The organism is Streptomyces violaceusniger Tu 4113, assembly GCF_000147815.2.
Lineage (GTDB): Bacteria > Actinomycetota > Actinomycetes > Streptomycetales > Streptomycetaceae > Streptomyces > Streptomyces violaceusniger_A.
On record NC_015952.1, the window covers coordinates 1 to 191,151 of the forward strand.

Consider the following 191,151-nt stretch of genomic DNA (forward strand, 5'->3'; position numbering starts at 1 on the left):
AGCATTCAGCGCGGCATTGAGCCCCACTGCTTAGGTCATTTAAGCAGGTGATGTGCTACAAGACGAGTTGCCAGAACCTGAACCTCGGATACGCCGTCCGCTCCAAATCACCATCGGCGCCCGTACGGCTCGGCACCCGCCCGAACCTCGGCCAGAGCCGCCAACACCGCACCGGCCTGCACCGCCACATCCATCCCCGCCCACGCCTCCTCACCCAGTGGCTCGCCCGTGGAATCCGCCGGGTCGAACACGCCCGGCTGCACCAACGCAAGCAGCACCCGGCCACGCCCGGCCGCCGCCTCCCACCCCGGGGTGACCGACGGCGGCTGACCGGCCAGAATGCGGGACCGGCCGGTATGCATCTGCGTGACGCACCCGCCGACCACCGTCACCGAACACCGCGACACCGGCCACAACCCCGCATGCCACTCGCGATCGTTGACCCGCTTCAGCCCCGCCGCCTTCAACCGCACGGCCAGCTCCGCGTGCACCGCCTCCTCATCCGGCTGCACTACCACCGAAGCCCACCGGTCACCGTCGCTCGCCTTCAGGACCCCCAGGCCCCACGTCGCAGAACTCATGACGCGACCCTCCCACGCCCCACCGGCAGCCACCGCCCGTTCCGCACCGGCCGCGCCCTGATCCCGTATACGTCACACCGGCCAGGGACCCCCCACCACCCCCGCCAACGACACCTGCGCGAACTCGATCCGCGCATACGCCCCTTAATCACCCCTACACGATGCCGATATGGGTGCCCGCGTAGGAGTGTGACGCCTCGTGCCTCCCGTCCGTGTGGACGGGAGGCACGAGGCGTTTCGGGTCTCACGCTCGGGGTCCCTTCGCACATACGAACGGAACTCGTTGGGGGTCACGACTCTCGTTGCTAACGAGAGTCGTGACCGCTAACGTATCTCGTGCCGACCACGGCTTCCGTGACCCCCAGGAAGGGACCCCGCATGCCCGAGACCGTTGGACCCGACGTCGACATGATCAAGAAGACCGACGACGACCGGGAAGAGACCGGCGGCCAGCCGGAAGCGAACGCGCCGCGCAAGTTCTCCTGGAAGGAGTTCTTGACCCCGGACTTCTCCTTCTTCCTCATCCTGCCCGCGGCGTTCGCCGCGGCCGACACGTACGAGTTCATCTGGTATCCCAAGGTCGAGATCGACGGCGGAGGCGCCGGGCCGAACGGCACCGAGGTCACCCAGCGGATCATCGACTTCCAGGGCTCCTGGTGGGAGCACGTCCTGCTCGGCCTGCCCTACCTGATCATGATGGCTGGCATGATCGTCGTCTCCCGGGCGCTGTTCCGCATCGAGACCAACATGACCCGGCACTCCAGGCCCTTCACCCGCCGGGACGGCAGGGTGCTGCGCTTGGCCGCGTTGGGTGTCGTGGCCGCCGACGTGGCGGCCTCCGTGGTCGGCCGTATCGTCCCGGGGATGCTGCCCTACACCGACGGATTCTCTGACCCCCACCTGGTCAACGAAGGTTCGCTCGGCGGATTCTGGGTGTTCACCCTGCTCCTGGTCCTGCTCCAGATGCACCGCATCCACACCACAGCGCGCCGGGCGTACGAGAAGCTGGAGGAAGTTGCGTGACCACCACTGAGCCCGCAGCCGAGCGCGAAGCGCCGGTGGCGGACGGGGAATCAGAGGACGGCGAGATCGTCGTCACGCTGGACGAGGTGCTGAAGCAGAGGGGCATGTCCCTCGGCGAGCTGTCGCGGCAGACCGGCATCACCGACAAGAACCTCGGCGAGCTGAAGAACGGCAAGAAGAAGGCCGTGTGGTGGTCGACGCTCGCCGCTGTGTGCAGGGTCCTGGACTGCCAGCCCGGCGACCTGATCGTCTACCGGCCGGTGGCGGCGAAGAGCGCGCCGGCGCAGGAGTCGGCATCTGAGGAGTAGCCCCACGGCAGGCGTGGGGATCGGCGACGACCACGGCATGAACCCGAAAGCGAGGCAGTTGGATGCCCAGTTCCTATCCGAAATCGTTCCAGGCCGACGGATTACTTGAAAAGGTGACGGATGCGATCACCCTTGCCGTTGACGCCTCGGTAGACAGCGAGATCCGTGGCGTCAGTTGCGGATACCTCTCCTCCAATGGTCTCTGGGGGGCTTTCGCGAACATTCGGCATTCGTCCCGTGACGAGTGTGGAGAACTCAAATCGGGGATCGGAGAACTGTACGCGCTGGCGCACGGCATGGCCAGGATCACGGACCACCGCCGGGCGTACGGGATGGCGCTCCCCGTTCGCATCCTGACCGACTGCGAGGCGACTTTCAGTACCGTCACGGAGTGGATGGAAGGCGATCGAGACCTCCCGGACACCTGGGAGAACTTCGTCGCGCATGGGAAGCTGCGTAAGATCCGGTTTCTTCAGCAAGTGGTCAGAAAATCGCCGGAGATCAGCATCAAGAAGATTTCCCGGAACTCGCATCCACTTCATGCAGGGGCTGACAAGCTCTCCGGGACCGCTCTCGATGTCATTCAGGGACGCATCAGCAAAGAGGGGGGTCCCGGAGCGTGCAGGCGTTCCGCCGTAATGTGGCTGGAGGATTTCCGGCTTCGCCATGGCGGGAAGTCCAGTCTGTACGAGGACTTGATGAAGCAGGCTGATGACCTGGAGGGATACGAGCTGATGGGCGTCATGGTGGCAGCCGCTCGCGCCGCCGGAAGTCCTGATGAGCACGATTCCGCCCTCCGTACGTTGCGGGACGTCGCGACTGTCCATCTCGTTGATGACGCCAACTAGCAGCGACCTGACGGGAAACTGGCCGAAGCCCCCGGAACTGGTCTGGGACGCAGGAGAGACCACAATCGAGGTGGTCTTCCGCTCTGGGACCGGCGGTTACCAGAGGCCAGGGACTCGGTGACGGTGGATCTCCCGCCTTACGAGTCTCCGGCTTCCTGAGCTGGCTGTCAGAGGAGCACCTTGAGGGGGACCGTACCGGGATGGTGCGGTCCCCCTCCGCCGTCTCTAGGTCAAACTGGTCACCGTACGCAAGACGGACCTTTCGACCAGAGGCGGAGAGAACCGACATGGCACTCAGCCGGTGCGCGCCACGCGTGGAGATCGCTCCCCCCACCCCCAGGCCGCGCCGGTACGGCCTGTTCTCCGCGGCCGAGGTCCGCGAGGTCGAGGACGGCACCTGGTCCCACGGCATCCAGTACCGCACCGAATCGTGCTCGGGCAGCGTCTACACCTGGCCCAAGCCCTGCCCGCCCGACTGCGACCCCACCAGCGCCGTCCCGCCATCCCGCATCATCGTGGAAGTCGTCTACGACACCGAAGAGATCAACTTCACCACGTACTCCCTGATCCGAGCCCGCGTCATCGAACCCGAAACCGCAGCGGACCTCCCGTACAGGGCCGTGATCACGGTCGACACCTCCTGCGGGCCCTCCGCGGACATCGCTCCTGGGAGCAGGGCCGAGGAGTGCACTACGATCGCACGCCGCGCACAGGAGGGGGGACCCAAGCCGATCACCGTCACCGTCCGCGAGTCCTTCAATGGCGAGGAGACGACCGTCCAACTCGCCCCCGGCGCAAGCACGCAGGTCATCCTGTGCGCCGACAAGGACGAACCACGGCGCAAGGTGCTCGACGGCCTCGGGCCGTGGATCGGCGCGGAACCCTTTCCTGTCTACACCAGCGTGCACTGCATGCCCGGCGGCGATTTCGCCAAGGAAGCCCGCAGGATCGCCCGGAACCGGCTGACGTGCCGCGAAGAGTGCGCGGTCGAGGAGTACCTGTGGACCCAACTCGCGGCCGACGGCGGCCAGTACATCGGCAACCCCAGCGCCCCGAAGAGCATCACGTGTGCCATGGCCGAGATCGAGGCCGCGCTGATGCAGGCCCGCGGCTGCACCGCCGGAGTCATCCACGTGCCGGCGCGACTGTCACTCCCGCTGTCCATGAACGGCTGCTGCCTCATCGAGGGGGAAGGCGCCAGCCTGCGCACCCGTATGGGGTCCGAGGTCGTCTTCGGCGCCTGCTACGACCCCCGCATGCGGCCGGACGGCATGCTCGCCGATCCCGACCTGACCGTCATCATCGGCACCGGCCCGGTCATCGTCCAGCGCGGACCCATCAGCACCTACGAGGGCCTGGACAAGCAGACCAACGACTACGCCGCGGTAGCCGAGCGCACCTACGCCGTCATCGCTGACTGCCCCCTGGTGTGGACGGTCGCCGACACCTGCGACTGCTGATCAGCCGACCCCGTCGACCATCATCCGCACCAGATCCTCCAGTGCCTCCGGCCCCGGCTCATTGCCCTCCACCAGGAGGTACAGCAGCCGAGCCGCACCGTGCCCGGTGAAGTTCAACTGGAGGTCATAGGAGTTCAGCGCGCTGACCTCCGCTTCGATTCCGCAGCCCGACAGAGCCGTCCCCAGGGCCTGGCACAGCCGCGCCGGGTCCCCGAAGGTGTCGCTGTCGCCGTACTTCAAGCGCCTGTCCCCTCTGTCGTGCCCAGAGCCGGTGGCGGTATTCGAACCCGCTGCTTCCCGCTTACGAGGCGGGCCCACCTCTCCAACGGTGGCGCACCGGCAAGGACGCCAGACTACGACGGCGCGCGGCCGACCACCTGTGACCAACGCGCCGCAACCGAGCGGTCCACGATCATCTCCAGCAGGTCCCGGCTGATGTGCTCCCACCGCTCGCCCGGGTCGTCCGTCGGCTCCACGCCGCTCAGGTTCGCGTACGGTGCCAGCACCCGGTACGGGTCGGGCCCGTACTCGCGCACCGCGAGCGCGGCCACCGGGTCGTACAGCATGCCGACGAGCGCGGCCAAGGGGTTGATCCGGCGTCTGCTCCACGCGGAGCGGTCCCGGTCGCACGTGGAGCACACCCGCCAGCCCCAGTTCCCGCGCTGCTCGGCACGGGCGACGCCGTGGGCGGGCTGGTTGGCCGGGCCGCCGCAGTCGCCGCAGGCGAGGGGACCGGCGTAGTTGATGACGGGGAGAAGCTGGCCGGACAGCGAACGCATACCCGGCAGCGTCTCAGAACTTCTCGCCCGTCAGGCGCAGGAACGCCGCTACGCTTTCGCAACGTGCTGTTCAAGCGCGCTGCACGGACGGAGCCTTGTGACCCCGCAGAGGGGAGCTGTACGGGACGGTGTACGAGGGAGTCCCGGCGGCGGTGGCCGTCCCCATCACGCTCCCCACCACCAAGAGCATGATGGCCGCGCTGGTCCTGGCCGGTTCGTCAAGGAGAAAGAGCTCGGGTTCAAGAATTTTTGGGCCAAGACTCCTAATTCTCTCGAATGGACAGCACTGCTCAAAGCGACAGAGAAAGAGGATGCACGCATGACCACCGAAGGATGCCATGACAAAAGGGGCCACGCGGCATTAGCTCAGTCCTTGCCGTTTCTCGCCAGCATCATCCACGAGCACTACGTGGAGAAGCGTTGCGAGGATATGAAGATCCACGCATCACACGACCACGGTGACAGTACGAAGAACGAATTCTTCCGTTGCCCCGGACTCACGAGCGGAGGAAAGTGGTGGCCGAGTAGGACATAAGAGCCAAAATGTCGTAGTTCCCGCATGTCCTGAGCAGGACTTTAAAAGGCTCACCTTCGAGCTGGAAGGCCGGTTCCCGATGTGCTCGCGCGAAGGCCACCGCCGCACGCACCGCCCGCCGCTCGGCCGCCGAGGAGGACACGGCGCCCGCCGAGCCAATCCCGCTCAACGGCAGACCGCAATGAATCTGATGAACCGACACGAGAGGGGAGCCGGGGGACGGATGTCCGCGTCAACCGGTAGGCTGTGTATGGCATCAGACGTCTACTCAGGTAGGTCTGGGGCCCACAACTGCAAAAGGATCGGCCCCACGTGGTTCCAGATGTTTGCCGCATCTGGCGCGAGGCCGGTTCGACACCAAACCCCTCTACGAGAAGGTGCCGACATGACTCAGAGTACCCGCGCACCCGCGCGTTACGACAGTTGCACCCGCAGCTCCGCCGCGAAGATCACACCGGCGTCGAGCACGGGCCCTGTCACCACTACCCACTCAGTCGAGTGACCGCCACGGTGGACCCCATCGAGGTCCACGACTACCAGGCCGAGTCGCTGCGCCACCGCGCCAACCCGCCCGCCGGTTACCACCCGGCAAAAGCCCAAGAGCCAAGCCGAGTACTCACCTTTGACGGCAGCGTTCTCTCCGGTACCCGCAACGGCGAGGGGCGGAGCAACTGGAACAGCCGGGGCGTGGTGCATATCGCAGTCACCGGCTCCGGCTACGCGTACGGACTCGCCGTAGCTGCATGCAACGGCGGCGTTGAACTCGGCGAGGAGAGCGACCTGTCGGACCTGGTACTCGCGGACAAGGTCGATACGCCTGGTCGCTGCCAGCGCCCCGCGTGCCGCAAGCTCTGGACGGAGCGCGAGCGATGAGCGGTGACGCGTCGCGGTCAGTGAGTTGCCAGTGCGGCGCCGAAGGCGTGCGCAACGCTAACGGGTGGGTCCACGTTCCGCAGGCCGACTTCTGCCCGACCTGCTGGCAGGACCAGCAGCGGATTATGGCCGAGAACCGTGAGCGTTCCGCGCCACCGAGAAGTGAGGACACCGACCATGAGTGAAGCACCCGAGTACCTGCCCGTGCCCGGCGGCTACGCCGAACGCGTTGCCGCACTGGAAGCCGAAGGGCACGCCACCGCCGAAGCGCACTGGATGGCCGCCTGCGAAGCTTCTGGCGCCGTCGCCCGCCGCGAGACCAACCACCAGGACCTGTTCTGGTTCGGCGACATGCCCGACCACGACCGAAAGGTCTGGGACCGTATCGCGGACCGCGAGGGCAAGCGGTTCTACTTCCACCAGAAGAAGGACACCCTGGTCGGCTACCTCGCCCACCGTCGGCACGAGGAGCGCATCAACGTCCATCTGGGGCACAAACGCATGGACCGATTGGTCGCTTTCATCAAGGAGCACGGCCTGTGGGACGAGTGGGTTGCCCAGAACAGGGCCATGAAGACTGAGACAGGCGGGCAGCCCAAGAAGTGACCCGCGCAGCGCGTTGCCCCGCCTGAAGCAAGCAGGCGGGGCAACGCACTTCCGCGAGGAACGCGAGCACAAGCTCGCCTGGCACGCCAAGTACGCCGAGCTGGCCGACTGCACCTCATGCGGAAAGAAAGACCTCCGCGTCCGCCTGCCCCGGACCGCTGACTACGTCGGCGACGGAACCGCCCGCATCACCTATTGGCACAAGTCCCCGGAGACCGGCAGGGACTGCCGATCCGAGGTCGAGGTGGAAGACGTACGGGTCGTCGAGCGCACCAGGCGTCGGCGAACACGCCAGAGGCAGACCCCACCCGCTCGGTAGAGGAAGGCCCTCTTTCGGGAGGAGCACGCCCGAGCCCGCCGACCGGCCGGGATACCGTGCTGCCACACGTTCAGGTGACGGCAAATCGGCTATGCACTTACATACCGCCCTCTGACAAGACCCCACTACTTTGCGGCTGGTGTCTGAGCTAGGGCACCAGGGCGGCTAAGTGCTGTCGAAGCGCGCCACGTAGCCCACGGAGAACTCCGCCTGTGGGTCGATGTTCACGCGCACGTTGGCCCCGCTGGCGTTCTTCACCGTGACCTGCTGCGAGGTGACGATCTCGATGCAGAAGCCGGTGCCGCACGGGAAGACCGGCCACTGGAACGAGGTGCCGCCCGGCCCGATGAGCGCGATGCGTTGAGTGGTCGTCACGAATCGCTGCCTGGGGTCTTTCTGGCGACAGCGGGAGTACGCCTTCTGGCTACGGCCGTCGATCTGAATGGACGCGTTCGAGGGAAGCCACGGGATGAACAGCTCGGCGCACGCCGAGCAGGGGTCGATGCGGTTCTGCGTGCAGTCCCGGCCCTGGAGGTTCTGGTAGAAGCGGAAGAGGGTGTTCTCCAGCGGCTGGCTGCCGGTCTCGATATTGATGTACGGCACGCCCTCGGCCTGCCTCGGGATGCCCAGCGGGGAGACGGTCTTGATCGTGCGCCAGGCGCCGTACGGGCGGGCCGGGTAGCAGCGGTCGACCGGCACGGGCACCTTCGGCACGGCGGCCGGGAAGGGGCAGTGCGGGTTGTCCTCACACTTGGGGCCCTCGCGCTGCTGCTGGGCGCAGTCCTCACGCTGCTTGTCCGGGTCGAACGTGGTGACCTTGGAGCCCTTGACGAACTTCGCCCAGTCCACGACGCGGATGGAGTCGGCGTACGCCCACGGCTTGCCGGCGACGATGCTGAACTCGATGCCGGTCGCCACCGCGGCGCCGCCGCGGGCGCCGCCGAAGCCCTGACATCCGGCGGTCGCGCCGCCGCTGATCTGGGTCACGGTGCCGGAGCCTGAGGTGCCCCCGGAGCCGCCCGCGGTCAGCGAGGAGTCGCCGCCGGAGCCGCCCGTCTGGCCACCGGTCAGGCTGATCTGGTTCGGCCCCTCCAGCAGGCCGACGTCCATGAAGTGCCGCATGTACCGCGAGCGCTGGCCGGGGGTGTCGCCGTTGTCGTCCTGTGGGCAGCACGCGTACAGACAGAAGGTGAGTCCGGAACACTCGTTGTTCTGGCAGGAGTTGCCGCGCAGCACGTGGGAGAGCCAGCCCAGGGCGTAGACCAGGGCGCAGTGATCGAGAGCGAGCACGGCCAGGGTGATGTGGATCTCGCGGTGCGCCATGCGCAGAGGCCCGATCACGGAGCCGTCGCCCACGGCCTCGGTCGGGTTGCGGACGCCGGTGCCGCCGAAGCCCACCATGTCCATCCCGAGGAAGCCGATAACGCGCTGGGACTCCGGGAAGTGCGGGTCATACCAGGGTGCGCGGTCGCCCTTGGGCGTGCTGTAGGAGGGCGAGCCGAGGGCGGGCAGCAGCCCGTCACACGGCTCGCACATCATCCCGAGCCCGGAGCGCTGGGAATAGGCGTAAGTCCTCGCCTCATTGAGGATTTCCACCCCGCCGTATTCGGCGAATCCAAGGTAAGGCATGGCTCTGGGCCTCCTAGAACGCGGGCGGGGTGCAGGGAAGGTTGATGGGGGTTCCGGTGGCCTGGACGCCGCCGGGGTTGTTCACGTCGGACACGCGCACGGTCCAGGTGTCGTCCTGGTCGTCCCCGGGTGGGTCGTAGGTGTGCAGGTGTTCCTTGGTGGGGTCGAGGTTCTGGTCGCTCTTGCCGCCGCCCCAGTCGACGGTGAGGGGGAAGTGGGCGCACGGGTCGGCGCGCAGGACCACGGTCCGGCCGCCCGGGTTGCTCGGCGGCGGTGCGCAGTCGATGTCCGGGGCGATGGTGCCGCAGGGCAGGCACATAGTGATCTCGGCGTACTTCGAGCTGTCTTGTACGTCCTGGACGCGGATGGTGTAAGAGCCGGGGGGGTACTGGCGGGGCGAGGTGACGGTGCCTTGGGTGGCCGTGTGGGTGGTCGGGTTGGGGTCCTGGGGAATCCAGTGGATGTGCACCCCGCGGCCGTTGGGGTTGTCGTAGTGGATCTGGACCTTGTTGCGGTCGGCCGGGCACTCCACGGCGGTCACGGTGGGGTTCTCGGTTGGCGGCACGGTGGCGCAGGGGATCTGGCTGACGCCAGTGGCGACGCCGGTTGCGCCGTCGGCGTCGCGGACGGTGATGCGGACCGGCTGTGCGGCGCGGTGTGCGGGGGTGGCGTAGAGGTTGGCCCGGCGGGAGCCGGTCTTGCCGGTGGCGAAGCCCCACGCCAGGCGCGGGCCCTGGTCGGTGGGCTGGATGAAGATCGACTCGGCTTCGCGGTAGACCAGGTCGGGGTACTGCTTGTTGTCGACGCGGGAGACGACGTTGCCGGTGGGGCCGGAGATGTCGGTGACGGTGAAGTAGGCGTTGTCCTCTTCGCCGGTGCCGTAGAAGTGGTAGACGAACTTGCCGTGGAGGGTCCAGCACTGGAAGGAGCCGGCGCCTGGCTGGGTTCCGTCGTTGACGGTGCTGTCGTAGAGCGGGCTGGCGTAGTTCTTGGCGAGGAAGTTGGTCAGCTTCCAGACGGTGATGTGGTACTTGCCGTCGGTGGTGCGGTGGCGTACGGCGATGTTGCCGTGCTCCAGGTCGAGGCAGGGGTTGAGGTGGTCGGAGTTCGGCCGCGGGTCGTAGCGGTCGATGCCGGAGCCGTTGGAGGGCAGCACCTTGTTGGCGGAGTAGGTGAAGCGGGCGATCTGGGTGGCGTAGGCGTTGTTCCCGGCGCCCGGGTCGGTGGGGTCGATGCCGGTGAACAGGCGGACGATGGAGCCGTCGCGCTGGACGGCGATGCCGGAGCCGTGGTCCCAGCCGCGGGCCGGGCCGGGGGTGTCGCCGATCAGGTACATGTTCGAGGCGAGCTTGCCGTTCACGATGCGGTTGATCGCGAGGTGGCCGTAGCGGGCCCGGTCGGCGCCGGAGATGGCCGCGGTCTCGCCGGTGAGCTTCCGGCCGCCGTTGATGATCTGCGTCAGGTACAGGTCGCCGCTGGTGTGGTCGACGTCGGCCTGCTGGTGCACGGTGGTCTGCGACAGCTCGATGGGTGTGCCCGGCAGGGCAGTTGCAGCGCGCTGTGGCTGGAGGGGGTCTGTGGTCTTCCAGTAGCGGTGGGAGACCGCCTGTCCGGCCTGGTAGGTCTGCACGGTGCCGTCGCTCCAGTCCACGGTGATGGGGTACCTGGTTGACGGGCCGGGCCGCAGGGTGACGTGGTGGTCGTCGGCAGGGTCACAGACGGCGGTGGCTTCGGGTCCGGGTTCGCACGGCACGGTGGCGGTGTCGCTGCCGGTGCGCTCGGGCTCGTCGGGGTCGGCGGCGGTGATGGTCTGCTGCCCTTCGGTGCCGCCGGGGTAGACGACGGTGGTGACGTCCTGGCCGTCGCCCGCGTTGTTGGGGTCCTCGATCTGGGCGCCGCCGGTCGCGGAGATGACGACGGTGCCGTGGCCGCGGTTGTCGGCGGTGACCTTGAGGGTGCGGCCGTTGGGGTCGTTGGGGTCGCAGACGGCGTGCACGGCCACGATGTCCGCTCCGCCGCCGGTGCACACGGGGGTCTGGACGGAGCGGCAGCCGCCATCGATCGCCTCGGAGCAGACCATGATCAGGAAGGACTGGCCGAGTCCCTGGGTGTAGGAGTGGGTGACGGCGCCCTCGCGGACGCCGGTCTGCTTGGCGGTGCCGTCGCCCCAGTCGATGCTGACCGTCCCGCGGCCGTTGTTGTCGACCTTGATGGTCGCGGTGCAGGTCTGGCCCCAGGAGACGAACGTGACGTCGGGCCGCAGTCCGCCGGCGACGAAGGTGCAGCGGGCGCAGAAGGTGTTCTGGTCGTTGCGGCACACCTTGATCGGGAAGCGGCCGTCGGCGGTGTAGGTGTGGCGCAGCGTGGCGTGGCAGTCGTCGCCGACGGCCACGTACTGGCGCTGGCTGCCTGCCTCGTCCTCGCCCCAGTCGACCTGGACGCCGTAGTAGCCGAGGGGGGACTCCCCGGGGCAGGCGCAGGCCACGGTGTCGGCGTCGGGCGGGCCGCACCATGACTGGGAGGGGAGGTCGACTTCGACGAGGACGGTGCGGCCGGTGGCGTCGGTGGGGTCCTGGGTGCAGCGGATGACCGGCTCGTCGGCCGCGAGGGGGACCGTCAGGGTGCGGGTGGTGCAGATCTGGGGGTACCGCACGTCGCAGACAGTCAGGGTGTAGCGCACGGGCTTCGCGCCCGGGTCGCCGCAGGATTCGCCGTAGCGGTGCTGGCCGATCTGTCCTTCGCGCAGCTCGGTCTCCGCGCCGTCGCCCCAGCGCACGCGTACGGGCCCGTAGCCGTGGTTGTCGGCGCGCACTTCCGCCATGCAGCCGGTGACGTTGGAGCCGCGCTTGATGAAGACCTCGGCGGGCTCGGGGATTCCGCCGTCGACCGTCTGCATGCCGCATCCGGCTTCCGGCGGGGGGAAGGTGGTGATGAACTCGACGAAGTCCGCGTTGGCGCGGACGGGGCACGGCAGCGGGGTGGGGCGGGTGCCGTCCATCAGCACGTTGTACGGGCCCTTGCCCCAGCCGGAGGAGCGGCGGGTGGTCCCGGAGAACTGGAAGGTGATGGGGCCGTTCTGGATCGTCCACTGGCCGATCTGGACGCCGGTGATGCAGGGGAAGAGCATGTAGCCGTAGCGGGAGCCGCCGCGGGACTGGGAGCATGCTGCGCCGGCGCCGGAGGAGACGTTCATCCAGACTTCCAGCGCGAAGCCGGAGGGGTCGCAGCCGCCGGAGGAGATGCCGGTGAAGCCGATGATCACGCCCGCGGAGTCGCGGATCGGGCACCATGACGGCTTCATGATCAAGACCAGCTCTGGGTCCAGTGCGCACAGTTCGAGGCTGATGCCGTAGTTCGTCGGCGGGGGGCAGGAGACGGTGGTGAAGCACACCTGCCCGTCGGCCTTGGTGACGGGGTTCTGCTCGGCCTGCTGGCCGCCTCCGTCCTCGCCGCTGGGTGAGACGACGACGTTGATGAAGGCGTCGGTGGTGACCTGGCCCGAGCCGCCGGGGTTGTCGGGGTCCTCGAAGACCGGCCGACAGCACCCGTCCAGCTTGGTGGCGCGCAGCACAGCGGCACCGCTGAAGCTGGGGCAGATGACCTGGGCCACGTCCAATTACTCCTTGATAGGCAGACTTCGGCCATTCTTTCCGCTTTCTCCCACATCGTCGCGTAGCGCGACCGGCGGGAGCGGCGCAGCAGCACGCTGACGGCCCAAGCGGCCACAATGAGACAAAGCTCGAATACCCCCACTGTGAGGGACCCGTGACGCAGGAACCCGAGACCCAGCAGGAGCGCGACGCCCAGGAGCAGCCCGACCCCCTGGACCTCCTGGCACAGGCCATCACCACGGCCCGCGGCAGCCTTGACGGCGCCGTACACCAGCTCGCCGTACGCTTCGCCGACACCGCCACCGCCCAGGAAGGCCGCGATGGGGCCCACACCGAGGCCCTGGAAGACATCCACCGCGCCGCCCAGGCCATCCACGACGCCTTCTCCACCGCAGCGGCCAAGGTCACCAGGGAACTCGCCCGCCTCAAGCAGCAGGCCGCCACCCATCACGAGGCCACCGGCAAGCGGATCGTCCAGAGCACCACGGCCCTGACCCAGCGCTTCGACGAGGCCGGCACAGCCCTGGAGGAGATCAGCGACTCCCAGGCCGAGCACTACCGGCTCACCGGAGCCGTCCTGGCGAAGGTCAGCCCCCTTCCGGAGGATCTGCACGACTACGCCGAGCGGACCCGCGAGCAGATCACCGGTCTAGCCGCGGCCGTCACCGAGCACCGGGCCCTCAGCGCCGAGACGCACGAGCAGGTCGGATCACTGCCTGAGGCCATCACCGGTGATGGGCAGGAGACCCGGGAACAGGTGGGAGCAGCCCTGGCGCTCCTGCGCAGCACACTGGACGCCATCACGGAGACCGGCGCGGACGTCCGCGGCGTGGAGAACGCACTCAGCATGGTGATCGGCGCCGCCCGGGACCAGATCCTCACCCCCCTGCGCGAGCACGCCGAACACGCCGCCTACCTCGGCGAGCAGCACACCGGCCGCCTGAACGGCCTGCACCACCTGCTGGAAGACGTGGTCAACCAGGAGTCGTCCCACGGCCTGGCCCTGGAAGCGATCTCCAAGGACACCCACCAGGTCGCGCAGGCCGTCCCCAACGCGCTCTCCGAGACGCTCGACGCGCTCGCAGCCTCCGGCGAGGAGACGCGCCGCACCGTGCTCGATATCGAGCAGCGCATCGCCGCCGCCCTGGCGCTCACCGGCGAGCACGCCGACCAGGCCCTGACCTCCATCGCAGGTGACCTGGGGCTCGTCGCGAACTCCTTCGACGGGTTCGCCGAGCAGGCCGCCACCGCCTCGTCCGTGGACTCCCTGCGCGGGGACGTCTCCGCGCTCTCCGAGCTGCTGGCCACCTCCACCGAGGACTTCACCGGCGCCGTACAGCAGGCCGTCAGCGACATGGCCGCGATGCGGGCCGCGTGGACTCAGGAGTCCGCCCAGGTACTCCAGGCCCTGGAGAATATGGGCCGTGTCTTCCTGGACAAGGCCAACGCCTCCGAGCACGCGAAGGACCAGGCCGTGATCGACCTCGGGCGCCGGGTGGCGCGGCTGGAGCTGAACCGGGCACCGGCCGCGGTCGGGTCCTGAACAGACGAAAGCCCCTCCTAGGAGGGGCAATCGACAGGCGACAGCTTCGACCACGGCAGTAGTTGAACCCTGGCGACCTGCTGCGAGTATGCCACGCGCCGGCATGAAGGCCGATGCCCCCGGTCTCAGCCGCCGAAGGAGTCGGGGTAGGTGTAGATGTCGCCGACGGTGGCCAGCTCACGCCAGAACACCTGTTCAGGGGCGTGGTGTGCGGCCAGGAGACCTTCCGCGGCCACCGTCTCGTAGACGTCTGTGATCTCTCCCACCTCCGGCAGCATCTTCACCGTGTACGGCTTGAGCACGGTCAGGCCGGAGTCGGTCCAGTACGGCAGGAGCTGCACCTTGGGCAGCGCCTGGATACGGCCGTCCTCCGACTCCATCGCCACCGGCCGGTCGCTCGTGTAGCGGACCAGTGCCATGGTGGCGCTCGCGCGGGCCTCGGCGTGCCGGGCGAAGAGGGGGCCGAGCGGCAGATCGGTGGACACCGACCCGTTGAGGACGAGGAAGGGCCGGGAGGGGTCGTCCAGGGCCTGGTGGGCGTAGCGGACAGCCCCGGCTGTCCCCAGGGGGTACGGGTCGACGGCGTGGCGCACGTTCAGGCCGTGGTAGCCGCCCCCGCCCACGAACTCGCTGATCTGGCGGTGCTGGTACCCGGAGGCGATCACCACGTGCTCGATGCCGTGCTGGCTGAGGTGCGTGAGCTGGCGTGTGATCAGGGGCAGGCCGCCGACGGGCATGAGGGCCTTGGGCATGGCGTCGCTGTAAGGCCGCATGCGCTCTGCGCGCCCGCCCGCAAGGATGATCGCTTGGGTGATGGTGGGCTCCATGGCACGCAGTTTTCACCACGATGCCCATTTCGCCAGGGATTGCCTGACTCGTCCTTGATTGTGGCGAAGGGCCCGCAGACATGCGACGGTTTCCCGGTGACGGATGCTGTGATGCGGAAGCAGATGAGAGACACCCGGAGCCTGATGGCGCAGGCCGCTCAGAGCCTTGAAGCATCCCGTGTCGCCCTGATGGGCCAGCCGGACCTGGACCTGGAGGAAGCGCAGCGCGCCACGATGGCGCTGCGGCTGATGGGGGCGGCGCTCACCGCGCTCGGCGCCGGGTCGCACGTGTACCTGTCGACCTCATGCGAGCACGAAACCCACGGCTACTGCTCGTCGCGGCGGGGCTCGAACGGCGAGACGGTCTGGGACAAGAAGCCCGCGGAGTGCAAGTTCTGCGACTCGCCGTGCGTCTGCTGGTGCCACTGGCCCCCGCACCGGGCGGACGCGGCACGGAGGTGACCTCGTCTCGCCCGGTGGAGGGTGCCAACCAGCGCGCCACCCGTGGTGCGTTCAGCTCCTAAAGGGAGTCACGGACGGCGCGCGGTCAGAGGGGTGTCAGCCGTTGTTGATCGGCAGAAGGTCGCCGTCCTCCTGCGGGGCGGCGTTCTCGTTGCCACCCTGGTACGGGCCGACCTTGCTGCCGATGATCGGCACGGCGACCTCGGCCGGGATGTTGGCGTTGTCCAGCACGCTGAGGTCACCGTTGATCAGGGAGGTGACCGGCGCGGTGGAGTGCGGTGCGCTGTCCCCGTTGCGGGGGGCGTCGGCCGCCGAGGCGATGCCGGCGGACGCGGCGACAGCGGCACCGGCGATGAGGGCGGTGGCAAGGATCTTCTTCATTCGGGTCTCCCGTGTTCAGAGGGTGAGTAGCGGACTGCAAGGGACGTACGGGCTGGCGCCCGTACTGGGGTCAGGACAAGGGGGGGATGGCTCCGCCGTTGACGATGGGCAGAAGGTCGCCGTCCGCCTGGGGGGCGGCGTTCTCGTTGGCTCCCTGGTGCGGGCCGACCTTGCTCACGACTGCCGGGACGGCCGCCTTGGCGGGCAGGCGCAGGTTGCCCACTGCCGAGGCATCACCGTTCAGGACGCCGGTGACGGCGTCCGTGGAGTGCGACGCGGTGTCGCCGACACGAGGGTCAGCGTGGGCCACTCCGGCTCCGGCCGCCAAGGCGGCGCCGATCGCAAGGGCCGTGGCGATGGTCTTCTTCATCGGGATCTCCAGAACTAGTTCTTGATGATGAGGGTCTTCGTCGCGGTGCGGTTGCTGTCGTCGGCGTCAGTCCGTGACAGTGATCGGAAAGAGGTCTCCATCCGCCTGGGGGGCGGCGTTCTCGTTGCCACCCTGGTAGGGGCCGACCTTGCTGCCGAGGATCGGCACGGCGATCTGGAGAGGGGCCGTCAGGTTGTCCAGCACGCTGACATCGCCGTTGATCAGGCTCGTCACTGGGGCCGTGGAGTGCGGGGCCGAGTCGCCGCTGCGCGGGACCGAGTCGCCGCTGCGCGGCACGCCGGCAGCGTTCGCCGTTCCCGCGGTGCTCAGCAGGGCAGCAGCAGCGACACCGGACATGGCCGCAATTGCGGTGATCTTCTTCAAGACCTGTCCTTCGTCCTTGGAACGGGCCGTACGGCCCTCTGTCACACCCCTTTAAACCCTGTGAGTTACCCAAAGACACGGATGCTCGCCCCAGAGGTTCCTTTTTCATACGAGATGGACGCCACCCGCGTGATTACGGATGGCGTCCATCGGCCTCACCCTCGCGGGTGGTTCAGCGGGCGACCGGCACCCAGCCGCAGTAGTGACCGTGCCAGGGGTGGAGCAGGTCCAGGTCGACGTGCAGGCCGAGCAGCCCGCCGAGGTCGACGGAGATGTCCGCGGGGTCCGCGCAGATCCACACGTGCGCGGGTCGCGGGTCAGAGGGCGGGGCCGGGGGCTCGGGGTCGGCGGCCATGGCCGGAGCCGCGGCCAGTGACAGGGCGATGACAGGAAGGGCCGCGAGGGCGGCGAGGCGTCGAAGCATCATTCCGTCATTGTCGGGCGAACCGACATAGAATGCACTTAATCAGACCGAATAGTTACATAACGGACAGCACGGTGAAGGAGGACGACCCCGCGTGCCCGCCTTCCTGCAAGTCGCCGGATTCGCCTGCCTCGCCTTCGCCTTCACCCTGCTCACCCGGCCCCGCGAACGACCGAGCCCAGCCGCCTACCTGTGGGCCATCGCCGTGGACGCCCTGTGCATCGTGTTCGTCCTCGGCGTGCTGATCGTCTGGCCCGCCTGGTGGCTGCTCATCCCGCTCACGATCTGGGGAAGCACCCTGGCCCTCCACGTCCTGCGACTGCGCGACGCGCGGGTGATGGTCCGGGTCCTGGAGGCGAACAGCCCTCCGAGCTGGGGGCCGGGGCGACGGGTGCAGCGCGACGGGAGCACGTACGGCTACGACGGCTGGCCGGACGACGCCACCCGGCCGGAGGACCACTACCCCCGGTACTGATCCGCCGGTGGCTGTGCCAGCCCGTCAGCCACACCAACAGCGCCACTGATCCTCCCGCTTCCCGCGGCGGCGGAACACGCGCAGCGGAGCGGAGACCAAATTCTTGCCCATCCCCACAGAGACGGCGGCGACCACACCGAGCAGGACCAGGACCAGGAGCCCGCCCAGTCCAAGGGCCTTCAAAGAACCGGCCAGGAGCACTGCGTGTTCGGAACCGGCAACGAGCATCATGAGCCTCCGTGGTGAGGACCGGCGATCCGGCCGCCGGTCAGTGCGTCGAACCAGATTTCGGTGTCTCCGTCCTCGGCGTCGGGGTCCTTGACCACCCAGTACGGGAGGTTGTCCAGCACCACGACCTGAAGCGGCGCCAGGGCGCCGTGCCGCTCCGAGCGGCGCGCCAGGGCCCGCAGGGAAGCCTCTTGGCTCGCCGCGGCCGGACGGACGTACGCCATCCCCGGCACTCCGCGGCTCATCAGGTGTGCTCCGGCGGCATCAGGCTCCGCGGCTGCCCCATGGCCCGGCCCTGGGCGTCCAACAGGTCGATGTTGACCTCGGCGAACCGCGCCTCGAACTCGGTGGAGTCCAGCTCTTCCTTCGCGATGAAGACGTATCCGCCGCGGAAGCGGCCCGCGTCCTGGCTGGTGGTGCTCACCTCGTACTGCGCCGCGCTCGGGCCGCCGTCGGTCCAGAAGGTGATGGTGCCCTCTCCGCCGGCGTTGCCCGGACGGACGTCGACCCGGAACTGCCAGAGCTGGTTGGCGGGGATCGCGCCGCCGGACTGCGTCTTGTCGGCGAGGTTCTTGTAGCCGGTGGTGGCGGCGCCGCTGTCCGGGGTGCGCATGCCGATGACCAGCTCGCGCGTGGTGCACCGGATGAAGCAGAAGTACCCCTGCGCGGCCTTGCCGGGGCCCTTGTTGCGGTAGGCGTTCTCGCCGGTGATGTTCCGGTCGTCCGGGGCGCCGAAGAACAGGCCGATCTTGTCGATCGGGCTGTTCGGAGTACCGGGCGGGTTACCGACGATCGACGGGTTGTCGGCGTAGCTGGACTCGTCGGCGTTGACCCATCCGGCAATCCAGTTGATGCGGTAGCCGGTCGGGTTGCTCAGGTACTCGTGGTTGGAGATGTCGCCCAGCAGCATGGCCGGGATCGAGTCGGTGTCCTCGGCCGCCGCGTTGTAGTCGCCCCAGTTCGACGGGAGGTGCCAGCAGGGCAGGTAGACGCCGTTGAACTGGTTGGTGGGGGCACCGGAGGTGCGGAAGTAGCCGCGGCGGGAGCGGAAGGAGGAGGGGTTCTCCGGCGGGAAGAGCTGACCGCTTCCCGCCGATCCGACGCCCCATGTGGTGCGGTCGTAGGGCACGAAGGAGTTCCGGCCCGGGTGCTGGATGAAGCCCGGCAGCGGGTTCAGGGCCTCCTCGTGGCGCTGGTAGATCATGTCGTCCGAGAGGAGGCCGACGAACCCGAGGTCGACGGCCCGGTGCGCGTCCACGCGGCGGAAGGTGTCGAAGCCGAGGGTCTTCAGGCCCGCGTCGGCGAAGGTGCGGAGCTGCTGGTCGGTCAGCCGCATGGAGACGGCCGCCCAGTCCGCGCCCGCGGCCTTGGCCTCCTGCGCCAACGTTGGCGTCCAGTTGCCCGACCATGGGCTCTCCGCGCTCGCCTCGCCGGGGAAGCACACGATGCCGGCGGGAATGCCCGCGCCTACGGCCTGGGGGAGGCGTTGGGGGTTCCAGTGGAAGAGGATGGTGCGGCGCTGCGCGCACCAGTACTGGATGGTGGAGATGACGCTGTTGTACGTCTCCGTCGCGATCAGGAACAGGGCGTTGATCAGCTTGCCGTGGGTGACGCCGTAGACCTGGGAGAGGAGACGGCCGCCGTCGGCGTCGCGGTTGTCCCAGCCGGAGTCGTAGAAGTGCTGGACGTCCTTGGTGAAGTTGAGCCACTGCGCGGGGTGGAGCTTGTAGTACCGGATGGAGTTGCAGTAGCCGCTGTTCGCGGAGGCGTAATCGTAGTGGGCGGACCACTGGGAGGAGCAGAACGTGGGGTAGGGGAAGATCGCGGCGCCGGAGCCCTTGAGCGAGGAGACCCACTGGACGTCGATGTCCGACTGGATCGCGAGGGCGGTGTCCACCGACCGCATGGTGCCCCAGGGGACGATGAGCCGTCCCCCCTGGTAGGTGCCCCACAGGAACTGCTTGGCGTTGATCTTCGCGTCCAGGTCGTCGACCGAGCGGACGCAGTTGTTCGGGTCGTCCAGGCAGTTCGGGCAGGAGGCGTACAGGCCGCCGTCCTGGCCGAAGCGCATCCCGTTGCCGCCGTCACCGGACAGGAACAGCTCGATGCCCTGCTGGGGGTTGCACCGGATGCCGGAGTTCCCGCTGATCTTGGCGCAGACGCACCCCATCGTCAGGTCGCAGTCGATCGTGCCGTCCGTGCTGATGACGTAGGGGTCATCGACGTTTCCGGTACCGGTGATCTCGATACCTTTGCCGCCGACGAGAACGCACGGGCACTCCGTCTGGCAGCCACACCGGCTGTACTGGGCCACGCCGCTTCCTCCCTACAAGTCCTGTTTCGTCAGGCTTCCACACGTCCAGGGACGATCAGCGCGCGGCGCGCTGCGCCATCTCCACCGCCTCCGCCGGCGGCGCGGGAAGCTCTCCGGACTCGAACCACGACGCGGCCCGCTCCTCGCCCGCGGCCCTCAACGAGCGCACGCCCGACGCCTTCTGGTCCCCGTCCGTGCCCGGCTCGTCCATCGGCGTCATGCCGACGGCGACCTTCTCTCCGGACGCGTCCCAGGTCACGGTGACGTCGGCGAGCACGAACGCCTGCTGGATCTTGCGGCACGCCCGGTCGAGGCGCAGGTCGATGCGGTAGCCGGGGACGAGCTGGTCGAAGCAGATGGGCGCCTCCGGGTGGAGGGCGGCGCCGTTGTCGACGGACACCCCGATCGGCACCGGGTAGCGGCCCTTCAGCTCGGCCTTGGCGATGTCCAGCAGCGCGGCCCGCTGGTCGGCCTCGCAGGCGGTCTTGCAGTCGTCCACGCAGTCGGCGATGCACTTCTTGCAGGCCGCCCGGGACTCGTTCTCGCACGACCAGGACTTGCGCTTCTTGGAATACTTGCACGGCCCGCAGAGGTTGTTCCCGCGGCACCGGCCGGTGCCCGGCTTGGTGCAGTTCTTCTCGTCGCACTCGCACTTGGGGACGTCGGTGGAGGAAATGAGCCAGTCCACCCGCCCGTACGGATTCGCGCAGCTCTTGCCGGTGGTGACGGTCTGCCGGTCCTCCTCCGAGGAGCTGTTCGTCGCCACGGCACGGGTCGCGAAGCTCTGCCCGTCGCGGACGATGGAGAAGTCCCCCATCAGGTCGTCGGTGGTCAGTTCGGCGACCGCCAGGTCACCCGGGCCCGGCTTGCCCTTGAGGATCAGGCGGCGGCCGACCGTCGTCCAGTACAGGCCAGACTTGACCAGCTCGCTCAGCAGGTCGACGACGTACTTCGTCTGGTCCTGCGGCTTGTACGCAGGCTTCGCGCCCACGTTGTACCGGGCGATGTACGGCGTCAGGCACGCGTGGTCGACCTTCTTGCCGCTCACCGTCCGCGTGCAGGCGTACGAGGAGGTCAGCAGGTTCCAGTCGATGTAGTACCGGGCGATCGACGACACGTCGGCCTCGCCGCGCTTGAACGCCTTGGTGGAGTAGTTGGTGGTGCGCGCGATCCACGCGGAGATGTCCCACGCCTCCACGGTGACGGTGGCCCGGGTCTCGGTGACCGTCATGACCGGCCCCTGCCAGACGAGTTCGGTGTCCCTGTAGATCGACAACTCGTGCAGCCAGGGCTCCAGGTTGTCCAGGCCCTCGCAGCACACGTCGTCCAAGCTGTCCTTGGTGATGGTGACGGTGGCCTTGGCGGTGTCGTTCAGGGTCCGCGAGAACGTCAGGCCGGTCATGTTCTCCACCGGCATGTAGACCTGCTCGCCGCACTTCCAGTGGAAGACCGCGTGGTACTGCGCCGGGCACCCGAGCGTGCACAGGGCCATGACCGCCGCCCCTCTACGCCGCGAGGGCAGCGGCCATGGCGCGCTGCATCCGGTGGATGATGATGTCGTTCGAGGTCGCCGCGGTGTGGATGTGCACGGAGACGTCGCGCGGCGCCGTCCCGCCGCCGGACGCGGCGCCGGCGCGGCCGAGGATGTTCATGAGTCCGGCGCGCTCGGCCAGCTCGGCGGCGCGCTGCGGCCGGGTCAGCGGCAGCACCAGCTCGGGACCGGCCTCGCCCACCAGGGCCTTCGTGGGGCCCATGATGATGCCGCCGGAGGCCAGGTGGACGCCGGGGATCTTGTTCAGCAGGCCCTTGCCGATGTCCGCCGCGGCGCTTCCGAGATCCTTCAGCTTCTTCCACGCCTTGCCCGCCCAGCTAACCAGGCTTTGGATGGTGGTGACGAGGCCCTGGACGGCGCCCTTGGCGAGGGTGATGGCCGAGCGGACGGCCGGGAGGTTCTTGAGCCAGCGCAGGAACTGCGCGACCGCCTTGACGACGGCCGCGGTCAGGCGGGCGATGCCGCTGGCCAGTTGGACGACGACCTTGATCACGCCGACGACGATGGCCAGCAGGGGCGGCAGGATGGCGACGGCCAGGCGGAGGATCAGCACGGCCAGCGGACCCAGAACCTCGAACAAGCTGCCGAAGAGGTCGGCGAGTTCCTGGAAGACGGGGGCCAGCTCCTTGCCCGCGTCGACCAGGGCCTGACCGATCTGTTCAGCCAGTTGTTCGAGAAGCGGCATCATGGGGGCCAGGGCATCCAAGATCACTTGGAACAGTTCGCCGATCGGCTCTAGGAGTGGAGCCAGTACCTCGAAGGCATCAGACAGGATCGTTCCGACGATTTCACCCAAAGCGGACAGAATCGGACTCAGCTTCTCGATGACCGGCGTCAGGACTTCACCGAGCTGAGTGACGAACTCGGTCAGACCTGGAGAAATCGCTGTAAAGGCATCACCAATAGCCTTCAGGATCACCCCCGCCAGGAGACCCAGCGGCTCCATAATCGGGGACAAAGCGGACAGGAGATCGCCCAGCCCCTGACCGAATTCACGCAGCCCAGGACCGGCGGCATCGAACATGCCCGCGAGCCCGGTCGTCAGGTCGTGGATGCCCGCGGCCATCGGGCCGAAGAGGTTGCCTCCGGCGCCGATGATCGACCCGAGCAGGTCGAAGACGTCGACCAGGCCCTGAATGCCGGTGCGGAATAGCTCCACGGCCTTGCCGGACTCGGCCATCCCGGTCAGCCAGGCGCCGAAGTTCTTTCCGCCCTCGCCGATCGCCTTGCCGACCTCTTCCCAGACCGGCACCGTGGCCTGGACGAAGTCAGTCAGCCCCTTCATCACGGGCTCGACAGCGTCGCTGATCCCCTGGAGGACAGGGATCAGCGTTTGCATCGACGCGGCCAGCAGGTCCGCGCCGTCCTTGCTGGCGAAGAACTTGTTGAACTCGTCGACGATGCCGACCATGGCGTCGCCGGCTTGATCGAAGAACGGCTTGACCGCGTCGGAGTTGAGCTGCTTCTTGATCGTGTCATTGAGGCCGGAGAGGGAGTCCTTCAGCCGGTCGACGTTCTCCCGGAAGACCAGGAAGCCCGCACCCGCAATGGCCATCACGCCGGGGATGCCTGCCAGGAGGCCGGTCAGCGGGGCGAGGATCGCCACCAGGGCGACGATGGCGACACCCAGCACTGCGGACTGGCGGCCGACGATGCCGCCGATGGAGGCGAAGGCGCCACTGACGCCGTTCAGGCTGTTGCGCAGGCTGCGCAGCCTGCGCAGGTCGCCGTTGCCGCCGTTGTTGCCGCGCCTGCCGCCCCCGCCGCCTCCACCTCCCCCGCCACCACGGGTGCCGCCGCAGGGGTTGCCGCCGATGCTGACGCAGCGGACCCGGACGGTCGCCGGGGGCATGTTCCGCGTGATCGCGAGAACCTGCGCCCGGAAGCCGGTCGAGAGTGGGCGCAGCCGGATGGGCGCCGACATCTCGCGGGTGAGCGCGTTGACCCTGGTGCGGAAGCCTGTGGCCGTGGGCCGCAGCCGGATGGGCGCCTCCATCTCGCGCGTGAGCGCGTTGACCTTCTGCCGGAAGCCGGTGGCGACCGGGTTCAGCCTGATCGGCGCTTCCATGCCGCGCGTGAGCGCGTTGACCTTGGTCTTGAAGCCGGTGGCGACCGGGTTCAGCCTGATCGGCGCTTCCATGCCGCGCGTGAGCGCGTTGACCTTGGTCTTGAAGCCGGTGGCGACCGGGTTCAGCCTGATCGGCGCTTCCATGCCGCGCGTGAGCACGTTGACCTTGGTCTTGAAGCCCGCCGAGAGGGGGTTGAGGCGGATGTTGGCCTCGAAGCCCTTGGTGACGGCGTTGACCTTCTGCCGGAACCCCGTAGACAGCGGGTTGAGGCGGATGTTCGCCGTCATCCCGCGCGTCATGTTGTTGACCGCGGTCCGGAAGCCGGTCATGTCGGGCTTGACGCGGACTTCCGCGTCGCCGACGGAGGCGATGGCGGTCTCCACTTCCTCCCGGAAGCGCGACGTGTCCGCGACGATGCGGACGTCCGCCTCGCCGATCGAACCCGCCGGAGTCGTCACGTGTGCCCCATTTCCCCGCTCTAGTGCATATCGGGGCTAATGGTAGATATCACCCTCTTTCATCTGTGGCTGGCTCACCCCGTGTCTCCGGCTCTGTCCGCCGACCCTGGACCCACTGACGGGCCTGAGCGGCGAACTGGTCCATGCTCAGGACGGGTTGGTCCGCCCACGGCAGGGCCTGCGGCTCCCCCTGGTCCTGGTCCTCGTTGTCCTCTGGCGCCTCCTTCGTGTCGCTGCTGGCCGGAGCCTCTTCGGCCGGCGTGGTCTGCTGGGTCTTGCCGATCCAGTGCGGGGCGTTGGTGTGGAAGGTCGACGCGTCCATGGCGGCGCCGTCCTCGTCCTCTTCGGGCAGGTGGATGACGTACTCGGGCGGTGCCTGGATCTCGACCTGGAGCTGCTGCCACTCCACGTCCTTCTCGCAGGAGGAGGCCAGCCACGTCATCAGCGCAGCCGTCAGCCGCCGCGGTGACACCCAGGGCGCGTCAGGATCGAAGCCGTGGCGGATGGACCACGCGTCGAAGGACATCCAGTTCAGCGCCCGTGTCCCGGCCAGCCGGGTCACCGACCACCACTCCATGCCGTAGATGTGGGGCGCCAGGCCATGCCAGATCCGCCACAGGGACCGGATGGTCAGCAGGTCCCGGGTGTCGTCGAACCGGCTCCACAGCCACTCGCGGCCGTCGCCGGTGACCGCTTCGGGGAACAGCAGGAGCCAGTTCCCCGAAGCGGCGACGTCATACGCCTCGGCCGCCGACAGGGCACGGATCTCCAGGTCGCGCCCGTCGATCCGGAAGGGAAGGGGCTTGATCACCGGCCCGTGCGCGCACCGGTCTGGCCCTTGGGCGTACGAGCGCCCTTGGTGCCGGTACGGCGGGTGGCGGAGCTTGCGGTCTTCTTCGCGGCCCGGCGCGTCTCGCGGTTGTGGCCGCCGGGCTGATCACCGGGCACCTCCATGCCCATGGCCCGGAAGTGCTCCTCGATGAGGGGCTGGAAGTGGTTGAGCACCCGGCCGAAGACGTACATCAGCTTCATCAGGCTGACTTCGTCGTCCTCCGGGTCGCGCATGCGCTCCAGGATTTCGCCCGCGTCGTCGTCGGTGAGGGAGGCTTTCAGGAATTCCACCATGGCCTCGGCGCCGCCGTCCGAGCCGTCCTGGAGCGGGGTGAACAGGTGCCACTTCTTGTCGGGCGGGCACGAGGCCGTGTAGAGGGTTCCTCCGATGCGGACCTTCACCGGCTCAGCCTGAACCGGGATGTAGCCGTCATCTGCGTCAATCACGAACTCTTCCGTCATAACGGACAAGCTACGTGGGGGTGATCACCGCGACGCCGCGGCGCTCCGAGACCGTCAGCAGTACGGCTGGGGCACCGGGCAACCGGCGGAATCGGTGGGCTGGCGCAGGTCGACCGTCAGGGCCATCACGCCACCGGCGCAAGCTCCCTGACGCGGCAGCGGCGACCACTGCGCCGCCTGCACCGGCAGCCCGCGCAGCGCCGGGCAGCAGCCGACGACCCACCGCATGACCTCCGCGTCCGCGAGCGCCACGAACGCATCCTGCTCGCGCGGCTCGCACGGCACCGGCCGCCCGTCCTTGGACGTGCCCTTCGCGCACCGCAGCACGCCGAAGTTGTAGGTGACCCGCCACAGACCGCCACCACCGCAGTTACCACCCCCCGCGGTGACCACCTGCTGACGGCCACCCTGGGGAATCCACTGCTGGGATGCGACGCGCACCCAGGCCATGCCCTGCCACGCCGGTTCCTTCTCGTCGACCTCCGCGGCCGGGGCCAGGCCCTCCATCTGCGGCAGGTGCTGCGCGAGATCCTTGGGATCGGCCTCCTTGCAGCACGGGGTCTTGCAGTCGCAGGCGCACCAGTCCGCGGTGGCGACCTCGCCCTCGTTGACCACGCAGCACCAGCACACCGGCCGGTCGCAGGCGTCCAGGCCGTTGCACAGGCAGTCCTTGAGCCCGACAGCGACCCTGGTGACCGGGTCGGGGCCGCACGGCGGCTGGGGCTCCCACTCGGGAACCTCCGGCTCGCAATACTCCACCAGCGCCACGCCGCGGATCGTCTCGGCGCGGCTCGCACGACGCTCACCAGCCATATGCGCCACCTCCATAGCCAGGGCGCCCCACCCGCCACGAGGGCGGGGCGGCGGGGAAGTCGGGAGAGAAGACGGCACTCGGCTGCTTGAGGCCGTGGGGGTTGACCAGGGCCACCCACTCGTCGACCTCGGGGATACCGGTCATCTCGCCGTCGCCGGGCGCCTGGAGCTGGTAGGTGATCCCCTCGCGGGTGACCTGGGTGGCGTTGAACGGCACCGGGCAGTCGGACGGGTCACCGCAGGACTCGGCGATCTTGCAGGCGAGCCGGGATGCCGCGAGCACGCCGCCGGGCGGCACGGGAAGGCCACGGTCGTAGAGCACGCTGAAGGTGCACGGCTCGCAGTCGGGCAGGTCCAGCCGCTGGCACTTGGGCCAGCACGGCTGGCAGGCGCAGCCCGAAGAGCCGCCGCAGTCGTCGCAGCCGCACCCGTTGGACATCCCGCGGCGCACCAGGCGGTTCGGAGGCAGCAGGGTGTAGGTGGAGGGGTCGACGATGACGCCGTTCCAGCGGACCTCGACCACGCACGCCACCGGGCCGGGGAGCAGGATCTCGCACAGCTCGATGCACGAGCAGTCCCCGCCGCGGCACGAGCCGCAGGACATGTTGATCCAGTTCCCGCCGCCCAGGTTCGCCGGCATGGGGCCGCCGCCGCCCGGGAAGCCGCTGAGCCAGGAGTTGCCCCACCGGCCGGACATGCCGCCCGGCGGGCCCTCCAGTCCCCAGGTGCCGGAGGAGGCGCGGTTCCAGCCCTCGCAGCCGCGGCGGCAGGGCCTCACCAGCTCGCGGCAGATGCCGAACCGGCCGCCGGTCGCCCGCCACAGCCGCTCAGAGGCGATGGACAGGGCGATCCAGTGCCGCGGCTCGAAGTCCTCCGGCTCGCAGGGGAAAAACGGGCAGCACGTCGTGTCGATCGGCCAGGGGGCGCACGGGCCCCCTTCAGGCTCCCAGTTGCGCGGCCACTGGCACGTCAGCGTTGAACCACGGCTCATCGACCACGCACCCCGCGTTCTCCCGCAGTCGTCCAGAGCGCGCAGGGGCCGCCCTCCGGCTCCCAGCCGGAGGGCCATGAGCACGAGAGCTGCCCCGCGCCCCGCATCGGCTATCCGCCGATGGTGAAGGCGTAGCCGTCGCCGATCTCGCAGCAGGAGGACGGGTAGCCGGAGCCGCCCTCGTCCTGGCAGCCGCGGGCGACGTAGGTGCCGGGCGCGAGCGGGCCGACCGGAGCGGTGTTGGCCGCGCCGGAGCCGGTCACCGGCGCCGACTTCGCCACCGGCGTGCCGTTCTGGTCGTAGACGACCACCACGGCGCGGGTGGACTCGAAGGAGAGCGTGGCCACGACCTGGTTGTTCTGCTCGCCGACAATCTGAATGGCGGTCACCAGCGGGCGTACGCACCCGGCCAGCACCGAGCGGGACGCCCCGTAGGAGGTGCCGCCGCAGGGGACCGAGACGCCGACCGTACGCGGGGCTCCGCCGTCGGTCGGGGTGACGGTGATCTGGTAGTTGGCGGTCTGGCCCGGAGCGGGCTCGGGAAACTGGTGGTCCTTGGACCCCTTGTCCCCGGTCCACTCCTCCTCCGGACTGCCGTCGCCCCAGTTGATCTTTACAGTGCGAGGCATGGCGAAACCCTCCCGCAGGTCGTGTCAAGGTTGAGGGTGACCGTCCGGCCGGTCGGGTCCCCGTAGAAGTTGCAGGCAGCAGTGGTGTTCAGGCAGCCCGACGCGCAGGTGGTGTCAAGTGCCAGGCTGATGGTGCGGCCCGAGGGGTCGGCGTAGGTGTCGCAGCTCGGGGTGATCTGGAGGCAGTCCGTGGGCGCGGCCGGGCACGGCGGCGGCCGGAGTGTTCCGGCGCACTGCTTGTTCTCGGCCTCGGAGCAGACGACGATGACCGGGCGCCTGCTGCGGAAGTTCTCGCCGTAGGTGAACTGGATGTCCTCGCCCGGCGTCACGTTGACCTGGCGGCCCTCCGGCGTGCCGGTGCCCCAGTCGATGCTGACGGTGCCCTTGTCCCAGTTGTCGACGCAGATGGCTGCGGTGCAGTTGTCGCGCCACTCCACGAAGCGGATGAGGGGGCGCAGGCCGCCGCCGGCGATGAAGGGTTCCTTCGCGCACCAGGTGTCGATGTCGTTGCGGCAGACCTTGACCTGGAAGGTGCCGTCGGTCTCGAACTCGTGGCGCAGCCGCACCCGGCAGTCGTCCTCGGTGGCGATCCACTGGACGCGGTCCGGTCCGGCGGAGTCTCCCCAGTCGACGGAGATGCCGTACCGGCCGATCTGGGACTCGCCAGGGCAGGCGCACCGGGTGGTGTCGGAGTCGGGGGCGCCGCACCACGCCTGCGGCGGGAGCTGGACTTCCACGATCGCTGTGCGGCCGGTGGTGTCGGTGGGGTCCTGGTAGACCGTCAGCGACGGCTCGTCTTCCGGCAGCGGGATCGTGATGGTCTTCTGGGTCTGGATCTGCGGCCACTGCGCGTCGCGGACGGTGATCGTCACCTCGCGGGACTGGCCGGGGAAGCAGCCCTGGTAGGTGTGCGTGCCGGTGCCGTACGAGCGAATCTTGGAAATCGTGGCGTCGCCCCAGTCGACCTCCACAGCGCCAAAGCCGTGGTTGTCGGGGCGCAGCTCGACCGTGCAGCGGTCCCGGCCCGGGACGCCCTGGATGTAAAGCTCCGCGGGCTCGGGGATTCCGCCGTCGACCGGCTGCTTGCCGCACTCGGCCTCCGGCGGCGGGAAGGTCGTCAGGAACTGCACGAAGTCGTCGTCGTCCGCGATCGGGCAGGGCAGCGGGGAGGGGCGGCCCTCGTCCATCAGCACGTTGTAGGGGCCGCGGCCCCAGTTGCTTCCGCGCTTCGTGGTGCCCGTGAAGCTGAACGTGATCGGGCCGTTCTGGACGGTGAATTCCCCGATCGACACGTTGGTGATGCAGGGGAAGAGCAGGTAGCCGTGCTGGGCTGCGCCACCGGCGCGGCAGGCGGCCGAGGCGCCGGAGAAGACGTTCATCCACAGCTCCAGCGCGAAGCCGGAGTCACAGTTGGCCTTGCCCTTGGCGGTGAAGCCGATGATGGTGCCGGCGGAGTCGCGGATCGCGCACCAGGTGGGCTTCATGATCAGGACCAGCTCGGGGTCCAGGGCGCAGAGCGTCAGGTTGAGGGTATACGCCTGGGGAGGGTTGCACTGGACGGTCTGCATACAGACCTGTCCGTTGGCCTTGGTGACGCTGTCGCCGTCACCGCCGCCTCCGCCACCACCGCCTCCCCCGCCGTTGTCGCCCTCGCCGGGGCTGACCTGCACCGACACGAAGGCGTCCGTGACTACTTGCCCCGAGTTTCCCGGGTTCTCCGGGTCCTCGTAGACGGGCGCGCAGCAGCCGTCGACTTTCGTGGCGCGCAGCACGGCGGCGCCGCTGTAGCTAGGGCAGATCACCGAGGCCATGGCCACCGACTCCGTTCACGACAAGTCTGATACGTCCCTACTGGACGTATTCTGTCCTTTTTCTTCGTTTTCGTCTGCTTGGTCGGGTTCAGTGTCGGTGCAAGCACCGCTCCTACGGTCCGGGCTCCGGCTGGCCCGGCTCGTCCTCGCCCTCGTCCTCATCCGGCTCCGGGGCCTGGCACCAGTCGTTCGGGCAGGCCGTGTAGAGGAGCGCACAGTCCGTGGTGAGCGCGTACGCCCGCTCCGCGATGGCCGCGTAGTTGTTCGTCAGCCGGTCGAAGCCGTCGTAGACGTTGACCGGGCCGCGCCGCACCGTCACCGGCCCCGTCCCGTACATCACGATCTGATCGGGCGTCACGCCCTGGTCGACCGGCCCCAACGTCGCGTCGTAGCCGGTGCCGAAGACCACGGGCGTGCCCAGCGGGGTGTACCAGCCGGACAGGTCCGTCCAGATCGACCCGAGCGAGGCCAGCCGCATCGCGACCACGGACGGGACGTGCAACACCCCCATCCCCCCGAGGGTCTGGGTCAGCGCCGTCTCCAGCCGCGACAGGCACACCTCCAGCCGGGCCGCGGGCCACGGCATCCGCCGGAAGCTCCCCGAGCACTCGCCGCCGACCGGGATGGGGTGGCTCTCCCGCATGGAGCGCCACAGCCACTCCTCCACCGCCCGCTGCTCGCCGGTCTCCATCCGGCGCCGCGCCATCGGCTCCGCGTCCTTGGTGAAGTCCGCCCCCGGCATGCACGCCGCCGAGGTGTAGATCCAGAACGGGTCGCCGCACACGTAGCCCGGCGGCCCGTCCAGTACCTTGCGGCGCTCGTTCAGCCACGCCTCGGGGTCGGGCGACAGGTCGAAGGTGACGGCCGCGCCGGTCAGGTCCGGACGGAAGTCGACGTACTTCTCCGCGCCCAGGCCCGCTTCGCGGATCAGGATGCGGCTGACGCAGTCCTTCGGGATCGCGGCCACCCAGTTGCCGGCGCCGTCTGCTTCCTCCTCGGCCGCGCCCTTCGGCCCGAGGATCGGGATGGTGACCAGGTGGCCGCCGTCGGCCTGCACCTGGATGCGGGTCGACGGCGGAAGCGCCCAGCACGGATCGGCCGACGCCACGGCGAACAGGGTGCGGTAGTCCCTGTGCTCCTCTGGCGGCGAGCACTCCAGCCGCGGCGTGCCGTCGTCGGGCGCCGCGGCGCCGACGAACAGCTCTACGCGGATGGTGACCGGCTGGACCGGCAGCGGCGGCGCGATGCACGGCCGCGGCCAGGAGTACACGTTGGCGTCGCATCCCTGTGACCGGTACTGAAGGCCCCACTCCCAGGTGCCGTCCTCGACCGTCTCGACCTCGGCCACGGAGAACAGGCCGAACCGCGCGGGACGAATCCGCGGTCCGGTGACCTCCACGCGAGGACCGGGACAGGTCGACACCATCGGCTGCTCAGGCTTCCTTCCGGATGATCATGGCGAAGCGGGGTGCAGCCTCGGCTCGTGCTCGGGGACACGAACCGAAGAGCTGCACCCCGCCTCCAGGCATCCGCGTGGGACCCGGTGCGGGCCCGGGAAGGCGGCGGAGGAACCCGTACGCCACCGCCTCCCCGGACCCCGTTCGGGTCCGTCCACGGCTGCCGCCTAGGGGCGGGCCGTGGACGGACTACTTCCGGCCGCCACGGACCCCCGCGCCGCCGGACGGGGGCGGCGTGGTGCCGCCGCCGGGCGACGGAGCGGGAGGCGTCGGGGTGCCTCCCGTGTCGCACGGACGGAAACCCAGCTCGGCCTTCTGCTTGTCCGCGAACGCCTTCTCGGCGTTCGTGAACGCCTGGTTGCAGTCGTTGCAGTCGGACGCGCCGTAGCCCGGGGTGCACCCGCTCGGCTTGCAGCCGGTGACGACCGGGCCACCGGACAGACCGTTCGGGCAGAGCGGGATGTCCAGGAGGTACGGGTCGTAGCAGCGCTTGCAGACCTGAGTGCCCTCCTCCGTGAAGAGGCTGGTGTACTTGTTCTCCATCAGCGACGCGTGGTCGTAGATGCCCTCAAGCGTGATCACGTCCTGCTGGAGCTTGAAGACGCTGCCCGCCGGGTACAGCAGGATCTTCACGTGCGTCGGCCAGTGCGTGGGCGGCAGGCCACCGAAGAGCGGGCCCGCGTTGGAGCCGCCGAAGGTGTCGCAGCCGAGCTGGAGCGGACGCAGGCACTTGAACTTCGCGTCGCAGCAGTCGCCGCCCTCGTACACGCCAGCGGCGCAGCAGGAGGAGGCGGGCAGCACGCGGCCCTCGTTGGCCGACCGGCGCGGCTTGCTGCCGCACGGGTTGTCCGGGTCCGGCTCGGTGCACTCGCAGCAGTCGTACACGCCCGGGGAGTGCGGGTACTTGGCCTTGCCCTGGGCGGCCTCGGCGTCGCCGCAGTCACCCGGGTTCGGCTGGAACGCCGCGGCGAAAGCGTCCTGCCAGTCGTAGACGAACTGAACGCGCACGCCGCGGGACTGGAGGAACTGGATGAGCTGCTGGTCCGTCACGTTCCAGCGGTTCAGGTTCCAGCCGGACTTCTTGGACAGGTCCGCGCGCAGGATCGGCAGCAGCCAGTACGGCATGACCGCTTCGAGCGTCGCGGCACGCGGCAGCCGGTACCGGTAGCGCTGGTACTCGACCATCATCTCCAGGATGCTCAGCACCGATTCGACCGCGCCGGGGCCGTGCAGACCCGCGACGTCGATGCCCGTGGCCGGAAGGTTGACCTGGGGCATGCTGATCTGCGTCGCCAGGGACTCGATCTTCGCGATCGTCCAGGCGTTCATCCGGCGGCGGTGGGCCTTCAGGACGCGGGCAGTGAAGTCCGAGGTCCACTCCGGCCATCCGCGCTCCATCAGGATGGAGTTGCGGATGCAGATGCCGTCCAGCTCAAGCAGACACTCGGTCCACTCCGGGCACGGGATCTCGATGCAGCACTTCTTCTGCCCGTCAGGGCCCTCTTCGCAGTCCGACCAGTGGAGCTGGTCCTTGCCGAAGTGGAAGCCGACGCCGCCGTACAGGGGGCTGAAGTCGAACGCCTGCGGGAAGCGGATGCCCGACCGGCGCGTGGTGACCGTGGGCAGGTCAAGGAAGCCGTCGTTGCCGGAGTCGTCGGGGCACAGGTCCCACAGGGTGTCCGGCGGGGCGCACCAGGCGCCGGCGGCGACCAGGTTGCCGCCCGGGAGGCTGAACTCGTCGGCAGCGGCCTTGATGGCGCCGTCAATGTCCATCTCCTGCGAGATGGAATACTTCGCCGCCACGTGGCGGGTGATGGTCGCGATGCCCGCGCGGCCCGAGGTCGCGGAGCGGACCATGGACTGCATGCGAGTGTTGACCACCGTGGCCAGGTGCGAGAGGTCGCCGATCTTCTGGCGAGCACTGATGCCCGGGACGTCGGCGCTGGTGACCGTGTAGCGCACCGAGCGGTCGTCGCCGGTGGCCATACGGCCGCTTCCGCGACCGGCCGGGACGGCGGACTTCGAGCGCAGGAAGTTCAGCGGCAGACGACGCTCCTGCTGGGTTGCGAGCGCGCGCGAGGTGGAGACGGAGGCCGTCTTCTTCGCGGGCTTCTTCTTGCCGCTGCTGGACGAGGTGTCGGAACCGCCGTCGTCGGCGGTCTCCTCGCCCTGGTCCTCGTCGGCGTCGTCATCGGAGGAGCTGTCGTCGGCGAAGGTGTTTTCCCCCTCGTCGGCGCCGTCCTCGGTCACCACGCGTCCGGCGAGCGAGGCGAGGCGGCGGTGCGCCTCCTCGGCGCGCTGCTGCGTGCCGACGTTGTACTCGCGCAGGTGCTCCACCACGTCCACGAGGAATTCGAGGGCGGTGAGCTGGTCGTCGTTGGGGGTGCTGTCTTCGGCCTCTTCGCGCAGCTCCCGGAAGCGGTCGACAGCCGCGGCCTCCAGGCCCGGCATGTCGGCGCCATTCTCGGCAGCCGCGCGTACGGCGTCGCGGATTGCCTCAACACGCTCGTCGTCAGTGGTGGTGGCGAGCACATTGAGGATGTCGTCAAGTTCCACCTGAGTGTCCTTTGATCGCATCGTCTTCGGGTGCTCCCGGCGCAATCACCAGTCAGAGCGAGCAGTGCGGAGGACCGGGCCCCCGGCGCAGACACCAGTCAGGCAGAAACGGTCAGAAAACTACATCTCACATTAAAAGGGACGGATGGTGCGGCGCGCCGCACAGCGCGGAACGAACTGCACCTCAAACGCACCCTGGACGCTGGCGTGCGGGCACGAAAAAGGCCGCCTTCCCGCTTGAGTGTGGATGGGTCACGCCCTGGGGGGGGAGTAGGGCGTTCTCCGCGGGAAGGCGGCACAACCAGGCCCAGGCAGACCGTGGGAGGGGCCTGGGCCGTTCGGACCGAGGGTCCGGTGATCAGTACCCTAGCCCTGTTGCCACCGAGTACCGCGCAACGTTCACTCTTCAGCGTGTAGTTTGCTCCCAGTAGCCTCCGTGCTGGGCCACAGAACGGTCCGCATCGTCCTTGATGTAGAAGTCGACGCGGGAGCCGTCGGGCCGGTAGTGCCGGAAGACGACCGTCTTTCCGGCCGGGGTCGTCGTCCGCCGCCCGCCGCAGGTCGAGCAGCCGAAAGCGCTCATGGCATTCTCCTGTTCTCTTTCAGTCCCCGCGGGAGTCCCGGCCGTTTCGCCGGTCGGTCACGCGCAGGTGTGTGGGGGGTGCCGCCAGGGGGTGCGGCGCCTGGGGAACGATGCCGCCGGCGAGCTGCATCAGCCGCTGATCGCGCAGGCGCGCGGCGTCCTGGTCGGGCTTGCGCTCGCTGACCTCGGGGACGTGCCACATGCGCTTGGCCGCGTCCTTGCGCAAGGCGAAGGTGACCTCTCCGGCCGGGGTGTCGATCACGACGCGCGTGTGGGTGCCGCCCTCGATGGGTGTCAGCGAGGACGGCCACATGCTGGCGAGCACGCCGAGGACCAGGGCCAAGTCCTCCTCGGTGCGGTCCAGGGCCTCGCGCAGCGCGTGGAACTCGGCGACCGTCGGCCGGTAGGTGCCGTCACCGGCCGACTTCTTGTTAGCGGCTATGACGCCACCCCCGCATCCGCCAGGGCTTCGGCGTCCTCGGTGCTCTTGGCCCGGGTCTCGGCGCGCTTGGCCTCCCAGTGCGCGACGTCGGCGCAGCCCTGGGCTCGGGTCTTGGGGGTGACGCGCTGGGTCTTGGGCCAGTTCAGGCCGTCGGCCGGGTTGCCGTTCGCGCCGCCGCGGCACCACTTCTTGACCACGTTGACCGCGGTGGCGATGGCGTGGGACTCGGTCATCCCCTTGGCCATCAGGTGGTCTGCCACGCGGCGGATGAAGGTCGGCAGATGACCGGTGGTGGTCTTCTCGATCCAGTTCTGGCCGTTGCCCCGGCGGAACTCCTCGGCCTGGAGGACGGAGGCGTACGACGCCGCCTCCTCCTCATCGGGCGTGCAGGAGTCGAGGATGCCGGGGTCCTGAAGGGCCTCGATGAGGAACGAGGCCAGCTCCTCGTGATACGGGCCGTCAGGATCGCCCTCCTGGTTGTCGCCGCCGTCGGCCGCCGCCAACGTGGCTGCGGCTGCGGACTCGCCGACCCGGGTGTACGCGTCTCCGATCTCGGCCATGCGCTTGGTCATGGACGCGATGCGCGAGCGGGTGATGCGGTTGGCCGCGAGCTGGACGCGCGCGGTACGTTCGGCGGCGAAGACCCGCTCGGCCCGCTCCTCACGCTTCTCGGCATCCTGGCCGACCGCGCCGCATCCGACCGCGGCGAACGGGGCGCCCTGGGCGCCGGCGCGGGCCCGGGTCTGGGGGAAGCCGGGCACGTTGACGGCGAGCGCGGCCACCAGCTCCATGCCGCCGCGCACCGCGCGCCAGTCGCCTGACAGGGCGGAGAGCTGGATGCGCAGGCGCTCTTCTTCGGTCAGGTGCGGCAGGAGAGAGCCCGCACACCAGATGCCGAACTCGTCCTCGCCGACGGCGACGACGGCCGCCATGGTGCCGGTGTTGTCGTAGTGGGCGGTCGCCGCGGCCGGGAGCGCTTCGAGGCTGGCGTGGCCGGTGTCCATGGTGATCAGGCCGACTTCGCGGATGCCGCCGCCCTTGGTCTCCAGCAGGCGCGTGGAGTAGTAGGCGTAGCCGGTCTGGGAGGGCGGAGCCATGATGCACCGCTTCTCCACCCCGATGTGGCAGACGTTCCACTGGGCGAGGTGGCCGAAGACCCGGTCTCCGGCGATGGTCCACGGGGTGCCCTCGGAGAACGGCGGCCGGTCGAACCAGGGCGCCGGGGGCTTCCAGTTGTCAGGGGCGAACTGGCCGACGGCCAGGGGCGTGGTCGACGAGCGGACCAGGGTGGCCGCGGTCTTGGCGGTGCCGGTCCACGGCGGCTTGATCTCGGGGTCGTTGAACGCCTTCGCGGCGCGGCTGTAGAGGGTCCCGATCTTGGACTTCAGGCCCGCGGTGGGAACGCTGGTGCCGCCCCGGCCGCCCTGGAGTACGGACGCCGCGGCGACGACTCCGGCGAAGACCGCCTTCAGCTCGCCGTCGATCACGTCGGCGAAGGGGAACTTGTAGGACGTGACGAGGGTGGCGTCGGCCTTCTCGTCTCGGTACAGGAAGCCCTGGGCGAGCTTGGAGAGGTCCAGCGTGCCGTCTTCCCGCTTGGCGCGGTCGATCATCCGCTTCTTCGCGCCGGCGCCGTCCCAGGACCGGCCGCGGTCGGCGAAGGGCAGGCCCGTGTTGCCGATCGCCGCCGCGGTGATGGCGGAGGTATCGGTCAGCGGCTCGCCCTCGACCTCGGCCGTGGAGGTGTAGGAGGACAGGAACGCCTCGGGGAAGGCGGGCTGGCTGACGAGGGTGGCGCCCATCAGCCGCCAGTCGCTGAAGACGATCCCCTGGTGCGAGGGCAGCTCTTCGGGATCGTCGCTGGCCGCGTACTGGTCGCAGCCGACCAGGGAGCGATTGTCGCCGATGCAGCCGATCTCGTGGGAGTCGTCGTCCAGGTCGACGGAGACGAACCTCAGCCAGTTCTGGTGGACCTTGCGGGCGACGTCGGCCGCCCGCTCGTCCTCCATGTCGAACCGGCCCTCGCCCATCAGCAGATCGCCCTCGATCCACGCGTGGTCGATCACGCCGACCGGCACACCGCCCTCGTGACCGGGGGCAAGGGCGTCCTGGTACAGCAGGGGCAGGGGCAGGGGCCGGGTGCGCGGTACGCCGTCGCCCGGACGGGCGAGCAGTCGCCGGTCACGGGAGGAGGCGAAGACGCCGAGCGGGGCGAGGACGCCCCTCCACGTGCCGGGGACGGGGGCCTCGTCAGCGCCCTCCGTCGTCGAATTGGGTGCGGTATCAGTGGTTACAGTCATCATCGCCTCACGAAGTGACGGTTTGTGGCGACTTTAACCTTTGATCACAGTAGAGCCCTTCGACCCATCCGGTACTGATGTGTCCGTTTCACTCGGTGTCGCGGACAGGTCAGCCCACTCCGGGCATCCGCGCTCCGCCATCACGGCCCGCAGCAGCACCGGATCGTGCGGACGCCCCTCGCTGATCAGCGCCCGCACGTAGACGTCCACCAACTCGTGCGTGCACGGGCACTCAGGCAGCACCAGGTGCAGATCCCGGTACGCACCGGCGAGCATCAGGTCTGTCTGCTCGGGGTTCGGCTCCAGGTGCACATGGATCTCGTGCTGCGGGACCTCCCGGTACTGCGCCCGCACCGGCCGCGGCTGACGGGACAGCAGCCAGCCGCCCGCCTTGTCCAGCGCCCGGACCGCCGCCAGCTCCACGGCCTTCTCCAGAGCCGCCGCTCCCGGCGCGCTCGGCCCGGCCGGAGCGCCCTTCTGCTTGGGCTGCGGCCGGTCCTTCGCACCCTCTTCCGCGGGGCGCCCGGACTTCTGCGGGGCCTTCTTGCCCCCGGCGCCCGACGTCGCACCACCGGCCGAGCTGGACTTGTTCTGCTGGCCCGGAGCCCCCTGCGGGCCCTGCTTGGGCGGGACCGGCGAGGACGAGGCGACCTGGTTGGCCGCGTACTCGCGCAGGTCCGGTGTGTCGATGCCCAGCAGCGGAAGCAGCAGCGGCGCAATGAGGCCCTGCGTGGCGACCACGGACTGAAGGACGTGCCGGTTGCGCTCCTCCTTGGTCGGCGCGTCCTCCTCGCCGAAGCCCAGCACGCTGCGCAGCGCGGCTTCCCCCAGCGCACCCTGCTGGTACGCCTGGAGGGCCTGTTGCGGGCGGTTGGCCTGCTGCACCAGGTCCGACACGTCGTACCAGAGCGCGTACTGCTCAACGTCCGCGACGCCCAGGGACTCCAGAGACGGCCGCAGGTACTGGTACGTCAGGGCATCGCAGATCAGCGCCAGCAACGGCTCAATGTGGATCTTGATGCTTGACTCTTCGAGCGCCCACACCGAGTTCCCGGTCCAGAAGACGGTGTCCTCATGCCGGGCCAGCCACGTCCGGTTGGGTGTGGTCGGGCACCAGATGGTCCCCGTGTAGTAGGTCTCGGTGACCTGGCCCTTCTGCGGGGTGAACCGGCCGCGGGCCTCCAGGGACAGCCCGGCGGCGCCGGTGTCGGTGTCGGTGATGATGTGGAAGTAGCCCAGCTCCGCGGACAGCAGTTCCTTGGAGGTCACCCACATCGGCACGCCGTGACGGGAGCGCACCGGCCAGCGGTGCGCATGCGTGGTCAGCGAGTGGTGGCCCTCGCCGTGGATCTCGACCATCGGCTCAGCCAGCACGTTCCAAGTGTTGATCTCCTCGCACGGGCCCCACTGCGGCAAGCCCGTCTGGTGATCGAGGGTCATCACCTCCTCGCCGCGCTTGAGCTGGTCGAACGTCTTCCAGCCGTCACGGGTGAGGATCTGCGTCGTCTCCGGCACGCACCAGTGGTTGATGTCCGCGATGCCCAGCAGGATCTCCGCGGGGATGTCCAGACCACTCGCGATGCGCTTGGTGGCCGCGTCGCGCAGGTCGGCCGCCGCGGCGTCCAGCGGGGTGGAGAAGGAGAAGTGCTTGATCCCGTTCCCGGCCTCCGCCGGGCCGCGGACCACGATCGGCACGACGGCTGAGGCGCTGCCGCGGTCCCTCAGCGGCGTCATCATCGCCTCGATGAGGGAGGCGGTGAAGGGATCGCTGTGGATGGGGTTGACGCCCTCGCCTGCGGCGGGCTGGGGGAACGTCAGCTCGTCGGGGAGGAAGAGCAGGCCCGCGCCGGCGAGACGCGACTCTGCGGAGGCGGAGATGTGCCCCGAGAGGTCCAGCAGCTCCTTGCACGCGCCGCGCAGGGAGATGACCGGCGAGTCCGGGTACCAGTTCCGGCGCGGGTGCGGGCGCCAGATCCGGATGAGGGCCGCGTTGTCGGTGTCGATCTCCACCGGGTCCGGCTCGTCGGGCGGGGTGATCTGCATGGTGCCCGCGGTGGAGTTCGCCACCTCCGCGGAGTTGACGACCTGCCAGATCCGCTCGTGGTCCTCGGGGTGGTCGTACCCGCAGATGTAGGTCTCGCCCACGAGGTTGATGTGCGTGGCCAGGCGGCGCAGCATCTCGCCCTGCCCGAGCTGGCCGCCGAACAGCTCGTAGTAGGGCTGGAGCACCTTGTCCATGCCCGGGTCGGAGTTCTCGATCGCCACCGGCGCGGCGGTGCCCTCGGGGTCGATGCGGCCGATGTAGAGCCGGGCCCGGGAGCAGGCGTTCGCGATCCAACCGATCCCGAAGCGCAGCTCGGGGACGGAGTCGTACAGCTCCCACGCGTCGATCTGCCAGTCCGCGGCCTGGGAGACCGGCCGTACGCGGTCGCGGGTGATCAGGGCCGCAGAGGCGATCGTGGCTGTGCCGATGGTCCGCGGGGGGTGGGGGTTGTCGTCGGGCAGCACGATCTGCCGGGTGTGGGTAACCGTGGACCGCCGGGTGACGCGAGGGAACATGGGCACTGCTCAGCTCACCTCGCGTCCAGGTGCTGAGCGGCGAGGCCGGTCAGCCAGGAGAGCGTGAGGAAGCCCGCCGACCACTGATAGGCGAGGGTGTCGCCGTACTCGATCGCGGCCGGGGTGACTCCGGCGGCCACCCAGATGGACATGCACCAGGGGCAGCCGATCAGCTCGTTGAGCCAGGGCCAGAAGCCCTTGGGCTCAGCGTCCTCGTCCGGCGGGGTCGCCTTCTTCGCAAGGCGGTCACGCAGGGGGAAGGTGATGCTGTCCCTGCCGATGAGGCGGGTGATGCGCGCGGTCGCGCCGAGGGCGGTGAGGGCAGTGATCGGGTCCACGGGGGCGAGGGTACTTAAAACCGGACATCGTGCCCGGTAGCACTCATACGTGGCGTAACTGAACTGTCGTCGCTAAGCGCCTCAGATGCGACCATTAGGGATGGGATGGATACAGCTCATCTCGCTCTTCTGCACCTGGACCTACGCCATCTGGCAACAGCCCCCCATCGGCTACACCAACCTTCCCTTCTACATCGGCATCCTCGGGACGATCATCGCCCTGTGGCTGGAGGAGGACACGACGCCATGGCCACACCACGACTCAACGCCGGCGCCATCAACCACCTGCTCAAGGGCCGCGGAGGGCTCGTCGACCGGCACTTCTCCCGGCACGCCGCCAACGTCGAACGCGCCTGCAAGGCCCTCGCACCGGCGGAGACCGGCCGCCTGAAGGCGTCCATCACCACCAAGCGCACGGTGGCCGGACCGCTGGTGATCTGGCACATCGGCTCCCCCCTCCGCTACGCCCCGTACCCCAACTGCGGCACCGGCGTCCACGTCGGCCGCGGGCCGATCGTCCCCAAGCGGGCCCCGAAGCTCGTGTTCTTCTGGCGGGGCCGCAAGTGGGTCGTCGACTCCGTCTCCGGCCAGCCGCCGCAGCGCTTCATGATCGAGGGCCTGCGCCGCGGACAGCCCTACCCCGTCACGCCGCTTCCCTGCTGACACGAAGAAGGGCCCCGTCTCCGCCGAGACGGGGCCCATGCGCGCATCGCGCCCTTGTGGGCAGCTACCCAGGCCATGCACATCTGGCGCCCCCGAATGCCCAGCGCTACCCGGGCCGGGCACGACAGCCCCCAACACCCCCCATTCTAGGATCATTCGTGCGAGACCGACCGCGCCCCTGCGGAGACCCGGCCTGCGGGGGCTGGTGCCGCTACGCCACGGTGGCCACGCTCTCGCGCTTTCTCGCCTTCGTGGCCATCGTTCTGCCCTTGAGCGAGCGGTTGCGGTAGCGGCATAGCTCCTTCCACTGCTGGCGCACCGACGCACCGCCCGGTTCGACCCAGCCGTACTGCTCGCCGAGGCGCACCACCTCGCCGATGTCGTAGCCCTCCAGATCGCCGATGAGCACGGCCGCCTGCGGCCCGTACCCGGCCGTCTTCATGCGCCCGATGATCTTGCGTTCGCGACCGAGAAGCCGGGCCGCCTCCGCAGCCGTCAGGTACCGCACGGGACGCTTGCGGTACCAGCGCGGCGGCTCCTCGTCGCGCCGCGGCCGACCCGCACGGTCGGCCCGCGCTGGGCGCCCGTGGACGTCGATACGCCCGGTCTCCTTCAGCCACCGCGTGGCCCTGCACGGCTTCCAGCCGGGCTGGAAGCCGATGTAGATGTCCGGCTGCGGGCACCAGGGCCCCGAAGAGAGCTTGTCGAACGTCGCCTTCTTGATGCCGGCGCGACGGTAGATGTCGAACCCGGCCTCATAGGAGACCGGAACGCTCATGCTGGTCTGGTTCATGGGTCCTCGCTTGTCGTGACCTCCAGCGGAGTTGCCACAAACAAGTACACATCGTACTTCGAACAGAGCAACGACGATCCTCTTCATGGTTGCTGCCGGCGCCCAAGAGGTGTGTCCTGTTAGTGGCATCCGTACTGGTCATACCGGTCTGGGGATTTCATGGGAAGCGGCACCGCCCGGCACACCATGGATCAGGCCAGGGGCCGGTGCTGGTGTCCGCTGCGCCACCGGCGCTCCGTCCGGCGCGGCGTGTCCGGGCCCCATGGCAGGGCCCCCGAGCACCGGAGGCACAACGCTATGGCAGATTCCCCGGATTGCCAGCAACAGTCACCATCGACCCCCGAGGCCCCCAAGGAGCCCACCCGGCTGGAGAGGCTGAAGCGTCTCCTGCCCTGGGGCCAGAGGAAGTCCAAGGTCAGCCCGCCTACCCAAGGCGCCCAGAAGGACGCCGGAGGAGAGACACCATGATCGTCATGGCAAAGGGCCGTGGTGGCAACGCCGCGAACCTCCGCAAGGGCAAGAAGTCCGGCAGCAAGAAGAAGAAGAGCACCAGCAAGGGCGGCCGTCCGTTCGCGGCGTCCGGCGGCGCCTTCTCCTACAGCCCGCGCGGCCGGTAGTAGATGGGCCTCCACGACATGTGGTCCCAGGGCTCCCGCCGAACCGGCGGGAGCCCTTCGGGGCGTGAACCCTCCTTCGCGCCGAAGCGGTGGCCGCTGAAGCCACGCGCGAAGGTGCCCGAGAAGGACCCGACCGACCCCCAGGACGAGGCCAACCCGGCGCTCGACAAGTCCGCCTCCGGCGGCGAGTCCTCCGGCTCGCACGGCACCGGCCGGGGCGAGGACGGGCGCGACAGCGGCTCCCCGTCCGAGCAGGACGTCACCGTGCGCCGCACCGAGCACCACTCCGACGACCACTCCGAGCCCCACGTCTCCGCCCGGCGGGACCTGGACGGCCGCCGCGGTGTACGAGGCATCCGCTCACGCCATCGGCGCGACCCGGGCAGTGACCGCGCGGAGATGGCCGCGGACGAGGAGCCCGATCCGGGGCCGACCGCATCCATCCACACCGCCACAGGGATCAGCATGGACAGCTTCCGACCCACCACCTTCGCCAGCGAGGACGGGCCGCAGCCGAACCTGCCCGGCACCCGTCCCCTTCGGTACGTCACCCCCTCCAAGCGCAGCCGGGCCGGGATCAGTACCGCGCGCTCCCGCCAGCTCCCCGGCTCCGCTCCGGTCACGAGCCCGCTCCCGTGCCCCGGCTGTCAGAGCGGATCGTCGTAGGAGCTCGGCCGGCGAACTTCGGCGTGGTGCGCCTCTATGACCGCTTTGACCGTCTTTCATCCGGTTCATGGCACCACGCCTTGGCTCCCTCTGCTCCGGATACGGCGGACTGGACATGGCCGTCCAGCACGTCTTCAACGCCCGAACCGTCTGGCACTGCGAAAACGCCGCCGCGCCCGCGGCTGTCCTCGCCCACCACTTCCCTGACGTGCCCAACCTGGGAAACCTGAAAGCCGTCGACTTCACCGGCGTCGAAGGCGTGGACATCCTCGCCGCAGGCTTCCCATGCCAGGACGTCTCGATCGCCGGTCCCCGTGACGGGATGCGCGAGGGCAACCGGTCCGGGCTGTGGCGAGACGTCGCGCGGGCCATCGAGATCCTGCAACCAACCTGGGTGGTGATCGAAAATGTCCGCGGCCTCCTCTCCCAACGGGCCCATGGCGTGCTGGAACCCTGCACGCGGTGTGTGGGACACGAAAGACCGCAAGACCGACTGCGGGCACTGGGCGCCGTACTCGGCGATCTGGCCCTGCTCGGGTTCGATGCGGAGTGGCTGTGCCTACGCGCATCGGACGCCGGCGCGCCGCACCGGCGCGACAGAACCTTCATCCTGGCCCGCCGCGCCTTTGCTGAAGACTCCGACCTCGAACATTGGCTCCAATGGCGGGACTCAGCACCCGGACAAGCGCAAGCGCGGCGGCCATGGCCCGACGCTGGCGGACGAGGTGGAGTGGGTGCTGCTGCCGACTCCGTCAGCCTCGAATCCGAACGAGGCCGAGCCCCTGGAGAGCTGGGAGGCGCGGCGTCAGCGGAATCTGGCGAAGAAGATCAACGGAAACGGTCAGGGACTTCCCCTGGGTGTGGCTGTCCGGATGCTGACGACCCCGGATGCGGGATCGTCTGGGGACGGTACGAGCAGGCGATCAGGCGCTGGGAAGAGCTGATCGGCCGACCGGCACCGTGCCCGATCGGCTGGGTGAAGACCGGCCGGAGGATCACGCCGGAGTTCGTGGAGTGGATGATGGGCCTCCCCCAGCACTGGGTGACCGGTGTCCCCGGCATCTCGCGGACCCGGCAGTTCACCGTGCTGGGCAACGGCGTCGTGCCGCAGCAGGCCGTGATGGCACTGACCATCCTGCGCGAGCGCTTCAGCAACGAGGAGCTGTGCGCGGAAGAGGCTGTGCAACTCCTGCTGGACCTGGACCCGGTCCGCTGACCTTAACGGGGGCCGCGAAAACTTCGCGGCCCCCGTTAGAAGCTGTACGAGAACCTGGGATTCGAAGGCGCCCCGGCGTCGCCCTGGGCGCTCATCGCCGCACGTCAGTGTGGTGATCAGCCCGGGTTCAGTACAGGCCGCGCTTGTCGTTCCACCGGCTGATCCACCAGGCGTAGACCACGTTGCCCATCCCGGCCGTGAAGATGGCCAGCCAGAAGTGCGCCCAGAAGGACTGGCGGCGCTTGCGCATCAGCGGCCCGTACCCGCCGACGGCCGCCGCGGCCGCCGAGGACGAGGCCGAGACCGACGGGGCCACGGTGTTGCTGATGACGATGTTCGGCGGCACGTAGCTGCTGGGCTGCTGCGGGATGTGCGGTCTGGGGGTGGTCATGGTCGTGCTCCTTCGTGAGCGTCTTCGGCAGACATGGTGATGCCCCGCTCTACGGTGGCAGAACGGGGGCATCAGGTAGGGCCTTCTCCAGGGTTCAGACGGGCTCGCCGATCGCGCGGCGGATCTTGAAGTGCGTGCTCAGCTCGGGCCAGTCCGCTCCCGGGGCGTCCGGGTAGCCGTAGTAGCGGCAGGCCGCGGACACGGAGGTGTCGGGGAGGTAGATCCGGGTGCCGCCGGTTGGCGCCGGTCGGCGCCTGCGAATCCAACGGACTATCGGGGTACGCATGGTGGGCCCTTTCTGGCCGGGATCACCGGCGGTCCGGATAGTGAGGGGGGAGTCTTCGGAAGAGAGTGGGCGGTTCGTCTTCGGCGCGCCCCGAACTGTCACGTACTGTACGGGACTGTGCGGCCTGCTCGTCAAGCCACGATACCGGGTAGACATCGGCCAGTTCGTTCAGGTACTCCTCCACCCCCGGGATGACCTGGGCCTCCGGAAGGGGCCCGTGAGGCAGATCACCCGCGCCGCGCGCCTTCGACGCCATCACCGATCCTCTCGCTGGCAGAAAGGGACACGGGGCCCATCCTTCGCGGGTGAAGCCCCGTGTCCCAGCACATCGCGTCGCGCGGCCCGTGCCGTCAGGCACGCGGGACGTCGCTCTTCTTCACGCCGGTCCTGTTGTCGCCGTTCACCTTCACCTGGCCGACCGTGACCCCGCGCGCCTCCAGGCCACGGCGGAAGTCCGGCTGCGTCGTCTCCGGCTCGACGAGCTTGGGCACCCCTTCCTTCTCCTTGGCCCGCTGAAGGAGGACGTCCAGGTGGATGCCGTTCTTCTTGCCGATCTGCTCCAGGACCCAGTCCCAGACGTACCGGTTGATGTCCTCCTGGGTCCACGCCCGCGGCTCCTCCTCGCCTTCCTCGGGCTCCGGATCGTCGTCGACCGGGTCCTTCTCCAGCGAGACCTTCTTCCCCTTCTGCTTCTCGTCCTTCGCCTTCATCAGCTCCGCGACGTCGCCGGGGCTGAGGTTGTACTTCTTGGCCAGCCGCTGAACCTGCGCCTGACTGCCCGCATTCGCCTTCTTCTTCCGCGCGAGCTTGCGCAACTTGGCGTCCATGCGGGCATCTTCGGCGACGAACCACGAGGCGATCACCCACGCGAGGATGCCGATGGGCAGGACGACTTCGCCGCCCGGCCGGAGCATCAGGAAGACGCCACCGGCCGGGGGGCCGACGACGACCAGGAGCCGAATGCCCATCTTCTTCCACGCGTCGTCGTCGGTGCGCGGATCGGGGTCAAACGCCCAGTCGAAGGCCAGACGGGGCAGGTACTTGGAGGAGACGATCATGTCTTCAACCGTCTCGATGACGAACTTGCGGAACTCCAGGACGCCGACGATCTCCCGCCACCCGTCCCGGAACCAGACCCACGCCCGCGCGAGCGCGCCGGGCTCACGCTCGCCGCCGGTCTCTCCTCCTTCGTCCTCCTCCGGGGCCTCCTCTTCCGCCGGCGCGGGCTCGTCCTCCGGCTCGTCGACCGGCCCGGCCGGATCGGGCACCGGCGCCGTCTTGAGCAGGAGGAGCCGCGGAGGCCCGGCGGGGACCTCCTCCCCGCCGGGAGCGGGGAGCGTCTTCTCAGGTTCGACGGTGCTCATCGTGGTTCCTCCTTCCTGTCCGTGTGGTGGGTCAGCCCGCGAACCGCTGGACCAGGTGGTCCACGAGGTCGCCGATGTTCTTGAAGAGGCTTCCGTCGGCCGCGGACCAGGTCACGTAGCCCATGAAGCCCCAGAAGATCCGGTGCATCGGCTTGAGCGGGAAGAGCCACAGGACCAGGGCGACGCAGACGCCGATGGCCGACGGAGTGGCCTCACCGAGTCCGAGATCGTTGATCATGTTCGTGAATTCCAGGGCCATGCCATTGAGGTCTTCCAGGAAGCCGCCCGCGTAGGCGAACGACCCGGCGATCATCAGGCCGAGGAGCACCAGAATCCACGGCTTCCCGTTGGCCTTGCCGGACGACACCAGGCCCTTGGTGAGCACCAGGAGCACCAGGGTCAGGCCGAAGGCGCCCAGGCGGCCGACGGCGCTGATGAATCCCCCGCTCCCCCCGGCGGCGAGAAGGGTCACAGCGTGCTCGTGGAGGAACAGGCTGGTTTCGGGAGACTGAATGCCCTTGTCGTGGACGAACATGGCAGCGGCAGCGATCGAGGTGCGCATGAGTAGGCCCTTTCACGGGTCTGAGTCTGAGCGGGGAGGGGGAGATTCAGGAGGTCGTGTAGAGGGCGGTCGTCAGACCGACGGTGCCCGTGAGAGTGCAGGTCGCCCAGTGGAAGACGTGGCCCGGAAGGTGCTGTGCGAACGCCTCGGTGCGCCGGTCGATGACGAACCAGAGCGCGCCGGTGGCGGCAAGGCCCACCATGTGCGGGGTCAGCGTGGTCGTGTCGATGCCCTTGGACTGGGCGTAGCCGACGGCGACGTATCCGAACGGGAAGGCGAAGTAGCCGCCGACGGCCGAGGCGATCACGCGGAACGGAACGTAGTGCGCGAAGATCGCGTTCCAGGTGTTCACGGTGAAGTCGACGAGCGGGCCGAGGACCGGAATCACGCTGAAGATGCGGCCGATGCCCGAGAAGAGCTGGCCGATCGAGCTGAAGACCGGCTGGAGGATTCCCTGCATCTTCCCCGTGAACGTCCACGCGCTGTACGCGCCGGCGGATGCGGCCAGCAGGCACACGGCAGTGCCCGGGTCCTGGTGCGCACGGACCAAGGCGTCGTGTGCCCACTGGTTGACGCCGAAGCCCCAGCCGATCACCACGCCGGTGGCGTACTTCGCGGCCAGCATGCGGCGGCGGGCGTACCGGTCGCCCTGGCGGAGGAGTGCGGCCCGCCGACGGACGCGGGCGACGATGCTGCGGTCGTCCTCCTGGCCCTCGGCGGCCGGGGCCGCAGGAGCGGGGGCGTCGGCCTTCCCGGCAGCGATCGTTTCCGGCCCTTCTCCTGCCGCCGTGTCGTCGTCCTCGGCATCGTCGCCGTCCGGATCGTCCTCGTCCTCGCCCTTCTTGAAGAGCTTGGCGGGCCTGCCTTCCGGGGCTTTCTCGGACGCCTTCTTGGTCGTGCCGGTGTCCGGTCCCGTGTCCGCCTTCGTGCCGCTCTCACCTGCGGTTTCCGGCTCGGGGGCGGTCTTCTTGACCGGCTTGGTGTCCGATTCGGTGTCCGCCGCGGCGGGCGGGGCGGTCGGAGCCGGAGGGACGCTCGGCTCGTCCGGCACGACGCTGTCGGCGGGCGGCTTCTCGTCGGGGTCGGGCAGGACCAGGAAAGGACCGTGCGGCCACCTGCCTGTACGCGGACGGATGTCATCCGTCATGATGTCTGCACTCCTTGCGTCATGGCTGGGAGAGAAAGCCCTCGGACGTACCGGCCAGGTGGACCGAGGGCTTTCGCATGTCTTGGGTGGGAGAGCCTATAAGGAACGGCTGTTCTAAATGCGCGAGTTGGGCGCGTACGAGCGTAGAGGTACCCGGGGTGTGTACTTCCGGGCACCTCTAAAAAGTATCACGGACTGTACGGTCCGCGTACTAGTTGCCGCCTACGACCTGGAACCGCTTCCCGCCGCGGCTGCGCTGGCGCTCCTGCTCCTCGTTCCATTCCTGGATGCACTTCTGACCCCAGCGCAGGCCCTTGCCGAACTGCTCGCCGAGCGCCTTGGGTTCCAGGGGATTGCCCGCGACCACCGAAGCGCCGTACGCGGCGCGGGCGTCGGCCCGATCCTTGCGGGAGCGCTGCCGGGGAGTCAGCTCGGCGCCGTCCTCGGGCTCCTTCTCCTCGTCGCCGCCTTCGTCGCCGGTCGGGCCGGGCTGCTCCTTTGGCTCTTCCTCCGGCTTCTCGCCGCCCTGGTCATGAGCTTCCCCGGCCGCGGGCCGCGGCTCGGGGACGCTTGCGCCGGCGGGGACGGTCTCCTTGACCGGCTCCGGCCGCGGGGCGGGAAGCGGGGTGTGCTCGGGGTGCGGGCGCGCGGCCTCGGCGGGAGGCACGGGAACCGGCTGCCGGTCGGGCTCCGGGTCGGGCTCCGGGTCGGGCTCCGGCTCCTCCGCCGCCGGGGCCTCCCCGGTGCCCTTGTCCTGCTGGTCGCCGGTCTTCTCGCTGCCCGGGAACTCCTCGCCCCCGCCCTTGCGGGGGTCGTCCAGGCCGGTATCTATCGACGCGAAGGCGATGCGCGGCGTACCGGCCGTCGCCTTGCGGTTCTTGCCCTTCAGCACCGCGGCCATCTCCTCCAGGGAGGGTTCCAGCGGCGGCAGACCGGCGAGCGGCGAGGACACCGTGTGCTTCGGGAGGGGGTAGAGCGGCTGGACCGGCGTGACGGCGCGCACCAGGCCCTGGCGGACCTGGTGGCGGGTCTGCATGGACAGGGCGTGCGCGTCGGGGGTCAGGATCTCGCTGGTGTCCCACGCCTCGGGCAGGTCCATGGTGGCAAGGTTGCGGGCCTGGCGCCGCTCGGCGAGACGGCGGGTCAGCATCTGGCGGCGCTTGGGGTCGCCGCCGCAGCCGCGCGAGGCGTGCTGGGACGCCTTGCTGTGCAGGCGGGCGATGGTGCGCTTCTTGAAGTAGCCCTTCTTCCCGTCATCCTCTTCCAGGATGGCGAGGACGGCGTACAGCTCGACCGCCAGGCCGAGGTGACGGTCCGCGATGATCTCCTCGGCGGTGCGGTTGCGCTGGGCCAGGCCCATGTAGGCGAAGATCCGGGTGCGCAGTTCGCGGGCGATCTGGGCAGTCATGGAGTTGTTCTGCGCGTCGGGCCGCTTGTGCTTCAGCTCGATGCCCAGCATCAGGTGCCACATGAACATCGCCATGATGGGGCCGAAGAACGCGCGGACGACGCCGATCCAGAAGCCGTTGGAGACCTCGAAGGCGGGGATGACCTGGACGCCGACGACGACCTTGACGAGCGTGCCGGGGATGCCGGGGGTCGCCTCGGGGCCGTTGAGGTTCTGACGGGCCATGAAGACCAGGGCCAGCACGCCGAGTTCGGCGACGCCGAACAGGATGCCGCGCTCCCACTTGTCGGCCATGCCCATCTTCCCGGCGAAGCGCCAGGAGGAGTCGGCGGAGAAGAGCGTGAAGCCGAGGGCGGCGCCGAAGCCTAGCGCGACGGCGACGGAGACCTTGCCGTGCAGGAAGGCGACCGCCTTCCTGCTGCCCAGGAAGGCGTAATAGCACAGGATGGCGGTGGTGGCGACGCCGAGTGCTGCAACGGTCGCCACCGTCGGGTCGGGGGGTGACTCGGGAAGGTGGTCGAGCGGGTTCATGCGGGTCGGGTCCTATTCGGTGGCGCCGAGTAGCCCGCCGGGTGGAGTCATCCTCCCGGGTTGGTGACGGCTACGGGGCAAAGAGCGAGCAGCGGGCAGGTAGCACAGATGGCCGCCGCATTCATCCGGTCCTCTGGGTCGGGCCGGAGGGACACAGTGAGGCGGCCGTAGAGATCGGCGTGAGCGATGCAGGCGGCGGTACCCCGATCGGTGGGGAGCGTCCGCGCGGCGTGGAGCATCTGGAGCTTGCGGACGGTCTCTGCCGATACCTTGGGTGGCCGCTGCGCCATGTGATGCTCCGTGTTCTCATGGGCAGTATCACACACTGTCCGGGACTGGCACGTCAACCGCATAGTGCGTAATACTGGCCCTATGAAGACTGTCCTGATCAGCCAAGCCCGGAGAGAATTGGGCAAACTCCTCAGAGAGGCCCAAGAGGACAAAGAGGTCCCATTCACTGTGACCTTGCGACACTCCCCCGCATGCGTCGGCGCGCCGCGTGAGTGGTTCAAGCGCGCCTGTCGCGGCCTCAACCCCGCCCCGACGATTAGGTCGGTAACCCTCGCCTTCCCAGAACAACCTGTCCACGACGCGCAACGCGGGCAACTTGCTCACATGGTGCAAGCGGTCGTCGAAGAAGGCGCGTTCTTCGAATTGAAGCGGGTGTGGGGCATGGCGTGCGTGCTCGTGCCGATCCCCTGGTACAACGAGCGGGTGAAGGCGATCGGCCCTCCCGCCGGCGAGACACCGGAAGAGGAGCAGGAGGCCGGTACCTGAAGGGGGCCGCAACCACTGGTTGCGGCCCCCTTCAGGTGTACGGCCCGTTCAGCGGCGCGGCCGGTGCCGGTTCCAGGAGTGCGAGGGGATGGGCGCTACGCCCTGGTCCGCCGGGTGCTCGCTGAACAGGCAGTCACAGTTCTGGCAGTGGTACCGGTGCCCCACGCCGCTCACCTGGCCGCGACAGTCAGGGCAGATGCTGCTGGTCATCTGCGGCGGGTGCGTCTCACCGGCGCCGCTCGGCGGCGCGGCCGTGACCATCACCGCAGAACGGCCAGCGCGATTCCTGCGAACAGGAAGACCGCGGCGACGGCTACGTCACGCACTTCCAGGGACGTCGGCCTCCATCGTTCGCGCGGGCCACGGGGGGAGAACCAGTGGATGCCGTACGGGCGCGACGGCTTGGCGCCCGTGGACTGCTCGTCCATGCTGAGGGGGTCCTTTACTCAGATAGCTGCTGGCTGCTGCGTACTCGTGGACTCTCTCGGCGCCCCTGCGAAGCTCCTGCGAAGGGTGCCGTCTACATGCACGATACCCCTCGAACCGGTATTGGTAACACCGGTATTGCGTGAATCCACTCTGTGTGCAAGCATTCGATTCATGCGAACCCACCAGCAGCGCAACGGGACCCTCACCGACGAGGAGCGCCACGACCCGGCAATCGTCGAAGTCGTGCACGTCGTGCGGGATGTCGACCTGCTTGAGACCATGTACCCGCTGGCCTACGCCCTGCGGGATGCCCTGTTCACCACCCTCGTCGAAAAGGTCGGCGTCCGCGGCCCCGGTCGTGGCCTGTCGGTCCGGCTCCGCAACGAGCTGAACCTGACCGAGTCCGCCACCAAGGCCATGAAGCTCAAGGCCCGTCGGCGCCGGACCCGCGGTGAAGAGGTCGACGAACGCCAGGCCAAGGCCGTTCTTGCGGCCATTCGCGCCGCCGCCGTCGCCTACCGCGAGGTAATGAACGAGGGGGAAAGCGAAGACGCGAACGCGGCCTGACACACCGGCGCGCCCGGCAAAGGGCGCGCACTGCGATCAGACGGGGCGAGTGTCACCATCATGGACACCATGCCCGTCTCGTCCCTCTTGCAGCGCAAAGCAAAGGCCCGACCGGTCACCACAACCGGCCGGGCCTGCTGCTCGGAGCCCCGGGCCCGCGACCTCCTCAGCGGACACCTACGCTGCCCCCGTGGACCGTGATTCCCAGGTCACGGACCACATGACTCGCGTTTCCGCGAGCCGATGCCCACTGTTCGCTCAGATCAGATAAGGCTCTTCGAAGGTACACCATCCCCCGACTGGCGGTACCGGAGAAGGCCCAGGAAGGCCAGAAGTGACCTCTGCCATGCCCCTTCGCCAGCCCCACGCCGACGACGACGGACCGCAGGTGAGCTTCACGGTTCAGTCCTGGCGCCGGATCGTCCGCACCCTGCTCGCGGAGCCGAATCTGTCCACGCTCCCTTGCCGGCGGGATCTGCTGCTGGTCGCCTACGACTTCGCCGCGCTGTGCGACGTCGGCGGACGGGGCGCGTACTCGGCCAAGGAGCGCACCGGCCGCGCCCGCGACGACCGGCCTGACCCGTCGCTGTGCGAGCTGACGGAGATGAGCAAGGTGCAGACGGGCCGGATGCTGAAGCTGCTGATCGCCCTGGGGTGCCTGCGCATGGTCAGGCAGGCCGCCATGGGCCGACAGGCCGTCTACCAGGCCACGATCCCCACCGGGAGCCCGGAGTCCATGGGCCGGTGTCTGGCGGCGGCGGCCGAGCTGGGCTTCAAGCCGCGCACCCGCCGCGACATGACGAAGCAGGCCGACGCCCGCCGCCTGATCAAGGCCCACGAGGAAGCTCTCCAGGTGCTCGCCGAGGTACCCCGGACGGCCGTGGAAAGCCCTGTGGATAACTCAGAGCTGGGGGTCATGCAGACGACCCCCTCTGGGGGTCATGCAGATGACCCCCCACGGGGTCATGCAGACGACCCCCAGCAGGGTCATGCGGACGACCCCCCTCTTCCTATAGGGGCTCTAGGTAGTAAGGGAACTATCTGTAGTCACCTAGGTACAGGTCCCTGGGTGGCCGGGACTGGCGCCCGAAAAGAAGATCATCGAGGGGGTGGAGGAGAGCACGGCCAACAGCCGGTCCCGACGTCCGTGGCCACGATCGACGGTGATCCTGCGGGCAACCGGTGGGGCAGCGCCGTCTCCCAGGAAGCCATCCGTCGGACCGGCCGTGACCGGATGCGCGCCGAGCTGGCCAAGGCCGACCGCTGTCAGGGCCTGCACGGCAAGGGTTGCCGGTTCACCCGGCCCGTCTCGCCCAGCAACGACAAGGGCCTGTGCATCCGCTGCTACGCGCTGATCGCCGAGCCGGACGACCGGCCGGAGGACCGGCCGGAGGACGGCTCACCCATTCCGCTATCGTTCGACACCCCCACGATGCCGCCGCCGACGTACGGCACCGAGGACGGAGACCGCCGCTCATGACTGCCCTGCACGACCACGGCCCGTACGACTGCGTGCCGATAGCCGACCTGGACCGGATCGCCCAGGTAGCCAGCGATCTGAAGATCCCCCTCCCGGTGGCCGCCTGCTGGTTGGCCATGTGCAAGGAACTGCGCCGGCAAGAGGCGCGGGGTGTGCTGCCCATCCCGTACGGGGCCGCGGTCGAGGTCGGTGTCGCCACCGCCTACCGCCGTGGCGAGCAGTGGGCGGCCGAGTTCTTCCGCTCGATGTACGCCCCGGTGCTCGGCGACCTGTGGGACGACTCGCTGCTTGATGTGCTCGCCACCGCGGCCGAGGTGAACGGCGACGGCGTCACCGCGGCCCAGGCCGCTCTCGGACTACTCGACGCCTGATTGTCCGTTTTAGGATCATTTCGGAACGTTTCGGACGTTGCGCCCCCTGTGGAAGTGGCGGCGTGAGATGATCTTTGAACCCACGCCGTCTCGTCGGCGCATTGCGCCGTCAGCGACGAAAGACGGCCGCACCGCCCGGTGCAGGCGAGCTGGGCGGCGGGCGCCCTCGCGGGGTCGAGGCCCACAGGGCGCCCGCCGGTCTTGACTCCCGGCCGATATTGCCGTGTACCGGTCAAGCGGCTTCGCCGGCAGACCCGGAATCGTATGCGGGGGGGAACCCTTCCGCGGGCGCGCGCGAGCGATTCGCACTCATCTGCGATGTCCTGCGGGTGACTGTCCCAGTCTGTGCCGGTGGTGCGTGATCATCCGTGATCGTTGCGGTTGCTGTTGGTCTGTCCCTGCATGCACCCCCTGCCCTACCCTCCCCCTGCCCTGCCCCCTACCCCCTCCCCCCTGCCCCCTGCCCTGCCTGCCTGCCTGCCCCCTGTGGGTGCCCCCTGTGGGTGCCCCTGTGGGTGCCCCCTGGGTGCCCCTGTGGGTGCCCCCGACGGGGGGGTGCGGGGGGGTGGGGGTCCCTGTGGGGGGGTGTCCGTTTGGTGTGGGTGTTGGTGGGGGTGTCCTGCCTCGCAGATAACGAATCTGTAACGAATGGGTGTCGAGAACACCCTCTTCGGGTTAGACGCCCCCCCGCGTAGGGGATGCTGTGGATACCGCTACAGACAGCACCCCAAGGGAGCACCGATGGCAGGCACCCGCACCACCACACCGACCCCGACCCCCGTACAGGCATGGTCGACGGTGGCCGGTTGGGTCGTGACCGTTGCTGTGTTCGTCGGGTGGGTGTGGCTCAAGGCTCCGGCCCGTGCGCTGTGGGCAGTCAAGGGTGTGCGGGTGGTGGCGTGGCTGTTCCTCGCACCGGTCGCATGGTGGCTCTTCCGTACGGCCGTCCGTTGCGGGTGGGTTGTGCTCCGGTGGCTGATCGTCCCTGTGGTGGCTGTTCTGTGGACGCGCGTTTCTGCCCGGCCAGATGTCCGGGACGCGGTCAAGGCCATGCGTAAGGGGCGCAAGCGTGGCCGGAAGAGCGGCAAGCGAATCGCCCGACAGATCTACGGCGTATCGGCCGTTGCCTAACCCCCTGCCTCCCCTGCCCCCCGCTCTTCCCGCTCGAACGGAGACACCTGCCATGTCTGCCACTTCCGTTGTGACGATGACCGTTGCTGATGCCCTTTTGGAGGGTGCCCCGAAGAACCTGGGGAAGTTGTCTGCCGTTGTGGTCGGTCGCGGGTGGGGGGTGCAGGTTGAGCGCTCCGGCGATGCGTGGGTTTTGGTGACGCTGCACCCGCACACGGGCGCGGAAACGGGCCGGTGGGGGTGGCAGGGTGCGCGTTGGGTTTCGGGGCAGAGGTTCGGTTTCAAGGCGCTGTGCGACTTCTACGCGGCCGATGCGGAGGCGGGGGCACCCGCGGGTCCGGGTGCCCCGGTCGCTCCGGTCGCTCCGGTCGCTCCGGCGGTGGCATGTGACGAGTGCTCCGACGGATCGTGCGTGGACTGTGTGGCGGAGCATGCCGACCAGGTGGAAGCGGAAGCGCTCCGAGTCAAGGCCACTAAGGCGCACGACCGGGTGTCCAAGGGTCGGAAGCGGGTCAAGGCAGCGTGCGAGCGTGGGAAGGCTGCGCGGGAGCGTGCGGAGGCTGCGCGGGAGCGTGCGCGGGTTGCTGCGGAGGCTGAGGGTGAGTGGCTGAGTGCGCGTGTGGCGCATGCTGACGCGTTGCTGTGGTCCATGCCGTTCGGCACCCGGGAGCGTGGCGCAGCGTTCGCCGAGTTGATCGCTGCGGGGTGGGATGCGTCGGACGGGGGGACCGGTGCGGGTGCGTATGCGGAGGTGGAGACCTACGCGGACCGGGTGGGCGCGTGTGCGTCGGAAGGCTGGGCGGACGATGCTCAGCAGGGGTATGCGGACGCTGCGGAGTGCGCGGAGCACGCCTATCGGGAAACCATGATCGAATTCGGGGTGTTTGAGCGCTCCGATGGTGAGGGCGGCGTGGTGCTGCCGTCCCGTTTCGACGCTGACACAGCATGGGAGATCATCCGGGGGCACTCCCTTGATGTGGCCGGATACGTCCGGTATGCGGAGGCGGCAGCGGGGAAGGCCGAAGCGTGGGCGGGGCAGGCCGAAGCGTGGGCGGACGCTGCGGAGGAATGGGAGTCGGGCACGTCTGCGGAGGCTGACGCGCTCTTCACACTGGGGACCCCGGACGCGCGTCAGATGGCGTTGTCCCGTGCCCACCACGGGGTGTCGGACCTGGTTGCGGAAGCGTGGCAGGCAGAGGTGCAGGCGCCTGCGGACGCTCCGGCGCCGGTTGCTCCGGATGCGGAGGTGACGAAGCGTCGCGCGGCATGGCAGGCAGGGGCGGAAGCGGTTCGGGCGCAACGGCGCGCGGATGCGGAGCGTCGTGCGGCTGGTGACGCGGTACGGGCAGGGTGGGATGCGCGGACCGGGGTGCAGTGTCCGGCCGTTCCGGGTGCCGTTGTGCGGGTGGTGCGTGAGGGTAGGGCTCCGGTTGACGTCCAGTGGGACGGGGGGACTGGTCGGCAGTGCGGGTCACACTGCCCGGATGAGTGCCCCGCTTCCTGGGGTGAGGCTGAGTGGTGCGTGTGTGAGCCGCGCCCGGTGATCACGATTGACGGTCCGTCTGAGCCTTACGCGTGGGAGGACTGCCCGGAGTGCGCGGCCGGAACCCTGGGCGTGTCGGTCGACGTCATGGCGGACGCTGCGCGCCGATCGGTGGCCGGTACGGGGGACGTCACGGACCTGGTGGCGGTTGGGGATGCGCTGTATGCGGAGGCGGCGGAGCGTGAGGCGAGCGCGCTGGAACTCCGGGCGACTGCGGACCGGAACGAGTCGGCAGACTTTTCGGGGGTAACGGCTGAATGGCGTGCCTCGGTGGCGGAGTACGTGGCGGAGTGGCGTGCGGAAGCGGTCGCGCTCATGGGTGACGCCGTGCGGTTGGCCGGTATGGCGGATGCGTTTCGTGCGGCCGGTCGTCGTGCGGCGGAGGCTCCGGCGGCGGAGGCGGGGGCGGGGGCGGAGCGGGAGCGCGCGGCCAAGGTGTACGACCCGTCGCGGAAGCTGGGAGCGTTGCGCGCGATCGATGCGGGCGCCGTTCGGTGGCTGATGGGTCGGAACGTCTACCGGGTGCGTGCGGGTGTGGACGCGTCGACCCGTGACGTTGAGTGGGCGTGCGGGTGGGGGTACGCAGGGCACGTTGAGCACGGGCGGGGGTACCGAGTTGAGCTGACGACGCTTGGGCACCGCTGGGTTGAGTTGCTGTCAGCACGTGTCGAATCGGAGGCGGCGGCGGACGCTCCGGAGGCTGCGGAGGCTCCGGCGCCGGTCGCTCCGGAGCCGGATGGACTCCCCGACTGTGAGGCTATCGCGCGCGGTATGGCGCTGGTGGACAAGGCCATTGCCAAGATCGACCGGGACCGGTACACGGACCGGGACGGTGACGGGTGGTACGTGGAGTACCCCATGCCGACGTCTCAGGGTTCCCCGTACGTGAACGGGGTGACGTGCCGGGTGCGGTTGTCGTACACCGATGACGGGATGGCATACGACCTTCGGGCGTACGACTACCGGACGGGGGCGGAGCTTGCCCGTGCGACGCGCAAGGGTCTGAAGTCGGCTCTTGCGCTCGGTAAGCGTATGGCGGAGGCAAAGCACGCTCCGCCCGCTCCGGAGGCTGCGCCCGCTCCGGCGCCCGTTCCGGCCGAGGTGCCCGCTCCGGAGGCTGCGCCCGCTCCGGCGGGGGCGGAGGCTCCGGCCGAGGCGGAGGCGGCTGGTCCGGCGGCGGATGCGGCGGCGGCGGCGGAGCGCGCTACGGCAGCCCTTGCCCGTGTGCCGGAGGGTGACTCTCGTCAGGCTCACGCGGTCTGGTGGGAGGACGCTGCCCGGGGATGTGCGCGGGACGCGGCGGAGTCCTCGACGCGCGGGGACCGTGCGGAGGCTGATTGGTACGCGGCGAACGCGCTGGACGCTGCAAAGGAAGTGGAGGGGGCGGCGTTCGAGTCGGAGCGTGAGGCGGAGATCAGGGCCAATGCCGCTCCGGCCGAGGTGCACGCTCCGGAGGCGGCCCCCGCTCCGGCGGCGGAGGCGGCGGAGGCTGCGCCCGGTCCGGAGGCGGACGCCGACACCGACGACGTTCCGGGCGCGGTGTGCCCGTTGCCGGACATGTTCGTCAAGGTCCGGGCGGCGGCACGTCGCCAGGGGTGGACGTTCACCGCAGTCGCGTCCGGCGACGAACTGAGCGTGACCCTGTGCGCGGATACGGTGATCGGTCGGTGGTCGTTCTCCCTCCAGTGGCGGAGGCGTGGTTACCGGGTGGGGTACGGGTACGGCTTCGATGGTTCGCATTCGTACGCTACGTGGGCCGACAGGCGTACCGGTCCGCGCGGGGGGTATATCCGGCCGACTCTTGGTGCCGTGCTGGACGTGGTGAACGGGCACCCGTCGGCGGCTCCGGAGGCTCCGGCGCCGGTCGACGCTCCCCCGGCCACGGCTCCGGCGGCGGCGCTCGCTCCGGACGCTCCGGCGCCGGTTGCTCCGGCGGCGGAGGCGGCGGAGGCGGCGGAGGCTGCGCCCGGTCCGGAGGCTGCGCCCGGTCCGGAGGCGGCGCCGGTCGCTCCGGTGGCGGTGCTGCCTGATGTGGTGTCGGACCCGGGCGGGGTGGACGCGTGGCAGACGGACGGTGGGGCGGCCGGTGCTGCCCACCTGGTGATCTGTGCCGGGCGTGGGGTGTTCCCCGTGGCGTTCCGCGGCCCGTACGCGGGAACGGTGCGGGTGTCGCGGACGTGGCTGATCGAGCGGGCGCGGCGTGAGCTGTCGCGTGCCCGGGTGTGGCAGTCGGAGGCGGAGGAGTACGCGCAGACGTGCTCCGGGTGGCTGCGGGACGCGCGCGATCTTCACCACGAAGTGCGCCGGTCGGCGGGTGTGCTCGGTGACTGTGTGTGGGTTCCGCTAGAGACGTCGGGGGCGTGGCTGGAGCGTGCCCGGAAGGTGTCGCACGCGGCGGACAGTCGGCGCAGGCAGGCGCGGGATCTGGTGCGCATGTATGAGCGGAATCTGTCAACGCTGGAATCGGAGGGGGAGGAACCGGCGCGGCACGCGGCGGCGGCGGGGGAGTTCCTGGCCCGTGGCGCGTCGGGCGACGTTCCGGCCGGTCGTGGGGCGTGGCTGTCCGCAGATGGCGGGTGTGCGGTCGCGTTCCCGATGGCGTGGGACTCGGCGGACAATCCGGCGGCGGAGACTGACGGCCTGTATGTGGGCATGCTGGCCGACGCGGTGGCTGCCAGGGATGAGGGCCGGACGCTCGCCGGGAAGGATGTTCCCTCACGTGCCAAGACCTGTCACGGGCCGGGGGCGGACTTCCGGGCGGCGGTCGTGCGCTCCGGTGGGCCGCTGCTCAAGGCTTGGAAGGCTCCGCGGATTCCGGCGGCCGGTAAGCCGCTCACGGATGACGACCTGATCGGGTACGACGCGGGTGACGTCATCGGTGAGACGGAAGCGGCCCCTGGAGTGTGGCTGCCGATGGCGGCGGTGCGCGTGGCCGAGCTTGCCGTGATGAACGGGTGGACGGTCGCCATGGAACGGCGTGACGGTGGCGCGGTGGTCATCGTCCGGGCATCAGGCACGGTGCAGCGTGGGGAGCGGGCGCCGGTGGTCGGTGAGTGCGTGGCCGTGTGGGAGCGGGGGGAGTTCGTACAGGCCCGGTCCGGCGCACTGGTTGCCGGTGAGTTCCGCGCGGCGGCGACGCTGCGCCAGGTGCTCGGGCAGGTGGGCAGGGTCGCGATCGTGGCGGGGACCCTGTCCCCGATGGTGCCCGACCCGGAGTCGGCACCGGCGCCGGTCGGGGTGTCCGACCCGGGCGGGGTGGACACGTGGGAGGGGGAGGGGGGAGCACCGGCGGGGCCCGGTTACGGAGAGCTCCCCCCGCCGGCAAATTGTGACGCCCCCGACGGGTGGGCGCCCGTGCTCCCCGGGGTGGTCCGTCCGACGCTCGCCCGTGGCCGGTGCCTGGCCCCGTCGATGGTGCGCTATCTCGACATGGCGGCGGCCGGTCGACTGTGGGTGAAGCCGGGCGGGTCGGTGTGGCTCGCGGCGGCGGAGCCGTCGGCGAACGGGTGGCGCGCCCTGGTGGGCAGGGTCGATGCGGAACCGGTCGCGGGTGGCAAGGTGGCGCACCTCCGGGTGTCCGGGGACCTGGTGGCCGTGCCGGTCGGGGACCTGGTGGCGCTGCGCCCCGCCGACCCGGAGGAGGACCGGGCCACGGTCCCGACCCCGACCCCGACCCCGGCCCCTGCCCCTGCCCCCGGACCGGTGGCGGAGCGGTGCCCGGCGTGCCGGTGCCGGGAGGTGCGCGCCGATCGCTGCGACGGATGCGGATGGACCCCCGACCCGGAACCGGCGGCGGTGGCCGTGGTGGTGGCGGAGGGGAAGCGGCACCCCGATGCCGACCCCGCCGACAGCGACGGCCGCGCCCCCTACGCGAACGGCTTCCGCCCGGCCGTTCTGGACGGCTACACCCCGCGCGACGGGGCCGACGGGTACGAGTGGTCGGGGTGGTGGTGCGACACCGACTGTGGGCACTGCGCCGCCGGTGCCGAGTGCGCCGACTGTGTGGCGTGCACTCAGTTCGCCGCCCCCTACCCGGCGCACTGGGCCCGGGACCGGCGGGAAGGCGAGCCCTACCGCGGGGTGGAGATCTTCGGCGGACCCGGTGGCATGTCCGCCGCCCGCGCGCTGGTCGACCCGGGCGGGGACTGGGTCTTGATCGAGTTCAACCGGGATGCGGCCGACACCGCCCGCGCGGCCGGTCACTTCGTGATCTGTGCCGACGTGCGCACCCTGGACCCCCGGCACCCGGTGCTTACCCGCGTGCTGCGCTTCCACGGCTCGCCGCCGTGCCAGACCTTGAGCGACGCTGGGCAGCGCTCCGCGTGGAACGCCGAGGAGATCAGCGAACTCCAGCGGATCATGTGGCAGGCGTCGGAGGCGTTCGGGTTCCTGCCCGTCGATGACCTGTGCTCCCTGTACGGCGGACCCCACGGGTACTACGGGGACCCGTTGGACGACTACGACGGACCCCACGACCCGGACGCGTACGGGCCCCTGTGCGGCGGCGGGTTCCTGCCCCCGAGCATGACCCCGGAGGCGTTCCGCGCGTGGTGCCGGGAAGTCGTGTCCGACGACCGTACGGCGCTCATGGCCGAAATGCTGATCTGGCCCCTGTGCATGGTGCAGAACGGCGCCCCCCTGGAGTCGGTGACCCTGGAACAGTCCCCGAACCTGCTGCGCCAGTCCCCCGCGCTCGCGGAAGCCATTCAGGCAGAGTTCACCAGCCCCGACGGCATGGGGTGGGCGTGGTGTTCCTGGCAGATCGCGGACGCGGCCGACACCGGCGCAGCGTCGCACCGTGAGCGTGCGTGGATGGTCGCCCGGCGCGACGACCGGCCCCGCTACGCCGTGAACGTGGACGACGGCACCCGGGCCCGGGAGATGTGGGGGCACGTCGTCAAGCGCACCGGCGCGCTTCCGGACTGGGCGCCGGACCTGTCCGCACAGCTCGACCCCTACCAGGGGCGCGCCCGGCTGCCGGTGGTGACTGTCGCTCAGGCGCTCGGGCTTCCCGCCGACTGGTGGGCCGACACCCGCGGTAAGCGCGGGGTCAACCGGCGCACCGGTAAGCCGTTGGGCGGCGGCTCGTTCCGGCTGGACGAGGTAGGCCAGTGCGTGACCGCCCCGTGGTACGGGGTGAAGTTCCGGCCCGCCGACGTCCCCCAGGGCGAGGGAACCCGGGTGATCACCCGGGAGGAGATGGCCGTACTCGTCGGCTTCAGCCGGTCGAAGGTGTGGGCCTACACCCCCACCCGGAAGGGTGCCAAAGGCACGCGGAACGTGGCGCAGATGATCGCTGACTCGGTGTCGGTGTTCATGGCGTGGGTTTCGTCCGCGGTCAACGGGGACGCGGCCGACTGGTACGAGCCGACGGCCGCCTATCAGGCCGACCTGTACCGACTCGACGGCCCCCCCGCCCGTGGAATCGAAGGACAGCCCGCGCCCCGGCGTCTTGCAATCGAAGCCGCCCCGGCCCGTCTCGCCTTGCAACCTGCGCCGTGCCGGGCAGCCGACGCCCCCCGCCCCGCCATCACCACCCCCTACCGGGCCCCAGCCCGCCGGTTCGCCATGGCCCCCGCACGCCCCGCACTCCCCGCCGCCCCCACCCGTACGGCGCTCCCCGCCCCCGCACCAGCCACCGGCCGCCCCTTCTGGGAACCACAGCAGCGCGTCACCCTGGACGGCCGCGCCGGAACCACCCGGCACAGCGCGATCGGTCGCGGCGTACGCGTGCTGTGGGACGACGCCCCCCAAGGGTGCGACTACGCAGACCCCCGCACCCTGTGGGCCGAGGGCACCGAACCCGCCCCCGCCCGGATCATCGCCCCGCCCTACCAGCCGCCCGCCCGCACGTTCGCCATGCCCCACCCGACCCCGGAGGCACCCGCCATGACCACCACCACCCCCGCCCCGGAGCCGGAGCGCGACCCCATCGCCGACACAGACGCGGTGGCCGCCGACGTCGACCGCATCGCGGAAGAATGCCGCGCCCTGCTGGCCAGCATCACCCCCGCCCCGGCCCCCGACCCCCAGCCCGAGCCCGCGCCCGAGCCCGCGCCGGTCGACCCCGGCCGCGACCTGGTGGCGGAAGCCGACGCGGTAGCCGCCGACGTCGACCGCATCACCGCCGACGTCGACCGCATCGCCGCCGCACTCGCCGCCGCACTCGGCACCCCCACCCCGGAGCCCGACCCCGCCGCCGACCCCGAGCCCGACCGGCCCACCACCGCCGCCCGGGTACGCGCGGTTGCCGGATGGTACGGCCCCGCCACACTCGCCCTGCTGCTCCTGGTGCTCCTCGGCACACCCGTCGCCGGAGGCATCGTGGGCGCAGCACTCGCCGTACTCCCCCGCATCCCCGTATGGGCCCACGCCCGCCGCCAGCGCCGGACCGGCGGAAGCGGCGGCCAGGCCGACCACGGCCTAGCCGCCTGACCCCGCCCCAACGGGCGCCCGCACCCGGCGGGCGCCCCAGCCACCACCGCCCCGACCACGGCACAGCACGAGAGGAACCCCCATGCCGCGCTCACCCATCGACATCACGACGGACCTTGCCCACTACCTAGCCATCACGAAGCCCGGCAGCATGCGCCCCACCCACGGGCACGCCCCCGCGCCGGTCCCGTACACCGACACCGACCGGGCCAAGACCGCCCCCAAGCTCCGGGCCGCCGCCGCCGAATGGCGCCAAGCCGACCCCGAGGGGTACGCCCAGTGGCGCGCCGCACAGAAGGACGACCCGGACGCGGAGCCGTGCCAGTTCTGCGCCACCTGCCGCACCGGCGGGCCGAAGTAGAACCCGGCCGGGCCGGACGTGCCCGAACTGATCACGCCCCGCCCGGCAGCAGTCACCACAGAACCCGAACCCCGTCGACCGATTGGCCGCCCACTCACATCGGAGAGCGCACATGTTCAAACCCATCACGGATCTCCACGCCCTCACGGCGGAAGACGCCCTGTATGTGGAATTCAGCATGAACGGAGCCCGAACCTGGGAGGAGTACCGATACGCCCCGAGTGCGCCGCCCACCATGTCCGGCACCGCCGCCCGCGACTTCCTCACCGGCGCGCAGCACAGCGGCGGCCGAGTCGAGTACGCCGACGGCGCGGCAATCATCCGGCGCGCCCTCCCCTCCGGGAAAGACAGTCTCCACGTCTGGCGACTGTCCCTCATCGCGTGGCCCGCCCTTGGCTGCACCGTCACCATGCGCCGCCACGGCGCGCCCGAACACCTAAGCGACACCACGGGTGCCGTGGTGTCGACACCGGCCCGGGGTGACACGCGTCTAACCGTCGATGGCACACCGTGGACCTTCAACATTCCCCGCGAGGAGTTCCCCCACCTCTACACGTGGGAGTACGCCGACGAGTCCGGCGCGCACTCCGGCCCACGGCGCTAGCAACACCCCGGCGGAGCGTGCTCCCGTGCGTGATCACGTTCCGCCGGCAACAGTCACAGAGAGTCACGCACATGATGTGCTAGGCATCCGAGAGACTGTGTCACGAACCATGCGGCACCGTGCGGAACTGTGCCGTAAGTGAAGCTCTGAGAGTTTCCGGACATTTTTTCTTCGGGCCCTCGGTGGCGCTCCTCGGTGATCTGAACCGGGGGCATGCGTCCACAGTGGCGCCCGACCTGGTGGGGCCGATGCGATCACCTGACCGGCGGCAGTCGGGACGTGTCGTTACCCCCCTGCCCTAGCACATTGTGTGCTAGGGTCAGCGAAGCAAGACCACGGCAGACACGAGAGGACCCCGGGAATGGCTATCTACATCAGCGCCACCAGCGCCCCCCGTCGCGGCCGGTGGGGCCTGGAGTCCCCCACGCTGCACCTGCACCCCGGGTGCCCCGGCGCCGGGTGCGACTCCCCCGACACCATCACGGTCAACCGCATCGGTGAGGCGTACGCGATCATGCGGGCGCTGAAGTCGGGTCTTCGGTACGACGGTGAGCGCTACGTGCGCAACCGCGTCCACACCTTCCGCCTGTCGGGAGACGTGGCGGAGGAGACCCTGACGCGTGAGGACGTGGCCGCGCTGCCGGTGTCCCGCTCGAACCCGGACCACCCGGAGTACGGCGAGTGGCGCGAGGCGGTCATCAGTAACGCGCCGGTCGGCCGGAAGGCGGTCACAGAGTGCGGGATGATCTCGCCCGCGTTCGCCCGCCGGATCGGGATCAAGGGCGTGTACCTGTGGGACACCGCCCCGCGGGAGGCGGGAGCGGCCCCGGAGCGGGTCAACGACACCACGACGGAAATGCTGACCGTCGGCGCGGACAACGCGGCCGGTGAGCCGGTGTACGTGCGCACCCTGCCGGAGCGCCACAGCGTGCACCGCGGGAAGACCACGGCGGACGTGTTCCGGCGTGAGGGCTACTGGTTCACGGTCCCCGGCGACTTCCCCGCGTCCCTGCCTGACTCCCTGCACCAGTCGCGGGAGACGTTCGCGGTGTTCCAGTCGCCGGACGTGGTCCCGGGCGTGTGGGTGTGGGTGGTGCGCGCCGAGGGGCCCAGCGGCCGGAACCTGGGCGCGTCCACGGAGTCCCGCCGGGTGGCTGTGCGTCTGGCCCTGGCGGCGCTCGCCCGTCTGCGCACGGAGACTGCGGCCGACATCATGGCCACCCGCCGGGCTATCGGTCTGGAAGAGGTCCCGCCGGTCCGTATCGCGGTCACCGACGGCACGTGGGTTCTGCACGTGCGGTGCGCGTGCGACATCCCGGAGGCGGACGCGGTGGGCGAGACGGCCACCGTAGGCGACGCGGGCGAGCTGTTCGCGGACGAGTGCGACCCGTGGAAGCTGTGTCAGGGCTCGCCGCGGGTGCTGTTCTTCGACGACCGCACGACCCGCGGCCGGATCGTGGCCCACGGCGCCCGTGGCCCGAAGGGTGAGCCGTCGGTGTTCGTCGACCCCCAGGGCGGCGGCCCCCGGTACGCGGTGCGGCTCACCGAAATCGGCGGCCGGAACATCTAGCGATCATTCGCGGCCCTGTGCGGCCGTGTACGGGCCCGGGAACGACTCCCGGGCCCGGAGGACACGAAACCCCCTGAGAGGACATCACAGCCATGGCCAAGCGCCGCCAGTACACCCGTGAGCTTCTGTCCGCCCGTGCCGAGTCGGTCACGGCGCACACCGAGGGGCGCGGCCCCCTGCTCCGCATCGTGGCCGGGTGGGGCGGGGAGTCCGGCGCCATGCCGGTGCAGTACGCGCCCCGGTCCAAGGGCGACCCGCGCCCGTGGGTGCAGTGGAACCAGCACGACGGAAGCGAGGGTTTCCGGTTCACCGGCCGGGACTGCTGGGCGCAGCCGGTCACCGACGACAACGCGGCCCCGGAGTTCTGGGCGGTTGAGCGCACGATCTTGACGCGTCTCGCGGCCCGCGGTATCGCGATGGTGCAGGAGCGCGGCCAGGACTGGTCTTACCTGTCGTACGTGTTCGCCGACGGCTCCGCGGTGGTGGTGTACGGCGGGGACGTCAACGGGCTGGCAGAGAACTCGGTGCGGCACACCGTGGGCGAACACGGGCGCCTGTCGTGGCACTGGATGAGCGCCAACGGCACCCGGGAGCGGGAAGGCGAGATTCCCGAGGGTGAGCAGGGCGCCGACTTCGGGCGCGACTCGGTGGCGCTCATCATGGCCGTGACCACACTCGCGGCCCGGCACGGCCGGGCGTGGCAGCAGGACGCGCGGGATGATCTGAACGCGGCGGCCCACCAGTGGGCGCAGGAGAACGGCGCAGAGCTTCCGTTCCCGCCCGCCGCCGATGACGGCCCCGCCCCGGTGCCCGTGGCGGAGGCGGAGCCCGCCCCGGAGGCGGACAAGTGCGGGGCGGAGTTCGTTCACGGCGGCCGGTCGTACGCGTGCACCCGTTCCCCGCAGCACGCCCCGCCGTGCAGCCACGCGGCGCCGGTCCCGGTGCCCGTGCGCGCGTAGGTTGCGCGTCCCCGGCGGGGGTTCACGCTGCGCCGGCAACGGCTACACAGAGTCACGCACATAATGTGCTAGGCCCTGTGTGGCCGTCACCCGGCACCCCCGGGCACGGCGCGTCCGCACTTCCCCCCCTCCTCTAGCACATCACGTGCTAGAGTCTGAGACTCAAGACCACGGCAGAAAGGCCCCACCATGAGCACCCCGACCCGCAATCATGACGGCCGGTACACCATCGGAAAGCGTCAGCCGAACGGCCGCTGTCCCGTGTTCGTGGACGGCGCCACAGAGCCGACCGGCTACGTGTGGACGACCGGCCACGGCGCGCGGCCCTGGGCCACCGAGGGGAGCGACAGCCACCCGGCGACGTACCCCGACATGAACGCGCGCCGGTGGCAGGCGGCCGAACGCGTCGTAGACCTGGTGGACGCGCGGAAGCTGTCCGCCACGGAGGCCGAGCAGCGCCGGGAGCGCGCGGGCCGGGCCCCGGAGGGGTGGCGGTTCGCGTCGTGGGAGGAGATCACCCGCGAGGGGTTCCGGCGCGTGCGGCTGGTGGCTCAGTCCGCGTACGTCGACCCCGCCAACGACGGCCAGCCGGACGCGGGCGAACGCTACGCGGTCAGCTTCCGTGCAAAGCCGGTCCGCCTCCACAGCGTCTCCCGTCACGGCCGGGTGCCCCAGCTCCAGGCCCTGTACGGCGATTTCCTGCACGTCACCTATGAGGGCGGGCCGCTCTACGCGGCGTGCGGTAACAACGGAATCGCGTTGGGGGCCCTGGTGCCGGTGGACACGCCGCGCCGTACCGTCTCCGCGGTGCCGTGCCCGGAGTGCGGCAGCCATGACGCGCTGTACGCGTTCGGGGCCCGCACAGGGTGCGGGGCGTGCGTGTGCCGCGCCCTCAAGTGGGTGCCGGATGACCTGCCGTTCCCCATCGCGGACGATGACCCGGTTTTCAACCCGGGCGACAGGGTGGCCCTGGACGTCGTGGGCACGGACGGGATCACCGACAGCCATTACGGCACCGTGTGCGAGTGGACCGCCTACCTTGACGGCTGGTCGGCGCACCCGGCCGGAGGCGTGTTCCGCAACGTGCGCGTGTCCTTGCCCTACGGCTCCGGACAGTCCAACTGCGTGCCCGCCAAGCTGCGCAAGGTGGACCAGGTGGAGGACTTCCCCGCGGAAACGGTGGAGGGGTGGCGGGCCGGTGCTGAGGCGGTCCGGTTCGACTACAACGCCGATGGCGTGGCGTTCGAGCGCCGCGGGTGGGTGGTCGGGTTCAGCGACGGCCCCGACGGCGCCCGGATGCTGCGGTTCACCTCTTCCCCGACCCTCCCGGCCACGCCGTACCCGGTGGCGGAGGTCTTCCGCATCGGGTCACACGCCGCGTGGTGCGCGGCCCGGTCGCGCAAGCGCGCGGCCTGACCCTCCCCTGAGCTTGACCCCCGCCGGTCGCAACGGCCGACCGGCGGGGCCCCTGAACCGACCACGGCAGATACAAGGAAGGACCCCCGATCATGGGTGTTTCGCTCGCTAAGACCGCTCCCGCCTCCGCCCCCGTCTCCCGCTCCGTGTCCCTGGAGAAGTTCACCCCCGGCCGTCTGGCACTCGCCGAAGCGGTGGCCGAGCACGGCGCCGGGGTGAAGTTCGTCGCGGTCCGCCACGTGGTCGGCTGGTCATGCCTGGACGTGTCGGCAGAGGTTCTGTACGGCGGCGCCGGTCTGCTCATCACCGGCGGTCTCAGCGGGGCGCAGTACGCGAACGCGTGGGCCGTCATCGACGGCATGATGTCGCGCGGAATCGGGCACTTCGCGGTCGTCACACAGTCCCCGTCCGACGCGCTCACCATCGTTCGGTACGTGGTGCGTGAGGGCCGGGTGTACTCGGCGGCCGACTGGGTGGAAGAGCAGTACGGCCCGGCCGAGGGCGAGACCCTGACCGGCGCCGGTCTCCAGGCGTACGAAGCGGCATCGCTGGACCGGTGGGAGAAGGACAGCGCCCACCTTCACCACGTGGCGAAAATCCTTGAGGACCGGCGCGAGGAGCGGCGCCAGATGAGGGAGCGGGCCGCCGCGCGGCTCGCCTCCGCCACTCAGGCCCCCCCGGCCTAGACCCTGGCCGTTACGCAGAGCTCCCCCCGCCGGCAACGCGTCACCGGCGGGGGCGCTCCCCGTTGCCGACACAGTGAAGGGGGCCCGCATGGCGCGGCCGGTCGATGTCTCCGAGGTGCAGGCGTGCGCGCTGGTGCCCGAAGTGCTCGCGGCGGCCGACGCCGCGTGTCTGGCCGCCTTCGGCCGGTCCGCCTACCCGCCCGGCACGGTCGTTTCCACGGCGCCGAACGGGGAGCGGGGAACGGTGCTGGGCCCGTGGCGGGCCGCGCCGGGGGTCATGCTCGCGGTGGACTTCGGGACCGAGTCCTACCGGTGCCAGTGGCCCGGGGAGGTGGAACCGGTGCCGGGCGCGAGGGCGGACCGGCCGCGCCTGTACCCGTCGACCGGCGGCGGGTACTTCTGGCACGGCGGCTTTGAGTGGCTGGTGTGGCGGCACGCCAAGGGCGCCCACTCCTGGGACGTGGCGCGGAAGATGCCCGGGGGTACGCGGGTGGATGAGCGGTGTTACGTGGTGCGGGCGGTGCGCGGCCGACCGGCCGACGCGTGGACGGCCGCCCTGGCGGCGCTGGACGCCGCGCGGCTGGTGGTGCCGGACCCGTACACCGCGGACGCGATGACCGGCTAGACATGCCGGGGAAGTGTGACGCGCAACACACCCCCAGCTCTAGCACATCACATGCTAGAGTCGGAGACGTCACAACGACCACGGCGAAAGCCCGAAGGAGACACCCATGTCCGACGTGTTCGCGAACTTCCCCGCCCCGTACCTGGGCGGCCCGCTCACCGGTAAGACCGAGGGGGCGGCGGGCAAGCGCAACGCCGACGGCGCCGCCCGCGCGTTCGACAACTTCCGCGCCTACGGGTACATCCCGGCGACCGCCCCTGCCGTCGGCTCCGTGATCGTCGTGGACGAGGAGACCAAGACGGTCAAGGCCGACGCGGACGGCCGCGCATACGTGGACGTCCTGAGCCGCAAGGGCGAGACGATCGCGGGATGGTTCGGCTACCCGGGGTCGGAGCACCTGACGGTCGCGTACTGCGTGATCTGCAAGCAGTACGCGACCGTCTACAACTCCCACGTACGGCGCGGTTCCTCGCACGCCGGGTGCACCGCCCGCGGCAGGGCCGCCCGAGTCGCCGCCGTCGAAATCATGACCGGCGAGAAGATCACCGCCCCCGGCCCGCAGGAGCAGCCCAACGGAGCCACCCGGGCGCCGGAGGCCCCCGAAGCGACCGAAGCGACCGAATCCGCCGCAACGGTCCGCGCCCAGGCCGCGGAGAAGTCGGCCGACTCCCGGCCCGCCCCCGCCCCCGCCACTCAGCCCCCGAAGCCCGCCGCGGTTCGCCCCCTGGGGTCGAACCAGTGGCGCGCCCTGGACGGGATGCTCAACACCTCCCCGCGGTTCGCCGGACTGGCGGCCGGGGAGTGGGACAGCGCCCGCCCTGGGTGGCAACTGGCCACCCTGTCGGGGACCGAGCGCGTCATGGAATCTCTGACGCGCTCCGGCCACGTGGCCAAGACCGGCACCCGCTACACGATCACCGGCAAGGGCCGGGCGGAGCACGCGGCCGACCCGCGTACCAAGTCCACTGACGACGGGCCGCAGGAAGGCGCCGCCCGCGCTGACCTGGTGACCGCGCCCAAGCCGTCCGCGCCCCGCACCGCGGCCAAGGGCGCTCCGGCGGAGCCGACCGGCATGGACATGAGCTGAACCTCCCGGGGCCCCCGGCGACCGGCCGGGGGCCCCGCCCCCACGGGCACGACCACGGCAGCACACGACGATGGAGGAACCGGGCACATGACCACCACCACGCAGACCCCGGAGGGCGCCGACCCGTTCGCCGAGTTCTTCGGGTTCCTTGACGACCCGACCGGCGACGAGCACGACCCGGCCCACGACGGCACCGACCCGCACGAGCCCGCGCCGGTCGCGGTGCTGCCCGGCTGCACCGGCCGTCTCGGACAGGCGCGCCCCGCGTTCGCCGTCCCGTCCGCCCCCCTGGTGGCCGGGTGCTGCTCGTGCGGCGAGGGCATCGAACGGCCGTTGAACGGGCCCCGCCCCGCGTGCACGCACAACGGCACCAGGTACCCGGATGGGTCGGTTGTCGTCGGCGGGTGCCGGGTCAAGCCCAACGGGCGCGGCCGGTGCTTCAACGACCGGCACGACGTGGACGGGGTGGCCCTGTTCTCCGCAGGAAACTACGTGCCCCAGTGCGCGGGGTGCGTGGCACAGCGTCTCGGCGTCGACCTGGACGCGCTCCCGGCGGGCGAGCACTTCGCCCCGCCGCGGGTGGCCCGGTTCGACGGCGGGGCGTTCTTCGCCGCACAGGGCAACGTCTACACGCTGCGCCGTGCCGACGGGGGCGGGTGGGAAGCGGTGGCCCTGTCCGGGGGTCTGGCCGGTCCGGTGCACGGCCGCACTCAGGCCGACGCCATCGCGGGCGTGTGGCAGGCCACGGGGTCGCAGTGGGACGTTTCGGCGCCGGTCGTGGTCCGGCGGGAGGGGCGCGACCCGTACGGGCTGCCGCAGGCCCGCGCGGACGTGCTGTGTGAGGGTCAGGGCCTGTACCTGATGAAGAACCCGCACGCCGGGCGGGACCCGTGGGCGGAGCCGTGCCCCCGGTGCGGCGGCCGGGGCTACCTGGAGGCGTATAAGCACGTCAAGGGCGGTATGTGCTTCGAATGCGACGGGGACCGTATCCGGATGTCGTACACGCTCGCCGAGGCGTCGGCGGTCGTGCGGCGCATGGCCCGGGAGGAGCGCACCGCGCGCGACCGGCGGGCCCTGGACGCGGAGCGCAAGCGGCGCCGGTGGGACCGGTTCGCCCAGGCGCACCCGGAGGCGGCCGGGTGGATCGCGGAGGCCGGGCGGGGCGGGAACGACTTTGCCGGCGAAATGCTCGGCCGGGTGCACGCGGGGCACGACCTGACCGCGGGACAGGTGGAGGCGTGCGAGCGGGCCGCCGTCCGCGAGGCGGAGAAGAAGCGCGAGCGGGACACCGCGGAGGCGGCGCGCGTCGCCCGGGTGACGCGCTCGCGTGCGGCCGGTGCCAAGGGCGAGACGGTGACCGTCGCGGGCACGGTGGCCCGGGTGTGGCGGTACAGCACGGGCCCGGTCTGGCGGCCGGTGCGTAAGTGCGGGGTGATCGTGGAGGACGGCGCCGGGGTGTCGGTCGTCATGTTCACCAGCGCGCGGGCCGCGTTCGACCTGGAGAAGGGCGACGCGGTGACGGTGACCGGTGAGATCAAGGACCCGGACAACCGCAACCGGGACACCGGCGAGATTCAGGCGCTCATCCGGGCGCCGAAGTTCAGCGACCACGGCAGCAGGAACGAGACGGCGGAGGCATGAGCATGAGCGAGCAACTGACGTACACGGTGCGCGAGGGCGGCCGGGCGGTCACGGCCACGGAGGACCAGGCGCGGGCGGCTCTGGCGCACGCGGCCGGGTGCCTTGGGTGCTGTGAGCTGGGGGCGTTCCACCGCAGCGACATCTACGGACAGCCGGGGCTCACCCCGCCGGAGGTCTTCCCGCTGAACCTGCCGACGGGCGCCGTGCTGTACCCGTCCAGCCTGCCCACGCGGCCGGTGGCTGAGCGTGTGGCGGCCGCCCTGGCGGTGCTGGCCAAGGTGCGCAACACGGGCACGCGGGCCATGCGTGAGGCCGTGGATGCCCGCATTGCCCGCCTGGAGGCGTACCGGCCGGAGTGACCGCCTGAGCACGTACCGCCGGGAGTGACCGGCGGCCGCGGGAGGGGGCGGGGCGGAGAAGTCTTCCGCTCCGCCCCCTTTCCCACACCCCCAAAGGGGTGTTAGCGATACCCTATCTTCACAGATTCGACCACGGCAGACAGAGAGAGGACCCCCCGACCATGACGACCCCCGTTCAGCTCCCGATGTGCGACGTCGGCGAGGAGCGCAGCGCCCGCGCGTGGCTGCGCCGGTACCTGGCGGCACAGCCCGACCTGTTCGACCTCCGCGGCGAACTCGCCCGGTGGGACGCGGCGGCCGAGGAGGGGCGCGGCGCGCTCCGGCTGATGAGCGCCGACACCCTGACGGACTTCGTCGCGGACCGCGTGGACACGGTGAAGGTGTCCAGCTCCGGCACCTCCCGGTCCGTGCTGCTGCCCTCCCGGCTCGCTAAGGCCCTGCTGCGCACGGCCGGTGCGGGCTTCCGCGAGTGCACGGGCGTCGTGCGGTGGCCCATCGTCCGCCCTGACGGCACGATCGCCGCGAACCGCGGCTACGACCCCGCCACGCGCCTTGTGGTGGCCCCTGTGGAGGACGTCAAGCCGGTGCCGGACCGGCCGACCGGCGACGACGTGAGTGCCGCCCTGGCGGCCCTGGGGCGGCTGTTCGGCGCCTTCCCGTACGCCGCCCCCTCCGACTACGCGGCCACCCTCGGCATGTACCTGGGGCCCCTGCTGCGCCACTTCCTCCCCGCCAAAACCCGCTCCCCGCTCCACCTGGTCACCGCGACCGGCCCGGGGTCGGGTAAGTCGTACCTGTCCGCCGAGGGCCTGGAAGTCCTCTACGGCGCCCGCCGCCTGTCGGCCGACCAGTCCACGCGGGAACTCGGCAAGACGATCATTGCCGCGCTGGAGAAGAAGGCCGACACGGGCGTGATCGCGTTCGACAACTTCGCCACCGGCGGCCGGATCACCGGCGCCCAGTGGGCGCGGTGGATCACTGAGCCGGTGATCTCCGGACGGGTCATCGGCACCGGCCGCACCCCCGAGATTCCCAACGACTACGTGTGGACGGTGAACGGGAATCAGATCAGGGTCGGGGAGGACATGGCCCGCCGTACGGTCGTGATCTCGCTCGCCTCCGACGCCGACGACCCGTCACAGGTGGCGCACTCCTTCGACTTCCTGGAAGAGCTGAACGGGCGCCGCGGTGAGGTGCTGTGGTCGTTGCTGGTGCTGGTGCGGAACTGGACGGCCGCGCCGGCGGAGTCGCGCACGGTGCGCGCGGTGCAGCTCGGGCAGTTCTCCGCGTGGATGACCGCCGTGGCGTCGATCCTGGACGCGGCCGGGGTGGAGGGCTTCAACGAGGACCGCGCGGAGCGCATGGCGCAGATGGACGAACAGGCGGCCGACTACAGCCGGTTCTACGCGACGGTCCGGGATCTCCTCGGCGGCGGGTGGCTGAGGGCAGCGCAGATCACGCGCGTTCCGGTCCTTCAGGACCTGATCCCGCGGGTCGAGGGCAGCGAAGATGCGCGGATCGGTCACCGGGCATTGGGTCGGCGGGTGCTGCGCCCGCAGGTGGGCCGGGTGTACGGCGGAATGAAGATCGAAGAGCGCTGGGACAACCATTCGAAATCGTGGGTCTATCGCGTGGTTCTGATCGCGGCGCGGCGGATCGCGAATGCGGCCCGGCGGGTGGCGGACCGGGTGGGCGTGGTGACGGCGGCCGTGCGGATGCGGGCGGCGGCGCGACCGGAGCGACCGGCGCGGACGTGGCCCCAGGTGCGCGGCGACGCCGAGCGGCGGCGGCAGGCGGCGCGGGGTGTGCGGGTAGAGGGCGACCAGTTCGCGCGGGCGGCGGCGGCGCTGGACGGCTTGGGGCCGTCGACTGCATGAACAGACCACAGAGGCGGAGGGCTTGAGATGACGACACCGAACGATCCGAAGCGCTGGGAGCTGCGTCAACGACTGTGGGAGGAGACCCCGCCGGACATCGAGCACACCCGCGCGGCCGGGTGGCTGACGCTGCACGCGGAACCGAGGGACCCGGGGGACGGTTGCCGACTGATCCACGCCTTGACGACCGACGGCGGGGTGTACGTCGGCATGGTCTTCTTTGGGCCGCACCCGGCATGGGCGGGGCGGCTGGAGGGGGCGCCGGAGGTGCACCCGGACTACCGGCGGCGCGGCATCTGCCGCGCGCTGTACGACTGGGCGGCCGAACTCGGGGGCGCGCCGATGGCGCCAGCGGATACACACAGCGATGATGCGGCGGCATTCTGGGCGCGCTACGGACGGCCGGAGGCGGCCGGGTGAGCGGGCGGGAGTCGGTCAGGTACGGCACGACGCCGGGCGGGAAGGTGCGCCACATGCTGTGGGGGGAGCAGACGGGCAAGTGCGGCCGTCCGGCCCCGGGGCCGGACAACCCCGCATTACAGACGTGTCAGCGCTGCCGCGAGTCGTACGCGGCCCTGGCTGCGCGCGAACAGCGCCGCGCCCGTTGGCGCTGAGAGCCGGTCGACGACGAGCACCAGGAGCAGGGCGCCCCGCCACGGGCGCCCCTTCCGGCATGCCCAGAACGAACCCTGTCCGCTTTCGCGCGAATCGCGGAGAATGAGGCGTTGTGTCGCGAACCGCGGTCACCCAAATTTGGGTGACTTCCCGGCCCGGGGCCCCGTCCGCGTCACGCAGCGGGCGGAGTCTCCGTGTCGACCGGCGGCGGGGTCTGCTGGGTGAACCGGTACGTCCCGGACCGCGTTTCGTAGGCGTCGATCCGCCGGCGCAGAGCTTCCGTCTCCGCGCGTGCGGCCTCCAGCTCGCGGAGTAGGTGTTCGTCCGAGCGGAGCCGTGCGGCCTCTTCCTGGAGCGTCAGTTTCTCCATGAGTGCCGGTTGCGGTTCCCCGCCCTCCATGGCCCGCAGCAGCAGGACACCGCGGGCGACGGACCCGCCGACGGCCGCCCGTACCCGGCCCGCGTGAGGGGACACGGGGACCGTGCCCGCGGTCGAGTACCTGAGCGTAGAGGACGGGGAGAGGTGGCCTACGGCGTCGGCAACGTCGGTGAGGTGGAAAACCGCGAGGCCATGCCTGATCCATGCCTGACGGAACGTCCGGGGGCTGATCGTCTCGGGGTCGGAGAGACCGGCGCGTACCGCGATGCGGTCGACGAGTCTTTCCAGGCGGCGGGCGTTGAGGGGTGAGGGGGGGTCGAACCGCTGGTGCGGGACCATCAGCAACGGGTCGGACAGGCGGCGCGGGGTGCTGGGGTTGGTGTACCTCAGCCAGTCCTCATATTCGTGCCAGGTGTGCACGGTGATGGGGCCTAGTTCGCGGTCGGAGACGGCGCCGCGGCCCTGACCGCCGAGTCGGATAATCGGGGGGCGGTTGGTGGGGTGGATGGAGGAGCGGCGGGCGGCCTCCATCTCCCATGTGCGGGGGCCGAGGTCGCACAGCATGCGCGCGGTGAAGTACGCCGGCGTGTTCATCCGGCGGGCGGCTTCAAGGAACGCGTGGATCTCCTCCGGGGTGAGCGTGCGCGGGGATGCCTTACGGCGCGTCTTGTCTTTCTCGACTCTCAAATTGGCCAGGGGGTAGCCGCGGGATGCTCCGGCTTTGACGAGGTGGCGGCTGTAGGCGTTGAGGGCTTTTCGCCGGTTGCGGCGTACGGCGACGGACGGGCGGGGGCGGGTGCCGTCGGGGCCGGTGGTGTGCCAGACGTTGACGAAGTGGGCGACGTCGTGGTCTGAGGGGTTCAGCAGGTCGACGCCCTGTTTGCGGGCGTAGTCGATCCAGTGGCGTACGTCCTGGGAGTACGACCGGACGGTTTCGGGGCGGTATGAGGCGCATTCCATGAAGGCCGCGAGGGATTCGGGCTGGGTGGTGGCCTTGATGCTGCGCCGGATCTCTGCCAGGGAGGGCGGGCGGCCGGGCCCGCGGCGGGGTCCTGGTGTGCGCGTCGCGTCGGTCTCGTCCATGGTCACCCCTCCTAACTCCGCATTCTTGGGCGAATCGGACGTTAAGGGTATGAAACCGGCGCTGTGTTGATCTTGGCCAGCACCGGCGCCGCCGAACGGGTGAAGGCGGCCGGTGCGGGGGTGGTGGCGCCGGCGAGCTCTGGCGACGCTGCGGGGCGCTGCCGGACGGGGTGTCAGCGCTCCCACTGCTGGCGGACCCATGGCGGCGGTGCGTCCCGGCCGGGTTTGAGGTGTTCAGGCACAGACAACTTGAGCGGGGTCGACTCAAGGGGGGTGTCCGTGAGGGCGGGGAACGCGTCGGCGAGCACGGCCGCCGCACCGGCGCGCTGCTCGGCGGGGAGTTCGAGGAGTGCGGCGCGCAGGGAGGCGGCGACCTCGTACAAGCCGGGGTGCGTGCCGCCGTCGCCGTGGTCCTGGTGCTCGTCGTCGGCCGGTCGGCCGGGGGCCTTCTTCGGTCGGCCGGGGGGTGCGAGGACGCCCGCGATGCGCAAGCGCAGTTCCAGGAGCTTGGACAGTTCGGCGTGCGCGGCCAGGGCGCGGGAGGGTTTGGCGCTCTCGGCGGCGCTCTCGGCGATGCGGCGTGCGCGCTCGCTGGCGGCGATGATCTGCCGGTTCAGGGCGGTGGGGGTGTCGACCGGCGGGGGCGGGGGGGCGGCGTCGCACATGAGGGCCACGGTACGGGCGGCGTGGCGGTTCCGGACTGGACAGCGCTAGCACACCATGTGCTAGAGTCGGAGACGTCAGCAGGACACCGCAGACGAAAGGGGGTCCGATGACGCGTGAACGCCTCACGGACCTGAGCAGTACCAACCGGCCGCGGCCGGGGTCGGCGATCTCCCCCGGCGACGTCGTCCGCTTCTCCTACGTCCACGCCCTCCGCGGCACGGTCGAGGCGGAGGGGACCGTTCAGCCGGTCGACGCCCCGCGCACCGACTGGGCCATGCGCCCGGTCTTCAAGGTGACCGACGCCGAGGGACTGACCCGGTGGCCGCTCCAGTCGGGGTGTTTCCGCGTCGACCCGCCGCCGGAGCCCGAAGACGACAGCCCGGCCCGCCCGTTCGACGACCGCAAGGGGTACTGAGCAGATGAACCACACGACCACGGCACCCATGATCCGCGAAGCTCTCGCCGATGAGGGCCTGAGCGCCGAGGAGCGCGCCCCCCACCTGCGGGTGCCGTGCGGCCTGGCAACCGAAATCCTGATCACGGCGGGCGAGAAGTCCGGCCGGGCGCACTTCGACCTCCCGGTGTCCGGGGCCTACGGGTTCCAGGCGTCGGAGTTCGAGACCGGCGAGGGCCAGGACGGCGCGGCCTACGTCTACGCGACCGGCATGCAGCCGACCAAGCCCCTGGAGCAGGAGGCGCGCGCCATGGCGGCGGCCGTGAACCGCTCGGTCCGCGGCGCGACCGGCGCGCCCGCCGCCGTGCTCCTGGCGGCCCCACTGGTCTCCTACCTGGACTGCGCGGGCATGGAGCGGGTGCCCGAGGAGCACCAGGAGCGCGTACGCGCGATCATCGCGGGCGGTGAGACCCGCGCCGACGAGTCCGGGCGCGTGCTGCTGCGGGAGTGCGCCGACGCCTCCATGGACCTGTACGCGCTCAAGACCGCGCTTGACGGCCTGTGGAGGGCGTACGCGGACACCGGCGCCCTGCGGGATGACGAGCTGGAGTGGCATGACGTGCGGCCGTACATGATCCGGGCGGCCCGCAGCGCGGTGCGCGACCGGTGGAATAACCCGCGGTCGTGGTCCGGCATGCGGGCCGGGGCCTGACGGAAACGCCGGTGGGGTGGGGTGCGGCCCGCAACGGGCCGCACCCCACCCCACGGGAAGGGAGGTGACGACGTGGCAGGCGTGAAGCTGAGCCGGGCTGAAGAGCTGGAGTACGGCACGGGGTGGCGGGTTAAGGGTGTGGTCGACGACACCGACCAGTGCGAGCACTGCGGGCGCCGCGGGCTCAAGCGGGTTGTTGCGATGGTGCCGCTGGACGCGGACGGCAACGAGGACGGCGACGCGGCGTATTTCGGCACCGGGTGCGCGGTGGGGTACATCAAGCGGGGCACGCTCCGCGGCCGGGTGACCGGCGCCGCGGTGTGGACGGCCGCCCTGGTGGCCGAGCGCGAACGCGTGGAGCGGCGCCGGTGGGCCGGGGAGATCCTGGCCAAGTACGGGCACGTGACCGGCTTTCACCCGATCCAGAAGGCCGCGGTGTTCTTCGTCTACAACCCGCACACGGCCGACCGGGGCCACGCGTGGGGGGCGGCTGAGGTCGACTGGTTCGTCTCGGAGGCGGACAAGGCGATGGAAGGCGTCCCGGCGGAGACGCGGGCGCAGTACATCGAGCTGGGCCGTAAGGCTCTGGGCCTGCCGGAGCGGCAGACCGCGTGACGCCTCGCAGGGCGCCCCCGCCATGGGGGCGCCCGGGTGGGCTGCCCGTTCGAGCCGGGCCGGTCGCACTCCCACACCCGACGACTAGCACATTATGTGCTAGAGTTCGGGTGTCGGCACGACCACGGCAGACGAGGAAGGACCAGCACATGACGGACCAGTCCCACGGGCTGAAGATCACCCGCGAGCCCCAGCACAAGGGGTTCGAAACGCTCGGCGACGCCGCGAACTGTGGCGAGGATTTTTACCTTCTGGTGGACGGCTCGCGCATCGGCGGTTCGTACTGGTGCGGCGCCGAGTCCGTCAAGGACGGGGAGCGGTGGGCGTCGTGGGGACCGGCGGGGCTGTCCATGGGGCACCGCACCCGCGAGGACGCCGAACAGGCCCAGGTCACCGCGCACGTCGCATCCGGTGCGCCCGGTGTCGTGAAGGACGCGTTCCACGTCCTGGCCGAGGAGATCACGGCCGAGATGGGCGAGGGGTGGGCGCTCGCCCCGCGGGTCAGCGCGCGCCGGTCGCTGCGCATGGTCCACCGCGACGGCCGGGCCGTCGACCTGTGGAACAGCGACGACGGGCGGGTGACCGCCTCCGGCTGCTTCCCTGTCACGGATACCAGCGTCAAGCACCAGGAGACCTCCGCGGCCGTCAGCCGGGGCGCCGTGGCCATCGCGCGGCAGATCAACGGCCCGCGGTTCATGGCCGCCTACGCCCCCGAGTACGCCCGGGTGAGCGCGCACAACGAGCGCCAGGAGCGCCGGGAGGCCGCGCGCCGGGAGGTGCGCGAGCTGCTGACGCAGTACATCCCCGAGGACAAGGGCCGGGGGACCACGTGGCGCCCGTCGATCAGCACCCGGCAGGCGCACGAGAACACCGGTGCGGACAACCACAGCGGGTGGGAGTACACGGATCGGGTCGTTGTCGATCTGGAGTTCCGCGACCTGACGCCGGAGGAGGCCCGCATGATCATGCGCGCGTACTCCATCACCTTCGGCCACACCCCGGGCTTTCTGCGCCCCGCGGCCTGAGCCGCACACGACGTGCGCCCCGCCGGTCGGCGGGGCGCTCCACCTGGAGAGAGGAACCCCAACCACCATGACGACCACCAGGCCCAGCGCGGTTGAGCGGTACGCGGTCCAGTTCGACACGGCGCGGCCGGACGACGAGCCGACCGACGCCAACCTGAAAGGCGCGCTGAGCGGCGGGACGCTGCCGATCCCGCATCGGCTGTTGGACCCGGTCCGTAAGGCGGTGACCGCCTACCGGGCCACGCCGGAGCGGGCCCGGCGACTGGAGGAGGAGAAGAACGGGACCGCTTCCGCCGGCGCCGGTGAGGCGCCGCGCGGGCGGGCGCCGAAGTTCAGCGCGGACACCATCCGGGCCGGGAACCGGACGGATGCGGAGCTGCGGGGCCGGGTGCGGGCGTACCGGGAGGGCGACGCGTACCGGGAGGGCGACCGGGTGGTGACCGGCGGGGCTGCCTCCTACACGCCGGGGCAGTCGCGCGGCCGGGTGCTGGGGGCTGACCCGCAGACGGCGCACGAGGTGCGCAACCGCTACCCGCAACAGTTCGTGATCGAGCTGGATGAGATGTTGCCGCACGGGCGCAAGGTGGTCTCCCTGCCGGTGACGCGGTTCACCCGGCAGACGTGCGGCTGATCGTCCGCCGCTCCGCCCACCCCCGCTCTAGCACATTGTGTGCTAGGGTGGGGGTGTTGCGCGACCACGGCAGACACGAGGAAGGACCCAGCCCATGACGATGGAACGACCGGCGGACGAGATCGGGCCCGGCGACGTGATCGAGTACGCCCCGGGCGGGCTGATGCTCGTCACGATCCCCGGTGAGGCGGAGTCGATCCGGTTCGTGGGGCGCCGGGTGGGGCACCACGGCGTGACCCTCACCGTGCCCGAGGGCGTCACATCGGACGTGTACGCGGTGGGCAAGGCGATGTCCACCCTGCACACCCCGCGAGGGAAAGTCACCGTGCACGAGCGGCGCGCGTTCGCCGCGGGCGACCGGTGCCCGTGCGACCACCACCGCAAGCGCCGCGGCGAGTCCGCGCCCATGGTGCTGCCGCCGGTCGTCGCCGCGGTGGCCGAGCTGCCCGCGGCCGGTGCGGCGCCGGTGACGGACGCGCCGGTGACCGGCTCGGCGGCGGTGACGTCCTCCGCGCCGGTGCGCCGCCGCCGCGGCGGCCCGCTCCAGCGCCCGGCCGGATGCCCCGCCCCCGCCCCCGCCCCGTCGGCGCGGCCGGAGCTGCCCGCGGCCGCCGAGCCGGTGAGCACCCCCACCGGCGCGGCGGGGGTCGCTCACGGCCTGGCGGTGCGCGCCGCGGTGCGGCTGGGCGAGGGGTGGAGCGCGCAGGGCCCGCGGTACGACGGCGAGAAAGCCGGTTACCTGGTGCACACCGACGGGCGGCGGCTGAAGATCGCGCCGGACAACCGGCCCGCGCAGTGGGAGACGCACGTACGGGTGACGGTGGAGTACCCGCGCGACGCGCCGGTGAAGGTGTGGCCCGTGCACTTCCCGGAGACCCGTTTCAAGCACGACCGGCCGGTGTCGGATCTGGTGTCGGCGATCCGGTCCAAGATCCTGCCGACGTATGACGCGAAGTACCCGGAGATCAAGCAATTGACCGAGGAGTACCGCCGGTCAATTGCCGCCGAGGAGTCGTTCGCGGCGCGGATCGCATGCCTGGTGCCGTCGGGGACGCTGGACGAACACGACTCCTCGCGGGTGGAGGCGCGCCCGTTCCCGAGGCACATCGAGCAGATGACGGCCAACGTGTCGACGAGTGACCACCTGCACCGGGTGGAGTTCCGTTACATCGACTCCGAGACGCTGGAGGCGCTGGCGCAGACGTACGGGGCGATGGTGCGGGCGAAGCAGGAGCGGGCGGCGCAGGACCGGCGGGGCCGGTCGGTGGAGGTACGTTAGGCGCGTACCGTCACGTGCAGGCCGCGCCCCCGGTCCCGGGTTCTCCCGGGACCGGGGGCGCGGTCGTTTCGGTCGGTGTGTTGGGGTGTTGCCGGTACCCTCTCTAGCACATGATGTGCTAGAGTCGGAGACGTCAGAGAGACCACGGCACAGACCCGGAGGCATACCCCCATGACCGACTCCACCAAGAACACCACCGACAACACCGGCGCCGACACCGCCCGCGGACTGGTGATGCCGTCGGTGCCCTCCCCGCAGTCGACGGCGGAGGAGATCACCGCCCTGGACGCCTTGCACTTCGGGTGGAACCACAGGGTCATGCGCGAGATCGACCGTCAGCTCTCGTTCATGGGCGGCCTGCCGTACGAGCCGGACGCCCGGCAGCGCGCGGCGCTGCGGGCGTGGGTGACGGCGACGGATGAGCGGATCGCGGACGCGGTCTACTGCACCGAGCAGGACCCCCAGGGCTTCGCGTTCGTCGCCCGCGAGGTGACCGCCCTGGACGACCGGGAGCTGTTGGCCCGGTACGAGGAGCGCAAGCGCGAGACGGCGACCGCGCGCTACCAGGTGCGGGCCGTGGACCAGGTCCCGGCGGCCGAGCGTGAGTGGCTGCGTACGGGCTTCGAGGGCGCGGCCGAGCGGTACGCGGACTCGGACAGCGAGCGGCCCGCCCTGTACCGCGCCGCGGCCGAGGGTTTCCGCGACGTGCGCGGGTTCGTGATCTGGGACCGGTTCAACCACCGGTACGTGGCGACCCAGTGGGGCCGCACGGCCGAGGAGACCGCGCCCGAGTGCGACCGGCTGAACCAGTACCACGAACGCCACTTCGCCGCCGATCTGTGGCGCTGACCGGCTGCTGACGCCCTGCCTGATGCCCCCGCCGCCCCTCCGGCGGGGGCTCGCTTCGCTCTCCCCTTCCCGCCTCTCGTTGAAAGCGAGCCCCGCATGCCCCCCTCCGAGCGCCTGTCGCCCGTGGTCTACCGCGTCACCGAAACCGATTTTGACGGCGCGTCGTTCTGCCACGTCCGCGGCTGGGACGCCATGGCGGCCGGTCACATGGTCAACCGCATGATCCGCCTTGCTGACGAGCAGATCGCCCGCGGCAACGAGCCGGGATTGCTCGTCGACCCGGCGACCGACGCGACCGGCCGCCTGGTGCTGCGCCGCCGTCACCTGTCGTTCGGCAAGAGTGAGGGCCAGGTGTGCGAGCGGTGGCGGACGTGGGAGCTGGAGCCCGTCACGCGGCCGAAGCTGAGCGAGCAGCAGGCCGAATGCCTGGAAGCGGTCGCGAAGTCCCGGCACTGGCCGGGCGAGGACTTCAGCAGGCCGCAGGTGCGCGGCGGGACGCTGCGCACGGTGCAGGCCAGGGCGACCACGGAGATGCGGGTGTTGTGCTCGGGGATGTACTCGATTCCGCCGGCGTCGTGGCGGCGGCTGGTCGAGAAGGGGTGGATTCACCTGCTGTCGGGCGAGGTCAAGCCGATGGAGCCGGTCCGGCTGACGGTGGCCGGGACGGTGGCCCTGGCGCTGCGCGAGCACCAGACCAGTACGTCGTCGCCGGTGGGGTACGTCAGGCGTGCGGGCGGCCGGATGTATGACGGGTCCTCCGCGGTGGTGTGCTCGGCGGGGTGCTTCCGCGGGCGGTTCCTGGACCGGCGGAACCTGGCGGCGGCGGAGGCCCGCGCGCACCGGGCGGAAGCGGTGTTGCTGGCGCTGGGGGCATCGAAGGAGCAGGCCCAGCGGGCGGCGCGCCGGGCGCAGTCGACGCCGGGCGGGGCGGTGGCGGCGTAGCCTGGTGGCTCTTCTCTAGGTCTCGATGGGACCGACCAGCGAAGGGGGGCCCGCCGGTCTTGGACCGGTGGGCCTCCCTTTCGTGTGTCCCCCACCACTGCCTAGCACATTGTGTGCTAGAGTGTGGGTGTCACGACGACCACGGCAGAGACAAAGGAGAACCCGGCACATGGCGACGATCGCCCGCAACCACACCCGCCGCATCCAGGCAGTGAAGGACGCCGCGAAGTTCTGCGAGGTCTACGACCGCAACAGCGGCGAGATGAAGCCCGCAGAGATCGACTCGGCGTTCAGGGACCTGGAGGACTTCCGAAAGGCCCGGCTGACCGAGGACACGCCCGGCGAGAAGTGGACAGTCAACGTTCACCCGAACTGCTGGTACACCCTCACCGTTGAGGACCCGGATATTCTCCGGGCCCGGCAGCTCGCCGAGCGCGAGGAGCGCGAGAAGCGCGAGCGTGCCCGGCGGGAGCGCGAGGAGGCCGCGCGCCTGGCGGCGGCCGGAGCCGGGGAAGAGACCGGCGACCAGGCGGCCGGGGAGGGCGGCGGCTGCTGGTGCGAGGCCGAGCCGTGCCCGATGCCCGCCCAGCACGCCAGCGCCAAGGCCGCGTGCGAGGCGATGGAGGCCAACCAGCGCGCCCGCTGGATCGCGTCCGTGCCCGGGTTCGACGCCTCCACCCGCGCCGCCCTGGAGGCGATCATCAATCGGCACCGTAAGGCCGGGATGACCGGCCCGGCCAGCTCGGCCAGCTCGGCCAGCGCGCGGGCGCTGGTGGCCCGCACGGTCAAGGCGATGCGCGTTCAGGGCAAGACGCACCCGGAGATCCGGGCGCACTTCACGGCCGTACTGAGCGAGGCCCGCGAGGCGGGCGACCTCGGCCGCATCGCGGCGGCCGAAACGTCTCTCGCGGTGCACGCCGGGATGCTGGCCGACATGGCGCGCCTGTCGGCCGGTGCGGGCGCCGGTGCGGCGAAGGTGGAGAAGGAGGCGCCGGTGGCCGCGCTGGCGGCGGCGCCGGTCGGCGTGGAGGAGAAGCAGGACCAGGACCAGGAGGAGGCGGCGCCGGTGAGCGCACAGGGAGGCGGGTTCCGACCGGCGGCGTGGTGGGAGAAGCCGGAGAACGCCGTACACCAGGTTCCGCCGGCGGAGGGTGCGGCGGCGCTGGAGCTTCCGCCGCATGAGGAGGGCTACACGCCGGAGGCGGGGGCGAAGCCGTACCCGATCCGCAGGGTTCGTGCGGCGCTGGAGGCGGCCGGTATCCCGGTGGGGAACACGGACGGTGAGTTCACGGTGTTCGTTGACGGCAAGGACGACCAGAGCGCGCACATGAGGCTGATGCACTTCCGCGGCAAGGGCGCCAAGCCGTCCAAGGGCGCGGGCCGGGACCGGTGGGAGCGGCGGCGCGCTGAGATCCTGATTGCCCTTGTCGACGCGGGGATGGAAGACGTGGAGCTGTCCAACGCCGGCCTGTGGGTGCGGGTGCCGCGCCCGAAGGGTGCGGCGACGGTGGTGCAGCTCGGAGAGAAGGACTACGGGGAGAACTTCGACGCCCCGTACATCGACCAGCCGGTGAGCTTCCCGCAGTACCCGCAGATCACGGGATGGGTGATGCGGCGCAAGTGGGGTCAGGGGTACATCGGTCCCATGTCTCCGTGGATGCACCACACGGGCACGGGTGAGGTGGTGGGGGCGGGTGCGAGGGATGAGCAGCGGGCGGCGTCGGCGCTGGCGGCGCACTACGGGCTGATGGTGCCGGTGCGGGTCTGGCACGGCTGACGGCCGAGAATGCGACCGGCCGCCTGGGGGCAGGGTTCCCCGGGTGGCCGGTTGGGCGTGGAAGAGGGGGCGCCGGTCAGGGCAGGGCCCGTTCCACGTTGGCCGCCTGGGGGCCCTTCTGTCCCTGCTGGACCTCGAACGTCACGCGCTCGCCCTCGTTGAGTTCGCGGAATCCGCGGCTGTTGATGGCCGAGTAGTGAACGAAGACGTCCGGGCCGCCCTCGCTCTGTGCGATGAAGCCGAAGCCCTTTTCGGCGTTGAACCATTTCACGGTGCCAGTAGCCATGCACGGAGCGTAACTGGCCGTGACGGATTGTGGGAGCGTCCGGGTATCGTACGGCTGCTGAGGGTGCGCGGTACGGTCTGCGGCGGCCTCCTGGCGGGGGGTCAGGAAGGTATCAGGGCCACCGCGCGGCCCAGGAAGCGTGTCAGCGGCTTTCGGGGGGCGGTTCGGGGTCGGGGGTGGGCAGAGTGGCGTCTGTCCAGCAGTAGCCGCCGCCGGGTAGCTCGACCCGCCGACCGGCGACGGCGACCCGATCGATTCCGTGGAAGCCGGGGACCGTCTCCGGGCCCGGTGCGGTGTCCATGCCGGGTCTATCGATGTGAGGGCTGATCAGGTAACCGGGCAAGACGCGGGCTGGCTGGTTCCGGCCGTGGGTTGGCCGGTTTCGGGTGCCGGTACTGGACAGGGCTAGCACATCATGTGCTAGAGTCGGAGACGTCAGAGAGACCACGGCAGACAGGGACCACGGATGCGCACCACCCACCAGGGCCGCGAGATCGAGATCATCGCCCCCAAGAACGCTTACGCCGCCTGCGCCTTCACCATCAACGGCCAGGGCCCCCGCGAGGGCGAGCGCTTCACCGGCCCCCTCGGCGCGTCCGCCGCCGACGTCCTGGCCGACCTCACGCGCCAGATCGACGAACTGGACGCCAAGGGACCCGAGGGCATCACCGGCACGCCCGGATGGACGTTCATGCTGCGCCCCGGATCGTGGGAGGTCTGCACCGCCCCCGGCCTGAACCGCCACATCAAGCCGACCCACGCCCCCTGCAACGAGACCGCGTGCCGCCGCGAGGCCGCCAAGGAAGCACAGAAGAAGGCGTTCGCCGCCGAAGGGCACCCCGCCGCGGGCCCCCTCTCCCAGCAGCTCCAGCGCGCCGGGTTCGAGAAGGCCGACAGCCGCGGCCGGGACACCGAGGGATTCCGCGTCCTGCGCGGCGACCTCGGCGAGGGCCGCAAGAACCCCCGCCGCGGCGTTCGGGTCGTCTGGTACGCAAAGGGCTGCCTGATGCCGCTTGACGGCAAGCCGGGCCGCCTCCAGGAGATCGCCGACTTTCTGACCGGCAAAGACCGGTACGCCGTCCACTACAGCGGCGGGTGCCGTATTGAGGTGCTGTCCAAGACGCACGGGGTGCCCTCACCGAAGTAGCCCCCGCTCCGCAGGGGACCGGCCGCGCGCCGGTCCCCGGGCGGGCGGCCCGTTCGAGCCGGGCCCCGGGCACCGGGACACCGCCGACCGGCGGCTGTCCCCCGACCACGGCAGGAAGGAAGGTCATCACCCATGACGGATGACCGTACGTACGTGTTGCAGCGGGCGAAGGCGGCGGAGGCCCGCACGCGGCCGGTCACGGCGGAGCTGACCGTGAAGGACGGCGCCGCGGTGCTGCGGCTGCTGGACCGCGACGGGAACGTCGGCGCCGACCGCTACCGGATCACGCTCCCCGGCTCGGTCGACTACCTGTCCGGCCCCACCCTCACCCTCGCCGGCGAGTTCATCGCGGCGGCCGGGTTCCGGCTGGACGGCGGATGGAACGACCCCACCGAGTGGGACACCCCCGACGGGCAGAAGGCCCGGACCGCGATCGACGTCACGCCGGAGTACCTGGCGTACGTCGGCCGCAAGTTCGGCCCCATGCCCTCCCTGGGAGAGCGTCCGGAGGGGATGAGCGCGCACCACAACGGGTGGGGCTCCTGGCAGCTCTGCTATCAGAACCGGCGCTTCTTCGACCTGAAGTGGGCTCCGCGCCTGACCGGCCCGGAATGGACGCTGTGCAGCCTCATGAACGGCAACGGCGCCACCGAGCACCAGGACCCGCAGGAGGCCATGGCCGCGGCCGTGGACCGCGTGGCCGCCTCCGACGCCCGCCGGGACGCGCGGGGGCAGCAGTGAACAGCGACGTCCAGCCGTGGGCGACCACGGAAGAACTCGCCGCGCACTACATCGCCCGCGCGCACCAGCTCGCCCACGAAATGCGGTTCGCGAACCTGCGCGTGGCCCGCGGCTCGTTGCAGTCCGAGCGTTCCTGGCGGGCGGCGGTCGACGAGCGCAAGGAGTCCCAGCGCGCCGAGATCGAGACCCTGCGGGCGCTCGCCCGGGACCTGGTCCCGTCCGCCGAGCGCTACGCCGAGGTGGCGCAGGAGGCCATCCGGCGGGCCGAGGACGTGACGTGCTCGCAGTGCTACGGCCGGGTGTTCGTCCCGGGCGACGCCGACGGCAGCGCGCCGCGGTGCGCCTTCGGGGGCTCGGTGCGGGGCTTGGACGGTGAGCGGTACTGGCGGTGCAGCGCCTCTCACACCGTGGCCCGGGGCGCCGTCCCGCCGTTGCACTGACCGGCGCGGGGCCGGGCCGTCGTCGGCGGCGGCCCGGCCCCCAGCTCAGTTCATCAGATCACGAAGAGAGAGGAACTCACAGGTGGGAAGCACGACGGTTGACGAGACCTACCCCGGCGAGCTGGCGGCGCTGCGCGGCCTTCTCGGGCAGGTGCGCACGATTGCCCGGCACGGCACGATCGAGGCCCTGCGGGACACGGTGGACGAGCACGACGAGACCGAGCGGGCCGCCCTGGAGGCCCTGCCGTGGGCCCCGGAGGTGGGGGCGCTGTACCTGCTGCCGGGCGTGAACGGTGCGCCGGACCGGGTGGCGCGGGTCATCTCCGAGAGGCTGTGGCGCAAGCGCCTGACCCCGGTGGGCGGGGGGACGGACGTGGTGCGCACCTTCAGCCGGTCGTCGCTGCGGTTCGAGGACGAGGACACCGACCGGCGCGGGCGCCGGGCCGGGTACTCCCGGGCCGGTCGGCTGGTGCTGCTGACGACCGGCGGTCAGGTCATGGGGCACCCGGCCGAGATCAAGGCCCTGCGCACGTTCGAGCTGCCGGAGATCCCGACGTCGGACAACGCAGCCACGCGAGCCCTGGTCAGCATCCGCGACGCGGCGAAGACGGCCGGTCTGCTCATGGACGTTGTGCAGGCTAGCGATTTGAAGCAGATGCCGGGGGAGATCCCCGAGTGAGCCTGTCCCCCGAAACCCGTGACTCCGTGATCGTCGGGGTGTCGATGGCGGTCCTGTTCCTGGTCGCCAACTACACCATCAGCACCCTCGCCCGGTGCGCGGAAGGAGTGCTCTTACAGCGGCATCGGGAGGAGCGGGAACGCCTCGCGGCGTCCGAATCCCCCGCGGTGGAAGCGGAACCGGAAGGCACCGGCGACGACCCCGGCGAAGACCCCTCTTCGCCGTCGCCCGGCACCGCCACCGGGACCCCTCTTGAGGGGTCGGAAAACCCCCGCTCCACCACCCCCCGGAAGGGGTCCGCCGGACCCCCTCCCGCCGGCGAGTGAGACCCCCCGCGCGGGCCCTGATCGAGGGCCCGCGCGGGGTGTTTTCCGGCCCCGCCGCGGGGTGGATTCCCACCCCTGCGCCGGCGGGATTCAGGGGTGTTTCCGGGGTGGTCTCCGGCGCTTCTCCCCTGGCTTCCGCCGGCGAGGTAGACCTGCCCCCGGGTATTGCGGTCTACCTGCCCTCTGACCTGCGGTTTTGTAGATCACTCTACCCGGGCGGTAGACCTCGGTAGGTCATACCAAAACGGACATAAAGCGTCCACGAGGGGGGTTGGGTGCATCACGCACCTACCCTGGCCGGGGGGCGGAGAGCAGCAGCCGACGAGCACCATGGAACCCGACAGGAAGGACGTCTGACACGATGAGCAGGCAGAGGCCACGGGCCCTGATCGAGACCGACAACGAGAGCGGGGACGTGCGCGTGACCGTGCGCGGGAGGGACCTTGCGGGACCGGCTCCGCGGATGACGCTGGACGGGTACACCGGCAGTCGGCACCCGGATGACCCGCCGCTGACCGATGACCAGTGGGACCACCTCAAGCGGGCTTGCCAGGAGCGAAGCGGAACGCCGGTGTTTGGACCGGCAGAAGTCCGCGGGCGGGCCCTGGACAGCCGCGAGTCGGCCGCCCTGGCGCTCGCCCACCACGGCTACGCGACCATGTGGCGGGTGCGGATCGAAGGCGACTGCGCGGCGTGGGCGATCGTGCCCACTGAGTCCGGCCGTGCGGCGCTGCGCGACCACTTAGTGGCCGGTTCGGGTGATGCTGCCGGGCAGGAGCCCACCGCCTGAGTGCCCGACCCCGAGGCGCCCCCGTCCCCTCCCCCGGGGGCGGGGGCGCCGTCGTTTCCGCTGCCCACCCGAGGAGTAGCCGTGTTCACCTCCCGCCCGCGCAACCTGCGCACGTTCCTGCATGACGCGTCGATCAAGGCCCTGAAGTGCGCCAACGAGGCGCGGACGGGGGCGAGCGGGGACCCGGTGGCGGCCGGGTCGGCGCGGGTGATGTCGGCGGCGCTGGCGGAGGTGCGCGATGCACTGGATCTGCGGGCGCCGTGGCTGACGGACTACCCGCAGGTGGCCCATGTGCTGATGGAGACGGAGCGGGTGGCGGCCCCGGCGGGGTTCCGGCTGGCGATGTCGGCGGAGGAGCTGGCCCGGCTGATCGTGGACGAGGTCACCGAGGCCCGCGCGGCGGCGGCGGCCGAGGCCGAGGCCGAGGGTGAGGCCGAGGCCGAGGGTGAGGGTGAGGCCGAGGCCGAGGGTGAGGGTGAGGCCGAGGCCGAGGGTGAGGGTGAGGAGGGGGCGGGCGCGCAGTAGGGCGCTGGCCGCCGCCCCTGGGGCGTGCTCGTGTCCGTCTCGCCGGCGGATGCGGGGGCGCCCTTTTTGCTGCCGTTTCGTCAGGCGCATTCCGTGACGTAGGGCACAGATGTGTAGGAATGGGGCCGGGGTGCGCTACGGTGACCACGTCGCGTATACCGGGTAGACATTACGGCCTGGCGAACGTCGGCGTACCCGGCCGTTAACCGGGCACGAAAAAGGCTCTGACCAGCACCGTTAATGCCGGTCAGAGCCGCGCACCGCCCCCGAGAGAAACCGCTACAGAACCCCTTGGAGGGACACAGCCATGCAGCTTACCCATGCATTGAGCTGGACCGAAGAGCAGTTGGCCGGTCAGAAGAGGCTGCAAGACCGCCTCCAGGAAGCCCGTCGAGCGCCGGTGGAGGGCAACCCCGTCCCCGAGGAAGCGCAGCGGGCCGGGACGCTCGACGACTGACCGGGCGTCCGGGGTCGTCCTCGCCTCGTCCTTCCTCCTTCGGGGCGAGGGCGGCCCCGGCCGACCGGCCAGCCCGCCCCCGTGCGGGTGTTCCCCCAGCTCAGAACGGGACTCCATCGTGAAAGCACGTCTTGCCGCCGCCGTTTCCGCTGCCACCGCGAGCGCGGCCCTGATCACCTTGGCCACGGCGACCGGCGCGAACGCCGACAGCTCCGGGTCGCAGGTGACGACCTACCCGAACGCCTTCTACGGGACCGCCAAGGGCGGCACCGGCGGCCTGATCCTGCGGGACCGGGCCGGGAACCCGACCGCCAGCGGGATCGGCGAGGGCACCCGCTTCAAGATCGAAGCGACCTGCTTCCGGGCCGACGGGGTGGAGCTGCTGAAGGTGGTGCAGACCGAGCCCGGGGGGTGGGGAAAACTCTACGAGGGGTACGTGCGGCGGGCCTTCGCCAACGTGCCGCCGTCGCTCCCCTGCTGATCTGCGAGTTCCGCCCCGTGCCCCGCGCCGCTTCCGACCGGCGCGGGGCACGGGCGTTTCCCCTCCCCCGACTAGCACATGATGTGCTAGAGTTAGGTGTTCCACCGACCACGGCAGAGAACCGAGAGGACCCGCACATGCCCCGAGCAGCAACGAAGAAGCGGCCCACCAGCCGCATCGAGGCTCTACAGGCCATCATCGACACCCCGTGCACCGACCCGAAGTGCCAGGCCGCGGGCGTCTGCGGCCACGCGGGCGAGAAGGAGGCCGCGCGCACCCAGCTCGCCCGCATCCTGGGCAACGTCAAGGCGCGCCAGGACCAGGCCGGGGAGAGCGGCGGCGACGCCGAGCCGGGCCTGTTCGGCTCCGAGGAGTACCGCGCGGCCTGGGCGAAGATCATGGAGCGCGGCTATGACGACCACGGCAACCAATGGTGGGTCGGCGCCAAGCACCGCCAGGCGTCGCACGCGGGCCCGGTGACGTACGCGCAGGCCATCCGCCAGGACATCAAGATGGCCCGCCGCGCGGGCCGCTTCCCCCTGGTCGACCCGGCCGACGGCGCCGCGGCGCTCTCCGTGCAGGCCGTGGAGCTTTTCCGCTTCGACCCGATCGGCCAGGCCCCCGCCGAAATCAAGATCAGTGTCCGCAAGGACGGCGGCGGGGTCCACATCACCGTGAAGGACATCCCCCTCGCCTGGGGCTGGATCACGGAGGAACACGCAGGTCAGGGCGGCAAGAAGTACACCAACTACCGGGTGACGGCCGAGCTGGAGGAGCTGGGGCGCGAGCTGCGCCGCGTGGCCAACGCGTACAACGCCTCCTACGGCTCCAACCTCATGACCGACTGCTACGCCTCCGCCTTCACCGCCAGCGTCCTCGCGGTGAACCCGGACGGCTGGCACGTCTCCATCTGACCTGCTGCGATAAGGAGCCTGACGTGACTGTCTTCCTGCAATTCACCCCGGCCGCGTCCACCCCGGAGCACCCGGTGGCGGCCGGACCGCTGGAGTTCTTCCCCTCGATCGAGGCCGCCCTGCGCGAGGTGACCGCCCGCGGCCGGGACAGGACCGGCCGCCGGGCCGAAGCCGCGGCCACCGACAAGCACACCTCGCCCGAGCACGAGCGGGTGCGCGAAGCGGTGGACTTCCCCGAGGCCCGCGAGGGTGAGGGCGGCTGGGTGGCGCTGGTGTGGTGGCGCCGCTCCGGCGAGAAGCCCCCGCAGCCGGGCGAGCCGACCGGCGAGGTCTGGCTCTCCGCCGGCGGCGGCAAGGTGGACCGCAAGCGTACGGATTCCGCCGCCTGGGACACCGGCCGGGCGGGCAACGGCGCCAACGCCGCCCGCCGGAAGGCGTCCGCATGAGCCGCCCGCCCCTCACGTACTCGGGCCTGGACCTGAAAGGCTCGTACGCCTACCGGCTGCGCTTCACCGCCCAGGAATGGGCCTGCATCGCCGAGCTGCTGGCCGATGCGCCGTACGACGTGAACGACCGGGCGCGCGAGGCTCTGAAGGAGTGGGCCGAGGACATCGGCAAGGCGTACGACATCGAGCCCCGGCGGCTGGTCCTCTTCGAGGCCCCGCAGGACTGGGCCGATTTCCTCTGGTACGTCCTCACGCTGCCGTCGGCCTCCGAGCTGGAAGACCTCGCCCGGTCGATGCGCTCCCAGGTCATGCGGATCAACCGCGAGACCAGGCGCCGCAACCGTGACCGGTACTGGGATTCCCTCCGTGCCGACGCCCGCCGCCGCAAGCGCTGATCACCCTCTGTACGGCCCTGTGTGGGCCGCTGACGCCCTCCCGGGCGCTCGGCGGCCCACTGGCTTGCCCCGATGCCCCTACGGCCCTTCTGGAGCCTTCCGTGCCCCTGACGATCCCCTTCCCGCGCCCCCGCCGGTGGCGGCGGGACCCCGAAACCGAGCGCATCGTGCGCGGCCTGCACCGCCGCATCCGCGCCGGCGAGTACCGGCCCGGCACCCCGCTCCCCTCGCTGGACTGCATCGAAGCGACCTGTCGCCCTGTCTGGTCTACCTCGGCCACCTCGGCGATAGAAGTGCTGGTCAAGCAAGGTGTGGCCCGCTTCCCGCTGGAGGGCGGCGGCCGGTACTGGGTGGCCTTCACGCCCACCCGCCGGTCCCTGATGCTGGAGCGCGCCGTACCGGTCGACGAGCCCGCGCTGTGGCACCTGTACCGGCCTGAGCGCTCCCCGTTCGGGGTGCTGGAGCCGCCGGAGGCCCGGAGCCTGTGCGGCATCTCCATGAGCCTGTACGACGGTTCCATGCGCACCCTGGACCCGGCCCGCGCAACGTGCGCGGCGTGCTGCCGCCGCTACGCCGACGGGGCCATACAGACTGAGCCGCACACCCCGGCGGCCCGCGTCTCCTGACCGGCGCCGCGCACGTTTCCACCCACGACCCCCGTTTGCTGCACGGTTTGCGACCGTGACGAACGGGGGTCGTTCGCGTTCGTTCGCGAACGAAGTGACCGGTGCACAGAGGTCCATATGACGACGACGCGACGCGGCGAACGGTTCAAGATTTGACGAACGCTTCGCCCGCCCCGCGCACGGTTGCGCGCCCGCCGACGGCGCGCACGGTTGCGGATTCGTGCACGTCGGAACCGTTCGTCAAATCTTGAACTTTTCGCGCACGGATGGCCTCGCGCACGGTTGCGGGAGGGCCGCCGCCCCGCAAGCGTTCGCGAACCGTTCGCGAATGAATGGCATTTCTCCAGATCAGACGTGGTGGCGCAGAGTTCGCAGTCCACGAAAGCGTTCGTCGGGAGGCCCGGCCGATCCGTGCACGGTCGTGGAAGCGTGCACGAGGAGACTCCCGCGGCCGCCCAAGTCCGTTCGCGAAAAGTTCAACGTTGAACCTTTCGCGAACGGACTTGGGGAGGCCGGGAAAGCCTGCGCGCGGCATCGCGAACCGTTCGTCGACCCGGGAACCGTGCACGAAAGGTTTACTGTTGAACTTTTCGCGTGGGGGTCCGGTGAGGGTCGGCGCATGGTTTGCGTACGGGATTCGTGCGCGTCCTCGCGCATGGTTCGTGGCACCGGACGACCGGCCGGAGGCGAACCGTTCGCGAGCCGCCGCGATGCCCCGAACCGTGCACCGCGTCTACCCGGTTGCCATCACTAGCATGTCATGTGCTAGAGTCCTGGGGACCGATCACCACGGCAGCGAGAGGAACCTGTATGTCTGCCAGCACGAACGGGCGTGAGCGCCCGTGGTACCTGAAGCACCCCGACGGCGGATGGATCACCGACTATGAGGGCCGCAGCCTGCGGGCGGTACGGCGGCCGTTTACGGAGGACCCGAACGCCAAGTGGGCCGTGTACGAGGTGACGGGGAACTCGCCGGAGACGGTGAAGGAGTTGTTCCTGGCCGAGGGGCCCAAGTGTGATACGGCCGTGTTCAAGGCGATGGACAAGCTCGACAAGAACGACCCGCGCAAGCCGCTGCGGGACGAGGAGATGGCCGCGTGGTGCATCAAGGTGTCGACGATGGCGTATCCCGACGCCGTGAACTTCGAACCGGTGCGTACGGGTGACAGCCTGACCGGCGAAGTCGTCGGCTGGACCTTCCACGTGGACAAGGGGTCGGTGCGGCGCTTCGGCTGGGTGGCCGTCGACCGGCGCAAGGCGACGGCCCTGGAGGACTACCGCGAGGACGCCGTGGTGGCGCTGGTGGCCACGGTGAGCACCTCGCCCGCGGAGCACCTGGCGCTTCCGGCGCGGGCCGCTGCGACGTCGCGGGCCGTCATGGCTCTGCCGGTCGAGCGCGGCACCTGCCCGCGGTATGTCGCGGACCCGGTGGTGAACGCGGCGCTGGAGGCGCTGGGCAAGAACCTGCCGCACTACCACCCCATGCGGCTGCCGCTGGCGGAGGTGACCGACCGGTACGAGATCCGGGAGCGGGAAACCTACCCGGCGGCGGCCCGGGGTGCGCTGGTGCTGCCCGAGGAGGGGCCGGTCGTGCACGGGGCGCGGGTGTTCGGGTACTGGCTGGAGGGCGGGGAGTGGTTCCGGCCGCGCGACATTGCCGCCTCGGTGCCGCTCCAGGTCATCGCCGAGCGGCTGTCGAAGGCAGGATTCTCGATCGAGTCCGTCCGTGACGGGCGGGTGAGCGCTCTGTACCACGCGCCCGAGCCGGAGGGCGGGGATGCGGCCACCGAGTACGGCGACGTGTGGTCGCTGTCGAACGGGAGCGGGTTCGAGATTGCCGTGATCGAGGGCGGGTCCGACGACACGATGATGGACCTGGCCCGCTGCCTGCCGCACGTGCGCGTCACGATCGAGAACGAGGGCGGCGTCGTGCGCCGGCGGTTGTCGCGGTGGGAGATCGAGCGGCGCCGTGCGGCCGGGGACGACCCGGCGGACCTGGCCATCCACCACTGCGAGGAGCGCGGTCACCAGGAGTGCGGCTCGGGGACGCGACTGGTCGAGCTGGACCCGCAGGGTCACGGCAGGATCACCCCGGCGCCGGTCCGGGAGGTGGAGGCCGCGGACGGGGGCACGGTGCCGGAGCGGCAGTTGCCCACGTACGTGAAGGGGACATGGCTGCTGGGGATCGACGGCAAGCGCCACCAGGTGTGGGAGACGGTCTGGCGCGAGTGGGACGGCGCGGCAGTGGAGACGGTGCTCACCACCACGGGCGAGGAGCACCCGGCGGCGCGGCTGGTGGAGTTCGAGGGCGGGCAGCGGCGGGTGGAGACGGACGCGCACAAGGGCGACACCGCCGCCGAGCGGTCGCCGATCCTGAGCCGTTCGCCGCTGGCTGACATCTGCCCGCCCGGTCACCCGCACGTGACGGCGGCGGCCGAGGCGCTGGAGGCGTTCCGTACGGGGCCGGTGGAGGACCGGGAGAAGTGGGAGAAGGCGGCGGAGGAAGCGGCCTTGTGGGCGGCGGCCTGGTTCTTCCAGGGCACGGGTGAGCTGACGGTGGGGATGTGGCGCACGGTGGTGCGGTGCGCTGTCGAGCTGTACGCGCGGCGGTTCACCATCAGCCGCCCGCACGCGTTGGACCCGGAGCCGGAGCGCAACAGCTTCTTCGGGGCCGGGCGCCGGTCGCTTGAGGACCGCAGCCCGGAGGGGTACCAGCAGGTTCTGTCGGCGGCCCGGCACTGGGTGCGCTCGCTGAACAGCCCGTGGGACGCCCAGGAGCGGGAGAGTGCGGACCGGGCGATGTGGAAGGCGGCCGAGGCGTTCGCGGCGGAGTTCGGGACCGAGGACGCCAACGAGTGGGTTGCGCCGGTGCGGTACCTGGCGGAGGTGCACGCGATGACGCTCGTGGACGAGGGCATCGCCAAGTGGTCGCGCGGGGAGCGCTGACGGCTCGTTGGACATGACGGCCGGGGCCTGTGTGCCTGCCGAGGGCCAGGCCCCGGCCGTCCTATCACTCACTACGGAGGAAGTTGATCATGGCACTTGATCTGTCGCGGTTTCACGCGACGCCCCGGGAGATCCACGCGGCGCTGACGGAGGCCCTGGCCGAGGACGTGTATCTGCGGTTTCAGCAGATGATCGGTGCGGCGGCCGTGCGGGAGGCGGCCGAGGGCCTGCGGGAGCAGGCCGGGCAGGACCGGGCGCGGGCGGCGGAGGCCGGGGAGCTGGGCCGGGCGGCCGAGGAGGGCGCCCAGGCGGTGACCGGTGCGGCTGACGCGGTGGACCCGGACTGTGACGGCGGGCCGTGGCCGAGCGTGCTCGTGAGGCATTTCGGGCGCGCTGATGAGGCGCCCGAAGCGCCGGTGGGCGCGGGCGGTGCGCTGCGGGCGCACGGCCGGTGCCAGGAGCGGGCGCCGCGGGGTTCGCGGGTGGGGGTGTGTGACCGGCCGCTGGATTCGCTGGGCCGGTGCGCTCGCGCCGGCGAGCACGTCCAGGCGCCGGAGGACGCTCCGAAGGAGGCCGGGGAATACCTGTTCTGCGGGGCCGATCTGGGGCGCGGGGAGCCGCCGTTCACCTGCAACCGGCGGGTGGCCCACAAGGGCCGGTGCTCGCCGCGGATGGACACCGGCGAGCGGCGCGGGGCGGGGGTGTCGGCATGACCTGGAGTCTGGGCAGCCCTCTGCCGGAGGGCTGGAGCATGGAGGGCAGCGGCGGGTACTTCCCGGCGCAGAAGAGCCTGCACCATGCGCCGTGCGGGTGGACGTCGTTCCGGACGTACGACTTCGCGTTGGAGTCGTCGGCGGTGTGGCAGGCGATCGGTGAGCACGAGTGCCTGGGGGGGCCGGTGGGTTCTTCGGGTTGAAGGACTCCGCGCTGCGCGAGGTGTGGTGGAAGCAGGCCGCAGCGCTCTTCGAGGAGCACCACCCCGCTCACTGACCGGCCGCCGTTCCGGCATGCTGTCACCACCGACCGAGAGGACCGCCCGCCGTGAAGGCCGAGGACATCCGCCTGAGCTACACCAACCCCGTCACCGGGGAGAGGGCGTCGCGTGACGCGGGCCGCCAGTACGTCGAAATCGACGGTGTGCTCCTCGTCGTGACGCACATCTACCGCAGCCGCGGTTTCCCAGACTGGTCCGCTAAGGCGTTCACCGGTCACCTGGAGAGCAGTGCTCACCTGGAATGGGCGAAGGCCGGGAACGCGTTCGGCTTCGCGCACCTCCGCCGCCGGGATCTGCTGGCACAGATCGCAGCAGATGTTGGGACCGAGGAGTGGAAGCAGAAGCGGAACGCGTGGCTGGCCGTGCCACGCGACCGGTGGGCACCACGCCGATACACCATCGAGCGGCGGGGTGTGGGGGACTGGTGGGCGGTCCCCAGGTACCCGCAGAGGGACCGGGAGCGCGGCCCGTACCTGAGCGAGGAGACGGCGCGCGCCGACCTCGGAGACGCTGCTCGCTGAGACAGCGAGCACAGCCGCGTGACGCCCAAGGGCCCCAGTTCCTCGAACCGGGGCCCTTCGCGTTTCGGGTGCGCCCCGCCTCACCGCCGTGGGGGCAGGGCGCACCCGTGAGTCGGCTAGCACATGATGTGCTAGAGTGGTGCCAGTGCACGACCATGGCAGACAGGAGAGCCCGGCATGACCATTCCCACGGCGGACGCGGAGGCGGAGCGCATTGACTTCGACCTGGCCCGTCTGATCGCCCGCTCGCTCAACGAGAAGCAGGCCCACCAGCTCCGCAACATCTACGAGCGCGACCTTCACAGCGGCGGCTGGAGCGACCACCGCGTGAACCAGGCGCTGCACCGGCGCGGCCTGGTGCGCTACATCGTCAGCGACATCAGCTACCACCGCGGCGGCGGGGTGTGGAAGACGCGCATCCGGGTCACCGACGTCAAGCCCACCTTCGCCGGTGTCCAGGTGCTGGAGGAGTGGGAAATCCTCCACGCCCCCGGCGGCTACGGCGGCCCCGAGCTGGGCAGCGTGCAGCGGTACGCGCTGGAGTGCCTGGTCGACAAGAACAGCGGCCGGTGGTGGCCCGGGTGCGGCTGGTCAATGACGTCCGCCTTCCAGACCACCCGGATTCTGGACACCCTCGTCGCCCGCGGGCTCGCCGAGCGCGGCGCCACGGAGGCCGGGGACCCGATGTTCACCGTGACCCCCATGGGCCGCGCGGAGGCCCGCCCGCACTGGCGCAAGCTGCTGGACGTGCGCAACCTGCGGGAGACCCGCTTGGGCAAGGACGCCGCCCAGTCCCTCGGCCCGCGCCGGGCCAAGGCCGCCGAGAAGGCGAAGCCCGCGGGGAGTGCCGGAGGCCACGGCTACCGGTGGCGGGACGTACGCGAAGTCGAGGCGATGGGCAACCTGGACGTGAACGACGTCTTCGTCAAGCCCGGCACCGGCACCGCGTACACCGCCTACGGCGACGGGTCGGTAACCCCCCGCGGCCTCGCGTGGGGAACCGAGCTGGACGGCATCGCGTGGACGGTGAAGGGCCGCATCGGCGAGACCTTCATCTGCGAGTCCCACACCGGCAGGCACACCAACGAGATCCTGCGCGCCGGCGTCCGCGTACTCAAGGTCGTCACCTCGCAGAACGGGGGCGGCAAGTGACCGGGGAACGGATCGAAGAGGGCATGAAATTCCAGTACTACCGCGAGCGCCTGGACGACCTGAACCTGTTGGACCGGGCGGTCCCGGTTCCCCTGTCCGGGGACGGCTTCGACCTCGCGGTGCCGGTCGGCGGCCGTCGCCGGTCGGGGGTCTGCGACGCGGACCCCGTCCGGGCCGCCCACGCCATCGTCTCCATGCTCGCGCAGCCGGAGGAGTTCCCCGATCTGCGGTGGGCCGATGACGAGCAGCGGCTGAGGTGGGGCGTGGACCCCGAGGACGCGATCCCGCAGCAGCAGTGGGAGACCGAGCCGCGCGTGCCCGAGCTGAGCGAGGAGGCGTACATGCGGGTGATGGGCATCCTGTACGGCTACAGCGACGAAGCGATCCAGAAGTTCATCCGGCACCACGGGTTCGCGGAGGACGGCCAGTGAGCATTTCAGCGGAGGGCATCGAGCGGGAGACGCTGGAGGCGCGCATCCAGCGCCGCACCGGCGCCGCCGGTCTCGCCCAGGCGGCGGAGTCGGTGCTGAGCGACTTGGAGGAGGTGCTGTCGACGCTGGCGGCCGAGGAGCGGGTGGCGTACTCCGATGTCTGTGCGTTCCGTGCCTCCGCGGCCCGGCTGATCGGCGTCCTGCGGGCGCGTGCCGAGAACGAGGAGCAGGCCGGGGAGGTGGAGGTCTGATGGCGCCGGTCCGCTACCGCCTGAACGGCCCGTGCGGGGACTGCCCGTGGCGCACCGACGTCGAGCCGGGCCAGTTCGAGGCGTACCGGTTCGACTCGCTGAAGACCACCAGCACGCAGCCGGAGGTCACGTCCGCGGCCGACGTCCTGGGGCAGCCGATGTTCGCCTGCCACCAGACCCAGGAGGGCCGCGAGCAGGCGTGCGCGGGCTGGCTGGTGGTCGCCGCGGCGCAGGGCAACCTGCGTATCCGGCTGGCGCTGGCGACCGGCGACCTGCCGCCCGAGGCGGTGGAGCCGGGCCCCGGCTGGCCGCCGCTGTTCGAGTCTTACGACGCGATGGCCGACCGGCAGGGGCGCCCGGACGACGGGCACGGGGAGATCAAGCCGCCCCGCCAGGGACGCCGGGGAGGGCAGGCATGACCATGCAGGGGGACGCGGCGGCCGAGACCGCGCGCCGGGTCGCCGAGGCGGCCCGCTCCGACCTGATGAGCGCGATTGGCATGATGGAGGCGCCGCAGGTGCGCGAGGCGTTCGCCGAGCACCTGCCGGTCCTGGAGCAGGTGGCCCGCCGCCTCGCGGAGGACTTCCGGTGAGCGCCGCGGCCCGGCCCTGGCGGCTGCCCGGCTTCACGAAGTGGGGCACCGGCCTGTGGTGCTTCAGCTACCGCTACGCCCTGTACTTCGTGTCCAAGGACGCTGAGGGCCGGTGGCAGGTGGTGGCCCAGGGCAAGGAGTCCGTGCTGATCGGTCCGGGCGGCCGGACGAGGGCTGCGGCCGTACGGGCGGCACTGGAGGCAATCGACGCCGTCCACCAGGACCAGGAGCAGGAGAAGGGAGCACGATGACCACGCAGCAGGAGCAGCAGTGTCCGGGGTGGCACCACTGGCGCTACGAGCAGGCGACCGGCAGGACGTACTGCCGGGAGGACGGGCGTGAGGTGCCCGCGGCCGAGCGGGATGCGCCGTACCGGCCGGTGCGGGTGTAGCTGAGGGTGCGCGTCCGCGGCCGGTCCCCGGGATGACGACCGATACGGCTCGGGGGCCGGTCGCGGGCGCGCGTGCATGAACCGGCCCTGCCCCCTGCCGGGGGTGGGGCGCCGGTGTGCGGGGTGAGGGTACCTCCGTTCGTCGGCATGCATTTCTCTAGCACTTCACATGCTAGAGTTTTGGGCTGTTGGACTACCGAATGCGAAGGAAACGAACCCACGATGAGCAGCGAGAACGAGACCACCGAGAGCGCCGAGGGCGCCGGGAGCAAGGCAGCCGCCTCCAGCGGCACCAACAAGCGCCAGAGCCCATGGGTCCGCAAGGACACCTGGTACGGCGCCAAGGCCCGCGCCGACGAGGCCGGGGCCGACTTTGCCGCCGACATGCGCGACCTGGTCACGGCCTACGCCGACGGCCAGTTCGACATCGACCCGCGCGAGATCCCGGAGAAGGACCCCAGTCGCGCCGGCCGGGCGCTCTTCCCCACCGAGGACGGCTGGAAGCGCGCCAAGGCCCGCGCCTACCGCGAACACGGCGCCTCCGGCTCCGTCCTGGCCGAGTGCATCGCCCTGCGGTACATGAAGGGCCAGGTCAAGGTGCAGCGCACCGTCACCGTCACCGAGGCTCAGCCCGTGCGCCGCAACCTCCTCAACCAGGACGGCGGCGACGGCAAGGGCTCCGGCTCGCCGAAGAAGGCGTGATGCGGTTATTCGCCCGATGGAGGTACACCACGTGCACGGCATGCAGTAACTTCCGCAAGGGGTGCCGCCGCGGCGTCTGCCGCCTGTGTGTCTCGCGTGCCGTCACCGGCGCGCCGGGACGGACGCCACGCCCCGGAGGACCGGCCAGGGTCTCCGGAGCGTCCGGCCGCTCCGACTTCCGCCGTGAGGTGACCTACGGCCTCGCCGGCGATTCAGCGGAGGGCATTCTCGCCCGCCTGCTCCGCGGCGCCGTCTCCTTCTTCGACTGACCCGCCCAGAGATCAGGAAGACCGCGAGAAGGGCCCCCAGGGCTCCCGTACGGCCGTCACACCGGCCGGGAGACCCCTCGGGGCCCTTCCTGCGTTCCAAGGGCCCTGGGCACGGCTGAACGCCCCCGTCAGGACGCTGTATACACAGCCGCGCCCAGGAAGCGACACCATAGCCGCCCGGCGGCCGGGCGTCGGATCAGATGAGGAGTCCCCACCCGCGACCGGTTTGACGCGGGGTTCGTTGACGGGGCATGAGTCAGTCGATGCGGCTTTCCGGCGTCCTGGTCCCGGGGACCGGACGGCACCGCCGCACCAGGAAAGCCCAGGAGCCCGCCATGCCTGATGACCCGGTGGTCCGGCCGCCGTCCGTGTTCGACGCTGAAGACCTGGTCGACGCCGTCACCGACCTGTGCTCGCGGGTCGGCGCGCACAGTGTCGAGATCGGCTACAGCCTGCGCTCGGGCCAGGAGTCCGGACCGGCTGACTGGTACGCATACGCCGCCTACTACGGCGGGGCGATCAGCGAGCGGGGCCACCCGTCACCGGCCGCCGCCTGCTACGCGCTCGCCTGCCGCCTGGTCGCCGGGGTGCACTGCGCCTGCCGTCTTCCTGTCGCGCTCGACCCGGGCCGTACGCCGGGGCTGACGCGGCCGTGGGCGGCCGGGGAGCAGTGGGGCATCAGCGAGGCGCGCGAGGCTGGTTGGTGCCTGTGGGAGCCGTACATGAAGCGGTGGCGGGCGGGGTGCGGGATGCTGCCGTTCGAGGTGCCCGGGTCGGCCGTCGCCGAGCTGCCAGCGGCGGCCGGTGATGCGTCTGAGGGGGGCACTCCGGCGCTTCTGCTTCGAGGTGCCCGGGTCGGCCGTCGCCGAGCTGCCAGCGGCGGCCGGTGATGCGTCTGAGGGGGGCACTCCGGCGCTTCTGCTTCGAGGTGCCCGGGTCGGCCGTCGCCGAGCTGCCAGCGGCGGCCGGTGATGCGTCTGAGGGGGGCACTCCGGCGCTTCTGCCATGACGACCGCCTCCCCGGCGTGCATGCTGGGTCACTCAGATCACGGATCATCCGAAAGTAGGAGACCCATGGCCAGCGAGCTGACCGGCGAGGAGTGGCCGCGGCCATCGCGTCGCCGTGGCGAGACGGGGCGTCAGGAAAAGGCGGACATCGGCCGCCGCCTGAAGAAGCGGTACGACAACGGGATGAGCCTGCGTCAGCTTGCCGACCTGACCGGCTACAGCTACGGCTACGTCCACACGTGCCTGGCCCATGCCGGGGTGACAATGCGGGACCGGGGCTCGAACAAGTTTCCTGGACGCGTCCTGTCCATGTAGGGGCCCGGGGGCCTGCGTTGGAGAACCGACACGCCAAGCAGAAGCCCGGCCCCCTTTCGGGGACCGGGCTCTGTTCGCCCGATCAGGTGACTCTTCGAATTGGTAATCGATCGCCTGATCCATTGCCTAAGCTAATTGCGGGCGGGAGAACACGTCCCTGCCCGCAATATGTGTGATTTGTGACCCGCGTCTCTGAATGAAAGTCAGAGGCATGGCCACGATCGCAGTGATCGCCGGTATAAACTCACCGAACCGCAAGCAGAAACCCGGCCCCCTTTCGGGGGCCGGGCTCTGTCCACCGGGTCAGACGCTCTTCTTCTTGGCAGTCGGAGCACGCCTGACCCTCTACCTAAGCGAACCGCGGATCGCGGGGCTGGCAGGCCCCTTGCCGCATCGGGCTCCCCTTCCGCCTTCAACGGATGGGCTTGCTTCCCGCACTGCACGCTGTGGGCACTACTCTACCGTGCCCCCGCGTGCCGGCGTGAGTCCGAAGCGACATTGGTCCCTGGTTCGCAGGAGTACGAACCATTGGATACCAGGAAAAATCGGGCAACAAACGCAGTTGAAGAACTGCCCGGGGCACGTGGCATTCGTCACACGAGTAGCCGAATCGGCTTTCTCGCCGCCCTTCCCCCCCTGAGCCCTCGCATTCAGCGCCTCCTCATCGAGGGCGATACCGAAGGGGCCTACCCCTCGGATACCACGCAGCGCGGAGGAACCACCAGTAACACGGCCGCCCACGCCTGGCGAATCACTCGTGCGGTTGCCGCCGACGCCGCACGGGCCGGGTGGCGCCGGGACCAGTTCGTGGACGCCATGCTCCTCATCGGCTCCCACAAGGCCGGGGACCACGCCCGGCGCATGGACGCCCGCCGACCGCACGAAGGCCGCGAATGGCTCACCCGGGCCTTCAACGGCGCCTCCGAGTACGTGGCCACCGGCGAGCGCATCGCCACCCGGCAGGACTTCTACGTCTCCCTGGCAGCCCTCCGCGGCCGGGTCGAGGTCGCTCCCTGGAAGGGCACCGCGGGCAAGACCGACTTGAAGAACATGCTCGCCCGCCTGGCCATCTGCGAGCAGTCCGGCGACTGGGACCACACCGTCAGCGAACGCGACCTCGCCGAGCGCATGGGGTGCAGCCGGGAAGCGGTACGCCGGTCCAACTCCCGCCTCAAGGACGCCGGGCGCATCCGGCAACTGGACCGGGGAGACCACCGCAACGGGGCCCGCTGGATGCTCATTCTCCACGTCTCACGGGTCTCACAGGCGGTCTCACCTACGGTCTCATCTGGGGAGTCTCACGACGAGACCACTCCCCAAGGGCCTCTGGCTGGGGGGGCCATGAGTGGCCTCACGGTGAGACTCCCCCGGCAGGAGCCCAACATCGACGCCCGCACCGCCACCCGCCTCATGTCCGAAGACGCCTTCGCTCACCTGGGACTCGGCGGCTCCGGCCTCGCGGTCGTCTCCGCCCTCGCCGAACGCAACGGGCAGAGCGCCGCCGAACTGGTCGGCACCGCCTCCATCTCCCGCCCCACGGCCTTCCGCCAGCTCAAGAAGCTCGCAGAACTCGGCCTGGTGCAGAAGACGGCCGAGCTGTACTACCTCACCGAGAAGGCCACCGAAGGCGCAGGTCAGATCACCGAGGAGTGCACCGAGCCCGTTCAGGACTGGGAGCAGGCCGCTCAACGCCTGGGCACCGCGGGCAGCGGCCAGCGCCGCCGCGACCGGCACGACCGCGAGCGCAGGCACTGGGAGACCACCCAGGAACGCCTGGCCGAACGCCGCCGCCCCGCGACCCCCGCGCCCAACCCCCGGCTCGTCCCGCAGGAGTTGGTCCGGCCCGACGGAACCGTGATCGACTCCCGCACCGGCGAGATCACCGAATGGCGCGTGGCCAGCGACGGCGAACTCATCCTGCCCGACCCCTGGGGCCCGGAGTGGGGCCCGGCGTGACGTCAGCCCCCGGCAGACGGTTATCCCTGGCATGGACACCGCCCGCCGGAAAACCGGCCCCATAACCCGTTCCAGCGGACCGTGAAACACCGTCCGAGCCGCCCGTACAGGGCGCTACGCTGCTCCGACCGGCCGCTCACTCTCTGCGAAGGACTCGTCACCCGACATGCTGCTCTCCGCCGGCAACACGCCCGCCAACGACATAGCACTCCTGCCCTGGTGGGCTCAGCTCCTGATCGGCGTCGCCCTGATCGTCGTCGCCGCCGCCATGCACCACTTCGGGAAGAAGATCGAATCCGACATCATGGACATGGCCTCCTTTCTGCTCGGCTGCGGCGGCCTGTACGCCCTCGTCACCGCCCTGTTCTGAACCCCGAGGAGACCAGCCATGACGCCTGCTCAGCCCCCCAAAAGTCCCCTTGAGGCGTCCCAGGACGCCAAACGAACACGCGGCCTCCACACCGAAACCGCCGCCCTCACCGACAAAACCCGCAAACTGACCTCCGCCCGCTGGTACCCGTCCTGGCCCGGCGACCGCCCCACCGCCCACGTCCAGTGTCCGGGCCCCGAGGAAGACTGGGCCCACATGGAGGCCCTGTGCGCGCACCGCGCCTCCCTGCACGCCATGCAGGTCATCACCGGCTCCGTTACCCGGGCCCTGGACGGCCGTGAACCCCTCACCGCGCTCGTCGCGCTGAACCTGCTCCACGTGCCGGTGACCTCCAACGCCCAGGCGGCCCGCGACGCCGAGACGCTGGGAGCCCTCTTCGTGGAGCCCACATGATCGACAGCCCCCTGTGCGACGTCTACACCACCTACCTCGCCGCCCTCATCGCCGCCGAGCACCTGCTGATCTTCTGCCGGGCCCTGCTGCCGCTCCTGTGCGCAGCACTGCTCCTGAACAGGAAACTCGCGTGATCGAAGCCACTCCCATCTGCCCGCAGTACAGATTCACCGTCCCCGTCGCCCAGCTCAACCACGTCACCGCCTGCCACCGGTCCCTGCTGATGGAGGACGGGGTCCGGCCGGACACCCTGCCCCTGCCCCTGCCCGTTGTGCTCGCCCCGCCCGGCCAGCCCGTCCCGCGCATCCCCTTCGGCGTGATCGAAGACGTCGCGATCGGCTCGGGCCGGTTGTGGGCCTCCGGCGTCCTGCACAGCCAGGACGACATCGCCCTCCGGGACTGGGTGGGCGCCCTGCGCCTGGGCTCGGCTGCCTTCGCCCTGGACCTGGACCAGACCGAGAGCCAGACCATCAACGCCGGTGACCGGCAGATCCGCGTCTTCACTCACTGGCGCCTGACCGGCCTGACCGTCCGCCTCGGCGCCCCGATCTGGACCGCGCCCGGCGACATCGACATCAAGCCCATGACCAGCATGGAACGCCGCACCTGGCACCCCAAGACCCGTGAAACGGAGCCCCGGTGACCACCGACACCACCACCCCCGGCACGCGCGAGGACCCCGCGCCGCGCGTCCTGCGGGCCGTCCCCGATCAGCCGCTGACCGGACGCCGCTGGCTCTCCTGGGACGCGTGGGTCCGACAGAACGAGCAGACCGCGGACTGCCCGGCCATGAACACCCCCGTCGAGACGATGATCTCCTCCAACGGCTACGGGCCTCGCGTGAGCGGCCGCCGCCGCGCCGGGTGATCAGCGGACACGAAAACGGCCCGCGCTCCTGGGAGGAGCGCGGGCCGTCGACCGGCCGCCATGACGGCCGGGAGGTCACGGCGGCGGTCTGAAGGGTGAGCAACAGGGCGCGACCGTGACACACACCATAGCCACCACCGAGGACGGTGCGGAATGTTCTTCCTGCGGATGCCGGACGGCTTCATCCCCAAGGATTACGGCTGGGAACGTCAGGATGACATCAGCGGCCCCCACCAGCAGCACCCCGGCTTCGGGGTCTGGCGCCGCAAGCGGCCCCCGTACGACGGGTTCGAGGCCCTGACGATCTGCGCCTTCGACGAGCCCACCGGCGCCCTCGGCGGGTGGTTCCACCCCCTGCCGATGCCCGAGCAGGAACCACTGGGGGAGTTGTGGCGCCGTCTGCGTGACGACCCCCGGACCGCAGGCATGTCTACCGGATAGTCACCGGCGTTCTGGAACAATCGCCGGCATGAGCGAACCTGCCTACATACTGCCGCCGCCACCCGTGCTGAAGGTCCCCAAAGACGCCAAGCTCCTGTCCGCCGTCCCCGACGACGCGGACCCGCGCCTGCTCAGGATTCAGGCCCTGGAGAACTGGGCGCGCCTCTACGAGGCCGAGGCCACCCGGCTTCTGGAGGAGCTGTGGCGCGAAGGCCGCTTCAGCGAAGACCAGCTCCGCGCCGCGACCGGCATGTCCCGCATGGGCAGCCGCAAGCGCGCCGATCCCGTGTACCGCGAGCGGGTCAACCAGCAGCGCCGCCGACGCAGGAAGAACCCGCCACCCGACCCCGGAGACAGCACGTGAGCACCGAAGCCGCGGCTGTCGACGTACCCGGCCAGGACGTCGACAGCCTGATCACCACCGCGGACCAGCTCCGCGAATACCTCCACACCCATCCCACCCGTCACGCACCGGCCCAGGACGGCCAGTGCGCGTGCGGGTGGCCCCACGTGCCGCCCGCCCTCCTCGGCGCCTTCCAGGAGAACAGCAGCTTCCCCACCCAGGACCAGCACGCCGCGGCCGTCCTCGTCGGAGCCCTAGGGGACCTGCTTCCCTCCGACACCTCCGCACACGACGACACCGGCGCCCTGGTGCCCGTGCCGTGGCGCCCACTGGTCAGCCACCTGCGCGACGAGATCGACTTCCGCGACCGCAGCATCGACCCCCGCTTCGTCACCCTGATGAAGTGGTGCCTGGCCCAGGGCCACGCGGACGTGCACACCCTCGCCCAGGTCACCGTGATGCACCCCGAGTACCTGTCCCGGCTCCTGGGCGCGCCCGCACCGGCCGCCGCCATCGAGGACGAACCGGAACCCGAGGGCGGGGACGAGACACCGGGCTCCGCCCCGTGAGCCCTGACCGCGCGTTCCGCTCCCTGTCCATGGTGATGTCCGCCGCCGTCGCCGTCCTGCTCTACGGGGTGGTGATGGTCGTCGTCGGCCTCATCACCGGCGGACGGCCACTGCCCTCCTCCTACCTGGTCGCCGCAGCCGTCGGCGCAGGAGTCGGCTACTGGAAGTCCGCCCGTATCCTCGCCCGCCGCCGCCCGACGAGGCCCGCACCGCAGGAGGAACCCCGCACGTGACCCACCGCCACCACACGCCCAGCGACGAGGAGCGGCACAGGCTGCGGGCCGCCGTCACCGCGGCCCCGCTGCTCGAACTCACCGAGATCACCGGCGTCGCCGGGGGCCGCGTCCTGCCGGTGATGTCCGTCGGCATCCTGGACGAGCCCCACGTCCCTTACGTGCGCCTGACCAGCCAGGCCCTCTACCGGGTGCCGGAGCTGCTGCGGCCGTGGGCCGAGTCGTTCATCCGGGTGCACCTGAACAGCGAGAACCCTCCTGAGCTGCCCTGCTGGGTGGAGTTCGGCGTGAGCGACGGGCAGGCCGTGGCCGCGATGAGAGGCAGTACCCGTATCCTTCCGGCGAACTGAAGTCCGCCGAACGGGATATCGTGCTTGAGCGGCCCCGGATCGGCACCAGGTCGGCCGCGGAACAACCCTGTGAGGGCGTCTCCCACCTGCGGAGGCGCCATCTTCACGACTCCCCCACGACTGACCGAAACTCCCCACGTCAGGACCCACGATGAGCGCTCAAGCGATCAACTTCCTGTCCGACTCCATCAACGACAATCTCGCCGCCGCCCAGCTCCTCACCGACGACGTTGTTCCCACCGCCATGCGCCTGGTCTCCGAGCACGCCAAGGGCCTCGCCCTCACCGGCGACGCCATCCCGGATGCCTGTATGAGCGGCGCCGCCGACATCTACGAGCACTCCACCCGGAGCCTGTGCGTCCTCAAGGGCAGCGTGAACAGCTCCTCCTACGGCGCTTACTCCCGCCTCATCCTCATGCGCATCGCCGTGGCCGACAGCCTCACCCACCGCGCCGGACACAACTTCACCATCGCCAGCGCCCTCGGCCACTGCGCCTACCCCATCGGCGACGAACCGGCCCTGCGTGACCACGTCGCCCGGAACCAGGATCTCTACGACCGGATGGGTCACCTCGCCAACGAGGCCGCCACCGCCGCGAAGTGAGGGACGGCCCCGCGATGGGTTGTCCCGCCTCCACCGTCCTCACCGAAACCGACTCCGCCCGGTACGCGGCCCTGCCGAACTCCGTGTACGAAACCAGCGAAGAGCAGTGGTGCGCGCTGTCCCCGGGCCACGACGGGGAACACGCCGCCGAAGTCCAGTCCGCCGTGTTCTCCGACCGCTCCTACTGGATGTTCTGGAACGACGGCGAACCGGGCTACCGCATCCTCCTGCTGCCCAACTGCCCGGTCACCTGCCGCCGCGCCGACCACACCACCGCTCTGTGCCTGCTGTACGCCGGTCACGGGGGCGCACACGACTGGATCGACCAGAAGGGCTGACCACCCGCCGAAGACGGCTCAGGGCCGACGCCGGCGACGGCAGCAGCCCTGCCGGACCCCCTACTACCCAAAACGGCCTGCCCCCGATGGGGGCAGGCCGTTTTGCCGTCAGAAGATCACACGGCGGCGGTGCGGGCCGCGTCCTGCCGGTGATGTGCGTCGGCATCCCGGACGGGGCCAACGTCCTGGTGCTCTTTCATCCGCTGGGGCACACCGCTCATCCAGCGGTTCGTGCGCGGAAACAACCGAGGAGCCTTCCTGCGGAGCCGACCTCGCGCCGCCGCCATCATGCCTGCTGGGCGACGTCGAGTGCGGCCAAAGCAGACTGCTGGTTCCGCGCGGATCGTGTCGTGGTGGCCACCCCCACGGCCTGAGTGGCGTACGCGATGGCGATGTCGCGGGCCCCCCGGGCGGCGTGCACGCGGGCGCTCGACGTCAGCACTTCAGCCGCACCCCGGACGCTCGTAGCTGGCCACGTCGCCCTCGCCGCGTCGAGTGCAGTCTGACCAGCGTCCAGGTAAGCGGGGTTCCGTCGCCCCAGGCGCCACATGACGTGACCCTGCCACTTGTTGATCTCGGACTCGCTCAAATATCCGATATATGTGGGGACCTCACCGTCTTGGACGTCTTCGAGGATGCGCCACGCCGTGCGCAGGTCGGTGCGCGCCTCGGGAGCCGCATCGAGCCCGGCATGGTGATGTGCACGCACTGCATGCAACCAGCACCGCACTGCCGGGTGCGCTTGCGTACCAGCGATGCTCAGAGCCCGGTCGACGAGGTTCCGAGCCCCGGCGTAGTCGCCGTGATCCGCCAGCACTCGGCTCGCCTGCCCCACCAGATTCGCGCAGCACGAGATGTCGTTCGCCTGCCGAGCGTGCTGCGCCGCCTCTCGATACGACGTGAAGGCCGCATCCGCCAGGCCAAGGTCAGCCTGGAGAAATCCGATGAATCCGCCCGTATCAGCCGCAAGGGCCTGCACGTGCCTTCTCTCGGCCGCCGACCTGGTCGCCATGAGCCAGGTCATGATCTCCTGGTGGTGAGCTACCGCCGGGCTGTAGATCGTCGCGGCGCCGGACAGGTTGTCCAGCCGTCCGTGGGCTGCCCTAAGCGCCCGATGGGCCTCCAGTTTTTCGCGGCCCCCGATCCCGGTGGCCGCGCTAACACCGGCAGCAGCGACACCGGCTCCGGCCGCCCCCTTGAGGAAAGATCGGCGCCACATATCGTCCTCCAGTAAGTCATCGAACTCGGCACGCGCCTTTTCGGTCGTAGGAGCCGCCTCCAGCATTTCGCCGGCATCCAGGGTGATGGGATGGACGAAGTGAGTCACGGCCTTCTGTGCTGGCCTCCCTGCGCCACGCGTCAGTACAAGGAAATCATCGACATCCAGTTCGAGTACCGCGGCGACGTCCTCCAGGTACACATCCGGCGTTCTGATCTCTTTTTCCCACCGGTAGACGTCGTTCGCAGTGACCGAGTCCACCCCGCAACGGGCGTTCACCTGGTCCGCGACTTTCTTCTGCGACCACCCTCTGGATACCCGCGCCTCCCGAAGCACAGCCCCGAATCCGCGCAGCGTTGATGGGTCGAGCGAAGGAGGCATGCGCCAACTCCCTTGTCAATCAGCCTCGTCTGGCTGACAGCGTGGCAGATACCGGGGCAGATCCGTAAGCCCACGTACGGGCGTTGACTTGTCAGCAGCTCCTCCGGGGGCCGCCTCCTCCTCGTCAGGTAGCCCCCGCCGGAGCGCTGAAGCGCAGTAGCCCGTCTCCACCCCCGTTGGGGGCGGGCTACTGCCCCTAACGGCGCAAGGGAGCACCCCCGTGACTGCTCAGACCACCCAAGCTGCGTCCCCACCTCGCACGGCCACCGCCCCGGCCCGGCCCATGTCCGTCGAGGCCCGCGCGTTCATGCATGCCCGCATCAACAGCGGCCTTCCGCCCTCCAAGTGGGGCACTTACACGTGGAAGGTGTTCTTCTCCCTGGGCGGCATCACGTGACCGGCGAGACGATCCCGGCCGTGGTCTACGTCTGCGCGCCCACCGCGAAGCGCGAGGCGGAAGCCGCCGCAGCGGGACGGGCCTTCGCCGCAGCACACGGCTACCGGGTTGTGGAGACCATCACCGACACCTTCGGCGAGACCGACCCCGCCAACCGGCCGGGCTGGAAGCATCTGCTGCAACTCGCCGGTACCGAGGCGGTCACCCGCCTCGTCACCCATCTCCCCGGCTACATCTCCACCGATGTGGACCGGCGGCACGAGGCCACTCGCGGCCTCGCCGATCTCGGCGTGCGGTCCCTGTATTCCTGGCCGGTTCAGGGACCGCACGCCGAGGGGGAGGAGACCGCCCGGTGACCTCTCCTCAGCACGCACGCAAGCGCGACCCCATCACCTTCTCCGGCGTCGGCTTCGTCGGCAAGGCACTCAGCTTCTGGCTGGTGCCGTCCGCTGCGGTCTTCACCGCCGTCAACTACGCCGAGCGCGGCGACCAGGCCCCCTCCCTCTCCCAGCCCGACCGGCCGCCTCTCGACGAGGCGGCACCCCTGGACGGCTGGTGAGCCGTCACCGCCGAAGGAAGCGGTACCAGCTCCCCACCCTCACGGAATGGGGCGTCGGCGGTGCCGCGATCGGCCTCGTGCTCTGCCTCTTCACCTCGCTGGCAGAGCACTCCGTATAGACCACCCGGCGGCGGCTTGTAGAGCACAGACGCAGCCCGTCGCCGGGCCTCAATTCTTATGCATACGCACACCACAGGACCCAGCCATGACACAGCAGTACGCCACGCGATCCCGGCTCAGCGTGCGCGCCAGGGAAGCCGTCCGCCAGCTCCCGTTAATCGCCGGCGAGCCGGGCGGCGGCTTCTGCCCGGAGTACTACTCGCCCGTCGATACGGTCAACGGGCGCTATCACTGCCACAACTGTGGGCACAGCGGTGGCGCTCCCTGACCGCCGACCCCTACCGGCGCCTGATCCTCGAAATGGTCGCCTCCGTCGCCTCCGTCGGAGCGCTGACAGGGAGTCTGGTCTTCGCGGTCTGGCGCAGTTGACCGGTGTCCTGTGCAGGGTGCACAGCAGCCCCCGCCTCAAGGTACGAGGCGGGGGCTGCTGTGTCCCTTGTCCCGAGGACGTTGCACTACACGCCGGGGCCCGGGACCGAGTCGACGTCGGGCAGCTTCAGCAGGTCGGCGCCGGTGCGGTACCACGAGCACTCGCACAGCGTGCCCCTGGCCGGGTGGTAGGGGCACCCGCGGGTGTGGCGGCCCACGGCCGCCCGCAGGCTGGGGTGCGTGTCCTCGGCCAGGGCGAAGGTCTGGAAGTCGGTCCCGCCCCAGGAGCTGGTCACCGTGGCCCCGAGCGCGGCCAGGGCGGCGGCCACCTCAGCCCCCTCGCCCTCGGCCAGGGGGTTGAGGACGTCCAGGGTGTCCATGTCGTGCTCCACCTTGTGGACGTGCACGGAGACCATCGTCGTCCCGCCGCCGGGGCCCTGCGGCTTGAAGTCGTAGAAGCGGCGGCCCTGCGCGTGCACCACGACGCCGTTGGCGAAGCACAGCGCCTGGGGTTCGGGCTGTTCGGTGCGCAGCAGCCATTGGAGGCCCGCGGCGAGCGCTACGTCGCGGCTGGGCTTGTCGGCCTCGTCGCGCAGCCAGCACGAGGAGGCGACCTCGGGACGGCGCCGGAGGGTTTCAAGTTCATCAGGGGACACGCCGTAGGTACTTTCTCTTGAGAATGTCTACCGGGTAGCAATAGGATGCTGCCTATACCCGAAACGAGCAGGCCCCCGGGTGACGTGTGACGGCCGGACGTCGGAAGCCAAGACCGTCACACCCCCAGGGGCCTGCGCCCGGCACGGAACCGGAGAACCCAGTATGGCCCACGGCATCACCCTCGAACGCCGTCTCAAGCTGCTCACCCGAGCGGCCGCCGACATGCGCCCCGTCCTGATCGGCTACAACGCCGAGAACCCGTGCCCCCGCTCCACCGGCGGCGATCAGATCATCGAGATCCACAACGTCCAGTCCTCCAAGGCTGGAGACATCGTCCTGGACGCCTGGTGCCGCATGTGCGGCCACGTGGAGCGTTTCCGCCTGGACCGCATCACCCGCCACCGCACCCTGCGCGTCAAGCTCCAGGGCCCGGTACCGCCGTGCACCCCATACTTCACCGCCCGCGGGCCGGTCGGCGTCGCCCAGCTCACCCGCCCCATCTCCGCCAAGCCCACCAGCGGCGGACTGCTCTCCCGCGCCAGGAGCCGTATGGACGACGCAGCCCGCTTCCAAGAGCTGTTCGGCCCGACCGAGACCTACCCCCGCCGCAAGATCGCCCTCACTACCGGTGAACTCCTCGCCGACGTCCGCGGCCTGATCCGCCACGCCGGTCAGAACACCCCCGAGGCCGACGACTCCCGCTTCCGCGCCGTCTTCGGCTCCCCCCTCGCCTACCCCGAACGCCACCCCAGCGCCACCACCGCCGACGATCACATCCGCGAGATGCACCAGAACATGAAGCGCTGGAAAGCCCTCCACGCCTCGGTCGCCTGGGTCGAGCGCTTCCGCTCCCTGAGCGACGAGTTGGACAAGAACGGCGGCATCGACTCCCCGGCCTACCAGACCCGCTACCGCGCCCGCATCACCGCCCTGCTCGCCGAAAGCCCAAAGAACAGGGGCCTCCTCGTATGACCTGGCAGATCGTCCCCCTGCTGAAGGCCGTACGCGGCCCCCAGCCCGACGGCGTCCCCGACCGCCCCGCCGTGCCCTACGAGGCCAGCCCCACCGTCACCCGCCGGAGCTGGAGCCGCGACGTCCGCGACATCAGCGCCGCCTTCCGCACAGCCCGAAGCGCCCGCGACTGCATGGACCACCAGAGGGGACACAGCGCATGAGCACCACATCGGACCGCTACCAGGCCGACCGCGCCACCCGCGCCCGCACGGTGGCCGCCGTGTGCACCGCGAACCTCCTTGCCCACCTGGTCCCGCTCGGCGAGAACCGGCGCCTCAAGCTCTCCGGGCTCGCCAGGGCCGCCGACATCAGAGCCCACGGCATCAGCGCCGGGTTCGCGCCCGTGATCCCGCCGTGCCCCCACTGCGCCCGCCACACCCGCAGGCCCGAGGGCCACCGGCCCGGCTGCCTCACCCGCACCGCCGCCGAGCCCGAGCCGTGCGACCACTGCGGACGCCGCACCCGCAAGATCCTCGGCCACACCCGAGACTGCATCGTCCGCCAGGGATACGGCGAATGAGCCACCACCCCCGGCGGCCGATGTTCTGTGACGGCCTCGACTGCACCCCCACACCCGGGGGTGCACCCGGGGAATGGCAGCACGTCCATCCGTGCCTCCGCGGTATCGCCGAAGAGGCCGTCACCCGCACCACACCCACCGAACCACCGACCGAAAGGCCCCCCATGGACCTCGACCAGCGCCGCGACCAGGTGAAGACAGCCCTGCTCAAGGACCCCGACTTCATCGCCGTCTCCGAGATCGACGAGAACAGCGCCGATCAGCGCGTCCTCGGCGCGGAGACGGAGAACGGCGACCTGTTCTTCATCACCATCCAGCGCCCCTGACCACCCCCTTGACCGCCCGGGTGCCGCCGCGTCTCCCAGCGCGGCGGCACCCCCGGGAGGACCCTTTCCGACCATGAACCTTGACGACCTCGTCATCCCCGGCGAAGACAGCCCCCTCGCCCAGCGGGCCGCCGAGCGCGAGCACCCCGGAGCGAAAGCCGTCTACGACCGCATGGAGAACTGCGCCCGCCTCCTGGCGCTGTCCTTCCTGGCCTACCGCGCCGGCGCGGACGAGAACCTGACCCACCGGCACGCCTTCCGCGGCGAACTCGCCCGAGCCGAGTTCGACCACATCAAGATCACCCCCGGCGACGGCATCGCCACCCGGATGATCACCGAGCACGACCGCAACCTGATCCGGCGCCGCGCCCTTGCCATCGCCAACGCCACCACCGCTTCCCAGGAGCAACACCAGTGACCACCGCTGCCCGTCGCCCGCGCCGCACCCCCCTGCGCACCCACACCCCCCGCACCACCCTGCGCGGCCGGACCGCCGCCGCACGCCCGGCCGCCGCGTCCGCGCCCCGCGCCGACCGCACCCCGCCACAGATCCCGCTCCACGAGGCCATCCGCCGCGTCATGCGCGACATGCCGCCGGTGCCCAAGCAGGGCTACAACGAGGAGGACGGCTACTACTACAAGCGCCTCGAAGACGTGATCCTCAAGCTCCGCGAGGTCTGCATCGTCCACGGCCTTACCGTCCTGCCGGTGCAGGTCGCTACCAACCGCACCGGTCACGGCCCGCTCGTCGCCGTCGAAGTCCGTGTCACCTACGACATCACCGGCCCCGACGGCAAGTCCAAGGCCGTCCAGTACGCCGGTGAGGCCCGCTCGGAGACCGACAAGGGCACCCAGATCGCCATGTCGCAGTGCTGGAAGTACCTGATGACCCAGGTCTTCATGATCCCCTCCGAAGAGGACGCCGAGGGCGACGCGCGCTCCCCGCGCATCCCCAACGTCCGGGACATCCGCAGCCGCGCCGACCAGCGGGACGCCGACCGGGCCGCCTCCCAGCGCCGCCACCCGGCCGGACGCCAGCGCCCCCAGGGCCAGCAGCAGGACAACGGCCAGGGCGCCCCGCCTGCCCCGGTCATCGCCGCCCCCAACGCCAAGGCCATCGCCGACCGGCTCGTACGCGCCGCCAGCGCCCCGAACGCCGACGCCGTGATCCCGATCCTGGAAGAGGCCACGAAGGCAGGCGCGCCGGAACCGGAGATCCAGACGATCCGCGAGATCGGACGCACCAAGCGTGCCGCCGAGCGCGAGGCCGCCGCCAAGACCGCGCGCTCTGCCGGGCACACCGGCCGTGGTGACGAGCACCAGGACCACCACGGCCAGGGCGACGAGCACGGCGCCCACGACCACGGCCAGGGCGACGGTGAGGAGCACGGCGACGCCGGCGCGAGCGAACCGCCTGCCATCCGTCTCGTTCCCCCCGTGGACGTCCCCGAGCAGTCCCCGGAGGCCGCAGCCCGCGTGAAGGCTGTGGAGTTCTTCAACGAGTGCGCCGAGACGGCCGGTTACGAGCACCCTGCCGAAGCGGCCCGCATGTTCAAGGCCCGGTACGGCAGGACCCTGGAAGAGGCCGAAGTCTACGAGATCGAAGCCTTCGCGGCCGGGATGATCCCCGACGGAGCGCCGAGCGTGGAGGATGGACACGGAAGCGAAACGGATGAGTGAAGCGGTGGATGACCTGGTGCGTGTGATCGACCTTCTGATCCCCGGGGCATGCCCCCCGATGCCCACCGGCCCGGTCTCCCTCTTCAAGGGAGAGCAGCGCGTCTACGTTGCCAAGTACGGCGCGCTGCCCCCGCACTGGAGCGACGAACGCTGCCTGGAGTGGGAGTGCGCCCGCGAGGACGCCGTCATGATCCGCTGGCGCCGCGGCAGCACCCGGAACCAGCGGGACGCCGCCTACCGGTGGCTGCTCCGCCACAGCCTGGACGACATGGGCCGCCCCAAGGTCTGGGACACCCCCGCCGAGCCCGCCCCGGAAACAACCGTCGCCCGCACGGTACCGGCATTCGCTCTCGCCGGTTAACGTCCTGTACGCGACAGATCACAGTCCGCGACCCAAGGAACCACGTGCCCACACTCGTCAAGGAAGACCACCTGAGGGCCTTCCTCATCTCCCTCGGCCTGGCCCCGGAATCGCTCGCCGAGCTGGACCACGAAGCCCTCCTCGGCTTCACCTCGGCCGTCCTGGACTACGAGGCCCGCGCCGCCTACAACTCCGACACCGGCCAGATCTACGGCCACGACGGCTACATGGGCGCCTGCAAATCCCTCCCCCCCGGCGACGCAGCCGAGAGTGACAGCGTGGGCTGCGCAACCCTCTCCGTACGCCTGGCGGAACACAACATCGCCCGCCTGATCAACCAGATCGGCGAACTCGAAACCGCCGACCCGGACACCCCCCGCCTGATCCGGCCCGCGATGTCCATGCTGCTGGGCGCCGGTCTGCTGATGAACATGCTCAACAGCACCCTGGAACACAGCGACTACCGCGCCGCCGTCAAGTCGGTGCAGGAGTGCATCGTCCGCTCCCGCAGCGGCCTGGAAGACGTCAAGCGCTCCATGCGCTCCCAGGGGATCGACCTCTGATGGCCCGCCGCTCAGACCAGGACGCCGCCCTGGACGCCGTCTACGACCAGATCCCCGACGTCGGCTGCAAGGGCCTGTGCAAGGCGTCCTGCGGCCCCATCGAGATGTCCTACCGCGAGCGGTCCCGCATCCGCGAGCGCACCGGCATCACCGTCGAGTCGGCCGCGCAGTCCCTGAAGAAGAACAACCTCACCTGCTCGGCCCTCACCGACGAGGGCCGGTGCGGCGCCTACGAGTACCGACCGGCCATCTGCCGGTTGTGGGGCGCCTCCGAAGACATGCCGTGCCGCTGGGGCTGCCGCCCCACCGACGGCCAGCCGCCCCTGAGCGCCCGGGAGTCCTATCGGCTCCTGGGCGCCGCCAACGACGCCGGAGGAGGCTCCACCTCCTCCTTGCACAACTTCACCGAAGCCGACGTCCTCAACGCCTACGACCAGCGCGGCGAGGAAGCCATCGGCCCGGCATCGGCCCGCCGGGAGAACATCCGCCAGGGCGAGGAGAGCGACTACTTCCGCGAGGCCAGCCAGGACATCCCGGCCGCGTTCGTCTCGCCCCAGGTGATCGGCCGCTACACCACCGCCCTGCGGGTCCTCAACGAACGCCAGCAGCGCCCGTACGCCTGATGGGGATGTGCAGCGCCCAGCCGTCGACCGGCGCCGGACACCCCATCAGCCGGCGCGGCGGGCCGCGTTCGCGTCGCATCGGTCCGGCCTGCCCATCCGGCCGGACCGATGCGTGCAGCAAATCGCCGGACCAACAGATCGGTTCGGCGCACACTACGATCACCGACACGAAAGACCCCATGACTCACCACAGTCACCAGGAGCCGACCGACGCCGACGAGCGTCGTGACGACGAGGAACCCCACCGATGACCCACTCCGAACCCGACTCCTCCTTGCCCGGCGACGAGAGCACCCCCGGCCTGGAGTTCTTCACCCGCGTCACCGGTGTCACCGGTACCGTCTCCGTCGCCCTGTCCGTGCATGGAGAAACCTTCCGCGGTGTGGCCAAGGCCGACCTGGACCCCGACGACATCGGCTCCGGATTCGCCCGGCTGACCGGCACCGCCGCCCGGATGCTCAACTCCTCCGCGGGCGGACAGTTCGAAGAACTCTTCGCGGGACTGGAAGAGGAACTGAGAGAGGCGGCGGCCAAGGCGGAGAACCCGGGAAACGAAAACGAATAGGAGCCTGCCGTGGCAGCAACACGCCGTAAAGGCTCGGACCGCTACAACACCATCTACAAAGCGGCCGTACAGCTCCCGCTCGGATATCTCCGGTGCCGAATCCGCGGCCACAAATGGTCGGATGAGGAAACCGTCGACCCGCTGACCCTCAACGAGAGCCGCGTGTGGGTCGAGTGCGAACGCTGCGAGGCAGAGCGCTACCAGGACTGGACCGTACGCGGCCAGCAGAAAGCCTCCGGCATCCTCTACCCCAGGGGATACCTGATCTCGGACCTGGGCATCCTGGAGACCGCAGACCGCAACATCCTGCGCGCCGTCTACCTCGACATCGTCAGAGCAAACAGCAAGTAAGCCGAAGAACCGCCGCTCACTAAAAAGGGGACCCTCATGGGCCGCAAAATCCTCGTCTACTGCGACGCGCATTCCAGTGACGGAAAGGAGGTCGAAGCGCAAATCGTCGACATCGCCGTCCGTATCGCCGACCCCAACGAACCCTCATCGGTACGCGTCGTCACGGGGTCGCTGGAAATCTGCTCCGACCACCAGACGCCCATCACCGACATCGCTTCTATGCTGGAAGAGCACGGAAGGAAGCTGAACGAAGAAGCCCAGCAGCACCTGGTCAATGCAGTACGGCTCAGCCTCGCCAAGACCGCGGAGAGCGACCAGTTTCTATGCATGGACTGCTCGCCGCCGAAGCTGCTGAAGAAGGGCAGCCTCTACAGCCACAGTGACAAGATCCACGGGAAGAAGAGGCTTTCCGACACGAACTACAAGCCCTACTTCCCCAACGAGCACGCCGATATGGCCGCCGTTCAGTAGCCCCTCCAGCACGGACACACACGAGGCCCCCTTCACCCGCGTCAGGTGAAGGGGGCCTCGTGCTGCGTAAGAAAACAACTGCTCGCGTCGCTGATCCAGAAGGCTCCGCGAGGAAGACTGTAGCGAACGATCAGCGCTTGGACGCGGAAGCGCCCACCGGCTTGGACTGGCGTGTCACGCCGCCGGTCGACCGGATCACCCGGGCCCGACACACCATCAGCAGCTTCGCTGACGCGGCCGGAACGCCCTTGCGCTGCTGCGCGGCCTTCTCCTGGCCGCGGCGCTGGGCATGGGTCGGCCGCGTCTTGTGCTTCACCACCACCTTGCCCTGTCCGAGCTTCTTGGCCCGCGACTGCGCCGACTCCATCTTCTTGCGCACGGCCGACTTCCCCAGGCCGTGACCGCCCTTGCGCGGCCGTCGGCACCCCACGCTCGTCGCCATGCACCCTCCCGTGCTCACTAGACCGGCGACCGGTCACCTGACCCATGAAGACGCCCGGCCGCCGGCGTGCGCGAGGCCGCTCAAAGCCCACGCTATGGACAGGATGATGCATATACGTCCCTTTGTGCCACCGTATGCCCGGTTCTTTGAGGGGAGTCGGCACTGTCGCACCCGCCCCAAACGCCCCCCAAACACGCCGAAGCCCGTCCCCGGAAGGACCGGGGACGGGCACCGCGGGCGCAGGCAGCATCGGCATCCACCTGATTACGCGGTCAACGTACGCGAAGAGGGCGTGTCCACCCCCTAGCGGACACGCCCTCTACCTGCCGAAGGGCCGCTCAAACCCTCTCGCCCGCACCCTAACGCCACCCCCCAGCACGGCCAGTAGCAACACACCCGCCCACCCCCTCAAGATCCATCACGCTCCGCGACGAACCGCCTGCACCGCCCCCGCGAAACGCTCCAGGCACTCCCCGCACGGCTGCGTCAGGTCACTGTCCGTCAGCGGACGCCCGCAGTCCCGGCACTCGCACCCGATCCGCGTCCGACCCGCCGAGAGCGGCCAGCCCGGGGCCACCCGAGCACACGGGTCCGACACCCGCAGCTCCTCCTGCCAGCTCTCCGCCCGCCGGCGCGCCTCGTCCTCCTGCATCACGTGCAGAACCGCGGGCTCCTCGTCCAGCACGTCGATCATCATGAGCTTGCGCAGCACGGCCAGCGTCGTCACCGCATCCGCGTACGCCGTGTGCGCCCGAGGGTTGGTCACCCCGAACCGCGCCGAGAGCGCCGCCAGGGAGTGACGCCCCTCCACCTTCGCGACCTTGGCCAGCATCACCGGGTCCAGCACCGGCGCGACCGGCCGCCGCTCGGCCAGCGGAACCACCGAGTGCCGCTGCGCCTCCGCATCCAGCAGCGCCAGGTCGTACGGGGCGTTCTGGATCACCAGCGCGCACCCGGCCCTCAGCGCCTTCTCCAGCAGGCCCGTGATCTGCTCGATCGCCTCCGCCGGGTCCTGGCCGTCCTCCATCGCCCGGTCGCTGGTGATGCCGTGGATCTTCGTGGCCTCCCGCGGGATGAGGATGCCAGGGTTGATCAGCCACTCCTCCCGAAACACCTCCCGCCCCGACCGGTCCTGACCGACCAGCGCCGCCTGGACGATCCGGTCCTTGAAAACGTCCAGACCGGTGGTCTCTGTGTCGAATCCGAGCAGAACGGGCGGAATGTCATGTTCCTCAAAGCTCATGTGCGGCACTCTGTCACCAGCCACCGACAATCAGTGACTGACGCACCACGGGACACGGCATGCCCTCACCCCTGCGCACCACCCGGAGACGGCCCCCGTGGCAGACCCGACCACCCCACCGCCGGAACAGGAACCGCCCCGCGGCAACTGCCCCTGCGGCACCACCGAGGACACCCCCGCCGGCTGGTGCGGCCTCATGCACCACGGCCTCGGCTGCCACCACACCGACACCGTCCTGGTCGACGTCCCCCGCCGCCGCGCAAGCCCCTCCACCGTCGCCGTCTGCCTGCGCTGCGCCGTCCGCGCCCGCTGGTGGCTGGACACCCCGGCCCAACGGGAGGAGACGTACGAAGCAGAAATCCTCGGCCGCGTCCTGCTGATGGAGGACGGCACCCGCAACCCCCTCGGCCACAAGCCCCCGCACGTGCCCTTCTGACCGAACCCCAGGAACCCGAATGCTCGACCTTGGAACCGACCTGACCGAGAAGCAGCAGATCGACCTCGAACCCCTGCGGTACGTCTGCTGGACCGGCGAGGGACTGCACCCCGCGGACGTCCTCCACCTCGGCGACCACGTCAACCGCATCGCCGCCGAAGACCCCCGGCCCGAACACCTCCTGATCAACGCCATCGCCCACTACATCGACGCCACCCCCCTCAAGGTGCGCCTGTGCACCCAGATCGCGTCCTTCCTGGACACGGCCCGGATGCGCGCCGCCGTCACCGGCGAGGTCTTCGTCTGCTTCACCGTCCTGCGCGCCCTCGCCTGCAACCACGAACGCTCCCCGCTGACCGAGCGTCAGCGCTGGCGCACCCTGGAACGCCTGATGAAGGCCCCCGCCGCCCGCACCTCGGGCCGCGTCACCTCCACCGCGTACCGCAAAGCCATCCACGGCTACCCCATCCCCAACTCCACCCACACCATCACCCCCGCCCACGTCTACCGGCTGATCAGCCGGTCCGAGGACTTCCGCCAGGCCGCGATGGACGCGCTGAACTCCCGGCCGGAGTGGGTGCGCGCCCAGGCCGCACGCCGCCGACGAACCCTCACCACAACGGGACAAAATGGGAGATAATTACCGCATGAACCCCGGACGCGGCCAGTTCGTCTTCGAGAACGTCGCCCTGGCCGCCTCCTAGGAGCCCATCTGGCGCGGAACCCCCTACGGCGAAGTCCTCTACCTCGCCTGCACCACCGGCTGGCCAGCCCCTTCCCGCGGCCCGCATCCCACGACTCCGGGGTGCGGGCCGCACCCCCGCCAAGGCCCTGCCACGAACACCTTGTGACCAGCAGTCACCAAGCCGCCACCCAGAGCCCGCAGACGCGATACCGTCATCGGACCACGACCACGGCAAGCAGGAAGTCAACCGGTGAGCATCGAAGACGACGACGAAATGATCATTCCCGCCCCCGGCACCCCCGCCTACTGGGACCTGGTCTACGTCCACTCGGAGGTCTACGCAGACGGCCACATCACCGTCAACCTCCCAGCCGTTCTGCACGCCGTGCAGAACATCGGCGGCCTCTACCACAGCCGCGGCATCGGCGACCTCTCGGCCATGTTCCTAGCCCGCGTCCGGCTGATCGACAACACCACCCCGGGCAGAGACCTGGTCGAACAGGCCCGCGAACGCGTGGCCATCTTCCGATGCGATGGGGACGAGGAAGCGGTGAACATCACCAGCAAGCCCTACCAGATCGCCGCCCTCGACCAGGTGGCCCCCGTCATGGCCGAAGCCCTCGACCAGGATCACTGCGACGCCCGCAGCATCGCCCTCCACCTGCGCAAGAAGATGGACGGCAGCCCCGAAGTCCACTACACCGCCCTCGTCAGCCTCGCCGGCGGACTGCTCACCCGCACCCGCATGAACGCCTTGGACGCCGCGGAGAAGGACAGCAGCGACAGCTAGGCACCACCCCACCACAGGCTCCGCGACGGCACACCGGCCGCGCGGAGCCCGCGTAGGCGGCAGGCAACCGGGGCGGGCCATCGGCCGCGCTGCTGCTTGCTACCCGCTCTCCACAGCCCGTGAGGTACGGGACCGTCACCGTGTGTACGAAGATGCGGGGCGAGGCCGTAGCGGTTCGATGTGCCCATGGACACTGCCTCTGCCCGGCACCTCGCTGGAACTGGAATGCTCTTCGTCCCGTCCGACTGCTTGAACCGGGCGGTTCCCGACCGGTCAAAGGTCTACCGCGAGATGTGCGAAGCCCTCGGTGCGAGCGCCAGCCAGGTCCCCGTTCCTACCGTCGTCGTCGCACCGTCGACCATGTTCGATGCCGTCTGGCAGGCGATCGTCCACAACAACTGGTCCGCGGAATTGCGGGAAGGCTGGATCGCCCTGCATTCGGAAGGCCGCATCGACTTCGTCCCCAGGAATTGAGGCGGTCACCGCCTAGGGCCTCGGGGCGCCGCCAGGACGCCCACGGGCAAGGAACGGACGTTGCCCGCGCCGTTCACCGACCGCAACGGCGGCCGGACGGCCCATACCCGGTGGGGTGTGGGCCGAGTTGTTTACTGCGCGTACTCGGCCTCCTGATTTGGGGCCTGGTTGTCTGGTGCGTCGGAGTGTCCAGATCGCCACGCGGTGACAGCCCGCGTGGTGGTGTACTTCGTGGCAGCAGCCAGGATCTCCACCTGCTCCGACGTTGCGGCGCCCATGTCTCCGACTGCCCTCACGTCTTCCTGGAGGGCCTTGACGAGAGCGTTGAGGTGGTCAAGGCGTCCTTCCACCGCCGACACGCGGTCAGACAGCGCACTGTGTTGGGCGGCCGACTCGTTCGCGGCCTCACGGGCTGTCTCGGCCCCTTCCGCGGCCGAGCGCTCCACAGTGAGGCGGATACGTTCCAGGTAGGCCAACAACGCCATGTTGAAGTAGTTACTGGGGTCCACGAGGTCGCCGAGCCTCGCCAAAGCCGCTTCGAAATCTGGGCCGGGCACCCGCGCCGCTGCCCTGATGGCATCCCCGGCCCAGTCCGCCCCGGGGGTCTGCACGGGGGTGTCGTCAGGTGCCTCTGCCTGGACTGGCACATTGCTCTCTGGGGTCACTCGACCGATTATTGCCCGTTCGTTTCCAGATGATCCGCAGGCACACGCCGAGGCGAGAGGAGGCGCACCCCAGGGCACACCCCCGTACGGGCCCGTGACAAGGCACCTGGCCGTCCAGCCGCGCCACGGGACCCGCACCCCCCTTCCGGGCTCTACAAGGACGCTGGGGCGCTGCTGAGCCGATGGCTCGTCTCCCAGGCCCGCCGCATCTCCTCCGTGCTCACGCCGAACACCCTCGCCGTCTTCGACCAGGCCCCCGCCGTCGACATGTCCTTCGGAAGCGGCTCACCGGCCTCGAACCCCTTGTACGCCGCATACGTCCAGCCGCGCTCGGCCGCCGCGTCGTTCATCGACCACCCGCGGAAGTGCCGCAGATGGCAGACCGTCACCTCCTCCTCGGTGATCGCGTACAGGTCGCGCGGAAGCACCTTCACGAAGGCCGCCAGATCCGGCAGCATTTTCGCCCCCGGACACTCCAGATCCCCGCGCCGGAGCGACGTCACGTACCCCCAGTGCAGGCCCGCGGCCACCGCGTCGACCGACCGCAGCCCCAGTTCCGTGACGCGCCGGTCCAGCAGGCCATGGTTGAACCCGCGTGGCGTCGGCCTCGATCCGCGCGCCATCAGACCGCCTCCGCCGCGAGCTGTTCGGCGAACCCCAGCTTCGGCATGGGCGAGTTCTCACCGAAGGTGAACCGGGCCTTGCCCGCCTCCTTCGCCATCACTGCCGTGATCAACAGCCCCAGCTCGTACGGAGCCCGGTTGTGGTCCGCCTTGCGCCCGCGGTGCTTCGCCTCCCGCGACAGCCGCGTCCGCGCCTGCGCCAGGATGTCCCGCACGTCCGGCGTCCCCCCGGCCAGCCCGTACGCCGTCTCCGCCAGCCGCTCCGCGCCGCCCTCACGCCGCATCAGGTACGCGAACGCCGCCGCCGCCGACGGGCAGCAGTTGGTCCCCGACTCGATCTGCCGCCCCGCCTCCACCGTGTCGACCACGCCCGAATACCGCTGATCGAACAGGTCGCCGATCTTCGGCGCGGTGAACCTCGTGCGGTTCCACAGCGACCAGTGCACATCCCGCTGCGTGTCGTACAGCATGAGCAGCCGCACAGCCGCACCCAGCGCCGTACGGTACGAGCCGACCCCGCGCCCGGCGAGCGCATCCGCCGGCGTCCGCTTGAGACCGATGTCGGCGTACCGGATCACCTCCACCGGCACGTCCCGGCCCACCCAGCCCGTCAGCGGCTGCCTGGCTTCCACGGCCGCGAGGCACCGGTGCCGACCGTTGGAGATCCCGCCGTGCGTGCACAGGCATACGATGTCCGGGATACCCGACTGCCAGTCCCCGGCGGTCATCGCGGTCGCGATGCCCGACGCGTGTCCGCGCCTGCTGCCGCGCGGGTTGCAGCCGCACTCTGTCCCAATTTCGAGGGCGGACTCAAGTTCGGCGAGGCTCAGCGTCTCCCACGACACCTGATACGGCGGACCCTCCACCTGGTGCGTTGAGGTGTCGCCCGTAGGGGTCATCCCGTCGACACTCGCCCTATCCGGCTTTTCTGTCTGGCTCTTACTTGACATGGTGGAACTGCCTCCATGCGAGGGATGGGTGGGCCCCCTGCTCTCGTCCGGCAAGACCTCAAGCGGGGGGCCCCTTCATAGGAGACGCTAATGCCACTCCCCGGGCGATACATGCCCAGAAAACGCTGATCACGCCAACGCACCCGGAACGGACGAAGCCTGAGAGTGGTCGGAACCCAGATCACGTGAGGAAAGATCACACATCTGGATAGACTGCCCAGATTGCCAGAAGGGGCCCTCCGCACGATCCCAGGTAAAAGATCGGAAAGGCGCCCCCCCGTGGCCAGCACAGACACGACAGAGCGCGGGAAGCTGGCTAGAACATCACTGCGGGGACTTGACGGGGACCAGGGCAGCGCTCCCGCCCGGAGCGGCGAACCTCAGCAGACGCGTACCAGAAAAGGCCGCCTCGACAGCCCAGACGGTGTACTCGTCCTCTCCGTAGTTCTTCCCACCCAGCGTCTCCACTTGCCACTTGTGTGCTCATGCCCGCTAGAGCAGCGGGAGCCGGACCCGTCCGGTCCGGGTTGACTGTGTGGTCGCAGATGAGCAGGACCCCGCCCGGCGGAGGCGCCTTGAAGCACGTGCCGATCAGCGCTCGGTTGCGGTCCTCGTCCGCCACCCCTAACCGAGCAGCCCCGAGACCTGCACCAGAGGCTGGACGCGCCGGACGCCCGGCAACCCGTAGATCCCCGACGTCCTGGTGCCCTTCGCGACGTCCCGGTAGCGCGTCTCACGCCGGAAGACCGGCGCGTCCACGTACGCATCCTCCACACCCACCCCGGGCACCAGGGCCTTGAACCCCGCCCGCTGAGTGGGCGTCACGTGCCCGTACAGCGCATCCAGGGACCGGTTCGGCCAGTACCGCACGTACGCCGGTTCCTCGACCTGCGTGAACCAGTACCCCTGCTGCACGTACCAGGAAATCAGCTTCGCCGGCGACCGCTCCGCGATCACCATGGCCACCCGGTACCCCGCCGCCCGGTACCGCTCCTCACAGTCAGCGACCAACCGCCGCGCGAGCCCCTGCCTGCGGTACCGGGGCATCACCGCAATCATCTCGATCTCGACCAGCGCCGCGGCGATCCGCTTGACGAACCCGAACGAAGGGGCCCCGGCGTCCTGAGTGATCCAGTGCATCGGGGGACAGCAGTAGGAGAACCCCACCACCTCGCCGTCCCCGCGATCCATCACCCGCACCGACGCCAGAAGCTCAAGCGTCCCCTTGTTGGTGCGCAGCTCCCTCAGATCGTCGTCGTGGCGCTCCGCCTGCCGGGCCAGCCCCTTGACGAACTCCACGGCGCCCATGCTGTGCAGCGCCATCTCCGCCAGCTCGACCAGCCGCGGACCATCACCCATGCGCGGGGACCGGATGAACGGGACATCGGACATAGTGGGGCACTCCTGAGCCGCGGACCAGCAAGAGATCGCCGATCGTAGCGGACCTTCCGGAAGAACCGTTTCACCGTCAGGAAGGCCACCGGCCACCGATGTTGCCGCCGAACCCGCCGGTCACCGTGCCGCTGATCTTCTGCCCGATACCGCCCTCCACGTACGCCTCCGGCACCGCGATCGTCGGATGCCCCACAAACGACGTCGGCGACCGCCGCGGGTCCTCCAGCCGGGCATGCGCACGATCCCCGCGCGGCGCGTACAACGACGCCTCACCCAGCGTCGTGTGCGCCGCGGCAATCGCCGTAATGATCCCCTCGTGCTCCACAGCGTTCCACTTGTCCGTCCCGTCCTCCACAATCGCGTTCGTCGGGTCGTAGTTCTTCAGCGCCCTCAGCACGCTCTCCGCCATCGCAACCGACCTCGGCACCATCACCGTCCGCAACTCCAGCGCCACCGACAACGCCGAAACCCGCTCCGACAGGGAGACCTTGCGCCCGACCTCCTTCACCGCCCCCCGCACATGCGCCGCGTACGTCTCCCACGTCACCTCCCGCGGCGGCACCGCAGCCCGCAGGCCCTCGAACACCGCGGGCATGATGATCTTCCGGGCGAACGCCTTGCCGTCCAGCGTCACCCCACACATCACGTGCACCGGCACCATCGGGTCCATGGCCTCCACCAGTTCCGCGATACGAGCACCCATCGCCCGCCCCGGCAAGTCCCCGGGCGGCTCCTCCAGATGGAAGACACCCAGACGCCGGATGTCCTCCCCAGGCTCGTTGTAGACCGCGGCCACCACCAGACCCGTCAGCCGCCGCGGGTCCCCGCGGTCGACGACCAGCACGTACCGGTGCACCAGCGTCCCGCCCACGTTCACCCCGCACCACCCAGCCCGAACAGATCCAGCGGCAGCCCCATCCGCTCCGCGATCTGCTCCGCCACCCGGCGCGCCCGCTGCCGCTGCTGCGGCGTCGGACACACCGGCTCCGCCGCGTTGAACAGCACCTGCACCCGATACTGCGCAGCATCCTCCCAACCGGCCACCTCCAGAACCTCGCGAAGTTCCCGGGTTGCCCACTCCTCAAAGTCGGCGATCGTCTCGCAGCACTGCACCCTTGGCATGATCAATCCCTCTCCCTGGCTCATCCACCAGCACCACTCAGACAGCAGCTCTGGAAGGAGCTGGAAAGCGCCCTCGCGGTCACCCCACGTCACGGCCCGGAATCCGTCCCCGAGAGATAGACCACCAGTGGGAAGCGGCGAAAACTCCGAGTTGAGCTGCACTGACTGTGTCGTCGTGGTCGCGCTCGTGCTCAGCCTCGAACGCCACATACCCCACCCCACCCCGCCCGCCCGGCTTCAGCTTCGCCACGTACGCCTTGAGCTGCCCCTTCAGCACCTCCGCGGCCGGAAGCGTCGTCGTCACCGTCAGCGCCTGGCGCCGCATCACCTCGTCCAGCCCGGACACCAGCAGCGTCTTCGGCACCCCCAGGTCGGGCCACTGGCCGGTCACCTGCTTGCCGGCGTGACTGGTGACGGCCAGGATCTCCGCGTTGCCCGGGTCGGCCCGCAGATCCTCCACGACCGCCGCCCCGATGCCCGTGGCGTCGACCGCCGCGAGCACCGGCCAGCCGCCCGAGGAGAACGCCCGCGACAGCTCCCGGGTGCGCGCCGCCACCGCGGCGTACGGCGTGCCCAGCGGCGCCTGTTCGCAGACCACCACCGCCCACACCGGCAGCTCGGCCGTGCCCAGACGCTTCGGCACCAGGCCGACCCACGCCGCACGGTCGCGCCTCTTTCCGACATCTAGGCCCAGAAATACTGGAATCGGGTCCATACCGGCGATTGTGGATCAAGTCCACCCAGGACTACCACTGTCTACCCGGTTGCAATAGGGTGTCACCAGCACCCGAAACGGTGCGCTCAACGACCACGGCACCCCTCCGGAAGGACCCCATGACCACCAACGACCAACCCGCCCCCGACATCGAGCAACGCACCGAAGAAGCCGAAGCCGCCGGACAGGCAGGAGACCCCCGCGCCGCCGCCCGCCTCTACCAGACCCTGGGCGACGACCTGAAAGCCTTCTACGGCCCCTTCGACTCCCGCGTCCTGGACGCCTACGAAGGCATGGCCCGCTGGTGCGCCGGAGGACGCCGAAGAAGTTAAGCAGCCCACGGCGCAGCCGGGAGTTCCGGAGCCTGGAACGGAACCTCATCCCTGAACATCGAGTCGATGAGATCAGGATTCCATAGACCGCCGCCGGATTCTTCGAAGCTGCACAGCATTTCGGCGGCCCAGACCTGCCTACTGACCGAGGCGCGGTATTGCTGGGCGTACTCCGGCGTGATGCGCTTGACGTCGGTGTATGGGACTTTCCATCTGCTGTATACGTCTCCTCCATTCGCAAACCAGTCGAAAAACCAGCCTCGCTGGCCCGCGGGCGTAGTGGCGCTGACCAGGCAACCTCCGCCTGGAACGGCCGCCAGCATCGGAAGAACAGAACCTTGCATGACCGCAGTAGGCACCCAGGCAATATGGCGCCCTCGTCGATGATGCACATTCCGGCTGTCATTCCGCGAATGTGTCCTGTTGCGGCGAGGGCGATAATCCTCCCTCCGGAGCAGGCCAACTGAATTTTGGTAGCCGAGTCAGAAGAGAGTTTCAGGCCGAGCTGATCCACAACGTAACGACATTTGAATACCAATTCCACGGCTTGTCGAAGCGTTGGCGCGATGATGAGGCAGTCATACTTGGGGCGGCACATTGCCCACCACACCGCCAGGGACGAAAGGCTCGTCGACTTCCCCGCCTGCCTGCTGCTCACGACAAGCCCGCGGATACCGGGCGTCGGCGCTTTCCGCAGAAGATCCGACTGCCAGGGGTCCGGAGGCGTCCCCGCACACTCCATGACGTACGCCGGGTCGATCGCCAGCCGCATCATCTGCTGGGGAGTCAGCGACTCCTCCGCTTTAAGCGCCACTGTCACCTCCCATCGGGATTTCGGCCAGGGCCTCGGCCATGACGGCGCGGGCCTCGGGGTGCGCGGCGAGCCGGTCGTTGAGCGCGCCGACGATGGACTGCCACTCCGGGCCGCCGATGGCGAGGGCCTGGGCGCCGTCGCCTTCGGCGATGGCGAGGTTCACGCCGGGTGCGGCGATGGCGCCGGTGGCGCGGGCTCGCAGGTCGAGGAGTTTGGTCAGTTCTGCAATTGCGCGGATGGCCTGTCCGGGCCGGTCGGTGGAGCGGTCGACGATGTCCCGGAGGGCCTGGCAGGTGGCGATCACGAGGCGCATGACGGCTTCGGGGGAGTCGATGGGCTCTTCGGGGTCCTCCTCCATGACGTGGGCTCCGCATTCGGTGACGTGGCGTCGTACGTCGCGTACGGGGAGGCTGTAGGCGGCGGCGGCGCCGGCGACGGTGTAGAGGCCGGTGGCGAGATCGGATTCGATCTCGTACCGGTCCCGGCTGATGCAGGTCAGGCATCCGTTGGTGCGTGCTTCGGCCACGGTCACTTCTGGCGGCGCCCTACCGGCAGCACGGTGAACAGGACGGTCAGCAGTGCGATGACGAGGGCCAGGAGTACGGCGCCGACGGCGAAGGTCACCAGGTTCATGGCGAACTGGACGAGGTCGAGAAGGCTCTGAATCAGCTTCAGAGGGTCGGCGATCTGGGTGGGGTCGGGCAGCTTGGGCGCGTCGGGCAGTCCGGGGATCGGGATGGGTGGTTCGGGGAGCTTGGTAGGGAGCTTGTCCGTGGGGACCGGCACGGGGAGCTTGTCCGTGGGCAGGGGCACGGGAGGGGTCGGCAAAGCCTCAAAACGGTACATACCTCATATCATGGACTCGGTGCGTACCAGTCGTACAGCCGCGCAATGACGACGAACCGGCAAAAACCCCCATACAATCCACGGTCGTGACGACGCATGAGCCTGACCTGCAAGAACTCGCCAACCTGCACTTCGCCTACACCGCCATCAAAGCGCGCCGGGACGAGGCCATCCGCCGCATCGCCGCCCGAGGGCGCCGCGGGGACCAGAAGGCCATGAGCGACATCACCGGTTACCACCGCGAGACCATCTGCAACATCGCCGCAGGCCAGGCCGCGCGAGGGTGAACACCCGCCGCGCACGCGGGGCGGCGGCCGTGACCGTCGCTCTCGCCGCCTCCCTGATCCCCGCCGTCACAACCCATGCCGCCGAGCCGCGTGGAGGGGTGAGACCGGCGTGCGGTGCCTGACCGTACGCGGCACCGCACCCGAATCCTCCCCTCTCCCTTCCGCGGCCCCGCCCGCTAACGTGATCTCATGGAACCCAACCCCGGACGCACTCAGACCCCCTGGGCGCGTGTACGTGCCGTAGATCCGGCGGTCACCCCAAGGAAGTCCTGCAACCGCTGCGGATCGGACGCGATTCTCCACTTCAAGGCGGACTTCGACCGTACGAGCTTCGCCCTGCCGCGGGAGGAGGAGGACCCCACCGGGGACGCCGAGCCCATCGAGGTCAGGCAGAGGGTCGAGAACGACATCTTCTCCTGCCTCGGGCACGCCGGCGATCTGGCCTTCGCCGCGGCGTACACGGTCATGGCCGGACCCGCCGGAGCTGTGTAGCGTCAGGGGCTGCGGCCCGGCCGAACCCGGGCCGCAACTCCCCACCCTCGGCCCCCGCACGCCACAGACGCATTCCGTGATCACCCGGTTACGCTGTCTGTGTGAGCCTGACTGCCGAACTCTCCAACCCGCGCTCGCCCGTCTCCCGCTTCCTGAGCGAACACCTGCCCGGCGCCGACCTGCACACCGCCTACCAGCACGCCGTACGCGGACTGCGCACCACCATCCGGCCGCCCGAATCCCTCGGCAACACCCCCTGGACGATGCTGGGAACCGCCATCGACCTGCGCATCCGCACGTGGCTGGGAGAAACGGATCACATGGGCGTCCGCGAGGGCATCGCCTACCTTCGCAACGCCCACCCCGGCGCGCCGCCGGGCCTGCCGGTCACCGATCAGCAGCGGTGCCTCCTGAACGCCGCGGCGGCCGGGGATCTGCTGCTCCAGCGCCTGGCCTCCTGTGCCGTCGCCTCCCAGCCGCTGACGGCCGACCAGGAGGACGCCGCGGCTCGCGCCGCCATCGTCGCTGCCCGCTACGACGCCATCTTCCGCACCATCCCCATCAACGGCGCATCCCGGGCCGTCGGCCACTTCACCCGGCTGCCCCTGCCCGACGATCCGGACGCGGCCCTGCTCAGCCTGACGGCCGAGATCCCCACCCGGGCCGCCGAGGACATCCGCCGCCAGTTCGCCGCGGCCGCCACCGCCCTCGCCGGCATCAAGGGAAGACCCCTCACCTGCTCGCCCACCTTCGCAGGCTCCCCCCACGTCGGCCACGCCGAAGGCGACTTCATCGCCGGGAAGACCCTCATCGACGTCAAGTCGACCATCACCCCGGACCTGCGCCCGGCCAAGGCCCGCAAGTGGTTCCACCAGCTCGCCGGGTACCTGCTGCTCGACTACGACGACGCCCACGAGATCACCGCCGTCGGCATCTACCTCGCCCGTCAGGCCACACTCCTGACCTGGCCCGTACGGGACTTCCTGCGCCTGATGGGCGCCCGCACGCCCCTGGACGTTCTGCGCGCCCGGATGAAGAACACCCTGGCCCCTCAACCCGTCGCATAGGACTGAACGTGACCGACTCCACGCCCCCGACCGCCCGAGAGATCCGCGACCTGATGGGGGTGATCGCCAAGGGCGTCGCCGCTGACGTGGATGCGGCCGCTCTCGGCCGCCTGGTCGTCGCCTCCCTGGACTCCGCCGACCCCTGCCCGTTCGGCCCGATGCCGGACGACCCCAGCCACGAACACCGCCTGCGCACCCAGGCCACGCGCGTGCTCGGTGAACTCCTCTACACCGCATCCCTGCTGTCCATGAGCCTGCGGCCCGACACCGACGAGTCCAGCGCGATCTCCTACATCCACTCCGGCCTGGACCGCCTGGTGCGCTCTCCCGTTCTGCGCCACCTCGCCGAGTGTCCCGGCGAACCCGCGGCCCACCACGGCCAGGAGGAGACGGAGGAGGACCGGTGACCGTCTTCGTGACGGCCGTCCTGTGGACGGTGCTGTTCGTCTGCGTCGGCCTCGGGCTCCTCGGCGCCAGCGTACGCAGAGCCCTCTACAACCGTCACGACCTGCTGATGCAGGCGTGGGCGGACATGCGTCAGCGCAACGAGATGCTGTGCGACCGCCCGGGTCCGATCGAGCTGGAGGACTTCCCCGGCGTGCGGGAGAGCTGGAACGACATCGATACCTTCGGGCGGTTCTGGATGGTCCTGACGGCCTTCACCTGCGTCGTCGGGATGATGCTGTCCTTCGTGATCAGCATGGGCGGCCGGTAGGCGGCACAGCAAGACGGCCCCCGGACCATGAGAGTCGCTAAGACCATGGTGCGAGGGCCGTTCCAGGTGCTGGACTGACGCTCCGTCCGGGGCTGGCTCCCGTGGGGGAATGGGGGTCAGGCCATCAGGAGCAGTCACTCCGAGCGGGGCTGGATGCACCCCGCAAAGTTGGACTGACGCTCCGTCCGGGACTGGTTCCCAGGGGGGAATGGGGCCAGGCCATCAGGGAGCAGTCACTCCGAGCGGGGCTGGACGCACCCCGCAAAGAGGAGACTACCGGCCCCCTGATGGAAGGGCGCTCATTTCGGGGAAGTTTCGCCGTACGGAACCGTGTTCGTCAGCCCGTACGCCACAAGTACCCCCTATGGCCCCTCCTGCCCCCCGGGCGCCGCGAGGATCACCTTGAGCTGATCGTCGGGGCACGCCGCCGCGAGCTGCTTCAGCATCCCGTGCTCGCCCGGGTCGGCGCTCAGGCCCCAGCGGAGCTTGACCGCGGTCCACTCACTGACGTACCGGCAGCGCGCCCCCTCGGCGGCGGGCAGCCACTCCGCGGGGTCCTTGCCGCCCTTGGACCGGTTCTGCTGCGCCGAGACGGCCACCAGAGCCCTGGAGTCCCCCAGGTCGTTGGCGTACCGCTCGCGCCGGTCGGCCGACCACGACCAGGCGCCGGAGCCCCACGATTCGAGAAGGGGCACCAGGTGGTCGATGTCGAGCTTCCGGACGTCGCTGATCTCCTGGCCGTCGTAGTACGACAGCCACCGGCCGCCGGTCACCTTGCAGCCCGGCCCGGTCGTCACTGCGGCGAGAGATTCCTCCTGGAGCACTTCCGACCTTGTCGGGCAGCCGTCCTTGTCCTCGTCCGTCCAGTGCTTGAAGGAGGACCGCTTGTAGCCGTCGTTGTGCTCCTGGTCGACCGGCAGCGACGCAACGGCCCGGTGCAGCGTGGTCACGTACCCTCCGCCCTCGTCGGCCGCGGCGCTTGTGCCGGGCGTGACGAAGCCCGTGGCCAGCAGCAGCGCGGCCACGGTCAGCAGGGTGGATCTCCTCTTGGCGTGTCTCATCGGTGGACTGGCTTCCTCTCGGATAGGCGGGACTTCAGCCGGGCCTTCCCCTCCGGGCCCAGGCCGGGGATGCGGAACGAGTCGGCGTTCGCGAGCGCGGTGGCCTCTTCCAGGCTCAGGCCCATGCGCGCGAGGATGTTGGTCACCCGGTGGCCGATCGCGTCGTGCCCGAGCAGGTGGCAGGGCGACCCGGGCGGGCAGGACCGTCCCGGGACCAGCCGGGCGGGCAGCGACTTGCACGGGGCGCAGTCCGGGCACAGGTCGAGTGTCTGTCCGCCGGCGGCGCGTGTTCCCCAGCCGTCTTGGGTGGCCAGCTCGCGGGCGAAGCTGACGATGCAGGTGTTGTAGACGGTCGTCGTCCCGCGGCAGCGGCGGCCGTCGGTGACGGTGTCACAGGTGATCACGGTGTGGGCGCTCATGAGGAACCTAGCTGAGCAGGGTCCAGGCGTGAGGCGCGGCATCGCGCGCAGGCCGAGACCGGGGCGGACAGGTAGCGCCCCGGTGACAGCGGCGAGCGTAGCCATCCGGCGTATGCCAGGGCTTCCACGCCTGCGCAGTACACGCAGGCCACGCCGTTGAGCTGAGGGCGGGTCAGGTCAGTGAGGGGGAGGTTTCCGATCAGGTACGGCACTGCTTCGATCAGCGACATGGCAGGCTGCGATTCGTCGGGAGTGGACGGCTGTTGTGGTCAACGACTCCGGGCTTTCAGGGGTGTTCACGAGGCGAGGCGCTTGTTGATCCGGGACCGCAGCGTGTCCATGCTGAATCCCTTCGGGTCTACCTTCCCTTTCTGCCACTCTTTGTGACCTATCACACGGTTCGCCCCCCACTCTTTACTCCGGCAGATCGCCGCCGACACGCGCACGATCGCGTCCATCTGCGCCTTGGGCCACGGGTCCTTTCCCGTACCGACGTTCACGCATTCGAATCCGAAGAAGTAGCGGTTGCCGTCCGTGTCCCACTTCCTCGGCGCCGGCATCTTGCGGTTCGCCTTCACGGCCCCCAGGACCGCGCTGTCCCCGAGCCCCGCGTGATTGGCCCTGCCGTATCCGATCAGGTAGACCGTTCCGTCTTTGGCGATCACCCCGTGACAGAGCGGGCCGGGAAGGTCGCTTCGCCCGTACCGGCACAGCGACACCGAGCCGTCGGTGCCCCGGGAGGCGGTGTGATGGATCATCACGCCCGTGTCGCCGTACCACGGGCCCTTGTGATCGCGGTTGTGACGCGACCAGTCGCCGACCTCCACCACGGACACGCCCTCGTCGCGCAGGGCGTTGATGAACCACCTCGCCCGGCCGGTGACCACCGGCCGACGGGGCTGTGAGGCATGGGCAAGGGAGTCGGGGAGTAGAAAGCCAGCCGCCGTCAGGGCGCCTGCTGCTTGGAGGAGAGTGCGCCTGTCCATGCTTCATGATCGTCGTAAAAACTGGACGAAGCAACACAAAACAGACACCGTGTCGGGTACTTGACGGGCCCCCAGACATGCGCCCTACCTGCCGAAGCCCGCGGCCACCCGGTCAGCCACCGTCCACCGGCGAAACAGCCGCCGCCGCTCGGCGTCCGTCATCCGCACCGCCCGCTCCACCACGGCCACCACCTCGGCCGCCTCGCACTTCCACGTCGCGAAACGGTCCTCGTCGCTCACCTCCACCAGGCCCACCGGCCGCACCCGGTACAAGTCACCAAGGACCCACTTAGAGGCGTAGTGACGGGCGTAGAGCGCATCGGAGCACACATACACGCGGTCCTGGTGCTGCGTCAGGGGAGAGATCGCGGTCGCCTCACCGCGCCGGTTCGCCTCGCAGTCCGGGCAGCCGTCGAGATACTTCGGCTCGTGAGGGAGGATCAACTGACCGGCTTCCAGGCCCGCCACACCGCCGTGGAACAGACGCTCCGGCAGGTCCCCGACGCCGGCGGACGCGATGGCTCCCATGACCACTCCCATGACGGCTCCCATGACCGCCCATGATCGTGCAGCGCGATCCCGGCCGGGCCGGTCCGCCGCCCGCGCCACGCCGCTTCCACCTCAAAGCGTGATCAGCGCCCTCGACCGAGGACGATCCCGGGATGATCCCGGCCGGGTTCGAGCACATCCCTGTCGAGGTCCGTTCGGCAAACGGGCATGGCAAACCCACCTCCCAGGCATCCCTGAGTTGACCTGCTGTTTCGGTGTTCGGAAACAGGCGCTGAGGCGAGTACGGCTCCCCTGGTGCCCCCGGTGGCCAGGACCGCGGACCCTTCTGCCCGGCCTCACGCTCCGGGGCGGTATGGCGGGATTCCCTACTCGCTCACCGGCCCGTGCTCGCCGACCAGGACGCGCCAGCGGATGAACGGGGTCTGACCGTCGATGCCCCACCGGGTACCGCGCTCGGTGCGCTTCCACACCCGGCCGCGTGCGTCGGTGACCTCGCGTACTTCCACCGGCGCCAGGAAGGACCCGGGGCCGTCCGCCCGCCAGGTGCGCGGCTCGGTCAGTACCAGGTCTCGAAGGTGCCGCGGCGGGCCTTCACCGGCCGCTGGTCGATCTTCTCCCGGCCCACCCAACGGCTTCCCGCTCACTCCTGCGCCGCCGGGTGCTGGTGGGCGATGGCCTCGGCCGCCAGCCGCACCAGCGGCAGCAGAAGCCGCGGGTCGGCGCCCAGGTACTCGGCCAGGGCGGCGTTCGCCCGCAGTGTGTAGACCTCGGCCGCCGCCAGCCGCTCGTTGACCTGCGGCCCCATCGCCCTGTGCGCTCCACGCAACTCGGCCGCGGCGCCCTCCAGCAGCTCGGCGGTATCCGGGTGCACGGCGTGGAAGTCGTGGGGGTCGGTGAACAAGTTCTGGGCGCCCCTGTTCGTCGTCACGTGTCGCCTCCGGTCGGCAGGACTCTGCTCAGGCAGTCGGTGAGAGCGTCCAGGTAGCGGTCATCGAGCGCGTCCAGGGCCTCTTCCCCCACCGCCTCGTCCACGTTGAGCCGCAGCGAGCAGTAGAGGTCCGTCATGCCGGCGAGGTACGCGGCCACCTCCGAAGAAGCCACCACGCGCGGCTCCCCGGCCGCCGTCGTGAACGCGTAGCCCTCCTCCGTGGAGTACAACTCGAAGGTGATCAGACCGGTGCGCTCCAGGTCCTGGAGGGCGCGCACACGCCGTATGTGCATGGCTCTGCCCATGCCGGGCCCGGGATTGTAGAGGGTCACGGGGTGAGGTCTTTCCGCTTCGGGGAACCTCCGCACGGGGGCACGGAGGGGGCGCTACGCGCGCAGTCTAGGCCCGGCCGACCGCGCAGGCGGCCGACGCATGCGCACGGCGACGTGCAGTGTGCACCGCACTCCAAGAGCAGTTCGAACAGCGTTTTCCGTGGTGATCGTCCAGCTACACGCGTCAACTGTGGTCCCTGCGTCCGGTACCGCTAGGCGGTACCGGGGCGGTTGACTGCGCACGAAATCAGGTGAATCCCCGACGCGAACACACGCTGACAAGCGAGCTATGCCCCAAATAGCGGTCATGTCCGTTTAGGGTCGTGATCGTGAGCACGAACCTGACTGGGGACGAAACGAACACGTTGTCCCGCCTGGTGTCTTCCGGCACCGCGAGAACCATCCGCGAACGCGCCGGATTCACGGCCAGCGACTTCGCCAGCCGCGTCGGCGTCGCATCCCGCACCCTGCGCGCCTGGGAAGAAGGCAAATCCACTCCCCGCCAGCCCTACGCAGCCCGCAAGTACCTCTCCGAGCTACGCCAAGCCAGCCTGAGCATCGTCAACCGCGTCGAGCAGAACCGCGCCAGCCGCCCCGGAACCGGACACCTGTGATGCGCGCAGCCTGGCGCTCCTACACGCCCTACCTGCACCTGTACCGCGCCCTGAAGCTCTCCCACGACGCCCAGGCCCTCTCCGACGTCCTGACCCACCTCGTCCGCGCCACCTCCATGGACCGCGAAGAGGCCACCAAGACCGCGATCCTCGCCGCCCTGACCGGCGACCTCGGCCTCACCTGCACCCTCATGGACGCCCACACCACCCACGACACCCCCCTGCACGAACTCCCCGACGTCGCCGCCAGCAGATCCGGCCCGCTGCACGTCGAACGCACCTCCGAGGCCCTGCGCCACTACAGCGCCATGGCCAAGTCCGCCGGCGGCTTCGTCACCCTCATCGCCGAACAGCTCACCGGCGACCCCGAAGACGACTTCCACTCCGCCGTCCATCTCTTCGCCTCCGTACCCGGCTCCTCCGACCGCAAGGGCCGCACCATCGCCCGCCTGCTGTCCACCTGCGCCGGATGGGACTTCGACTGCAACGGCCACGGCGCCCTCGGCAAGTCCCTGCCCTCTGTCGCACACGCCGGACTCGCCCTCCTGGCCCCCGCCCATCCCGCCCAGGACCCGGCCCTCCTCTTCACGCACCTGGTCACCGACACCGCCCAATCCCTCGGCTATCCCCTCGGCGAGGGCCTGGACCCCCACGGCATCACCGAAGCTCTCGCCAGCCTCCAGCGCCTGTCCGTGGCCACCTACTACGTCGGCCTGCGCATCGACCAAATGCAGGCCGACCTCATCCGCGCCCCGCACACCCCGCTGGCCGCCCAGGCATGGGCCTCGCGCACCGCCGTCCTGCCCCACCGCTACCTGGGGGAGCGGAACGGCTGGTACGGACCCACCCCCGACCGCAAGTCGGTCTTCCGCGACACCGGCCACATCGCCGTACGCCGCGCCCCCGCCTGACTCGGCGCCGGAGATGGCCGCGGTCTCGCCGGTGAGCTTCCGGCCGCCGTTGATGATCTGCGTCAGGTACAGGTCGCCGATACAGTTCTGCCCATGGGACGCAACAAACGCCACAAGCCCCGCACCGGCCAGCCCAGCCGTACGGCAGGAAGCGGGCAGGGCCCGCGTCCCCCCGTCACGCTGCAAGGCTTCGGCCCGGAGGACTACGACAACGTCATCCAGGCGACCGCCGACCTGTGCGAGCGGGCAGGCGCCCGCGGGTTCGAGATCGGCTTCCTGCACGACGACGTCCCCGCCGAGGATGCCGCCTGGTTCGCCGCCGCCCAGTTCCGCGGCGCCCGCAAGATCGCCGAGAACCACCGCGGCCCCGCGGACGCCGCCTTCGCCCTGGCCGCCGACATCCTCACCGGCGGCAAGTGCCGCTGCGGCAAACTCGTCAGCCTGACCGAAGGCGGAGCCATCGCCTACGGCAAGTCCCACCTGGCCCACGGCCTCGGAGAGTGGACAGCCCAACAGGCCCAGGCCGCCGGGCAATGCCGGTGGCGCCTGGTCAAAAACCGCTGGCAGTCCTCCTGCAACGCCCCCTCCCTCACCCTCCCCGGCAGCCGGTGATCAGCCCCCAGCCGCCAACACCACAGCTACTCCGGAGCCTTGCCGCCCGGCTCCTCGTCCGTACTGCGCTGCCGCAGATGCGCCAAAGTCTCCGCCACCTCCTCAGCCGCATCCGCCAGGCGTACCCCGCACCTGGCCCCCGCTGCCTTCGCACCCGCACCGCCCGCCGCCGGACACCCGGCCGCCTTCGCGGCCTGAGCCGCCTGCGACAGCCCCCACACCGCGCCAGCGGCGAACACAATCAGCGTGCCCAGCACGCACCGGCCCCTCACGGCGCCGCCCCCTCATCACCCGACCCGGCCTCCGGCACGGTGAACACCGACGACTCCTCGTCCGTCTCCGGCCAGTGCCACGTCCCCGGAAGCCGCCCCGTCCCGTCGTACGGAACACCCCCCAACGCCAAGGAGTGGAAGAACAGCCCGGCCGGATTCATCACCATCAGCCCCACGACGTCGGCCGAACCGACCTCCGTGACCACCGCGGCACGCATCGCCGGCTCGAACGCCTGAGACCCGTCCTGGCGCGGCGGTGTGCCGTGCGAGACGTAGCGGACCCTACAGCCCACCGTCAGCTTGCGAGAATTCATGGACCCGATGGTCCCGCCCCGCCCGCACCACCGGCCTCCGGCACGCCGACCACCACCTCCAAACGGTGCGCGTGCGTCCGGCAGAACACCGCGAACGACCCCCCAGCCCCCAACGTGTAAATCACCGCCCGCGCCCCCACCAGCGTCCCGAAAGACCCCGGCAGCAACCGCGCCTCCTCCTCGAACCGCACCACCGACGACTCCAGCGCAGGGTGAAGCAGCAACTCATACCCCGCCACAGACGGATGAGACACCGACGCCGCCAGGAGCGCCCGGTGGCAACTCGCTATCAACTCCTCTCCCATGATCCAACCGTAGGCCCATCAGACCTGATCAGGCCGTCTCCCCCACACCCCCGGTGGCTCCGGCCGGACACCGATCGGCACCGGCACACCCCGCGTCATCGTCAAGTCGCCCGAAGCCACCACCGGTGCAACGCCGTCCACCAGGCCCGAATGCCCCTACCCGCTGCCCCGCACCACCGCGCCACCACGCCAAGGACAGGACGGCGAAAGACCCCTCCAGCCACGCCGGAGAAGCCCTTCACCTTCTGCTCAGCCGGTGAAGGAGCCCACAGCTCGGGCCCGTCCTCCTCCACCGGGGCACCCTTCATCGTGATACCCACCTCATGGCCACACGACCACCGCAGCACGCGGTAGGCCCGCTCCAGGCGCCGCCCCCGCACCGCGATCTCGGCCGGTCCCGCCGCCGTACACCGCGGGCAGACCCGCTCCTGCACCTCACGCGCCTCCTCCTCGACCAGGGGCATGATGCGCATGGCTCCTGCGACCGGCGGGGCCGGGGCCCACACATTCTCGTCGCTGAAGCCGATGGGCTGGACCACCCACCGTTCCCCGCTCAGGTCGACCCGTGCACCATCCTGCCGCGGATATGTCGTCATGCCACGGGTCTACCACCTCACCGCCCGCCACGCCTTGCCTGTGCGCGATCCTCCCGGCATGCACGGCGACCAGGCACCGGATCATCGCGCGCTCGGCGCCGCTCAGCCAAGCGCACGCGGCCCTCACGTGCGGGGCCCCCAGCGAGGAGGCGTCCAGGAGGTCGTCGAACTGCCGCATCTCGTCCATACCCGGGCTGTAGGCACCGGGCCGGGAACCCCCCCGGCCCGGCACCGACTTCTTCACGCCGTGGCGGACAGCCTCTCGCCGACCAGGCCGAGCGCCGCGGCCACCGTTCCCTCCAGCGTCGTGCACACCGGCACGTTGTGCCGCCGCGCCACGTAGATCAGGTAGCGGTTGCGCTCCGGATTGGGGCAGTCCGGCGGGCAACCGAGCACCACGCGGCCCGTCGCCACGTCCAACCCGAACTCCACGTTGGTGGTCATCGCCGGAAGAGTGCGCAGGTCACGCGGCACCCAGAATAAGACCACGGTGGCCGCCGTGCGGGCGGCCGTCTCCCAGTCGACCTGGGTCTCGTAGCGGTCGGCGCGCTGCCCGTTGCGGGACTCGGGGCTCAGCACGCTCAGCGGCCGGTCGCCGTCCCACCGGGCGGCCAGGGCGCGGACGGCATCGGGCCGCCAGGAGGGGACGGGCGCGCTCTTGTCCGGGGTGGGACCGGCCAGGAAGACGGACGGGCCCACCGGCAGCGCTTCACGGGCCGTGACCAGGTCGACGGCGCTCACGCGGCAACTCCGCTCACCGCAGCGCCGGATTCTTCCTGCTGAGGGGTCCAGGGCAGCGGCAGGCCGTCCCCCGCCTCCCGGGACAGGACATGAACATGCAGGTGGAAGACCGACTGAGTGGCCGCTTCGCCCTTGCTCGTGATGATGTTCGCGGCCGGGCGCTCGGCCATCAGCTCGGCGGCACGCCGCATCACCAGGGCGGCCACGTCCGGGTCCTCGCCGGCGTCTTCGACGTGCACGCGCGGCATGACGAGGACGTGGCTCGCGTTGACCCCGCCACTGCGGGGACGCACCGCGAGGGCATCGGGCCACTCGCGCACGATGACGGCCGGGGACGTCCCGGCGGCGATGGCACAGAAGACACAGTTCTCCGCCTCGGTCTGCATCAGGGCAGGGGAGGGCTGGGACTTTCCGTCGTGGGGAGTCATGAGCCCAGATTCACCGCCCGGCCGGGAAAAGTGAAGCACCTACGGGAAGTTGCCCGTTGCCTCTTCGACCACACCGTCTTCCGGGCTGCTGCTACCGTCGCCGGGTGACAGATCACGAAAGCCTGGACAACCTCCTGGGGCCCGAGTACGCCCGCGTGGCACGCGCCCGCAAGGCACTGGAGGAAGCCGTCGCAGGCACAGCGAGGATGGCGGCCGACGTCGCGGACTTCGCCCCGATGGGCACCGCCGAGCTGCCCGCGGCCGTCGCCGCGCTCGCCGCCTCCACGACGCTGGACGAGGACGAGGACGCCGCCCGCTGGGTCTCCCGCGCCTTCACCGCCCACCCCGCCGACCTGCTCAAGACCGGCATGGACGGAACCGCCTTCGGCGGCTCGGTGATGATGCTGCGCGGCGCGCTGGCCGAGCTGGACCAGGCACTCACCCAGCTCGACCCCGGCTGAACCACACACCCCGACGTACCCCTTCGACCACGGCAGCAGCACCCCACCGGGAAGGAACCCACCCGCATGCCCGCGCACGCCCAGACCTCCGCCGACGAGTCCGACACCGCCCACCTGCGCGAGGGGGCCAGCATCACCCTCGAAGAGGCCGCCCTGCACCTGTCCGCGGCGAAGGTGCTGCTGCTCCAGGTCGCCCGCGCCCTGGAGACCCCCGCGACCGCGGTGGAGCTGGCCGACGAGATCGACGCCCTGCGACGCCAGGCCACCGACCTCTCCGGCCGTTCGGAGACCTTCATGCGCCTGGCCGCGATCGTGGACGGGGACGTGAAGGTCTCCGCCACCTTCCCCAACGGCGACCCCTGGGGTACAGCAGCCCGCGGCAGCGACCGGGAGGACTTCGGCGGCCCCGCCGTCATCCCCACCACCCGCCAGCTCCTGTGGCTCGCGGACGTTGCCGCCCAGGCCGGATGCGACCAAGAGGGAGTGCGCCTGCTGCCCGGCGGATACGAGGGCGGGTCGACGACGTACCCGCAAGCCATGGCCGGGATCAACCACCGCATGTGGGAGTCCAGGGCCGCCCAGATTCGCCGGCGCCGGGAGCGGGACGCGGCCGTGGCCGTGGAAGTCCTGCGCATCACCTGCGAGCGGTGCACGGCGGGCGACGGCGAACACTGCCGTACCAACACCGGCCGTATCAGCGAGAAGGTGCACAAGTCGCGCCAGAGCGCTGCCGAGGCCAACGTGGACGCGCGCCTGGGCTACCTCGGCGATACCCCGCTGGCCGTGGACGCCTGACCTCCCGCCATCGCCCTCCCCCTTCTACTTCTTGGGCGGCTTGATGCCGAGGGTCTTCCAGTAGTTCTCGAACCGGGCCTTGGCGATGACCGACCGGTCCGGGGTGCGCAAGACGATGCCTTCGCTCTGGCCCTTTGCTCCGTCGTCCAGGGCGACCCCAGTGCAGGGAAGGGCCCGCTCCAGCCACTGGTTCATGCCCTCGATGTCCTTCGGAAGCGAGGAGCCGTCCACAGTTCCCAGTCGCGGCACGATGGGGATGTTGTCCTGGCCCGCCAGGGCGAGCAGGGTGTTTTCGTCGGCGAAGGTCTGGCCGCCCCCTTCCCGCCAGGATGCCGCTTCCGCCTTGGTCGCGTTCAGCATGTCCTGGGGGATTTCGGCGACGTCGAATAGCCGAATTCCGATCTGTCCGCCTGCGGTGTACTGCTTGTTCGCGGCCCCGATGTTCGACCCGTATACCTCCAGGTAGTACACGCGGATTCCGCTGGCGTGGCGTACACGCATGCCGGTAGCTGGTGGGCTGGTCAGCTCCTCGGCGAGGGTGTGCAGCGCGTCCACGATGTCCTTTCCCGGGGGAACGGACGGCGCGACGCGGTCACCTCGGGCGTGCAGCAGATGTTCGCGGCTGCCGATGATGTAGTCGCCGTCCGCGCTGAGGATGATCCGTGTACCGGCTCCGTCGACCTGCTCGGTCAGGGTGACGGGGCCGGTGAACGGTGTCGCCTCGTCGGCGAGGCGTCCACGCTCGCCGAGGGCGTGGTAGGTGGGGATCGATGGGTACTTGGTGAGACTGTTGATGACTTCGAGTCGGTCGAGCATGGCGCCTTCTCCTTTTCCAGGTACGCGAAAGCCCCCTTCTCCGTATCAGGAAAATGGGGCGCGTCTGGTGTGTGGGCGGGGTGTCCGGCCAACAAGGTTGACGTCGGACTTGTGACCGAGGCTCTACCGTTGAGCTACATGCCTTTTTACCAGCCCGACAGGATTCGAACCCGTAACATCGGTTTTCCTGTGAAGTAACCGGCGCCTTCGCGCCGCGGAACGCTCCTGCCGCACGCGCCGCACACCAGCATCGCCGCGGCCACCGCGTCCATGCGGTTTGCCGCCGCGGTGCTGGCTCGCGTCGCGGGGTTTCCGCCCGAACAGGCCCCCGAGACCCGCGGCCCCGTCGCCCTGTTCGGCTGGGACCCCGACAGCGAGTGGGACAGCACCCGGCCCCTCACCACCGCCGAGCACGACGTCATCACGCAGGCGCTGGCAGAGGCCGGGTGCACCACTGCCTGACCCCGGGGCGGGAGGCCGGTCCCTGCTCCGGCAAGGCCCGGCCTCCCGCGCACCCCGTCCGGGACAGACGCCCCGGACCTGCGAACCACCCGGCACAAGATCCAAACCAGATATCAAAACAGGTGGGAACGGACCTTCCTTGCCCAGGGAGCGCCCGCGCGGTGCCGCCCTGTCTCGGGCCCGCACTGGACGTACAAGGGTCCCCACAGACCGGCTCAACGAGAGGAAAGACTTCCGTTCCCACCTGATTTAGTGGTATGGGTCACTGCATGAACGCTGCTCTTCCCGACCCGTGGGCCATCCGCAACGCGTGGCTGTCAGGCACCTGGACCCGCCCCGACGGCTCCCTCGTCACCGGCCGCCTGTGGGACGCCGACACCATCTACCGGTGGGAGCGCTACACCGACCACTGGATCAGCCAGCGCCTGGACGCCGGAGACCTCTGGCAGCCCACCGGCGAGACGATCCGCGAGTGGGTCAACCGCCTCATCCGCTGGGACACCGGCCAACGCCTCGGCCCCCGCTCCCGCGCCCGCGCCGTCAGCATCATCCTGAGCTTCTACGAGCACTGCGAACAGGCCCACGGCCTCGGCCCCTTCCGCCTGCCCAAGAGATGGAAGATCGTCGGCGTCGTGGAGGAAAAGCATCCCACGGTCTACCAGCCCTGGGTCACCGACGCACTACGCACCGCAGCCGACCAGTTCCAGGGCCTCCCCTCCTCCCCCGGCCGCGGACCCCACATGCAACACCCCTCCCGCCACCGCCTCGCCTGCTACCTCCTCCTGTGCGGCCTGCGCCCCAAACAGGCCATCCTCCTCGCCCTGGAAAACCTCCAGCCCGACCCCACCGCCAAAATCCTCCGCGCCAAGATCCCCCTCAAACACCACGCCGACGACCAAGCCACCCACAAGGGCACCCTCCCCTGGCCCCTCTGGCGCGCCATCGAAGACTTCCTCAGCATCCGCCAGCACCAGCTCCCCGCCACCGGACCCCACTTCGGCCCCGTCCTCACCACCCGCAGCGGCGCCCCCTACAAACGCGAAAACTTCCGCGAGCTGATCCGCCCCGTCGTCGCCTCCCACCCCGACCTCGCCGACATCCAGCCCCCCGTACGCCCCGCCTGGATCTCCCGCAGCCCGTCCCCCTGGACCCACCATCGCGACGACGACCAGGACGACGACACCGGACCCCGCACCACAGACCCCGGACACTGACCCGCGGATCTGGACGGCCGCCGGTAGCCCCGTGCCCCGGCGGCCGCAAGCGGAACCCCCGGCACGCCCGCTCCAGAGCGCCCGGACCCCGCGCTTCTAGAGCGTCACCCAGCCGCCCAAATCAGTCCCTGCCTGCCCGGTGCAGCGCCGCTGCGACCACTGGAGATCGGCTTCCTCTATCTCCAGGTCCGCCAGGGCGAACAGGTCTTCCCACTGCTGCTGCTCGCGCGTCAGCACGGGTCGCGCAGGCGATTCTGCCCGGCCCGGTACGGGTCGGGGGGTACGTCCTGGAGTAGGTGTCAACTGCATGCTGCGGCTCCTCTCACGGCCAGGCGGAACCGGAGAGTATCCGGGGCCGTACATGCCTGAACATCCCCCGGACGAACCCGGTGCGGGACCGGGGCCTCCCCGACAGGCCACTGGCCGCTGCTCCGCTGCATCTGTGTGCAATTGCACGACTCCCCAAACCCGCCCCAACCCCTCCGGCCTGCCCCTACCTTGACCGCATGACCCACGATGGCGACGTGCTAGCCCGGCACGCGATTCCCGGTACCTTTCGCGCCCACAAGATCCGCTCAACCGACCTGCCCGACTGGTTCAAGGAGAAGATCGAAGCCACCGAGGAGACCCGGCCCACGGACTTCTGCCTCCACCTGTACTCCGGCCCCCAAACCATCGTGCGGCGCGTCGAGAGCCCCCAGGAGGCGATGTGTACCGGCTGCCACGGGGACACCCCCGCGACACGGGCCTGCGCGCTGTGCAGGACAAAGATGGCAGCCGACCTGTCGGAGTGGGACATCAACGACCGCGAGATTCCTCTTGCCGGCGGCGGCCTGCTGATGCGGTTCTCCGCCGCCCGCTGCCCAGCGTGCTCGATCCCCTGATCGGAGCTGGTGTACGCATCGAGGGCCTGTATACGGCCGTACGGTTGCGTGTGCAGCAACGCGAGGAAGACGAGGAGCAGGCCAGTGAGCGACGGCGCGATCTTCCGGCACCGGGACCCGGCCGACCCGTACTGCTACGACGAGCTGTATATCGCCGAGGTGAACACTTGCCGGGTTGAAGTCGCCCACGAGGGAGCTGTGATGACCACGCCCGCCATCCGCACCGGCCTCATCGACGGAGGCGCCCAGTGAGCGGCGTGCCCCGGGAAGAGAGCCATCCGTACTTCGTCTGCCCGTCGTGCGGGATCGTCGGCGAGCCGGACTCCGTCGAGTACGCCCTCAGCCCGGACAGAGAACACGTCGACTGGACCGCGGCCATGAAGGTGAGCTGTGGCTCCTGCCGCAGCTACACCGAGATCACCCAGACCGACGCCGTAGCCCGCGACTCGGAGCACCGCTGCCTGCGCTGCGGTCACACCACCGCCTGCCCGGTCCGCGCGGACCGGGTCAACTGCTGGGGCTGCGGCCTCAACCAGCCCGGCCCCGCCTCCGCCGGCGCCCGCGCCGATTACCTGCGCGACGTCGAGCGCGCTGCCGACCAGTGGGCCGCCGCCCGGGTCCGGGTCGCCAAAGACGACGCCCGCGAGCGCGGAACCCTGCCCTGGTGGACCTCATGAGCGCACCCACGGCGACGGTGGAGGCCCACCGGGTGAACGAGCAGTTCCCCGACCTCGGCCTCAGGGGTGGCGTCCGGCTGACGCAGGACGAGGTCGGTCACGGACGCCACTCCTCGCGGTAGTCCGGGTGGCCGTCGTACACGGCGGCGAGTACTCGCACGGTGAAGTGCAGGACCGAATGTCTCGGATTGTTCGGCCCGCAGCGCTCGAACTCGTCTACCAGCACCCGCTTGGCCTCGACCTCGGCGAGGACGCGGGCCGGGTCGTGGCGAATGATGTGGGCCCGCTCTCGCGGCCACGCGTACTTCACCCGAGGCACGCCGTTCGTGTCCCAGACCCCAGTATCACTCTTAGGGCTGGGAACCCAGCGCGGTGCAGACTCCCCATGCCGGATGGCGGCCACGACGCTGACTCCGAGCACCAGTCGCACCGCTGCGAAGTCCTCGTCCAGCCGAGCACGCATGAACATCAACAGGTCTTGAGGCATGGCGAATTGTACCGTTTCGCCCGCGATATACGCGGGCGGGGACAGCCACCTGGCGGCGCAGATGTGGCGGGAGGCCGGGCTGCCGGAGCGCGGGATGATTCCGGTCACCGATCTGGAGCCGGTACGGCAGACCGTCCGCGAGCGTGCTGCAACTCGCTGACCTCGCCGTAGGTTTCGGCATGCGGGCAGCGGGATTTCGCTGGGACGCGCCGAGGCTCCCGTCCCGGCGTTGCGGGGCAGGAGCCTCGGATTGTACGGGCGCCGGACGGTGGCGGTTCAGTCTGCTGGGCAGTGGCCCAGATCAGGTCGATACCGTTTTGGCGCGGTCGAGGAGGTCACGTACAGCCGGTACACGTCGGTAGGGACGGAGTTGTTTGACGGCGTCCCGAACGTGGTCGCTGCTTCGGCCGGAGTGAACGCTGGTGGCCAGGTCGAGGGCCTGGCTGGTTGACATGCAGGCGGCCTCCACGTCGTGCTGCTGGAGCTGGGCGGTAGCCATACGCGAGAGGTACAGCACGTGGGTGCGGACGTATTCGGGCCCGTAGGCGGCGTCCGCCTGACTGAAGTGGCGCTGTGCGTCGGCTGGCCGGCCGAGGTCGAGCATGCAACTGCCCGTGAGCATGTCCACCTCCGGCCACTGCACCCAGTAGGCCCATGAAGGGTCGGCGTCGTGAGGACCCTGATCGAGGAAGTCGCGGGCGCGGTTGAGAGCGTGGAAACAGGCGCGCGCGTCTCCTAATTTGGCCAGTGCGCGGGCTTGGCGGGTGGCCAGCATGGCGTTGACGGTGGGGGTGGATCGGCCGCGGACGGCGGTCTGGGCGGTGCGGATCATGTTGTCGGCGTCTGCCGGGTTGCCCACGCTGTAGTGCTGGATGGCGGCGAACGCCAGGACGTTGGCGCCGAGGAGGACGTCGCCGCTGGTGTGTGCGGCGCGTAATGCCGTGGTGAAGTGGCGCTGGGCGGCCGAGTGCTGACCGTTGTCGAACCTCATCCAGCCCGCCATGCGGCCCAGGTCGGCCGCCTGGCCATACAGCCGTGCGCTCTGGGTGCTATCAGGGGAGTTCTTGCTCAGATAGTGGTGGACCAGTGACAGCAGGGCCTCGACTTCGAAAATCAAATCTCCGCCCCCGTGGGTGTCGTCATCGCGCTGAAGCTCCGTGATCCGGCCTGCGATGCGGTTGACCATGCAGGCGGACATGCGGCGGCCCTCTCCGGTGGCGGCGTGGGCCATGTCGGGTTGGGTGGTGAGCCAGTCGTGCAAGACCTTGGTCAAGGTCACGCCGGACAGGATGACGAATTGCCTACGGTCCATGCGGCCGCTCCTCAGCACGGTGTCCAGAGCAGCCACGGTACCGGCGGGTGTCCACGGCTCATACAGCTCCGGAAGTTCGGGGCCGGGGAGCCACAGCGGCCATGGCATCCCCGCCCGCTGGTCGTCGGACACCTTGAAAACGATGGCAAGCAGCCTCTGGGCGGTCTCGTCAGGCTCCCGGCCGCGCTCCCATTCCGAGACCGTCTTCTTGGTGGTGCCGACGTTGACCCGGCACTGCTGGCCGACACCCCGGACGAGGGCGGCCAGTTCCTCCTGAGAGCAGTCGAGCACCATCCGCCGGGCGTAGACGAGCTGATGGCGAAACACAGCGTCGGGTAACACGAATACCCCCCGGAAATCCCGATAAATGTGTGCGCATAGTAGTCCCTGACCACCCGGTGGGGAGCGGATCGGGCAGGACGGCCGGAATCGTCTCCTGGTGAGGAGAGAAGGGGACCGGCGGGGACTTGACATCCCCGCCCGGTACAGCGGCGGGGGCTTCCCGGCGGGCGGGCCGCGCGGCGATCGTTGCTCCGCCGGGGCCGACGGCCGGCGGGACCAGCACGCGCGGTAGCTCCCCGGCGGCCGAGCAGCGGCCCATTCCCCCCGCCGCCGGGTTTCAACTTCTCGCGAGGAGGACGCACCGATGGAACGGCTTCGCATAGCCCTCGGCTCCGACCGTGCAGGCCACGACTACAAGACCCTCTTGGCGGAGGACTTGCAGGCCAGCGATGCCGTGATCAAAGTCATCGACGTCGGCGTGCACGGGCAGGACAAGATCCCTTACCCGAAGATCGCGGTGACTGCCGCCCAGCTCATCGCCTCGGGCTGTGCGGACCGTGCGCTTCTCATCTGCCACACGGGCCTGGGCATGGCCATTGCCGCAAACAAGGTCCCGGGCATCCGTGCCGTCACCGCCCATGACCCCTACTCGGTGCGCTGCTCGATCGTCTCGAACAACGCCCAGGTGCTGACCTTCGGGCAGGGCGTTGTGGGCCTGTCTGTCGCGCGCCGGCTCGCCGCGAAGTGGCTGACCTACCGCTTCGACCCCAACTCTTCGGCTGCCGTGAAGGTCGAAGCCATCCACGCCTTCGAGACATCTCGCAACTCAAGCTGACGCGGAGGGAATCTGCGCATGCCCACGAACCCCGCCACCGTCCCGCATACGACGCATTCGTTGCGCTGGCCGGTGGAACCTGCCCAGGGGGGCTGGTACACCAATGCCGAACATGAAGCCGCGCAAAAGGCGCTGACCTCCTCTGACGACTGGCGTACTGGCTGGAAGAACACCACCACGACGGCTGCGTTCGAGGACGCTTTCACCTCCTACACCGGAGCCGCCTTCGCTTTAACGTTCAACTCCGGTGGCACCGCGCTGGAAATGCTGCTGCGCTACCTGCGTCTGGAGCGCGGAGACGAGGTCGTGTCCTGCGCGATCAACTTCGTCGGCCCGCACCTCGCCGTGATCAATCAGGGCGGGCGTCTGATCCTCGCTGAACCGGACCCGGTCACCCTCAACCTGGACCCTGTCGACACCGAGCGTGTGATGAGCCCGCGCACGCGGGCGATCCTGCTCACCCACTGGAACGGGGCCACGGCTGACCTAAGGCCCTTCCTCGACCTTGCCAACCGACATCCGCACCCGGTGCACGGGCCGCCAGTGGTCATCGTGGACGCAGCGCGGGCCTGCGGCGGCCGTACCCCTTCCGGCATGGTGGTCGGCGCAGAGGGGTGGGCCACCGTCTTCAGCTTCGAGTCGAAAAAGCTCATGACAACGTTCGGGCAGGGCGGCATGGTCACCACCAACGACCCCGCGCTTGCCGAGCGGCTGCGCTGGATGCGGACCTACGGCGGCCGGGAGCACTGGGGCACCAACCAGATGCTGAGCAAGATCCAGGCCGCCGTGGGACTGGTGCAGCTTGGCCGCCTGGACGAGATGAACGCCGCCCGCATCCACCGCGCCCACCAGCGCACGAAGGTGTTGACCGGCATCACCGAGCTGGCCCTTCCTCCAGCCCTGGACGACCGCACGCACGTGTACTACCGGCACAACCTGCTCGTCCCCACCGCGTGGGCAGGCGCCGGCCGGGATGCCCTGATGGAGATGCTGGCCGCCAGACACGGGGTGGGCAGCATCGTCAGCGATCCTCCGACCTACCTCGGCCACCAGCTCATCCGCGCCCACACCGCCGGGCAGGACTGCCCGCGCGCCGAACGCCTCGCCGCGCGGCTGCTTTGCCCCTGCCTGCACCCGCTCATGAGCGAGACGGACGAGGCCACGGTGTGCGACGCCATCCGCGCCACGACCGCGCAGGTAGCCCGCACCTTCCACGCCTGACGACCGAGAGGACCCCCGCATGTCGCAGATCGAGAACGAAATCAGAGGCATCCTCGCGCGGGAGACCCGGCTCGCACCCGAGTACGAGCCCAAGGACCCCACCGGGCTGCTGCGCATGGTGTTTCTCTTCCCCTACGGGCACGCCTACAGCCTGATGTGCAACGGGCCGATGAGCCTTCACCACCTCATCAACTCCAGCCCCGGTATTCCCGCCGTCGCCGAGCGTGCCCTTCAGTTCGACTGCCTCACCCGCGATGGGAACCGGCTCACCACCCCCGACGGAGAGCCCTACCGCAGCATCGAGTCACCGGCCCCGGTGAGCCAGGCCGATATCGTCGGCGTCTCCGTAATCAACTCCGGCGACCTGCACAGCGTGCTGCGGCTGCTGGACCTCGCCGGTATCCCGCGCCGCACCGCCGACCGTGTCCCCGGCGTTCACCCGCTCGTGGTCGGCGGAAACCAAGGGCTGGCCGACCCCGAACCACTCGCCGACTACCTTGACGTGGTGGCCATCGGCGATGCCGAAGACTCCCTCGCCGAGCTGATCCGCACAGTCCACGCCCACCGCCACAACCCAGACGCTGGCACGCCATCACTGCACGAACAGCTCGCCCGCATCCCCGGACTGTACGTGCCGTCCATGTACGTGTGCGACTTCGCACCCGGCGGCGGCGTACACCAGATCAGCCCGAAGACCCTGACTGTGCCCGACACGGTTACCGCCCAGTACCTCCAGCTCACCGAACAGCACCCGGCCCACTTCACCTACCCGATCACCGACGGCACCGCCGCCGGTCTGCACCCGGTGCGCGGCTGCCTGCACACCTGCCACTTCTGCAACCTCGGCGTCCCTCCGTTCCGCCAGGCCCCCTTGGACGTGCTCACGGCCTACGTCGACCAGCTCGAACAGCTCAAGATCCGCAAGATCATCATCAGCGCACCGACCTTCACCCAGTACCGGCACCGCCGCGAACTCCTCGACCACATCCTCGCCTACGCCAAGCGGGCCGAGGCCGAAGGCGAGAAGGTCACCACGATCATCGGCTCCGTCCGGGCGGACGAGATCACCCAGGACTACCTCGAAGCCATCACCGAACTCGGCGACTTCGGCCACCTGTTCACCGAACTCCACCTCACCCAGGCCCGCGGCATCATCACCATCGCCCCCGAATGGGCCTCACACGACCTCGTCGCCCTCTACGGCAAGACCCAGAAACGGGAACGGGTGAACAAGGCCCTGGACCTGTGCCGCCAGACCGGGCACGTCAACACAGTCATGCTGTACTTCATCGTCGGCGCCCCCGGCGAGCTGGAAGCCGACCGGCTTGCGATCGCCGACTACGCCCAAGAGGTCCGCGCCCGCCTCGGCGACGGCGACGCGAACGTCATCATCAAGCTCCACCAGTTCATGCCCAAGCCTGGTACACCCACCCAGCGCCTGAAGATGGCTGACCCGGACCTGGTTCAGGAGTACGGGGCACGAATCGCTGACCGGCTGCGCTCCCTGGTCGGGCAGAAAATCGTCAGCGAGCACTACCGGGTGGAGCAGTTCGCAGCGAGCCGCATGCACCTGGAGGCCGTCTGTTCACGCGGAGACCGCCGCATCGGGCATGTCCTCGAAGACCTCTACGACACGGGGGTTGACCTCGCGGCCGTCACCAAAGACCAGCTCGTAGAGGCGATGGCCAAGCGCGATCTGGACTACGTCCGGCACCTTCGGCACATGGACGATCCCGTTCTTCCCTGGCACATCCTCAACCACGTCAATCGGGCCGCTGAGCAGCAGCTTTCCGACGCCCTCACCGCCCGGGAGGAGCGCCCGTGACCGAGGCCCCGTTCCCGCTCTATCCCGGAAAGCACGACCTCCCCTCCGTCCCCGACCCGGCCGAACACGCCGCCTACGTCCGCGCCCGCTACCCGGCCGCGACCCTTGGCCACTGCGCCGGCGCCGTCCTGGTCTATCAGCCCCGCCTGATGAACCACATCCGCAGTCGCTACCGGCCACTCCAGCGTCAGGGATGGATTCGCGGAGACCTACGCATCCTCAACCGCACCGGCCGCAAGATCGCCGTCTGCGGAGACTTCGGCCTCGGCGCCCCCGCCGCCGCCCTGGTCCTGGAACAGCTCATCGCCCTCGGCGTCCGCCGGATCGTCACCGTGGGCACCGCGGCATCGCTTCAGCCGCACCTGAACCCCGGCGATCTCGTGGTGTGCGACAGCGCCTTGCGGGACGAAGGCGTCTCCCGCCACTACCTCCCGCCAAGCCCATCCATCACGCCACCCGGCGAACTCACAGCACGCCTCACCAAGGCCCTCCGCGACCAGGACCACGTCATGGTCCACCAGGGCCCGGGGTGGACCACCGACGCCCCCTACCGCGAGACCAGAGCCGAAATCGAGCAGTACGCCGCCACCGGCGTGATGACCGCCGACATGGAGGCAGCCGCCGTCTTCGCCGTCACCGCACACCGCCGGGTCGAAGCCGCAGCGCTCTTTGCCGTCGCGGACTCCCTCACCCGCCGTACCCCGCGACGAGACCAGGCCAGCGTCCGCGCAGCCGCCCGAACCGGTCTGGAAACTGCCCTGGACCTCCTTGCCGGTGCCGTAGCGTAGGCGGACCACAGCACAACGAAGGGCATCGTCGAAGTGAAAACAGGCGTAACGCAGCCCTCGGTCGGCGCCGTCGTCCTGACCATGAATGACCGGCCGGACGAGTTCCCCCGCGCGATGTCCTCACTCCTCGCACAGGAAGGCATCGAACTGGACGTAATCGTGGTGGGCAATGGATGTGTCCCCGAGCAGACCCCTCCGGAGGTGCGCACCGTCGCCCTCCCGGAGAACCTGGGCATCCCCGAGGGCCGCAACATCGGCGCCGCGAACGTCAAGGGCGACTACCTGTTCTTCTTCGACAATGACGCCCACCTGCCTGACCGCGGCGCCCTGGCGAACCTCGCCGCCACACTCGACCAGGCGCCCGACCTCGCGTACGTGCAGCCCCGCATCACCGACCCCGACACCGGCGCGACACTGCGCCGGTGGGTACCCCGCCTCCGCACCTCCGATCCCGCGCGTCCCGGCACCGTGACGGTCATGGCTGAAGGCGTCGTGATGATCCGCCGGGACGCCTACGACGCCGCCGGAGGTTTCCCCGGTCGCTTTTTCCTTTATCATGAGGGAGTGGATCTTGCCTGGCGCCTGTGGGACCACGGATACACCGGCACCTACGCGCCCAGCGTGATCGTCCACCACCCGGCGACCGACCCGGCCCGTCACGGCACCTTCTACCGGCTGAACGCCCGCAACCGAGTGTGGCTGGCCCGCCGCCGCCTCCCCGCCGCCCTGATTCCGGCCAACCTCGCCACATGGGCCGTACTCGCCCTCTGGCGAACCCGTGGGCGGGAGGCGTTACGTGCCTCGCTCGCGGGCCTCAAGGAGGGACTGCGTGACGACTGCGGGGCGCGGGAGCCGATGAGCTGGCGCACGGTCGCACGCCTGACTCGCGCCGGCAGACCGCCTATCCTCTGACAACCATAGGTTCACCTTGGGCTACGTTCCGGTGGTACTGCCGGAGTGGGACCTGGAGGCCGAACATTGATCATCTCCGCGACCCGCATCCGAACCTCAGCGAAAGCCGTCATCATCCACGAGGGCGCGGTATTGCTGACCCGCAACCTTTGGCGAGGGCAAGAGCGCCACTTCCTTCCCGGCGGCGGCCAGAATCCCGGGGAACCACTCCCAGAGACCGTGCGGCGTGAAGTCCTCGAAGAGACCGGCGTGACTGTCGCGGCCGGGCACGTCCTCGGGACGTACGAGTGGACGAGCAGGCCAGAGGATTTCCCCGACGAGACAGAGCGCGTACACCAGGTGGAGATCATCTTCCGGTGCACCCTCACCGGACGCCCAGACCTGGGCGGCGGCCACGAGCATGACCACGACCAGATCGGAGCTGAATGGGTCCCTCTCGACATGATCCCGATCCTGGGCACACTCATGCCCGCCTACCGGGGTCTGTTTGCGGGCATGTCCGGCGACAGGTTCCCAGGAAGCGTCTACCTCGGGTATGACGCCTGACTGGTACGTCGGCACCGACCCCCGACTTTGGTTCGGGCGAACCGAAATCGGGTGCCAGTAGGGAATGTGCCCACGGTCTTGGCGGCGTTACCCCTAGCATGGCCTCCTGTTGCCGGCGTGTCTCCGCGCTGGGGAGGCAAGGGGGTCGAATGGAATACGGGGAGAATCCCATTGCTCACTCTATTGACATCAGCGCCCCGAGTATCGCCCGTATGCGCGACTGGCTCCTGGGGGGTACGGACAATTTTCCGTCCGACCGCAGGGCCTGCCGGGCTCTGTTAGATATCGCGCCCAGCACTCGCGCGCTGGTGCGGAACAACAGGTTGTTCCTGCAACGCGTGGTGCGTGTCCTGGCTCAGGACTACGGGGTGCGTCAGTTCCTGGATTACGGCTTCGGACTGCCGGTGGGGCGCACCAACGTCCACCAGGTCGCCCAGAGCGTTGACCGCAGCTCGCGCGTCGTCTACATCGACGACGATCCGATCGTTCTCGCGCATGGCCGGACCCTGCTCGACGAGAACGACGAGACAGCCATCATGCGGGCAACGATGACGGACATCGACGGCACGCTCGACCACCTCAAGGGCACCGGTCCGATCAACCTCGATGCTCCTGTGGCCGCCCTGTTCGTCTCGGGGCTGCACCGCATCCCCGACTCCCCTGGGGCCCAGAGCGTGATCCAACGGCTTGCCGGTCGGCTGGTCGCGGGGAGTTTCCTGGTGTTCTGCCAGCTCGTCAGCGACAGCGCGGCAATGCGACAGGCGGCTACGGAGTTCATGCTTCAGACCACCGGCCACAACTGGGGCCGGGTCCGGGACAAGAGCGAGGTGCATGCCTGGGTCAGCGGCATGCAGATGCTCGACCCTGGTCTGGTCGAGGTCTCCGCCTGGCGGCCGGACTCCGACGTCACGCCGCGGCAGCGCACCTTCGAGTGGGAAGAGTACGGCGGAGTCATCTGTCTGTCCTGACGCCCAGGCGGCTGGGGCCGTTGGTCGATACCGCATCAGCGGCAGCCCATCGGGTTCGGGGCGCGCTTCACGCGGCAGCGCGCGGCCAGCGGAAGCCGCGGCCAACACCGCATCACCCGGCAAGGCCACGCCCCGAACCGATAGCGTCAGCCCGGTGAACACCGACACGATCACCGCCCCCACGGAAGACGCCGAAAGCCTCCGCAACACCCTGGTCGACCAGCTTCGCAAGGACGGACACGCGCGCACGCCCGCCGTCGAGACCGCGTTGCGCACCGTGCCCCGCCACGTGTTCGTGCCCGACGCGACGCTTGAGGACGCCTACGCCAACGCGCCAGTGAACATCAAGTACGACACCGACGGCGCGTCGATCTCCTGCGCCTCCCAGCCCGGTGTCGTCGCGCTCATGCTCGACCAGCTCGAAGCCCAGCCCGGCGGGCGCATCCTCGAACTCGGCGCCGGCACCGGCTACAACGCTGCTCTCCTCGCCCACCTCGCCGGGGAAGCCGGTCACGTGACCACGCTCGACGTCGATGACGATCTGGTGGAGGGCGCCCGTGCTCACCTCGCCGCCGCCGGGATCACCAACGTCACAGCGGTGACCCGCGACGGAGCCCTCGGCTACGCCGAAGGAGCGCCGTACGACCGGATCATCGCCACCGTGGGCGCGCACGGCGTGCCGCACGCCTGGCTCAAGCAGCTCGCCCCCGGCGGCCGTCTCCTCGTCCCCCAGCGTCTCAAGGGCAGCGTCGCGCGCTCCATCGCCTACGAGCGGCGCGACGGCCGGTGGGTATCCCTCGGCAGCGCGATGAACACCTTCATGCCGCTGCGGCGGGGCATCGCCGACGACGACCGCCGCGCCATCCCCCTCAGCACGGACGGCACCGTACGACTCCAGGCCCCCGCCGGTCAGAACATCGACGCCGACGCCCTTGCCGGTGTCCTGGACCAGCCGCGCACCGAAGAGTGGACCGGCGTGACGGTCCACGGCCAGGAGACGCCGGATTTGATGGAGCTATTCGTGTCCTGCTCCCTTCCCTCCGGCCTGATCCGGATGCTGTTCCCCCAGAGCGCCAAGGGCACCGTGCTCACCGAGGACCCCTACCCCTCGTCGACCGCGGCTGTCGACAAGGGCGCCGTCACCTACCTCGCCCGGCGCCTGTCAGAGAAGAAGACCCCCGAGGGCGGCAAGCTCTGGGAGTTCGGAGTCATCGGCCACGGCCCCGGCAGCGACGAGCTGGCCGCGAGGGTCGCCGACGCCATCCGTACGTGGGACCGCGAGTTCCGCGGCCGTGAGGTCACGTTCGAGATTCAGCCCCTGGACGCCCCCGCCGCCGAGCAGAGGCCGGGCCTCTTCGCCCTGGACACCCCGCTGAACCGCGTCGTCGTCGACTGGAAGTGACGGCCCACGCTTGACTTCCGCTCCCCGCCCTAAAGGGCGGGGATTCCTAGGCGGCTTGTCGGCCGGTGCGCTGCTGCTCGGTGGGTTCGGTGTACGGGTGCGGGCGCAGCACGCCGTAGTCGTTCTTGTGCCCGTCGGCGATCTGATGGCAGTGGCGGCAGGCGTCCGGTTGGAGGGGGGCGTAGCGAGCTTTGCCGCCGGTGAGGTCGTCGATGACACACAGGGTGCACAGACAGATGCCGCCGGGCTGGGTGGCATGGTGGTTGGGGTTGATGTCGACGGTGCCGGGCTCGTACCAGTGTGGTCCGGTGTACTGGCTGGGGATGAGCATGGCGACCATGCCAGCCCCGCCGGAGTTCTCGATCTTGTCGATGATTTGCTGGAACCACTCGATGGCTTGCTGCTCGGTGCCCTGCCAGGCGTGGCTGACGGGCTTGTCGTTGATGAAGGTACGGACGTGACCGGGCTTGCCTCGCGCGGCGAGGATCTTGATGACGCGGCCCCGGTAGGTGGTCCTGGTCAAAGGGTGCTCCTGGTCTGTTCAGTGATTCAGACGGCCGGTTGCGGCCGGGCCCGGGTAGGGAGTCAGGCCCGTTCGGCATTTCGGGTACAGGCGGCACCCTATTGCTACCCGGTAGACTTTCTCAAGAGAAAGTACCTACGGCGTGTCCTCTGATGAACTTGAAACCCTCCGGCACCGTCCCGAGGTCGCCTCCTCGTGCTGGGGTACGCGGTCCGCTCGATAACCCCACGAAGGGACCCCCACGGTGGGTACTGTCCTCCCTGACGGTCCGTGACCACATTCCGGGGGTCGCCGTGTCCTTCCCGCCGTCACCAGCCGAGATTCCGTTGCGCAAATGGCTTCGCTGGGCGGGCGTTCACGCGTACCGGGCGGGCCCCGGCGGCCCCACATTCCCCCTTTGGAGGCGTACGTGAATACCTCTGCTCTGCGTGCGACAACAGCCGGCGTTCCTGATCGCGGTGACGTTTTCGCCTTTGCGGACGATGAGATAGAGCGGGCCGCTACCGAGCTGTGGCCGCGTGCGGTCATCGAGGCGGGCGTCCATGTGCCCAGCGTCACGTCCTACGTCCGCCGTCTGAGCGTCGATGGCGTGGAGCTGTACGCGAAGTACTCGCTGCTCGGTGTGTCACTGGTGTCTGTGCTGCATGGCGCCTGCGGTGGCTGGGACCAGGTCCGCCGAGATCAGGCGAAGTACGTCCGGCGGCAGGACGCACTGGCAGAGCGGGAAGCCGCGCAGTTGCGATTCCTGGCAATGCTGGGCCGACCCAAGGCATGCCGGGTCCGCGGCACATGGAGGGGCGTGTTGTTCACCGAGCCCGTACGGGGCCCGAGTCTGGCCAAGCTGCTGCTGCACCGGCCCCAGGACTCGGAGAAACTGCTGGCCGCGCCCGTGCGCGAGCTGCACCGACTCCACCTTCCAGCCGCAGAGTACGGCGCTCACGCCCCGGCCCCGATCAGGGAGTGCAGCATCGCCGACACTTTCAGGCGGAAGTTCCGCGGCCCCGGCGGACAGGCGTTCCTGGACCGGCTCGGCGAACAGCAGTGCGCCCCCGAAGAGCGAGACCGCCTGGTCGAACTGCTGAGGCAGACCGTCGCCCGGCTGGCCCGATTCCGTTCCCGCCCTGCGCGCTTGAACCAAGTGGTGACGTTCGGCGACCTCAAGCCCGAGCATGTCATCTTCCCCAACAGCGGGCGGCCGGTGTTCATCGACCCCGGTCTTCAGCCCGGGAGAGCCTGTGTGGACACCGCCAAGCTGGTCAGCCGCACCGCTTTGCTGCTGATCGGTGCCCGGCCCGGCGACAGGGCCGGGCGGCAGATCACCGGCGGCATCGACGCTGTCCTCCTCGCCCAGCTTGCCCACCTCTCCGGCCGGGCGCGGGATGCCGGTCTGCGGGAACTGCTGGTGCTGTGGCTGATGGACACCGTCAACATCCTCACGAGCTATCTCTCCGCCCCCGCCGCCCTTCCTCTCCCCCCCCAAGCCGATGCGGTCCTCCATCGCGCGGCTGTGGTCTGCACCTTTCTCGACCGGCTCACCGACAGCCTGGCCCGCGGCCTTGAGACCGAGGCCGTGTTGGAGGACGGGCTGACGCTGATCAGGGCAGCGGCGTCATAAGTAGGAGTCCGGCTTGGATCTTCGTCTGAGGTTGGCGCCGACGCATCCATCCAATACGGGACCTTCGATCCCGGAACGGGAAAAATCTCACAGGTGACTGACGAGATCGCCGTAGGTGACGAACAGGAAGACGACGCACCGTCCCTCGCGTCGCCCTTCTCCGATGAAGCAGTTTCGGCTTGGCTGCTGCGCAGGGGGGCAACGGCGGACGAGGTGAAGGCATACCTGGAGCGTCGCGAAGCGCACCTCCAGACCGTGGTTGCCGAGAGAGAGGAACGGGAAAAAGCCTTCTGGTCCCTCTGCGAGCACGTGAAGCTCATCGGCGACATGGTCTTGGACTCCTCGAACCGGCTTGAGCGCATCGAGCGCACCCTGGAAACCTTGAGCACCACGGTCGACGGCATCGTCAACGGGGCCACCATTGCCCGTAGCACCTGGTCGCAGCACCGATAAGAACGGCCGAACGATCCCGCGCGCCCGCGACGCCTGGACCCAGAGCAGACGGAAACAGGCAGGTCAGGTGGCGATTAGCCGCCCGGCCCGCTCGGACAGCTCGCGGGCGGTGGGATCACCCGGGTACCGGGCCAGGCGCACTCGCATGTCCTCCGCGGCGTCGCGGACCTTTATGGACTGGACGCCTTCGGCACAGTCCAGGAACTCGACCCAGACCATCAGGGCGCCGTCCAGGTCGCCTTGGCGCAGGTGGATCTCGCCGAGGTTCCCCAGGACGCTGGCCCGGGTGCGGCGCCGGTCGAGGCCGTAGGACTCCAGTGCCTGGTGCAGGTGCTGTTGGGCGGCGGTGAGGTCGCCCATCTTCGCCAGGATCATGCCGGAGGCGTAGGCCCACCGTCCGATGGAGAAGTGGGACGCCCACGACTCGCCGGGCGGGGTGCTGGCGGTGCGCTCGATGTAGGTCTGGGAGGAGGACAGGGCCTTGGTGGCGGCCCTGTGGTCGCCGTCCAGGGCCGCGGCCTCGGCGAAGGTGCACTCGTAGTAGGCGCGGGCCCGCGAATCGTCCAGGTGGCTCGCGTAGTTCATCGTCTGCTCGGCGAGCGCGAAGGCTTCCGCACGGTGCCGCGGACCCAGACCGATGGACTGGACCGCGAGGCCGCGCAGAGCAGTCGCGGCAAGCTCGGCCTCACCCGCTTCGTCGGCGAGCCGCCAGGCGTGCACGTAGTAGTGGCGAGCGAGCTGCTGGTGGCCCTTGTCGTCGCCCTCGTCCTGGGACATCCACCCGAGGAGGTGGGTGAGCTGACTCGTGGCCGCGTACAGGGCGTGGCCGGTGGCCTCGGTGTAGCGGCCGTTCAGCCACGGCCCGACGTTCTCGATGAGGTAGCTGCGGGCGATCTTGCGGACGTGGCCGCCGCCGTACTCCGCGGCGCTGTCGCCGAGCGTCTTGACCATGGTCTTGATCGCCTGCACTTCGCCCTGGCCGACCCGGACGGCGGAGGCGGGGGTCTCGCGGACTCGCCGGGTGATCGCGTCGGGGTCGGGCACGCCGAGGAACGACAGCGCGCCACCGCTTGAGGCGGACAGGAAACTCCGACGGTCCACGTCACTCCTCCCCAGGGCCAGTACAGAGGCCACGGTATCCACGGCCGGAACCGCTTGCCCGGCGGGATCGACCTCCGGAGGTGCGAGCCCCAGGACGACCGTCACCGCCGGCAACCACAGATCGCCCGGTGTCCTCTCTCCAGCCAGCAGCTTGCGCGCGTACTGGCGCGTCATGCCCATTGGTCCCCGACCAGCGGCGATGCCGAGTTCCCGGGCGAGCTTGGAGGGGCCCCAGCCGCGTTCCTCGCACGCCTGGCGAATCAGGTACCCCACCGGTACCGGCTCCATGACCACCCGTGACCCCCTCTCAGGGTTACCAAGGACTACGCGGGGTTACATGGTGGGTCCTATTTCCTTCTCCGGCCAGGCAGTTCACTCGAATTCACGCCCCCGAGGTAAGCCGTACATGGCTCCCCCATCTCGCCGGCGCATAAGGAGGCGGGTCCCGGGCGGTCATCGTCCTGCACTGCTTGGGGCCCGCCTCCTTCCCCCCACTGTCTGCGTGACCTGGGAAGGAGAGGGAAACCTTGGAGTCCCCGGAAAGAACAGAGCCACCGGCCAACGCATCGTCGGCCGTGCTGTACGTCTGCATTCAGCCCGGCCAGCGCATCCGCAAGCTGCCCGAACAGCGGGCCGTTGACGAGGGCCACGCCTGCGCCGACAAGAACGGGATGCGGTTCGTCGCCGAGGTCACCGACCCCTATGGCGAGCCGGTCCCGCAGGAGCGCGAAGGGTGGCTCCGCGTCCGGGAGATGGCAGAGCGCGGCGAGATGACGTCGGTGATCACCCGGTGGCCCAACGCCATCAGCCCTTACCGCGAGCTTCGTCACCCGGAAATCTCCTGGCTCCGCGAGCGCGGTGTGCGGGTTCTGTTCTCCTGGCCTCCGCTCTCGGTTCTGGGAAGCGGGGAAAGTTGACCGGGCGTCACGCAGCGGAGTCCATCGAGCGCATCGAGCGCACCCTAGAAGCCTTGAGCACAGAGCGTTACTCGCTGCCGTCCACGTAGTCGCCGTGGTGGGCGGAGCCGTGCCCGCTGTGGTGGCCGTCGCTGTGGTGTTCGGTGCGGGGCGGGGGCTGGGTGAGGCCGCGCAGGCGCTGGCGCAGGGTCCGCGGCCGGGTGGACCGTACGGCCTCGCGGATGGAGGCTGTGGTGCGGTTCAGGGCGCGGGTGATCACTCCGGCAATGAGCAGTGGCGTCAGGGCGGAGATCCACGCCGGGACACTTCCGTAGTCGACCGAGGCCAGTGTCGTCACGTGCCTCACCTCCCACCCACCAAAATACGGTAAAAAGGGACAAAGAGGTTCATAATCAGCTCATGAACGACAGCCTCTTCACCAACCCCATCAAGGACAGCACCTGGACCGTCGCGTGCGGCGGAGGCAAGTGCTGCATCGAGATCGCCGAGGTCGAAGGCGGGGGCTACGCCCTGCGCAACACCCAGGCGCCCGGCAGCGTCATCCGCTGTACCACCGAGGAACTGCGCACCTTCCACGCCCTGATCCCCGGCATCATCGACGAGGCGTGATTCACGCCTCCGGCACCGGCGGGGCGTACACCGGCGAGGCCATGCGCCGGATGTGATGCCCCGCCGGGACCGCCGCGGCAATCGCCACGGACGCCTCTTCCCGGCCCGCCCCGTACGTCACCGCCACATCCACGTCCGGCAGCAGCGGCAGCACCTCCGTGTGGCAGTAGACCGGCTGACCGGCCTTCATCCGCTCCACGTCCTCTTCGGTGAGCGAGAGTACGAGCACGGGCTTTCCGCCCGAATCGGTGACCTGTCCCATCAGCATCGCGCGAGCCTACCCCAGCAGCAGATCCGCGCCGGCGCAGAGCGAGACCCCGGACGCCGCCGCCAGGGCCGCGATCAACAGGGGGCTGTCCGGCCCCCGCAGGGCCTCCTGGACCGCCGCGTGGACGTCTCCGAGCGCGTGCAGGCGCATTGCCTCCCTCCGGCTCCGATCCGCGGAGTCCTCCAGCTCGGCCCTCACGGCGAGGGAACATCCGATCCCGAAGGACAATAGGGCAATCCCGTACAGGGCGGTCACTGACCATCGCCTTTCGCTACTGGTACAAAAGCGGTCATGCACATCAAGCGCCTCATCCCCGCCGTCCTCACCGCAACCGCCCTGGCCATCAGCGGCTGCTCTGCCGCCCCTGACGACGTATCCGACCACATCAACACCAGCAGGCTGAACAGCCATCAGAAGTCCGTGATCAGCGTCTGGTACGACGTGGTGGACGCCCAGGAGAAGAAGCGCCTGGAGGCGCTGAGCGGACACGAAGTTCTCTCCTCGGTGAACGCCTTCACCCTGCTGTGCGCGGTCGACGAGGACCGTATCGCCGCCGAGCTGGTCAAGTACTTCCACGGGGTCAGCAAGAACGGCGCGGCCCGGCTCGCCGACGCCATCGACGATCACCTGTGCGAGAAGCCCAAGACGAAGACGACGAAGAAGCCCTCCGCGTCGGCGACGGCGAGCACCCCTACCACGCCCAAGACCCCGGCGGCCCCCAGCGTCGACACCAATCCCACCCACGACCTGACCAAGCCCACCTCCCGCCACGACCGCGAGGAGATGACGCTGCGCGCCCCGGCCAACCGCGAGCCCGCCAAGACCCATCAGCACCCGGCCCCCGAGCACCGGCCGCAGGCCCCCAAGCCCGCCCCGGCCGCTAAGGCACCCGCCAAGAGCATGGCCAAAAGCGGACGTTGATCGGACGAACCGGCCGGAACCAGTACGGCACAGCCCACAAGCCCCCGCGTAGAGTGACTGGCCATGTGGTGGTCGTACGTACTCGCCCTGGGGGGCGCCGGCGGGTTCTTCATGATGCGCCGCGGCATGTGGCAGGGCTTCGCCACCTCCACCTGCATGCAGGCCCTGTGGACCGTCTACACCGTCGTCAGCGGCCAGTGGGGCTTCCTGTTCGGCGTCGCCCTGTACGGGCCGATGAGCATCTGGGGCTGGTACTCCTGGAAGCGCCGCGGAGTCCCCTCCCCGGCTGCCGCCTGCACCTGTCCGTGCGCCTGCGGCTCACGCGCGCCTGTCGCCCCGGCTGCCTGACGCCAGCGGCTGCGGAGCCAGCGACTCCACCGCCTTCACCCACTGCCACAACTCGTTCGTCGGGTCCAGAGACTGGCTGCGCGCCTGCGCCGCGGCCGACGCCTGCTGCCACACCAGCGGATCGCGCACCAGGCCCCGCAGCGTGGTCGCCCATTCCTGCATGCTCTCCCGGTCGGCATAGACCCCAGCCGGTCCCAGGGCCTCGCGCAGACCAAGCGTCGGGTTCGCGATGACCGGGATGCCCGACGCCATCGCCTCCACCGCCGCCATGCCGTAGGACTCGTAGATCGAGGGCATCAGCAGAACCCGCGTACGCGACCACACCTGACGGCGCATGTCCGACGTCGGCCCGATGACCTCCACGTTCGGCGGCAACCCGGCCGTGACCTGCTCCCCGTACGCCCCCACCACCCCCAGGAAGGGCACGTCGGGGAAGAGCATGGCCAGGTGCCCGAAGATGTGCACCCCCTTGGCCGCGTTCAGGTTCACCAGCGTCACCGCGCCGCCCGGCCGCGTGGCGTGCTCGTGCGGCCACACCGGCGGATGCAGCACCATCCACCGCGCCCCGTCCAGCATCGAGTGCCACGAACGCGCGATCCACTCCGTGTTGAACACGGTCAAATCCGGCTTCATCGCCAGCACAACCCGGTGTTCGTCGAACGTGTTGTGCTGGACCAGCACCGACGGGATGCCGAAATCCCGGGCCGTCTGCACCCCCAGCGCGGCGTGCGTGTGGTGGGTGACGATCACGTCCGGCTCCAGCGAACGCGTCAGCGGCACAGCGTGGCCCTGCCGACGCTCGGAGAAGGCACGGATGCCCTCGTACGTCCACTGCTCGGGAGCCTGCGGCATGTCCGTGGTGACGGCCCACACCTCATGCCCGGCCTGCTGGAGGGACTGGAGCATCGTGTGCAGCATCGTCTCGGACCCGGCCAGCTTGTAGGGCGGGTAGAAGTGCACCAGGGCGACCACGCGCATGCCCGTGCAACCTTTCTTCGTACGGTCGGTGTCAGCTTCTCAGGACAGCAGCTCGCCCATCGCGTCCCGGACCGCGGCATGGAACGCCTCGTTCCGCGCGAGGGCATGGGCGCGGCCGAGCCTGCCGCGGGCCGCCCGGTCCTTCGCCGGCAGAGCGGCGGCCTCCTTCACGGCCACGGCGACGTCCTCGGGGTCGACGCGCTTGCAGCGCACCCGCCCCGACATCTCCTCGTCGGCCGCCGGAAGGAGCCAGCCGAACTCCGGCCGTACGTGGGCGTTCATCGGGTCGGCGTCGGTGGTGACCACCTGGGCGCCGCACAGCAGCCCCTCCACGATGCCGTGCCCCCAGCCCTCCGCCCGGGAGGGAAGCAGGTGGATCGCGTAGGTGTTCAGCAGGTTCGCCACCTCCCCGCGGTCGACGTGCCCCAGGTGCTCGGCGTTCTGCGGCAGTGTCAGGCCGAGGAAGGACAGATCCCAGTCCGCGGTGATCGCCAGCGGCGGCAGCTCGGCGCCGTGCCGGTGCCACGCCTCCACCACGGCCGCGGTGTTCTTCGCCGTGGAGCGCCCGGCCATGTGCAGCACGGTGTGCTTGCGGCGCTTCTTGGGCCGGGAGCGGTCGGGGGTGGCGAAGCCGGTCAGCACCAGGTGCCGCACGGGCAGCTCGGCGGCGATCCGGTGCATCGTCTGCGACTTCGCCCACACGTGGTCGAACCGGTCGATCAGCTTGATCTCGTCGTCGTCCAGACAGTCCGGGTTCGGCACGAACACGGTGCGCCGAGCGAAGGACAGCAGGGCCTCGCTGGGGGTCTCCAGGAAGATGGCCGCGTCGCACTCACGCATCCCGGCGTCGCGGAAGTCGGCCCACACCACGTCGTGGCCGAGCCTCTTCAGGGCCTCGGTCATCACCTTCAGGTCGACGCTCAGCCCGGAGTCGTTGTCCTTGGAGACGAGGTTCACGCGCGCCATGGTCAGCCCTTCACTTCCTGGATCATGACGTCCCGGCCGCCCCACGACGCCTCGCGCCGGTCGATCCGGAACGCCACGCCGCTGTCCTTCAGGTACGGGATCAGCTTCAGGCCCTTGCGCACCCACACGTCGTCCTGGTCCACGTCGTCTGCCAGGATCAGCCCCCCGGGCCGGATCAGCTTCAGCGCGAACTCATACTCGGACATCACCAAGTCCGGGTCATTGTCGGAGTCCAGGAAGATCACGTCGAACGACGCGCCCTCGTCGACCAGGCGCGGCAACACCTCCAGGCTGGAACCGGTGACCAGCTCCACCTTCTCGGCCACGCCATGGCGTTGGAGCACCAGCCGGGCCGCGCTGACGTCCAGGTCGACGCCCACGACCCGGCCGCCGTGCTCGGCCACGTGCTCGGCGAAGAACAGTGTCGACCAGCCGTCGGCCGGGCGCGCACCTTCGGCGGTCTCCCGGATCGTCCCGACTTCCAGGACATCGAGGGCCTTCTTGCCAGAGCGTTCCCGGAGACCGGCCAGCTCGCGCTGAAGGATCACCTCAAGAGTCTTCATGGCGCCATGATCTGGCATGCGCGCGTCCCACAGGCGTACCGGCGATGCGTGTTGCGGCCGACCTGCCGCCGGCGGACAGCCGCGGTCGTACAGCAAAGCGTCCGGCCGCCCCGAGGAAGGGCGGCCGGACGCTGCACAGGCCCGGCCCACCGGCCGCAGGCGCCTTCAGTCGGGCAGGCGGCCGAACCGACCGGCGGCGGAAGTCAAGCTCTTCCCTCCCACATCGCGCATGCCGCGTTTAGGCGCTCGTACTTCTGCTGTGTGGTGTGCCCGTCCCAGGCCCATGTGTCGACCCGGCGGACGTGCTTGAACAGGTCCATGTCCTCCTGCGGGATGTGCCAGGAGAGCTGACCGGCCGGGGAGACCAGGTACACGATCCAGAAGCCCGGGTAGTCGGGCGCCTCGGTGATCACCGACGGCCAGTGGCGGGTGTACCCGGCGACGAGCCGGTTGCGCTCGCGGTAGGCCCGGTTGAGCAGGGGGTCATCTCCTGCGGCGGCGTCCTTGGGCAAGGTGCGCCAGGCCCGCGCGTCGCTGAGGTGATCGGGGCCGGGGACGTACAGGGTCTCGCCGTGGACGTCGTAGCCGACCTTCTGACCGGGCTTCAGGTGCGGGTTGCCCTCGGAGAGCCCGTTGGGGCAGCTCCCGCAGGGGTCCACCACGTGGCGGCCGTGGCGGCACCGGTCCAGGGACTGCACGATGACGGCGAGGGAGCGGGTCACCCCGTCGGGGTCGACCGTTGCGAGGTTCATGCCGCATCACCGTAGGGTGCGGCGGCCCCGGGGCGGCCGAGCGCCGCCGGGGACATCAAGCAGAGAGCGGGCAAGGGGGTGCTGCCTTCCGTGAGGCGTGATCGGCCGTGTGCCCTACCAGAATGGCACCGGCCGCCCACACTGCGGGCCGTTAAGGGCCCGTGAGCCTCCCCTTTCTGCTTCCGTGCGCCCCCCTACCTCAGCAGGGAGACGATCGTCGCGAACAGCAGCAGGCCGGGGATGAACCACCACTCCAGGCGCGCGGCCGTGGGGCCGCTCTTGGACTGCTCTGCGGTCTCGTTGCGGACCACGACCACGATGCGCTGCTCGCCCTGCGAATCGCCCTGCTGCGCACCCATGCGCGTCCCCTCCAGAAGCCCGACGTTGGAGACCAGAATGCACCCGTTCAGCGTCCCAGTCATCCCACAAACAGCACTGTCACGGACTATGCGGGACTATGCGGTAGTTGACTGTCCGCTCATCACACCAGTGTCAACCGGGCTATTCACCCGTCCCGGTCAGTGACCACCCATCAGCCGTGCCCCGATCACCTGCTACCGGGTTGCACCGGGCATGAAGACGACCGCTCGCATCCTGTGCACCGCAGCCATCGCCGTCACGGCCCTCCCGCTCGCCGCCGGAGCGGCCGCCGCCGCCAGCACGCTCCCAAGCATCGGCGCCGAAACCCCCGCCAACGCCATCGGAGACCTCACCTCCGGCACCCTCGTCGGCAAGACCGCCCAGACCGCCGGAACCCTCGACCCGGCCTCCGGCATCACCGCCCCCCTGGACAGCCTGACCGGAAGCCTGCCCCTGTCCCGCTAGACCATCCGCCAAGGGCCGCTCACAGCGCGGGCTCCGTCCCTCCGGACGGGGCCCGCGCGCCCGTTACCGCCTCCAGGATCGCCTTCCACCGGTGCGCGTACGTGTGGTTGTCCCGTACGTGCTCGAACCCCGCCCGCCGGATCGCCTCCCGCTCCTCGCCGTGAGTCAGGTAGTGCTCGATCAGCTCCCGCAGCTCGCCGAAGTCGCCGTAGGTGTAGAACTTCAGGTGACGGCCGTCGGTGAACTGCTCCTCCAGCCCCGGAATGTAGGGGTGGATCATGAAGCCGCCGCGGCCGATCGTCTCGTAGATCCGGTCTGACCAGTACCCGGCGTAGTCGAAGCCGGGGCACAGGGTGTCTCCCACCACGATCTTCGTGTTCGCGTAGAGCTGGTTCAGCGCCGCCCCGTATACCTCGGCGGTGCCGTCCACGCCGAAGTGCGTGAACCGCTCGCCGTACGTCCCCTCCAGCCAGTCCACCAGCTCGCCGCGGTAGGGCCACTGGGGCGGGTAGTTGTACCGGCCACCCACAAACACCACCTCGTGGGGGAAGCCGCCGCCGTCGACCGGCGTGCGCTCGACCATCCGGCAGTCCCCGCCGTACACACCCGCGGGCAGGTAGTGCCCCTTGACCTGCGTCTGACGGCCGAACCAGTCCACCAGGCCCGGGTCCACGCTGAAGAAGTGCTCAATGTGCCGGTAGATCAGGTCCCGGCCGACCTGCTCCGCGCGTGGCAGGGGGGCCCAGAGGTCGAGATGGTAGGAGACCGTCGGGATCTCAGCGGCGCGCAGCTCGGCAAGAACCTGCTCCATGCCCAGGGCGCCCGGCGTCCGGCCGCCCGGGGTGTGCACCCACACCAGCAGATCGGCCGCCCGGCCACGGGCAAGGATCTCCTCGGCCGACGCCTGCGTGACCTGAAGCCGCGTCACCTCGTGGCCGAGGTCTTCCAGCGAATGCGCCCAGTAGGTCTCGCTCGACCAGTGCACCGCGAAGTTGCCGAGAAAGACGATGCGCACCACGCGCCCCTTCCGCTCCGGGCCGGGACCCGTGCACCCGGCCCACCGTCGACATACCATAAAACGGCAAAAGCTCACATATGGGTACGAAGGAGTCGAAATGGCTGGCTGTGGTACCTCCTGCCGGCGTCTCCGCGGCGAGAACGGCGTCAAGGTCGAACCGGACTGCTGCGGCGGATGCGTCGTCTCCATCGACCCGGCCTCCCTGCCGTCCGGCGACGGCATCACCGAGGCGAAGGCCAAGGAGATCGCCGACGCCGCGGCGAAGGCGGCCGTGGACGCCTACGCGGCCAAGGACACCAACGGCGGCATCACCGAGGCGAAGGCCAAGGAGATCGCCGACGCCGCGGCGAAGGCCGCGATCGACGAGTACGCCAAGAACAACCCTGGCGGCGGCATCACCGAGGCGAAGGCCAAGGAGATCGCCGACGCCGCGGCGAAGGCCGCGATCGACGAGTACGCCAAGAACAACCCCGGCGGCGGCGAGACCCCGGAAGGCGCGCAGGCCAAGGCCGACAAGGCACTCACCGACGCCAAGGCGTACACCGACCAGGCCAAGGCCGCGGCCGAGAAGTGCTGCGAGAAGAACACCGGCGACATCAAGACCCTGAACGACACCTACACCACGCACCTGGCGAACTGTCACACCCGCAAGACGATCACCGACGGCGTGACCCCAGAAAAGGGCTGGGAGATCGAAAAGGTCGAGCTGAACATCGTCAACGGTGTCCACAGCGCCTTCATCCGCTTCAACCGGTCCGGCGACAACATCGAGTCCAAGGGCGCCGACTTCGTAGACGAGAAGGGCATCCACAACCAGGGCAACATCGTCCCCGACCTGCTGATCGCCAAGGTCGGCGAGGAGTGGCAGCCCACAGAAACCTTCCTGGAGAACGCCTCCACCGCCTACGGCTCCGGCTCCGTCCGCATCCACGGCCCCGGCGCCCAAGCCGGGGAGGTCTACCTTGTCGACTGGACCTTCAACGCGCCGCTCCAGACCGGCCACGCACTCCGCTTCGACTGGACGTTCGTCAAGGACCCCAAGTGCGCAGCCGGAGGAGGCGACAACCCCGGACCGGGGCCGACGCCGGGCGGCGTCACCGAAGACCAGGTGAAGGACATCGTCCAGAAGGCGATCAACGACCGCATCGCGCTGTACCCGAGCGGGTACGCCGACAACTTCGACAACACCGAACTCCGCTCCCGGGACTGGATCAGCCTCGCGCCCGAGGTGGCCGTCAAGCTCAAGGTCCCGCCGAGCCGCAAGGTACTCGTCACCACCTGCATGACCTCCCGGAACACCGCGATCCGCGAGCAGACCTACCAGTCCGTAGAGATCAAGGCACCGGACGGGACCGTCGTACTGGAGCCCGGCGACTCCCGATCGGTGACGATCTCCTCGGACCAGACCGAAGAAGCCCAGTCGGCCTGCTACGCCCTCCGGGTGGACTTCACCAAGATCGCGGACGGCAAGGTCAAGGCCGGAGACGAGGTCACCTTCACGGTCCAGAACCGCAAGGCACTGGACGCCACCCAGAACGGCGGTGGTGACGGAGTGTCTACAGTGCTGGACCGCAACATCACCGTCGTGTCGATCGTCGAAGCCGACGCTTCGTAGCACGGCACCTCTCGGGGCGCCTCCGGGCCACCCGATGAACACGGGGCATAACGGGACCCGCAACGGGACCGATCAGGGGGAACTGGGTGCCAGCTCGCTGAAGGACAAGGACGGAAACACCGTCGCTCTCGACAAGACGGCGACGGCCGCCTCTATCGGCTCTCACGTCTCCGGCTCGAAGTACTCCTACACCCTCGTCTACGAATACGCGAAGCCGAACGGACTCACCGGAAAGGTGACCTCCAACGCCAAGGACATCGACGTAGACGACCCCGACTGCCCCAAACCGTGAGATCCACTCCTCGGGGAAAGTGCCGCCACTGACTTCCTCCCCCTCCTGAGCTTTAGGAGGGGGATTCCCCTATGAGGGGGTTAGGAGTCAGTGATCCGGGGCCGGTCGCAGGGCCAGGACGGCGTTGTGGCCGCCGAAGCCGAGGGAGGTGGAGACGGCCAGCCGTACGAGCTGAGGGTGCGGTCGGCCGCGGATGATGCGGATGTCTTCGCAGCCTTGGGCGGGTTTGTGGTGGTTGGCGGTGGGGGGGATGGTCTGGTGGCGGATCGCCAGGGCGGTGAGAGCTGCTTCGATCGCTCCGGCCGCGCCCATGGTGTGGCCGAGGGCGCCCTTGTTGGAGGTGACGGTGAAGTCGGAGGTCAGGGTACGGGCGAGCATGGCGGCTTCGGTGGCGTCCCCCAGCGGGGTGGAGGTGCCGTGGGCGTTGACGTGGTCGACGTCGGCTTCGGTGGCGCCTGCGGTGCGCAGGGCCTCGCGTAGGGCGTATTCGGACCCGACTCCGCCGGGCTGTGGCGCGGTGGGGTGGTGGGCGTCGGCGCATTCTCCGTAGCCGTCGATGACGGCGGTGATGGGCGCGCCGCGGGCTCGGGCGTCGGTGAGGCGTTCGAGGATGAGGATGGCGGCGCCTTCGGCGAGGACGAATCCGTCGTGGTCGGCGTCGAAGGGGCGGGAGGCGCCGTCCGGGTCGTGGTTGCGGGTGGATAGGGCGCCCAGTTGACCGAAGCCTGCGGCGCACAGGGGGGTGACCATGGCGTCGGTTCCTCCGGCGATGGCGATGTCGCAGTCCTGCTGGGCGAGGAGTCGGGCGGCGTGGCCGATCGCGGTTGAGCCGGAGGCGCAGGCGGATGACACGGTCATGACGGGGCCTTGCGCGCCGATCGCCATGGAGAGGTGGCCTGCGGCCATGTTGGGCAGGAAGGCGGGCAGCGCGGAGGGCGGGACGTGGTGGGCGCCCTTGGTGTTCAGGACGTGGTGGGAGTGCTCGACGGTGGAGATGCCGGCGGCTGCGGTGCCGAGGACGATCGCGACCCGGCGCGCGTTCCAGCGCTGCGGGTCGAGCTGGGCGTGGGTGAGGGCTTCGCGGGCGGCGATGATGGCGTAGCGGGCACTGGGGTCGGTGCGGCGTACGAGCAGAGCGCCGAGGGCGGCCTTGAAGTCGTGGGGTGGCAGGCGGCAGGAGATAGTCGTCTTCAGGCGCTTCAGGAGGGGGTCTGAGGTGGCGTAGGAGCGGCCGGTGAGGATGCCTGCCCAGGTATCGGCGGTGGTCAACCCCGCGGGGGTGACCATGCCGATTCCGGTGATGGCGATGTTGAGGGCCAAGGTGGTCAGTCCTTCTGCCGTACGAGCGCGGTGACCTTCTCCGCGATCAGGGTGAGGGGGATCTTGTCGGAGTCGCTGTCGCCGAGGGGGACGTCGTAGTACTCGCCGAGGGCCACGTTGAACTCGACGACGGCGAGGGAGTCGAGGTCGAGGTCGGCGAGGGTGGCCGTGGGTTCGATGGCGGCGCGCTCGACCTCGAAGGATTCGGCGAGCAGGTGGATGATGTGGTTGATGACGTCGTCGTTGCTCATCTCATCGACTCCTTGTGGGCTGGTCAGGCGGGCTTGCGGGTGGCGGGAACCGGGTGCCGGCGGGCGAGTTCGTGGCGGTGGTAGTGGGCGAAGAACTGGTTGAGCAGGTCGTCGTCCATCGGGTACTGGGTGCGCGCGGGTTGCAGGAGCGCGGCGTGGGCGTGGTCGCGGCGGAAGCGGTGCTCGTGGTTGAGGTAGTCGGCGTAGAACTCGCGGAAGAGTTCGGCAAGGTGCAGGTCGGCCGGGTGAAGGAGAGCCGGATCGTCCACGAGTTCCCAGGCGGCGATGCCCAGTTGCGTGAAGATGGCCCGCAGGGTGGCCCCGACAGTGGGCGGGGTCGGGTTGCTCAGGTGGAAGACGCGGTGCGGCGTGCTGGCGTGAGCGATCTCCACCAGCTCGCGGGCGACATGATCGACGGGCACGAGGTTGAGGGGCAGATCACCGCGGGCCAGAAGCCGGATGGGGTGACGGCCGCCGTCCAGGCGGTGGCGCAGGCTCTGGTGGAGGGCGATGCGCCGCATCAGCCCGTAGACGCCGGTGTAGGGGCCGCCGCAGGCGTAGGTGGCGTGGTGGCCGATGATCGCGGTGGGCCGGTAGATGCGGGTGGGCAGCGGCGCGTTCCACACGATCCGCTCCGCGGCGATCTTGCTGGCCTCGTAGAACTCGCGCGGGACCGCATCGGTGATGGGCTGCTCGGGTATCTCCCCGGTTCGGCTGCCAGCGACGTAGGCGGTGGAGACGTAATGGAGGGCTTCGGCCTTCATCTGTGTGGCCAGGTCGACGATGCGGCGGGTCCCGGCGGTGTTGGTGGCGAACAGTCGGCGCCGATTAGCGTGGCCGAAGCCGATCAGCGCGCCCACGTGCCAGAACCAGGTGGGGTAGGGGCTGGCCACCTGGATGGAGTCGAGGCCGAGTCCGGGCAGAGTGAGGTCGGCGCTGACGGCCTTGGCCTTGCGCAGGGCCCGCTGGGTGGTGAGGGCATCCGTGCGGTACGCCTTGGCCGCTTCGCTCAGCGCGGCCGTCAGGCGCTTTTGAGGGTCGCTGTCGGCCGGCCGTACCAGGCAGATCAGGTCGTCGGCGCTGGTGCGGGCGGCGAGCTGGAGGACGAGGGCGGCGCCGAGCAGGCCGGTGGCGCCGGTGATCACGTGGGTTCGTTTCATGGAAGTGGCCTCGTGGGGTGGGCGGGGCGGAAGGCCAGGGCGGCGTTGTGGCCGCCGAAGCCCAGGGAGGTGGTGATGGCCAGCTTGATGTGCTGTTTGCGCGGCTGGCCGGTGACGAAGTGCCGGTGCCGTGGGCGTTGACGTGGTCGACGTCGCCGGGTGCGGCGTCGGCCTGGTCGGGGACGCGGCAGGCGAAGTCCACGGGCAGGCCGGACAGCAGGGAAACGTACGCCGCCATGGGGACGGCGGTGCACACGCGCTCCCAGGTGGCCTTGACGCCGATCCCGGCCGGGGTGACCAGGCCGAGACCGGTGACGAGGATCGGTGTGGCGGCCATGGTCAGCTCACGAACGGAGAGGGCGGCTTGGGGATACCGGCCAGGCCGCCTTCGGAGATGGTCAGTCCGCCGTCCAGGGCCATGGCGTGGCCGGTCATGAAGCTGCTGGCTGGGCTGGCGAGGTAGAGGGCGGCGTACGCGCATTCCTGGGGGGTGGCCCACCGGCCGAGGGGCACGTGGGCCATGAGCCAGTCGCTGATGGCGGAGACGTTCTTGACCGCGGCGGTCATGTCGGTTGCGACCCAGCCGGGGCACAGGGCGTTGACGCGGATGCCGGTGCGGGCCCATCCGACGGCCAGGGACCGGGTCAGGGCGAGTTGCGCGGCCTTGGTGGCGGCGTAGGCGTCCATGCCGGGGCATCCGGACACGGCCGCGGCGGAGGACATGATGACCAAGCTGGCGTTGTCGGAGCGCTCCAGGTGCGGATGGGCGGCGCGGGCGAGGGCGGCCGTGGCGTTGAGGTTGACCGACACCACGTGTTCGAAGTCCCGCTGCCGGGTCTTGTGCAGGGGGGCGAGGATGGGGTTTCCGTCGTCGTCCTGCGGCAGGGTGCCGGCGTTGTGGACGATGATGTCGAGGCCGCCGAGGGCGGCGGCGGCTTCGTTGACGGTCTGTTCGGCCGCCCCTCGATCGGCGAGGTCGGCCCCGATCAGGACCCGCTTGGGGTTGTGGCCGTTCAACAGGTCGCTGGTGGGCTTGAGGGCCTGGGTGGTGCGGGCGGACAGGGCCAACTCTGCTCCGGCTTCGGCGAAGGTGGCGGCGATGGCTTGTCCGATGCCGCGGGACGCACCGGTGATCAGCGCGCGTAGACCATCGAGGCGGAAAGGGGCGGGCAGGTCGGTCACAGGCATGGGGAGGTCTCCTTGAAAGTCCATCCGGTGAGGCGTTCGGCGTAGTCGGGGTAGGTGATGGGAGCCGCGGTCCGGGCCGCGGGCACGGTGAAGGAAGCGATGAGGACGGGCAAGTGGGCGGCGACCGCGTTGAGGGCGCCGATGTGCCTCTCGGGCAACACCTTGGCCTCGCTGGAGGGGATGAGGCGGTGCGCGAGCAGGAAGCCCAGGTGACGGGTGAGATACGTGGTCTCGGCCAGGTGAGCGACAGCCTGTACCGCTGCGGCAAGGTCCGTATCGAGCGGGAGGGAAGCCTGTACGGCCTGATCGACCGCGGCCAGCATCAGGCAGTCCGCGCGGGCTTCGGCCAGCTCGACCAGCGCAGGCAGGTGCGGGTTGTAGACGGCGAAGGCCGCGGGCTTCTCGGAGCTGATATTCCTGGCCCCCACTGCACGTCGGACGGCACGGCGCAGGAGGTGTTCGCGGGCTCGGGCCCGGCCGAGGGTGCCAGTGCCGTCGGGGAAGCTGTCGGAGGCCAGGAGGTCTTTCCCGGCTTCCAGGAGGATGGACACCTTGTCGCCGGTGGCCGCTTCCACCACCTGGGCCATGCCCTCGTAGGCGGTGAGCTGGTTGGTGGCCAGCGTGCCGTGCGCACCCAGGCGTGGGCGCAGGCGGGCGACGGCGGCTTCGGCAAGGTCGCGGGCGCGGGCCTTGAGCAGGGCCAGGTCGCGGTGCGCGGCGACCCAGGGTGCCCAGGTGACGGCCGCCGGGACGGCACTGTCATGTGGTTGGGCGTGCAGGGTGCGGGCGCGGCGGGCGAGCAGGCCCGCGGTGATCGTGTCCAGCACGCTGGCGGCCAGGGCGTGCTGCTGGAGGGAGTAGTCGGCGACGGTGGCCCCGGGGTGGGGCATGCCCTGGGTGGGGCGGTGGGCCATGGCGTGGTGGGTGATGGTGCAGGCGGCGCGGGCGGCGGCGGCGAGCGCTTCCGTGGTGCCGGCGGCGATCGTCAGGGCTGACCGCCAGGAGCGCACCAGGCGGGCTCCGGGATCGTGGGCGTCATGGAAGCTGCCGTCGCGGTCAATGCGCGCTCCCCCGGCCAGCCATGCCCCGTAGGGGATGGTGTGCTGCTCGAAGCGGACGGTGGCGTAGTCCAGCGGCAGAAGGGTGACGTCGCCGACGGTCCGGATGTGCAGGGTCGGCGGGGTGTGGTGCTCTTCGCGGACGCGGATCGCGAAAGGGTAGACGCCGCGGGGCTGGCCGTCCACGATGAGCTGGGCGTAGACCACGGCGGCGCTGGCCTGCCCCGGCAGCGCGACGTTACCCATGATCTTGACGTGGTCCGGGTGCGGGGTGTGGAGGGTGAACGTCCGCTCGGCCTGGTTGTAGCGGGCCTCGGTGCCCGGGTTGATGTGGCTGCACCCGTGCCCGAGTTCGGTCGTCAGCACCGCGCCGTGGCGGCGGCCGGAGTCGATCTCGCCGATCAGCTCCTGGAGGTAGTCGCTCGGCTCCCCCAGGTCGAGCATCGGGCCCATGCACGCGATGGCCGTGGTCAACAGGGCGATATACAGGGGCGGGTCGACCTGCGCCGCCCAGCCCATCGCGGTCAGCAGCGTGGGCGCATCCGCGTTGAGCGCGCTCGGGCCGCCCAGCTCCTGAAGGAGCAGCCGCAGGCGAGCGTAGGTGCGGTGGTGATGGTCGACGGCGCCGGTGTGCGGCTGGAAGACGTCCTTGGCCAGCAGGGCGTCCAGACGCTCCAGCGTGCTGTCCGATGTGGTCCCCGCAACGGCGGCCAGGTCGCGCTCTGCCGTCATGCCGACTCCCCCGGGATGCCGCTGGCGTCTGCCAGCGTGGCGAGGGCCTGGGAGTGCTCAACGGCGAAGATGCAGGTCCGGTCGAAGGCGTGCAGGCGCAGCCCCAGGCGCGAGCAGACGCGGCCGTTTTGCGTGACGGTGACCGTCGAGCGCAGCGGGATGCGCTCCTTTTGGGGCTCTCCGTCGATCTCCAGGGTGCCGGTGAGGGTGGCGGGCAGCGGGAAGACGAACCGGCGGAAGTCGAAGTCGCAGGCGTGCATGACCGCGTACCGGGGCGGCTGGCCGGGCAGGGGCTCGGTGAGCTGGGCCGCGGCCCAGGTGACGATCTGGGTGGCGGCCTCGATCAGCAGCAGGCCGGGAACGTGCTGCTGATCGGCCGAGTGGTCGCGCAGCATCTCCGTGTCGTTGGGCACCACGAGCTGCGCACGGAAGGCGTTTCCGTCCACCGCGGCGTCGCCGATGACGACATTGTCCACGCAGTGCTTGAGGACGTGCCGTCGGGGCACCGCAAGGGGCGGCTCGCCCTCGAAGGTGACGTCGATCTCCTTGCCCAGGATCATGCGCAGGTCATGCCACGAGACGGGGTCGATGCCGAGGCCGGGGCGCACGATCAGGGGGACGGGCGGCTGCTCGGTGCGCAGGCGCGTCAGGAGCTGGTCTTGTGTGACGAACTGCGGGTGGACGGTCGCCCGGTGGAAGGACTCTCCGATGAGCCAGAGGGATTGCGGGTCGCTCGGCATAGGGGTGGTGGCCTTTCAGTGGGTGCGGACGGCGGAAGAGGAGCCCCAGGTCAAAAGGGCGTGACCCCAGGTGAAGCCAGCGCCGAAGCTGGCGATGAGGATGCGGTCCCCGCACGAGAAGCGGCCCTCACTCGCGTACTTGGACAGGGCGTAGGGGATGCAGGCCGCGCCGATGTTGCCGATGTCCTCGCCCACGACGACCAGCCGTCTCGGCTCGATGCCGAACTCTCCGGCCACCTGCCGCAGCAGAAGCGGGTTGGGCTGGGCACCTTGGGCCAGGTCGGATGCCGCCTCGTGTGGTGCGGCGATGCGGCGGGACTTCACGCCGGTGCGGCTGTGAATCCACTCGGCACTGACTCCGGCATCGCGGGAAACCTGCTCGTTGCTGCGCCGTTCGGCGGGCAGGTACGAGCCGCACCCGAGCACGCCGATAGGAGCCTTGTGCTCCACGTTTCCTCCCTTGAGGAGCCCTGTGAGCAGGGGTTTTCAGAGCATGCAGACGGCGGAAGAGGTGTTCCAGGTCAGGAGGGTGCTGCCCCAGGTGAAGCCGGCGCCGAAGCCTGCGATGAGGACGAGATCGCCCTGCGCAAAGCGGCCCTGGCTGGCGCCCTGGGTCAGGGCATAGGGGATGCAAGCGGCGCCGATGTTGCCGACGTCCTCGCCGATGACGACCAGGCGCGTCGCGGGGATGCCGACCTTCTCGGCGACCTGCCGCAGCAGCAGAGGGTTGGGCTGGTGCGTGACAAAGTGGTCGACGTCGCCCATGGTGATGCGGTGCTGCTTGAGCGCGTCGTCGATGATTCCGGGAAGGTTGTTGACGACGAAGTCCCGGACGATCCGGCCCTTCATGTGGATGGTGTGGTCACCGTCGGGCTGGCGGGACCCTCCGCCGGGGATGCCGACGACGTCGGCGAGCCCACCGTCAGAGCCCAGCGTGAACGGGCCGAAGCCGTAGGGGGCGGGCACCGGGCCCAGGATCGTTGCTGCTGCCCCGTCCCCGAACAGAGACGCGGTCGCGCGGTCGGCCGGGTTGATGAACTTGGAGTACGCCTCCACGCCGATCACCGCGGCGTAGCCGATGCTGGGGTCTTGGCGTAGCCAGTCGTGGGCGACACGGGCAGCGAACAGCCAGCCGGAGCAGGCGGCGGCGACGTCCAGCGCGACCGCGCGGGTGGCTTTGATGGCGTGCTGGACCCGGCACGCGGTGGAGGGTCCCAGGTCATCCGGGGTGGAGGTGGCCAAGATGATCAACCCGAGTTGGTCGGCTTCGATCTCGGCGGCGGCGAGTGCGGAGCGCAGCGCGCCCAACGCGAGATCGGAGGCGGCCTCGTCCTCGGCGGCGGCCCAGCGGGACTTCACGCCGGTGTGGCTGTGAATCCACTCGGCGCTGACTCCGGCTTGGCGGGCGACCTGCTCGTTGCTGCGTCGTTCAGCCGGTAAGTACGAGCCGCACCCGAGCACGCCGATAGGAGCCTTGCGCTCCATGTCGCCTCCCCTTATCGAGGGCCCCCGCGCAGCGGCGTGCGGGACCCTCTCCCCGCATCACGCAACGCCGCGCAGTGGCCCTGGAATTGTCGATTCCGTGTGGTGCGGCGATACGCCGCATCAGAAGGCCGTATGAAGCACGGCCGGGCAGCCACTAAGGCAAGCGGTTGCGACCACGAACGGGGAAGACGCTTTTCATGATCCAAGTGTGAACACGTTGAAAACTGCCGTTCTGGCTTCGTCCGGCACTGCTTGCGGTATACACCTGGAGGGGACACCGGCAACCTGGGCCCCAGGGGAGGGGACTCATCATGGGCCGGGCAGGACGCAACGAGCGCTTAGCAGCCCTCCTGGCCGAGGCGCAGTGGAACTCCGCAGAGCTGGCACGCGCGATCGTCGCCTTGGGGAGAGCGCAAGGGCTCACGATCTCCTACGACCGCACCGCCCCGGCGCACTGGCTCACCGGCACCCGCCCGCGGCCCCCCACCCCGCAGCTCGCGGCCGAGGCGTTCACCAAACGCCTCAAACGCCTCGTCACGGTCTCGGACACAGGGCTCGCGAACGAGCAACCCCTGACCGCGCAGCTTCTCTCCGCCAGCCCTCCAGAGGCGAACCCCCTGGAAACGGTGAAAGAACTGGTCACCCTGTGCCGCACCGCACTCGACCCCACCCAGGGGCCTGTCCTAGCCCGCCGCCCGTACGCCGGACCGCTTCCCCGCGCAGCCTCGTGGACGGCACCTGCCTCGCCGCCCCCAACCCCCACCAGCCACGCTGGTTCCCTGGTCCTGGGCGACCTCACCCACACCCTGTCGAGCCTGTGGACCCGCAACGGCGGAGGCCAGACACAGCCCCTGGTACTCAGCTTCCTCGCTCACGCCATCCGGCCCGAATACCTCGGCGAGCAACCCGACCTGCTGGCCGGATACGCACAGTTCGCCCACCTGGCCGCCGTCACGTGCATCGACTGCGGACAGCACGGCATGGCCCAGCGTTTCTTCCACACCGCGCTGCACCTCAGCCGCCACTCCGGCCGCCGCGATCTGGGCGCTGTCACCCTGCGCACCATGTCCGCCCACGCCCTGCGTCTCAACTACACCGAACAGGCCGCCGAGCTGGCACAGCAGGCTGTAGACCTCGACGCCCGCCAGACCTCCGGCGCTCTCCGTTCCTTCGTCCTCGCCCAGCGGGCCGTGGTCTTGGCCGCCGGCGGGCAATCAGCCGAAGCCGTCCGGGACGTGAAGCTGATGCTCCACGCCTGGGACGACGACAGCAGCAGCAAACCACGACCAGGACCGTTCACCACCTACCCCCGCTCGGGCCTGGACTTCCAGCGCTCCCAGGTGTGGCGCTTCCTCGGCGAGAAGGACCGTGCTGAACAGGCGCTCCACGACGCTCTCCGGATGCGGGCCCCGGTGCAGCGGCGCCCCTTCGCGCTCCTGCACGCGTCCCTGGCGGAACTGGCCTGCGAGAAGGGCCGCATCGACGTGGCGTGCCGCCACTGGGCTACGTTTCTCGACTACTACCCGTACGTCTGGTCAGCGGCCCTGGAACAGGCTCTGAACAGGATGCATTCGAGCCTGGCTCCATACGCTGAGCATGATCGAGCATCCCGGCTTCTGACGAGAGCAGCGTCTCTTGGTGACGCCGCACGAGAGCAACGACGAGTGGATCTTCCATGACCCTTTGTACCAAGATGCACACATAAGTCCAACTAGCTAAAAAGATCACGTAATGCGGGCAGGTCCGACCGCACGCCCAAGGCGGACCTTGGCGACCCCGCTCGGGCTGACCGCCTGGACCACCACGGCAATCTGCCTGCACATAACGATCACAGCGCTGAGCCCGGAATGCCCACCCCACCGCATTACGCCGATCAGAGTGTTCTCATCCTGTCAACCAGGCACCCTGAAGAACCCGACGTACTACTAGTATGTCGGGCCATCCCGTCCGGCTAGGGTGCAACTCATGCTCATCGCCAACGTCAGCCCACGAACGGCTGGCAAGACGACCGACTCGGGTCTCGTGGCACACGCTCTGCTCGCAGCCAAAACCCCTTACGAGGTCGAAGGCTACGACGCGGACCACTCCGCCCAGTTCTGGGACTGGGCGCAGAAGGCGAAGTTCCCCTTCACCGTGCACCGCCAGCCGCTCGCCCGCTTCTACCGCACCCTGGAAAAGCCGACCGGCCCCCGGTACGTCGGCATCGTCGACTGCGGCCACACCGAGAACCACCCCGACATCGCAGACGCCGTCCTCCGCGTCGCCGACCTCGTGATTGTCCACATGGGACCCACGAACGCCGACTACGAACGCATCGTCGACCCACCCGACGCCACCCCCCTCTACGAGATCATCGAACGCAGCGCCGGAAGCCGCCCCGACGGCAAGCACCCCAAGACCTGGGTCCTGCTCAACCGCTGCGCCACCAATGCCCGCTCCATCAATCACTACCGCAAGGAGATGACCGAGGAAGGCTACAAGGTCTTCACCACCACCATCCCCAGAAGCGAAGTGCTGGCCCAAGCCGTCGGCTTCCCCGTGAGCGCCGCCGCCATCAGGCCGTTCGCCCCGCTGGTGACCGAGATGGAGGAGAAGGGACTCCTGCCGAAGTGAGCAGCCACATCAAGAACATGGAAGAGGCCGCCCGCCGACGCCGCGAAGCCCGACAGGGACGGCGAGGGGGCAGCAGCGACGGAGAAGGCCAGCCCGCCACCGGCGCAGAAGTCGAGCTGAGGCCCGGCGAGCTGCCCACCGGTCCACCCCCGAAGGCCAGGCCGCAACCCTTCACCCCCGACCTCATCCCCGAACCCGTGGCGGTCGAGGCCACCGGCGACCTAAGCCCGGACGAGGCCGAAGACCTCCGCCAGTGCGAACGGGCCTTCGCCAACGCCGACGAGGCCGAGTGGATGCGCGGCAAGGCCGCCCACGCCGTACGCGACCGCCGCCTGTACCGGCCCCGGACCTGGCCCGACTACTGCGAAGAAGTCCTCGGCGAGAGCGAATCCGAGGTCAACCGCATGATCCAGGAATGGCCCATCGGCGCCATGATCACCCAAATTTGGGTGACCCCGCGACCCACCCCCGCCTCCCACCGGCGCGCCCTGCTCCCCCTCGTCGACCTCTACGGCCTGGAGGCCACCGCCCGCGGCTACGTCCTGCTACGCACCTGGGCCGCCGAGAACAACGAGCGCGTGACCGCCACCGTCCTCACCGCGATGGTCGACCAGCGCCAGCTCGCCGGCGCGAAGCCGCAGGACGAACCACTCCCCGTCACCCAGTTCCTGGAACGGAAGAAGACCAAGGCCCTGGAGAGAGGACGGTCGGTCCCCCCGCAACCAGCCGCCCCGAAGCAGGAAGGCCCCCCACTCCCGCCCTCCACGCCCGCTCCAGAGCGGCAGGAGACACCCTCCGGAACGCCGCAACGTGAGACGGAACACCCCCCGGCCCCGGACGACTCCACACCGCACGCCGACACGAGCACCGAGGAGCCATCCGAGATCATCGACGCGGAGATCGTGGACGACAGCCTGGCCACAGGCGTCCGCCAGGCCATGCAGGACGCACGTGAAGGCATCGAGGGGAAGCTACGCGGAGCGGACCCCGACCTGCTGAAGACCATCATCTCCCTGGGCGAAGAGATCACCAGCGCTGCTCGCGAAGAGCTGACACAGCGCGGGGAGAGCGCCCGGCCATGACCGCCCCACCATCCAAGGAGCCGCACGATGTACCTCGTCATGGCCGTATGCGACGGTCCGACCGGAGTTGACACGCCGAACACCTGGGAGTGTTCCGCCGCGTTACAACGCACCACCCCCGAAAACGCCAAGTTGCCGGAAGCCGCCCACGCACTTGCCGAGGATGCACGCAAAGCTGGCTGGAAGACCGACAACATCAAGAGTAAAACGGTCCTCTTGTGCCCCGACTGCTACAGGGAGTGGCTGGACATGCGGCACTACCGGGGTCCGTCAACTTGACGGTCGGCGTTCTGAGGAGTAGCGCGAGTTTGCGCCGCCCATCGCTCTCCTTGCCGCGCCCCCATACCGCCCTCGGTCTGGCACGGCAGCGGACGACCTCTCCACGATGGCGGCATGCGCCTCGATGTTCACGCCCGCCGGACGGGAAAGCTGTCAAGACGATCGCGGTATCATCCACAGCCTAGGAAGCCCCCGGCGGCTCCGGCCGCCGAACCACCCCCGGGAAGGGTCCCTGCCGTGAACCGAAACCTGCGCAATGCCACCCCGGCCGTCTATGCGGCGCTCATCCTCTTAGGCTTTCTCATCAACACCACCGCCGGAATCGCCGTGGTCATCATCGGCGGCGTACTCATGAGCGCACTGTATACAGCCACCAGGGGCGGCCGTACCGCGGACGCCATGCCGCGCTCGCCCCGTCGGCAGCGCAACCGCCGCTAAGGCGGCACGGCCGAGAGCAGGACCAGCCGCCAGCCCGGATCGGGCGGGCGGCATGCTGCCCTGATCGCCACCTCATCGTGCGGAGGGCTGTCCTGCGGCGCAGCTCTCGCTCCCTCCCGCAAGAAGGTGCGCTGGCGAGATTTCGGGATCAGTGCGCGGGGCGGAGAACTACGGGTTGCTGTGCGCCACCGCCGTCTCCTCCATCGTCGCTGGTCGGCGACGAGCTTAGAGTGCCGCTCTTGCCAGGGCGGTCGTAGTCCCGGGCCTGCAACATCATCATCCCACCATCTAGCCGCGAGGTGTTCACACCGACGATGTTGCCGAGGTGCCCGTCCTCGATCGCTACTATCGGTAGATCGCCGACGGCAGCGTTCCCCTCGATAAGCTCTTGCAGCGCCCGTACGAGCTGAGTTGCCGTTAAGTCCTGCATATTGTTCAACTTCCTTTCCAAGGGAGCTAGCTGGCGCTCGATCAGTCCACGCTTCGCTTCCAGGCCGCCAGGACGCATTTCATGCCCCACCATGCCACGTGTCCCGGAGCAGCGGATACTGGCGTCCAGTCAGTCGCCAACCTCTTGAAGAACGCCTCATCGGCCACAACAAGCGGGTTCAACTCCCCAGCGAAGAACAGCAGTTCTCCCTCAAAGGCGTCGAGCGCCCTGGAAGCCATGTCTGACTCGCGCGGAGGCCAGGACAGCAGCAACGCCCGGTCCGGGTGCTCGCGAGCCGCCTCCGGCCCACCGTCGGCGATGTCCGCGTACGGGCCGCCAGTGCAGTACCCGTTGCCCTCACCGGGCGGATGGATGTCGTAGGCCGCCACGTTCGCCCCGGCCTGCTCCAGCATCCACGTCCAGTACCCGGTGCCCGCGCCGATCTCCACCACATCCCGACCGGCCAGCAAATCGACCATCCACGTCAGATCTGACGGCGAAGGAATCGCCCACGCGAACCGCTGCTGCAACGCGCCCATCTCCAGCCCACGCTGCACCAACGCCATCAACGTCTCCGCGTCACCAGGCATGAACGCGGGCTTCGGCGACCACCGACCCAGCCAATCGTCCGCCGGCATCCACCGCACAATCTCCCACAACGGGTTCTCACCATCCGACTCCTGGTCGAACTCCGTCTCCGCCAACGGCCTGTCGCGGCCTGCTGCCGACCCGAGGCAGCGCCACGCCGCCTGGAGCGCGGCAACGTCATCAGCTACCGACTCGTTCATGCTAAATCCACCAGTCGTCACCTAGGTGAAATTCTGTTACCAACGGATGCCTCTCAAGACATGCATGGATATCTTTGTCAAAGAGCATGCTGTACCGCCTCTCTGTTAAGAAGATTTTCTTGCTCTCTGTTTCATCTACAAGAAATTGGTTATCGATGCGTGTGATCGTAAAGCCGAATCCGCGAATATCTTCAGTCGTGAAGCTAATATCTTCGCCGAGCCCAGGAAGCGGCGAATTGGCTGGCCATGTCATTGTGAATTGAAAAGACTTTTGGTCGATGGTTTTTGAGCCCAAGACGCGTACGATGATCTGTGTCACTTTCTCTCCTCTTCTAACCATGGTCCCAGTGTGTGGCTTTCTTGCTTGGTCACAGCCGAGCCCGATCAGCGCGAAATTCTCTTCGCTGATGCGGCGTCCTGACGGTCCCGAAGGACACAGTCGCCAACCGGGTCCGAAGCTAGGCAACCAGGTGCTGCTCCTCGTGCCCGGACATCAACCGGGTCTCATGAGTCAGGGACAGTTGACCGTCCCATGGCTCTGACATTGCTCACCCCCAGGCGCGCGACAGGATGCGCGCCCGGACACGCCGCTCCACATCATCAGACGTGACCTCTTGCGTGGCTCTGCGTCGGCCATAGGTCGGCCTTCACTCGCTTCCGGCTGCGGGTGGTTCCTCGACCGAGATCACGTGGACCGGGTTCACGATGATGGTCCGGCCGTCGACCGCCGGAAACGCGAACAGTTCCCCCGGGTGCCTCATAGAGAAACTCAAACCGCCTGCCACGACATGGATACCATTCGCTTGTCCCTCTTCTTTCAAGAACGCGGCATACGCGTCAAGGTCGACTTCAACGGCGTGCGTTTCATTTCCGGAGCCGTATCGGATGATCACGGTGCTCATATGCGCCTCTCTGTGGAATCGCTTAGGCTGACTGCGCTTTCCCTGTCCGTCTTCGGGATGTTCCAGGGCAGGTTACGGAAGGGTGGATTCTCTGGTGCTGGGGTTTTCGTGTACCTCTTGGATTCCGAGGATCTTCGCTGGCGGCAGGTCACGGTAGAGCTGGAACACCCGGTCGTTGGGCCATAGTCCTTCCTTGGTGCGGCAGCCTGAGCACAGACCGCCGCGGACGAGACCCGTGTGGTGGTCATGATCGATCAGGAGCTGGGTGCGCCGGGAGCAGACAGCGCAGCGGTCTTGCTGCCAGGCGAGCATGGAGAGCGTAGCGCTCCATGCGTTGGGGATGTCCGGCGCCGGTTCGGTGGGGACGGGCCAGTAGTGGCAGGCGGGGTGAGGGGGGATTTCTTCGCCGCGGTGGTGGGCATCGAGCAGGGCTTTGCTGCGGTCGTTGTGGTGTGTGGTGGTGGCCCAGGTGGTGATGCGCTGCTCCTCTTCGTCCATCCGGGCCAGGGCTGCGCGGGTCGCTTCGGGCATGTCCGTGAGGTCGAGCGGATTCTTCGTGAGTTTGACGTCGGCCATGGGGTGGCCCGTCATGGGGTCCTGGATGCGGTCGTAGCACTCGTCTGGGGTGCGGCTTTTGGGTCCCCATCGGCCGTGGCGGCGTGTGGACTCCTGGGGGGCGCCGGCGCGGCGGGAGGCGGTGTATCCGGATGCGCGCCAGCCGTGGGAGGTGACTTTGCGGCCGAAGCCGTCGAAGGCGCAGCCCGCGGCGGCGGTGAGGCGTTGGGTGATCTCGTTGATGGACTTGGTGGTGATCTGGGGGCGGATGTGCCCCCACTGGTCGATGGAGCGCAGGACGCGGCCGGTGAGGATGCCGTGTTCGGCGTAGGCGGCGCGGAGCGCTGTCCAGGCGGCGACGGGGCAGATGTCGTCGCTGCGGGGTTTCAGGTAGACGGTGTCTCCCTTGGCGTTGGGGTCGGTCTTGGAGACACGGATGTTGACGTGGAGGACGCCTGCTTCGTCGATGCCGAGGTCGGCGATGTTCAGGGCTGCCATCTCGGCGGATCGCAGCCAGCCGAAGAAGCCGAGCAGGCACATGAAGCGGTCGCGTAGCCCGGTCAGCGTGCCGGACGGGACGAGGCTGAGGATGTCGTGAACCTGATCGGGGGTGACGATCGCGGACCGGCGGATGGTCCGGCCTTCGTCGGCGAGGCGCCGGGAGTGGGCGATGAGGAGCTTACGGGCGAGCTTGGTGTCGGGGTGCCCCTCGTAGCCGGCGAGAGTGTGCAGGGCGCGGATGGAGTAGAGGGCTTGTTCGAGGGAGTTGAGGGCGTAGGTCTGGCCGGTGCGGGTGGTGGTCTGGCTGAGGGTGCGGGTCCACTCGGCGAGGGTCTGGGGGGTCATGGGGAGGGTGGTGCGTTCGTTGGCGCGGCACCAGTCGTCGGCGAGGGTCCACCAGTTGCGGTAGGCACGCTGGGTGTTCTTCGGGACCGATTTGATCAGTTCGGTCTTTGTGGCCTCGGTGAGGTGATGGTCCGCATCGGTCCATTTGGACTGGCCGTCTCTTCTGTACGCTTCGGCTGCTTCGGCTGGTGTGGCCGTGACGGGCGGAAGCGACAGATCGTTTTGTCCGAACATGTTCCTGAATGCAACTCCTATGGTTTTTAGGCGGGTTCATCACGTGCGATACGTGGGCGCTTATTGGAACTGAGCCTCGCCTCACTTCTGATATGTGGGATCTTATGTTGCCTCTGGCCTCCGGCGCCAGATCGCGGAGTTGTGTCCGAGATGGCCAATCCGTACGATGCAGCCATGAAGAACCTTGTGGACGAAATGAGCTTGACCGACATCAAAAACGCGTTCGGCGATGTGGTCTCCAAGGCCCTCTTGGGTCAACCGACCGTAGGGCTCAACAGGGGCAAGAGGGCCATTGCGGTCGTCCCGGTCGAAGTGCTCGACAAGTATCTGGTGGACGAGCAGCGCGAGTTGCGCGAAATGATCCGCGAGCGCGAGGACGAGGAGACCGTGCCGCTCGCGCCGGAGCTGGACGAGGTCACCGGCAAGCTCTCCGCGACCGCGACCGCCGCCGACGCATGACGGCGACCCTGACGGCGAGCACCGCGCTCGTCCCGACCGGCGACCGCGCGCCGGTGGAGAACGCTGTCGTCGGCGGCATCGCCGACGGGTTCGGACCGGAGACGTTCCTGTGGGTGGAGTTCCACCGGCCGGACGGCGGCATGCGCATCAAGTACGTGTGGACCGACGGCGGGCAGCAGCTCGGCGACCGCATCGACAGCCTCGCCATGACGGCCGGGATGGACACGGCGGACTGGCTCCACGTGGCCGACCGGCACGAGATGGTGAGCAGCCGCGGGCGCCTGAAGATCAAGGCTTACCCGCTGCGGCCGGTGCTCGCCGACGTCCAGGGCGGCGTGCGGGCGCCGGAGGAGCTGCGCGAGAGCGTGCGGCGCTTGCTGAGGGTGGCCGGTGAGATCACCGGGCAGGTTCCGCGTACGCTCACGCCGCGCTGGATGGGCTTCGGCCCGGTGCTGGCCAACTCGTAGGCGGGTCTGCCGACCAGAGAAAGAGAGGAAGAGCCCAACCATGACGACCACCGCAGCGGCGACGGCAGATCTGCCGACAAGTCCTGAAAAACCGCTTCTACTCCTTGACGTAGACGGGCCGTTGAATCCCTACGCGGCGCCCGCGCACCGGCGGCCGGAGGGCTACACCACGCACCGGATGCGGCCCCCGGGCTGGGAGGACCGCTGGCAGAAGCCGTTACGGGTGTGGCTGAAGCCGGACCACGGCCCGGCGCTGCTGGCGCTGCCGTACCGGCTGGTGTGGTGCAGCACCTGGCAGACCCACGCCAACACGTTCATCGCGCCCGTCCTGGGCCTGCCCGAGCTGGAGCACGTGCCCTTCCCGTCCTCTCCGTCCCGGCCGAACGCGCGGCTGTACTGGAAAACGTCGTACGTGGTCGATTGGGCGGCTGGTCGTCCGTTCGTCTGGGTCGACGACGAGACGACGAAGTACGACCAGGAATACGTGGACGACCACCACGAAGGGTTCGGCCGCATCGTGCACGTGAAGCCCAACTTCGGCCTGCGGGACGACGACTTTGCCCTGATCAACGCGTGGGCCCGGGATGCCGTGGCCACCTCGGAAGGAGAGCCACGATGACGACCGCGACGCAGGAGGAACCCCCGCAGGAAGCCGCGGAAAAGCCGGTGCAGGAGGTGCGGTCGGTTCCGCCAGCGAAGATCCGGAAGTCGGCGGCGGCCGAGCTGCACGGCCTGGCGAGCGACGTGCGCACGATCCGTTCCCTGGTTCTCGGCCTGGTGAGCGTGACCCGGGACCCGCGGGGCGTGGGCATCCCGCTCGGCCCGTGCGAGGTCGTCTACTACCACAAGCTGAACGTCGCCAACCGTGTCGTCCTTTACACCCTCACCGAGGACGACGGCGTGGTGATCGAGGGGTTCAGGCGGGTAACGGCTCTGTGAGCAACACTGCGAGGACGCCGACGTACGAGGTCCGCGCGAAGGTCGTCCGGTCGGACGTGGACCTGGACATCAGCGGGCGTGTGGACAACCACTTCGCTCCCTTGCTTCTCGCCCTGCTGGGCGAGGAGTTCGTCAACCAGTCCGAGATCACCCTTACTCTCACCCCCATCCAGGAGGACCCCGATGGGCAGTAGGCCGCAGGCTGAGCCGGAGACGAAGCAGGAGGAGTGCCCGCGGTGTGAGGGCCCGTTGCGGGGGTTCCCCGAGGACATCGGGGCCTCCAGCCGGGTAACCACCCCGGAGCGGGACGTCCGGATTTGCGGGCAGTGCGGTACGGACGAGGCCGTGCGGGATGCGGCCGGGTTCGGGCCGGTGCCGCTGGACGAGTGGCCGGTGCGCAGGCTGCTGACGTGGACGGCGGCGGCTGCGTGAGGGACGTAGTTCTGCGGGACGCCGCGCAGGAGGACTGCGCGGCGCTGGCCGCGGTCCTCCAAAGGGCGCACGCGCCGGGTTCGGCGCTGTGGCGGGAGTGGAGCGACCCGGAGAAGCTGAAGATCCTGCTGTTCGCGGTCGCCTCCCCCAAGGGCCGGGCGACGCGGTTCAGGCTGCGGGTGGCTCAGGTCGGAGAGGAAGTCGCCGGCGCGATGATGAGCCGGTGGGCGTACGACCGGCTGGGCCCGACGGAGGCGATCTTCGGAGACATCGGGCTCATCGACACCCTGGCCGTGCTGCCTGCCTTCCGCAGGCACGGCGTGGGCCGGGCGCTGGTGAAGGACGCGGAGGCCGAGTTGCGGCGCGCGGGCGTACGGGTGGCGTACGCGGAGTCGACGCCTGGTGCGGTGCCGTTCTACGAGGCATTGCGGTACCGGGCGGAGCCGGAGGAGGTGAGGGCCATCACCTTCTTCCCTCGTCAGGGGCCGAAGCTCTACACCCACTGCATCGGGGACCTGTCGGAGGCGCGGCTGGTGTGGAAGTCGCTGACGGGCGGGATGGTGCGGTCGTCGGTGTACGAGCATCCGGACGGGAAGGGTCCGGGGGTAGCTCTCACCGGGCTGATTCCGGGTGATGCGCGGCGTACGGTGCCGTGGCCGGAGGCTGGAGTCCTGGGAGGCGCGACGGCAGCGGAACGAGGCGAAGGGCATCAACGGGGACGGGCAGGGACCGGATGACCGCGCCGTACTACCAGGACGAGCCCTCCGGCCGCCTGAGTCGGGGGGCCGATCCTCGTGTTCGCCGCCGGACTCGCCGCCTGGCTGATCATCAAAACCGTCGTCCCGGTCGTGAACCTTCCCGGCGAGAGGTGATCTACAGGCCCGGCCTGTGCCGTTGATCCCACACCCGGCGAGGCCATTCTGTCCCCGTCGGTGAACCTTGAAGCCTCCCGCACTGCGCAGCGTGCGGGAGGCTTCGGCGTTTCGTGGCAGGTCAATAAGACGGTTGGAGGAGTGCGCGAAGCTCTTCCAAAGAGCTGCGGCCCCTCAGGTGTTGGCGCACCTAGGGGCCGCGTAAGCGGGTTACTCCTGACGTACGGCCTCGTCCGCATCACAAGCTAGGGCGGGGCCATAC

238 protein-coding genes, 1 tRNA gene and 1 pseudogene are annotated in these 191,151 nt (G+C 69.7%); 147 read left to right on the forward strand and 93 right to left on the reverse strand.

Features of this window, described 5'->3' with window-relative positions:
- Window positions 1–107: 107 nt before the first annotated feature.
- Window positions 108–581, reverse strand: a complete 474-nt coding sequence (locus STRVI_RS45010; RefSeq protein ID WP_014043713.1) for a hypothetical protein — start codon at window positions 579–581, stop codon at window positions 108–110.
- A 378-nt stretch (window positions 582–959) separates the two neighbouring features.
- On the opposite strand from STRVI_RS45010, the gene STRVI_RS45015 reads away from it, so the two are divergent.
- The 4 genes from STRVI_RS45015 to STRVI_RS45030 all read left to right on the forward strand — a co-directional run bounded on the left by STRVI_RS45015 (window position 960) and on the right by STRVI_RS45030 (window position 4,220).
- Window positions 960–1,604, forward strand: a complete 645-nt coding sequence (locus STRVI_RS45015) for a hypothetical protein (RefSeq protein WP_014043714.1) — start codon at window positions 960–962, stop codon at window positions 1,602–1,604.
- Window positions 1,601–1,912: a helix-turn-helix domain-containing protein gene (locus STRVI_RS45020; protein WP_014043715.1), complete on the forward strand. Its 312-nt coding sequence runs from the start codon at window positions 1,601–1,603 to the stop codon at window positions 1,910–1,912. Before STRVI_RS45015 ends, STRVI_RS45020 begins: the two co-directional genes overlap by 4 nt.
- A 62-nt stretch (window positions 1,913–1,974) precedes the next feature.
- On the forward strand, window positions 1,975–2,760 hold the full coding sequence (locus STRVI_RS45025; RefSeq protein WP_014043716.1) for a hypothetical protein: 786 nt from the start codon (window positions 1,975–1,977) through the stop codon (window positions 2,758–2,760).
- Between the two features lie 287 nt (window positions 2,761–3,047).
- The gene (locus STRVI_RS45030) at window positions 3,048–4,220 is read left to right on the forward strand and encodes a hypothetical protein (RefSeq protein WP_014043717.1); all 1,173 of its coding nucleotides are present in this window, start codon (window positions 3,048–3,050) and stop codon (window positions 4,218–4,220) included.
- Here the strand turns inward: STRVI_RS45030 and STRVI_RS45035 are convergent, their stop codons facing one another.
- The 3 genes from STRVI_RS45035 to STRVI_RS45045 all read right to left on the reverse strand — a co-directional run bounded on the left by STRVI_RS45035 (window position 4,221) and on the right by STRVI_RS45045 (window position 4,999).
- On the reverse strand, window positions 4,221–4,460 hold the full coding sequence (locus STRVI_RS45035) for a hypothetical protein (protein WP_014043718.1): 240 nt from the start codon (window positions 4,458–4,460) through the stop codon (window positions 4,221–4,223).
- 26 nt (window positions 4,461–4,486) lie between these two features.
- A tRNA-Thr gene (locus STRVI_RS45040) sits at window positions 4,487–4,561 on the reverse strand.
- 12 nt (window positions 4,562–4,573) lie between these two features.
- Entirely contained in the window at window positions 4,574–4,999 is a 426-nt protein-coding gene (locus STRVI_RS45045; protein WP_014043719.1) for a hypothetical protein, read from the reverse strand.
- 1,033 nt (window positions 5,000–6,032) lie between these two features.
- On the opposite strand from STRVI_RS45045, the gene STRVI_RS45050 reads away from it, so the two are divergent.
- Window positions 6,033–6,407 carry a hypothetical protein gene (locus STRVI_RS45050; protein WP_014043721.1) on the forward strand — a complete coding sequence of 125 codons (375 nt, stop codon included), beginning with the start codon at window positions 6,033–6,035 and terminating at the stop codon, window positions 6,405–6,407.
- A gap of 177 nt (window positions 6,408–6,584) precedes the next feature.
- Window positions 6,585–7,013: a hypothetical protein gene (locus tag STRVI_RS45055; protein WP_014043723.1), complete on the forward strand. Its 429-nt coding sequence runs from the start codon at window positions 6,585–6,587 to the stop codon at window positions 7,011–7,013.
- Between the two features lie 484 nt (window positions 7,014–7,497).
- On the opposite strand, the gene STRVI_RS45060 is transcribed toward STRVI_RS45055, so the two are convergent.
- Together STRVI_RS45060 and STRVI_RS45065 are read right to left on the reverse strand one after the other, a co-directional pair.
- A complete protein-coding gene (locus tag STRVI_RS45060) occupies window positions 7,498–8,961 on the reverse strand; it encodes a hypothetical protein (protein WP_014043725.1) in 1,464 nt (487 codons plus the stop codon).
- 13 nt (window positions 8,962–8,974) lie between these two features.
- The gene (locus tag STRVI_RS45065) at window positions 8,975–12,571 is read right to left on the reverse strand and encodes a hypothetical protein (RefSeq protein WP_014043726.1); all 3,597 of its coding nucleotides are present in this window, start codon (window positions 12,569–12,571) and stop codon (window positions 8,975–8,977) included.
- A 155-nt stretch (window positions 12,572–12,726) separates the two neighbouring features.
- Here STRVI_RS45065 and STRVI_RS45070 point away from each other — a divergent pair, with 155 nt between their 5' ends.
- The gene (locus tag STRVI_RS45070) at window positions 12,727–14,115 is read left to right on the forward strand and encodes a hypothetical protein (protein ID WP_014043727.1); all 1,389 of its coding nucleotides are present in this window, start codon (window positions 12,727–12,729) and stop codon (window positions 14,113–14,115) included.
- A 125-nt stretch (window positions 14,116–14,240) separates the two neighbouring features.
- Here STRVI_RS45070 and STRVI_RS45075 read toward each other — a convergent pair whose 3' ends face one another.
- Complete coding sequence (locus tag STRVI_RS45075) at window positions 14,241–14,942, reverse strand: nucleotidyltransferase family protein (protein ID WP_014043728.1); 702 nt, start codon at window positions 14,940–14,942, stop codon at window positions 14,241–14,243.
- 96 nt (window positions 14,943–15,038) lie between these two features.
- Here STRVI_RS45075 and STRVI_RS45080 point away from each other — a divergent pair, with 96 nt between their 5' ends.
- Window positions 15,039–15,404 carry a hypothetical protein gene (locus STRVI_RS45080; protein WP_150112983.1) on the forward strand — a complete coding sequence of 122 codons (366 nt, stop codon included), beginning with the start codon at window positions 15,039–15,041 and terminating at the stop codon, window positions 15,402–15,404.
- A 96-nt stretch (window positions 15,405–15,500) separates the two neighbouring features.
- Here the strand turns inward: STRVI_RS45080 and STRVI_RS45085 are convergent, their stop codons facing one another.
- The 4 genes from STRVI_RS45085 to STRVI_RS53285 form a co-directional block, all read right to left on the reverse strand.
- Complete coding sequence (locus STRVI_RS45085) at window positions 15,501–15,785, reverse strand: hypothetical protein (protein ID WP_014043730.1); 285 nt, start codon at window positions 15,783–15,785, stop codon at window positions 15,501–15,503.
- Between the two features lie 70 nt (window positions 15,786–15,855).
- Window positions 15,856–16,155 carry a hypothetical protein gene (locus STRVI_RS45090; protein ID WP_014043731.1) on the reverse strand — a complete coding sequence of 100 codons (300 nt, stop codon included), beginning with the start codon at window positions 16,153–16,155 and terminating at the stop codon, window positions 15,856–15,858.
- 66 nt (window positions 16,156–16,221) lie between these two features.
- The gene (locus tag STRVI_RS45095; RefSeq protein WP_014043732.1) at window positions 16,222–16,539 is read right to left on the reverse strand and encodes a hypothetical protein; all 318 of its coding nucleotides are present in this window, start codon (window positions 16,537–16,539) and stop codon (window positions 16,222–16,224) included.
- A 172-nt stretch (window positions 16,540–16,711) separates the two neighbouring features.
- Window positions 16,712–16,966 carry a hypothetical protein gene (locus STRVI_RS53285; RefSeq protein ID WP_014043733.1) on the reverse strand — a complete coding sequence of 85 codons (255 nt, stop codon included), beginning with the start codon at window positions 16,964–16,966 and terminating at the stop codon, window positions 16,712–16,714.
- A gap of 91 nt (window positions 16,967–17,057) precedes the next feature.
- Between STRVI_RS53285 and STRVI_RS45105 the strand changes: the two genes are divergently transcribed.
- The gene (locus STRVI_RS45105) at window positions 17,058–17,438 is read left to right on the forward strand and encodes a hypothetical protein (RefSeq protein WP_014043734.1); all 381 of its coding nucleotides are present in this window, start codon (window positions 17,058–17,060) and stop codon (window positions 17,436–17,438) included.
- Between the two features lie 227 nt (window positions 17,439–17,665).
- Here the strand turns inward: STRVI_RS45105 and STRVI_RS45115 are convergent, their stop codons facing one another.
- The 17 genes from STRVI_RS45115 to STRVI_RS45190 all read right to left on the reverse strand — a co-directional run bounded on the left by STRVI_RS45115 (window position 17,666) and on the right by STRVI_RS45190 (window position 39,831).
- On the reverse strand, window positions 17,666–17,911 hold the full coding sequence (locus STRVI_RS45115) for a hypothetical protein (protein WP_014043736.1): 246 nt from the start codon (window positions 17,909–17,911) through the stop codon (window positions 17,666–17,668).
- Entirely contained in the window at window positions 17,911–19,980 is a 2,070-nt protein-coding gene (locus STRVI_RS45120) for a hypothetical protein (protein WP_014043737.1), read from the reverse strand. The genes STRVI_RS45115 and STRVI_RS45120 overlap by 1 nt, the downstream gene beginning before the upstream one ends.
- Window positions 19,981–20,035: 55 nt before the next feature.
- A complete protein-coding gene (locus STRVI_RS45125) occupies window positions 20,036–21,472 on the reverse strand; it encodes a hypothetical protein (protein WP_014043738.1) in 1,437 nt (478 codons plus the stop codon).
- Window positions 21,473–21,485: 13 nt separating this feature from the next.
- On the reverse strand, window positions 21,486–23,984 hold the full coding sequence (locus STRVI_RS45130) for a phage tail protein (protein ID WP_167543327.1): 2,499 nt from the start codon (window positions 23,982–23,984) through the stop codon (window positions 21,486–21,488).
- Between the two features lie 124 nt (window positions 23,985–24,108).
- Window positions 24,109–24,870, reverse strand: coding sequence for a hypothetical protein (locus STRVI_RS45135; RefSeq protein ID WP_014043740.1), 762 nt, complete (start codon window positions 24,868–24,870; stop codon window positions 24,109–24,111).
- A complete protein-coding gene (locus STRVI_RS45140) occupies window positions 24,867–25,337 on the reverse strand; it encodes a hypothetical protein (RefSeq protein WP_150112984.1) in 471 nt (156 codons plus the stop codon). Before STRVI_RS45140 ends, STRVI_RS45135 begins: the two co-directional genes overlap by 4 nt.
- A 69-nt stretch (window positions 25,338–25,406) precedes the next feature.
- On the reverse strand, window positions 25,407–26,165 hold the full coding sequence (locus STRVI_RS45145) for a hypothetical protein (RefSeq protein WP_014043742.1): 759 nt from the start codon (window positions 26,163–26,165) through the stop codon (window positions 25,407–25,409).
- Window positions 26,155–27,156 (reverse strand): hypothetical protein, encoded by a 1,002-nt coding sequence (locus STRVI_RS45150; protein ID WP_014043743.1) that lies wholly within the window; start codon window positions 27,154–27,156, stop codon window positions 26,155–26,157. The genes STRVI_RS45145 and STRVI_RS45150 overlap by 11 nt, the downstream gene beginning before the upstream one ends.
- A 110-nt stretch (window positions 27,157–27,266) precedes the next feature.
- The gene (locus tag STRVI_RS45155; protein ID WP_014043744.1) at window positions 27,267–27,785 is read right to left on the reverse strand and encodes a hypothetical protein; all 519 of its coding nucleotides are present in this window, start codon (window positions 27,783–27,785) and stop codon (window positions 27,267–27,269) included.
- Window positions 27,770–29,596, reverse strand: coding sequence for a hypothetical protein (locus STRVI_RS46950; RefSeq protein ID WP_014043745.1), 1,827 nt, complete (start codon window positions 29,594–29,596; stop codon window positions 27,770–27,772). The genes STRVI_RS45155 and STRVI_RS46950 overlap by 16 nt, the downstream gene beginning before the upstream one ends.
- 112 nt (window positions 29,597–29,708) lie before the next feature.
- On the reverse strand, window positions 29,709–30,995 hold the full coding sequence (locus STRVI_RS45165) for a hypothetical protein (RefSeq protein ID WP_150112985.1): 1,287 nt from the start codon (window positions 30,993–30,995) through the stop codon (window positions 29,709–29,711).
- A 247-nt stretch (window positions 30,996–31,242) separates the two neighbouring features.
- The gene (locus tag STRVI_RS55460) at window positions 31,243–33,609 is read right to left on the reverse strand and encodes a major capsid protein (RefSeq protein WP_043242541.1); all 2,367 of its coding nucleotides are present in this window, start codon (window positions 33,607–33,609) and stop codon (window positions 31,243–31,245) included.
- 406 nt (window positions 33,610–34,015) lie between these two features.
- Window positions 34,016–34,192, reverse strand: a complete 177-nt coding sequence (locus STRVI_RS53290) for a hypothetical protein (RefSeq protein WP_014043748.1) — start codon at window positions 34,190–34,192, stop codon at window positions 34,016–34,018.
- 19 nt (window positions 34,193–34,211) lie between these two features.
- Complete coding sequence (locus STRVI_RS45175) at window positions 34,212–34,535, reverse strand: hypothetical protein (RefSeq protein WP_014043749.1); 324 nt, start codon at window positions 34,533–34,535, stop codon at window positions 34,212–34,214.
- Window positions 34,536–34,630: 95 nt separating this feature from the next.
- Window positions 34,631–36,934 (reverse strand): hypothetical protein, encoded by a 2,304-nt coding sequence (locus STRVI_RS46955; RefSeq protein WP_014043750.1) that lies wholly within the window; start codon window positions 36,932–36,934, stop codon window positions 34,631–34,633.
- 33 nt (window positions 36,935–36,967) lie between these two features.
- A complete protein-coding gene (locus STRVI_RS45185) occupies window positions 36,968–39,493 on the reverse strand; it encodes a Hint domain-containing protein (protein WP_014043751.1) in 2,526 nt (841 codons plus the stop codon).
- A gap of 14 nt (window positions 39,494–39,507) precedes the next feature.
- Window positions 39,508–39,831 (reverse strand): DUF1360 domain-containing protein, encoded by a 324-nt coding sequence (locus STRVI_RS45190; RefSeq protein WP_014043752.1) that lies wholly within the window; start codon window positions 39,829–39,831, stop codon window positions 39,508–39,510.
- 246 nt (window positions 39,832–40,077) lie between these two features.
- Between STRVI_RS45190 and STRVI_RS45195 the strand changes: the two genes are divergently transcribed.
- Entirely contained in the window at window positions 40,078–40,494 is a 417-nt protein-coding gene (locus STRVI_RS45195; RefSeq protein ID WP_014043753.1) for an HK97 gp10 family phage protein, read from the forward strand.
- 211 nt (window positions 40,495–40,705) lie between these two features.
- Here STRVI_RS45195 and STRVI_RS45200 read toward each other — a convergent pair whose 3' ends face one another.
- Complete coding sequence (locus STRVI_RS45200; RefSeq protein WP_014043754.1) at window positions 40,706–41,287, reverse strand: hypothetical protein; 582 nt, start codon at window positions 41,285–41,287, stop codon at window positions 40,706–40,708.
- Between the two features lie 464 nt (window positions 41,288–41,751).
- On the opposite strand from STRVI_RS45200, the gene STRVI_RS53295 reads away from it, so the two are divergent.
- From STRVI_RS53295 to STRVI_RS49775, 3 genes are all read left to right on the forward strand, one after another.
- Window positions 41,752–41,904: a hypothetical protein gene (locus STRVI_RS53295; RefSeq protein ID WP_014043756.1), complete on the forward strand. Its 153-nt coding sequence runs from the start codon at window positions 41,752–41,754 to the stop codon at window positions 41,902–41,904.
- A 114-nt stretch (window positions 41,905–42,018) separates the two neighbouring features.
- On the forward strand, window positions 42,019–42,570 hold the full coding sequence (locus STRVI_RS45205) for a hypothetical protein (RefSeq protein ID WP_150112986.1): 552 nt from the start codon (window positions 42,019–42,021) through the stop codon (window positions 42,568–42,570).
- A 115-nt stretch (window positions 42,571–42,685) separates the two neighbouring features.
- Window positions 42,686–43,786, forward strand: coding sequence for a DNA cytosine methyltransferase (locus STRVI_RS49775; RefSeq protein WP_014043758.1), 1,101 nt, complete (start codon window positions 42,686–42,688; stop codon window positions 43,784–43,786).
- 127 nt (window positions 43,787–43,913) lie between these two features.
- Here STRVI_RS49775 and STRVI_RS45215 read toward each other — a convergent pair whose 3' ends face one another.
- From STRVI_RS45215 to STRVI_RS46965, 6 genes are all read right to left on the reverse strand, one after another.
- Complete coding sequence (locus STRVI_RS45215; protein WP_014043759.1) at window positions 43,914–44,177, reverse strand: hypothetical protein; 264 nt, start codon at window positions 44,175–44,177, stop codon at window positions 43,914–43,916.
- 94 nt (window positions 44,178–44,271) lie between these two features.
- Entirely contained in the window at window positions 44,272–44,463 is a 192-nt protein-coding gene (locus tag STRVI_RS52380) for a hypothetical protein (RefSeq protein WP_014043760.1), read from the reverse strand.
- Window positions 44,464–44,813: 350 nt separating this feature from the next.
- Entirely contained in the window at window positions 44,814–45,827 is a 1,014-nt protein-coding gene (locus tag STRVI_RS45225; protein WP_014043762.1) for a hypothetical protein, read from the reverse strand.
- 31 nt (window positions 45,828–45,858) lie between these two features.
- The gene (locus STRVI_RS45230) at window positions 45,859–46,389 is read right to left on the reverse strand and encodes a hypothetical protein (protein ID WP_014043763.1); all 531 of its coding nucleotides are present in this window, start codon (window positions 46,387–46,389) and stop codon (window positions 45,859–45,861) included.
- 46 nt (window positions 46,390–46,435) lie between these two features.
- Window positions 46,436–47,536: a hypothetical protein gene (locus tag STRVI_RS45235; protein WP_014043764.1), complete on the reverse strand. Its 1,101-nt coding sequence runs from the start codon at window positions 47,534–47,536 to the stop codon at window positions 46,436–46,438.
- A 211-nt stretch (window positions 47,537–47,747) separates the two neighbouring features.
- The gene (locus STRVI_RS46965) at window positions 47,748–49,475 is read right to left on the reverse strand and encodes a hypothetical protein (protein ID WP_014043765.1); all 1,728 of its coding nucleotides are present in this window, start codon (window positions 49,473–49,475) and stop codon (window positions 47,748–47,750) included.
- A gap of 372 nt (window positions 49,476–49,847) precedes the next feature.
- Here STRVI_RS46965 and STRVI_RS52385 point away from each other — a divergent pair, with 372 nt between their 5' ends.
- A complete protein-coding gene (locus STRVI_RS52385; protein WP_014043766.1) occupies window positions 49,848–50,252 on the forward strand; it encodes a type II toxin-antitoxin system Phd/YefM family antitoxin in 405 nt (134 codons plus the stop codon).
- A gap of 260 nt (window positions 50,253–50,512) precedes the next feature.
- On the opposite strand, the gene STRVI_RS53300 is transcribed toward STRVI_RS52385, so the two are convergent.
- Complete coding sequence (locus STRVI_RS53300; protein WP_014043768.1) at window positions 50,513–50,680, reverse strand: hypothetical protein; 168 nt, start codon at window positions 50,678–50,680, stop codon at window positions 50,513–50,515.
- Window positions 50,681–50,852: 172 nt separating this feature from the next.
- On the opposite strand from STRVI_RS53300, the gene STRVI_RS45250 reads away from it, so the two are divergent.
- The 17 genes from STRVI_RS45250 to STRVI_RS45335 all read left to right on the forward strand — a co-directional run bounded on the left by STRVI_RS45250 (window position 50,853) and on the right by STRVI_RS45335 (window position 73,813).
- Complete coding sequence (locus tag STRVI_RS45250) at window positions 50,853–51,248, forward strand: hypothetical protein (RefSeq protein WP_014043769.1); 396 nt, start codon at window positions 50,853–50,855, stop codon at window positions 51,246–51,248.
- Window positions 51,249–51,594: 346 nt separating this feature from the next.
- On the forward strand, window positions 51,595–52,728 hold the full coding sequence (locus STRVI_RS45255) for a hypothetical protein (protein WP_150112987.1): 1,134 nt from the start codon (window positions 51,595–51,597) through the stop codon (window positions 52,726–52,728).
- Window positions 52,725–53,099: a hypothetical protein gene (locus STRVI_RS45260; protein ID WP_014043771.1), complete on the forward strand. Its 375-nt coding sequence runs from the start codon at window positions 52,725–52,727 to the stop codon at window positions 53,097–53,099. The genes STRVI_RS45255 and STRVI_RS45260 overlap by 4 nt, the downstream gene beginning before the upstream one ends.
- A gap of 741 nt (window positions 53,100–53,840) precedes the next feature.
- Complete coding sequence (locus STRVI_RS45265) at window positions 53,841–54,230, forward strand: hypothetical protein (protein ID WP_014043772.1); 390 nt, start codon at window positions 53,841–53,843, stop codon at window positions 54,228–54,230.
- 1,540 nt (window positions 54,231–55,770) lie between these two features.
- Entirely contained in the window at window positions 55,771–62,208 is a 6,438-nt protein-coding gene (locus STRVI_RS53305) for a DNA cytosine methyltransferase (protein WP_167543328.1), read from the forward strand.
- A gap of 82 nt (window positions 62,209–62,290) precedes the next feature.
- Window positions 62,291–62,569 (forward strand): hypothetical protein, encoded by a 279-nt coding sequence (locus tag STRVI_RS45275; protein ID WP_014043774.1) that lies wholly within the window; start codon window positions 62,291–62,293, stop codon window positions 62,567–62,569.
- Between the two features lie 112 nt (window positions 62,570–62,681).
- Entirely contained in the window at window positions 62,682–63,173 is a 492-nt protein-coding gene (locus STRVI_RS45280; RefSeq protein ID WP_014043775.1) for a hypothetical protein, read from the forward strand.
- A 361-nt stretch (window positions 63,174–63,534) separates the two neighbouring features.
- Window positions 63,535–64,743, forward strand: coding sequence for a hypothetical protein (locus STRVI_RS45285; RefSeq protein WP_014043776.1), 1,209 nt, complete (start codon window positions 63,535–63,537; stop codon window positions 64,741–64,743).
- A gap of 92 nt (window positions 64,744–64,835) precedes the next feature.
- Window positions 64,836–65,702, forward strand: coding sequence for a hypothetical protein (locus STRVI_RS45295; RefSeq protein ID WP_014043777.1), 867 nt, complete (start codon window positions 64,836–64,838; stop codon window positions 65,700–65,702).
- Window positions 65,703–65,891: 189 nt separating this feature from the next.
- The gene (locus tag STRVI_RS45300) at window positions 65,892–67,118 is read left to right on the forward strand and encodes a hypothetical protein (RefSeq protein ID WP_014043778.1); all 1,227 of its coding nucleotides are present in this window, start codon (window positions 65,892–65,894) and stop codon (window positions 67,116–67,118) included.
- Between the two features lie 92 nt (window positions 67,119–67,210).
- A complete protein-coding gene (locus STRVI_RS45305) occupies window positions 67,211–67,804 on the forward strand; it encodes a hypothetical protein (protein WP_014043779.1) in 594 nt (197 codons plus the stop codon).
- A gap of 88 nt (window positions 67,805–67,892) precedes the next feature.
- Window positions 67,893–68,429, forward strand: a complete 537-nt coding sequence (locus STRVI_RS45310) for a hypothetical protein (protein ID WP_014043780.1) — start codon at window positions 67,893–67,895, stop codon at window positions 68,427–68,429.
- Window positions 68,430–68,535: 106 nt separating this feature from the next.
- On the forward strand, window positions 68,536–69,516 hold the full coding sequence (locus STRVI_RS45315; protein WP_014043781.1) for a hypothetical protein: 981 nt from the start codon (window positions 68,536–68,538) through the stop codon (window positions 69,514–69,516).
- An 87-nt stretch (window positions 69,517–69,603) separates the two neighbouring features.
- Window positions 69,604–71,157: an OB-fold nucleic acid binding domain-containing protein gene (locus STRVI_RS45320; protein ID WP_014043782.1), complete on the forward strand. Its 1,554-nt coding sequence runs from the start codon at window positions 69,604–69,606 to the stop codon at window positions 71,155–71,157.
- 2 nt (window positions 71,158–71,159) lie between these two features.
- Window positions 71,160–71,516 carry a hypothetical protein gene (locus tag STRVI_RS45325; RefSeq protein ID WP_014043783.1) on the forward strand — a complete coding sequence of 119 codons (357 nt, stop codon included), beginning with the start codon at window positions 71,160–71,162 and terminating at the stop codon, window positions 71,514–71,516.
- A gap of 161 nt (window positions 71,517–71,677) precedes the next feature.
- The gene (locus STRVI_RS45330; protein WP_014043784.1) at window positions 71,678–73,393 is read left to right on the forward strand and encodes a hypothetical protein; all 1,716 of its coding nucleotides are present in this window, start codon (window positions 71,678–71,680) and stop codon (window positions 73,391–73,393) included.
- A 27-nt stretch (window positions 73,394–73,420) separates the two neighbouring features.
- Window positions 73,421–73,813, forward strand: a complete 393-nt coding sequence (locus tag STRVI_RS45335; RefSeq protein ID WP_014043785.1) for a GNAT family N-acetyltransferase — start codon at window positions 73,421–73,423, stop codon at window positions 73,811–73,813.
- 367 nt (window positions 73,814–74,180) lie between these two features.
- Here the strand turns inward: STRVI_RS45335 and STRVI_RS45340 are convergent, their stop codons facing one another.
- Entirely contained in the window at window positions 74,181–75,470 is a 1,290-nt protein-coding gene (locus STRVI_RS45340) for a tyrosine-type recombinase/integrase (protein ID WP_014043787.1), read from the reverse strand.
- Between the two features lie 173 nt (window positions 75,471–75,643).
- Window positions 75,644–76,135, reverse strand: coding sequence for a hypothetical protein (locus STRVI_RS45345; protein WP_014043788.1), 492 nt, complete (start codon window positions 76,133–76,135; stop codon window positions 75,644–75,646).
- 107 nt (window positions 76,136–76,242) lie between these two features.
- On the opposite strand from STRVI_RS45345, the gene STRVI_RS45350 reads away from it, so the two are divergent.
- The 9 genes from STRVI_RS45350 to STRVI_RS53310 all read left to right on the forward strand — a co-directional run bounded on the left by STRVI_RS45350 (window position 76,243) and on the right by STRVI_RS53310 (window position 84,360).
- Window positions 76,243–76,551 (forward strand): hypothetical protein, encoded by a 309-nt coding sequence (locus STRVI_RS45350; RefSeq protein WP_014043789.1) that lies wholly within the window; start codon window positions 76,243–76,245, stop codon window positions 76,549–76,551.
- A 4-nt stretch (window positions 76,552–76,555) separates the two neighbouring features.
- Window positions 76,556–77,242, forward strand: a complete 687-nt coding sequence (locus tag STRVI_RS45355) for a hypothetical protein (protein ID WP_014043790.1) — start codon at window positions 76,556–76,558, stop codon at window positions 77,240–77,242.
- Between the two features lie 72 nt (window positions 77,243–77,314).
- Entirely contained in the window at window positions 77,315–77,857 is a 543-nt protein-coding gene (locus STRVI_RS46970; RefSeq protein WP_014043791.1) for a hypothetical protein, read from the forward strand.
- A gap of 149 nt (window positions 77,858–78,006) precedes the next feature.
- Window positions 78,007–78,882, forward strand: coding sequence for a hypothetical protein (locus tag STRVI_RS45365; RefSeq protein WP_014043792.1), 876 nt, complete (start codon window positions 78,007–78,009; stop codon window positions 78,880–78,882).
- A 67-nt stretch (window positions 78,883–78,949) separates the two neighbouring features.
- Window positions 78,950–79,513, forward strand: coding sequence for a hypothetical protein (locus STRVI_RS45370; protein ID WP_014043793.1), 564 nt, complete (start codon window positions 78,950–78,952; stop codon window positions 79,511–79,513).
- Window positions 79,514–79,607: 94 nt separating this feature from the next.
- On the forward strand, window positions 79,608–80,792 hold the full coding sequence (locus STRVI_RS45375) for a hypothetical protein (protein ID WP_014043794.1): 1,185 nt from the start codon (window positions 79,608–79,610) through the stop codon (window positions 80,790–80,792).
- 171 nt (window positions 80,793–80,963) lie between these two features.
- Window positions 80,964–81,641: a hypothetical protein gene (locus STRVI_RS45380; protein WP_014043795.1), complete on the forward strand. Its 678-nt coding sequence runs from the start codon at window positions 80,964–80,966 to the stop codon at window positions 81,639–81,641.
- A 96-nt stretch (window positions 81,642–81,737) separates the two neighbouring features.
- The gene (locus STRVI_RS55855; protein WP_014043796.1) at window positions 81,738–82,583 is read left to right on the forward strand and encodes a hypothetical protein; all 846 of its coding nucleotides are present in this window, start codon (window positions 81,738–81,740) and stop codon (window positions 82,581–82,583) included.
- A 169-nt stretch (window positions 82,584–82,752) separates the two neighbouring features.
- The gene (locus tag STRVI_RS53310; protein WP_014043797.1) at window positions 82,753–84,360 is read left to right on the forward strand and encodes a hypothetical protein; all 1,608 of its coding nucleotides are present in this window, start codon (window positions 82,753–82,755) and stop codon (window positions 84,358–84,360) included.
- Window positions 84,361–84,436: 76 nt separating this feature from the next.
- Here the strand turns inward: STRVI_RS53310 and STRVI_RS45395 are convergent, their stop codons facing one another.
- Both STRVI_RS45395 and STRVI_RS53315 read right to left on the reverse strand, forming a co-directional pair.
- A complete protein-coding gene (locus tag STRVI_RS45395) occupies window positions 84,437–84,646 on the reverse strand; it encodes a cold-shock protein (protein WP_014043798.1) in 210 nt (69 codons plus the stop codon).
- A 142-nt stretch (window positions 84,647–84,788) separates the two neighbouring features.
- Entirely contained in the window at window positions 84,789–84,947 is a 159-nt protein-coding gene (locus STRVI_RS53315; RefSeq protein ID WP_167543329.1) for a hypothetical protein, read from the reverse strand.
- A gap of 165 nt (window positions 84,948–85,112) precedes the next feature.
- Between STRVI_RS53315 and STRVI_RS45400 the strand changes: the two genes are divergently transcribed.
- The 40 genes from STRVI_RS45400 (at window position 85,113) to STRVI_RS45575 (ending at window position 108,670) form a co-directional block, all read left to right on the forward strand.
- Window positions 85,113–85,793, forward strand: a complete 681-nt coding sequence (locus STRVI_RS45400) for a hypothetical protein (RefSeq protein ID WP_014043799.1) — start codon at window positions 85,113–85,115, stop codon at window positions 85,791–85,793.
- A gap of 132 nt (window positions 85,794–85,925) precedes the next feature.
- Entirely contained in the window at window positions 85,926–86,534 is a 609-nt protein-coding gene (locus STRVI_RS45405; RefSeq protein WP_014043800.1) for a hypothetical protein, read from the forward strand.
- Window positions 86,531–86,974, forward strand: a complete 444-nt coding sequence (locus STRVI_RS45410; RefSeq protein ID WP_014043801.1) for a hypothetical protein — start codon at window positions 86,531–86,533, stop codon at window positions 86,972–86,974. The genes STRVI_RS45405 and STRVI_RS45410 overlap by 4 nt, the downstream gene beginning before the upstream one ends.
- 82 nt (window positions 86,975–87,056) lie before the next feature.
- The gene (locus tag STRVI_RS45415) at window positions 87,057–87,653 is read left to right on the forward strand and encodes a hypothetical protein (protein ID WP_014043802.1); all 597 of its coding nucleotides are present in this window, start codon (window positions 87,057–87,059) and stop codon (window positions 87,651–87,653) included.
- Window positions 87,650–87,979 carry a hypothetical protein gene (locus STRVI_RS45420; RefSeq protein ID WP_014043803.1) on the forward strand — a complete coding sequence of 110 codons (330 nt, stop codon included), beginning with the start codon at window positions 87,650–87,652 and terminating at the stop codon, window positions 87,977–87,979. The genes STRVI_RS45415 and STRVI_RS45420 overlap by 4 nt, the downstream gene beginning before the upstream one ends.
- A gap of 361 nt (window positions 87,980–88,340) precedes the next feature.
- Complete coding sequence (locus tag STRVI_RS45425; RefSeq protein ID WP_014043804.1) at window positions 88,341–88,769, forward strand: hypothetical protein; 429 nt, start codon at window positions 88,341–88,343, stop codon at window positions 88,767–88,769.
- 81 nt (window positions 88,770–88,850) lie between these two features.
- Window positions 88,851–89,294 carry a hypothetical protein gene (locus tag STRVI_RS53320; RefSeq protein WP_014043805.1) on the forward strand — a complete coding sequence of 148 codons (444 nt, stop codon included), beginning with the start codon at window positions 88,851–88,853 and terminating at the stop codon, window positions 89,292–89,294.
- Between the two features lie 307 nt (window positions 89,295–89,601).
- Window positions 89,602–89,751, forward strand: a complete 150-nt coding sequence (locus STRVI_RS53325; RefSeq protein ID WP_014043806.1) for a hypothetical protein — start codon at window positions 89,602–89,604, stop codon at window positions 89,749–89,751.
- Between the two features lie 118 nt (window positions 89,752–89,869).
- Window positions 89,870–90,232 (forward strand): hypothetical protein, encoded by a 363-nt coding sequence (locus STRVI_RS45435; RefSeq protein ID WP_014043807.1) that lies wholly within the window; start codon window positions 89,870–89,872, stop codon window positions 90,230–90,232.
- 137 nt (window positions 90,233–90,369) lie between these two features.
- Entirely contained in the window at window positions 90,370–91,146 is a 777-nt protein-coding gene (locus STRVI_RS45440) for a hypothetical protein (protein ID WP_014043808.1), read from the forward strand.
- Window positions 91,147–91,169: 23 nt separating this feature from the next.
- Entirely contained in the window at window positions 91,170–91,592 is a 423-nt protein-coding gene (locus tag STRVI_RS45445; RefSeq protein WP_014043809.1) for a hypothetical protein, read from the forward strand.
- Entirely contained in the window at window positions 91,589–91,987 is a 399-nt protein-coding gene (locus STRVI_RS45450; RefSeq protein WP_014043810.1) for a hypothetical protein, read from the forward strand. The genes STRVI_RS45445 and STRVI_RS45450 overlap by 4 nt, the downstream gene beginning before the upstream one ends.
- Window positions 91,988–92,088: 101 nt before the next feature.
- Window positions 92,089–92,613: a hypothetical protein gene (locus STRVI_RS45455; RefSeq protein WP_014043811.1), complete on the forward strand. Its 525-nt coding sequence runs from the start codon at window positions 92,089–92,091 to the stop codon at window positions 92,611–92,613.
- 810 nt (window positions 92,614–93,423) lie between these two features.
- Window positions 93,424–95,559 (forward strand): hypothetical protein, encoded by a 2,136-nt coding sequence (locus STRVI_RS55860; RefSeq protein ID WP_014043812.1) that lies wholly within the window; start codon window positions 93,424–93,426, stop codon window positions 95,557–95,559.
- Window positions 95,560–95,648: 89 nt separating this feature from the next.
- Window positions 95,649–96,272, forward strand: coding sequence for a hypothetical protein (locus STRVI_RS45465; protein ID WP_014043813.1), 624 nt, complete (start codon window positions 95,649–95,651; stop codon window positions 96,270–96,272).
- Window positions 96,269–96,475 carry a hypothetical protein gene (locus STRVI_RS45470; protein WP_014043814.1) on the forward strand — a complete coding sequence of 69 codons (207 nt, stop codon included), beginning with the start codon at window positions 96,269–96,271 and terminating at the stop codon, window positions 96,473–96,475. Before STRVI_RS45465 ends, STRVI_RS45470 begins: the two co-directional genes overlap by 4 nt.
- Before the next feature lie 125 nt (window positions 96,476–96,600).
- Window positions 96,601–97,074, forward strand: coding sequence for a hypothetical protein (locus STRVI_RS45475; protein ID WP_014043815.1), 474 nt, complete (start codon window positions 96,601–96,603; stop codon window positions 97,072–97,074).
- A gap of 177 nt (window positions 97,075–97,251) precedes the next feature.
- Entirely contained in the window at window positions 97,252–98,226 is a 975-nt protein-coding gene (locus STRVI_RS45480) for a hypothetical protein (RefSeq protein ID WP_014043816.1), read from the forward strand.
- Between the two features lie 23 nt (window positions 98,227–98,249).
- Entirely contained in the window at window positions 98,250–98,657 is a 408-nt protein-coding gene (locus tag STRVI_RS45485; protein WP_043242571.1) for a DUF6302 family protein, read from the forward strand.
- Window positions 98,654–98,908, forward strand: coding sequence for a hypothetical protein (locus STRVI_RS45490; RefSeq protein WP_014043818.1), 255 nt, complete (start codon window positions 98,654–98,656; stop codon window positions 98,906–98,908). The genes STRVI_RS45485 and STRVI_RS45490 overlap by 4 nt, the downstream gene beginning before the upstream one ends.
- Complete coding sequence (locus tag STRVI_RS53910) at window positions 98,908–99,327, forward strand: DUF6283 family protein (RefSeq protein ID WP_014043819.1); 420 nt, start codon at window positions 98,908–98,910, stop codon at window positions 99,325–99,327. Before STRVI_RS45490 ends, STRVI_RS53910 begins: the two co-directional genes overlap by 1 nt.
- Window positions 99,324–99,500 carry a hypothetical protein gene (locus STRVI_RS53330; protein ID WP_014043820.1) on the forward strand — a complete coding sequence of 59 codons (177 nt, stop codon included), beginning with the start codon at window positions 99,324–99,326 and terminating at the stop codon, window positions 99,498–99,500. Before STRVI_RS53910 ends, STRVI_RS53330 begins: the two co-directional genes overlap by 4 nt.
- Window positions 99,497–99,751 (forward strand): hypothetical protein, encoded by a 255-nt coding sequence (locus STRVI_RS45500; RefSeq protein WP_014043821.1) that lies wholly within the window; start codon window positions 99,497–99,499, stop codon window positions 99,749–99,751. The genes STRVI_RS53330 and STRVI_RS45500 overlap by 4 nt, the downstream gene beginning before the upstream one ends.
- On the forward strand, window positions 99,748–99,891 hold the full coding sequence (locus tag STRVI_RS53335; protein WP_014043822.1) for a hypothetical protein: 144 nt from the start codon (window positions 99,748–99,750) through the stop codon (window positions 99,889–99,891). The genes STRVI_RS45500 and STRVI_RS53335 overlap by 4 nt, the downstream gene beginning before the upstream one ends.
- Before the next feature lie 222 nt (window positions 99,892–100,113).
- Window positions 100,114–100,593 carry a hypothetical protein gene (locus tag STRVI_RS45505; RefSeq protein WP_014043823.1) on the forward strand — a complete coding sequence of 160 codons (480 nt, stop codon included), beginning with the start codon at window positions 100,114–100,116 and terminating at the stop codon, window positions 100,591–100,593.
- A 604-nt stretch (window positions 100,594–101,197) separates the two neighbouring features.
- A complete protein-coding gene (locus tag STRVI_RS45510; RefSeq protein ID WP_014043825.1) occupies window positions 101,198–101,752 on the forward strand; it encodes a hypothetical protein in 555 nt (184 codons plus the stop codon).
- Between the two features lie 184 nt (window positions 101,753–101,936).
- Window positions 101,937–102,185 carry a helix-turn-helix domain-containing protein gene (locus STRVI_RS46980; RefSeq protein WP_014043826.1) on the forward strand — a complete coding sequence of 83 codons (249 nt, stop codon included), beginning with the start codon at window positions 101,937–101,939 and terminating at the stop codon, window positions 102,183–102,185.
- 816 nt (window positions 102,186–103,001) lie between these two features.
- On the forward strand, window positions 103,002–104,141 hold the full coding sequence (locus tag STRVI_RS45520) for a helix-turn-helix domain-containing protein (RefSeq protein ID WP_251983050.1): 1,140 nt from the start codon (window positions 103,002–103,004) through the stop codon (window positions 104,139–104,141).
- Between the two features lie 166 nt (window positions 104,142–104,307).
- Window positions 104,308–104,511 (forward strand): hypothetical protein, encoded by a 204-nt coding sequence (locus STRVI_RS45525; RefSeq protein WP_014043828.1) that lies wholly within the window; start codon window positions 104,308–104,310, stop codon window positions 104,509–104,511.
- An 18-nt stretch (window positions 104,512–104,529) separates the two neighbouring features.
- Window positions 104,530–104,925: a hypothetical protein gene (locus STRVI_RS45530; RefSeq protein ID WP_014043829.1), complete on the forward strand. Its 396-nt coding sequence runs from the start codon at window positions 104,530–104,532 to the stop codon at window positions 104,923–104,925.
- The gene (locus STRVI_RS53340) at window positions 104,922–105,059 is read left to right on the forward strand and encodes a hypothetical protein (RefSeq protein ID WP_014043830.1); all 138 of its coding nucleotides are present in this window, start codon (window positions 104,922–104,924) and stop codon (window positions 105,057–105,059) included. The genes STRVI_RS45530 and STRVI_RS53340 overlap by 4 nt, the downstream gene beginning before the upstream one ends.
- Window positions 105,056–105,568, forward strand: coding sequence for a hypothetical protein (locus tag STRVI_RS45535; RefSeq protein WP_014043831.1), 513 nt, complete (start codon window positions 105,056–105,058; stop codon window positions 105,566–105,568). Before STRVI_RS53340 ends, STRVI_RS45535 begins: the two co-directional genes overlap by 4 nt.
- Window positions 105,565–105,792: a hypothetical protein gene (locus STRVI_RS45540; RefSeq protein ID WP_014043832.1), complete on the forward strand. Its 228-nt coding sequence runs from the start codon at window positions 105,565–105,567 to the stop codon at window positions 105,790–105,792. Before STRVI_RS45535 ends, STRVI_RS45540 begins: the two co-directional genes overlap by 4 nt.
- A gap of 153 nt (window positions 105,793–105,945) precedes the next feature.
- Window positions 105,946–106,233: a hypothetical protein gene (locus STRVI_RS45545; protein ID WP_014043833.1), complete on the forward strand. Its 288-nt coding sequence runs from the start codon at window positions 105,946–105,948 to the stop codon at window positions 106,231–106,233.
- Window positions 106,234–106,261: 28 nt separating this feature from the next.
- Entirely contained in the window at window positions 106,262–106,597 is a 336-nt protein-coding gene (locus tag STRVI_RS45550) for a hypothetical protein (protein WP_014043834.1), read from the forward strand.
- Window positions 106,594–107,145 carry a hypothetical protein gene (locus STRVI_RS45555; RefSeq protein WP_014043835.1) on the forward strand — a complete coding sequence of 184 codons (552 nt, stop codon included), beginning with the start codon at window positions 106,594–106,596 and terminating at the stop codon, window positions 107,143–107,145. Before STRVI_RS45550 ends, STRVI_RS45555 begins: the two co-directional genes overlap by 4 nt.
- Window positions 107,142–107,378 carry a hypothetical protein gene (locus STRVI_RS45560; protein WP_014043836.1) on the forward strand — a complete coding sequence of 79 codons (237 nt, stop codon included), beginning with the start codon at window positions 107,142–107,144 and terminating at the stop codon, window positions 107,376–107,378. Before STRVI_RS45555 ends, STRVI_RS45560 begins: the two co-directional genes overlap by 4 nt.
- Complete coding sequence (locus tag STRVI_RS45565) at window positions 107,375–107,728, forward strand: hypothetical protein (protein ID WP_014043837.1); 354 nt, start codon at window positions 107,375–107,377, stop codon at window positions 107,726–107,728. The genes STRVI_RS45560 and STRVI_RS45565 overlap by 4 nt, the downstream gene beginning before the upstream one ends.
- A gap of 151 nt (window positions 107,729–107,879) precedes the next feature.
- On the forward strand, window positions 107,880–108,332 hold the full coding sequence (locus tag STRVI_RS45570) for a hypothetical protein (protein WP_014043838.1): 453 nt from the start codon (window positions 107,880–107,882) through the stop codon (window positions 108,330–108,332).
- Window positions 108,333–108,346: 14 nt separating this feature from the next.
- Window positions 108,347–108,670 (forward strand): hypothetical protein, encoded by a 324-nt coding sequence (locus STRVI_RS45575; protein WP_014043839.1) that lies wholly within the window; start codon window positions 108,347–108,349, stop codon window positions 108,668–108,670.
- A gap of 286 nt (window positions 108,671–108,956) precedes the next feature.
- Here STRVI_RS45575 and STRVI_RS45580 read toward each other — a convergent pair whose 3' ends face one another.
- The gene (locus STRVI_RS45580) at window positions 108,957–110,270 is read right to left on the reverse strand and encodes a helix-turn-helix domain-containing protein (RefSeq protein ID WP_014043841.1); all 1,314 of its coding nucleotides are present in this window, start codon (window positions 110,268–110,270) and stop codon (window positions 108,957–108,959) included.
- Between the two features lie 220 nt (window positions 110,271–110,490).
- On the opposite strand from STRVI_RS45580, the gene STRVI_RS53345 reads away from it, so the two are divergent.
- From STRVI_RS53345 to STRVI_RS52390, 4 genes are all read left to right on the forward strand, one after another.
- Window positions 110,491–110,667 carry a hypothetical protein gene (locus STRVI_RS53345; protein WP_014043842.1) on the forward strand — a complete coding sequence of 59 codons (177 nt, stop codon included), beginning with the start codon at window positions 110,491–110,493 and terminating at the stop codon, window positions 110,665–110,667.
- Window positions 110,664–111,023 carry a hypothetical protein gene (locus STRVI_RS45585; protein ID WP_050994204.1) on the forward strand — a complete coding sequence of 120 codons (360 nt, stop codon included), beginning with the start codon at window positions 110,664–110,666 and terminating at the stop codon, window positions 111,021–111,023. The genes STRVI_RS53345 and STRVI_RS45585 overlap by 4 nt, the downstream gene beginning before the upstream one ends.
- Window positions 111,020–111,226, forward strand: a complete 207-nt coding sequence (locus STRVI_RS45590; RefSeq protein ID WP_014043843.1) for a hypothetical protein — start codon at window positions 111,020–111,022, stop codon at window positions 111,224–111,226. The genes STRVI_RS45585 and STRVI_RS45590 overlap by 4 nt, the downstream gene beginning before the upstream one ends.
- Window positions 111,227–111,431: 205 nt before the next feature.
- Complete coding sequence (locus STRVI_RS52390; RefSeq protein ID WP_014043844.1) at window positions 111,432–111,614, forward strand: hypothetical protein; 183 nt, start codon at window positions 111,432–111,434, stop codon at window positions 111,612–111,614.
- 187 nt (window positions 111,615–111,801) lie between these two features.
- On the opposite strand, the gene STRVI_RS45595 is transcribed toward STRVI_RS52390, so the two are convergent.
- Entirely contained in the window at window positions 111,802–112,371 is a 570-nt protein-coding gene (locus STRVI_RS45595) for a hypothetical protein (protein ID WP_014043845.1), read from the reverse strand.
- Between the two features lie 163 nt (window positions 112,372–112,534).
- Between STRVI_RS45595 and STRVI_RS45600 the strand changes: the two genes are divergently transcribed.
- The 12 genes from STRVI_RS45600 (at window position 112,535) to STRVI_RS45655 (ending at window position 118,846) form a co-directional block, all read left to right on the forward strand.
- Window positions 112,535–113,344 carry a hypothetical protein gene (locus STRVI_RS45600; RefSeq protein WP_014043846.1) on the forward strand — a complete coding sequence of 270 codons (810 nt, stop codon included), beginning with the start codon at window positions 112,535–112,537 and terminating at the stop codon, window positions 113,342–113,344.
- Window positions 113,341–113,547, forward strand: a complete 207-nt coding sequence (locus tag STRVI_RS45605) for a hypothetical protein (protein ID WP_014043847.1) — start codon at window positions 113,341–113,343, stop codon at window positions 113,545–113,547. The genes STRVI_RS45600 and STRVI_RS45605 overlap by 4 nt, the downstream gene beginning before the upstream one ends.
- Window positions 113,544–113,906 (forward strand): hypothetical protein, encoded by a 363-nt coding sequence (locus STRVI_RS45610; RefSeq protein ID WP_014043848.1) that lies wholly within the window; start codon window positions 113,544–113,546, stop codon window positions 113,904–113,906. The genes STRVI_RS45605 and STRVI_RS45610 overlap by 4 nt, the downstream gene beginning before the upstream one ends.
- Complete coding sequence (locus STRVI_RS45615; protein WP_014043849.1) at window positions 113,903–114,232, forward strand: hypothetical protein; 330 nt, start codon at window positions 113,903–113,905, stop codon at window positions 114,230–114,232. Before STRVI_RS45610 ends, STRVI_RS45615 begins: the two co-directional genes overlap by 4 nt.
- A gap of 73 nt (window positions 114,233–114,305) precedes the next feature.
- Complete coding sequence (locus STRVI_RS45620) at window positions 114,306–114,650, forward strand: hypothetical protein (protein WP_014043850.1); 345 nt, start codon at window positions 114,306–114,308, stop codon at window positions 114,648–114,650.
- On the forward strand, window positions 114,647–115,912 hold the full coding sequence (locus STRVI_RS45625) for an ERF family protein (RefSeq protein WP_014043851.1): 1,266 nt from the start codon (window positions 114,647–114,649) through the stop codon (window positions 115,910–115,912). Before STRVI_RS45620 ends, STRVI_RS45625 begins: the two co-directional genes overlap by 4 nt.
- Entirely contained in the window at window positions 115,905–116,273 is a 369-nt protein-coding gene (locus STRVI_RS45630; protein ID WP_043242579.1) for a hypothetical protein, read from the forward strand. The genes STRVI_RS45625 and STRVI_RS45630 overlap by 8 nt, the downstream gene beginning before the upstream one ends.
- Before the next feature lie 44 nt (window positions 116,274–116,317).
- On the forward strand, window positions 116,318–116,836 hold the full coding sequence (locus STRVI_RS45635; RefSeq protein ID WP_014043853.1) for a hypothetical protein: 519 nt from the start codon (window positions 116,318–116,320) through the stop codon (window positions 116,834–116,836).
- Window positions 116,836–117,459, forward strand: coding sequence for a YkgJ family cysteine cluster protein (locus STRVI_RS46985; protein WP_014043854.1), 624 nt, complete (start codon window positions 116,836–116,838; stop codon window positions 117,457–117,459). Before STRVI_RS45635 ends, STRVI_RS46985 begins: the two co-directional genes overlap by 1 nt.
- A 247-nt stretch (window positions 117,460–117,706) precedes the next feature.
- Complete coding sequence (locus STRVI_RS45645; RefSeq protein WP_014043856.1) at window positions 117,707–118,024, forward strand: hypothetical protein; 318 nt, start codon at window positions 117,707–117,709, stop codon at window positions 118,022–118,024.
- Window positions 118,025–118,033: 9 nt separating this feature from the next.
- A complete protein-coding gene (locus STRVI_RS45650) occupies window positions 118,034–118,375 on the forward strand; it encodes a hypothetical protein (protein ID WP_014043857.1) in 342 nt (113 codons plus the stop codon).
- Between the two features lie 36 nt (window positions 118,376–118,411).
- Window positions 118,412–118,846 (forward strand): hypothetical protein, encoded by a 435-nt coding sequence (locus tag STRVI_RS45655; RefSeq protein ID WP_014043858.1) that lies wholly within the window; start codon window positions 118,412–118,414, stop codon window positions 118,844–118,846.
- Between the two features lie 130 nt (window positions 118,847–118,976).
- Here STRVI_RS45655 and STRVI_RS45660 read toward each other — a convergent pair whose 3' ends face one another.
- Window positions 118,977–119,288, reverse strand: a complete 312-nt coding sequence (locus STRVI_RS45660) for a hypothetical protein (protein WP_014043859.1) — start codon at window positions 119,286–119,288, stop codon at window positions 118,977–118,979.
- Between the two features lie 418 nt (window positions 119,289–119,706).
- A complete protein-coding gene (locus STRVI_RS45665; protein WP_014043860.1) occupies window positions 119,707–120,531 on the reverse strand; it encodes an exonuclease domain-containing protein in 825 nt (274 codons plus the stop codon).
- Window positions 120,532–120,628: 97 nt separating this feature from the next.
- Between STRVI_RS45665 and STRVI_RS45670 the strand changes: the two genes are divergently transcribed.
- The 4 genes from STRVI_RS45670 (at window position 120,629) to STRVI_RS45685 (ending at window position 122,916) form a co-directional block, all read left to right on the forward strand.
- The gene (locus STRVI_RS45670) at window positions 120,629–120,967 is read left to right on the forward strand and encodes a hypothetical protein (protein ID WP_014043861.1); all 339 of its coding nucleotides are present in this window, start codon (window positions 120,629–120,631) and stop codon (window positions 120,965–120,967) included.
- Window positions 120,968–120,986: 19 nt separating this feature from the next.
- Window positions 120,987–121,607, forward strand: coding sequence for a hypothetical protein (locus tag STRVI_RS45675; protein ID WP_014043862.1), 621 nt, complete (start codon window positions 120,987–120,989; stop codon window positions 121,605–121,607).
- Window positions 121,608–121,902: 295 nt separating this feature from the next.
- A complete protein-coding gene (locus tag STRVI_RS45680; RefSeq protein WP_014043863.1) occupies window positions 121,903–122,442 on the forward strand; it encodes a hypothetical protein in 540 nt (179 codons plus the stop codon).
- Between the two features lie 186 nt (window positions 122,443–122,628).
- Entirely contained in the window at window positions 122,629–122,916 is a 288-nt protein-coding gene (locus STRVI_RS45685) for a hypothetical protein (protein WP_150112988.1), read from the forward strand.
- Window positions 122,917–123,047: 131 nt separating this feature from the next.
- On the opposite strand, the gene STRVI_RS45690 is transcribed toward STRVI_RS45685, so the two are convergent.
- The 7 genes from STRVI_RS45690 to STRVI_RS53350 all read right to left on the reverse strand — a co-directional run bounded on the left by STRVI_RS45690 (window position 123,048) and on the right by STRVI_RS53350 (window position 128,386).
- A complete protein-coding gene (locus STRVI_RS45690; protein ID WP_150112989.1) occupies window positions 123,048–123,581 on the reverse strand; it encodes a hypothetical protein in 534 nt (177 codons plus the stop codon).
- 152 nt (window positions 123,582–123,733) lie between these two features.
- Window positions 123,734–124,204, reverse strand: a complete 471-nt coding sequence (locus tag STRVI_RS45695; RefSeq protein WP_014043866.1) for a hypothetical protein — start codon at window positions 124,202–124,204, stop codon at window positions 123,734–123,736.
- A complete protein-coding gene (locus tag STRVI_RS45700) occupies window positions 124,204–125,103 on the reverse strand; it encodes a hypothetical protein (RefSeq protein WP_150112990.1) in 900 nt (299 codons plus the stop codon). Before STRVI_RS45700 ends, STRVI_RS45695 begins: the two co-directional genes overlap by 1 nt.
- A 675-nt stretch (window positions 125,104–125,778) precedes the next feature.
- Window positions 125,779–126,546 carry a GNAT family N-acetyltransferase gene (locus STRVI_RS45705; RefSeq protein ID WP_014043868.1) on the reverse strand — a complete coding sequence of 256 codons (768 nt, stop codon included), beginning with the start codon at window positions 126,544–126,546 and terminating at the stop codon, window positions 125,779–125,781.
- A 76-nt stretch (window positions 126,547–126,622) separates the two neighbouring features.
- A complete protein-coding gene (locus tag STRVI_RS45710; RefSeq protein ID WP_043242587.1) occupies window positions 126,623–127,420 on the reverse strand; it encodes a hypothetical protein in 798 nt (265 codons plus the stop codon).
- A gap of 2 nt (window positions 127,421–127,422) precedes the next feature.
- Window positions 127,423–127,695: a hypothetical protein gene (locus tag STRVI_RS45715; protein ID WP_150112991.1), complete on the reverse strand. Its 273-nt coding sequence runs from the start codon at window positions 127,693–127,695 to the stop codon at window positions 127,423–127,425.
- A 55-nt stretch (window positions 127,696–127,750) separates the two neighbouring features.
- Window positions 127,751–128,386 (reverse strand): hypothetical protein, encoded by a 636-nt coding sequence (locus tag STRVI_RS53350; RefSeq protein WP_014043871.1) that lies wholly within the window; start codon window positions 128,384–128,386, stop codon window positions 127,751–127,753.
- Window positions 128,387–128,505: 119 nt separating this feature from the next.
- Here STRVI_RS53350 and STRVI_RS45725 point away from each other — a divergent pair, with 119 nt between their 5' ends.
- Window positions 128,506–128,718 carry a hypothetical protein gene (locus STRVI_RS45725; protein ID WP_014043872.1) on the forward strand — a complete coding sequence of 71 codons (213 nt, stop codon included), beginning with the start codon at window positions 128,506–128,508 and terminating at the stop codon, window positions 128,716–128,718.
- Here the strand turns inward: STRVI_RS45725 and STRVI_RS52395 are convergent.
- The 3 genes from STRVI_RS52395 to STRVI_RS45735 form a co-directional block, all read right to left on the reverse strand.
- Entirely contained in the window at window positions 128,715–129,077 is a 363-nt protein-coding gene (locus tag STRVI_RS52395; protein WP_150112992.1) for a hypothetical protein, read from the reverse strand. The genes STRVI_RS45725 and STRVI_RS52395 overlap by 4 nt on opposite strands.
- Window positions 129,078–129,521: 444 nt before the next feature.
- Window positions 129,522–130,058 carry a hypothetical protein gene (locus tag STRVI_RS45730; RefSeq protein WP_043242592.1) on the reverse strand — a complete coding sequence of 179 codons (537 nt, stop codon included), beginning with the start codon at window positions 130,056–130,058 and terminating at the stop codon, window positions 129,522–129,524.
- A 2-nt stretch (window positions 130,059–130,060) separates the two neighbouring features.
- A complete protein-coding gene (locus tag STRVI_RS45735; RefSeq protein WP_150112993.1) occupies window positions 130,061–130,360 on the reverse strand; it encodes a hypothetical protein in 300 nt (99 codons plus the stop codon).
- Between the two features lie 104 nt (window positions 130,361–130,464).
- Here STRVI_RS45735 and STRVI_RS45740 point away from each other — a divergent pair, with 104 nt between their 5' ends.
- The 5 genes from STRVI_RS45740 (at window position 130,465) to STRVI_RS45760 (ending at window position 132,939) form a co-directional block, all read left to right on the forward strand.
- Window positions 130,465–130,665 carry a hypothetical protein gene (locus STRVI_RS45740; RefSeq protein ID WP_014043875.1) on the forward strand — a complete coding sequence of 67 codons (201 nt, stop codon included), beginning with the start codon at window positions 130,465–130,467 and terminating at the stop codon, window positions 130,663–130,665.
- Between the two features lie 189 nt (window positions 130,666–130,854).
- Window positions 130,855–131,157: a hypothetical protein gene (locus STRVI_RS45745; protein ID WP_014043876.1), complete on the forward strand. Its 303-nt coding sequence runs from the start codon at window positions 130,855–130,857 to the stop codon at window positions 131,155–131,157.
- A gap of 101 nt (window positions 131,158–131,258) precedes the next feature.
- Window positions 131,259–132,224: a hypothetical protein gene (locus tag STRVI_RS45750; protein WP_014043877.1), complete on the forward strand. Its 966-nt coding sequence runs from the start codon at window positions 131,259–131,261 to the stop codon at window positions 132,222–132,224.
- A gap of 8 nt (window positions 132,225–132,232) precedes the next feature.
- Window positions 132,233–132,631: a hypothetical protein gene (locus STRVI_RS45755; RefSeq protein WP_014043878.1), complete on the forward strand. Its 399-nt coding sequence runs from the start codon at window positions 132,233–132,235 to the stop codon at window positions 132,629–132,631.
- Window positions 132,628–132,939 (forward strand): hypothetical protein, encoded by a 312-nt coding sequence (locus tag STRVI_RS45760; RefSeq protein WP_014043879.1) that lies wholly within the window; start codon window positions 132,628–132,630, stop codon window positions 132,937–132,939. Before STRVI_RS45755 ends, STRVI_RS45760 begins: the two co-directional genes overlap by 4 nt.
- A gap of 362 nt (window positions 132,940–133,301) precedes the next feature.
- On the opposite strand, the gene STRVI_RS45765 is transcribed toward STRVI_RS45760, so the two are convergent.
- The 7 genes from STRVI_RS45765 to STRVI_RS45790 form a co-directional block, all read right to left on the reverse strand.
- Complete coding sequence (locus STRVI_RS45765) at window positions 133,302–134,000, reverse strand: HNH endonuclease family protein (protein ID WP_014043880.1); 699 nt, start codon at window positions 133,998–134,000, stop codon at window positions 133,302–133,304.
- Entirely contained in the window at window positions 133,997–134,419 is a 423-nt protein-coding gene (locus STRVI_RS45770; RefSeq protein ID WP_014043881.1) for a hypothetical protein, read from the reverse strand. The genes STRVI_RS45765 and STRVI_RS45770 overlap by 4 nt, the downstream gene beginning before the upstream one ends.
- Before the next feature lie 296 nt (window positions 134,420–134,715).
- Window positions 134,716–135,405 (reverse strand): peptidoglycan recognition protein family protein, encoded by a 690-nt coding sequence (locus tag STRVI_RS45775; protein ID WP_014043883.1) that lies wholly within the window; start codon window positions 135,403–135,405, stop codon window positions 134,716–134,718.
- 84 nt (window positions 135,406–135,489) lie between these two features.
- Window positions 135,490–135,957 (reverse strand): hypothetical protein, encoded by a 468-nt coding sequence (locus STRVI_RS52400; protein WP_150112994.1) that lies wholly within the window; start codon window positions 135,955–135,957, stop codon window positions 135,490–135,492.
- Window positions 135,958–136,280: 323 nt separating this feature from the next.
- Complete coding sequence (locus STRVI_RS53355; RefSeq protein ID WP_167543330.1) at window positions 136,281–136,421, reverse strand: hypothetical protein; 141 nt, start codon at window positions 136,419–136,421, stop codon at window positions 136,281–136,283.
- Between the two features lie 134 nt (window positions 136,422–136,555).
- Window positions 136,556–136,843: a hypothetical protein gene (locus STRVI_RS45785; RefSeq protein ID WP_014043885.1), complete on the reverse strand. Its 288-nt coding sequence runs from the start codon at window positions 136,841–136,843 to the stop codon at window positions 136,556–136,558.
- On the reverse strand, window positions 136,840–137,148 hold the full coding sequence (locus STRVI_RS45790; protein WP_150112995.1) for a hypothetical protein: 309 nt from the start codon (window positions 137,146–137,148) through the stop codon (window positions 136,840–136,842). Before STRVI_RS45790 ends, STRVI_RS45785 begins: the two co-directional genes overlap by 4 nt.
- A gap of 356 nt (window positions 137,149–137,504) precedes the next feature.
- Between STRVI_RS45790 and STRVI_RS45795 the strand changes: the two genes are divergently transcribed.
- The 3 genes from STRVI_RS45795 to STRVI_RS45805 all read left to right on the forward strand — a co-directional run bounded on the left by STRVI_RS45795 (window position 137,505) and on the right by STRVI_RS45805 (window position 139,312).
- The gene (locus STRVI_RS45795; protein ID WP_014043887.1) at window positions 137,505–137,789 is read left to right on the forward strand and encodes a helix-turn-helix domain-containing protein; all 285 of its coding nucleotides are present in this window, start codon (window positions 137,505–137,507) and stop codon (window positions 137,787–137,789) included.
- A complete protein-coding gene (locus STRVI_RS53360; RefSeq protein ID WP_014043888.1) occupies window positions 137,789–138,700 on the forward strand; it encodes a hypothetical protein in 912 nt (303 codons plus the stop codon). Before STRVI_RS45795 ends, STRVI_RS53360 begins: the two co-directional genes overlap by 1 nt.
- A gap of 93 nt (window positions 138,701–138,793) precedes the next feature.
- Entirely contained in the window at window positions 138,794–139,312 is a 519-nt protein-coding gene (locus STRVI_RS45805) for a hypothetical protein (RefSeq protein WP_014043889.1), read from the forward strand.
- A 268-nt stretch (window positions 139,313–139,580) separates the two neighbouring features.
- Here the strand turns inward: STRVI_RS45805 and STRVI_RS45815 are convergent, their stop codons facing one another.
- The 4 genes from STRVI_RS45815 to STRVI_RS49830 all read right to left on the reverse strand — a co-directional run bounded on the left by STRVI_RS45815 (window position 139,581) and on the right by STRVI_RS49830 (window position 141,968).
- The gene (locus STRVI_RS45815; RefSeq protein ID WP_014043891.1) at window positions 139,581–139,898 is read right to left on the reverse strand and encodes a hypothetical protein; all 318 of its coding nucleotides are present in this window, start codon (window positions 139,896–139,898) and stop codon (window positions 139,581–139,583) included.
- Window positions 139,899–140,304: 406 nt separating this feature from the next.
- Window positions 140,305–140,799 carry a hypothetical protein gene (locus STRVI_RS45825; RefSeq protein WP_150112997.1) on the reverse strand — a complete coding sequence of 165 codons (495 nt, stop codon included), beginning with the start codon at window positions 140,797–140,799 and terminating at the stop codon, window positions 140,305–140,307.
- A gap of 240 nt (window positions 140,800–141,039) precedes the next feature.
- Window positions 141,040–141,540 (reverse strand): nucleoside 2-deoxyribosyltransferase domain-containing protein, encoded by a 501-nt coding sequence (locus tag STRVI_RS45830; RefSeq protein WP_014043894.1) that lies wholly within the window; start codon window positions 141,538–141,540, stop codon window positions 141,040–141,042.
- The gene (locus STRVI_RS49830) at window positions 141,537–141,968 is read right to left on the reverse strand and encodes an HIT family protein (protein WP_014043895.1); all 432 of its coding nucleotides are present in this window, start codon (window positions 141,966–141,968) and stop codon (window positions 141,537–141,539) included. Before STRVI_RS49830 ends, STRVI_RS45830 begins: the two co-directional genes overlap by 4 nt.
- 104 nt (window positions 141,969–142,072) lie before the next feature.
- On the opposite strand from STRVI_RS49830, the gene STRVI_RS45840 reads away from it, so the two are divergent.
- Window positions 142,073–142,429: a hypothetical protein gene (locus STRVI_RS45840; RefSeq protein WP_014043896.1), complete on the forward strand. Its 357-nt coding sequence runs from the start codon at window positions 142,073–142,075 to the stop codon at window positions 142,427–142,429.
- 66 nt (window positions 142,430–142,495) lie between these two features.
- Window positions 142,496–143,224: a zinc finger domain-containing protein gene (locus STRVI_RS45845; RefSeq protein WP_014043897.1), complete on the forward strand. Its 729-nt coding sequence runs from the start codon at window positions 142,496–142,498 to the stop codon at window positions 143,222–143,224.
- A 24-nt stretch (window positions 143,225–143,248) separates the two neighbouring features.
- Here the strand turns inward: STRVI_RS45845 and STRVI_RS45850 are convergent, their stop codons facing one another.
- Window positions 143,249–144,040, reverse strand: a complete 792-nt coding sequence (locus STRVI_RS45850) for an RNA ligase family protein (protein WP_014043898.1) — start codon at window positions 144,038–144,040, stop codon at window positions 143,249–143,251.
- A gap of 270 nt (window positions 144,041–144,310) precedes the next feature.
- Between STRVI_RS45850 and STRVI_RS52405 the strand changes: the two genes are divergently transcribed.
- Together STRVI_RS52405 and STRVI_RS45855 are read left to right on the forward strand one after the other, a co-directional pair.
- Complete coding sequence (locus STRVI_RS52405; protein ID WP_014043899.1) at window positions 144,311–144,502, forward strand: hypothetical protein; 192 nt, start codon at window positions 144,311–144,313, stop codon at window positions 144,500–144,502.
- 269 nt (window positions 144,503–144,771) lie between these two features.
- Window positions 144,772–145,716 carry a hypothetical protein gene (locus STRVI_RS45855; protein WP_014043900.1) on the forward strand — a complete coding sequence of 315 codons (945 nt, stop codon included), beginning with the start codon at window positions 144,772–144,774 and terminating at the stop codon, window positions 145,714–145,716.
- A 96-nt stretch (window positions 145,717–145,812) separates the two neighbouring features.
- Here the strand turns inward: STRVI_RS45855 and STRVI_RS53365 are convergent, their stop codons facing one another.
- Entirely contained in the window at window positions 145,813–145,953 is a 141-nt protein-coding gene (locus tag STRVI_RS53365; protein ID WP_167543331.1) for a hypothetical protein, read from the reverse strand.
- Between the two features lie 269 nt (window positions 145,954–146,222).
- On the opposite strand from STRVI_RS53365, the gene STRVI_RS45860 reads away from it, so the two are divergent.
- The 4 genes from STRVI_RS45860 (at window position 146,223) to STRVI_RS55865 (ending at window position 147,399) form a co-directional block, all read left to right on the forward strand.
- Window positions 146,223–146,600, forward strand: a complete 378-nt coding sequence (locus STRVI_RS45860; protein WP_014043902.1) for a hypothetical protein — start codon at window positions 146,223–146,225, stop codon at window positions 146,598–146,600.
- Window positions 146,601–146,684: 84 nt separating this feature from the next.
- On the forward strand, window positions 146,685–146,852 hold the full coding sequence (locus STRVI_RS53370; RefSeq protein WP_014043903.1) for a hypothetical protein: 168 nt from the start codon (window positions 146,685–146,687) through the stop codon (window positions 146,850–146,852).
- Window positions 146,849–147,277: a hypothetical protein gene (locus tag STRVI_RS45865; protein WP_014043904.1), complete on the forward strand. Its 429-nt coding sequence runs from the start codon at window positions 146,849–146,851 to the stop codon at window positions 147,275–147,277. Before STRVI_RS53370 ends, STRVI_RS45865 begins: the two co-directional genes overlap by 4 nt.
- Window positions 147,274–147,399 carry a hypothetical protein gene (locus tag STRVI_RS55865; RefSeq protein WP_014043905.1) on the forward strand — a complete coding sequence of 42 codons (126 nt, stop codon included), beginning with the start codon at window positions 147,274–147,276 and terminating at the stop codon, window positions 147,397–147,399. Before STRVI_RS45865 ends, STRVI_RS55865 begins: the two co-directional genes overlap by 4 nt.
- Here STRVI_RS55865 and STRVI_RS52410 read toward each other — a convergent pair.
- A complete protein-coding gene (locus tag STRVI_RS52410; RefSeq protein ID WP_150112998.1) occupies window positions 147,375–147,764 on the reverse strand; it encodes a DUF6221 family protein in 390 nt (129 codons plus the stop codon). The genes STRVI_RS55865 and STRVI_RS52410 overlap by 25 nt on opposite strands.
- Here STRVI_RS52410 and STRVI_RS53375 point away from each other — a divergent pair.
- Window positions 147,763–147,924, forward strand: coding sequence for a hypothetical protein (locus STRVI_RS53375; RefSeq protein WP_167543332.1), 162 nt, complete (start codon window positions 147,763–147,765; stop codon window positions 147,922–147,924). The two genes, STRVI_RS52410 and STRVI_RS53375, sit on opposite strands and share 2 nt — an antisense overlap.
- A 141-nt stretch (window positions 147,925–148,065) precedes the next feature.
- On the opposite strand, the gene STRVI_RS45875 is transcribed toward STRVI_RS53375, so the two are convergent.
- Window positions 148,066–149,418, reverse strand: coding sequence for a helix-turn-helix domain-containing protein (locus STRVI_RS45875; protein ID WP_014043907.1), 1,353 nt, complete (start codon window positions 149,416–149,418; stop codon window positions 148,066–148,068).
- A 304-nt stretch (window positions 149,419–149,722) separates the two neighbouring features.
- Here STRVI_RS45875 and STRVI_RS45880 point away from each other — a divergent pair, with 304 nt between their 5' ends.
- The 8 genes and pseudogenes from STRVI_RS45880 to fxlM form a co-directional block, all read left to right on the forward strand.
- Window positions 149,723–150,193, forward strand: a complete 471-nt coding sequence (locus STRVI_RS45880; protein WP_014043908.1) for a ribose-5-phosphate isomerase — start codon at window positions 149,723–149,725, stop codon at window positions 150,191–150,193.
- Between the two features lie 18 nt (window positions 150,194–150,211).
- The gene (locus STRVI_RS45885; RefSeq protein WP_014043909.1) at window positions 150,212–151,414 is read left to right on the forward strand and encodes a DegT/DnrJ/EryC1/StrS family aminotransferase; all 1,203 of its coding nucleotides are present in this window, start codon (window positions 150,212–150,214) and stop codon (window positions 151,412–151,414) included.
- A gap of 19 nt (window positions 151,415–151,433) precedes the next feature.
- Complete coding sequence (locus STRVI_RS45890; protein WP_014043910.1) at window positions 151,434–153,239, forward strand: B12-binding domain-containing radical SAM protein; 1,806 nt, start codon at window positions 151,434–151,436, stop codon at window positions 153,237–153,239.
- Window positions 153,236–154,027, forward strand: a complete 792-nt coding sequence (locus STRVI_RS45895; protein WP_014043911.1) for a nucleoside phosphorylase — start codon at window positions 153,236–153,238, stop codon at window positions 154,025–154,027. Before STRVI_RS45890 ends, STRVI_RS45895 begins: the two co-directional genes overlap by 4 nt.
- Before the next feature lie 81 nt (window positions 154,028–154,108).
- Window positions 154,109–154,939: a glycosyltransferase family 2 protein gene (locus tag STRVI_RS45900; RefSeq protein WP_435532648.1), complete on the forward strand. Its 831-nt coding sequence runs from the start codon at window positions 154,109–154,111 to the stop codon at window positions 154,937–154,939.
- 66 nt (window positions 154,940–155,005) lie between these two features.
- Window positions 155,006–155,485 (forward strand): NUDIX domain-containing protein, encoded by a 480-nt coding sequence (locus tag STRVI_RS49850; RefSeq protein WP_014043913.1) that lies wholly within the window; start codon window positions 155,006–155,008, stop codon window positions 155,483–155,485.
- Window positions 155,486–155,634: 149 nt separating this feature from the next.
- Window positions 155,635–156,453 carry an SAM-dependent methyltransferase gene (locus tag STRVI_RS45910; RefSeq protein WP_014043914.1) on the forward strand — a complete coding sequence of 273 codons (819 nt, stop codon included), beginning with the start codon at window positions 155,635–155,637 and terminating at the stop codon, window positions 156,451–156,453.
- A gap of 103 nt (window positions 156,454–156,556) precedes the next feature.
- Window positions 156,557–157,855: pseudogene (fxlM, locus tag STRVI_RS45915) on the forward strand (methyltransferase, FxLD system); the annotation flags it as partial.
- Between the two features lie 46 nt (window positions 157,856–157,901).
- On the opposite strand, the gene STRVI_RS45920 reads toward fxlM, so the two are convergent.
- Window positions 157,902–158,378 carry a hypothetical protein gene (locus STRVI_RS45920; protein WP_014043916.1) on the reverse strand — a complete coding sequence of 159 codons (477 nt, stop codon included), beginning with the start codon at window positions 158,376–158,378 and terminating at the stop codon, window positions 157,902–157,904.
- A 409-nt stretch (window positions 158,379–158,787) separates the two neighbouring features.
- Here STRVI_RS45920 and STRVI_RS45925 point away from each other — a divergent pair, with 409 nt between their 5' ends.
- Both STRVI_RS45925 and STRVI_RS45930 read left to right on the forward strand, forming a co-directional pair.
- Window positions 158,788–159,993, forward strand: coding sequence for a phosphotransferase (locus STRVI_RS45925; RefSeq protein ID WP_014043917.1), 1,206 nt, complete (start codon window positions 158,788–158,790; stop codon window positions 159,991–159,993).
- A gap of 93 nt (window positions 159,994–160,086) precedes the next feature.
- Window positions 160,087–160,446 (forward strand): hypothetical protein, encoded by a 360-nt coding sequence (locus tag STRVI_RS45930; RefSeq protein ID WP_014043918.1) that lies wholly within the window; start codon window positions 160,087–160,089, stop codon window positions 160,444–160,446.
- Window positions 160,447–160,509: 63 nt separating this feature from the next.
- On the opposite strand, the gene STRVI_RS45935 is transcribed toward STRVI_RS45930, so the two are convergent.
- Window positions 160,510–161,841: a tetratricopeptide repeat protein gene (locus STRVI_RS45935; protein ID WP_014043919.1), complete on the reverse strand. Its 1,332-nt coding sequence runs from the start codon at window positions 161,839–161,841 to the stop codon at window positions 160,510–160,512.
- Between the two features lie 233 nt (window positions 161,842–162,074).
- On the opposite strand from STRVI_RS45935, the gene STRVI_RS45940 reads away from it, so the two are divergent.
- The gene (locus tag STRVI_RS45940) at window positions 162,075–162,464 is read left to right on the forward strand and encodes a hypothetical protein (RefSeq protein ID WP_014043920.1); all 390 of its coding nucleotides are present in this window, start codon (window positions 162,075–162,077) and stop codon (window positions 162,462–162,464) included.
- Window positions 162,465–162,531: 67 nt separating this feature from the next.
- Here STRVI_RS45940 and STRVI_RS45945 read toward each other — a convergent pair whose 3' ends face one another.
- Entirely contained in the window at window positions 162,532–162,801 is a 270-nt protein-coding gene (locus STRVI_RS45945; RefSeq protein ID WP_014043921.1) for a hypothetical protein, read from the reverse strand.
- A gap of 62 nt (window positions 162,802–162,863) precedes the next feature.
- Between STRVI_RS45945 and STRVI_RS45950 the strand changes: the two genes are divergently transcribed.
- On the forward strand, window positions 162,864–163,073 hold the full coding sequence (locus STRVI_RS45950; protein WP_014043922.1) for a DUF397 domain-containing protein: 210 nt from the start codon (window positions 162,864–162,866) through the stop codon (window positions 163,071–163,073).
- A gap of 1 nt (window position 163,074) precedes the next feature.
- On the opposite strand, the gene STRVI_RS45955 is transcribed toward STRVI_RS45950, so the two are convergent.
- Together STRVI_RS45955 and STRVI_RS53380 are read right to left on the reverse strand one after the other, a co-directional pair.
- Window positions 163,075–163,341: a hypothetical protein gene (locus STRVI_RS45955; protein WP_014043923.1), complete on the reverse strand. Its 267-nt coding sequence runs from the start codon at window positions 163,339–163,341 to the stop codon at window positions 163,075–163,077.
- Between the two features lie 9 nt (window positions 163,342–163,350).
- Entirely contained in the window at window positions 163,351–163,491 is a 141-nt protein-coding gene (locus STRVI_RS53380) for a hypothetical protein (RefSeq protein WP_167543333.1), read from the reverse strand.
- A gap of 141 nt (window positions 163,492–163,632) precedes the next feature.
- On the opposite strand from STRVI_RS53380, the gene STRVI_RS45965 reads away from it, so the two are divergent.
- Window positions 163,633–164,262 carry a hypothetical protein gene (locus STRVI_RS45965; RefSeq protein WP_014043925.1) on the forward strand — a complete coding sequence of 210 codons (630 nt, stop codon included), beginning with the start codon at window positions 163,633–163,635 and terminating at the stop codon, window positions 164,260–164,262.
- Window positions 164,263–164,325: 63 nt separating this feature from the next.
- Entirely contained in the window at window positions 164,326–164,610 is a 285-nt protein-coding gene (locus tag STRVI_RS45970; protein ID WP_014043926.1) for a hypothetical protein, read from the forward strand.
- Here the strand turns inward: STRVI_RS45970 and STRVI_RS45975 are convergent.
- From STRVI_RS45975 to STRVI_RS45995, 5 genes are all read right to left on the reverse strand, one after another.
- On the reverse strand, window positions 164,581–165,588 hold the full coding sequence (locus STRVI_RS45975; RefSeq protein ID WP_014043927.1) for a glycosyltransferase family 4 protein: 1,008 nt from the start codon (window positions 165,586–165,588) through the stop codon (window positions 164,581–164,583). The two genes, STRVI_RS45970 and STRVI_RS45975, sit on opposite strands and share 30 nt — an antisense overlap.
- Window positions 165,589–165,627: 39 nt before the next feature.
- Window positions 165,628–166,554 (reverse strand): glycosyltransferase, encoded by a 927-nt coding sequence (locus STRVI_RS45980; RefSeq protein WP_014043928.1) that lies wholly within the window; start codon window positions 166,552–166,554, stop codon window positions 165,628–165,630.
- 2 nt (window positions 166,555–166,556) lie between these two features.
- Window positions 166,557–167,117 carry an O-methyltransferase gene (locus tag STRVI_RS45985; protein ID WP_167543334.1) on the reverse strand — a complete coding sequence of 187 codons (561 nt, stop codon included), beginning with the start codon at window positions 167,115–167,117 and terminating at the stop codon, window positions 166,557–166,559.
- Window positions 167,118–167,320: 203 nt separating this feature from the next.
- Window positions 167,321–167,869, reverse strand: coding sequence for a hypothetical protein (locus STRVI_RS46995; RefSeq protein ID WP_014043930.1), 549 nt, complete (start codon window positions 167,867–167,869; stop codon window positions 167,321–167,323).
- 194 nt (window positions 167,870–168,063) lie between these two features.
- Entirely contained in the window at window positions 168,064–168,291 is a 228-nt protein-coding gene (locus STRVI_RS45995; protein ID WP_014043931.1) for a hypothetical protein, read from the reverse strand.
- Between the two features lie 151 nt (window positions 168,292–168,442).
- On the opposite strand from STRVI_RS45995, the gene STRVI_RS46000 reads away from it, so the two are divergent.
- Window positions 168,443–168,694: a hypothetical protein gene (locus tag STRVI_RS46000; protein ID WP_014043932.1), complete on the forward strand. Its 252-nt coding sequence runs from the start codon at window positions 168,443–168,445 to the stop codon at window positions 168,692–168,694.
- A 19-nt stretch (window positions 168,695–168,713) separates the two neighbouring features.
- On the opposite strand, the gene STRVI_RS46005 is transcribed toward STRVI_RS46000, so the two are convergent.
- Window positions 168,714–169,709, reverse strand: coding sequence for a glycosyltransferase (locus tag STRVI_RS46005; protein WP_167543335.1), 996 nt, complete (start codon window positions 169,707–169,709; stop codon window positions 168,714–168,716).
- Window positions 169,710–169,809: 100 nt separating this feature from the next.
- Between STRVI_RS46005 and STRVI_RS53385 the strand changes: the two genes are divergently transcribed.
- On the forward strand, window positions 169,810–171,327 hold the full coding sequence (locus STRVI_RS53385; RefSeq protein ID WP_014043934.1) for a hypothetical protein: 1,518 nt from the start codon (window positions 169,810–169,812) through the stop codon (window positions 171,325–171,327).
- Window positions 171,328–171,361: 34 nt separating this feature from the next.
- Entirely contained in the window at window positions 171,362–171,619 is a 258-nt protein-coding gene (locus STRVI_RS46015) for a hypothetical protein (protein ID WP_014043935.1), read from the forward strand.
- 87 nt (window positions 171,620–171,706) lie between these two features.
- Here the strand turns inward: STRVI_RS46015 and STRVI_RS46020 are convergent, their stop codons facing one another.
- The 8 genes from STRVI_RS46020 to STRVI_RS46055 form a co-directional block, all read right to left on the reverse strand.
- Window positions 171,707–172,939 (reverse strand): beta-ketoacyl-[acyl-carrier-protein] synthase family protein, encoded by a 1,233-nt coding sequence (locus tag STRVI_RS46020; protein WP_014043936.1) that lies wholly within the window; start codon window positions 172,937–172,939, stop codon window positions 171,707–171,709.
- A gap of 5 nt (window positions 172,940–172,944) precedes the next feature.
- Window positions 172,945–173,190: an acyl carrier protein gene (locus STRVI_RS46025; RefSeq protein WP_014043937.1), complete on the reverse strand. Its 246-nt coding sequence runs from the start codon at window positions 173,188–173,190 to the stop codon at window positions 172,945–172,947.
- Window positions 173,191–173,213: 23 nt separating this feature from the next.
- Complete coding sequence (locus tag STRVI_RS46030; RefSeq protein ID WP_106686074.1) at window positions 173,214–174,350, reverse strand: SDR family oxidoreductase; 1,137 nt, start codon at window positions 174,348–174,350, stop codon at window positions 173,214–173,216.
- Between the two features lie 339 nt (window positions 174,351–174,689).
- Entirely contained in the window at window positions 174,690–175,538 is an 849-nt protein-coding gene (locus STRVI_RS46035) for an SDR family NAD(P)-dependent oxidoreductase (protein WP_014043939.1), read from the reverse strand.
- A complete protein-coding gene (locus tag STRVI_RS46040; RefSeq protein WP_014043940.1) occupies window positions 175,529–177,328 on the reverse strand; it encodes a hypothetical protein in 1,800 nt (599 codons plus the stop codon). The genes STRVI_RS46035 and STRVI_RS46040 overlap by 10 nt, the downstream gene beginning before the upstream one ends.
- Entirely contained in the window at window positions 177,325–178,068 is a 744-nt protein-coding gene (locus tag STRVI_RS46045; protein ID WP_014043941.1) for an AfsA-related hotdog domain-containing protein, read from the reverse strand. Before STRVI_RS46045 ends, STRVI_RS46040 begins: the two co-directional genes overlap by 4 nt.
- Before the next feature lie 15 nt (window positions 178,069–178,083).
- Window positions 178,084–178,518, reverse strand: coding sequence for a 3-oxoacyl-[acyl-carrier-protein] synthase III C-terminal domain-containing protein (locus STRVI_RS46050; protein WP_014043942.1), 435 nt, complete (start codon window positions 178,516–178,518; stop codon window positions 178,084–178,086).
- A gap of 36 nt (window positions 178,519–178,554) precedes the next feature.
- Complete coding sequence (locus STRVI_RS46055; protein WP_014043943.1) at window positions 178,555–179,553, reverse strand: 3-oxoacyl-ACP synthase III family protein; 999 nt, start codon at window positions 179,551–179,553, stop codon at window positions 178,555–178,557.
- 311 nt (window positions 179,554–179,864) lie between these two features.
- Here STRVI_RS46055 and STRVI_RS46060 point away from each other — a divergent pair, with 311 nt between their 5' ends.
- The 5 genes from STRVI_RS46060 to STRVI_RS51665 all read left to right on the forward strand — a co-directional run bounded on the left by STRVI_RS46060 (window position 179,865) and on the right by STRVI_RS51665 (window position 183,965).
- Window positions 179,865–181,232, forward strand: a complete 1,368-nt coding sequence (locus STRVI_RS46060; RefSeq protein ID WP_014043944.1) for a hypothetical protein — start codon at window positions 179,865–179,867, stop codon at window positions 181,230–181,232.
- Window positions 181,233–181,518: 286 nt separating this feature from the next.
- Window positions 181,519–182,166, forward strand: coding sequence for a ParA family protein (locus STRVI_RS46065; RefSeq protein WP_014043945.1), 648 nt, complete (start codon window positions 181,519–181,521; stop codon window positions 182,164–182,166).
- A complete protein-coding gene (locus tag STRVI_RS47000; RefSeq protein WP_014043946.1) occupies window positions 182,163–183,248 on the forward strand; it encodes a hypothetical protein in 1,086 nt (361 codons plus the stop codon). Before STRVI_RS46065 ends, STRVI_RS47000 begins: the two co-directional genes overlap by 4 nt.
- A gap of 27 nt (window positions 183,249–183,275) precedes the next feature.
- Window positions 183,276–183,527 carry a hypothetical protein gene (locus STRVI_RS52415; protein WP_014043947.1) on the forward strand — a complete coding sequence of 84 codons (252 nt, stop codon included), beginning with the start codon at window positions 183,276–183,278 and terminating at the stop codon, window positions 183,525–183,527.
- 237 nt (window positions 183,528–183,764) lie between these two features.
- The gene (locus STRVI_RS51665; protein WP_043242623.1) at window positions 183,765–183,965 is read left to right on the forward strand and encodes a hypothetical protein; all 201 of its coding nucleotides are present in this window, start codon (window positions 183,765–183,767) and stop codon (window positions 183,963–183,965) included.
- A gap of 148 nt (window positions 183,966–184,113) precedes the next feature.
- Here the strand turns inward: STRVI_RS51665 and STRVI_RS46080 are convergent, their stop codons facing one another.
- The 5 genes from STRVI_RS46080 to STRVI_RS53915 all read right to left on the reverse strand — a co-directional run bounded on the left by STRVI_RS46080 (window position 184,114) and on the right by STRVI_RS53915 (window position 187,720).
- Window positions 184,114–184,395 carry a hypothetical protein gene (locus STRVI_RS46080; protein ID WP_043242625.1) on the reverse strand — a complete coding sequence of 94 codons (282 nt, stop codon included), beginning with the start codon at window positions 184,393–184,395 and terminating at the stop codon, window positions 184,114–184,116.
- Between the two features lie 41 nt (window positions 184,396–184,436).
- Window positions 184,437–185,183 (reverse strand): hypothetical protein, encoded by a 747-nt coding sequence (locus tag STRVI_RS46085; protein ID WP_014043949.1) that lies wholly within the window; start codon window positions 185,181–185,183, stop codon window positions 184,437–184,439.
- Window position 185,184: 1 nt separating this feature from the next.
- Window positions 185,185–185,502, reverse strand: coding sequence for a hypothetical protein (locus tag STRVI_RS52420; RefSeq protein WP_150112999.1), 318 nt, complete (start codon window positions 185,500–185,502; stop codon window positions 185,185–185,187).
- Window positions 185,503–185,830: 328 nt separating this feature from the next.
- Entirely contained in the window at window positions 185,831–186,085 is a 255-nt protein-coding gene (locus STRVI_RS52425) for a hypothetical protein (protein ID WP_014043950.1), read from the reverse strand.
- 72 nt (window positions 186,086–186,157) lie between these two features.
- Window positions 186,158–187,720, reverse strand: a complete 1,563-nt coding sequence (locus tag STRVI_RS53915; protein ID WP_014043951.1) for an endonuclease domain-containing protein — start codon at window positions 187,718–187,720, stop codon at window positions 186,158–186,160.
- Between the two features lie 174 nt (window positions 187,721–187,894).
- On the opposite strand from STRVI_RS53915, the gene STRVI_RS46095 reads away from it, so the two are divergent.
- From STRVI_RS46095 to STRVI_RS46125, 7 genes are read left to right on the forward strand one after another with little or no spacing between them, the layout of a single operon-like run.
- The gene (locus STRVI_RS46095) at window positions 187,895–188,179 is read left to right on the forward strand and encodes a prevent-host-death family protein (protein ID WP_150113000.1); all 285 of its coding nucleotides are present in this window, start codon (window positions 187,895–187,897) and stop codon (window positions 188,177–188,179) included.
- Window positions 188,176–188,646: a hypothetical protein gene (locus STRVI_RS46100; protein ID WP_014043953.1), complete on the forward strand. Its 471-nt coding sequence runs from the start codon at window positions 188,176–188,178 to the stop codon at window positions 188,644–188,646. The genes STRVI_RS46095 and STRVI_RS46100 overlap by 4 nt, the downstream gene beginning before the upstream one ends.
- Before the next feature lie 40 nt (window positions 188,647–188,686).
- A complete protein-coding gene (locus STRVI_RS46105) occupies window positions 188,687–189,265 on the forward strand; it encodes an HAD domain-containing protein (RefSeq protein ID WP_014043954.1) in 579 nt (192 codons plus the stop codon).
- Window positions 189,262–189,585: a hypothetical protein gene (locus STRVI_RS46110; protein WP_014043955.1), complete on the forward strand. Its 324-nt coding sequence runs from the start codon at window positions 189,262–189,264 to the stop codon at window positions 189,583–189,585. Before STRVI_RS46105 ends, STRVI_RS46110 begins: the two co-directional genes overlap by 4 nt.
- Window positions 189,582–189,779, forward strand: coding sequence for a hypothetical protein (locus STRVI_RS46115; protein WP_014043956.1), 198 nt, complete (start codon window positions 189,582–189,584; stop codon window positions 189,777–189,779). Before STRVI_RS46110 ends, STRVI_RS46115 begins: the two co-directional genes overlap by 4 nt.
- Entirely contained in the window at window positions 189,769–190,017 is a 249-nt protein-coding gene (locus STRVI_RS46120) for a hypothetical protein (RefSeq protein ID WP_014043957.1), read from the forward strand. Before STRVI_RS46115 ends, STRVI_RS46120 begins: the two co-directional genes overlap by 11 nt.
- Complete coding sequence (locus STRVI_RS46125) at window positions 190,014–190,754, forward strand: GNAT family N-acetyltransferase (RefSeq protein ID WP_150113001.1); 741 nt, start codon at window positions 190,014–190,016, stop codon at window positions 190,752–190,754. The genes STRVI_RS46120 and STRVI_RS46125 overlap by 4 nt, the downstream gene beginning before the upstream one ends.
- The last annotated feature ends 397 nt before the right edge of the window (window positions 190,755–191,151 follow it).

Coding starts and splice junctions, on each gene's coding strand:
- STRVI_RS45955 (WP_014043923.1), bottom strand. CDS start 163,341: ATGCTGATGGGACAGGTCACCGATTCGGGCGGAAAGCCCGTGCTCGTA.
- STRVI_RS45570 (WP_014043838.1), top strand. CDS start 107,880: ATGAGCGCTCAAGCGATCAACTTCCTGTCCGACTCCATCAACGACAAT.
- STRVI_RS45340 (WP_014043787.1), bottom strand. CDS start 75,470: ATGGACGAGACCGACGCGACGCGCACACCAGGACCCCGCCGCGGGCCC.
- STRVI_RS45265 (WP_014043772.1), top strand. CDS start 53,841: ATGGCAGGCACCCGCACCACCACACCGACCCCGACCCCCGTACAGGCA.
- STRVI_RS46995 (WP_014043930.1), bottom strand. CDS start 167,869: ATGAACCTCGCAACGGTCGACCCCGACGGGGTGACCCGCTCCCTCGCC.
- STRVI_RS45075 (WP_014043728.1), bottom strand. CDS start 14,942: ATGGAGCCCACCATCACCCAAGCGATCATCCTTGCGGGCGGGCGCGCA.
- STRVI_RS45620 (WP_014043850.1), top strand. CDS start 114,306: ATGAACCTTGACGACCTCGTCATCCCCGGCGAAGACAGCCCCCTCGCC.
- STRVI_RS55865 (WP_014043905.1), top strand. CDS start 147,274: ATGAGCGCACCCACGGCGACGGTGGAGGCCCACCGGGTGAACGAGCAG.
- STRVI_RS45315 (WP_014043781.1), top strand. CDS start 68,536: ATGTCCGACGTGTTCGCGAACTTCCCCGCCCCGTACCTGGGCGGCCCG.
- STRVI_RS52405 (WP_014043899.1), top strand. CDS start 144,311: ATGCGGTTTGCCGCCGCGGTGCTGGCTCGCGTCGCGGGGTTTCCGCCC.
- STRVI_RS45440 (WP_014043808.1), top strand. CDS start 90,370: ATGCCCCGAGCAGCAACGAAGAAGCGGCCCACCAGCCGCATCGAGGCT.
- STRVI_RS45715 (WP_150112991.1), bottom strand. CDS start 127,695: ATGAGCCAGGGAGAGGGATTGATCATGCCAAGGGTGCAGTGCTGCGAG.
- STRVI_RS45645 (WP_014043856.1), top strand. CDS start 117,707: ATGACCCACTCCGAACCCGACTCCTCCTTGCCCGGCGACGAGAGCACC.
- STRVI_RS45660 (WP_014043859.1), bottom strand. CDS start 119,288: ATGGCGACGAGCGTGGGGTGCCGACGGCCGCGCAAGGGCGGTCACGGC.
- STRVI_RS53380 (WP_167543333.1), bottom strand. CDS start 163,491: ATGCGCCTGCACGCGCTCGGAGACGTCCACGCGGCGGTCCAGGAGGCC.
- STRVI_RS45575 (WP_014043839.1), top strand. CDS start 108,347: ATGGGTTGTCCCGCCTCCACCGTCCTCACCGAAACCGACTCCGCCCGG.
- STRVI_RS45045 (WP_014043719.1), bottom strand. CDS start 4,999: ATGCGTTCGCTGTCCGGCCAGCTTCTCCCCGTCATCAACTACGCCGGT.
- STRVI_RS53360 (WP_014043888.1), top strand. CDS start 137,789: ATGCGCGCAGCCTGGCGCTCCTACACGCCCTACCTGCACCTGTACCGC.
- STRVI_RS45365 (WP_014043792.1), top strand. CDS start 78,007: ATGACGGACCAGTCCCACGGGCTGAAGATCACCCGCGAGCCCCAGCAC.
- STRVI_RS45235 (WP_014043764.1), bottom strand. CDS start 47,536: ATGACGGATGACATCCGTCCGCGTACAGGCAGGTGGCCGCACGGTCCT.
- STRVI_RS45775 (WP_014043883.1), bottom strand. CDS start 135,405: ATGGACAGGCGCACTCTCCTCCAAGCAGCAGGCGCCCTGACGGCGGCT.
- STRVI_RS46080 (WP_043242625.1), bottom strand. CDS start 184,395: ATGCAGGACTTAACGGCAACTCAGCTCGTACGGGCGCTGCAAGAGCTT.
- STRVI_RS53290 (WP_014043748.1), bottom strand. CDS start 34,192: ATGAGCGCTTTCGGCTGCTCGACCTGCGGCGGGCGGCGGACGACGACC.
- STRVI_RS45880 (WP_014043908.1), top strand. CDS start 149,723: ATGGAACGGCTTCGCATAGCCCTCGGCTCCGACCGTGCAGGCCACGAC.
- STRVI_RS45485 (WP_043242571.1), top strand. CDS start 98,250: ATGAAATTCCAGTACTACCGCGAGCGCCTGGACGACCTGAACCTGTTG.
- STRVI_RS45600 (WP_014043846.1), top strand. CDS start 112,535: ATGGCCCACGGCATCACCCTCGAACGCCGTCTCAAGCTGCTCACCCGA.
- STRVI_RS45545 (WP_014043833.1), top strand. CDS start 105,946: ATGTTCTTCCTGCGGATGCCGGACGGCTTCATCCCCAAGGATTACGGC.
- STRVI_RS45615 (WP_014043849.1), top strand. CDS start 113,903: ATGAGCCACCACCCCCGGCGGCCGATGTTCTGTGACGGCCTCGACTGC.
- STRVI_RS45855 (WP_014043900.1), top strand. CDS start 144,772: ATGAACGCTGCTCTTCCCGACCCGTGGGCCATCCGCAACGCGTGGCTG.
- STRVI_RS45275 (WP_014043774.1), top strand. CDS start 62,291: ATGCCGCGCTCACCCATCGACATCACGACGGACCTTGCCCACTACCTA.
- STRVI_RS45330 (WP_014043784.1), top strand. CDS start 71,678: ATGACGACCCCCGTTCAGCTCCCGATGTGCGACGTCGGCGAGGAGCGC.
- STRVI_RS45745 (WP_014043876.1), top strand. CDS start 130,855: ATGGAACCCAACCCCGGACGCACTCAGACCCCCTGGGCGCGTGTACGT.
- STRVI_RS45260 (WP_014043771.1), top strand. CDS start 52,725: ATGACTGCCCTGCACGACCACGGCCCGTACGACTGCGTGCCGATAGCC.
- STRVI_RS53350 (WP_014043871.1), bottom strand. CDS start 128,386: ATGGACCCGATTCCAGTATTTCTGGGCCTAGATGTCGGAAAGAGGCGC.
- STRVI_RS45450 (WP_014043810.1), top strand. CDS start 91,589: ATGAGCCGCCCGCCCCTCACGTACTCGGGCCTGGACCTGAAAGGCTCG.
- STRVI_RS45470 (WP_014043814.1), top strand. CDS start 96,269: ATGACCTGGAGTCTGGGCAGCCCTCTGCCGGAGGGCTGGAGCATGGAG.
- STRVI_RS46040 (WP_014043940.1), bottom strand. CDS start 177,328: ATGACGGCAGAGCGCGACCTGGCCGCCGTTGCGGGGACCACATCGGAC.
- STRVI_RS46100 (WP_014043953.1), top strand. CDS start 188,176: ATGACGGCGACCCTGACGGCGAGCACCGCGCTCGTCCCGACCGGCGAC.
- STRVI_RS53295 (WP_014043756.1), top strand. CDS start 41,752: ATGATCGTCATGGCAAAGGGCCGTGGTGGCAACGCCGCGAACCTCCGC.
- STRVI_RS45215 (WP_014043759.1), bottom strand. CDS start 44,177: ATGACCACCCCCAGACCGCACATCCCGCAGCAGCCCAGCAGCTACGTG.
- STRVI_RS45280 (WP_014043775.1), top strand. CDS start 62,682: ATGTTCAAACCCATCACGGATCTCCACGCCCTCACGGCGGAAGACGCC.
- STRVI_RS45400 (WP_014043799.1), top strand. CDS start 85,113: ATGCGCACCACCCACCAGGGCCGCGAGATCGAGATCATCGCCCCCAAG.
- STRVI_RS45185 (WP_014043751.1), bottom strand. CDS start 39,493: ATGTTCCCTCGCGTCACCCGGCGGTCCACGGTTACCCACACCCGGCAG.
- STRVI_RS45995 (WP_014043931.1), bottom strand. CDS start 168,291: ATGACTGGGACGCTGAACGGGTGCATTCTGGTCTCCAACGTCGGGCTT.
- STRVI_RS45255 (WP_150112987.1), top strand. CDS start 51,595: ATGCCCCTTCGCCAGCCCCACGCCGACGACGACGGACCGCAGGTGAGC.
- STRVI_RS45910 (WP_014043914.1), top strand. CDS start 155,635: ATGGAATACGGGGAGAATCCCATTGCTCACTCTATTGACATCAGCGCC.
- STRVI_RS53300 (WP_014043768.1), bottom strand. CDS start 50,680: ATGGACGAGCAGTCCACGGGCGCCAAGCCGTCGCGCCCGTACGGCATC.
- STRVI_RS53285 (WP_014043733.1), bottom strand. CDS start 16,966: ATGATGCTTCGACGCCTCGCCGCCCTCGCGGCCCTTCCTGTCATCGCC.
- STRVI_RS45550 (WP_014043834.1), top strand. CDS start 106,262: ATGAGCGAACCTGCCTACATACTGCCGCCGCCACCCGTGCTGAAGGTC.
- STRVI_RS45370 (WP_014043793.1), top strand. CDS start 78,950: ATGACGACCACCAGGCCCAGCGCGGTTGAGCGGTACGCGGTCCAGTTC.
- STRVI_RS45630 (WP_043242579.1), top strand. CDS start 115,905: ATGAGTGAAGCGGTGGATGACCTGGTGCGTGTGATCGACCTTCTGATC.
- STRVI_RS46015 (WP_014043935.1), top strand. CDS start 171,362: ATGAACACGGGGCATAACGGGACCCGCAACGGGACCGATCAGGGGGAA.
- STRVI_RS45015 (WP_014043714.1), top strand. CDS start 960: ATGCCCGAGACCGTTGGACCCGACGTCGACATGATCAAGAAGACCGAC.
- STRVI_RS45610 (WP_014043848.1), top strand. CDS start 113,544: ATGAGCACCACATCGGACCGCTACCAGGCCGACCGCGCCACCCGCGCC.
- STRVI_RS46955 (WP_014043750.1), bottom strand. CDS start 36,934: ATGACTGTAACCACTGATACCGCACCCAATTCGACGACGGAGGGCGCT.
- STRVI_RS45700 (WP_150112990.1), bottom strand. CDS start 125,103: ATGACCCCTACGGGCGACACCTCAACGCACCAGGTGGAGGGTCCGCCG.
- STRVI_RS52410 (WP_150112998.1), bottom strand. CDS start 147,764: ATGCCTCAAGACCTGTTGATGTTCATGCGTGCTCGGCTGGACGAGGAC.
- STRVI_RS45725 (WP_014043872.1), top strand. CDS start 128,506: ATGACCACCAACGACCAACCCGCCCCCGACATCGAGCAACGCACCGAA.
- STRVI_RS45665 (WP_014043860.1), bottom strand. CDS start 120,531: ATGAGCTTTGAGGAACATGACATTCCGCCCGTTCTGCTCGGATTCGAC.
- STRVI_RS45580 (WP_014043841.1), bottom strand. CDS start 110,270: ATGCCTCCTTCGCTCGACCCATCAACGCTGCGCGGATTCGGGGCTGTG.
- STRVI_RS45980 (WP_014043928.1), bottom strand. CDS start 166,554: ATGGCGCGCGTGAACCTCGTCTCCAAGGACAACGACTCCGGGCTGAGC.
- STRVI_RS45815 (WP_014043891.1), bottom strand. CDS start 139,898: ATGAATTCTCGCAAGCTGACGGTGGGCTGTAGGGTCCGCTACGTCTCG.
- STRVI_RS45465 (WP_014043813.1), top strand. CDS start 95,649: ATGGCACTTGATCTGTCGCGGTTTCACGCGACGCCCCGGGAGATCCAC.
- STRVI_RS45525 (WP_014043828.1), top strand. CDS start 104,308: ATGCTGCTCTCCGCCGGCAACACGCCCGCCAACGACATAGCACTCCTG.
- STRVI_RS45090 (WP_014043731.1), bottom strand. CDS start 16,155: ATGAAGAAGACCATCGCCACGGCCCTTGCGATCGGCGCCGCCTTGGCG.
- STRVI_RS45860 (WP_014043902.1), top strand. CDS start 146,223: ATGACCCACGATGGCGACGTGCTAGCCCGGCACGCGATTCCCGGTACC.
- STRVI_RS45845 (WP_014043897.1), top strand. CDS start 142,496: ATGCCCGCGCACGCCCAGACCTCCGCCGACGAGTCCGACACCGCCCAC.
- STRVI_RS52415 (WP_014043947.1), top strand. CDS start 183,276: ATGTACCTCGTCATGGCCGTATGCGACGGTCCGACCGGAGTTGACACG.
- STRVI_RS45790 (WP_150112995.1), bottom strand. CDS start 137,148: ATGGGCAGAGCCATGCACATACGGCGTGTGCGCGCCCTCCAGGACCTG.
- STRVI_RS45305 (WP_014043779.1), top strand. CDS start 67,211: ATGGGTGTTTCGCTCGCTAAGACCGCTCCCGCCTCCGCCCCCGTCTCC.
- STRVI_RS55860 (WP_014043812.1), top strand. CDS start 93,424: ATGTCTGCCAGCACGAACGGGCGTGAGCGCCCGTGGTACCTGAAGCAC.
- STRVI_RS45770 (WP_014043881.1), bottom strand. CDS start 134,419: ATGAGCGCCCACACCGTGATCACCTGTGACACCGTCACCGACGGCCGC.
- STRVI_RS45605 (WP_014043847.1), top strand. CDS start 113,341: ATGACCTGGCAGATCGTCCCCCTGCTGAAGGCCGTACGCGGCCCCCAG.
- STRVI_RS45530 (WP_014043829.1), top strand. CDS start 104,530: ATGACGCCTGCTCAGCCCCCCAAAAGTCCCCTTGAGGCGTCCCAGGAC.
- STRVI_RS45655 (WP_014043858.1), top strand. CDS start 118,412: ATGGGCCGCAAAATCCTCGTCTACTGCGACGCGCATTCCAGTGACGGA.
- STRVI_RS45425 (WP_014043804.1), top strand. CDS start 88,341: ATGAGCAGGCAGAGGCCACGGGCCCTGATCGAGACCGACAACGAGAGC.
- STRVI_RS45155 (WP_014043744.1), bottom strand. CDS start 27,785: ATGCCTCGCACTGTAAAGATCAACTGGGGCGACGGCAGTCCGGAGGAG.
- STRVI_RS45885 (WP_014043909.1), top strand. CDS start 150,212: ATGCCCACGAACCCCGCCACCGTCCCGCATACGACGCATTCGTTGCGC.
- STRVI_RS45395 (WP_014043798.1), bottom strand. CDS start 84,646: ATGGCTACTGGCACCGTGAAATGGTTCAACGCCGAAAAGGGCTTCGGC.
- STRVI_RS45985 (WP_167543334.1), bottom strand. CDS start 167,117: ATGAAGACTCTTGAGGTGATCCTTCAGCGCGAGCTGGCCGGTCTCCGG.
- STRVI_RS46985 (WP_014043854.1), top strand. CDS start 116,836: ATGGCCCGCCGCTCAGACCAGGACGCCGCCCTGGACGCCGTCTACGAC.
- STRVI_RS45965 (WP_014043925.1), top strand. CDS start 163,633: ATGCACATCAAGCGCCTCATCCCCGCCGTCCTCACCGCAACCGCCCTG.
- STRVI_RS46105 (WP_014043954.1), top strand. CDS start 188,687: ATGACGACCACCGCAGCGGCGACGGCAGATCTGCCGACAAGTCCTGAA.
- STRVI_RS45975 (WP_014043927.1), bottom strand. CDS start 165,588: ATGCGCGTGGTCGCCCTGGTGCACTTCTACCCGCCCTACAAGCTGGCC.
- STRVI_RS45320 (WP_014043782.1), top strand. CDS start 69,604: ATGACCACCACCACGCAGACCCCGGAGGGCGCCGACCCGTTCGCCGAG.
- STRVI_RS53385 (WP_014043934.1), top strand. CDS start 169,810: ATGGCTGGCTGTGGTACCTCCTGCCGGCGTCTCCGCGGCGAGAACGGC.
- STRVI_RS49775 (WP_014043758.1), top strand. CDS start 42,686: ATGGCCGTCCAGCACGTCTTCAACGCCCGAACCGTCTGGCACTGCGAA.
- STRVI_RS45685 (WP_150112988.1), top strand. CDS start 122,629: ATGGACACTGCCTCTGCCCGGCACCTCGCTGGAACTGGAATGCTCTTC.
- STRVI_RS52380 (WP_014043760.1), bottom strand. CDS start 44,463: ATGCGTACCCCGATAGTCCGTTGGATTCGCAGGCGCCGACCGGCGCCA.
- STRVI_RS45225 (WP_014043762.1), bottom strand. CDS start 45,827: ATGAGCACCGTCGAACCTGAGAAGACGCTCCCCGCTCCCGGCGGGGAG.
- STRVI_RS45335 (WP_014043785.1), top strand. CDS start 73,421: ATGACGACACCGAACGATCCGAAGCGCTGGGAGCTGCGTCAACGACTG.
- STRVI_RS46110 (WP_014043955.1), top strand. CDS start 189,262: ATGACGACCGCGACGCAGGAGGAACCCCCGCAGGAAGCCGCGGAAAAG.
- STRVI_RS46045 (WP_014043941.1), bottom strand. CDS start 178,068: ATGCCGAGCGACCCGCAATCCCTCTGGCTCATCGGAGAGTCCTTCCAC.
- STRVI_RS45505 (WP_014043823.1), top strand. CDS start 100,114: ATGAGCAGCGAGAACGAGACCACCGAGAGCGCCGAGGGCGCCGGGAGC.
- STRVI_RS45825 (WP_150112997.1), bottom strand. CDS start 140,799: ATGACGACATATCCGCGGCAGGATGGTGCACGGGTCGACCTGAGCGGG.
- STRVI_RS45950 (WP_014043922.1), top strand. CDS start 162,864: ATGAACGACAGCCTCTTCACCAACCCCATCAAGGACAGCACCTGGACC.
- STRVI_RS45970 (WP_014043926.1), top strand. CDS start 164,326: ATGTGGTGGTCGTACGTACTCGCCCTGGGGGGCGCCGGCGGGTTCTTC.
- STRVI_RS46055 (WP_014043943.1), bottom strand. CDS start 179,553: ATGGAGCGCAAGGCTCCTATCGGCGTGCTCGGGTGCGGCTCGTACTTA.
- STRVI_RS45115 (WP_014043736.1), bottom strand. CDS start 17,911: ATGAGCCGCGGAGTGCCGGGGATGGCGTACGTCCGTCCGGCCGCGGCG.
- STRVI_RS45230 (WP_014043763.1), bottom strand. CDS start 46,389: ATGCGCACCTCGATCGCTGCCGCTGCCATGTTCGTCCACGACAAGGGC.
- STRVI_RS45355 (WP_014043790.1), top strand. CDS start 76,556: ATGAACCACACGACCACGGCACCCATGATCCGCGAAGCTCTCGCCGAT.
- STRVI_RS46120 (WP_014043957.1), top strand. CDS start 189,769: ATGGGCAGTAGGCCGCAGGCTGAGCCGGAGACGAAGCAGGAGGAGTGC.
- STRVI_RS45695 (WP_014043866.1), bottom strand. CDS start 124,204: ATGGCGCGCGGATCGAGGCCGACGCCACGCGGGTTCAACCATGGCCTG.
- STRVI_RS53310 (WP_014043797.1), top strand. CDS start 82,753: ATGGCGACGATCGCCCGCAACCACACCCGCCGCATCCAGGCAGTGAAG.
- STRVI_RS45405 (WP_014043800.1), top strand. CDS start 85,926: ATGACGGATGACCGTACGTACGTGTTGCAGCGGGCGAAGGCGGCGGAG.
- STRVI_RS46095 (WP_150113000.1), top strand. CDS start 187,895: ATGAAGAACCTTGTGGACGAAATGAGCTTGACCGACATCAAAAACGCG.
- STRVI_RS45030 (WP_014043717.1), top strand. CDS start 3,048: ATGGCACTCAGCCGGTGCGCGCCACGCGTGGAGATCGCTCCCCCCACC.
- STRVI_RS45675 (WP_014043862.1), top strand. CDS start 120,987: ATGCTCGACCTTGGAACCGACCTGACCGAGAAGCAGCAGATCGACCTC.
- STRVI_RS46065 (WP_014043945.1), top strand. CDS start 181,519: ATGCTCATCGCCAACGTCAGCCCACGAACGGCTGGCAAGACGACCGAC.
- STRVI_RS52400 (WP_150112994.1), bottom strand. CDS start 135,957: ATGGGAGCCGTCATGGGAGTGGTCATGGGAGCCATCGCGTCCGCCGGC.
- STRVI_RS45520 (WP_251983050.1), top strand. CDS start 103,002: ATGCTCCTCATCGGCTCCCACAAGGCCGGGGACCACGCCCGGCGCATG.
- STRVI_RS45310 (WP_014043780.1), top strand. CDS start 67,893: ATGGCGCGGCCGGTCGATGTCTCCGAGGTGCAGGCGTGCGCGCTGGTG.
- STRVI_RS46000 (WP_014043932.1), top strand. CDS start 168,443: ATGAAGACGACCGCTCGCATCCTGTGCACCGCAGCCATCGCCGTCACG.
- STRVI_RS45125 (WP_014043738.1), bottom strand. CDS start 21,472: ATGGCCCTGTGCACGCTCGGGTGCCCGGCGCAGTACCACGCGGTCTTC.
- STRVI_RS45510 (WP_014043825.1), top strand. CDS start 101,198: ATGCCTGATGACCCGGTGGTCCGGCCGCCGTCCGTGTTCGACGCTGAA.
- STRVI_RS46025 (WP_014043937.1), bottom strand. CDS start 173,190: ATGAGCAACGACGACGTCATCAACCACATCATCCACCTGCTCGCCGAA.
- STRVI_RS45150 (WP_014043743.1), bottom strand. CDS start 27,156: ATGAGCCGTGGTTCAACGCTGACGTGCCAGTGGCCGCGCAACTGGGAG.
- STRVI_RS53325 (WP_014043806.1), top strand. CDS start 89,602: ATGCAGCTTACCCATGCATTGAGCTGGACCGAAGAGCAGTTGGCCGGT.
- STRVI_RS45900 (WP_435532648.1), top strand. CDS start 154,109: ATGAATGACCGGCCGGACGAGTTCCCCCGCGCGATGTCCTCACTCCTC.
- STRVI_RS46035 (WP_014043939.1), bottom strand. CDS start 175,538: ATGCCTGTGACCGACCTGCCCGCCCCTTTCCGCCTCGATGGTCTACGC.
- STRVI_RS45025 (WP_014043716.1), top strand. CDS start 1,975: ATGCCCAGTTCCTATCCGAAATCGTTCCAGGCCGACGGATTACTTGAA.
- STRVI_RS46980 (WP_014043826.1), top strand. CDS start 101,937: ATGGCCAGCGAGCTGACCGGCGAGGAGTGGCCGCGGCCATCGCGTCGC.
- STRVI_RS53330 (WP_014043820.1), top strand. CDS start 99,324: ATGACCATGCAGGGGGACGCGGCGGCCGAGACCGCGCGCCGGGTCGCC.
- STRVI_RS53910 (WP_014043819.1), top strand. CDS start 98,908: ATGGCGCCGGTCCGCTACCGCCTGAACGGCCCGTGCGGGGACTGCCCG.
- STRVI_RS45705 (WP_014043868.1), bottom strand. CDS start 126,546: ATGTCCGATGTCCCGTTCATCCGGTCCCCGCGCATGGGTGATGGTCCG.
- STRVI_RS45805 (WP_014043889.1), top strand. CDS start 138,794: ATGGGACGCAACAAACGCCACAAGCCCCGCACCGGCCAGCCCAGCCGT.
- STRVI_RS45380 (WP_014043795.1), top strand. CDS start 80,964: ATGACCGACTCCACCAAGAACACCACCGACAACACCGGCGCCGACACC.
- STRVI_RS52385 (WP_014043766.1), top strand. CDS start 49,848: ATGAAGACTGTCCTGATCAGCCAAGCCCGGAGAGAATTGGGCAAACTC.
- STRVI_RS45145 (WP_014043742.1), bottom strand. CDS start 26,165: ATGGCTGGTGAGCGTCGTGCGAGCCGCGCCGAGACGATCCGCGGCGTG.
- STRVI_RS46950 (WP_014043745.1), bottom strand. CDS start 29,596: ATGGCCTCGGTGATCTGCCCTAGCTACAGCGGCGCCGCCGTGCTGCGC.
- STRVI_RS45350 (WP_014043789.1), top strand. CDS start 76,243: ATGACGCGTGAACGCCTCACGGACCTGAGCAGTACCAACCGGCCGCGG.
- STRVI_RS46060 (WP_014043944.1), top strand. CDS start 179,865: ATGGGCCGGGCAGGACGCAACGAGCGCTTAGCAGCCCTCCTGGCCGAG.
- STRVI_RS45200 (WP_014043754.1), bottom strand. CDS start 41,287: ATGAACCAGACCAGCATGAGCGTTCCGGTCTCCTATGAGGCCGGGTTC.
- STRVI_RS45295 (WP_014043777.1), top strand. CDS start 64,836: ATGGCCAAGCGCCGCCAGTACACCCGTGAGCTTCTGTCCGCCCGTGCC.
- STRVI_RS45250 (WP_014043769.1), top strand. CDS start 50,853: ATGCGAACCCACCAGCAGCGCAACGGGACCCTCACCGACGAGGAGCGC.
- STRVI_RS55855 (WP_014043796.1), top strand. CDS start 81,738: ATGCCCCCCTCCGAGCGCCTGTCGCCCGTGGTCTACCGCGTCACCGAA.
- STRVI_RS45055 (WP_014043723.1), top strand. CDS start 6,585: ATGAGTGAAGCACCCGAGTACCTGCCCGTGCCCGGCGGCTACGCCGAA.
- STRVI_RS45285 (WP_014043776.1), top strand. CDS start 63,535: ATGGCTATCTACATCAGCGCCACCAGCGCCCCCCGTCGCGGCCGGTGG.
- STRVI_RS45765 (WP_014043880.1), bottom strand. CDS start 134,000: ATGAGACACGCCAAGAGGAGATCCACCCTGCTGACCGTGGCCGCGCTG.
- STRVI_RS45085 (WP_014043730.1), bottom strand. CDS start 15,785: ATGAAGAAGATCCTTGCCACCGCCCTCATCGCCGGTGCCGCTGTCGCC.
- STRVI_RS52390 (WP_014043844.1), top strand. CDS start 111,432: ATGACACAGCAGTACGCCACGCGATCCCGGCTCAGCGTGCGCGCCAGG.
- STRVI_RS45325 (WP_014043783.1), top strand. CDS start 71,160: ATGAGCGAGCAACTGACGTACACGGTGCGCGAGGGCGGCCGGGCGGTC.
- STRVI_RS45850 (WP_014043898.1), bottom strand. CDS start 144,040: ATGCTCGACCGACTCGAAGTCATCAACAGTCTCACCAAGTACCCATCG.
- STRVI_RS53315 (WP_167543329.1), bottom strand. CDS start 84,947: ATGGACACCGCACCGGGCCCGGAGACGGTCCCCGGCTTCCACGGAATC.
- STRVI_RS46030 (WP_106686074.1), bottom strand. CDS start 174,350: ATGAAACGAACCCACGTGATCACCGGCGCCACCGGCCTGCTCGGCGCC.
- STRVI_RS45345 (WP_014043788.1), bottom strand. CDS start 76,135: ATGTGCGACGCCGCCCCCCCGCCCCCGCCGGTCGACACCCCCACCGCC.
- STRVI_RS53915 (WP_014043951.1), bottom strand. CDS start 187,720: ATGTTCGGACAAAACGATCTGTCGCTTCCGCCCGTCACGGCCACACCA.
- STRVI_RS45010 (WP_014043713.1), bottom strand. CDS start 581: ATGAGTTCTGCGACGTGGGGCCTGGGGGTCCTGAAGGCGAGCGACGGT.
- STRVI_RS52425 (WP_014043950.1), bottom strand. CDS start 186,085: ATGAGCACCGTGATCATCCGATACGGCTCCGGAAATGAAACGCACGCC.
- STRVI_RS45195 (WP_014043753.1), top strand. CDS start 40,078: ATGGCCACACCACGACTCAACGCCGGCGCCATCAACCACCTGCTCAAG.
- STRVI_RS45060 (WP_014043725.1), bottom strand. CDS start 8,961: ATGCCTTACCTTGGATTCGCCGAATACGGCGGGGTGGAAATCCTCAAT.
- STRVI_RS45375 (WP_014043794.1), top strand. CDS start 79,608: ATGACGATGGAACGACCGGCGGACGAGATCGGGCCCGGCGACGTGATC.
- STRVI_RS53375 (WP_167543332.1), top strand. CDS start 147,763: ATGGCGAATTGTACCGTTTCGCCCGCGATATACGCGGGCGGGGACAGC.
- STRVI_RS45300 (WP_014043778.1), top strand. CDS start 65,892: ATGAGCACCCCGACCCGCAATCATGACGGCCGGTACACCATCGGAAAG.
- STRVI_RS53335 (WP_014043822.1), top strand. CDS start 99,748: ATGACCACGCAGCAGGAGCAGCAGTGTCCGGGGTGGCACCACTGGCGC.
- STRVI_RS46965 (WP_014043765.1), bottom strand. CDS start 49,475: ATGAACCCGCTCGACCACCTTCCCGAGTCACCCCCCGACCCGACGGTG.
- STRVI_RS53340 (WP_014043830.1), top strand. CDS start 104,922: ATGATCGACAGCCCCCTGTGCGACGTCTACACCACCTACCTCGCCGCC.
- STRVI_RS45480 (WP_014043816.1), top strand. CDS start 97,252: ATGACCATTCCCACGGCGGACGCGGAGGCGGAGCGCATTGACTTCGAC.
- STRVI_RS49830 (WP_014043895.1), bottom strand. CDS start 141,968: ATGACTCCCCACGACGGAAAGTCCCAGCCCTCCCCTGCCCTGATGCAG.
- STRVI_RS46085 (WP_014043949.1), bottom strand. CDS start 185,183: ATGAACGAGTCGGTAGCTGATGACGTTGCCGCGCTCCAGGCGGCGTGG.
- STRVI_RS45890 (WP_014043910.1), top strand. CDS start 151,434: ATGTCGCAGATCGAGAACGAAATCAGAGGCATCCTCGCGCGGGAGACC.